Below are 220,128 nucleotides of genomic sequence, written 5' to 3' on the forward strand. Positions count from 1 at the left end.
TGCTGGTGCCTGCCGCCGTCTCGTACGCCGTGGACACGGGGAACCAGGAGCGGGTGCGGGCCCGGCTGATCGTCGAGGCCGCCAACATGCCGGTGCGCCCGGAGGCGGAGCGGCTGCTCGCGGCGCGCGGGATCGTCGTCCTGCCGGACGTCGTCGTCAACTCGGGCACGAACGCCTGGTGGTGGTGGACGCTCTTCGGCGATGTGGAGGCGGACGCGGAGGCGGCCTTCGCGCAGGTCAGGCGGGCGATGCGGAAGCTGGTGGGCCGGATGCTCGACCGGGCGGAGGCGGACGGCACGACCCCGCGCGCGGCGGCGCACGCGCTGGTGGAGGAACGGCTGCCGGAGATCGCGCAGCGGTACGGCTGGTACTGACGGGACGGGTGGTGCGGGGCATGGCGCGCGTGAGGCTGGGTGCGGCGGAGCGGCGCGAGGCGCTGCTCCGGGCGGCCGTCGGCCGGATCGAAACCAAGGGCGTGGCGGCGGTCCGCGTCGCGGACGTGGCGGCGGAGCTCGGCGTCAGCAACGCGCTGGTCCTCTACCACTTCGCGACCAAGGAACAGCTGGTCGCGGCGGCCTTCGCGCACGCGGCCGAGGAGGACCTGGCCCGGCTGCGCCGGGTGCTGGGCCGCCGGACCACGGCGGTGCGCCGGCTGCGGGCGGCGGTCCGCTGGTACGCGCCGACCGGCCAGGCCAAGGGCTGGCGCCTGTGGATCGAGGGCTGGGCGGCCTCGCTGCGCGAACCCGCGCTGCGCGAGGTCGCCGGTTCGCTGGACCGGGAGTGGAAGGCCGCCCTGACCCGGGTGATCGCCGAGGGCGCGGCGGCCGGGGAGTTCACCTGCCCCGACCCCGCCGCGGCGGCCTGGCGGCTCACCGCCTTCCTGGACGGCCTGGCGGTCCAGATGACCTCGTACGCGGGCGCACTCCCGCGCGCCACGATGCTGGAGTGGGCGGAGGGGGCGCTCGCCAGGGAGCTGGGGATGACGTCGTTCGAGGGGACGGGGACGGCGGAGGAGACGGAGCAGGCGGAAGAGGCGGAGGGGCCGGCCCGGGACCGCGCCGCGCGCTCCGCGACGGTCCCCGCGACCGGCCCGCAGGCGAGCCCCGCCCCGCCCTCCCGGCCTCAGATCAGCTCGTAGACCGCCGAGACCGTCACGTGCTCCTCGATCTCGCCGGGGGCGAGCGGGACGCTGTCGCCGCCGTCGGCGGGGGCGCTCGGGAGTGCGCCGGGGCTCGGGCGGACGCTGTCGCCCTCGGTGAGTGACACCAGCCGGCCGAGGCGGTGGCCGCTGAGCTCGGCGTGCTGGGCGGCCTTGTCGTGGGCGTCGCGGAAGGCGGCCTCGCGGGCCTTGACGCGCAGCGCGGTCGGGTCGGAGACGTCGAAGGTGACGCCGTTGACGCGGCCCGCGTCCCCGGTGGCGTCGCTGACCGCGCCGACGACCTGCCCGGCCTTGTCGATGTCACGGACCTTCACGGAGAAGCCCTGCCCGGCCTGATAGCCCGTCACCTTGCTCTCGCCCCCGGCGGTCTGGGTGTAGACCGGCGAGAGGGACAGGCTCTCGGTGCGGATGTCCCGGTCGGCGATGCCCTGCTGCTTCAGGGCGTCGAGGAGCGCCTTGGCCGCCGCGCTCTGGGCGGCCATCGCCTCCTTGGCGGTCTTGCGGGTCGCCTCGACGCCGACCGAGACCACGGCGACGTCGGGGGCGGCGGACGCCCGGCCGCTGCCGGTGACCGAGACGGTGGTGGGCGCGGCGGTCCGTACGGCGGTGTGACGGGCCGTCCCCCCGGGTGCGGCGGCGACGGCGGGGGCCGCGGCGCCGAGCAGCACTCCGCCGAGGGCGGCACCGACGGCGAGCGCGCGCACGGTGCGGACGGGGGTGCGGGCGGTCTTGTTTCCGGGGCGACGGGGCGTCATGGGCGGTCCCTTCGGGGATGGTTGTCGGCGCGCACATCCCACCAGCCGCCGCCCCCCACCGGCGCAGCGCCACTCCTTGGGCGCCCGTGTCTTCACCTCTCCGGACCCCTGCCCCGGACGTCGGCGGGCGAGGGCGGGCGGCGGGCGGCCCGAGAGGGGGATGGCATCCCGCCCCCTCGCCTGTCAGTGCCCCTTGGTAGAACTTCTGCCATCAGTCGACCAACGCCGATCAACGCCGTTCGGTGTCCGGAGTACGGGAGCGCTCATGACCATCGGGGTTCACCTGCAGGAGTTCCACGGTCTGCCCGTGTTCGAGTTCCCGGCGCCGGGTGCCGCGGTCGAGCTGCCCGACCCCGCCTCGGTGGCGTGGCGGCTCTCCGCGCCGACGTACGCGGACCCGGGGGACGAGGAGTGGGAGCCGCTGTTCGCGCGCTTCCTGGCGACGGTGGAGACCGCGCGGGTGCGGGCCGTCGTGGTCGGCGGCTGGGAGGAGGCGTACGACACCTCTTCCGCCGAAATCGTGACGGCGCTCATCGGCGCGAACGACCGGCTCACCGGCCTGGAGGCGGTGTTCCTCGGCGACATGACCGGCGAGGACTGCGAGATCTCGTGGATCGTCCAGTCCGACGTCGGCCCGCTGCTCGCCGCCTACCCGGCGCTGCGGGAGCTCGGGGTGCGCGGCGGCAGCGGGCTCGCGTTCCCGCCCCTGCGGCACACCGCGCTGCGCACCCTGGTGCTGGAGACCGGCGGTCTGGGCGCCGAGGTCGTGCGGGGCGTCGCGGCCAGTGAGCTGCCCGCCCTGGAGCGGCTGGAGCTGTGGCTCGGCACCGAGGAGTACGGGGCGGACGCGACGCCCGACGACCTGGCGCCGCTGCTGGCCGGGGACCGGCTGCCCGCGCTGCGGCGGCTCGGGCTGCGCAACAGCCACATCCAGGACGAGGTCGCCGCCGCCGTGGCCGCGGCGCCGGTCGTCGCCCGGCTGGAGGAGCTCGACCTGTCCATGGGCGTGCTCACCGACGAGGGCGCCGAGGCGCTGCTCGCGGGGCAGTCGCTGACCCACCTGCGCCGGCTCGGGCTCGCCCACCACTACCTGTCGGCACAGACCGCCGAGCGGGTGACCGCCGCCCTCGCCCCCCACGGGGTGACGGTCGACCTCGACGACGCCCAGACGCCGGAGGACGACGGCGACGGCACCCGCTACCGGTACGTGGCGGTCGCCGAGTGAGCGGCGCCCCGCCCCTCGCCGTCGTCGGCAACCCGGAGGGCCGCCGTGTGCGGCTCTTCCAGGACGCGGCGCTCGCCGCCGGGCTGCCCCGGCCGCGGGTCGTGCCGTGGCTCGACGTGCTGCGGGGCGGGGCCCGCTTCCACCCCGGGGAGCTGGTGCGGCTCGACTCCCCCGGCGAGGAGCCGGAGGTCGACCGGCTGCTGCGGGACGTGCCGGAGCCGACCCGCGTCGAGGGCACCGGCCGCTGGTACGCGCGCTTCACGGCGGCGGTGCACGGGCTCGCCGCCGAAGCGCGGACGGCCGGCGCCGTCCTGCTCGGCGACCCGGACGAGCTGGCCGTCCTCTTCGACAAGCGGCTCGGGCACGGCCGGCTCCTCGCGGCCGGGGTGCCCGTCCCGCACGCGCCGACCTCGGGCCCGGCCGCCCCGCCCGTACGGGGCTGGGACGACGTGCGCGCGCTGACGGCCGTTCGGGGGATGCGCCGGGTCTTCGTGAAACCGGCGCACGGCTCCTCCGCCTCCGGGGTGCTCGCCCTGGAGACGTCCGCCTCGGGCCGGACGCAGGCCACCACCTCGGTCGAGCTGCACGCGGACGGGCGGCTGCACAACTCGCTGCGGGTGCGCCGCTACACGACCGAGCGCGAGGTCGCGGCCCTCGTGGACGCGCTCGCCCCGGACGGTCTGCACGTCGAGCGCTGGCTGCCCAAGGCCTCGCTCGGCGGACGCTCGGCCGACCTGCGGGTGGTGTGCGTCGACGGCCGGGCCACCCACGCCGTCGTGCGCACCAGCCGCTCCCCGATGACCAATCTGCATCTGGGCGGCGCCCGGGGCGATTTGGACGCGGCGCGGGCCGCGATCGGCGCCGCGGGCGGGCGGTTCGCCGACGCCCTGGACGTGTGCGAGCGGGCCGCCGCGGCCTTCCCCGGCACCCGCTGCGTGGGCGTCGACCTGCTGCCCGCCACCGGCTGGCGCCGCTTCGCGGTGGGCGAGGTCAACGCCTTCGGCGATCTGCTGCCCGGCCTCACCGGTCTGCCGGGGAGCGGGGCCGAGGGCCTGGACACCTACGCGGCGCAGCTCGCCGCCTACCTCCGCACCCCCCGACCGACAGGAACGAGCACGCCGTGACCCCGCCCGCGCTGGACATGAACCGGATCGTCGGCAGCCACGACCTGCTCCTCGTCACCCTGGACACCCTGCGGTACGACGTGGCCGCCGAGCTCGCCGCCGAGGGCCGCATCCCGAACCTGGCCCGCCACCTGCCCGGCGGCGCCTGGGAGCTCCGGCACGCGCCCGGCAGCTTCACCTACGCCTCCCACCAGGCGATCTTCGCCGGTTTCCTGCCCACCCCGGCCTCACCCGGGCCGCACCCGAGGCTCTTCGCCGCGTCCTTCGCCGGCAGCGAGACCACCGCCGACGGCACGTATGTCTTCCACGAGACGCCCGACCTGGTGTCGGCGCTGGCGCACGAGGGGTACCGGACCGTGTGCGTGGGCGGGGTCGGCTTCTTCAACAAGCGGCCACCGCTGGGCACGGTGCTGCCCGGCCTGTTCCAGGAGAGCCACTGGGAGCCCTCGTTCGGGGTCGCCTCGCCGACCTCGTTCGAGTCCCAGGTGGAGCGCGCCGAGGAGGTCGTCGCCGCCCTCCCCCGCGACCGGCGCCTCTTCCTCTTCGTGAACGTGTCCGCCCTGCACCAGCCCAACTGGTTCCACCGGCCGGGCGCGACCCGGGAGGCCGGTGACTCCCGGGCCACCCACGCCGCCGCCCTGGAGTACGTCGACCGGCACATCGGGCGCCTGTTCGCGGCCATGAGCAGCCGCCGGGACTGCTTCGCCGTCGTCTGCTCGGACCACGGCACCGCGTACGGGGACGACGGCTTCACCGGGCACCGGCTCGGCCATGAGAGCGTATGGAATGTGCCGTATGCACACTTCGTCCTGCCTGGCCCGGACAGCATGGAGAACGCCGCATGACCCGCACGACCGAGACGCCGCGTCCGTACCGCAGCTACGTCTACGCCTACCCGCACAAGACCGCGTACCGCCCGCTCCCGGAGCGGCCCCCGCTCGACGTGCTCTGGGCGGACGAGCCGAAGGACGCGCTCTCCCTCTACGCCCACATACCCTTCTGCGAGGTCCGCTGCGGCTTCTGCAACCTCTTCACCCGGATCGGCGCCCCCGACGAGCTGACGACCCGCTACCTCGACGCGCTGGACCGGCAGGCCGTGGCGGTGCGCGAGGCGCTGGGGGACGCGGCGCCGGTGCGGTTCGCCACGGCCGCGTTCGGCGGCGGCACGCCCACCTATCTGTCCGCCGCCGAGCTGGAGCGGCTCTGCGACATCGCCGAGCGGCGGATGGGCGCCGACCTGCGGGCGGTGCCGCTGTCCGTGGAGACCTCCCCGGCCACGGCGACCGCCGACCGGCTCGCGATCCTCGCCGAGCGGGGCGCGACCCGGCTGAGCATCGGCGTGCAGAGCTTCGTCGAGGAGGAGGCCCGGGCCGCCGTGCGCCCGCAGCGCCGCGCCGACGTCGAGGCCGCCCTCGGACGCATCCGGGACACCGGCGTCCCAGTCCTCAACATCGACCTCATCTACGGCATCGACGGCCAGACCGAGGCGTCCTGGCGCCGGTCGCTCGACGCCGCGCTCCAGTGGCGGCCCGAGGAGCTGTACCTCTACCCGCTGTACGTCCGCCCGCTCACCGGCCTCGGCCGGCAGACCGGCGGGCAGGACGCCGACCGGGAGTGGGACGAGCAGCGGCTGCGGCTCTACCGGCACGGCCGGGACCATCTCCTCGCCCGGGGGTACCGGCAGGTGTCGATGCGCATGTTCCGGCGCGCGGACGCGCCCGCGCTCGGCCCCGACGACCACGCCTGCCAGACCGACGGCATGATCGGCCTGGGCTGCGGCGCCCGCTCCTACACCTCGCGGCTGCACTACTCCTTCGACTACGCGGTCGGGATGCGCGAGATCCGCTCGATCATCGACACGTACACGGGGACGGCGGACTTCTCCCGGGCCGAGGTGGGCCGCCCGACCGACCCGGACGAGGCCCGCCGCCGCCATCTGCTGCAGTCGCTGCTCCAGGCCGAGGGCATGCCGACGGCCGACTACACGGCCCGCTTCGGCGCCTCGCCCTTCGCGGACTTCCCGGCCGAGCTGGCCCGCTTCGAGGAGCTGGGCTGGCTGGACGGGGACGCGCCCGACGGGCTGCTCCGGCTCTCCCCGGAGGGCCTCGCGCACTCGGACGGGCTCGGCCCCGAGCTGTTCTCCCCGGCGGTGCGGGCGGCGATGGCCGCGTACGAGGCGAAGTAGCGGGGCCCGGCATGGATCTGACCCTGCTGTACCGGGGCCCGCTGGCCTCCTGCGACTACGACTGCCCGTACTGCCCGTTCGCCAAGCGCCGCGACAGCCGTGCGGCGCTGACGGCCGACCGGGCCGCCCTGGAGCGCTTCGCCGGCTGGGCGGCGGAGCGGCGGGACGACCGGCTGCGCGTCCTGTTCACCCCGTGGGGCGAGGGCCTGGTGCGGTCCTGGTACCGCCGCACGCTGGTCGAGCTGTCCCGGCTGCCGCACGTGGAGCGGGTGGCGATCCAGACCAATCTGAGCTGCCGTACGGAGTGGCTGGACGAGGCCGACCCGGACACGGTGGCCCTGTGGTGCACGTACCACCCGGGCCAGACGCCGTACGAGCGGTTCCTCGGCAAGTGCCACGCGCTCGCGGGGCGCGGCATCCGCTTCAGCGTGGGGATCGTCGGCCTGCCGGAGCACCTGGCCGCCGCGCGCCGGCTGCGCGCCGAGCTGCCGGCCGGCGTCTATCTGTGGGTGAACGCGGCCGAGGGCCACAGCTACACCGACGAGGAGGCCGAGGACTGGACGGTCCTCGACCCTCTCTTCCCGTACAGCCGGCATCCACACCGCTCGGCCGGGCTGCCGTGCCGCACCGGCGAGTCCGTCGTCTCGGTGGACGGCGACGGGACGGTGCGGCGCTGCCACTTCGTCAAGGCCGAGCTGGGCAACCTCTACGACGGCTCGTACCGGGCCGCGCTGCGCCCGCGGCCCTGTCCGCTCGCCGTCTGCGACTGTCACATCGGCTACGTCCACCTGGAGACGCTGCCGCTGTACGACGTGTTCGCCGGCGGCGTCCTGGAGCGGATACCGGCCGGCCTCCCCGTGTCCCCCTCGGACGTCTCCTAGAGAGGCATGAGGTCGGGGCGCTTGGCCTCGACGTGGTCCCCGGAGCTCTCGCCGCGCAGCCGGCGCCCGATCCACGGGACCAGGTACTCCTTCGCCCAGTGGATGTCGTCCTTGCGGACCTCCAGGGTGCCGCGCGGGGGCTGCGGCGGCCAGGCCTGGTCCGGGTCGGCCGGCACCGGAAGGCCGAGGACCTGGGCGGCGCGCAGCGCGACCCGGGTGTGCCCCTCGGCCGACAGGTGGAGCCGGTCGTCGTCCCAGGCGCGCCGGTCCTGGACCGACTTCAGCGACCACAGGTCGAGCACCGGGCAGTCGTAGCGGTCGGCGATGGCCCGGACGTGGGCGGTGTAGGTGGCGATCTTCCCGCGCAGGTGCTTCAGGACGGGCACGTCGCGCGTGTCGAAGCCGGTCGTCACCATGACGGTGCCCACGGCGGAGGTCAGGTCGGCGACCGCGCGCTCGAAGCGCTCGGCCACGTCGTCGGGGTCGGTCCCGGGGCGGATGATGTCGTTGCCGCCGGCGCAGAAGGTCACCAGGTCGGGGGCGAGTTCCTTCGCCCGGGGGACCTGTTCCGCGACGATCTGGTCGAGAAGGCGCCCCCGCACCGCCAGGTTGGCGTAGCGGAAGGCGTCGTTCTCCGGCAGCTGGTCGGCGAGCAGGACCGCGAACCGGTCCGCCCATCCGACGTACGTCCCGTCGGGGCCGGGGTCGCCGACGCCCTCCGTGAAGCTGTCACCGATCGCCGCGTACGACCCGAATGCGTTCTTGTCTCTTGTTCTCGAATCGTCTGCCACGGGAGCACATCTTTCCCTTATGGATGTGACCTACGCGACCGTAAGGAGGGGTTGACGACAGGTGACATATGCCACCGATAAAGATTCCACCAAGCCGGAATACGCCGGAGGCCCGGCACAGGGGTGCCGGGCCTCCGGGGTGAACCGGTGAGTTCTATGGGACAGATGCCCCAGATGTCTCAGACGCGTCAGATGCTGACGCCGTGCTGGCGCAGGACGGCCAGCGGGTCGATGTCGGAGCCGTACTCCGGCCCGGTGCGCATCTCGAAGTGCAGGTGCGGTCCGGTGACGTTGCCGGTCGCGCCGGACAGGCCGATCTGCTGGCCGCCGCTGACCGTCTGGCCGGCGGAGACGGAGAGCGAGGAGAGGTGCCCGTACTGCGAGAAGGTGCCGTCGGCGTGCTGGATGACGACCTGGTTGCCGTACGCGCCGCCCCAGCCGGCCGAGTAGACGGTGCCGGGTCCGACCGCGCGGACGGTGGTGCCGGTGGAGGCGATGAAGTCGACACCGGTGTGGTAGCCGGAGGACCACATCGAGCCGGAGGCCCGGTACGGGGTGGAGACGGCGCCGCCGGCGATGGGGGTGACCCAGCCGGAGGAGGAGGTCTGGCCGGCCGAGGAGGACGACGAAGAGGAGGACGAGGCCGACGAGGCGGACGAGGAGGAAGCCGTCGAGGTGGCGGCGGCCGAGGAGCGCTCGCTGCCGCGGGAGGCGCGCGTGTCGTCGCCGGTGCTCTGCGCGCCGCGCTCGGGGGCGGTCGCCTTCGGCGCGTGGGCCTTGGCGGTGCTCTTGGCGCCGAGGGTGAGCTTCATGCCGGGGAGGATCAGCGAGGGGTCCTCGCCGACGACCTGGCGGTTGTCGCGGTAGAGCTTCTGCCAGCCGCCGGCCAGGTGGTGCTCGCCGGCGATCTTGGACAGGTAGTCGCCGCGGACGACGGTGTACGCCCTCGGGGCGGCGGCGGGCGCGGCGGCCGGGGCCTGGGCGGGGGCCGCGGCGGCGACGGCCTGCGGGGCCTTCGCGGTCGGGGCGGCCTGCTCGGCGGCGTGCGCGCCGGTCGCGCCGATGAGCGGCAGGACGACGACGGCGCCACCGGTACCGGCGGCGACGAACCCGCGGGTGATCGGGTTGACCTTGGGACGGCGGTGCTTACCCTTCGCGGGCATGGCGATTTCCTCTCCGTCGCCTGCGAGGTGAGCTGTCGGGTTCGGACTGGAGATGTCCGGTCGCGTTGCGCGCGACTTCACCCCGAGCCGTCCTTCTTCGAGGGATCGGCGTACTACCTGGGTCCCCCGCTCCTGCCTTGTACGGGTGGTGTGCGGATTCCGGGCGGCGGCAGGATTAGGCGGTCCGTCCGGATTGAGCGCGACGCTAGACGAGGCGGGTGGGCGTGAACAAGCCACCGATTTCCCGACAGTGACTCAGGTGCGATTTCCGGCCGGAATTGCGGTCACCCTCCGTGGATGACGGTCCCTCGATTTCCCTTTCCGGAAGGGAATTTGGAAAAGACGATCAGGCACGGTCCGTCACGTCTATGACGCTGCTCACGCACCGAATCCCATCTCCCCCGGTATCAGGGCGCGTTACCCCTAAGGGTTCAATTCGGACAGAATGCTCATTCCAGCCCGAGGGGGTGCGGTCGGGGCCTCTCACCTGGATGATTGCCTCAGGAACCGATCTCGAGACCAGGAGCATCCGTGACGCAGACGACGACCGAGCCCGAGCTGACCGGCGTACGCAACTTCCGCGACCTCGGCGGACTGCCGACGGTGGACGGACGGAGCGTGCGCGCCGGACGCCTCTTCCGCAGCGGTCACCTGGCGCACGCCACGCCGGAGGACGCGACGTTTCTCGCCACCCTCGCCCTGCACACCGTCTTCGACTTCCGCAACGAGGCCGACCGGCGCATGGAGGGGGCGGACGTGGAGCTGCCCGGCGTGCGGAACGTGAACATACCGCTCAACGACCCGGCCGACGGCAAGGAGTTCTGGAAGCTGGTGCGTTCGGGCGACCTGACGCAGCTGCGCGGGATCCTGGGCGACGGCAAGGCCGCGGCCCGGATGTCCGACTCGTACCGGAAGATGATCGTGGAGCGGACGGCCGAGCACAGCCGCGTCCTGCACGCGATGGCCGAGGAGAGCGTCCCGGCCCTGATGCACTGTGCCGCCGGCAAGGACCGCGCCGGTCTGTCCATCGCGATCACGCTGCTCGCCCTCGGCGTCGAGCGCGAGGCGATCGAGGCGGACTACGTGAAGTCGAACGAGCCGCACCGCCGCTACAAGGTGCAGCGCAGCTCCACCGCCGAGGACGCCATGTCGCCCGAGGTGATGGAGCTGCTGAGCCCGCTCTTCGACGCGCGGGTGGAGTATCTGCGGGCCGCGTTCGCGACCATCGAGGAGACCTGGGGCTCGGTCGAGGCCTACCTGGCGGAGGGGCTGCGGCTCGCCCCGGAGACCCGGGAGCGGCTGCGCGAGCGGCTGCTCGTCGGGGCGTAGCGCCCACACCCCCTCCCGGTCACTTGCCGCCCATCGCGAACAGCAGGTAGAGGAAGCCGGCGAAGAGGTGCCCGGCGATCAGGTAGGCGAAGAGGCGGAGCACCAGCCCCTTGGGGAACTTGCCGTTGCCGCGCTCTTCGCCGGTGTCCGGTACGGAGTTCTGGGACATGTCGGTCCTTTCCACGGTCGGGAAGACTCGGGGGTGGTCAGCGCCGGTGCGGGGTTCCGTCGCCGAGGCACAGCTCGGCGACGGGACTCTGCATCAGGGTGTGGACGAAGAGCAGCTCGGCCCCGGCGCGGGTGGCGGCGCCGATCCGGTGCGGGGTGAGCGAGTCGAAGTGCGCGCTGTCCCCGGGATCGAGGACGTGCACCGCGTCGCCGAGGGCGAGCCGCACGCGGCCCTCCAGGACGTGGATCCACTCCTCGCCGGGGTGGACCCGCACGATGTCGGCGCGGGTGGCGTACGGCACGTGCACGCGCAGGCACTGCAGGGCGCGCCCGGCGCCGCCGGCCTGGCGGTAGATCCAGCCGTCGGCCTCGACCGGTTCGGAGCGCCCGGCGCGGACGACCGGGTCGTGCTCGGGGGGCGTCTCGCCCAGGAGCTCGGAGACCGTCGTACCGTAGATACGGGACAGGGCCAGCAGCATCGGCAGCGAGGGCTGCCGGTTGCCCGTCTCCAGGCGGGACAGGTGGGCCGGGGAGAGTCCGGCCCGCTGGGCGGCGGCCTCCAGGGTGAGCCCCCGGCGGCGGCGCAGGGCCCGCAGCTGCGGGGCGACGTCCGGCAGGAGGTCGGGCGCGCTGGGGGCGGCAGGGTCCGGGGAGGCTTCCCCGGGGACGTGGTCCATGCGTCCATTCCGCCAGGTTCATGCCTCTGAGGCAAGTTTCTTGCCCCAGAGGCAAAAGACCGGAGAACGGCCCTGCCCGGCACGCGGTCAGCGCTGCGCGACCGCCTGCTTGACCAGCGTCTTGCCGAAGTCCCACATCAGTCCGCCGCCGCCGTGGGCGTCGTCCATGACCGCCGTGAAGGCGGTCACGAAGCGGTCCACGTCCGCCTCGTCGACGACCAGCGGCGGGATCAGCTTGATCACTTCCAGATGGTCGCCCGACACCTGGGTGAGGATCCGGTGCCGCTGGAGCAGTGGCACCACGACCATCTGCGCGAAGAGTCCCTTGCGGGCCGCCTGCAGCATCGTCCAGCGGCTGCGCAGCCCCAGGGAGGACGGGCGCCCGAACTCGATGCCGATCATCAGCCCACGGCCCCGGATCTCCTTGAGCAGCTCGTAGCGCGGCACGAGCTCCCGCAGCCGGGAGGACAGCAGGCCGCCGATCCGCCGGACGTGGGCGACGGTGCCCTCGGCCTCCATGACCGAGAGCACCGCGAGGCCGGCGGCCATCGCCTGCGCGTTCGCCCCGAAGCTGGCCGAGTGGACCAGGACCCGGTCCATCGACGAGTAGACCTTCTTGAAGATCCAGTCCCTGCCGAGCGTCGCACCGACCGGCACATAGCCTCCGGAGAGCGCCTTGGCGACGCAGACCAGGTCCGGCTCGACGCCCTCCTCGTGCTGGTACGCGTAGAAGTCGCCGGTCCGGCCGAGGCCGGTCTGCACCTCGTCGGCGATCAGCAGCGCGCCGTGCCGGTGCAGCAGCTCCTGGGCGGCGCGCAGGAAGCCCGGTGGGGACTCCAGGACGCCCTTGCCCTGGATCGGCTCCACGACGAACGCGGCCACGTCCCCCTTGCGCAGCTCCCGCTCCAGGGCGTCGAGGTCGCCGAGGCCGATCGCCGTGTCCGGCAGCAGCGGGCCGAAGCCGTCCCGGAAGCCGTCCTCTCCGTTGACGGAGAGCGAGCCGGTGGTCAGCCCGTGGAAGGCGTGGGAGCAGTAGAGGACCCTCGGCCGCCCCGTGGCACAGCGGGCGAACTTGAGGGCGGTCTCCACGGCCTCGGTGCCGCTGTTGCCGAAGAAGACCCGGTCGAGGTGGGGGCTGTGGGCGAGCAGCCGCTCGGCGAGCAGGCCGGGCAGCGGCTGGCAGTCGAAGCGGGTGAGGTCGGCGAGCTGGGCGTCGAGGACGTCGTGCAGCGCCTTGCGGACGACGGGGTGGTGCCGGCCCAGGCCCATGACGCCGAAGCCGGCGAGCATGTCCAGGTAGTCCGCCCCGTCGGCGTCCCAGAAGTGGGCACCCTCGGCCCGCTCGTACACCTTGTCGAATCCGATGGTGTGGAGCATGCGCGGGAGCTGGTGGTTGAGGTGCCGCGCGTGCAGCTCGTACCGCTCGCCCCCGCGCTCGGCGAGCAGCGCCCGCAGGTCGAACTCGCCCGTCATGACCGGCTCACCCGTGGTTCCCGTTGACGGTCTCCCGTACCGCGCGCAGGGACTCCTTCAGCGAGCCCATGGTGGCGAGGACGGCGGTGGGCTCGTAGCCGCAGTGCGCCATGCAGTTGGCGCAGCGGGGGTCCTTGCCGCGGCCGTACTGGTCCCAGTCGGTCTCTTCGATGAGTTCGCGGTACGTGGGGACGTAGCCGTCGCTCATCAGATAGCAGGGGCGCTGCCACCCGAAGAGGGAGTAGTTCGGGATCGCCCACGCGGTGCAGGGGAAATCGGCCTTCCCTTCCAGGAAATCGAGGAAGAGCGGCGAGTGGTTGAGGCGCCAGCGGCGCCGGTTTCCGCCTGCGAAGGCCTTCTTGAAGAGTTCCCTGGTCTGCTCGACGCCCAGGAAGTGCTCCTGGTCGGGTGCCTTCTCGTAGGCGTACGCGGGCGAGATCATCATTTCGTCGACCTGGAGGTCGTCGTTGAGGTAGTTCAGCACCTCGATGATCGTCTGGGGGGTGTCGGTGTTGAAGAACGTCGAATTGGTGGTGACCCGGAAGCCGCGCCGCTTGGCCTCCTTGATCGCCGCCACCGCCTCGTCGAACACGCCCTCCTTGGCGACGGATTCGTCGTGCCGCTCGCGCAGTCCGTCGATGTGGACGGCGAAGGCGAAGTACGGGGACGGGGTGAAGTTCTCCAGCTTCTTGCGCAGCAGCATCGCGTTGGTGCAGAGGAAGACGTACTTGCGCTTGGCTACCAACTGGCGCACGATCTCGTCGATCTGAGGGTGCATCAGCGGCTCGCCGCCGGCGATGGAGACCATCGGCGCCCCGGACTCCAGGACGGCGCCGACCGCCTGGGCGACCGGCATGCGCTGCTTGAGCACGCCCGCCGGATGCTGGATCTTGCCGCAGCCCTCGCACTTGAGGTTGCAGGCGAACAGCGGCTCCAGCTCGACGATCAACGGGAACTTCTCCCGCTTGCGGAGCTTCTGTTCGAAGAGGTAGGTCCCGACCCTGATGGACTGACGGAGCGGCATGGCCATAACTCGCTCACCTCCTGGGGAGCAGCAAAGAACGGTGCCATTCGAAGAATGCGGGAAGGACGGCACGAAGAACGCGGAAAGCCGATATTCCACCGCGCACCGTGCCGATCCGGACCAGTTCATGTTCTGGAGCGTCCACGACCACCCGTACGGCCGCAACCGGGCGGGGGCCGGACGCCACCGCCGTACGCAGGGTGGCGGCGGACTCCATGTCGACGGCGACGGCCCCGCCCGCCGCCAGCGCGGCCCGCTCGGGGCCGCGCACCACGTGGTCGGAGCCGGTCAGCGGGCCGGTGTGGACGGTGCGCCCGGGCACGGCCCTGGCGAGCGCCTTGACCAGCAGCTCCGTGCCCGTGCAGGGCGTCACCCCGTCGGGGCCGCGGGTCTCGTCGGCGACGATCAGGTCGCCGGGGTGCATCCCGGGGGCGAGCCCGGCGCAGAAGCCGGAGGCGATGACGGCCGCGTCCCGCCAGGCCTCGGCCTCCAGGGCCCGGGAGACGGCCCGGCGCGCGTGCGCCGGGCCCATCCCGGTCCGCAGCACGGACACCGGCGCGGGCGCCCCCGCCCGCTCGGCGCCGCGCGCGCCGCCGCGCAGCGCCAGCCGCTCGATGCCGAGCGCGCAGGCGATCAGCAGCGGCGGCACACCGGCCGGGTCGGCGGGTCCCTCGGGCGTCTCGCGGTACGCGGCCATCAGGCGCCCCCGGGGCCGCGGAGCACCGGCTCCCCGTGCACGTAGCGGCCGAGCGCCGTGAGCGGGAAGACCTGCCGGTACAGGTGGTAGTTGATCGAGAAGTCCCAGGGGAAGCCGGTGCCGGTGAAGTACGGCTCGTCCCAGGAGCCGTCCTCCCGCTGGGTCCCGACCAGCCAGGCGACGCCCCGCCGGACCGCCTCCGACGCCCGCTCGCCCGCCGCGAGCAGGGCGATCAGCGCCCAGGCGGTCTGCGAGGCGGTGGAGGTGCCGTGGCCGACCCACTGGCGCTCCGAGTAGGAGCGCAGGTCCTCGCCCCAGCCGCCGTCCTCGTTCTGCACGGACTCCAGCCAGGCGACGGCCCGCCGGATCGCGGGGTGGCCGCCGGGCAGCCCGGCGGCGGTCAGGGCGGGCACCACCGAGCCCGTACCGTAGACGTAGTTGACGCCCCAGCGGCCGAACCAGCCACCGCCCGGGTCCTGTTCGGTGAGCAGCCACTCGATGCCCCGGCGGGTGCGCGGATGGCCGGCCTTCCCCTCGTACGCCAGCATCTCCACCACATGGGCGGTGACGTCGGCGGACGGCGGGTCGATGACCTCGCCGAAGTCGCAGAACGGCAGCCGGTTGGGGAAGGCGCTGGTGTTGTCGGCGTCGAAGGCGCCCCACGCGCCGTTCTTCGACTGCATCCCGGCGGTCCAGCGGGCGGCCCGGGCGATGGCCGCGTCGACCCGCGCCGGGTCGGGGTGCTTCACCCGGCGGAGCGCGAGGATCACCTCGGCGGTGTCGTCGATGTCCGGGTAGTTGTCGTTGTGGAACTCGAACGCCCAGCCGCCCGGCGGGAGTCCGGGCCGCCGCACCGCCCAGTCGCCGGTGCGGACGATCTCCTCGCCGAGCATCCAGTCGGCCGCCTTGACCAGCGCCGGGTGGTCGGGGCGTACCCCGGCGTCGGCGAGGGCGATGGTGGCCAGACAGGTGTCCCAGACCGGCGACTGGCAGGCCTCGATCATCCGGGCGCCGTCCTCGCGCCACACCGCGAACCGGTCGAGGGACTCCAGGCCGGCCCGCATGACGGGGTGGTCCAGGTCGTAGCCGAGGAGGTGGAGGGCGATCACCGAGTAGACGGCGGGCGGCTGGATGCCGCCCCAGCAGCCGTCGTTCTCCTGCCGCTCGATGATCCAGCGGGCGGCGGTGTCCATGGCGGTCTTGCGCAGCCGGCGCGGGGCCAGCCTGCGGTAGAGGTGCAGTCCCTTGTCGACCCGCTGGAAGAAGCCGTCCCAGCTGGCGAGGGAGGGAAGACGTTTCGCCGGGTTCGGCCGGTCCGGGTCGGTGTGCAGCTCGTTCAGCGGGAAGGGCGCGGGCCGCACCGGGCGCTTGGCCGAGACGACGGTGAGCGGCACGATCGTCTGCCGGGCCCAGCAGCCGAAGTCGTAGATGTTCAGCGGGAACCACGAGGGCAGGAAGATCAGCTCGGGCGGCAGTTCGGGCAGGTCCTCCCAGCGCCACCAGCCGAACAGCGCGAGCCAGATCCGGGTGAAGACCCGGGCGGCGGCGATGCCGCCCCGGTCACGGATCCAGGCGGCGGCACGCGCCATGTGCGGCGCGTCGGGGAGGTCTCCGGCCAGCCGCAGGGCGACATAGGCCTCGATGGTGACGGAGAGCTCGCCGGGCCCGCCGTAGAACGTGGCCCAGGTGCCGTCCTCGCGCTGCTCGCCCCTGATGAAGAGGGCGGCGGCGCGGGTGGTCTCCGGGTCCAGGATGCCGAGGAACTGGCGCAGCAGGAGGTCTTCGGCGTCCATGGTGACGTTGGTCTCCAGGTCGCCCTTCCACCAGCCTTCGGCGTCCTGGCGGCCGAGGAGGTGGCGTACGGAGCGTTCCGCGGCCTGGGCGGCGGAGGCTTCGAGCGCCGCCGCCTCGATGCCGGTGCGGTCTGTCGTGTCGCTGGCCGCGGCTGCTCGGGGTCCCACGGCCCCGGCGCTTCCGTCGGTCGTCGCTGTCATGGCTTCCCCTTCGTGCAGTCGGTGTACTTCGGAGTACTTCCGCGTTGATCTGCTTCTTCGGGTCTGCCGTCGGCCGGTGCCGGGAGGCACCGGCCGGCGACTGCGCACTCATATCAGAGTGATGGTGATCATCTCTTCCGTACGACGACGAAATCGGCCAGCGCGGTGAGCTGGGCGCGGACGTGGGCCGGCAGCTCCACGTCGTGGAGGGCCTCGATGGCGACGGCGTGCTGGCGGCGGGCCTCCTGCGAGGTCCACTCGCGCCCGCCGGCCTCCTCGATGAGGGCGGCGCGGGTGGCGAACTCCTCCTCGGAGAAGGTGTCGAAGTCGCTGCTCTTGGCGTCGGCGGCGAGCAGTTCGCCGAGCCGCTCGGAGGCGGGGCCGCCGGCCGCGAGGGCGGCGACGACCGGCAGGGACTTCTTGCGCTGGCGCAGGTCGGACCAGGTCTGCTTGCCGGTGGCCTCCGGGTCGCCCCAGATGCCGAGCAGGTCGTCGACGGCCTGGAAGGCGAGACCGAGGTGGTAGCCGTACTCCTCCAGCTTGTCGGCGGTGCGGTCGTCCGCGCCGCCGAGGACGGCACCGATGGAGACGGCGCAGGCGAGCAGGGCGCCGGTCTTGTTGCCCTCCATCTCCAGGCACTCCTCGACGGTGACCCGCTCGCGGTGCTCGTACGAGATGTCCTGGGCCTGCCCGTCGATCAGCTTGCGGGTGGCCGTGGTCAGCCGACGGGTGGCCCGGCCGGCCTCGACGGTGCCGAGTTCGAGGAGCAGCTCGTTGGCGAGGGCGAAGAGGGCGTCGCCGACCAGGATGGCCTGGGCGGGGCCGTGCACCTTCCACACCGTGTCGCGGTGCCTGCGCTGCTCGTCGCCGTCCATCAGGTCGTCGTGGAGCAGCGAGAAGTTGTGCACCAGCTCCACGGCGACGGCGCCGGGGATGCCGACCTCGGGGCCGGCGCCCGCGGCCTCGGCGGAGATCAGGGCCAGCGCGGGGCGGACGGCCTTGCCGCTGTCGCCCTCGGTGGGGTTGCCGTGGGCGTCGATCCAGCCGAAGTGGTAGGCGGCCACGGTGTCCATGGGCGACGCGAGACGGTCGACGGCCGCCCGCATGACGGGCGTGGACAGGGCGCGGCCGCGTTCCAGCAGCGCGGCGACGTCCGCGGTGTCGACCGCCGGATTCCCCGGGGGCACAGTCGGCACGGTTTCTCCTCTAGTTCCGGTACTCACACTCATGCCGCCTCCTGCAGCGGATGGTCGTAGCGGCGGCCGAGGGCGGAGAGCGCGGCACCCGCCGCGCTGAAGCCGCTGCGGACGGCGCTCTCCATGGTCGCGGGCCAGCCGGTCGCGGTCCAGGCGCCGGCCAGGTACAGGCCCGGGGCGTGGGTGCGGGCGCCGGGGCGGAGCCGCCCGACGCCGGGGGTCGGGGCGAAGGTGGCGGTGCGCTCCCGGGTGACGAAGAAGTCGCGGATCCCCGCGCCGCGGGCCGCGGGCAGCAGCCGCTCCAGCTCGGGCAGGTAGCGCTCGCGCAGGACGGCGACGGGCTCGTCGATGTCGTCCTGGGCGGCGGACTGGGAGACCGCGAGGTACTGGCCGCCGCCGGTGAGGCCGGAGGACGCGGTGCGGTCGAAGACCCACTGGACCGGGGAGCCGAGCGCGGTGAAGAAGGGCTGCCGCAGCACCTTGCGGTCGTAGACGACGTGCAGGTTGAGGATGGGCGCGGTGCCGATGTCGAGCAGCCGGTCGGGGTCGTCGAGCGCCCCGTCGGGCAGCAGCTCGCGCGTCTCGCGCTGCGGTACGGCGAGGACGACGGTGTCGGCCTCCAGGATCTCCCCGGCGGTGTGGACGCTCCAGCCGCCGTCGCGCCGCACGATCCGCTCGGCCTTGGCGCGCACCTCGGTGCGCACGCCGGCCGCGTCCAGGGCCTTGCGGGCGAGGGTGTCGTGCAGGTCGCCGAGGGGGACGTGCGCCCAGCCGATGTCGGCGGCGCCGGGCTCGGAGAGCAGGCCGGTCTTGAAGACCATCGCGGCGAGCCCCATGGAGGCGTGCGGCGCGGTGGCGTTGAGGGTGGCGACGCCGACCAGGTCCCACAGGGCCTCGACGGTGCGCGGGGACTGGCCGTGCCGGCCGAGCCAGGTGGCGAAGTCGATGCCGTCGAGGGCGGGGTCGGCCGGGTCCAGCTTCTTCAGGGCGAGCGCGGCCCGCCCGACGCTCGCCCGCTCGGCGAGCGAGAGGTGCGGGTAGGTGGCGAGGCTCCTGGCCAGGTGCAGGGGCACCGGCAGGGCCGACCGTCGCAGCCGCCCCAGTCGGGGCCCGGCCGGGTGGCCGACGTCGAGCACGGGCACGTCGAGGCGGTCCTGCACGGGCGCGAGGTGCGCCCCCTCGACGCGGTCGAGGAACCAGCGGTACGCGGTGCAGCAGCGCAGGTAGACGTGCTGCCCGTTGTCGACGCTGAGCTCGCCGCGCCGGAAGGAGAAGGCGAGGCCGCCGAGCCGGGGGCGTCCTTCGAGCAGGGTGACCCGGACTCCGGCGTCGGCCAGCTGGAGCGCGCTGGTGACCCCGGCGAGCCCGCCGCCGACGACGACGGCGTGCGGCCGCGAGCCGCCGTGGAGAGCGGCGGCCCCGGTCGTGGCACAGCGCTCGTCGGCGGTCATGCGGTGGCCTCCCCTGGAAACGTCATGATCAGAGACGCGGAACGGGCGGCGCGGGTTGTCTCCGCGCGGCCACCGGCGGGCTTCACGCCGGCCTCCGGAGGGTGCGCCGGGAGATGGTGCGGGCGTCGAGGCCGGAGAGCCCCCGCACGGCGACGTAGGCCTTCTCGTGCCCGGGCAGCGAGACCCGGCCGCGCAGCACGGCCGAGGGGTCGCGCTCGATCCGGTCGAGCAGCCGGCGGTAGATCCCGGCCATGGCGGCGACGCAGGCACCGCTGCGCCGGTCCAGCATGGGCAGCAGCCGGTATCCCTCGGCGAACAGCGCGCGGGCGCGCCGCACTTCGAAGTGGACGAGGCCGTCGAAGTCGCCGCCGGCGGGCGGGGTGTCGCTGCCGAAGCCGTCGGAGCAGCCGAACTTGGCCAGATCGTCGGCGGGCAGGTAGGTGCGCCCGTTGCCGGCGTCCTCCCGTACGTCGCGGAGGATGTTGGTCAGCTGGAGGGCGAGCCCCAGGGTGTCGGCGTACTCGGCGGCGCGGTCGACGCCGGGGGCGCCGGGCTGGGTGCCGAAGACGCCGAGCGAGAGCCGGCCGATGGCCCCGGCGACGCAGCGGCAGTAGACCTTGAGGTCGTCCCAGGTCTCGTACGTCTCGCCGCGCACGTCCATGAGGACGCCGTCGATGAGTTCGTCGAGGCCGCCGAGCGGGATCGGGAAGCGGCGGGCGGCGTCGGCGAGGGCGACGGCGACCGGGTCGGTGTCGTCCTCCTCGATCTCGCCGGCGCGCACCCGGGCGAGCAGGGCCCGGGTCGCCTCCAGGCGCCGGTCCTTGTCGTCGGGCGGGAGCGGCCCGTCACCGATGTCGTCGACGCGGCGGGAGAACGCGTAGAGCGCCGACATGGCCTGCCGCTTCTCGACCGGCAGGAGTCGGATCCCGTACGCGAAGTTGCGGGCCTGCTGCCCGGTCACGGCCTCGCAGTAGCTGTACGCGGCCTGTACCGGTGCGGACGGCTGCGGCTGTTCCTCCACGGTCCGGCTCACCCCTCTCTCCGCGCCGCGAGCAGGACGGCGCCCGCTCGGCGCATCAGACTCGGTTTGGCGGCCTTGGGCGGCCCGGGCAGGACGTCGAAGCCGGCGTCCGCGATCGCGTCGAGCGCCGCGTACCCCCCGGCGGTGAAGCCGGCGAGCAGCAGCCGCAACCGCCCCTGGACGCTGCCGACCAGCGGGGCGCCGGCGTCGAGCAGGGCGCGGGTCCGGTCGGCCTCGAAGGCGATCAGGGCGCGCACGGAGGCGCCGGCGGTGGGCCGGGCCAGGTCGTCCTCGGTGACGTGGAAACGCTTCATGTCCTCGGCGGGCAGATAGATCCGGTCGCCCGCCAGGTCCTCGGCGACGTCCTGGAGGTGTTCGACGATCTGCAGCGCGGTGCAGATCTCGTCGGAGCGGCGCAGGCGTTCGGGGGTGGCGGTGCCGGTGATGGCCAGGACGAGCCGGCCGACGGGGTTGGCGGAGAGCTCGCAGTAGGCGAGGAGGTCGTCGTAGGTCTCGTAGCGACGGACCAGCTGGTCCTGCCGGTTGGCGGCGACCAGGCCGAGGAAGGGCTCGGGGGTGAGCCCGCGGCGCTCGACGGCGGGGCGCAGCGCGCGCAGCAGCGGGTGGCGGGGCTCGCCGTCCGCGGGGTCGAAGACGCGCAGCAGGTCGGTCTCGAAGGCGTCGAGCATCGCGAGCCGGTCGTCGGCCCGTCCGGGGTCGACGCCGAGGTGGCGGGCGTCGGCGCCGCCGGGCGCGAGGTCGCCGTCGCCGATGTCGTCGACGAGACGGGCGAAGCCGTAGACGCGCATCAGGTCGTCCCGCCAGGCACGCGGCAGGAAGAAGGGGGCCACGGGGAAGTTCTCGTCCGCGGCCTTGCCGAGCGTGGCGCGCGAGGACGCGTCGGGGTGCACCTTCCGGGTTCCCGTCACCGGCCGCTGCCCGACGCGGGGACGGCGACACCCTCGTGGAGCTGGAGATTCTGCGTCATGGCCGTCACATCTCCCGTTCTACACTGCGGATCCAATCCATCCTATTTCGGACACGCCGCCGACCTCTGCCCGTGGCTCACCGCCCGGCGGTCGGGGCGCCGAGGGGTATCACCCCACTTGCCGCGAAACAGACCGGTACAGCTTACGTCGTAAGGGACTCCGGGCCGCGACCGGGGCCCGGGCGCTCCGCGACAACGCGCGGAGTTCCGTCAACCTTCCCGTACGCAGCGGTAGTTGACGCAATCTTGACCCTCAGGGGGCGCGCGTCCCGGAGACCACCATGGCGAGGGTCGACTCGACGACGTCGGCACGACGCTGGGCCGGGAGCCGGCGCAGCGGTCCGTCGAGCAGCAGGAGTGACAGTCCGTGCACGGCCGACCACGCGGCGGCCTCGGCGGCGGGGCGGGCGGGCCGGGGCGGGCGGGCGGTCGCCCCGAGGGCGTCGAGGGCGTCGGCGAGCAGGGTGAAGGCGCGCACCTCGACGCAGCCGGTGTCGGCCTCCGGGCCGGGCTCGCCGGAGGCGGTACGGGGGGTGCTGAAGGCCGACCGGTAGAGGCCGGGCTGGTCGACGGCGAAGGCCACGTAGCCGCGACAGAGGGCGGCGAGCCGGGTCTCGGCGGCGAGCGCCGGGCTGTCGGCGCCGGGGGTGCGGGCGGCGGCCCGTTCCATGGAGTCGGCGAGGGCCCGGCGGGCGTGGTCCCGGACGGCCGCGAGGAGCTCCCCGCGGCCGTCGAAGTGCCGGTAGGCGGCGGTGGGCGAGACGCCGACCCGGCGGGCCGCCTCGCGCAGCACGACCGCCTCGGGGCCTCCTTCGGTGGCGAGGTCGACGGCGGCGCAGATGAGGGCGTTGCGCAGGTCGCCGTGGTGGTAGGTCTTGCCTCCCGCGATCGCTGACATGCGTTCATCCTGCCCGATGTTGACCGCATGAACATTCCGGGCGTTCCCGCCACGCGCAAAAAGCGTCAGCCGCCCGCGCCGGTCATACCGGTGCGGGCGGCCGAGGCGCGTCCCTGTGCGCGGGGGGGGCTACTTGCCGGTCTCGCGCTCGTAGGCGGCGATGACCTCGTCGGTCGGGCCGTCCATGAGCAGCTCGCCCTTCTCCAGCCAGAGCACGCGGTCGCAGGTGTCCCTGATCGACTTGTTGCTGTGGCTGACCAGGAAGACCGTGCCCGCCTCCTTGCGCAGCTCACGGATGCGCTGCTCGGAGCGGATCTGGAACTTGCGGTCGCCGGTCGCCAGCGCCTCGTCGATCATGAGGACGTCGTGCTGCTTGGCGGCGGCGATGGCGAAGCGGAGCCGGGCGCCCATGCCGGACGAGTAGGTCCGCATCGGCAGCGAGATGAAATCGCCCTTCTCGTTGATCCCGGAGAAGTCGACGATGTCCTGATATCGGCTCTTGACCTCTTCGCGGCTCATGCCCATGGCGAGGCCGCCGAGGATCACGTTGCGCTCGCCGGTCAGGTCGCTCATCAGCGCCGCGTTGACGCCGAGCAGCGAGGGCTGGCCGTCGGTGTACACCTTGCCGCTCTCAGTGGGGAGCAGACCCGCGATGGCGCGCAGCAGGGTCGACTTGCCCGAGCCGTTGGTGCCGATGAGGCCGATGGCCTCGCCCCGGTACGCGGTGAAGGACACGCCGCGCACGGCGTGCACCTTGCGCACCCCACGCTCGGCGTCGCCCTTCTTGCGCTTGATGATGCGACTCAACGCGGCGGTGGCGCTGCCCTTGCCGCCGCCCGCGCCGTTGACGCGGTAGACGATGTGGACGTTGTCCGCGATGACGGTGGGCACCCGGCCCTCGGTGTGGTCAGCCACGGCCGTACCTCTCCTCGGCCTTCCAGAAGTAGACGAAGCCCCCCACGCCGATCACGACGGACCAGGCGAGGGTCACGAACCAGACGTGCGGCGGAAGGTTGGACCCACCGTAGCCGTCGATCAGCGCGAACCGGACCAGGTCCATGTGCAGGGCGGCCGGGTTGTACTGGAGCAGGTCGGCCAGCCAGGCCGGCTTGTCCTCCAGCATCACCGGGATGGAGAACATGACACCGGAGGCGTACATCCAGGTGCGCATGATGAACGGCATCAGCTGCGCCAGGTCCGGGGTCTTGGCGCCCATCCGCGCCACGATCATGGCGAGACCGGCGTTGAAGACGAACTGGAGCACCAGGGCCGGGACGAGCAGCAGCCAGGACGCCGACGGGTAGCTGCCGAAGGCGACCGCGATGAGGACCAGCACGATCATCGAGAACAGCAGCTGCTGGAGCTGCTGGAGGCAGAACGAGATCGGCAGCGAGGCCCGCGGGAAGTGCAGCGCCCGCACCAGGCCGAGGTTGCCGGCGATCGCGCGGACGCCGGCCATCACGGAGCTCTGGGTGAAGGTGAACACGAACACGCCCGTCACCAGGAACGGGATGTACACGGAGCGTGACATGCCCCGGTCCGCGTTCAGGATCAGGCCGAAGATCAGGAAGTAGACCATCGCGTTGAGCAGGGGGGTGACCACCTGCCACACCTGGCCCAGCTTCGCCTGGCTGTACTGCGCGGTGAGCTTCGCCTGGGAGAAGGCCAGGATGAAGTGGCGGCGGCCCCACAGCTGGCGGACGTACTCCGCGAGCCCCGGCCGGGCCCCGCTGACCGAGAGGCCGTGCTTGGCGGCCAGCTCGGCCGCGCTCAGGCCGTCGTCTGCGGACGGCCGGGTGCTCGTCACGACCCCACCGTCCTGGGATGTGTCACTCACAAGTCGAAAACTTTCGTGTTCAAGATGCGCGGCAAGTCGGGTACCACGATGTCAGACCACGGGCGGGCGGCCCAGTCGGGTCAGCCGCCACACCGTACGCCACCTCATGGGGTGCCGGGGCCCGCAGGGGGCCGTCCAGCCCTCCCGGAAACCGCCGAACCACGCCTTGAGTGCGGATACGGAGGGTCGCCGTGCCAGGGTGAGCAGCAGCCAGACGCCGAGATAGACCGGCACCAGGGGCGCGGGCAGATTGCGACGGGCCAGCCACACGCGGTTGCGGGCCACGTTGAAGTGGTACGTCGCGTGCCGGGACGGCGGGGTGGTGGGGTGCAGCAGCACCATGTCGGAACGGTAGTCGATCATCCAGTCGGCGTCGAGCGCCCGCCAGGCGAGATCGGTCTCCTCGTGCGCGTAGAAGAAGGCGTCCGGAAGACCGCCCACCTCCGCGAAGACCTTGGTCCGCACCGCGTTGGCGCCGCCGAGGAAGGTGGTCACCCGCGAGGAGCGCATCGGGTCCGAGGCCCGCAGCCGCGGCACGTGCCGGCGCTGGGTGAGCCCGGTCTCGGGGTCGGCGATCCGGAAGCTGATGATGCCCAGCTTCGGATCGGCCGTGAAGGCCTGGCGGACCAGCTCCGCGGTGTCGCTGTTGGCGAGCAGCCCGTCGTCGTCGAGGAACAGCAGCGCGTCGACGTCGGTGCCGCCGGGGCCGAAGGCCTCGATGCCGACGTTGCGCCCGGCCGGGATGCCGACGTTCTCCGGCAGGCAGACCGTACGGACGCCCTCGGGTACGTCGGTGATCTCGACGCCCTGGCCGACGACCACGACCTCGACCCGCTCGCCGTCCTGTCCGGCGACCGAGTCGAGCAGGGCGCGCAGGTCGTCGGGCCGGTTGCCCATCGTGATGACGACGGCGCCCAGCTTCATGGGCTCGGCCATGACCGCGGCCCTCACTTCAGCCTGCTGGAGGCCAGGATCGACACCAGGTGCAGCAGGGTCTGCAGCAGCGCGATGCCGGCCAGGACGGCGACGCCGAGCCGCGAGAAGAACAGGTCGCCCCGGAGCTGGTCCGCGACCGCGAGCACCAGGATCAGCAGGGAGGCCTCGATCCCGAGGATCAGCCGGTGGAACTTGAGCGCTCCGGCGGCCCGGCGGGCCAGCGCCATGCCGGAGGAGCGCGGCTCGGACGCCGCCTCCTTGACCGGCGGCAGTCCGCCCTGGTGCCGGGCGACGCCGACGAGGTCGGTCTCGGCCTTGATCAGGATGGCGCCGAGCGCGGCGAGCGTGCCGAGGAAGGCCCACAGCCAGTCGATCCGGCCGCTGCCCCACAGGTCGGCGGCGCGCAGGCCGAAGCCGACGAGGACGGCCGCGTCGCACAGGTAGGCGCCGACCCGGTCGAGGTACACGCCGGCCAGCGAGAACTGCTTCTTCCAGCGGGCCACCTCGCCGTCGACGCAGTCGAGCAGCAGGTAGAGCTGGACCATGAGCACGCCGAGCAGCGCCCCCGGGATCCCGGGGATCAGCAGGGCGGGAGCGGCGAGGACGCCGGCGAGCGTCATCACGTAGGTGAGCTGGTTCGGCGTCACCCGGGTGGTCACCAGATGCCGGGTGATCCGCAGCGAGATCTCCCGCATGTAGAGGCGGCCGCCCCAGTGTTCGCCGCTCCGCCGGTCCTTCACACCCGGGGGGTGGACGACCGGGCGGAGCTCAGCTACCGATGGCTTTTGCATAGTCGGCGTACGCGTCCCTGATCTGGTCTGTGGACAGGTCGAGGTGCTCGAGGATGGTGAACCGGCCGGGCCGGGTCTGCGGGGCGAACTCCACCGCCCGGACGAACTCGTCCACGCCGAAGCCCATCTCCTCCGGGAGCACGGGCAGGCCGTGCCGCCGCAGCGTGGCGACCATCTGCGCGGACTCCTCGGCGGCGCCGCGCAGGTGCATGGCGAAGGCGGCGCCGAGGCCGCACTGCTCGCCGTGGCTGGCCGCGCGGGTCGGGTAGAGCAGGTCGAAGGCGTGGCTGATCTCGTGGCAGGCGCCCGAGGAGGGACGGCTGTCGCCGCTGATCGACATCGCGATGCCGGACATCACCAGGCCCTCGGAGAGGGTGACCAGGAAGTCGTCGTCGCCGACGCCACCGGGGTGGCGGAGCACCGCCTCGCCAGCGCTGCGCGCCATGGCGGCGGCCAGGCCGTCGACCTTCTCGCCGGTCTCGCGGTGGGAGAGCTCCCAGTCGGCGATGGCGGAGAGGTTGGAGATCGCGTCGCCAATGCCGGAGCGCACGAAGCGCGCCGGGGCGTCGCGGATCACGTCGAGGTCGATGACCAGCGCGATCGGGGTCGGCACACCGTAGGAGCCCCGGCCGTTGTCGTTGTCCAGGGTGGAGATGGGCGAGCAGATCCCGTCGTGCGACAGGTTGGTGGCGATCGCGACGAGCGGCAGGCCCACCCGGGCCGCCGCGTACTTCGTCACGTCGATGATCTTGCCGCCACCGAGGGCCACGACCGCGTCGTACCGCTTGCCGCGCATGGCGTCGGCCAGCTTGACCGCCTCGTCGATGGTGCCGCCCGCGACCGGGTACCAGTCGGCGTCCGGGAGCTCGGGGGCGAAGCGGTCACGCAGCTTCAGGCCGGAGCCGCCGCTGATGGCGACGGCGATCCGGCCGTTGCTGGAGATCCGCTGGTCCGCGAGGAGCGCGGACAGGTCGTCCAGCGCTCCCCCGCGGATGTCGACGACGACCGGCGACGGAATGAGCCGGGTCAGTACTGGCACGCGATGTCACGGCCCTTCGCCAGGTCGTCGTGGTTGTCGATCTCGACCCACTTGACGTCGCCGATCGGCGCCACGTCGACGGCGAAGCCGCGGTTGACCAGCTCCTGGTAGCCGTCCTCGTAGTAGAGGTCGGGGTCGCGCTCGAAGGTGGTCTTCAGGGCGTCGGCCAGCTCCTCGGCGGCCTCGGCCTCGATGAGCGTGACACCGATGTACTCGCCGGTCGCGTCGGCCGGGTCCATCAGCTTCGTGATCTTCTGGACGCCCTTGCCCTCGGCGGTGACGACCTTCATCTCCTCGTCGGCGAGGTTCTTCACCGTGTCGAGGGCGAGGATGATCTTCTGGCCCTGGCCGCGGGCGGCGAGCAGGGTCTTCTCGACGGAGACCGGGTGGACGGTGTCGCCGTTGGCCAGGATGACGCCCTTCTTCAGGACGTCACGGGCGCACCACAGGGAGTAGGCGTTGTTCCACTCCTCGGCCTTGTCGTTGTCGATCAGCGTGATCGAGACGCCGTACTGGGCCTCCAGGGCCTCCTTGCGCGCGTACACGGCCTCCTTGCGGTAGCCGACGACGATCGCGACCTCGGTGAGGCCGACCTCGGCGAAGTTCTTCAGCGTGAGGTCGAGGACGGTCAGCGAACCGTCACCCTCGCGGTCCACGGGCACGAGGGCCTTCGGAAGGGTGTCGGTGTAGGGGCGCAGACGCCGTCCGGCACCGGCTGCCAGTACGAGGCCAATCATGCTGTCTCTCCTTCGTCGTGTACGGCGGGTGCTCCGGAGGAGACCCAGAAGCGGATGGACTCCACGAGGACCACGAGGCCGACGGCGACCGCGAGTGCGGTGAGCGCCGAGGTGAAGTCGTTGCCGCGGTTCGCCAGCAGGGCGGCGAGTACGGCCACCACGAGCGTGCGTCCCTCGTGGCCGCCGACGGTGCGCACCAGCCACGCGGGCGGCGCGCCGGTGCCGCCGCGAATGCGGTACACCGTGTCGTAGTGATGGTAGGCGACCGCCGCGACCAGCCCGAATGCGGCGGGGAGCGCCTGGGCGGAGTCGGCCTTGGCGGCCAGCACCAGCACCGTGACGTACTCCGCGGCCCGGAAGAGCGGCGGCACCAGCCAGTCCAGCACCCCCTTGAGGGGGCGGGCGGCGGTCAGGCCCGCCGCGATCACGTAGAGCACCGCGACCGCGACCAGCCGGACGTCGCCGAACGGCAGGTACAGCGCGCCCGCGATCATCAGGACGGCGCCGAGGGCCGCCGCGTACAGGGGTCCGACCGCGCCGGTCCGGCCGCGCAGCAGGCGCGCCTGGAGCTCGGCGAGCGGGCCGGAGTCCGCGAGGTCCGCCAGGGCCCGGGCGGCCCGGTCGGTGCGGGTCGCCCGGCGGGTCAGCGAGCGCAGCACGCGGCCCGCCGTGGTGTAGCAGGCGCCGAAGGCGCAGCCGGCGATCAGCGCCCAGAAGACGATCCGGGGGCTGGTGACGGCGGTGAGGACGGCGATCATCGCCCAGCGCTCGCCGATCGGCAGGATGATCATGCGGCGGGCCCAGACGGTCCAGCCGACGCTGTCGAGCCGGCTGGAGAGGGCCGCGGTGGGGCTGGTGTTGGCGGTGGCGTCGTGGTTGGCCTCGTTGAACGAGAAGTCCACGACGTGCCGGCAGGTCATGAGGACCATCGCGCCGAGCGCGAGGGCCCACACGTCGTCGCCGTCGCGGGCCGCGCCGAGGGCGAGGCCCGCGTAGAAGGCGTACTCCTTGGCGCGGTCGAAGGTGGCGTCGAGCCAGGCGCCCATCGTCGAGTACTTGAGCGCGTAGCGGGCGAGCTGCCCGTCGGTGCAGTCGAGGACGAAGGAGACCAGGAGCAGGACGCCGGCCGCGACGTACCCGGTGCGCTCGCCGGTGGCGGCGCAGCCGGCCGCGATCAGCGCGGTGAGCAGCGAGGCGGTGGTGACCTGGTTGGGGGTCAGTCCGCGGCGCGCGCACCAGCGGGCGATGTAGCGCGAGTACGGGCTGATGAAGAAGGTGGTGAAGAAGCCGTCGTGGGCCTTCACGGCGGAGCGCAGCCGTACGGCCTCGTCGTCGACGGCCGCGACGCCGGCCCGCGCCTGGTGGCGGGCCTCGGCGTCCTCGGGCACGGCGGCGACGAGGGTGCCGAGCGCCGGCCGGTGCACGGCGACGCCGTCGGCGTCGAGCGCGGTGGCGAGGGCGTCGGGGAGGTTGTCCACGACGTCGTACGACGTGGCGGACGCCTCCCCGGTCGGGCTCGGCGCCGCTGCCGGGGCCGGTGCGCCGGTCTCGGCGGCCGTCAGCGCGCGGGCCAGGGCCGGGCGGGCCTCGGGCTGCGCGGTGAGGGCGCCGGGCGCGGCGGCGGCCGGGAAGCGGGGGTCGGTCAGGGCCAGTCGCAGGGCGTGGAGGTGCCCGACGAAGCGGGGGTCCACGACGGCGACGCGCTGTCCGGCGGGTACGGCGGCGAGCAGGCCGCTCGTCTCGTGCGGACCGGAGGCGACCTCGACGTGGAAGCCGAGGGACCTCAGATCGGCGTCGAGCGACGATCCGGGTACCGGCGGACCGGTGAGGATGGCGGTCGACAGGACGAACTCACTCCTTGGAGCTGACGGACGGGCCGGCGGGGCCCACGGCACGGCCTCGGGCGCGGCGATGCGGCCCGGCACCGGGCGCGGCACGTCGGCTGAGGCTATCGGATGAACGGAAGCGCGAGTTCACCGAGGTTTCGCGGTGCGGACTCCCCCGGGCCCACCCGCGTCCCCGCGGGTGCGCCCCGTCCTGCGGTGATCATCATGGGCGATCGGCAGCCCGGCGACAAACCGCGTTCGGGCGGCGCCGGGCGCACCTTTCGGGACACCTGGCGGCCGGTCTGCATATCCGCAGGTCAGAGCATATGACAACGGTGTTCAGTACCGTGTTGCACATACCCCCCACCCGTAGTTCACTTGCGAATCGGAGCACCTGAACCGCGCTCATCCGGGCACACCTGGGCGCATCTGGGCTCATCCGACGCTTACGGACGACACGACCGGGAGGCCTTGTCATGGGGGCTGGACACGACCACGGGCACAGCCACGGCGGCCCGCCGCCCACGGGCACCGCGGCGGCGGCCTACAAGAGCCGACTGCGGATCGCGCTCGGCATCACGCTCTCCGTGATGGTCGTCGAGATCATCGGCGGCGTCCTGTCCGACTCGCTCGCGCTGATCGCCGACGCGGCCCACATGGCCACCGACGCCCTCGGCCTCGGGATGGCGCTGCTCGCGATCCACTTCGCCAACCGGCCGCCGTCGGTCAACCGCACCTACGGCTACGCACGGGCCGAGATCCTGGCCGCGCTCGCCAACTGTCTCCTCCTGCTCGGCGTCGGCGGCTACGTGCTGTACGAGGCGGTCCAGCGGTTCATGGAGCCGGCCGCGACCAAGGGCGGACTGACCATCGTCTTCGCGCTCATCGGCCTGGTCGCCAACATCATCTCCCTGTCGCTGCTCATGCGCGGCCAGAAGGAGAGCCTGAACGTCCGGGGCGCCTACCTGGAGGTGCTGGCCGACGCCCTCGGCTCGGTCACCGTGCTCGTCGCGGCGGGCATCATCCTGGCCACCGGCTGGTCCTACGCGGACCCGATCGCCTCGATCCTCATCGGCCTGATGATCGTGCCGCGCACCGTCAAGCTGCTGCGGGAGACCCTGGACGTGCTCCTGGAGGCGGCGCCCAAGGGCGTCGACATGGCGGAGGTGCGGGCGCACATCCTGGCCCTGCCGGGCGTCGAGGACGTGCACGACCTGCACGCCTGGACGATCACCTCGGGCATGCCGGTGCTGTCGGCACACGTGGTCGTGAGCCAGGACACGCTGGACGCGATCGGCCACGAGAAGATGCTGCACGACCTCCAGGGCTGCCTGGGCTCGCACTTCGACGTGGAGCACTGCACCTTCCAGCTGGAGCCGGCCGGTCACGCCGAACACGAGGCCAAGCTCTGCCTCTGACTGTTAGCCTGGCGAGGTCCGAACGTGAGTGTGGAGAGGAGCTGAGGTTGATGACCGTCGCGATGGAGGCTGCCCGCAGCGGCAGCGCCCGGTCGTCCCTCAGCCTCCGGGTCTCCGGCTGACCTGACCTTCCGTCGGCCGGGACCCTCTCACCCAAGGGTTCCCCTACGTTGTCCGACAACATCAGCACCACCACCGAGAGCACCGGCACCACCGGCTCCGGCAACGCCCTCCACGACGCCTTCTTCGCCCTGCACCACGGTCTGCCGCGGCAGGGCCCGGGCTCCGACACCACCACCCGCCGCCTGCTCTCCCTGGCCGGCCCGCTGCCCGAGCGCCCGCGCGTGCTCGACCTGGGCTGCGGCCCGGGCCGCTCCGCGCTGCTGCTCGCCGCGGAGGCGGGTGCCGAGGTGACCGCCGTCGACCTGCACGAGCCGTTCCTGGCCGAGCTGCGCGACACGGCCGCCGCCCGCGGTCTCGACACCCGGATCCACACCCTGCGCGCCGACATGGGCGCCCTCGACGAGCTGCCCGACGGCTCCTTCGACCTCGTCTGGGCCGAGAGCTCGGCCTGGGTGATCGGCTTCGACCGGGCGCTCGCCGAGTGGCGCCGGCTCCTCGCACCCTGGGGGTCCCCCCGGACGAAGTCCGGGGGAGGCACCCTGGTGCTCACCGAGTGCGTCTGGACCACCGAGGAGCCGGGCGACCAGGCCCGCGCCTTCTGGGAGGAGCACTACCGGCTCCGCACCGTCGCGGAGAACGCGGCGGCGGCCGTCGGGGCCGGCTTCCACCTCCTGGGCACCCACCTCCAGCCGGAGGACGACTGGGACGCGTACTACGGCCCGCTCGCCTCGCACGCCGACGCGGCGGACCTCACGGTGCCCGGCATGGCCGAGGCCGTGGCCGGGGCCCGCGCCGAGATCGCGCTGCGCCGCGAGCACGGCGGCGACTACGGCTACGCCGGGTTCGTGCTGCGGGCAGCCGACCCGAGGTGGCGGACCCGGGAGGAGACCGCGGCCGACGTCCCCCGCGTACGGGAGATCAACGCGGCGGCCTTCGCCACGCCGGAGGAGGCCGGTCTGGTCGACGCCCTGCGCGAGGATCCGGACGCCTGGCTGCCCGGACTGAGCTACGTGGCCGAGGCGCCGGACGGCACGGTCGCCGCGTACGCGCTGATCACCCGCTGCCGGGTGGACGGCGTCCCGGCGGCGGCCCTGGCGCCGGTCGCGGTGGCCCCCGCGTACCAGCGCACGGGTGCCGGGCAGGCCGTGGTGCGGGCGGTGCTCGACGCGGCGCGGCTGCGCGGGGAACGGCTCGTCCTCGTACTGGGCCATCCGGAGTACTACCCCCGGTTCGGGTTCGTACGGGCGTCCGAGTATGGAATCCGGCCGACCTTCGAGGTTCCTGACGAAGCCATGATGGCTCTGGATCTCGACGGTTCCGGGGCCGTGACCAGGGGCACGATCTCCTATCCGTCGGCTTTCGGGGTCTGACGGACCGCCCGCTCCCGCCGCACCGGGTGTACTCCGATGCGGCGGGAGCGGTCATGTCAGGCCTCTGAAGTACGGACAAGCCGCTTTTGTACGGCAGACTGAGGGCGCCCCGCGAGGGCGAGGACCGAAGCGAAGGATGGGTATGCCGACCACACCAGCCACCGTGGACCACAGCGCGTCGAACGGTGTCCAGCCGACCGCGGCCGACGCGTCGATCATGCTCGAACTGGTCGACGAGGACGGCGTCACGATCGGCACGGCGGAGAAGCTGGCCGCCCACCAGGCGCCCGGGCAGCTGCACCGCGCCTTCTCGGTCTTCCTCTTCGACGAGTCCGGCCGGTTGCTGCTCCAGCGCCGCGCGCTGGGCAAGTACCACTCCCCCGGCGTCTGGTCGAACACCTGCTGCGGGCACCCGTACCCGGGCGAGGCGCCGTTCGCGGCGGCCGCCCGGCGCACCTTCGAGGAGCTGAGCGTCTCGCCCTCGCTGATGGCGGAGGCGGGCACGGTCCGCTACAACCACCCGGACCCGGCCTCGGGCCTGGTGGAGCAGGAGTTCAACCACCTGTTCGTCGGCCTGGTGCAGGCCGGGCCGCGGCCGGATCCGGAGGAGGTCGGCGAGACCGCCTTCGTGACCGCGGCCGAGCTGGCCGAGCGCCACGCGTCCGCGCCGTTCTCCGCCTGGTTCATGACGGTGCTCGACGCGGCGCGTCCGGCGATCAGGGAGCTGACGGGTCCGGCCGGGGGCTGGTGATCCCGGGGAGGACGCCCTGGACTCCCTGGACGGGTCCCAGGGCTCCCTGGACGGCGCCGGGCGGCACGCCCGGCGCCGTCATGCCGTGCACCACCGGTCCCGTCGGCGCCTGGCCGGGCACGAACGGGTTGAGCGGCAGCGCGGCCCAGATGATCTTCCCGCCGGTCGCGGTGTGCTCGACGTCGCAGGCACCGCCCGACTCCAGGGCGATCTCGCGCACCAGCAGCAGTCCGCGGCCGCCGGTCTGGCCCCAGTCGGCCTCCAGCGCCTTGGGACGGTAGGGGTGGTTGTCCTCCACGGACACCCGGATCCACTCCGCCCCGATCGCCACCTCCACCGCTATCTCCGGGGAGAGCAGCGCGGCGTGCTTGACCGCGTTGGTGACCAGTTCGGAAACGATGAGGAGCAGCCCCTGGAGGGTGTCCTCGTGGACCGGTACGGCCTGGCGGGCCAGGAGGTCGCGTACCGCGTGCCGGGCCTGCGGCACGGACACGTCGACCGCGGGAGCGGTGAAGCGCCAGACCCCTTCGTAGGACGGGGGCCGGGCGGGGACGCTCCCGCGGCTCTCCATCATCCGGTTCCCGCCCTCGTGCTCGATTGTCGCCACGGGGTCGAGTCTTGATAATCCATCGGCATCCGCCGGGCTACTGACCAGAAGTCGACACCTATCGACCAGGTTCTGATCGGGTGAGTATGCCAACGTCAGTTGTTCGACTGCTCTTGACGCACCGCTGACACCTTCGGAGGGTGCGCCGGTGTGACGATACTGCCGCCCGGATAGCATCCGGCGCATGGAGCCCCAGCTGACCGTCACCGTCGCCGACGAGGTCGCCACCGTCGTCATCGCGAACCCGGCCAAGCGCAACGCCATGACCGCCGGGATGTGGCGGGCGCTGCCGGAGCTGCTCGCCCCGCTCGCCGCCGACCCCGCCGTGCGCGCGCTGGTCCTCACCGGCGCGGGCGAGACCTTCTGCGCCGGGGCCGACATCTCCACGCTGCGCGAGCCGGGCGACGAGCAGCAGGCGCTCGCCGTACGGGCCGAGGAGGCGCTCGCCGCCTTCCCCAAGCCGACCCTCGCGGCCGTCCGCGGCTTCTGCGTGGGCGGCGGCAGCCAGCTCGCCGCCGCCTGCGACCTGCGCTTCGCCGAGGAGGGCGCCCGCTTCGGGGTGACGCCGGCGAAGCTGGGCATCGTCTACCCGTCCTCCTCCACCCGGCGCCTCGCCGCCCTGGTCGGCCCGTCGGCCGCCAAGTACCTGCTGTTCTCCGGCGAGTTGATCGACACCGAGCGGGCACTGCGGACCGGTCTCGTCGACGAGGCGCACCCGGTGGGCGCCCTCGACAAGCGGGTGGCCGAGTTCACCCGGACCCTCGTCTCCCGCTCGCTGCTCACCCAGGCCGCGGCGAAGGAGTTCACCGACGGGCGGACCGACCGGGACGCGCACTGGACGGAGCAGGCACGCGGCAGCGGCGACACCGCCGAGGGGGTCGCCGCCTTCCTGGAGCGCCGCGCGCCCCGCTTCACGTACGGACTCTGACGCCCCGTCCCGCTACTCCTGGACGAGGGCCTTCTCGGCCTGGCCGCGCCAGTGGGCGACGATCGCGGCCGGGGCCTTCTCCGGGGAGCCCGCGTCGTACGGCGGCTGCGGGTCGTACTCGGTGAGCAGCTGGATCGTCTGGGCGGTCGCGTCGCCCGCGATCCGGCCGAGCAGGTGCAGCGCCATGTCGATGCCGGAGGAGACCCCGGCGGCCGTGACGTACTTGCCGTCGAAGACCACCCGCTCGCCGGTGGGCTCGGCACCGAGCGGCGTCAGGTCGTCCAGGGCGAGCCAGTGGCTGGTGGCCCGGCGGCCCTCCAGGAGACCCGCCCCGGCGAGCACCAGCGACCCGGTGCACACCGAGGTCGTCCACGTGCTGGTCGCGTCGGCGGTGCGCAGCCAGGCGAGGATCTCCGGGTCGCGCATGGCCTCGCGGGAACCGGGACCGCCCGGCACCAGGACGATGTCGGGGCGCGGCACCTCGGCGAGGGCCCGGTCCGCGACGAGCGCGAGGCTCCCCTGGTCGTTCCTGACCGGCCCGGCCTCCTTGGCGACGAAGACGGTCTCGGCCCCGGGCAGGCGGGCGAGCAGCTCGTAGGGACCGATGGCGTCGAGGGTCGTGAAGCGGTCGTAGAGGACGACGGCGATCTGCACGGCGGTTCCTTTCGGTTCGGTGGCGGGGTGCGTTGAGGGGGCGCGGGTGCGTCAGGGGGGCGCGGGTTCGCTACGGGCGCGAAGCCTCGTCAGGGGCGCTCGGGCTCGTCACGCGGTCGCTGGTTCGTTACGGGGTCGGGGGCGGTCGACCGGGGCGTGGAAGCGGCGGCGGTATTCCGCCGGGGCGGTGCCGAGGGTCTTGAGGAAGGCGCGGCGCATGGCCTCGGGGGTGCCGTAGCCGGACGCGCGGGAGACCTCCTCGACGCCCCGGCCGGTGTCCTCCAGGAGCCGACGGGCGTGTTCGAGGCGTACGCGGTCCACGTAGCGCCCGGGGGTCGTGCCGGTCTCGGCCTGGAAGGCGCGCGCGAAGTGCCGGGGCGACAGCCGGGCGCGGGCGGCGAGCGCCTCGACCGACAGGTCGTCGTCGGGGTGCTCGGTGATCCAGTGCTGGAGCTCGCGCAGCGGTTCCCGGCGGGCGGTCTGGGCGGACAGCTGGGCGCTGAACTGGGCCTGGTTGCCGGGTCTGCGCAGGAAGACGACCAGGTGACGGGCGACGGTCAGGGCGGCGTCGCGGCCCAGGTCCTCCTCGACGAGGGCGAGCGCGAGGTCGATGCCCGCGGTGACCCCGGCGGAGGTGGCGAGCCGCCCGTCCCGTACGAAGATCGGGTCGGGGTCCACCTCGACGGCGGGGAAGCGGCGGGCGAGCAGCTCGCAGGCGAGCCAGTGGGTGGTGACGCGGTGTCCGTCGAGCAGCCCCGCCTCGGCGAGCAGCAGCGCGCCGGTGCACACGGAGACCAGCCGCTCGGCCCGCGGGCCGTGTGCGCGCAGCCAGTCGACGAGGGCGGGGTCCGGGCGGCGGGTGCCCTCGCCGCCCGGGACGAGGAGGGTGTGCGGGGGTCCGTCGGCGACGGCCTCGGCGAGGCTGGTGTCGGGGAGCAGCCGCAGCCCGCTGTGGGTGCGGACCGGGCCGCCGTCGAGGGAGGCGGTGCGGACGGGATAGGCGTCCGGGACGCCCGCCGCCCGGCCGGCGCCGGCGAAGACCTCCACCGGGCCGGTGACGTCGAGGCTCTGCACGTCGTCGAAGAGGACGACGAGGAGGGGTCGTTGCGGCATGGCCCCATCCTTGGCCCGGCCGGGGGTGGCCGCAATGACGGATTCCCCACCTTTCCTGCCATCGTGGGAGCGGTGTCAGGCGCGCGCGGGCGGCGGCCCGCGCCGCCCCGGCGGGCCCGCACCCGGCGTCGCGGACCCTGGCCGGTCCTGGCATTCCCTCCGTACCGACCGGTAGGTAAGGTGCGCGACATGACGAACCTGCCGCCCCTCGCGGGCCGCCGCTGCGCCCACCAGATGAACCTGCTGCACGCGCCCCTGTTCTTCTCGCCCGACCTGGACACGGAGTTCAAGGAGCTGGGCATCGAGGACGCGACCGCGATGCGGCTGGCCGCGCGCAGTGCCCCGCTCGGCGCCGTGGGGGCCGGGACCGTCGCCGCGACCTTCTACAACTACCACCACGAGCTGCTCGCCCGGCACCTGCCGGGCGTCTGGGAGTCCGCCTCCCCCGCCTCCGTGCTCGACGCCCGGCTGCGGGCGATGGACACCACCCTGAACCGGCTGCTCGGCGCCGAGGCCCTCGCCTCGCCGGAGATGGCCGAGGCCGCCGAGCTGGCGCTGCGCGCCGCCGAGGGGTGCACCCGGCACGCCCGCCCGCTGTACTCCGCCAACGCCGACCTGCCCGTCCCGGACGCCCCGCACCTGCGCCTGTGGCACGCGACGACACTGCTCCGCGAGCACCGCGGCGACGGACACCTGACGGCTCTGCTGACCGCCGGGCTCGACCCGGTGGAGGCGCTGGTCAGCCACACCGCGACCGGCAGGGGCATGAGCCCCCGCTGGCTCCTCTCCACCCGGGGCTGGCGCCGCGCCGACTGGGACGCGGCCGTGGAGCGGCTGCGCGGGCGCGGGCTGCTCGACGCCGAGGGCGAGCTCACCGTGGCCGGCGTGGCCCTGCGCGAGGCCCTGGAGGACGAGACGGACCGCCTGGACGCGGCCCCGTACGAGCTCCTGGGCGCGGACGGGGTGGCCCGGCTCACCGAGCTGGCGAAGGGCTTCCTGGTGGCGGCGGTGGGAGCCGGCGCGTTCCCGGCCGACCTGACCGGAAGGGCCTGACCGAGAGGTCCGGGCGCCTGACCGAGAGGTCCGGGCGCCTGACCGAGAGGTCCGGGCGCCTGACCGGAAAGGCCCGGGCGTCTGACCGATAGGACCGCCCGGCACCGCCCGACACCGGCCGGGGCGGGTCGGTTGCCGCGTACGGGTGAGCGACCGGGCAGAATGCAGGCGCAACCCAGAGGCACGAGAAGGCGGGTCGGACATCGTGACGACGTCCATCGAGGCAAGGATCGCCGAGGAACTCGGCGTACGCGAGCGACAGGTGAGGGCGGCCGTCGAACTGCTGGACGGCGGTTCGACCGTGCCGTTCATCGCGCGCTACCGCAAGGAAGCGACCGAGATGCTCGACGACGCGCAGCTGCGCACCCTGGAGGAGCGGCTGCGGTACCTGCGCGAGCTGGAGGACCGGCGCGCGGCCGTCCTCGACTCCGTACGGGAGCAGGGCAAGCTCACCCCGGAGCTGGAGGCGCGGTTCCTGGCCGCCGACACCAAGGCGCGGCTGGAGGACATCTACCTGCCGTTCAAGCCGAAGCGGCGGACCAAGGCGCAGATCGCCCGCGAGGCCGGTCTGGCGCCGCTCGCCGACGGGCTGCTCGGCGACCCGTCGGTGGATCCGCTCGCGGCGGCCGCCGCGTTCGTCGACGCGGACAAGGGCGTCGCCGACCCGGCGGCGGCCCTGGAGGGCGCGCGGGCGATCCTCACCGAGCGGTTCTCGGAGGACGCCGACCTGATCGGCGAGCTGCGCGAGCGGATGTGGGGCCGGGGCCGGCTCGTCGCCAAGGTGCGGGAGGGGAACGAGGAGGCGGGCGCGAAGTTCGCCGACTACTTCGACTTCGCCGAGCCGTTCACGGCGCTGCCCTCGCACCGGATCCTCGCGATGCTGCGCGGCGAGAAGGAGGACGTGCTCAGCCTGGAGCTCGAACCGGAGGAGCCGTCGGAGGCCGCCACCGCGCCCGCCACGTCCTCCTACGAGCCGATCGTCGCCCACCGCTTCGGCGTCGCCGACCGGGGCCGCCCCGGCGACAAGTGGCTCCTGGACACGGTCCGCTGGGCCTGGCGGACGCGCATCCTGGTCCACCTCGGCCTCGACCTGCGGCTGCGGCTGCGCACGGCCGCCGAGGACGAGGCCGTGCGGGTCTTCGCGGCGAACCTGCGCGACCTGCTGCTGGCCGCGCCGGCCGGGACCCGGGCGACGCTGGGCCTCGACCCCGGTTTCCGTACCGGTGTGAAGGTGGCCGTGGTCGACGGGACCGGCAAGGTCGTCGCCACCGACACGATCTACCCGCACGTCCCGGCGAACCGGTGGGACGAGTCGCTCGCGAAGCTGGCCCGGCTCGCCAAGGAGCACGCGGTCGAGCTGATCGCCATCGGCAACGGCACGGCGTCCCGCGAGACGGACAGGCTGGCGGCCGAACTCATCGAGAAGCACCCGGAGTTGACCCTCACCAAGGTGATGGTGTCGGAGGCCGGCGCGTCGGTGTACTCGGCGTCCGCGTTCGCCTCGCAGGAACTCCCGGAGCTGGACGTGTCGTTGCGCGGCGCGGTGTCGATCGCGCGGCGGCTCCAGGACCCGCTGGCCGAGCTCGTGAAGATCGACCCGAAGTCGATCGGCGTCGGCCAGTACCAGCACGACCTGTCCGAGGTGAAGCTCTCGCGCTCCCTGGACGCGGTGGTCGAGGACTGTGTGAACGGCGTCGGCGTCGACGTCAACACGGCGTCCGCGCCGCTGCTTTCGCGGGTCTCGGGCATCGGCACGGGCCTCGCGGAGAACATCGTGGCCCACCGCGACGCCAACGGCCCGTTCCGCTCCCGGCGCGCGCTGAAGGACGTGTCGCGGCTCGGCCCGAAGGCGTACGAGCAGTGCGCCGGCTTCCTGCGCATCCGCGGCGGCGACGACCCGCTGGACGCGTCGGCCGTGCACCCCGAGGCGTACCCCGTGGTGCGGCGGATGGTGAAGACGGCGGGCGGCGAGGTCGGCGCACTGATCGGCAACACGGGCGTGCTGCGCTCGCTGCGGGCGGACGCCTTCGTGGACGAGACCTTCGGTCTGCCCACGGTCAACGACATCCTGCGGGAACTGGAGAAGCCGGGCCGCGACCCGCGTCCCGCGTTCCGCACGGCCACGTTCAAGGAGGGCGTCGAGAAGATCGGCGACCTGGTGGCCGGGATGGTCCTGGAGGGCGTCGTCACCAATGTGGCCGCCTTCGGCGCGTTCGTGGACGTCGGCGTGCACCAGGACGGCCTGGTCCACGTCTCCGCCATGTCCAAGACCTTCGTCAAGGACCCGCGGGACGTGGTGAAGCCGGGCGACGTGGTCCGCGTGAAGGTCCTGGACGTCGACATCCCGCGCAAGCGCATCTCCCTGACCCTCCGCCTGGACGACGAGGCGACGGCGGAGCCCGGCGGGTCCGCCCCGAAGCGGGACCGCGGCGAGCGCCGCGACCGGGGCGGCGAGCGCGGCGGCGAGCGGAGTGGTGCCCGCGGTGGCGACCGTGGTGGGCGTCCCCCGCAGCAGCGCCGCGGCCAGACCCAGGGCTCGGGCGCGGGCGCGGCCCCGGCTCCCTCCAACAGCGCGATGGCCGACGCCCTGCGCAAGGCGGGGCTGCTCGGCGAGAGCGGTGGCGGGAAGCGGCGCGGGCGGTGACATGAACGCCGACGGGGGCCCGGCCGCGTGGCCGGGCCCCCGTCGGCGTGTCACCGGAAGGCGTCTCCCCCTGTCCGGCCCCTCCCGCGAGGGGCCGTGCGGGCAGGGTTACGGAACGAAGCGCAGCGCCCAGTCGGCCCGGTTCGCGACCGTCAGGTCGTCGTCCTCCGTCAGCGGCTGGAGCAGCGTGCGGGCGGTGTCCGGGTCGGCCTGGACCAGGTCGACGATCTCGGCGGCCAGGCCGTCCTGGTCGTCGCCCAGGTCGACGGCGGAGGCGCGGATCAGGACCGGGAGGCGGTCGGTGCCGCCGAGGGCCGCGATGACGCCGCCGAGGAGCTCGCGGGCGTAGGCGTTGCGGTCGGCGAGCGCCCGGTCGAGCTCGGACTCCAGGCGCGGGAGCAGGCCGAGGTCGCCGGAGGCCGCGATGGCGTCGGCGAGGTCGATGGTCTCGTCGACGTCGGCTTCGAGGTCGTCGAGCATCCCGATCAGGCGGGTCACACGGGCGTCGTCGGTCATGGTGCCTCCTGGAATGCGCCGTCCACCAGGACGGGGACGGTGGCCGAGGAGTCGATCTCGGCGGCCACCTCCACGTCCCGCGGACAGCCGTACGCGTACAGTTCACGGCCCGAGTCGCAGCCCCGCAAGGCGGCGGCCGGGTCCTCCGTGGCGTCCCACAGCGTGGCCGCCGCGGTCGCCTCGGGCGTCAGGGTGTGCGGCCCGGCGGCGCGCAGCGCGGCGAGGACCGCGCCCGCGCCCAGCAGGTCCTCCAGGGCGGGGCGCAGCGAACCGTCCGGCCACCGTTCGCCGGAGGCCACGACCGCGACGGGGCGCTCGGCGGAGCCGTAGCCGCGGGCGGCGAGCCAGTGGGCGACGGCGGTGCGGTTGCGCAGCGAGGCGGCGACCACGGTGGCCCGGCCGGCCGCGGCCTCCACCGCGATGGTGGAGCCGTTCGGGGAGGGCAGCACGAGCCGGTCGGGCGCGGGCGCGGCCCGCAGCGCGGCCGGGGACAGCGACCACGGGTGCGCCTCGGTGGCCTCACGGCGGCCCACGGCGAGGACGGCGTCCCGCTCCCGGGCGTACGCGGCGGCGCTCGCGTCCCGCCATCGGTACGGGTGGACGGCGGTGCCGGCCTCGACGGCGACGCCGACGGCCGTCGTGAACGACAGCACGTCGACGACGACCACGCAGGCGGCGGCCGGGGCCAGCGCCCTGGCCTCGACCGGCCCCCAGCCGAAGGAGGCGCCCTGCCCGAAGGCGGCCGGCATCAGAGCTCCGTCACCTTGCCGTCGGCGACCTCGACGCGCCGGGTGGTGCGGACCGCGTCCAGCATCCGCCGGTCGTGGGTGACGAGGAGCAGGGTGCCGTCGTACGAGTCGAGGGCGGACTCCAGCTGCTCGATCGCGGGCAGGTCCAGGTGGTTGGTCGGCTCGTCCAGGACGAGCAGGTTGACCCCGCGGCCCTGGAGCAGCGCGAGCGCGGCGCGGGTGCGCTCTCCGGGCGACAGCGTGGTCGCGGGCCGCAGCACGTGTTCGGCCTTGAGGCCGAACTTGGCGAGCAGCGTGCGGACCTCGGCCGGCTCCGTCTCGGGGACGGCGGCGCAGAACGCCTCCAGCAGCTTCTCCGTACCGTGGAACAGCTTGCGGGCCTGGTCGACCTCGCCGACCACGACGCCCGGTCCGAGGGACGCGTCGCCGGAGTCCAGCGGCAGCCGGCCGAGCAGCGCGGCGAGCAGGGTCGACTTGCCGGCCCCGTTCGCGCCGGTGATCGCGACCCGGTCCGCCCAGTCGATCTGGAGGGAGACGGGCCCGAAGGAGAAGTCGCCGCGGCGCACCGCCGCCTCGCGCAGGGTGGCCACGACCGCGCCGGAACGCGGGGCCGCCGCGATCTCCATGCGCAGCTCCCACTCCTTGCGGGGTTCCTCGACGACGTCCAGGCGCTCGATCATGCGCTGCGTCTGGCGGGCCTTCGCGGCCTGCTTCTCACTGGACTCGCCGCGCAGCTTGCGCCCGATCTTGTCGTTGTCGGAGGTTTTGCGGCGCGCGTTGCGGACGCCCTTGTCCATCCAGTTGCGCTGCATGAGGGCCCGCCCCTCCAGGGCGGACTTCTTGTCGGCGTACTCCTCGTAGTCCTCGCGGGCGTGCCGCCGCGCGGTGTCCCGCTCCTCCAGGTAGGCCTCGTAACCGCCGCCGTAGAGCGTGATCTGCTGCTGGGCGAGGTCGAGTTCGAGGACCTTGGTGACGGTGCGGGTGAGGAACTCGCGGTCGTGGCTGATGACGACGGTGCCCGCGCGCAGCCCCTGCACGAACGCTTCGAGGCGTTCCAGGCCCTCCAGGTCGAGGTCGTTGGTGGGCTCGTCGAGGAGGAAGACGTCGTAGCGGGAGAGCAGGAGGGAGGCGAGGCCCGCGCGGGCGGCCTGGCCGCCGGAGAGCGCGGTCATCGGCTGGTCGAGCCCGACGGTGAGGCCGAGGGTGCCGGCGACCTCCTCGGCCCGCTCGTCGAGGTCGGCGCCGCCGAGGTCGAGCCAGCGCTCCAGGCTCACGGCGTACGCGTCGTCGGCGCCGGGCGTGCCGTCGACGAGGCCCTGGGTGGCCTCGTCCATCGCGGCCTGCGCGGCCGCGACCCCGGTGCGGCGGGCCAGGAACGCGCGCACGGTCTCGCCCTCGCGCCGCTCCGGTTCCTGCGGGAGGTGCCCGACGGAGGCGGTGGGCGGCGAGAGACGCAGCTCACCGTCCTCGGGGGTGTCGAGGCCCGCGAGCAGCCGCAGCAGGGTGGACTTCCCGGCCCCGTTGACCCCGACGAGGCCGATGACGTCTCCGGGGGCGACGACGAGGTCGAGCCCGGAGAAGAGGGAGCGGTCGCCGTGGCCGGCGGCGAGGTTCTTGGCGACGAGGGTGGCAGTCATCAGGGGATGAATCCTAGGTGAGGGCGGGAGCGGGGGTGGCACGAGCGTCCGGCGGGAATCCGTGCGTGCGGGACTCCCGGGTCGGTACGGTCCCGTCATGGACAGCGACAGGGGCAGGGGCGGCGTCGGAGACGCCGGCGCGGACGGTGGCGCGGACAGCGGTGTGGTCGTGGTGGGCGGCGGGGTCGTCGGGCTGACGACGGCGATCCGGCTCGCGGAGCGGGGGCTGCGGGTCCGCGTCTGGTCCCGGGACGAGGTGGCGGGGACGACCTCGGCGGTGGCGGGCGCGCTGTGGTGGCCGTACCGGATCGAACCGGAGGCGGAGGTCGGCGCCTGGTCGCTGACCTCGCTGCGCAGGTACGAGGAGCTGGCCGCCGACCCGTCGGCGACGGGGGTGCGCCTGGTGCCGGGCGTCCACGCCGACACCGTCCTCGACGGGCTCGGCGCCTGGGCGCAGGAGGTCGAGGGGCTGCGGCAGCTGCCGCCGGACGAGGTGCCGGGGCCGTACGCGGTGGGGCTCGCCGCCCGCCTCCCGCTGATCGACATGCCGGTGCACCTGGCCTGGCTCCGGGCCCGGTTCCAGGAGCTGGGCGGCTCCTTCGAGCGGCGCGCGGTGACCGGGACCGGCTTCGCGGAGGCCGCCGCCGAGGCGCGGGTCGTGGTGGACTGCACGGGGCTCGCGGCCCGGGAGCTGGCCCCCGACCCGCGGCTGCGGCCGGTGCGGGGACAGCTGGTGCTGGTGGAGAACCCGGGCGTGGACACCTGGTTCACCTCCGCCGACGGGGCGGCCGACGAGACGACGTACTTCTTCCCGCAGCCCGGGCGGCTGATCCTGGGCGGCACCGCGCAGGAGGACGACGAGAACCCGGAGCCCGACCCGGCGACCGCGGCGCGCATCGTGGCACGGTGCGCCCGGATCCGGCCCGAGATCGCGGGCGCCCGGATCCTGGGGCACCGCGTGGGGCTGCGGCCCGCGCGGGAGGGCGGGGTACGCATCGAGGCGGAGGAGCTGCCGGGCGGCGGGCTGCTGGTGCACAACTACGGGCACGGCGGGGCGGGGGTCACCGTCGCGTGGGGGTGCGCGGGGCGGGCGGCGGAGCTGGTCTGCGGGGGGTGACGGGGGCCGGACGGCGGAGGGACGACGTACGCCTGGATCCGGACGGCAGGCGATCCAGGACCCTGTATCCAGACGCCGCACGCCTCGCCCGGCCACCAGCCACCAGCCACCGGACGCCGGACGCCGGACGCCGGACGCCGGACGCCGGACGCCGGACGCCGGACGCCGGACGCCGGACACGCCCGCCCCGTCAGAACGGGCGGGCGTGTCCGGACAGGGCGTCGGTCAGCCCGGGAAGGGCTTCTGGGCGTGGCCGTCCGCGTCGACACAGCTCTTGATCCTGCGGTCGAGCGCGTCCGCCTGGGCGCGGGCCTTGCGGGCCTCGGTCTTGGCGCCGAGGTTCTGCAGCCTGGCCGCCTTCACCCGCAGCGCGTGGGAGTCCTGGCGCATCTTGGGCACGTTGCAGACGACGGTCTTGCCGGCGGCCTGGGCCGCCGGGGCCGTCGCCGTCTGACCGAGCAGCAGGCCCCCGGCCAGCAGGGTCGTGGCGGCGAGTGCGGACAGGGTGCGGCGCAGCGGCGTCGCGTGGTTCATGGGTCACTCCAAGCGGGCATGGTCATTACCGACCGGTAACGCTAGCCCGGAACGATCAAGAAACCCGCCCGCGACGCCGCCCCTCACCGCTTCCTCAACAGCTCTCCACCGGCTCTCCCCGAGTCAGCCCGTACGCGGCGCCCGGATCGAGCAGCAGCGCCACCAGCGCGCGCTGCGACTGACGGAGCGGAACGACCGCGCCGCCGTCCTCCCGTTCCCGCACGACGACGCCGTGCAGCTCCAACTCGTCCTTGAACTCCCCGTACTGAGCCGGCGTCAGGCGGTACGCGCAGGGCGGGTCGCCGAGGATCTCGGACGGCTCGGCCGGGTCGTTGTCGGCGCCGCCGAGGAGGACGGGGCCACGGTCGGCGAAGCCGGTGTGGCGGGCCAGGGCGGTGGCCGTGGCGAGCGGGGCGCGACGGCTGTCCAGATAGCCGAACAGGCCCTTGAGGGCGGCCTTCTGGGTGGTGACCCGCCGGCGGTGGTTCAGCGCCGGGTCGTCCCGCTCGGCCTGGTCGCGGGCGTCCTCGCGGGTCTCCACGAGCAGCCCCACGGCGTGCTTGAGGCCCGCCGTGTTGCGCAGGATGCGCTCCTGGCCGTCGCCCGCCACCTGCTTGACCGGTTCGCCGGTGAGCGGGTCGGTCCAGATGCCGTAGATGCCGGTGCCGAACCCGGCGCGGGCGCCGGCGGGGCGCACGTACGTCTCGGAGAGGGTGCGGGACTCGGCGTGGACGCGCGGGTCGGTGTTGAGGTTGCGCGGCCAGAGGGCCAGCAGGTCCTTGTCGTAGTACGGCGGGGTGGCCCCGTACTCGTGCAGGTCGTAGACCAGCTCGGGGCGCCGGTCCCGGATGACCGCGGCGAGCGCCCGTGTCTCGGCGGTGCGCAGGGCCAGGTGGTCGCGGTTGATGTCGACCCCGTCGGCGTTGCCCCGCGTGTCGGCCTGCCGGCCGTCGGGGTTGGCGGTGGGGACGACGAGGAGGGTCGTACGGGCGAGGAAGCGGCGGGTCGCCGGGTCCTGGGCGTACGCGAGGTCCCGCAGGGTGCTCAGGCAGGTCTCCCGGCCGGCGGGCTCGTCGCCGTGCTGGGAGCAGATGAGCAGCACGGTCGTGGCGCCGGTGCCGAGGGTGGCGAGGTGCAGCGGGCGGTCCTGCTTCGTGGTGCCGATGGTGCGGACCGACAGGCGGGGGCTGTCCCGGTCCACGGCGGCGAGGAAGGACCGTTCCTCCGCCTCCGTGGTCCACCGGGCGCCGTCGCTGGTCTCGAATCCGGTCCTCGGGGGCGGCGGCGGGGGCGTGCCGCCGGCGGCCTCGGTGGGGGTGGCGAGCAGGGGCAGCGCCAGGGCGGCGGCGCCCACCGCGAGGGTGAGCGCGCGCCGTCGGCTGCGGGAGGTGCGGGTCATCGGGCCTCACCGGGGATCGGGGCACCGGTCCGCACGGGTGCGGCACGGCCGGCCGGGGTGTCACCGGGCTGAACGCGGCCGGCCCGGCCGAGGTCACCCGCGGTCGCCAGGTCGAAGGCCCTGGCTCCGCCGAGCAGCGGCACCTCGGCCCGGGTGCGGGCCAGGTCGAGGGTGACGGTCGGCCGTGTCGCCGGCGGGTCGAGGAGGTCCTTGTCGGTGCCCGCGACGATGAGGGCGAGGCGGTGTCCGGCCGGGACGACGTGGTCGGTGGGCGCCAGCTTCAGGGTCATCGTGTACGCCCGTCCCGGGGTGAGCGGGCGGCCCTGGCGCGGGTCGGCCCAGGTGCCGAGGTCGGCCCAGCCACGGCTGATCACCGTGTAACCGACGTCCGCCGTACGGGCCTTGGTCTCCTTGAAGCAGGCACTGTCGCCGGCGGTGCTCGCGCCCCAGCAGCTGGTGTCGGTGAGGGTGCTGATGCCTTCGCCGGCTTCCGCGTAGGCCCGGATGGTGTCGGGGCCGAGGTCGACGAGGACCGCGCTGAGGTGGGCGCTGGCCGTCGTCGGGGTGGCCGTGACGGTGACCGTGGAGGAGCCGGAGACGCGCAGGTCACGGGTGAGCGGGGCGGTGCTGAATCCGGCCTTGGCGGGGGTCGGGCGGTCGATGTCGGCGGCCCACTCGGTCTCGCTCAGGGCCGGGTCGTCGGTGAAGGTCTCGGTGGCGCCGCGCGGGGCGGGGACGCGGTCGAGGCCGCCGACCCCGGGCGCGGCGCCTGTGGTGGGGCGCAGCACGGTGGGCGCGGCGCCGCGGGCCGGCCAGACGCGGTCGGTGGTCCAGCGGTCGGGGGCGCGCTCGATGTCGGCCATGGGCTCGCGGTCGACGCCGTTGTCGTAGCCGAGGAGGTAGTGGTCGAACCAGCGGTGCAGGGTGCGGACCCAGTCGGCGCGCCGGAAGTCGAAGGGGTCGACGTGGCCGGTCTGGGAGAGCCAGATCTTGCGCTCGACGCCGTTCGCGGCGAGGGCGTCCCACCACTGGCCGAACTGGTTGGCGCGCACGTTGAGGTCCTGCTGTCCGTGCACGACGAAGACGCTGGCCTTCACCTTCCGGGCGTCGGCGACGTAGTTCCGCTCGCTCCAGGCGGGGGTCCAGTCGCCGCTGTACGGGGTGGCCTTCGCGATCCGGTCCTGGACGGCGCCGCAACGGGCCTTGGCGTCGGGGCTGTTGACGTAGTCGGCGAGCCAGGTGGGGTTGGCGTCGTAGAGCGGGGCGCCCTGGGAGTGGAAGTAGTCGTACCAGGAGGAGATCGAGCCGATGGGGACGATCGTGCGCAGACCCTCGACGCCGGTGGCGGCCACGCCGTTGGCGATGGTGCCGTCCCAGCTCTTGCCGATCATGCCGACGTTCCCGGTGGACCAGGTGGTGGCGCGGGCCCGGTCGGTGCCGGTGCGGGTGGTGTAGCCGCGGGCGCGGCCGTTCAGCCAGTCGACGACGGCCTTGGCGGACTGGACGTCGGAGCGTCCGCCGACGTCGTCGCAGCCGTCGGAGCGGCTGGTGCCGGCGAGGTCGACGGCGACGAACGCGTACCCGCGCGGGACGAAGTAGTTGTCGTAGAACAGCGGGAACTGGACGGGGTTGCCGTCGGCGTCGTAGGTCTTGCGCTGGCCTTCGTTGCCCCGGCCACAGCAGGCGTAGTAGGGGCTGGCGTCCATGATGACCGGGATCCTCCGGCCGGCCGCGGCCGCTTCTCGGGGGCGGACGATGTCGACGGCCACCCGGTCGGTGCGTCCGTCGGCGTCCGCGTCGAGGCCGGTGTCGACCCAGACGGACTCGCGGACGGCGTCCGCGTAGGAGTAGACGGGCGCGGACTCCCGTACCCCGGCGGCCGCTTGGGCGCCGGCCGGCTGGGCCCCGGCGGCCGGGGCGAACGCGGCCATCAGGGCCGCCGTGGCGGCGACGGCCAGTGTTCTGCACGACAGACGAGCTCGACGGGTTCTCCGCACACGTATCGGCATGGGGCGGAACGTACCGTCCGTCGACCGTCGAGGAAAAGAGTGCCGCACGGGACACGGGGTGCGGGGGGTTCATGTCGGCCGAATGGCGATCATGTGACGGGGGGGCTCTGGACGTGACGACCCGTTGGGGGCTGAATAGTGTCGCTAAGGACCGACGACCACCCGCGCGTCTTACGATTCTTACGACTTGGGGAGCACCCGTGCACCGCAGAATCATCGTTCCGAGCGCCCTCGCGGCCGGCCTGCTGCTGGCGATCCCGGCATCGGCCGCCGACTTCACCCCGGGCGCCCCGGGCATCGGCGACTCCTACTACCCCGCCAGCGGCAACGGCGGTTACGACGTCTCGCACTACGACCTGCGGCTGAAGTACGAGCCCGCCACGGACCTGCTGGAGGGCACGGCGACCCTGGTCGCCACCACCAAGCAGAACCTGTCCCGCTTCAACCTCGACCTCGGTCTGAAGGTCAGCGAGGTGCGGGTGAACGGGCGCGTCGCGAAGTTCGCCGCCTCCGGCGACCACGAGCTGGAGGTCACTCCGGCCACGCCGCTGGAGAAGAACAAGTCGGTCTCGATCGTGGTCCGTTACGCGGGCAAGCCCTCCGAGGTGAAGATAGGCGGCTGGTCCGCCTGGGCCCGTACCCCGGACGGCGGCGTCGCCGCGCAGGAGCCGGATTCGGCCGTCTGGTGGTTCCCGTCCAACGACCACCCGCTGGACAAGGCGACCTTCGACGTCTCCGTCCTGGTGCCGGACGGCCACCAGGCCATCAGCAACGGCGTGCTGCAGTCGCAGTCCTCGAAGCTGGGCTGGACGCGCTTCAACTGGCGCTCCAACAAGCCGCAGGCGACGTACCTCGCCACGCTCGCGGTCGGCAAGTTCGACATCACGACGGACAAGACGGCGAACGGCCTGCCGGTCCTCAACGCGTACAGCAAGGACCTGGGCGACAACGCCGGTGCGGCCCGCGCCTCCATCGAGCGCACCACCGAGGTCGCGGAGTGGCTGGAGTCCGTCTACGGCCCGTACCCGTTCAACTCCCTGGGCGGCTACGTCCCGAACGTGACCAGCGGCTTCGCCCTGGAGACGCAGACCCGCCCGTTCTACAGCCCGCGGCAGTTCGCCAACGGCGCGAACGTCTCGGTGGTCGTCCACGAGCTGGCCCACCAGTGGTACGGCGACAGCGTCTCGGTCGCCGACTGGAAGGACATCTGGATCAACGAGGGCTTCGCCCGCTACAGCCAGTGGCTCTGGTCGGAGAAGGAGGGCGAGGGCACGGCGCAGGAGCTCGCGGACTACGTGTACCAGACGCGCGCGGCCGACGACCCGTTCTGGACGGTGAAGCCGGGTGACCCGGGCGCGGACGACCAGTTCCACATCGCCGTGTACGACCGGGGCGCGCTGGCGCTGCAGGCGCTGCGCAACGAGGTCGGCGACGAGGACTTCTTCGCGATCCTCAAGGGCTGGCCGCAGGAGCACGCGTACGGCAACGCCAAGGTCTCCGACTTCGTGAAGTACGCGGAGAAGGTCTCCGGCAAGCCGCTGGCCGGCCTCTTCGACACCTGGCTCTACCAGCCGGTGAAGCCGGCCGCCCCGGCGGCGGCCGAGGCGGGCCTGAAGGCTCCCGCGGCGGCCCCGGCGGCGCGTTCGACGAAGGGCGCGGGCACGGCGAAGAGCGCGGCGCCGCGGCCGGCGCAGCCGAAGTCGTGGAAGAAGATCGCGGAGACGAACACGATCCACGAGAACGACCGCCACTGAGCCGAGCGCCCCGCTGACGGCTCGCCGTGTCCTTCCCCGCGCCGACGGGGAAGGACACGGCGAGCGCGGGGTGGGCGACGGGGCGGGGCGGGGGCCCGGGATGAGAGCGCTTTCCCGGGTGGGACCGGTGTCGCGGGGCCGACCGGTTACCCTCGTGGCGTCAGTACCGAACCGCCGCGACGCCCCGAGGAGCCGGCCTTGAGCGAAACCGTGCCCGGTGGGCGCCCCACCCTGGAAGAGGTCGCCGCGCGGGCGGGCGTGTCCCGGGCGACCGTGTCCCGGGTCGTGAACGGCGGCGCGGGCGTGCGCGACGTCCTGGTGGAGAAGGTCCGCAAGGCCGTCGACGAGCTCGGCTACATCCCGAACCACGCCGCGCGCACCCTGGTGACCCGGCGCAACGGGGCCGTCGCGGTGATCATCGCCGAACCGGAGTTCCGGATCTTCTCCGACCCGTTCTTCGAGCGCCAGGTACGGGGAATCAGCCGCGAACTGAGCGCCCACGACACCCAGTTGGTGCTGCTGTGGGTGGAGGACTCCGGCGACCACGAGCGCATCGCGCGCTATCTGGGCGGCGGCCACGTCGACGGCGCGCTCGCCTTCTCGCTCCACGACGACGACGAACTCCCCGCGATCATCCGCCGGGCCCACCTCCCGACGGTCTTCGGCGGCCGTCCCGGCTGGACCGGCCCCGACGGCCGGCCGGAGGTGCCGTACGTCGACTGCGACAACCGGGGCGGCGCCCGAGCCGCCGTACGCCACCTGCGCTCCCTCGGCCGCGGGCGCATCGCCCACATCGCGGGCCCGCGCGACCAGACCTCGGCCCTGGACCGCCTGCACGGCTACCTCGACGAACTCCCGGACACCAAGACCGACTTGATCGCGGACGGCGACTTCACGCGGGAGAGCGGCGCCCGGGCGATGGCCGCGCTCCTGGACAGCCGGACGGACCTCGACGCGGTCTTCGCCGCCAACGACCTGATGGCGGCGGGCGCCCTGGAGGTCCTGCGGGAGCGAGGCGCGCGGGTCCCGGAGGACGTGGCGGTCGTCGGCTTCGACGACATGCCCGCGGTGGCGGAGACGACCTCCCCTCCGTTGACGACGGTACGTCAGGACATCGAGGGCATGGGCCGCTTGATGGTGCGTCAGCTCATGCGGACGCTGGACGGTCAGCGGGTCGAGGCCCTGATCACCCCGACGGACCTGGTCCGGCGCGCTTCGGCCTGAGGCCGCGGGACATCCGGCGCTCGGCACCCGGCGCCCGACGTCCGATATCCGGCGCCCGGAGCCCGACCCCGAGACGCCGCCCCCGCGCACCGGGTCGGACCCCACCGAACCGGGCGCCAACTCACCCACCCCCACCGCCCGTTACGTGTTCGACTCTTGACGGGAACCCGGCCGGACGGGCACGCTCCTCACGCGTCTTGAGAGCGCTCTCAAGCAGTCAGGAGCCCAGGGAGGCCCCCTTATGCGCACTGTCCGGGTCCATCGAGCCGCCGCCGCGGCCGTTCTCGTCGGGGCGCTGGTCGCCGGGTGCTCGTCCGGCGGGGGCGGCGGGTCGGACTCCGCCGGAGGGAAGGTGGAGATCAGCGTCGACCTCTTCGGGTCCTTCGGCTACAAGGAGGCCGGGCTCTACGCGGAGTACGAGAAGGCCCACCCCGGCATCGTCATCAAGCAGACCGACACCGAGGACGAGCAGGACTACTGGAAGTCGCTCCAGACCCGGCTCGCCGGCGGCGGCGGGCTAGCCGACGTGCAGGCCGTCGAGGTGGGACGGATCGCCTCCGTCACGCAGCAGCAGGGCGACCGCTTCGAGGACCTGCGGCGGTACGGGGCACAGGCGCTGAAGGGCGAGTTCGCGAGCGCCACCTGGGCCGCCGCGACCGCCCCGGACGGTGCCGTGCTCGGGCTCGGCACCGACGTCGGGCCCGAGGCCATGTGCTACCGGACGGACCTGCTCCGGCAGGCCGGACTGCCCACCGACCGTACCGAACTCGCCGCGAAGTGGGCCACCTGGGACGCCTATCTGGAGCTCGGCCGCCAGTACAAGGCGAAGGCTCCCGGCAAGAGCGCCTGGCTCGACAGCGTCGGCAGCCTCTACACCGTCATGGTCGGCCAGGAGAAGGAACGCTACTACGACGCCTCCGGCACCCTGGTCTACGCCGACAGCCCCGCCGTACGGAACGCCTGGGACGCGTCCGTGAACGCCGCGAAGGACGGGCTCAGCGCCAAGCTGGACCAGTGGTCCCCGCAGTGGAACCAGGCCTTCTCCGCCGGCTCCTTCGCCACCCTGCCCTGCCCCGCCTGGATGCTCGGCTACATCAAGGGGCAGGCGGGCGACGCCGGCAAGGGCAAGTGGGACATCGCGAAGCTGCCCGGCGGCGCCGGGAACTGGGGCGGCTCCTTCCTCGCCGTACCGCGCGCGGCCCGGCACAAGAAGGAGGCGTACGAGCTGATCCGCTGGCTCACCGCCCCCGCCCAGCAGGCCCGGCTCTTCCGCAAGCAGGGCAACTTCCCCTCCTCCACCGGGGCCATCGCCCAGGTCTCCGACGCCACCGACCCGTACTTCTCGGGCGCCCCGATCGGCCGCCTCTTCGGCGACGCCGCGAAGGCCGCACCCGTGCAGGTGCTGGGCGTGCACGACAAGAACGTGGCCGACCAGATCACCAACGCGCTGAGCGAGGTCGAGCGGAAGGGCACGGCACCGGAGGAGGCCTGGTCCCACGCGCGGAAGGGGGTCGAGAACGCCCTCGGGTGAGCCGGGCCCCCGCGCGCCCTCCCGGGCCACCGGCCCGCCCACGCCGGCAGGCCCACGCTGGCCCGCCCACGTCGGCAGGCCCGCAGTGGCCCGCCCACGCCGGCCGGCGCCGCTCCCCGGCGCCCCGGCGTTCCTCCCCCACTCCCCCGATCCCCCGTCGCCCCCGTTCCCCGCCACCCCACCCCGTCGAAGGGCCCGCCCCCGTGACCCTCACCCGGCTGTGGCGCAGGGTGTCCCCGTACACCTTCCTCGCGCCGTTCTTCACCCTCTTCGCCGCCTTCGGGCTCTTCCCGCTCCTCTACACGGCCTTCGTCTCCCTCCATCGCGTCGAGCTCCAGACGCCCGGCGCGATGGAGTGGCGCGGGCTCGGGAACTACACGGCCCTGCTCACCGACGAGTTCTTCTGGCGGGCGCTGCGCAACACGGTCGTCATCGGCGCCCTGTCCACGGTGCCGCAGCTCCTGATGGCGCTCGGGCTCGCGCACCTGCTCCACTACCGGCTTCGCGGGCGGACGTTCTTCCGTACGGCGATGCTGCTGCCGTACGCGACCTCCGTCGCCGCCGCCACGCTCGTCTTCGCCCAGCTCTTCGGGCGGGACTTCGGGCTGGTCAACTACCTTCTGTCGGTGGCCGGTCTGGGGCCGGTCGACTGGCAGGACGGCACGTTCGCCTCACAGGTGGCGGTGTCGTCGATCGTGGTGTGGCGCTGGACCGGGTACAACGCCCTGATCTACCTGGCGGGGATGCAGTCGATCGCCGCCGAGTTGTACGAGGCCGCCGAGATGGACGGCGCCTCGCGATGGCGCCAGTTCGTCCACGTCACCCTGCCGGGGCTGCGGCCGACCATCGTGTTCACGGTGGTCGTCTCGACGATCGGCGCGACCCAGCTCTTCGGCGAGCCGCTGCTCTTCGAGGGGTCGGTCTCGGGCGGCATCTCGCACCAGTACCAGACGCTGGGGCTCTATCTGTACGAGCAGGGCTGGGGCTTCTTCCATCTGGGGCGGGCGGCGGCCGTCGCCTGGCTGATGTTCCTGCTGATCCTGCTGCTCGTCGGGGCCAACACCCTGATCGCGCGCCGCCGTTCCCGTGCCGACGAGCCCGCGGGGGTGACGGCGTGAGCGCCCGGACCGGTCGCGGCGGGGCCGTCACGTACGCCGTCCTCGTGCTCGCCGCCCTCGTCTCCGCCTTCCCCTTCTACTGGACCGTCGTCGCCGCGAGCCGCTCCAACGCCGACCTGGCGAAGGTGCCGCCGAGCCTGCTGCCGGGGCCGAACCTCATCCCCAACTTCGAGGCGGTCCTCGACGAGGCCGACATCGGCAAGGCGCTGCTCAACTCCCTCCTGGTGTCCGGCTCGATCACCGTCGGGACGGTGCTGTGCTGCACGCTCGCCGGGTTCGCCTTCGCCAAGCTGCGCTTCCGCGGCCGGGGCGCGCTGCTCGCGCTCACCGTGGGCACCATGATGATCCCGCCGCAGCTGGGGGTGATCCCGCTGTTCATGCTGATCGCCGAGCTGGGCTGGGTGAACCAGCTCCAGTCGGTGATCCTGCCGGGGCTCGTGTCCGCCTTCGGGGTCTTCTTCATGCGCCAGTTCCTCGTGCAGTCGCTGCCGGACGAGCTGATCGAGGCGGCCCGGGTCGACGGGGCGTCCACGGCCCGGATCTTCTGGGCGATCGTGGTGCCGGTGGCCCGCCCCGGGATGGCGGTGCTGGGGCTGCTCACCTTCATGAGCGCCTGGAACGACTTCTTCTGGCCGATCGTCGCGCTCTCCTCGCAGCAGCCGACCGTGCAGGTCGCGCTGCGCCAACTCGGCGGCGGCTACGTCCACGACCAGTCCGTGGTCATGGCGGGCACGCTGCTCGGCACCCTTCCCGTCCTGCTGGTCTTCGGGCTGCTCGGCCGGCAGATCGTCGGCGGGATCATGCAGGGCGCCGTCAAGGGCTGAGCCGCGCGGGCCGCCTTCCGTGCCCCTTCTCCGATACCGGGAGTTTCCCTCTCATGAACGCTCATTTCCCCTCCGGCTTCCGCTGGGGCTCGGCCACCGCCGCCTACCAGGTCGAGGGGGCGGCGGCCGAGGACGGCCGTACCCCGTCGATCTGGGACACCTTCAGCCGTACCCCGGGCAAGGTGCGCAACGGCGACACCGGCGACATCGCCACCGACCACTACCACCGGTCGCGCGAGGACATCGCCCTGATGACGCGGCTCGGCCTCACCGACTACCGCTTCTCGATCTCCTGGTCGCGGGTCCTGCCCGGCGGCCGGGGGCCCGTCTCGCAGAAGGGCCTCGACTTCTACCGGCAGCTGGCCGACGAGCTGCTCGACGCCGGGATCCGGCCGGTCGCCACGCTCTACCACTGGGACCTGCCGCAGGAGCTGGAGGACGCGGGCGGCTGGCCGGAACGCGCGACGGCGGAGCGGTTCGCCGAGTACGCGGGGCGCACGGCGGAAGCCCTGGGCGACCGGGTCTCCACCTGGACCACGCTCAACGAGCCGTGGTGCGCGGCCTTCCTCGGGTACGGCTCCGGGGAGCACGCCCCGGGCCGCACCGACGCCCGGGCCGCGCTGCGCGCCGCCCACCACCTGAATCTGGCGCACGGTCTCGGGGTACGGGCGCTGCGGGCCGCGCTGCCGGCCTCCGCCGAGGTGTCCCTGACGCTCAACCTGCACGCGCTGCGGCCGGCCACGGACTCCCCGGAGGACCGGGACGCGGTCCGGCGGATCGACGCCGTCGGCAACCGGATCTTCCTGGACCCGGTCTTCCACGGGCGGCTGCCCGCCGACCTGGTCGCCGACACGGCCTCCCTCACCGACTGGTCCTTCGTCCACGACGGCGACCTCGACGCGATCGCCGCGCCGATCGACGCGCTGGGGGTCAACTACTACTCCCCGGCCGTGGTCGCGGCGGGCACCTCGGCGGCGCCGTCCCCGTGGCCGGGCGCCGCCGGGCACGTACGCTTCGTGCCGCTGCCGGGACCGCGCACCGCGATGGACTGGCCGGTGGACGCGGACGGGCTGTACGAGCTGCTCGTCCGGCTGCGGGACGAGCTGCCGCACGTACCGCTGCTGATCACGGAGAACGGGGCCGCGTACGACGACTACGCCGACCCCGAGGGCGGGGTGCACGACCCCGAGCGCGTCGCCTACCTGGCGGCGCACCTCGCGGCGGCGCGGCGGGCCCTGGCCGACGGGGTCGACCTGCGCGGGTACTTCCTGTGGTCGCTGCTGGACAACTTCGAGTGGGCCCACGGCTACGGCAGGCGGTTCGGGATCGTCCACGTGGACTTCCCGACCGGCCGCCGCACGCCGAAGGACAGCTTCCGCTGGTACGGGGAGGTCATCGCCCGGAACGGGCCGCCGCCCCGGTGAGCCGGGCCGCACGGCGCGCCTCGCGGGCCAACGGCAGATAGCGCAGCCGCTCGGGGAGGACGGGCACCACGGCCCGTACGACCCGGGCGAGGCGGCGCAGGCGCCGCTCCTGGGCGTCCGTCCACTCCAGCCCGATCGCCTCGCGCGCGTCCGGCGGCATGAGGCCGACGGTCAGGAAGGCCCGGGCCCGCAGGAACGGTCCCCGGAGCAGCGGCCACAGCGCCTTCAGGGCGAGCCGTACGGGCAGCGGGCCGCGGTCGGGCGCCGGGACGGGCAGGTCGGTGGCGAGGAGCTCGCGGACCACGACGGTGGCCTCCAGCTCCTCGGCGAGGACCCGGCGGTAGTACGGCCAGAACTCCTCGATCGTCTGCGGCATGTCCCGGTCGTGGATGCCGAGCACCCGGCCGACTCGGAGCCACTCCGCGTAGAGCGCGCGGTCCTGGGCCTCGGTGAGGGGGCGGGCCAGGTAGCGCAGGCCGTGGCGGTAGACGGGGTAGCCGGTGGCGTGCACCCAGGCGTAGTAGGCGGGGGTCAGCGCGTGGTAGCGGCGTCCATGGGCGTCGGTGCCCTGGATCTCCTTGTGGAGGGCCCGCAGCCTGCGCCCCTCCTCGGCGGCGGCCTCCCCGCCGTAGATCCACAGCTGGAGCGAGCGCAGGGAGCGTTCGCCGCGGCCCCAGGGGTCGGTGCGGAAGACCGAGTGGGCGTCGACGCCGGCGCCGATGGCGGGGTGCGCCACCTGCATGGTGAGCGCGGCGGGCAGCATGAGCAGGGCGCGGACGTCTCCGGCGACGCTCCACAGGACGCCGCCGACGGGGGGCGGGGCGGGGTCGGTCCGCCGCTCCCTGTCCTGCTCCCGCTCCTGCTGCCGCTCGGTTCGCTGGGGCACGCGTACGTCCTCTCGCTCTCGCTTCTCAGGCTGCCCGGGGCCGCTCGCACGGGCAAGGGCGGGCGGTGCGCACATGACGCGGGGCCGCGTCCCGGGCGGGTGGGCCCGGGGCGCGGCCCCGTACGGGCGTGCGCGTGGCGCGTCAGGCGCGGTCGGCGCCGACCGGCTCGCCGACGATGCGGCCGGCCAGGGCGTGGGCCCAGGCGTCGACGTCGGCGTTGAGCTCGCGCTCGGCGGCGGCGCGCTCCGTGGCGATGCGCTCGGAGCCGGCGGTCAGGATGGCCTCGCGCTCGCGCAGACCCTCGGCGCGGGCGGCGGCGATGGCGGCGGCACCCTCCTCGGTGGCCTGCGAGCGGATGCGGGCGGCGTCGTGGCGGGCCTCGGCCAGCTCGGCCTCGTACTGCTCGCGGATCGCGGTGGCCTCGCTGCGCAGGTCGTCGGCGCGCTCGGTGCCGCCGTCGATGGCGTCCTCACGCTGGGTGAGGGTGCGGTTGATCTTCGGGAGGATCCCCTTGGCGAGGATCAGGAAGGTGATGCCGAAGATCACGAAGCCGATGATGAGCTCGGCCCACACCGGGTTGAGCGGACCGAGGTCCATGTCGAAGATCTGCGAGTTCTGCGCGAGGGTCATGGGCGCATCCTACCTAATCGCAAAAGCGGCAATTCGGGCTGTTGAACGAGAGTTGGCGCGTTCGTGCGAGTCACGCAAGATTCGCGGCATCCAACGGCTACCGGAAGGTAACTACGGCTGATTTGATGTGCGGCGCCGGTCCTCCAGCCCCCATACTTTCACGGGAGTTCCCAGTGCCGTTCTCCTCGCTCCGCCGGATCCCCGGCGCGGCCCTGTCGGTCGTGCTCGCCGCCGCCACCCTCACCGCGGTCGCGCCGGCCGCCTCGGCGGCCGACGCCTCCGCGACGACCCCGCGGCTGAAGGTGCTGACGTACAACACCTTCCTGATGTCCAAGAACCTCTACCCGAACTGGGGCCAGGACCACCGCGCGGCCGCGATCCCCGCCGCCCCCTTCTTCCAGGGCAACGACGTCGTCGTCCTCCAGGAGGCCTTCGACAACGCCGCCTCGGACGCGCTCAAGGCGAACGCCGCCGGGCAGTACCCGTACCAGACCCCCGTCGTGGGCCGCTCCAAGTCGGGCTGGGACGCCACCGGCGGCTCCTACTCGGCGACGACCCCGGAGGACGGCGGGGTCACCCTGCTCAGCAAGTGGCCGGTGGTCCGCAAGGAGCAGTACGTCTACAAGGACGCGTGCGGCGCGGACTGGTACTCGAACAAGGGCTTCGTCTACGCGGTCCTCGACGTGAACGGCACCAAGGTCCACGTCGTCGGCACGCACGCGCAGTCGACCGACCCCGGCTGCTCGGCGGGCGAGGCGGCGCAGATGCGCAGCCGCCAGTTCAAGACCATCGACGCGTTCCTCGACGCCAAGAACATCCCGGCGGACGAGGAGGTGATCGTCGCGGGCGACATGAACGTGGACTCGCACACGCCCGAGTACGCGACCATGCTCGCCGACGCGGACCTGGCCCCGGCGGACGCCCGCACCGGCCACCCGTACTCCTTCGACACGGCCCTGAACTCGATCGCCCACTACCGCTACCCGACCGACCCGCGCGAGGACCTGGACTACGTCCTGTACCGCGCCGGGAACGCGCGCCCGGCGGGCTGGACGAACAACGTGGTCCTGGAGCAGAGCGCCCCCTGGACCGTCTCCAGCTGGGGCAAGAGCTACACGTACAGCAACCTGTCCGACCACTACCCGGTGACGGCCTACGCGGCGAACTGACCGACCGGGCACACGACCGCCCGAAGCCCGGCCCCCGATCGCCGGGGGCCGGGCCGGACTCACCGGTTCGGGCGGGCGGCGGGGCTCAGCTCACCTGGAGCGAGACGTCGTCCAGGACGAACGAGGTCTGCAGCGACTGGTCCTCCACCGACGTGAACCCGACGGTGACGGTCTGGCCGGCGAAGGACGAGAGGTCGTACGACTTCTCGACGTAGCCCGCGGCCGCGTCCAGGTTGGAGTAGGACGCCAGCTGCCGGCCGCCCACCGTGACCGTGGCCACGTCGTAGGCGACGCTCTCGGTCTCGTCCGTGTCGATGTGGACGAAGAACGAGAGCCGGTACGAGGTGCAGCCCGCGGGGACGGACACGGACTGCGCGGCGTTCTCGGTGTAGCTGGAACCCCTTCCGCCCAGCCACGCCTTGTAACTGCCGCCGTGCGCCGCCTGCCGCGCGTCGTTGGTGATCACGCCCGCGCTCGCGCTCCACGGGCTGCCGCCGTTCTCGAAGCCGCCGTTGACCACGAGCTGGCGCGGCGTGCAGGAGCCGCCACCGCCCGTGACGGTCAGCGTGTAGGTGGTGGTGTGGCTGACGGTGCCCGAGCCGGTGACCGTCAGGGTGTAGGTGCCGGGCGTGGTGCTCGGGCCGACCTGGACGGACAGGGCCGAGGAGCTGCCGGACTGGACGGACGTCGGGCTGAGCGTGGCGGTCACGCCGGCCGGCGCGCCGGAGACGGAGAGAGCCACGGTCTGGGCGGCGCCGCTCACGGTGGCGGTGTTCACCGTCGCCGAGACGGACCCGTCGGGGGCAGCGCTGCCCGCGGACGGGCTGACGCCGACGGAGAAGTCCTGCGCCGGGGCGGTGTCGCCGACGGCCTGCTTCCAGACGGCGTAGGCGATCCCGTCGGAGCTGCGGTTCAGCACCGTCGCGTTGATGTTGCTCGTGGTGTCACAGGCGCTGTGGTAGCAGGAGTCGTAGGCGGTGTTGGCGGAGCCGCCCCACTTCTGCGCCTGCGCCGCGGTCTTGCGGGCGCTCGCGCCGGCCGCGTATCCGGAGGTCGGGACGCCGCCCTGCTGGAAGGAGTAGTCGTCGCTGCGGCCCTGGCCCTCGGTGTTCTCCTCGGGCGCCAGGTTCAGGGAGGTCCAGTACGCCTTGAGGGGCGCGGCGGCGGCGGAGTTGAGGTTGTTGACGAAGTAGCCGCCGTTGGTGGAGCCGACCATGTCGAAGTTGTAGTAGGCCTTGATGGTCGCGCGCTGCGAGGCGGTGAGCCGGTTGACGTAGAACGCGGAGCCGTTGAGGCCCTGCTCCTCGTCGGTCCACCAGGCGAAGCGCACGTGCTTGGTCATCGTCGGGTTCTTCTGGGCGAGGACGAGGGCGTTCTCCAGCAGGGCCGCGGAGCCCGAGCCGTTGTCGTTGATGCCGGGTCCCGCCGAGACGCCGTCCAGGTGCGCGCCGAACATGACGACCTGGTCGGCGGGGCCGCCCGGCCAGTCGGCGATCAGGTTGTTCGACGGGTAGGTGCAGGAGGTGCAGTTCTGCTCGGTCACCGTGTACCCGGCGGCCTGCAGCTTGCCCTTCACGTAGGCCAGCGACTGGGTGTGGCCGGCGCTGCCCGCACGGCGGTTGCCGCCGTTCTGGCCGGCGATGGTGTGGAGCTGGGCCAGGTGCGCCTGCACGTTGGCGACATCGACGTCCGGCGGGTCGTTGCCGGGCTGGGTCCCGCCGACGTTGAGCGTGTAGTCGGTGGTGTGCGACAGCGTGGCGCCCTGGCCCTTGACGACGACCGTGGACGTGCCGGGAGCCGCGTTGGAGGTGGCGGTCAGGGTCAGCACCGAGGACTGGCCGGACTGCACCGTCGCGGGGTTGAAGGAGGCCGTCACCCCGGCGGGCAGGCCGGTGGCGGTCAGCGTCACCGACTGCGCGGTGCCGGTCGTGACGGCGGTGCCGACGGTGGTGGTCACGGAGCCGCCCTGCTGGACGGTGCCGGACGAGGGGCTGAGCGACATCGAGAAGTCGTTGTTCTGACCGCTCGGGGTGCAGGTCGGGTCGGCCGCCTGGGCGGGCACGCTGATCGCGTCCCACGCCGCCTTCGTCTTGCCGAAGAGGCCGCAGGTCGCGTCGAGCGACTTCGCGGAACTGAGCGTCGCCGTGCGGTACTTCTTGTAACTCATGCTGCTGGTCTTGAGCAGCATGCCGCCGTAGAAGATCTTGCCGGCGGTCTGTATCCCCACGCCCGTCAGGGTGCTCTGGTTGCACGTGCTGCTGCTGGGCTTGCCGCCGCCGGGGCTGGTGCCCTCGGACAGCAGGTAGAACCAGTGGTTCAGCGGGCCTGCGGCGGCGTGCACCTCGGTGCCGGGGATCGCCGAGCTGTAGCAGGCCGGGTCGTTGTTGACGGCGGGCGGGTCGTACATGTTGCGGATCGGGCCCCGCCCCTGGAGGTTGATGACCTCGCCCACCAGGTAGTCGGGGACGTCGTAGGGGGCCGGCTGGTTGATGTACGCCTCGGTCAGCGCACCGAAGATGTCACCGGTGCCCTCGCCGAGCCCGGCCTCCTGACCGCTGGTGCCGCCGGGGGTGTTGGAGTCGATGGCGTGCCCGTACTCGTGGGCCACCACGTCCACGCCGGCGATCCACTCGCTGGCGCTGTTGCGCCCGATGGTCACCGAGCTGCCGTCCCAGTAGGCGTTGAGGTCGCTGAGCCCGACCTTGCCGGGGAAGCTGCGGCCGTTGCCGCTGACGCCGTTGCGGCCCAGCCACTGGCCGAGCATGTCCCACTGCTTCTGCGCGGCGAACATCAGGTCGACGCAGCCGGTCTCCTTGCTCGTGGGGTTGCCGGTGCCCCAGGAGTCGGAGGACTTCGAGAAGACCGCGTTGGTGCTGTAGTCGGCGCAGCTCAGACCGGTCCGGCTCGGGTCGCGGAGGGAGTAGGTGGAGCCCGAGGCGGTGGTGTCGATGGTGACCGGGCCGGGCCCGTTCCACTTGCTGTTGCCGGTGCCCGCCACCACGTCGTCGTAGCTGTCGACGACGGCACCGGTACGGGCGTCGACGAAGACGTGCAGCCTGCTGGGCGCGGTCGCGGTACGGCCGCGCAGCACCGTCTCCCAGGCCAGCGCCGGCTTGTCGTCCTTGAGGCGGACGACGAGCCGGCTGCTCTCGACCTTGTCGACCGAGGCCAGCTTCTTCCGCGAGGCCGTCTCGGCCTTCCTCGCGGTGACCGACGGCCTGGTCGCCACGTCGACGCGCACGGAGGAGGCCGACTGGAGGGCGCGGATCCTGCCGGAACCGTCGGCGAGGACCACGGCGTCACCGCCGACGACCGGCAGACCGCGGTAGCTGCGCTCGTACGACACCGAGTAGAGGTCCTTCACCCAAGGGGTGACGAGACGTCGCTCGTACTGCTCCTGGGCCGAGTTGACCAGCGTGTCGAGACCGCTGTCGACTGCCAGGTCCGCGGCCGCGACCGCGCGGGACACGGGGCTGTCCTTCTGGGCTGAGGCCGGCCGCGCCGCCGACGCCGTTCCGGCGAGGGCACCGACGAGGCTGGCGGACAGTGCCATCGCTGTCACGGCCGCCGTCCATCTGATGGGCTGCAACGTCCACTCCGATCGTGGGGGTTCGGGTGTCATTGCCGCCGAGTATGGGCGTGGACATGACGAACAGGAGTCATCCCTGCGGGCATAAGACCCGCGTTATGACCCCTCGACCGCACCCCTCGCGCCACCGGAAGTGGCCGATTCCGGTCCGCCAGGACACCGACGACCCGCACCCCCGGCCCCACATGCCACCGGTCGGCCGCCACCGAGGACGGTCGGGCCACCCGCCCACCCTCATCGGCTCAGCCGAAGCCGGCGGCCCCGTCATCGGCGCGGGCGCCCCGCCCCGCCCGGGGCTCGGGATCCGCCACCGCCACGCGGCCTAGTAGAGCGAACCGAAGACGCTGTACGCCCAGAAGGCCACGACGCCCGCGACACAGAGCAGCGCCACCCACGAGCCGAAGCCGGTGTGCCGGCCCTTGCGCGGGCGCGGCGCCCTTGCCGCACGGGCCCGCCGGGGGGTGGCCGCGGACGAGGACGGCTCGGATTCGGCGGCCGTCTCGGCGAGCAGCCGACGGCAGACCGCGGCCAGCTCGGACGTCCCCGCCGACAGATCCACGACGACCTCCAGCCGCGCGGGCGCGGTCGTCCCCCCGTCCAGGATCCGCCCAGCCCGCACCAGCGCCTGGTCCTTGCCACCGGTCGGCGCCAGACTGATCCACCGCCGGACGTGCTCGCCCCGGATGACCACCCCGCCCCCGCGCTCGCGGTAGACGGTGTGCTCCTTCCACAGCACCGCGGCCAACTCGGCGGCCTTCTCCCTGAGTTGCGCCTGCATACCCTGCCCCCTGCCAAGCAACCGAATTCGAACAGCCGCATGACTCTAGCGGCACCCCGCCCCCCACCCCCGCCGGGGTACCCGCCCCACCCCTCACGGGCCCGCTACACGCCGAAGTCGTACACCGTGACCGGTATCCCCCGCGCCACGATCTTGACCCCCTTGCCGCGCGGCGCGGTGGCGTCTCCCCGTACGTACTCGATCACGCTCATGGCCTCACCGTACGAGCCGCCACTGACAACGGAAGGCCGTCAGAAGTCGTACGGCTTCTCGGTGTTCCAGTTCAGGACGTCGGCCTCGTTCCAGCTGAACCGCGGCTTCTCGCCCTTGGCGTCGACGGAGTAGAAGGGGCCCTCGCGTCCGTCCGCGCCGCGCAGCGCGAGGGCGAAGGACTGCGCCGTGCGGTGCTTCGAGCCGTAGTCGAAGAGGTTGACCGCGCTGTACACCTTGGCTCCGGCCCGGAGCGTGATGCGGCGGTCGCCGCCCGGGTTGTCCTTCTTGGAGTGCGGCAGCGACGCGGTGCCGACGTCACCACCCAGCTTCACGGCCGGGTACGAGGTGACCCAGCAGGGCTTGGTGCCCGCGTTCGAGGCGGTGACCAGCAGGTGGTCGCCCTGCTCACCGGCGAACCGGTGCACGGCGGTGACCATGAGCTCGTCCCCTCGGCACGCCTGGACGCCGGCCGCCGCGCCCTTGCCCGGGGCCTCGCCCTTCGCGCCCGAGGGAGTCACGCTCGACCCTCGTGTGGGGGCGGCACCGTCGGCGGTCTGCCGCGTGCCGCCCTTGCCGCTCGCGTCGGGCGCGGGCCGGCTCTTCGCGGTACCCGCGGGGCGGTCGCCGCCCGGCGTCTTCGCGTCGGCGTCGCCACCGCCACAGGCGGCGAGGCCCAGCGCCAGCGTGGCGGTGACGGCGGCCAGGGCGGCGGAACGGGCGGTACGGCGGGAAAGGTGCGTGGTGGTCATGAGGAAAGCTCTCCCCTGCTCGATGGGGACACGGCACCTCCCCCCACTCCCGCGGGGGAACCGACCGTGTCGGCTGTTTCGCTGCACCCCATGAGATGCCGCGCGGGAGGGCGGCGTTCACTCCGTTCTGTCCGCATTCGGTAACAAGCCGCATTCGGAACGCCGGCCCGGGAGGGGGCTGGGGCTCCGCCACCGGATCCCGCCGCCGGTGACCGCACTCTTTTACAGACCTGGTGAGACAGCAATACTGTTGAACCATGGAGCAGGCCAGCGACGAGCACCAGGGTGACGGGCCCGTCTATACCGTCGACGAGTTGGCCGCGCGGGCCGGGGTGACCGTGCGGACGGTGCGGTTCTACGGGACGCGCGGGCTGTTGCCGCCGCCCGTGATCGGGGCGCGGCGGGTCGGGTGGTACGGGGCCGGGCATCTGTCGCGGCTCGCGTTGATCGAGGAGCTTCAGCGGCAGGGGATGACCCTCGCGGCGATCGAGCGGTATCTGGAGCAGTTGCCGGCCGATCTCAGCGCGCGGGATCTGGCCGTGCACCGGGCGCTCGTCGCGGCCTGGGCGCCCGAGTCGGCCGAGGAGATCACCCGGCGCGAGCTGGAGCGGCGGGCCGGGCGGGCGCTCGGGGAGCGGGACGTCGACCGGCTGGCCGCCATGGGGGTGCTGGTCAGGGGGGCGGACCCGGAGGTGTTCCGGCTGGACGGGTCGTTGTTGCGGCTCGGGGTGGAGCTGCTGGACGTGCCCATCGAGCACGAGACGATCCTCGCCTCCCGGACCGTGCTCCTCGCGCACGCGCGCGCGGCCGCGCAAGAGCTGGCCCGGCTCTTCCAGGAGCAGGTGTGGAACCCGTACCGGGAGAGCGGCGAGGACCCGGATCACCTGACCGCGATGAAGTCGCTCTCGGCGGACATGCAGCCGATGGTGATCCAGGCCCTCGTCACGGCCTTTCAGCGGTCGTTGAGCGAGGAGCTCAGGACGGCGTTCAGGACGCCGAGTCCGTGAAGACCTCGCCCCGTTCGGCCTTCTCGACCAGGAGGGCCGGCGGGGTGAAGCGCTCGCCGTAGGTGGCCGCCAGCTCGCGGGCGCGCGTGACGAAGCCGGCGACGCCTCCCTCGTAACCGTTGATGTACTGGAGCACGCCGCCCGTCCACGCGGGGAAGCCGATGCCCAGGATGGAGCCGATGTTGGCGTCGGCGACCGAGGTCAGGACGCCCTCCTCGACGAGGCGGACGGTGTCGAGGGCCTCCGCGAAGAGCATGCGCTCCTGCATGTCGCGGAAGGGAATGTCGGTGCCGGGCTTGGTGAAGTGCTCGCGCAGGCCGGGCCAGAGCTTGCCGCGCTTGCCGTCCTCGGCGTAGTCGTAGAAGCCCGCGCCGCCGCTGCGGCCGGTGCGCCCGAACTCGTCGACCATGCGGTCGATGACGGTCTCGCCGGGGTGGGACGTCCAGGTGCCGCCGGCCTCCTCGACGGCCTTGCGCGTCTCGTTGCGGATCTTGCGCGGCAGCGTGAGGGTCAGCTCGTCCATGAGGGAGAGGACCTTGGCCGGGTAGCCGGCCTGGGCGGCGGCCTGCTCGACGGAGGCGGGTTCGGCGCCCTCGCCGACCATGGCGACGCCCTCGTTGATGAAGTGGCCGATGACGCGGGAGGTGAAGAAGCCGCGCGAGTCGTTGACGACGATCGGGGTCTTGTTGATCTGGCGGACCAGGTCGAAGGCGCGGGCGAGGGCCTCGTCGCCGGTCCGCTCGCCCTTGATGATCTCGACCAGCGGCATCTTGTCGACGGGCGAGAAGAAGTGCAGGCCGATGAAGTCGCTCTGGCGCTCCACGCCCTCCGCGAGGACCGTGATGGGCAGGGTGGAGGTGTTGGAGCAGAGCAGCGCGTCGGGCTCGACGACGTGCTGGATCTCCTGGAACACCTTGTGCTTGAGGGCCGTGTCCTCGAAGACCGCCTCGATGACGGCGTCGCAGCCGGCCAGGTCGGCGGCGTCGCCGGTCGGGGTGATCAGGGCGAGGAGCGCGTCGGCCTTCTCCTGTGTCGTGCGCCCCTTGGCGACGGCCTTGGCGCAGAGCTTCTCGGAGTAGGCCTTGCCCTTGGCGGCGGATTCCGTCGAAACGTCCTTGAGGACGACCTGGATCCCCGCGCGGGCGCAGGAGTACGCGATGCCGGCGCCCATCATGCCGGCGCCGAGGACGGCGACCTTGCGGACCGGGCGGGGCTCGACGCCCCGGGGCCGGTTGGCGCCCGAGTTGACGGCCTGGAGGTCGAAGAAGAACGCCTGGATCATGTTCTTCGCGGTCTGGCCGGTGACCAGCTCGGTGAAGTAGCGGCTCTCGATGGTGAGCGCGGTCTCGAAGTCGACCTGCGAGCCTTCGACGGCCGCCGCCATGATGTTGCGGGGCGCCGGGTAGGGGGCTCCGTTGAGCTGCTTGCGCAGGTTGGCGGGGAAGGCCGGCAGGTTGGCGGCGAACCGCGGGTTCGACGGGGTGCCGCCGGGGATCTTGTAGCCGGGCACGTCCCAGGGCTGGTGCGACTCGGGGTGGGCGTCGATGAAGGCGCGGGCCTTGGCCAGCATCTCCTCGGGGGTGGCGGCCAGCTCGTGCACGAGGCCGTTGTCGAGCGCGCGCTGCGGGTTGTACTGGGTGCCCTGGAGCAGCACCTTCAGCAGCGCGTCGGTGATGCCCATGAGGCGTACGGTGCGGGCGACACCGCCGCCGCCGGGCAGCAGGCCCAGGGTGACCTCGGGCAGGCCGATCTTGGAGCCGGGGGCGTCGAGGGCGACGCGGTGGTGGGAGGCGAGCGCGATCTCGTAGCCGCCGCCGAGCGCGGCGCCGTTGATGGCGGCGACGACCGGCTTGCCGAGGGTCTCGATGCGGCGCAGCGCGTTCTTGATCTCGATGGCGGTGTCGAAGATCGCCTGGGCGTCCTCGGGACCGGCCTTGACCATGTCCTTGAGGTCGCCGCCCGCGAAGAAGGTCTTCTTCGCGGAGGTGTAGACGATGCCCCGGATGGTGTCCTTCTCGGCCTCCGCGCGCTCGGCGATCGCCGTGATGGAGGCCCGGAAGGCCTGGTTCATGGTGTTCGCGGACTGGTTCGGGTCGTCGAGGACGAGGGTGACGACACCGGTCTCGTCCTGCTCCCAGCGGATCGTGGTGCTCTCGCTCATGGCTGCTGCTTCTCCGTAAGGGGGTTCGGACCGGGCGGTCAGACGCGCTCGACGATGGTGGCGATGCCCATGCCGCCGCCGACGCAGAGGGTGGCGAGGCCGTAGCGCTTGTCCTGGCGCTCCAGCTCGTCGACGAGCGTGCCGAGGATCATCGCGCCGGTGGCGCCGAGGGGGTGGCCGAGCGCGATGGCGCCGCCGTTGACGTTGACCTTGTCGAGGGTGATGCCCATGTCCTTGACGAAGCGCAGGACGACCGCGGCGAAGGCCTCGTTGATCTCGATCAGGTCGATGTCGTCGATGGTGAGACCGGCCTTGGCGAGCGCCTTGCGGGTGGCGGGGGCGGGTCCGGTGAGCATGATGGTCGGCTCGGAGCCGGAGACGGCGGCGGCGACGATCCGGGCGCGCGGGGTGAGACCGTAGCGCTCGCCGATCTCGCGGGAGCCGATGGCGACGAGGGAGGCGCCGTCGACGATGCCGGAGGAGTTGCCGGCGTGGTGGACGTGGTCGATCTCCTCGACCCAGTGGTACTTCTGCAGCGCGACGGCGTCGAAGCCGCCGAGCTCGCCGATGTCGGCGAAGGAGGGCTTGAGCCGGGCGAGGGAGTCGGCGGTGGTGCCGGGGCGCAGGAACTCGTCGTGGTCGAGGACGGTGAGCCCGGCGCGGTCCTTGACGGGGACGACGGAGCGGTCGAAGCGCCCGGCCTTGACGGCCGCGGCGGCGCGCTCCTGGGAGAGGGCGGCGTACTCGTCGACGTCGCGGCGGGTGAAGCCCTCGATGGTGGCGATGAGGTCGGCGCCGATGCCCTGGGGGACGAAGTTGGTGGCGATGTTGGTCATCGGGTCGGCGAACCAGGCGCCGCCGTCGGAGGCCATCGGCACCCGGGACATGGACTCGACGCCGCCGGCCAGGACGAGGTCCTCCCAGCCGGAGCGGACCTTCATCGCGGCCATGTTGACGGCTTCGAGGCCGGAGGCGCAGAAGCGGTTCTCCTGGACTCCGGCGACGGTGTCGGGCAGTCCGGCGGCGATGGCGGCGATACGGGCGATGTCGGAGCCCTGGTCGCCGACCGGGCCGACGACGCCGAGGACGATGTCGTCGACGGCGGCCGGGTCGAGGCCGGGGAAGCGGGAGCGGATCTCGTGGATGAGGCCGACGACGAGGTCGATCGGCTTGGTGCCGTGCAGGCTCCCGTTGGCCTTGCCGCGGCCGCGGGGGGTGCGGATAGCGTCGTAGACGTACGCTTCGGTGGTCACGATGTTGCCTTTCGCATGAGGGTCAGGCGAGCAGGGAACGGCCGATGATCTCCTTCATGATCTCGGTCGTCCCGCCGTAGATGGTCTGGATGCGGCCGTCCGTGAAGGCCCTGGCCACCGGAAATTCGCTCATGTAGCCGTATCCGCCGTGCAGTTGCAGGCACCGGTCGGCGACCCGCTTCTGGAGTTCGGTGGCCCACCACTTGGCCATGGAGGCGTGTACGGCGTCGAGGCCGGGCCCGCCGGGCGCGGTGTGCTCCTCGACGCAGCGGTCGACGAAGGTGCGCGTGACGGCGCACTCGGTGGCCATCTCGGCGATCTCGAAGCGGACGTGCTGGAGCTTGGCGAGCGGCCGGCCGAAGGCCTCGCGCTCCTTGACGTACGTGGTGGTGAGCTCCAGGAGGTGTTCCGCGCCGGCGATCGCGGCGACGGCGATGGCGAGCCGCTCCTGGGCGAGGTTGGTCATGAGGTGGAGGAAGGCGCCGTTGAGCTCGCCGAGCAGGTTCTCCTTGGGGACGCGGACGTCGGTGAAGAAGAGTTCGGCGGTGTCCTGGGACTTCTGGCCGATCTTGTCGAGGTTGCGGCCGCGCTCGAAGCCCTCCGCGCCGCGTTCGACGACGAGCAGGGAGAGGCCGTGGGCGCCGCCCTCGGGGGTGGTCTTCGCGACGACGACGACCAGGTCGGCGAGGATGCCGTTGGAGATGAAGGTCTTGGAGCCGTTGAGGATCCAGTGGTCGCCGTGGTCCTCGGCGCTGGTGCGGATGGCCTGGAGGTCGGATCCGGCCCCGGGCTCGGTCATGGCGATCGCGGTGACCAGCTCGCCGCTGCAGAAGCCGGGCAGCCAGCGCCGCTTCTGCTCCTCGGTGGCGAGCGAGGTGAGGTAGGGGCCGATGATGTCGTTGTGCAGCCCGATGGCGAGGCCGGGGGTGCCGGCGCGGGTGAACTCCTCGGCGAGGACGACGCTGTAGCGGAAGTCCGGGGTGCCGCCGCCTCCGTACTCCTCGTCGACGGCGAGGCCGAGCAGGCCCTGCCGGCCGGCGGCGCGCCAGACCTCGCGGGAGACGATGCCGTCCTTCTCCCACTGGGCGTAGTGCGGCAGCACCTCCTTGGCGAGGAAGGTGCGGACGGTCTCGCGGAAGGCCTCGTGGTCGGCGGTGTAGAGCTGGCGCTTCATGCGGAGGGCTCCTTGGCGGCTGCGTCGGGGGGCGGGGTGGCGCCGGTGAGCGAGGGTACGGACCAGTCGCGGGCGACCTCGTCGGTGTCGGCGCCGGGCCGGGCGGGTCCGGTGCGGACGGCGCCGGGGGTGGCGGAGAAGCGGGGCGCGGGGGCGGGCTGGACGAGGCCCTCGTGGGTGACGAAGGTGCCGCGGGCGGCGAGGTGCGGGTGGCCGGGCGCCTCGCGCAGCGAGAGCACGGGGGCCACGCAGGCGTCGGTGCCCTCGAAGACGGCGGTCCACTCGTCCCGGGTGCGGGTGCGGAAGCGCGCGGCGACGGCGTCCCGGAGTTCGGGCCAGCGGGCGAGGTCGTCGCGGGCCTCCGCGGTCTCCCCCAGGCCGAGCAGGCGGGCGAACTCGGCGTAGAACCGCTGTTCCAGGGCGCCGACCGCCATGTGTCCGCCGTCGGCGGTCGCGTAGACGCCGTAGAAGGGGCAGCCGCCGTCGAGGAGGTTGACGCCGCGCCGGTCCTGCCAGGATCCGGCGGCGAGCATGCCGTGGATCATCATGGCGAGGTGGGCGGCGCCGTCGACGATGGCGGCGTCGACGATCTGGCCCTCGCCGTGCTCGCGGGCGTGTCGGAGGGCGGCGAGGACGCCGATGACGAGGTAGAGGGAGCCGCCCGCGTAGTCGCCGACCAGGTTGGCGGGGACGGTGGGCGGGCCTTCCGGGTCGGGGCCGATCATGCCGAGGGTGCCGGTGACGGCGAGGTACGCGATGTCGTGCCCGGCGGCGGGGGCGAGCGGACCGGTCTGGCCCCAGCCGGTCATCCGGCCGTAGACGAGCCGCGGGTTGCGGGCGAGGCAGGGCTCGGGGCCGACGCCGAGGCGTTCGGCGACGTCGGGCCGGTAGCCCTCGATGAGGACGTCGGCCCGGGCCACCAGGTCGAGCACGGTCTCCGCGCCGCCGTCGGCCTTGAGGTCGACGAGGACGGAGCGCTTGTTGCGGTTGGTGAGGTCGTACGCGGGGTCGATGCCGAGGACGGCGCCGCCGGGCCGGTCGACGCGGACGACGTCGGCGCCGAGGTCGGCGAGGAGCATGGCCGCGAAGGGTCCGGGGCCGATGCCCGCGAGTTCCACCACCCGGACTCCGGAGAGCGGGCCGGGGCGGGCGTGGCGCGGTGTGCTCATCGAGCCCCCAGAGGTATGTGACAGTGATGATGTAACACCGGAGATGCTAGGAACGTGTTCCACTCGGCACAAGCCCCCGAGCCGAGCAAGCGCTTGGAAATTGCCCCGGGCACGACTTCCGCTAGAGTCCGCCGACGACATCCGCGCCGGGGGACGGCGCGGGGCGCGGACCGAGGGGCTGGGCGGGATGGAGACAGGGGCGGCCGGACGGCCGTACGACGTGGTTCTCTTCGGGGCGACCGGGTTCGCGGGCGAGCTCACCGCGGAGTACCTCGCCGCGCACGCCCCGGCCGGGTGCCGCTGGGCGCTGGCCGGGCGCAGCCGGGCCAAGCTGTTCGCCCTGCGCGAGCGGCTCGCGAAGCGGTGGCCGCGCTGCGCCGACCTGCCGCTGCTCGTCGCGGACTCCGAGGACCCGCACGCGCTGCGCGAACTGGCCGGATCCGCCCGGGTGGTGGCGAGCACCGTCGGCCCCTACGTCTGGTACGGCGAGGGCCTGGTGGCGGCCTGCGCGGAGGCCGGCACCGACTATGTGGACCTGACCGGCGAGGCGGAGTTCGTCGACCGGATGTACGTACGGTACGACGCCCGCGCCCGGGAGACCGGGGCCCGGCTGGTGCACGCGTGCGGCTTCGACTCCGTCCCGCACGACCTGGGCGTCTGGTTCACCGTGGGGCAGCTGCCGGAGGGGGTGCCGCTGCGGATCGACGGGTTCGTGCGGGCCGGGGCGGTCTTCTCGGGCGGCACCCTGGCCTCGGCCCTGACCGCCTTCGGCCGCGGCCGGCAGATCCTGGGCGCCGCGCGCGAGCGGCGGCTGCACGAGCCCCGGCTGGTGACCCGGCGGGCCCACGCGCCGCTGGGCCGACCGCGGTTCAGCCGCGAGACCGGCACCTGGGCGCTGCCGCTGCCCACCCTGGACCCGCAGGTGGTGAGGCGCTCCGCGGCGGCGCTGGAGCGGTACGGGCCGGACTTCCGCTACCGCCACTACGCCTCGGTGAAGACCCTGCCGATGGCGCTCGGCGGCGCCGCGGTCGTCGGCACCGGCGTCCTCGCGGCCCAACTTCCCGCAGTACGGACCTGGCTGATGGACCGTTATGAGCCGGGCCAGGGTCCGGACGCCGAGCGGCGGGCTCGTAGCTGGTTCTCCGTGCGCTTCGTCGGCGAGGGCGGCGGCCGGCGCGTGTTCACCGAGGTGTCGGGCGGCGACCCGGGGTACGACGAGACCGCGAAGATGCTCGCCGAGTCCGCGCTCTGCCTGGCCCACGACACCCTGCCGAAGACCGCCGGGCAGGTCACGACGGCGGTGGCGATGGGCGACGCGCTGCTCGACCGGCTGCGGGCGGCCGGGCTGCGCTTCCGGGTGGCGCACTCGGGCTGACCTCCCGGGAGGTCAGTGGCGCACCAGGCAGAACGGGTGGCCGGCCGGGTCGGCGTAGATCCGCCAGCCCCGGTCGCCCTCGCCCCCGCCGGAGTCGAGCCGCCAGGCGCCGAGCGCGAGCACCGCCTCGTGGGCGGCGTCCAGGTCCTGGACCCGTACGTCGATGTGGAACTGCTGCTCGGGCGCCCCCCAGACCGGCGGCCGGTGGTCGGCCACGCCCTGGAAGGCGAGCACGGGCGCTCCGGAGACGCCGTGGAGCGTGGCCCAGGCGTCGCCGACCGCCCACTGGGGGTCCGGGCGGTTGATCTCGCCGCCGAGCAACGCCTGGTAGAACTCGGCGAGTTCCATGACGTCGGGACAGTCGAGGACCACGCACTGCAGGGTGCCGATCGCACCGGGGCTTGTCATGCCCCACACTGTGCCGCCCCCGAAACCGGCCCGGTATCCGTACTCGTACTCAGGCGCCCCGGGCGCCACAGGGTCCTCGTGCTCATTCCGCCGCGAGGGCCTCCGCGAGGGCGCGGCGGCACAGGGAGTCCGCGTGGCGGGTGGTCTCGGGCAGCCGGAAGCGGGGGGTGAGGTGCAGGGTGTGGGCGCAGGCGCTCTCCAGCGAGACGCGGTGGCCGACGGAGACGAAGACCGGCTTCACCCCGGCGCGGGTGCGCAGCGCGCGGCCGACGGTCTCGCCCTCGGCGATCAGGTCGGTGAACGCGCCCCGGGCGGTGCCGGGTTGCTCGTACGTGAAGGTGAACGGGTTCTTGGCGACGCCGACCGAGGGCCGGCCGGTGACCACCCCGAGGTGGCTGGCGAGGCCGAAGCGGCGGGGGTGGGCGAGGCCGTAGCCGTCGCAGACGAGCAGCCCCGGGTCGGCGGTGAGGCGCCCGAGCGCGGCGAGCACGGTCGGGATCTCGCGGAAGGCGAGGAGCCCCGGCACATAGGGGAAGGAGACCCGCCCGACGGCGGTGGTCTCCTCCACCACCTCCAGGGTGCGCCCGTCGAGGACGACGGCGGCCGCCGCGACCAGGTCCCGCTCGTCGTCGTAGGCGACGTCGAGGCCGGTGACGTTCCCGGTCCCGGGGCCGGGCCCCTCGTCGGCGGTCACGAGCCGCCCGCGCAGCTCCTGCTGCACGGCCCGTGCCGATTCCTCGTCGGCGGGCCATCCCTCGGGAATCTCGATGATCGTCATGAGTCGGCACCCTACGGCCGGGCGGGTGGGGGCGGGCGCGTAGCCTGGCACCCATGTTCGTACTTGAACTCTCCTACACCGCGCCCGTCGAGCAGGTCGACGCGCTCCTCGACGCGCACATCGAGTGGCTCGACGTGCAGTACGCCGCCGGCGTGTTCCTCGCGTCCGGGCGGAAGAACCCCCGTGACGGCGGGGTGATCCTGGCCGCCGGGGTCGACCGCGCGGAGATCGAGAAGATCGCGGCGGCCGACCCGTTCAGCGTCGGGGGCGTCTGCGCGTACCGGATCACCGAGTTCTACGCGACCAAGACGGTCGCCGGACTGGCGTCGTACCGCGAGGAGTTGCCCGCCTAGGACAGGCAGCCCCGGGCCTGTCCTCGCCCGCTAGCGGGCGAGGCGGGCGATCCGGCCCTTCTCCCCCGAGGCCCAGCAGGCGCCGTCGGCGGCGCAGTCGACGGTGTCGTACGAGCCGGTGTCGACCGTGCGCCAGGTGCGGCCGCCGTCCGTGGTGAGGTCCGTGCCGGTGGGGCCGACCGCGAGGGCGGTGTCCTCGCGGTGCGGGAGCCAGGCGACGCCCGAGCGGTAGGCGGGCGGCGGGGTGGCGGACGCCGTCCAGGTGCGGCCCGCGTCGCCGGTGACGGCGGCGGCCCGCGGCGAGGGCTGGTCCTTGCGGTAGTCGCCGCCGACGGCGATGCCGTGGGCGCGGTCGCGGAAGGCGAGGCCGAAGACGCCCTTGGCGCCCTCACCGGCGGGGAGGGTGGTGTCCGTGGCGGTCCAGGTCAGGCCGCGGTCCGCGGAGTGCAGGACCCGGCCGCTGGCGCCGCCGCCGGTCGCGAGCCACGCGTCCTTCGGCCCCGCGGAGACCAGGCACTGGCCGCTGGCCGCGAACCCGGCCTCGCCGGGCAGCGCGGCGGGCATGCCCTCGTTCGGCAGGACCCGCCAGGACCGGCCGCCGTCGGCGGTGGACAGGATGCGGTACCTGCCGTCGACCGGGTCGCTCATCGCGAGGCCGTGCCTGCGGTCGAAGAAGGTCATGCAGTCGTAGAAGGCCCGCGGGTCGGTGTTGCGGAAGGACTCGGTCCAGGTCGCCCCGCCGTCCTCGGTGCGCAGCACCCGGGAGGCCTCCCCCTCGCCGATCGCGAGGACCACGGCCCGGCGGGCGTCGAAGGCCTCCACGTCGCGGAACTCCAGCTCCGCCGCCCCCGGCGGGGAGACGTTCCGCCAGCTCCTGCCCCCGTCGGTGGTGCGCAGCACCGTGCCCTGGGAGCCGGCCGCCCAGGCGGTGGACCGGTCCACCGCCGCGAGGCCGCGGAAGCGGGCGTCGGTGTCGGTGCGGGTGAGCCGCCACCCGGCGGGCTCGTGGCCGGGCGCGGCCTGCGCCGGGGCCCCCAGGGCCATGGCGAGGGCAGCCCCCGCCAGTCCCACGGCCGTCATTCGTCTCGTGTTCCCCATGGACGTCATGGCGCCGGAAGCTAGCCCACCCCGAAGATCCCGTCCAGGGTGCGTACCCCGCCGCCCCTTCCTAGGCTGGGCGTATGAGCGAACCCACGGCAGAGGAAGAGCCGAGGATCAAGGAGTACGACGGCGAGGGCATCACCGTCACGTACGAACCCCGCCGCTGTCTCCACGCCGCCGAGTGCCTCCGCGGCCTGCCGAGCGTGTTCGACCTGGGCAAGCGCCCCTGGATCCAGCCCGACCAGGCCCCCGCCGACCTGGTCGCCGAGGTCGTCCGCCGCTGCCCGTCCGGGGCGCTCCAGTACCGCCCGGCCGACGCCTCGGCCGAGGCCGGGGACGTCCCCACCACGGTGCGGCGCATGCCGGACGGCCGGCTCGTGGTCCGCGGTGACCTCCTGGTCCGCGACGAGCAGGGCGGACGGCACGAGACCCGGGCGGTGCTGTGCGGCTGCGGCGCCTCCGGCAACCAGCCGTACTGCGACCACTCCGGTCCGTGCGCGGGCGGCGAGTTCGAGCCCTTCGAGCAGGCGGAGAAGGCCTAGGACCGGCCCTTCGCGGACATCCCGGACGCGGCGGTGACACAGCTCACGTACCCCCGCAGTGCACGATCCGGCCCCGCGGTTCGTCTCTTCTGGTGTCAGGGAGACCAGGAGAACGTAGCCGCGCAACAGGAGGCTGGCCTTGTCCACCGTCATCGAGCAGGCCGTCCAGGCCCGGCTGGTCGCGTCCGTCCCACGGATGGAGACCGTGTCCGCCACACTCCGTTACGACCGCGAGGACCCGTTCGCGGTCCGCATGGCCTTTCCGCCGCCCGCGACCCTGGAGGGCGTCGAGGTGTCCTGGGCCTTCGCGCGCGAGCTGCTCGCGCAGGGGATCGACGAGCCCGCGGGGTTCGGGGACGTGCGGCTGCGCCCGTACGGCTACGACCGGACGGTGGTGGAGTTCCACGCGCCCGAGGGTGTCGCCATGGTGCACCTGCGCACGTCCGAGCTGCGCCGCTTCCTGAAGGCCTCGCAGGTCCTGGTGCCGCGGGGGCGTGAGCACCAGTACCTCGACTGGGACGGGAACCTCGCCCAGCTCCTGGAGGAGCGCCCGTGAGGCGTGCCGGCTAATTCGATTGCGGTCTCCCCCGCCCGCTGCGTACCGTCCTGACCTGGCCCTGTTTGTCGCCCGATCGGAGAAGGCCGTTGCTCGTCTGAGGTTGCGAGACACCGTGCCGCGCGTGCCGCCCCGCCGCCGCGTGTGCCGTCCTCGACCTCGGCGTACGAGCGCTGCTCCGCTCTCCCCTTCCCGCCCGCGCCCCGGTGTCTCCCGCGTAGTCCTCATCCACGCCCCTGCCACCGGGAGGCTCTCATGGCGCCCCGCCCCACCTTCGTCACCTGCACGTCCCTCTCCTTCTCCTGGCCCGACGGGACCCCGGTCCTCGACGACTTCCGGCTCGCCGTGGGGGCCGGCCGGACCGGTCTGGTCGGGCTGAACGGTTCGGGGAAGTCCACCCTGCTCAAGCTGATCGCCGGCGAGCTCGCCCCGGCCTCCGGCACCGTCCAGGTCGCGGGCGAGGTCGGATACCTCCCGCAGAACCTGGTCCTCGACACCGGGCTGCGGGTCGACCGGGCCCTCGGCATCGACCGCGCCCGGGCCGCGCTGCACGCGATCGAGGCGGGCGACACGTCCGCCGAGCACTTCACGGCCGTCGGCGAGGACTGGGACGTCGAGGAGCGGGCCCGCGCCGTGCTCGACCGGCTCGGTCTCGGGCACGTCGGGCTCGACCGCACGATCGGCGAGGTCTCCGGCGGCGAGTCGGTCCTGCTCCGGCTGGCCGCGCTGCTGCTCGCCGAACCCGAGGTGCTGCTGCTCGACGAGCCGACGAACAACCTGGACCTGTTCGCCCGCCGCAGGCTGTACGAGGCGGTGGACGCCTGGCCCGGCGTGCTGATCGTGGTCAGCCACGACCGCGAACTCCTGGAGCGGGTCGACCAGATCGCCGACCTGCGGGACGGCGAGGTCGCCTGGTACGGCGGAGCCTGGTCCGACTACCGGGCGGCGCTCGCCGCCGAACAGGAGGCGGCCGAGCGCATGGTGCGGGTCGCCGAGGCCGACGTACAGCGTCAGAAGCGGGAACTGTCAGACGCCCAGGCCAAGTTGGCCCGGCGCAAGCGCTACGCGCAGAAGAGCGCGGAGAACAAGGTCGTGCCGAAGGTCGTGGCGAACACCCGCAAGGCCCAGGCCGAGGTGTCGGCGGGCAAGCACCGCCGGCTGCACGCGGACCGGCTCGCCGAGGCGCGCTCGCGGCTCGACGCGGCGGTGGAGGCGGTGCGGGACGACGACGAGATCCGGATCGAGCTGCCGTACACGACGGTCCCGCCGGGCCGGGAGGTGCTGCTGCTGCACGACCTGGAGCTGCGGTACGGGGCACGGGTCGCCGGCGAGTTCGAGCTGCGGGGTCCGGAGCGGGTGGCGCTGGTCGGCCGCAACGGGGCCGGCAAGACGACACTGCTGCGGACGCTCGCGGGCGGGCTCGATCCGGTCGCGGGCGAGGCGGTGGCGCGGGTCCCGCTGCGCTTTCTTCCGCAGCGGCTCGATGTGCTGGACGACGGGCTGAGCGTGGTGGAGAACGTGGCCCGGCTGGCGCCCGGCGCGACGCCGAACGCGATCAGGGCGCGGCTGGCCCGGTTCCTCTTCCGGGGCGCCCGGGCCGATCGGCCGGTGGGAACACTGTCCGGCGGCGAGCGGTTCCGTGCGACGCTGGCGGCGCTGCTGCTCGCCGAGCCGGCGCCGCAGCTGCTGTTGCTCGACGAGCCGACCAACAATCTGGACCTGGCGTCGGTACGGAGCCTGACGGCCGCGCTCGACGCGTACGAGGGGGCACTGGTCGTGGTCAGTCACGACGTGCCGTTCCTGGAGTCGCTGGGGATCACCCGCTGGCTGGAGCTCGACGGCGAACTGCGGCCCACGACGGCCGAGGCGGTACGGGAGGGGGCGCTAGCGGTGGAGTAACGCCCAGGACTTGGTGCCGCCGCCCGGGGTGAGGACGGGGGCGAGCCCCCAGTCCCCGCCGTGCGCCCCGACCGCCGCGGCCAGCAGCCACATGCTGCGGCTGCGGCGGTCGCGGCAGGCGTCGGCCTCGTCCGGTGCGGGGTGGGCCGGATGCTGGTCGTAGAGGACGATCCGCAGCGCGTCGAACTGCCAGCGCACCCGCAGGACCATCTCGCGGTCCGGGGTGAAGCGGTACGCGGCGGAGACGAGTTCGGAGGCGGCGAGGACCGCGGTCTCGGTGAGTTCGGCGAGGCCGTGGCGGTCGACCAGGGTGCGGATGGAGTCTCGGGCCAGTCCGGCGCAGTAGGCGCCCCCGGGCAGGAGCATCGAGTAGCTGAGGTTCTCGGTGGCGGGGGGTATGGGGCCGGCCGCGACGGCGGACGGGAGGCAACGCAGTGCGCCCTTCATCGGTTTTGCTCACATTTCCTGTGCGTGTGGGGGTGCTCACACGTCGAACACGATTGCCCCGTGTGAGACTTGCGCTACCGACCGTAGCCTAGAACCGGAGCACGGTGCTACTACTTGGCAGTAGATACCCGCACTTATGCCGAACCGGGCCATTTCTCCGGACCGCGAGCCCGGAACCGAAGGGGGAGAACGAGCGTGCCGCCAAGGAGCACCCCGACCGCGCGCCAGCAGCGACTCGGACACGAGCTGCGCAAACTGCGCGAACAGTCGGGCATGTCGGTCCAGCAGGCCGCCGCCCTCCTGGGCGTCGACCGCACCCGCATCCCCAACATCGAGTCGGGACGCTTCGGCATCAGCGCCGAGCGGGTGCGCACGCTCGCCTTCAACTACGGCTGTCCGGACACCCCCCTGATCGACCTGCTCGCCGCCATGGCCCAGGAGCGCGACCGCGGCTGGTGGGAACAGCACCGGGGGCTGCTGCCGCCGGCACTGATCGACATCGCCGAACTGGAGTTCCACGCGGCGGAGTTGCACACCGCCGTCACGACGCACCTCCCCGGCCTGCTGCAGACCGAGGAGCACGCCCGGGCCGTCTTCGACACCGCCGACCCACCACTGCCCGGGCCCGACCTGGAGGCCCGGGTGGACCTGCGGCTGCGCCGCCAGGAGGTACTCGACCGGGACCGGCCGACGCTCTACGGGGCAGTGATCCACGAGGCAGCGCTGCGCATGCAGTTCGGCGGCCCGAAGGTCGCGCGGGCGCAGCTGGAGTACATCCTGGAGCGCTCGGAGCGGGACACGATCTCCGTGCGGGTCATCCCGTTCACGGCGGGGGGTTTCCCCGGGGCGGGTCAGTCGTTCACCTGTGTGTCCGCACCGGTGCCGCAGCTCGACACGGTGCAGCTCGACTCCTCCCACGGCTCCATACTTCTCGACACCGATATGCAACTGCGGCGCTATCGCGGCCTGTTGGAGCGACTGAACGGACTGGCCCTGCCACCGTCCGCCTCCCGCGACTTCATCCGCACCCTCGCCCAGGACCTCTGAAGGACCCCCCACCATGAACCTCACCGACCACCCCGCCGCCGCCCGGGAGATCGCCTGGAACCAGGCCTTCTGCAGCGAGGGCGCCAACTGCTTCCGCTTCGGCCTCGACGACTCCGGCCGCGCCTACATCGGCTCCACCCTCGCCCCCGACGCGTACGTCAGCGATTCGGTCGAGGCGCTGCGGGCGCTGATCTCGGCCGTGAAGGCCGGCGCCGCCGATCATCTGCTCTGAGTAGCCGCGCCGGGGCCCGCCCGCGGGCCCGGACTCCCGTGACCTGGGTCTCCCGCCACCCCGCGGGAACTGGGGGCATGACGGAACGTGACCGGGTGTTTCCGGGACGGGCTTGGCCGCCCCCTTATCGGGGCTTTAACCTACGGTCTCGTAACCTACGAGTGCGTAGGTAGTTCCGTATGCCCCCTCTCCGTCCCCAGGAGTTCCCGTGACGCTCACCTCTCCCCACCTCGGCAGCTCCGCAGGGTGGACCGACGCGCGGCTCCTGTACGCCTTGGAAGAGGTCGTGGAGACGGAGCTCAACCGGCACCTGAAGGTCACCAAGGACTGGATGCCGCACGACTACGTGCCGTGGTCGGACGCCCGGAACTTCCCGGCCCTCTTCGAGGACGGCGAGGCCTGGGACCGCTCGCAGTCCAAGGTCACCGACATCGGCCGGATCGCCCTCGTGGTGAACCTGCTCACCGAGGACAACCTCCCGAGCTACCACCACGAGATCGCCAGCCTCTTCGGCCGCGACGGCGCCTGGGGCACCTGGGTGCACCGCTGGACCGCGGAGGAGGGCCGGCACGGCATCGTCATGCGCGACTACCTGCTGGCCTCGCGGGCGGTCGACCCGGACGAGCTGGAGCGCTTCCGCATGGCGCACATGAGCGAGGGCTTCGAGTCGGACAACCGGCACTCGATGCTGCACTCGGTCGCGTACGTGGCCTTCCAGGAGCTCGCCACCCGCATCTCGCACCGCAACACCGGCCACCAGTCCGGCGACCCCGTCTGCGACCGGATGCTGGCCCGCATCGCGCTCGACGAGAACCTGCACATGGTCTTCTACCGCAACCTGCTGGGCGCGGCCTTCGAGATCGCCCCCGACCTCACCATGCAGGCCGTGCGGGACGTCGTCGTCGGCTTCCGGATGCCCGGTCACGGCATGCCCGGCTTCGAGCGGGCCGCCGCCCAGATGGCGATCGGCGAGATCTACAACCTGCGCATCCACCACGACGACGTGCTGCAGCCGGTGCTCCGCTTCCTCAAGGTCCTCCAGATCGACGGCCTCGGCCCCGACGGGCTGCGGGCCCAGGAGGAGCTCGGCCTCTACATGAACGGCCTGGACAGCGAGGCGGCCAAGTTCGACGAGCGGCTCGCGGCGCGCAAGGCGCGCATGGCGGCCCGCGAGGCGGGCTGAGCCCTCACCCGAGAGGCGCCGGAGGCGGTCAGCCCCGGCGCCGCTTGAGGCTGATCCGCTCCTTCTCCGAGAGCCCGCCCCACACGCCGAAGCGCTCGTCGTGCGTCAGCGCGTACTCCAGGCACGCCGCGCGGCCCGGGCACGCCCCGCAGAGCTGCTTCGCCTCGCGGGTCGAGGAGCCGGGCGCCGGGAAGAAGAACTCCGGCCCCGCCTGCGCGCACAGCGCGTCCTCCTGCCAGGAGAGGTCCGGGGCCCCGAGGGTCTGCGGGGCGAGAAGCATCGTGTCGGTCTGCATGGGAAGAGACTCCCGCGGCCGCCTAAACGGGCCATCAACGTCCGATCAACGCGGCGCGCCGAGGACCGGCGGGACCGTTTTTCCGGCGCCCCGTCCGCTCCGGCGCGCCTCTCCGCCACGCCCTCCCGGCGGGTTCCGGCCAACTTCGACGCGTCTCCCACGATGTGGGATCCCACATGAACGGCATGTTTCCGACCTCGTCCTGATGCTGCCTCGGCTCCCGCCATATGGGAGCGTGGGAGGCCGTTGAGAGCATGCGGCGAGGGGGAGCGAACCACATGACGACCGAGGCTGGACCGGTCCGCGCACCGGCCGGGGCCCAGGCGGTGCGCCGGGCCCTGGACGTCCTGCACTGCTTCCACGACAACGGGCCCGATCTCAGCGCCTCGGACCTGGCGCGCCGGCTCGCCCTGTCGACGTCGACCGCGCACCGGCTGGCCAGGACGCTGCTGGGGGCCGGCTTCCTGGAGCAGGACGCCCGCACGGCCCGCTACCGGCTCGGCCCGGCCGTCACCGAGCTGGGTCGGCTCTCGTACCACCAGCGCGGGCTGCACCTGGCCGCGCCGGAGCTGAGCGACCTGGCCGCGCGGACCGGGGCCACCGCCGACCTGGCCCTGCGCGGCGGCGCGTACGCGGTGATCGTGGCGGGCGGTTCGGTCACGCCGAAGACGGGACTGCGGCGGCCGCTCCACTCGACGGCGCTCGGCAAGGTGCTGCTCGCCTGGCCGCGCCCGGGGAGCCCCGGCGAATCCGGCGGCCTCGCGGGCGAGCTGGCCCGGGTGCGGGAGCAGGGGTACGCCCTGGACGACGGCGAACCGGCGCTCGGGACGCGGACCCTCGCGGTGCCGGTCCTGGAACGGGCCGGGCACGCGCGCTTCGCGCTCTCGGTGCGGGCGGCGCCGTCGCTGATCACCGACGAGCGGCTCGACTGGTTCCTGGCCAGGGCCCGGGCCTGCGCCCGCGCCCTGGAGGTGCTGCTGCTCGCACCGGGCGAGCGGCGCACGCCGGAGGCGTAAGCCCCCGCACGAGGGCCACCGCGCACAGTGTCCGCACGATCGTGCGTTCAGTACGATGGGGTCATGAGCGGCAGCACCAGCACCGACGGGCGCGTCGAGCGCGGCAACCAGACCCGGCGGCTCGTCCTCGGCCGCACGATGGACATCGCCTCGGTCGAGGGCCTGGAGGGCCTGTCGCTCGGCCGGCTCGCCACCGAGCTCAAGCTGAGCAAGAGCGGTGTCTTCGCCCTGTTCGGCTCCAAGGAGGAGCTTCAGCTGGCGACGGTACGGGCGGCCGCCGCCGTCTTCGCCCGCCGGGTCGTGACCCCGCTGGCCGAACTGCCGCCCGGCCCCGGCAAGGTGTGGGCGCTGTGCCGCAACTGGCTCGCGTACTCCGCGGAGCGGGTCTTCGCGGGCGGCTGCTTCTTCTACGCGGTCTCCGCCGAGTTCGACGCCCGCACGGGCCCGGTGCACGACGCGATCGCGCGGGCCCGGCAGGAGTGGATCACCTACGTGGAGGGGACGGTCGACGAGGCCCGGCAGGCCGGCGGTCTCGTCGAGGACGTCGACGCCCCGCAGCTCGCCTTCGAGATCATCGCCCTGATGGAGTCGGCCAACGCCCAGTCCGTCCTGCTCGCCGACCCCTCCGCGTACGAGCGGGCCCGACGCGGCATCGTCCGCCGCCTGCGGGCCGAGGCGACGGACGGGGCACGGGACGAGATCGACGCCGCCGGGGCCTGATCCGGCGGAAGGTCAGCGGGAAGCGGCCTCGGCCGTCACGGCAGGCGCGTCGGCGAGGCCGGCGGCTTCGGCTGCTCCAGCCGCTCCGGCTGCTCCGGCTGCTCCGGCCACGAACTCCACGGCCTCGGCGACGACCTGAGTGTCCATCAGGATGCGGCGATGACCGAGGCCCTGGGTGACCACGAGCCGGGCGCGGGTGCCGTGGGCCTTCCGGATGACGTGGGCGTGGGCGAGCGGCACCAGGTCGTCGGTCTCGTCGTGGATCAGTAGGAGGGGGGCGCCGAGGTCCTCGGGCCGCCAGGAGGCGTCGAAGTGGCCCCAGACGCCGGGCTCTTCGGGGGCCAGCTTCCGCTCGACGTGCCGGCGCATCGCGGCGAGCGCGCGCTCCCCGAAGCCGCTCATGACCTGGAAGGCGTCGGTGAGCAGGCCGAAGGAGCCGACCCCGGCGATGCCGACGAACCGCTTCGTCCGGACGCCGTCGCGGAGCGCGAAGAGCGAGGCGATGACGCCGAAGGAGTGCGCGACGACGGCGTCGAAGTCGCCGTGGCGGGCGTGCAGTTCCCGGATGATCTCGCGGTGTTCGAGGATGTTGCTCGCCCGGCCGGTCGCCTCCCCGTTCCCGGGGGCGTCGAAGGCGATCGGGCTGTAGCCGCGGGCGAGCAGCGCCTCGGCGAAGGCGGCGAGCCGCGAGGCGCGCGAGGACCAGCCGTGGACGAGCAGGACGGGCCGTTCGCCGTCACCCCAGGCGTACGTGACGGCCTCCTTGCGGCCGACCCGTATCCGGTCGACGCGGGCGGTGCCCATCAGGCGCTCCTCTGCCGGTTTGACGCGGACCCGCCCGAGGGGGCGGACGAAGAGGTGGAAGACGGCCCGCCCGGTCGGCCCCGGGGCGACGTGCGCGGTGGCGTTCAGTGCGGTGCGGGCCAGCAGGGCCATGGGATGCATGCCGGATCTCCTCGATCGTTCTCGCGCGCCCTCGACAGGAAAAATGCTAGCACGATCGTTCGTTTAGTTTCAGTCGCACGGAAAGGGCAGGTGAGCGCGGCGAACGGGCGCCGCGCTCACCGCCTCACTCGGTTTCCTTCTTCGCCCGGCTCGGCTGGACCCGCTTCGGCTCGCCCGGCATCTTCGGGTACTCCGGCGGATAGGGCAGGTCGCCCAGGCCGTGCTCCGCCTCGTCGCGGCGGGCCAGCTCCAGGAGCGGCTCCAGGCTGAAGCGCTCGTCGTCCATGTCCGCGTGCACGTCGCCGAGTTCGGCGTACCGCTGCGGCATGGTGCGGATGTCGAAGTCGCGCGGCACGGCGTCGTCGATCTCGTCCCAGCGCAGCGGCGCGGAGACCGGGGCGTGCGGGCGGGGGCGGACGGAGTACGCGGAGGCGATGGTGCGGTCGCGGGCGGTCTGGTTGTAGTCCACGAAGATGCGCTCGCCGCGCTCCTCCTTCCACCACTTGATCGTGACCTGGTCCGGCATCCGCCGCTCCAGCTCCCGGCCGCAGGCGATCGCGGCCCGCCTGACCTGCGTGAACGTCCAGTTCGGCAGGATCGGCACGAAGACGTGCAGCCCGCGCCCGCCGGAGGTCTTCGGCCAGCCGCGCAGCCCGTGCTCGTCGAGGACGGCCCGCAGCTCGTGGGCCGCGCGGACGGCGTCGGCGTAGTCGGTGCCGGGCTGGGGGTCGAGGTCGATGCGCAGTTCGTCGGGGTGGTCGGTGTCCTCCCTGCGTACCGGCCAGGGATGGAAGGTGACGGCCCCGAGGTTGGCCGCCCACAGCACGGCGGCCGGCTCGGTCGGGCACATCTCGTCGGCCGAGCGCCCGCTGGGGAAGGTGATGTGGGCCGTCGGGATCCACTCCGGGAGGTACTTCGGCGCCCGCTTCTGGAAGAAGGACTCCCCCGTCACACCGTCGGGGTAGCGCTCCAGCGTGGTGGGCCGGTCCCGCAGGGCGCGGGTGATGCCGTCGCCGACCGCGAGGTAGTAGCGGGCCATGTCCAGCTTGGTGTAGCCGGGCTCGGGAAAGTACACCTTGTCCGGATGGGACACCCGCACGGTCCGGTCGCCGACCTCGAGCTCCACCGCGTCCGCCTTGCCTGCCATGGCGGCCAGCCTAGGCGGGACGCCCGTAAGCCGCATATCGGCACTTAATGACACCGATCGCCCCGGATCGTCTCTAGAATCGCTCCATGGACCTGCCGGTGATGCCACCTCTGAAGCCGATGCTGGCGAAGGCGGTGAAGAAGATCCCGCCGGGGATGCAGTACGAGGCGAAGTGGGACGGCTTCCGCGCCCTGGTGCACCGGGACGGCCCCGAGCTGTTCCTCGGCAGCCGCACGGGCAAGCCGCTGACCCGCTACTTCCCCGAACTCGTCGAGGCCCTGCTCGTCCGGCTCCCCGCGCGCTGCGTGGTGGACGGGGAGATCGTCGTCGAGCACGACGGGCGCCTCGACTTCGACCGGCTCAGCGAACGGATCCACCCGGCCGCTTCGCGGGTACGGATGCTCGCGGAGACGACCCCGGCGCGGTTCATCGCCTTCGACCTGCTCGCCCTCGGCGACGACTCCTTCCTCGACACCCCGCTCGCCGAGCGCCGGGCCGCCCTCGAACGCGCCCTCGCCGGCGTCGCCGCCCCGGTCCATCTCGCGCCCGCCACCAGGGACGCGGAGCTCGCCGCGCGCTGGTTCGAGCAGTACGAGGGCGCCGGTCTGGACGGCGTGATCGCCAAACCCCTCGATCTGCTGTACCGGCCCGACGCCCGGCTGATGTACAAGATCAAGCACGAGCGCACGGCCGACGTGGTCGTGGCCGGGTACCGCTTCCACAAGAGCGGCCCGGTGGTCGGCTCGCTGCTGCTCGGCCTGTACGACGCCGGGGGCGCCCTCCAGCACGTCGGCGTCTGCGCGGCGTTCACCGCGAAGCGGCGTGCCGAGCTGGTCGACGAGCTGGAGCCGCTGCGCATGGACCCGCCCGACGGGCATCCGTGGGCGGCGTGGGCGGACGAGGCGGCGCACGCGGGGGCGCGGCTGCCGGGTGCGCCGAGCCGCTGGTCCGGGAAGAAGGACCTGTCCTGGGTGGCGCTGCGCCCGGAGCGGGTCTGCGAGGTGGGGTACGACCACATGGAGGGCGACCGGTTCCGGCACACGGCGCAGTTCAAGCGCTGGCGCCCGGACCGTACCCCGGAGTCCTGTGGGTACGGGCAGTTGGAGGAGCCGGTCTCGTACGACCTGAACGCGATCCTGGGGTGAGATGCCCCACACCCCGGAGGTACCGCAACTCCCTTGCGCCGGATCGGCGTTCGGTGGACTGGCGGGCGATCCGGGCGGCGGACCCGCGCGCACCTGCGGGAACGCGCGCCGGCCCGGTCGTACGGACCGTACGGCACGCCGGATCCGGCGCGGGCGTGTTGCCGCGCGGTGACGGACCCGTCGTCGAACCGCTACCGCGATCCGGTACGTATGGAGGGGAGAACCTCTCTCGCCCGACAGACCCACAAGGACTGACCTTGATCGCCTCGCCCTCGCCGCTCGTACCCGTCCCGATCCCCGACAGCGTCGCCGCGCTGATCGGGTCCTGCCTGCCGCTGGACGTGCTCCAGGCCGAGGTCGACGCCGACTGCGCGGCGCGCGAGGTGTACCGCTTCCGGGGGCCGCTGTGCGCGGAGGACCGCGCCGACCGCGAGCACGCGCTCGCCGCGCTCGCCCGGGCCAACAAGGTGCTGGCCAAGCACCATCCGCAGCTGCCGGTGCAGCCGGGGTTCTGACGCCGGGGCGCTGACCTCGGTGCGCTCGCTTCGGGGTGCCGTCCTCGGGGAGCAGGCCTCGGGGCGCTGACGCGGGACCCTCGGGGTGCCGTCCTCGGGGTGCCGTCCTCGGGGTGCCGTCCTCGGGGTGCCCCCTCTCCGTCCCCGCGCCGCTCGGCCGTTCGGGGCGCGGCCCCGGTGCCGCACCGGTTCGGACGTACTCCACATGCGCGTCGCGGCCGCCGGTGTGAGGCTGCGAGGGTGACCACCACCAGCGAAGCCGCTCCCGCGCCCCGGGCCACCGAGCCGCCCGTGCTCGACCGCCGTCGCCGCAACATCGTCTTCGGCACGATCATGCTCGGCGTGCTCCTGGCCGCCCTGGACCAGACGATCGTGGGCACCGCGCTGCCGACGATCGTCTCGGATCTCGGCGGTGCCGCCCACATGTCCTGGGTGGTCACCGCGTACCTGCTGGCCGAGACGGTCGCGACCGTGCTCGTCGGCAAGTTCGGCGATCTCTTCGGCCGCAAGGTGATCTTCCAGATCTCCGCGATCGTCTTCATCACCGGCTCGTTCCTGTGCGGTCTCGCCACCAACATGACGCTGCTGATCGTCTGGCGCGGTCTCCAGGGCATCGGCGCCGGCGGGCTCATGGTCACCTCGATGGCGCTGATCGCCGATGTGATCCCGCTGCGCGAGCGCGGCAAGTACCAGGGCGCCATCGGCGCGGTGTTCGGCGTGTCGACCGTCATCGGGCCGCTCCTCGGCGGCCTGTTCACCGACCACCTCACCTGGCGCTGGGCGTTCTACGTCAACGTGCCGATCGCGATCCTGGTCGTCATCGCCGCCGCCCGCACCATCCCCTCCGTGCGCTCCGTGAGCCGCCCGGTCATCGACTACGCGGGCATCGCGCTCGTCGCCGCCGGATCCAGCGCCCTGATCCTGGCGACCAGTTGGGGCGGGAACGAGTACGCGTGGAACTCGGGCGTCATCATCGGACTGTTCGCCGGCGGTCTGCTCGCCCTCGGCCTGTTCTGCTGGGTGGAGACCCGCGCGGCCGAACCCATGCTGCCCATGAGGCTCTTCCACAACCCGGTCTTCACCGTCTGCTCGGTGCTCAGCTTCGTCGTCGGTTTCGCGATGCTCGGCGCGATGACCTTCCTGCCGACCTATCTGCAGTACGTCGACGGGGACTCGGCGACGATCTCCGGCATCCGGACCCTCCCCATGGTCGTCGGTCTGCTCATCGCGTCCATCTTCAGCGGCAACGTCGTCAGCAAGACCGGTCACTACCGGACCTTCCCCATCGTGGGCTGCCTCGTGATGGGCCTGGGACTGTATCTGCTCTCCCTGATGGAGCCGGGCACCAGCACCTGGCTGGCGTCCCTGTACATGTTCGTCCTCGGCGTCGGCATCGGTCTGTGCATGCAGGTGCTCACCATCGCCGTGCAGAACACCGTCGACTACGCGGACCTCGGCACGGCCACCTCGGGCGTCACCTTCTTCCGTACGCTGGGCAGCTCCTTCGGCACCGCCGTCTTCGGCACCATCTACGCCAACTCCCTCAAGCCCAACCTGACCGAGGGCACCGCCGAGGCCTCGGCGATCGCCGCGGGCCTGGGGCTGGACCCGGCGACCGTCGCCAAGGCCGCGCAGAGCCCGGCCGGCGTCCACGGACTGCCGGACCAGGTGGCGGAGCCGATCGTGCAGGCGTACGCCGACACCCTGCACACCGTCTTCCTCTGGACCGTGCCGGTGGCGGCCGTCGGATTCGTCGTGGCGCTCTTCCTCAAGCAGGTGGCGCTGCGCGACACGGCCCGCGCCTCGGCCCCCGACATGGGCGAGGGTTTCGCCTCCCCCACCGGCAGCGGCGACTCCGCCGCGTACCTGGAACTGTCCGTGGGGCGGATCATCCGCAAGACCGACCTCGACACGGCCCGGCGGATCATCGACAGCTCCGACACCCGGCTCGACATCGCCGGCGCGTGGGCGGTCATGCAGGTGGAGCTCTACACCCGGGTGGTCGGCCACGCCAGCCTCGGCCTGGTCTCGGCCGGCCGCCGCGTGCCGCCGGAGGTGCTGCTGCCGGTCTTCGACCGCATGGTCGACGAGGGCTTCCTCACCCGGGACGGCAGCCTGCTCTCCCACACCACCGCCGGGAAGCGGGAGGCGGACGTCATCACCCGGGCGTGGGGCGACTGGCTGAGCGACCGGGTGGAGCAGGAGCGCGGCCGTCCCAGCGGCCCGGAGCTGCGGGCCGCGACGGACGCCATCGCGAAGAAGCTGATCGCGGAGGACCTGGCACAGGGGCTGCCGCAGGAGGAGCAGGTACCGGTGGGCGCCCCGGCACGGTGACGTGACGGTCCGGCGCGGTGACGTGCCGCTCCGGCCGGGGCCGCCGGAGCGCTCGGAGGAGCCGCGTCTCTCCGATCGGCGCCGCTCCGGTCAGTCCAGGAACTCCCCGTCCACGTACACCCACGCCCCCTCGTGCCGCTCGAACCGGCTCCGCTCGTGGAGTTCGCCCGCCGTGCCGCCCTGGCGGTAGTGGGCCCGGAAGGTGACGGTGCCGTGCTGGTGGAAGGCGGTGCCGTCGCCGGTCTCCTCGATGTCCAGGCCGGTCCAGCGCAGCGCCGGGTCGAAGTCGACGTCCGCGGGCCGGGTCCGCGGTGCCCAGGTGCGCAGCAGGTACGGCTCGTCGCGGGCGACGAAGGCGCTGTAGCGGGAGCGCATGAGCAGTTCGGCGGTGGGCGCGCCGGCCGGTCCGGCGTGGAAGCGCCCGCAGCACGCGCCGTACGAGGCGTCGAGGCCGCAGGGGCAGGGCGCGTCCGGCGTGAGGGCGGGGCGGGCGGGGGCGGCTGGGCGGGCGGGCTTGGTGCGGGCGTTGCGTCGGGACATGCCGTCATTGTCTCGTGCGCGTGCGGGGTCGGGTTCGCGCCATGTGCGGGGCGGGCGGCGCACGGCGCTTCCGGTGTCCGGTGGGCGCCCCTATGCTCCTGCGCCGGACCCGACTGTTACCAGCGGTAAAGGGGTGGGGCATGGAGCGCACGGGCACCTCACGGCGCGGATTCGTGGCGGGCGCGGCGGCGGTCACCGGGGCGGCCGTCGCCGGAGGGGTCGTCGTCGACGCCCGGCCGGCGGTCGCGGCCGAAGCGGCGGCCGGGGCGGCGGCCAGGGCATCGGCGGCACCCTCCGTCGCCGTCCTCGGCGGCGGGGTCGCGGGGCTGACCGCGGCCCATGAACTCGCCGAACGCGGCTACCGCGTCACCGTCTACGAGCGCCGGGCGCTGGGCGGCAAGGCGCGTTCCATGGACGTGCCGGAGAGCGCGCGCGGCGGGCGCCGCCCGCTCCCCGCCGAGCACGGCTTCCGGTTCATCCCCGGCATCTACCACAACCTCCCCGACACGATGCGGCGCATCCCGTTCCCCGGCAACGCCAACGGGGTGTGGGACAACCTCGTGGCCCCGGCCGAGATGTCCTTCGCCCGGACCGGCCGCGAGGACCTGCGCATCCCGCTGCCCTGGCCGGGCCACCGGTCGGCCGAGCTCACCCTCGACGAGATCCGGCGTGCGCTGACCGCCCTCCTGGACACCGCCCGCTCCATCCCGCTCCACGAGGCCGCGTACTTCGTCGACCGCTTCCTCGTCTTCCTCACCAGCTGCGACGAGCGCCGCGACGACACCTGGGAGCGCACGCCCTGGTGGGAGTTCCTGCGGGCCGAGCGGATGAGCTACGACTACCAGCGCGTCCTCGCCGTGGGGCTGACCCGCAACATCGTGGCCACCAAGGCCGAGGAGGCCAGTACCCGCACGGTCGCCACGCTCCTGGAGGCCTTCGCCTTCAACGCGCTGGGGCGCGGCGCCGACGGCCCCCTCGACCGGATCCTCGACCTGCCCACCAACGAGGCCTGGATCGACCCGTGGGTGACCCACCTGACCGGCCTCGGCGTGGAGTTCCGGGTCGGCTGGACCGTACGGGAGCTCGACTACGACGCCACGGCCGGGCGGATCGCGGCGGCGGTGACCGAGGACCCGCAGGGGGTCCGCCGGCGGGTGACCGCGGACCACTACGTCAGCGCGATGCCGGTCGAGCACGCCCGGCGGACCTGGAGCGCCGCCCTGCGCGCGGCCGACCCGCAGCTGGCCCGCTGCGACGCGCTGGAGACGGACTGGATGACCGGCATCCAGTTCTATCTGACCGAGAGCGCCCCGCTGCTCGCCGGGCACGCCAACTGCATCGACTCGCCCTGGTCGCTGACCGCCATCCAGCAGGCGCGGCACTGGCCGTCGCGGTCCTTCGCCGCCGACTACGGCGACGGGACGGTCGTCGACTGCCTGTCGGTGGACATCTCCGAGTGGGACCGGCCCGGCATCCTCTACGGCAAGACGGCGAAGCAGTGCACCCGCGCGGAGGTCGCCCGGGAGGTGTGGGCCCAGCTGAAGGCGGCGTTCAACGACACGGGCCGCACGGCCCTGAAGGACAGTGCCCTGCACTCCTGGTTCCTGGACCCCGGGGTGGACGGTCTCGGCACCCCGAACCCGACCAACGAGGACCAGCTGCTCGTCCACCCGGTCGGCACCTTCCACAACCGGCCGCAGGCGGCCACCAGGGTCCCGAACCTGTACCTGGCGGGCGACTACGTGGCCGTGGACATCGATCTGGCCACCATGGAGGGCGCCAACGCCTCCGCGCGCCAGGCCGTCAACGCGCTGCTCGACCGTACGGGCTCGACCGCCGCCCGCTGCACGGTCCAGCCGCTGTTCCGCCCGCCGGAGCTGGAGGGCCTCAAGCGGCACGACCGGCTGCGCTACCGCCTGGGGCTGCGCAACGCGCTCGACCTGGGGTGAGGGGCGCCGCGCTCCCCGGGGGTTCCGGCGGGGCGTCCACGGGCTGGTCACGGAAACGGACGGGCGGGGCCGAATCCCGTGGCCGCCGCGTCCGGCCGAGTAGCGTACGCGCATGAAACTGACGATTCTCGGAGGCGGCGGATTCCGGGTGCCGCTCGTGTACGGCGCCCTCCTCGGCGACCACGCCGAGGGCCGGGTCACCCATGTGACCCTGTACGACCTGGACGCGGGGCGCCTGTCGGCGATCGCCCGGGTCCTCGCCGAGCAGGGCGAGGGCGTGCCGGACGCGCCGGTGGTGACCGCGACGACGGAGCTCGACGAGGCCCTGCGCGGAGCGGACTTCGTCTTCTCGGCGATCCGCGTGGGCGGGCTCGCCGGGCGGGCCGCCGACGAGCGGATCGCCCTCGCCGAGGGCGTGCTCGGCCAGGAGACCGTGGGCGCCGGCGGCATCGCGTACGGGCTGCGGACGCTGCCGGTGGTGACGCACATCGCGCGCCGGATCGCCGAACTCGCCCCGGACGCCTGGGTCATCAACTTCACCAACCCGGCGGGCATGGTCACCGAGGCGATGTCGCGGATCCTCGGCGACCGGGTGATCGGCATCTGCGACTCCCCCGTGGGCCTCGGCCGCCGGGTCGCGCGGGTGCTCGGCGCGCGTCCGGGCGAGGCGTGGATCGACTACGTGGGGCTCAACCACCTCGGCTGGCTGCGGGGGTTGCGGGTCGGCAGGGAGGATCTGCTGCCGCGCCTCTTCGAGGACGACCAGTTGCTCGGCTCGTTCGAGGAGGGCAAGCTCTTCGGCACCGAGTGGCTGCGGTCGCTCGGCGCGGTGCCCAACGAGTACCTGCACTACTACTACTTCAACCGGGAGGCGGTGCGCGCCTACCGGGAGGCCGAGCGGACCCGGGGCGCCTACCTCCTGGACCAGCAGTCCGGTTTCTACGACGAGATGGCCCGGCCGGACGCGCCCGCCCTGCCCGCCTGGCACCGCACCCTCGCCGAGCGCGAGGCGACCTACATGGCGCACAACCGGGAGGCGGCCGGGGTCGGCGAGCGGGACGAGGAGGACCTGGAGTCGGGCGGCTACGAGAAGGTGGCGCTCGCGCTGATGCGGGCCATCGCCCGCAACGAGCGGGCCACGCTGATCCTCAACGTGCGCAACCGGCACACCCTGTCGGTCCTCGACGCGGACGCGGTGATCGAGGTGCCCTGCTTCGTCGACGCGGCCGGCGCCCACCCGGTCTCCGTGGACCCGCTGCCGTACCACGCGGTGGGCCTGGTGACGGCGGTGAAGGCGGTCGAGCGGGAGGTGCTCGCGGCGGCGGAAAGCGGGGAGCGGGCGACGGCGGTGAAGGCCTTCGCGCTGCATCCGCTGGTCGACTCGGTGACGGTGGCCCGCCGGCTGGTCGAGGGGTACACGGCCGAGCACGCGGGCCTTGCGTATTTGCGTCACTGAACTGGACGGCCGACGAACATCTTTACGGGGTCAGGGGCGCGGCCTAGGCTCGCGCCCCATGACTTCACAGCGACGCAAGGGTGTGCGAAGAGGAGTGGCCCGGCTCGCCGCGGGCTGTCTGCTGGCCGTGGGCCTGGTGGGCACCGGGTCCGTGGCCGGCGGCGGCAGCCCGGCCGCCGCGGGCACCGCGGCGGAGGCGGGCGGGGCGACGGTCGTGCCGGTCCAGTCCACCGGGCCCGCCGACCGGCGGTTCAACCTGGTGGTCATGGGCGACGGGTACACCGCCGCCGAGCTGCCGAAGTTCCGGGCGGACGTCGAACGGCACCTGAGCACGCTGTGGAGCATCGAACCGTTCGCCTCGTACCGCTCGTACATCAACGTGTGGGCGGTGGAGGTGCCGTCGCGGGACTCGGGCGTGGACTGCGACCCGGGGCTCGACGCGCCCGCCCGTGACACGGCGCTCGACATGGGCTTCTGGGGCGGCTGCAACTCCGGCAGCGTGCAGCGGCTGCTCACCGTCGACAGCGCGAAGGCCGCCGCGTTCGCCGATCTCGTCCCGGGGACGAGCCGCGCCAACCGGCAGATCGTGGCGCTGGCGAACAGCTCCACCTACGGCGGCGCGGGCGGGAGTTACGCCACCGCGTCCGGCGGGAACGCGCTGTCCGCGCTCATCACCCCGCACGAGATCGGGCATTCGCTGGGCGGGCTCCAGGACGAGTACGACTACTACGGGCGCGGCGTGCCGGGCGGCGCGTACACCGACGCCGAACCGTCCTCCGCGCACCACACCCTCCTGACGGAGCGGCAGATGCGGGACCAGCGCGCCAAGTGGTGGCGCTGGCTCGGCGAGGAGAGCGAGTCGGGCGGGGTCATCGGCCGCCACGAGGGCGGTCTCTACAGCACCACCGGCGTGTGGCGGCCCAGCCGGCACTCGATGATGAAGACCCTCGGCTACGCCTTCGACCAGGTGGAGCGCGAGGTGATGGTGCGGGCGATCGCCGCGAAGGTGGACCTGGTCCAGGAGCACACCCCGAACACGGCGCCGGTCGGCGCCGACCGCACCCTGTGGGTGGACACCCTGCACCCCGTGGGCGGTGAACTGGCCGTCTCCTGGCGGCTCGACGGACGCCCGCTGCGGACCGGCGGGGCCCGCTCCCTGGACCTGCGCGGTCTGGACCTGGCCCCGGGGCGTACGTACGCGCTGACGGCGACGGTCACCGACCCGACCCCGTTCGTCCGCGACCCCGCGGTGCGCGCCTCGGCGGCGCTGACCCGTACGGTCGGCTGGACCGTGGACCCGGCGCTGAGCACGCCGAAGGACACCACGCCGGCGGTCTTCACCGGGCACACGGCGACCGGCGTCCCGGTGGGCGCGCGGTCCGTCGTGCACGCGGACACCACCCACCCGGCGCGCCGGATCCCGGCCGTGCGGTGGACCCTCGACGGGCGGACGGTGCCGAACCCGGGCAACGACCGCGACCTGGACCTGGGCGCGCTGCGCCTCTCCCCCGGCACGCACACCGTGACGGCCGGGATCCCGGGCACGGACGAGAAGCTGAGCTGGACGGTGGACGCGGTCGCCGCCTCCGCCGGGTACGAGCTGTCGCCGCCGCTGCGTACGGTGAAGCGCCCGGGGCGGCCCGTCGAGTACGTCTACGACGCCGCGTTCACGATGCGGCTGACCGCGCGGGACGACCGGGACGGGGCCGTGGTGAGCCAGTTCCGGGTGGACGGCGACGGCTGGTACACGTACTACGGCTGGCCGACGGACGCCTCGGCGCCGTTCCGCTTCTCGCCCTCGGGCACGGTGATCGACGACCTGGTCTACGGCAAGCTGGGCCGCAGCCGGGCGGTGCCGTGGGACGACGCGACCCCGGACTACGGCACGCACACGGTGGAGTACCGCACGGTCGACGCGGCGGGGAACGTCGGCCCGGCGCGCGGCTTCCTGGTGACGCTGGTGAAGCCGTAGGACGCCGGTCGACCGAGCCGTAGGACGCCGAAGGCCCGCCGGATCCCGGCGGGCCTTCGTGCGTCGTACGTCGTGCGCCGTGCCTCGTGCGCCGTACGGGTCGGTCAGCGCTTGCGGCCGACGGCGGCCCAGCCGGGGATGGGGTCGTCGCCCAGGACCTGGACCGGCTCGCCCAGCTCCGGGTGCCACTCGGCGGTGAGCGAGACGCCCGGCTCGACCAGGTCGAGGCCGTCGAAGAAGGCGGCCAGCTCGTCGCGGGAGCGCGGCCGCAGGGTCAGCCCGCGCGCCTTGTACATGGCGGCGGCCTTCGCCGCGCCCTCGGGGTCGAAGTCCCCGGTGACGTGCGAGAGGACGAGGTAGCTGCCCGGGGCCAGCTTCTCGACCAGCTTGCCGACCAAGTCGTAGGCGCCGTCCTCGTCGCCGACGAAGTGCAGCAGCGCGAGCATCGACAGGGCGATGGGCTGGTCGAAGTCAAGGACCTTTCCGGCCCTTTCGAGGATCAGTTCGGGGTCGCGGGCGTCCGCCTGGATGTACTCGGTGGCCCCTTCGGGGGTCGAGCGCAGCAGCGCGGCCGCGTGGGCGAGCACGATCGGGTCGTTGTCGCAGTAGACGATCCGGGAGTCCGACGCGACCCCCTGCGCGATCTGGTGCAGGTTGGGCTCGGTCGGGATGCCGGTGCCGACGTCCAGGTACTGGCGTACGCCGGCGGCGCTGAGCCAGCGGATGGCGCGGTGCATGAAGGCCCGGTTGACGCGGGCCATGTCCCGGCCCCGGGCGTCGACGGTGAGGAGCTGGCGGGCCATCTCCTCGTCGACGGGATAGTTGTCCTTGCCGCCCAGGAACCAGTCGTACATGCGCGCGGGGTGCGGCTTGCTGGTGTCGATGCTCAATCCACCATGCGGGGCTGCGGGGTCCTGGGTCATCGGCTCTCTCCTCGGCGGGTCCAACGGTGGTGCTCACTGCAAGAGTTACGCGACAAGCGGGGTGGGACGGAAGGGGTCAGGTGAGCAGGAAGTCAGCCTGACCTGATTTGGCCCCCTGGATGAATGCGGCGATCTCTCCGTGGGTGTAGATGAGCGCGGGTCCTTCAGGGTCTGCGGACTGTCGCACGGCGACCCTGCCGTCGGCCAGCTTCATGGCCTCGACGCAGTTGCCCCCGTTCCCGCCGCTCCACGGCTTGTGCCATCCCTCGGCACCGAGCTCAGCGGCGGGCATGCCGTTGTATATGCGATCCATTCACAGCTCCTTGCGGAGGTTCCGCAGAACCTCCTTCGTGCGTTGTGCAGTCGCGGCCTGAGCCGCCATGCGGTCCATGACCTCGAGGTGGGAAGCCACCTCGGGACGCGCGTCGAGATAGACGGCGCCTGTCAGGTACTCGCTGTAGACCATGTCCGGGAGTTCGGGCATGGCGAAGCGGAAGAGGACGAACGGCCCGTAGGTGCCGGGGTGGTGGCCGGAGCCGAACTCCGCGATCTGCAGGGTGACGTTCGGCAGCTCGGACGCTTCGAGCAGCCGGTCGAGCTGGTCGCGCATCACCTGTGGCCCGTCACCGACCGGTCGGCGGAAGACCGTCTCGTCCATGATCACCCAGAACTTGGGCGCGTCCTCCCTGGTGAGCAGGGACTGGCGCTCCATGCGGAGGGCTACATGACGGTCGATCTCCTCGGCGTCGTTGCTGCCGCCGACCGCCCCGCTGCGCAGAATGGCGCGGGCGTACTCCTCGGTCTGCAGCAGACCGGGGACGAACTGGGGCTCGTACGCGCGGATGAGGCTCGCGGCCCCCTCCAGGCTGACGTACATCGAGAACCAGCCGGGCAGCACGTCGTGGAACCGCTGCCACCAGCCGGGGAGGTTGGCCTCCTCCGCGAGGGCGATGAAGCCCTCGGCCTCGGAGTCCGTGATGCCGTACGCCTTCAGCAGGAGCTGGACGTACGGGATCTTCAGCGCGACCTCGGCGGTCTCCATGCGGCGGATCGTGGCCGGGGCCACCCGAAGGATCTTCGCGGCCTCTTCCCGCTTGAGGCCGGCCCGCTCCCGCAGATCCTGCAGACGCCTGCCGAGTACGACCTGTCCCACCGTGGGGGCGGACCGCGGCTCGCTCACTCTCAAGACCTCCCCGACGCGCTGTGTGCGTCGAGTGTGCCACGAACACCGCCAGAGAGAACACAGCACTCTGCATTTTTCAGAGTGCCTCTTGCCAAGTGTCCGAGTCAGGAGCACAGTATTCCGGTGAACCAGTACGCACTGCCGCCGTGCGCCGCCGCGGAGGAGTGTGTACGGCACCCTGCCCACAGTTGTGAGGACCCGGTCGTGGCTTCTGGTAACGCGCACTCCTCAGGTCTCATGAGCCCTCGCGTCATGACCCAGCGCCCACGCCCCCACTCCGACGTCCGCAGGTTCGCCTTCGAACTGCCCGCACGCACCGCGTCCGTCGCCCGCGCCCGGCACCTCGCCGAGGAACGGCTCGTCCTGTGGGGCTGCGACCCGGAGATCCGCGACACCGTCGCCCTCGTCGTCTCCGAACTCTTCACCAACGCCATCGTCCACACCGCGAGCGACCGCGTCGTCTGCGAACTGCGCGAGGGCGAGGAGCGGCTGCGGATAGCCGTACGCGACGAGGGCGGCCCCGCCGGGCCCTGCATACGCGAATGCGGCGAGGATGAACGGGGCCGGGGCCTCATCCTCGTCGACGCCCTCTGCGCGGCCTGGGGCGCCGACCGCACCGGTCACGGCACCGCGCAGGTGGTCTGGGCGGAACTCGCGCACGGCATGGCGGAACCGTGCTGAGGTCCATGGCGACGCTGCTCGTCCCCCGCGCCCGCAAGAGCCCCGAGAACTCCCCCGCCCCCCGCACCCCGGTCGGCGTCACCCGCCTCCCGGTCCCCGTCGACCTCCCCGCCACCCTGGGCTGCGACGCCGTCGGCGTCCCCGCCCGCTACGGCTTCCGCATCCTGTCCCGGCTGCCCGCCAAGGGCTGTGTGTACGCGGACGGCAACTGGTGGTGGTGGCTGGTCCCGGCCGGCTCCGACCTCGACCTGACCTGGCCCCTCCCGGCCTGCTACGCCCCCGGCGCCGTGGTCCCCGACCGCCGCCCCCGCCTGATCCACCACCCGGACGGCGGCTCCCCGTACACCCCGCCCATCCCGCTCTACCTGCTGATCTGCCAGCTGACCGGGATCGCCCCCGCCTGGAGCGTCCCGCCGCAGGTGCGCAGCACCCTGTGACCGATCGCGGACGGACCATAGGCTCGGACCATGTTCTCCCCCGAGGGCCCCACCCTCCGTGAGCTGACCGCGCAGGCACTCTCGTCGGTCGAGCACGGCTACGACCTGCTGGCCACGAAGTTCGACACCACCCCGTTCCGCACCCCGGACCGGCTGCTCGGCGCGGTCGCCGACGCCCTGGAACCGCTCGGCCCCTTCGGCACGGGCCTCGACGTCTGCTGCGGCACGGGCGCGGGGCTCTCCGTGCTGCGCTCGGTGTGCGCCGGTCCGGTCACCGGCGTCGACTTCAGCGCCGGGATGCTCGCCGAGGCCCGCGCGGCCCACCCGGACGCGACCCTGGTCCGTGCCGACGCGCTCGCCCTCCCCTTCGCCCCGGCCTTCGACCTCGCGGTCAGCTTCGGCGCCTTCGGCCACTTCCTCCCGGCCGAACAGGAAACCCTCTTCCGCCGCGTGCACGCCTCCCTGCGCCCCGGCGGCACCCTCGCCTTCCCGCTCCCCGCCCCACCCCGCGTCGGCTCCGCCCCCTACTGGGCGCTGTGGGCCTTCGACACGGCGATGCGCGTCCGCAACGCGCTGTGGCACCCCCCGTTCGTCATGTACTACCGCACCTTCCGCCTCACGGACGTCCACGACCGCCTGACCACGGCCGGCTTCCACGTGGACCTCCTGCCGCTGCCTTCCCTGGGCGCACGGGAGGACGGGAGCCCCCGGTGCCGGCTGGTGGTGGCCCGGAAGGCCGATGCCGCGTAGTGATCGGCCAGGTCACCGGTACCCCTTCGGCGGGCTCGCTTTCCACGCTCGGTCGAGGGAGTCGTCCCACGTGCCGTCCCGATCGAAGCTGGCGGCCCGGCAGCCACGCGACATGGGCGCCGCGGCACTGTGCCGCCAGGAGGCCTCCCCGACTCGGGCGATCGCGTGCCCACAGTGCCGGCAGACCGTGTGCCCCATCAGCTCGTCAGCCAGTCGCTCGAACTGCGCCGTGCGGTCCACGACCTCTTCTTCCATCCCCCGCAGCACCTCTTCGGCCCTGGAGATCCCCGTGGAGGAGATGAGGTCGCGCACCAGCACGGCCGCTTCGGTGGCGATGTCGACTCGGCGGGCGGCATCGACAAGGCTCCGCGCAGAACCGCTGTTCGGAGACTTGCGCACCGTCCGCTCGGCCAGTTGAACCGACAGACCGCTCGACACCGGCGCCCCCTTCTCGTCGGCCTCAGGCTCGGTCACCCCGTCGCGCAGGCGCTTGCGGGCCACTTCGAAGGCCCACGCCTCGGTGGACGCCTTCTTCGCGACGTTGAAGTGGGTACCGGTCGCCGCCTCCATCACGGTGTGGAACTCCTCCATCAGCGCGCCCCAGCGGTCACCGCCGGCGAAGTCGTCCGGGCTCCAGCCGTAGTGCCGTACGAGTTCGTCCCGCACGTGACCGAAGTGGTGAAGGCTCTTCCGCACGGGTCCGGCCGTGTCGACACGGAGGCCGATCCGTTCCGCGTCGGCCAGCAGCTCCGGGTCCACGCCTTTCCACTTCATGTGCCCGTCGCGGGCACACGCGTAGTCGACCCAGGACCAGAAGGCCTCGGCATCCGCGACATCGGGAGCCTCCCGGTGGTGCTGTCGGCAGAGAAGGGCGAAGTTGCGCACGTCGTTGGAACCGCCGAGCGACTCGGGGACCACGTGGGCCCTCTCCACCGGGGTCTGCCAGCAGATGAGACAGATCGGCTCATCGATGCCCAGGTAGTCGGCGATGGCCTGGACCGGAGGCCTGGATCGGCGTCGGTCCGGTGTGCTGTCCCGGTTGCGCACACTCAGTTCGCGGTGATCGTAGGCGTGTTCACGGTCCGGGTCGCCTATCTGCAGGAAGTCAGGAACGTCCTCGCGTTGCGGCCTGGGGTTCTTCGCCCGGTAGAGGGGCGTGCTGATCTCCGTGAGGTAGGGGCTGAGGAAACCCAGGAGGAACTCGTTGATGATCTCGATGGCATCCGTGTCATAGCCGCCGACGGCGTTGCGATGCCCTTGGACGTCGAGGTAGAGGTAGCGCGGGGCGCCCGGGCACGTGGCCGCGGCCTGCTGGAGAACCGAGAAGAGGCGGGTGGCGCACTTGGTGAAGTCTTCTTCGACCCGCATGTCGTGGTAGAGCGCGATGCCCTTCGGAGTCGCCTCGGCCGGCGACCCGTCGCGTGGGGCTGCCCCCTGCGTGGTCTCGTCGCGCGCCGATCGCCGATCCGGGATCGGCTTCTGTGGGTTGTCGTTCATGAGCGCACAGTAGGCGCGGGCACTGACAGTCGGGGCTCGCGGGAGCACGCTCGGTGTCGGCGATGACGCCAGAGCCGGGAAACGCGGAAGGACCCCAGCTTTCGCTGGGGTCCTTCCGTCTGGTGTCCGAGGGGGGACTTGAACCCCCACGCCCGTTAAAGGGCACTAGCACCTCAAGCTAGCGCGTCTGCCATTCCGCCACCCGGACTAGGTGGTGTGTCGCTCCGGGTGTTCCCCGCGGCGACATGGACAACTCTACCAGGGGTTCGAGGTGCCTTTCACCAGCGTTTTCCGTGGTCAGTGGGGTGAACCCGGCGGGGCGGCCCCGGCCGCGTCCCGTACGCCCGGAGGGCCGTTCCGGGTACGACCGGGGGCGCACGGGGCGTCGCCGCTCCCTGGGGGGCACCGGCACCTAATCTGCCCCGGATGAACCAATTCACGCCCGCCGTCCCGTATCGCCGGCCCCGGATGCTCTCTCCGCTGCGCGAGCATCTGCGGGACACCTTCTGGTTCGCGCCCGTCGCGTCGATGGTCCTGGTCACCCTGTTGTGGTGGGGCTGCTCCGGGATCGACACGGCGATCGTCGAGACGCTTCAGGACGCCGGCGAGTACGAGGTGGTCGCCGATCTCGCCGGGGTCGCCGAGGACGCGAAGACGATCGTCACCACCATCAGCTCCGCGATGATGACCTTCATCGGTGTCGTCTTCTCGATCTCCCTGGTCGCGGTGCAGATGGCGAGCGGGCAGTTCAGCCCCCGGATCGTGCGGATCTTCATCAGGAGCCGCATCACCAAGGCGACGTTCTCCGTCTTCCTCTCCACCTTCCTGCTGTCGCTGCTGGTGCTGACCTCGTACGAGAGCGAGACGGACCCCAAGCTGATGTCGACGGTGCCCCTGGTGCAGTCGATCCTGACGCTCCTGATGGTGGGACTGAGCCTGCTGTTGTTCGTGGCGTACGTGAACCAGACGCTGCGGCTGATGCGGGTGGGCCACGTGGTGGACCGGATCACGTGGGAGGCGTTCCGGGTGATCGAGAAGACCCCGGCGTACGCGGCGGAGGCCCGGGACCTCGGGCAGCCGACCGGCGAGCTCGTGCACCGGGGCCGCGCGGGGGTGCTCCGGGACGTGAACGTGGTGCTCCTGGTGGCGGCGGCCCGGCGGCACGGGGTGGTGCTGCGGCTGCTGCCGCGCATCGGCGACTTCGTGGTGCCGGGGACCCCGATCCTGGCCGTGCACGGCGGGACGGTGCCGCTCCGGGTGTCGGGCGCCGTGTCGGTGGGCATCGAGCGGACCTTCCACCAGGACCTGGGCTTCGGGCTGCGGCAGCTCTCGGACATCGCGCTGCGGGCCCTGTCCCCCGCCGTCAACGACCCGACGACGGCCGTGCAGGCCCTGGACCGGATCATCCAGTTGCTGACGGCGCTCGCCACCCGGCCGCTGGGCCCGGTGGAGTTCCGGGACGGGCGGCACGGCAGCGGGGTGGTCCGGTTCGTGCAGGGCGGGCCCGAGTGGGCGGACCTGGTGGATCTGGGGTTCGCCGAGATCCGGGGGTGCGCGGGGGACAGTCCGCAGGTGTCGCGGCGGATGCTCGCGGGCCTCGACGACCTGCTGGCCCGGGTGCCTCCGGAGCGGGCGGCGCCCCTGCTGCGGCACCGGACGCTGCTGGTCCAGCTGGTGGAGCGCACCGTGCCGGAGGCGGCGGACCGGGCGTTCGCCCTGGAGCCGGACCGGCAGGGTATCGGCTGAGCCCATCGGCTGAACCGGACCCGGGGGAAGCGAGGATGGGGAGGTGGGAGCCCGACGCCCCCCGACGCCGGCTCCGTGCAGCCAACATCGACGACCCCCGGGCCCAGGTCCAGTCCAATCCGGAAGTCCGTCAGGTCGGCCGGGCCGCGCACCGGGCGAGAGCGGGGCTCGGCCGCGTGCGCGGGCGGGGTCAGCGGGTGCCGGGGCGGATCTCCGTCAGCCGGGCCGAGACGACCACGTTGCCCGTGTAGCCGCCGTCCCGCGCGTAGAGCCCGCCGCAGGTGATCAGGCGGAGTTCGGGGCGTCCCGTGGAGCCGTAGACGCGGGCGGCGGGGAAGCCGTCCTTGGGGACGACCTCGATGCCGTACACGGTGAAGACGGCGGTCCGCCCGTCCGCGCGGACGATCTCGACGCGCCGGTCCTTGGTGAGGGCGCCGAGGTCGTAGAAGACCCCGCGGCCCTCGGGGGTGTCGACGTGCCCGACGACGACGGCCGTGCCGCGTTCGCCGGGGGTGACGGCGCCGGTGAACCAGCCGGCCGACGCGCGCTCCTCCGGGGGCGGCGCCTCGATCCAGCCGTCGGCGTCCAGGCCCACCTCGGCGACCGGCGCGTCGATGCGCAGGGACGGCACCCTGACCCGTACGGGCGGCGAGGCGGGCAGCGGGTCGGGGGCGGCGGCCCCGGGGAGGAGGCCGGCGGTGTCCGGGGCGGCGGCCGCGAGGGGCTGCGGGGGTCCGTCGGCCCGCAGCTCGTCCGCGCCGCCGCGCAGGAGGTGCACCCCGATCAGGAGGACGACGGCGACGACGCCCCAGGCGCCGCGCCGTCCCGGCCCGTTCGACCCGTGCACCGTCCGGCCCTCGCCCTCTCCTCGTACCCCCGCGCGGGGGTGAATGGCGCCCCTTCGCCCCGGTCCTCGTCACACCGGGGCGAAGGGGCCGTCTCGGGTTCCCCTCGGGCCCGGCTCAGGTGCCGGAGGTGTCGCGTCGGCGGATCAGCACCACGGCGGCGCCGAGCGCGCCCACGATGAGCACGGCGCCGGTGACGGCCTCGGTGACGCCGATGCCGGCCGAGCCGTCGGTTCCGGCGGCGGTGCCGAAGCCGGCCTTGACGCCCTTGTGGGCGCCGGTGGTGCCCGCGTTCTCATGGCCGGCGTTCTCATGGCCGGCGTTCTCATGGCCGGCGTTCTCATGGCCGGCGTTCTCGTGACCGCCACCGCTACCGCCTGAGACGGTGAGCTTGGCGGTGCCGCGTTCGCCCTTGCAGTCGAAGGTGACCTCGTACTGGGTGCCCGCCTTGGCGTCGACGTCGACCGTGGCGGTGCCCTGGCGGCCCTCGCTGAGGGTGACGGTGTCGAAGATCCCGGACTCCACGGTCACCGAGGGCACCTCGCAGCCGTCGGCCTTGAGGGTGACGGTGCCGCCGGGCGCGACGGTCTGGGGCGTGACGGAGAAGCCGAACGACGTGATGCCGTGGCCCGTGCCGTCGTTCGGACCGCCGCCGTCCTCCGCCAGGGCCGCCGGAGCGGCGAGGACCAGAGCGGTGGCGGCGAGGGGGGCGGCGAGCAGGGCTGCGGCAGCGACGCGTATCGCACGCATGGCGGATCCTCCAGATCACGCGAGGGGCGGACGCGGAGGGTTCCGCGGACGGGCCGTCGAAAGACCCTCGCCGCGATCGAAGCTAGGCGCGCCCCCGGGGCCCCGCCACCGGGCTCCGCCGAACGGGGCAGCGGGGCGGGACGCCCCCTCGGCGGGGGCGTCCGCCGCCCCCGCCCGGGTGTCACGGGACGCGGACGACCTGCCCCGCGTACGACAGGTTGCCGCCGAAGCCGAAGAGCAGGACCGGCGCGCCGGAGGGCAGGGCGCCGCGCTCGACCAGCTTGGACAGGGCCAGCGGTACGGAGGCGGCGGAGGTGTTGCCGGAGTCGACGACGTCGCGGGCGACGACGGCGTTGACGGCGCCGATCTTCGCGGCGAGCGGCTCGACGATCCGCAGGTTGGCCTGGTGCAGCACCAAGCCGGCCAGCTCCTCGGGGCTGACGCCGGAGCGCGCGCAGGCCTGGCGGGCCAGGGCGGGGAGCTGCTGGGTGGCCCAGCGGTAGACGGACTGGCCCTCCTGGGCGAAGCGCGGCGGGGTGCCCTCGATGCGGACGGCGTGGCCCATCTCGGGGACCGAGCCCCACAGGACCGGGCCGATGGCGCCGGTGTCGGTCTCGGTGGCCTCGACGACCGCCGCGCCCGCGCCGTCGCCGACGAGCACGCAGGTGGTGCGGTCGGTCCAGTCGGTGACGTCGGTCATCTTGTCGGCGCCGATGACCAGGGCGCGGCGGGCGGCCCCGGCCCGTACGGCGTGGTCGGCGGTGGCCAGCGCGTGGGTGAACCCGGCGCAGACCACGTTGAGGTCCATGGTGGCGGGCGACGCCATGCCGAGCCGGGCGGCCACCCGGGCGGCGGTGTTCGGCGAGCGGTCGATCGCCGTGGAGGTGGCGACCAGGACCAGGTCGATGTCGGCCGCGGTGAGGCCGGCGGCGGCGAGCGCCTTGCCGCCGGCGTGCGCGGCGAGCTCGTCGACCGGCTCCTCGGGGCCGGCCATGTGCCGGGTGCGGATGCCGACCCGGCTGGTGATCCAGTCGTCGCTGGTGTCGACCAGGGCGGCCAGGTCGGCGTTGGTGAGCACCTTGGCGGGCTGGTAGTGCCCGAGCGCGGCGATTCGAGTGCCCGTCATGCTCGGGACCCCCTCGGTGGTTCGTTCGTCGGCAGGACCTCCCAGTCTCGTGAGCGACTGATGGGTAACAGGTGACGTAAACCACCAAGATTCGCCCTAAGTGCCTGTCCGACCGTGACAAGAGGAGAATGGGGCGGTCAGGCCTCTCGGGGCTTACCGCACGGACGGAATCGAGTGCAGCCAATGGGACGGGTCACCGAACGACGGCGTGTCGTGCGCATACGGGGCGGGGCGGTGAACGAGCGGCCGGACACCCTGGTGGCGGAGGAGCCGCTGGAGATCCGTCTGAACGGCCGGCCGATCGCGATCACCATGCGCACGCCGGGCGACGACTTCGCGCTCGCCGCGGGGTTCCTGGTGAGCGAGGGGGTGCTCGGCGCCGCCTCCGACGTGCGGAACATCGTGTACTGCGCCGGGGCGAAGGACGACGGCTCCAACACGTACAACGTGGTGGACGTGCAGCTCGCGCCGGGCGTGCCCGTCCCGGACATCACGCTGGAGCGGAACGTCTACACCACCTCCTCGTGCGGCCTGTGCGGCAAGGCCAGCCTGGACGCGGTGCGCACGACGGCGCGCTTCCCCATCGCCGACGCTCCCCCGCTGCGGCTCACCCCCGCCCTGCTCTCCGCCCTCCCCGACCGGCTGCGCGCGGCACAGCGCGTCTTCGACCGGACCGGCGGCCTGCACGCGGCGGCGCTGTTCTCGGAGGACGGCGAGCTGCTGGACGTACGGGAGGACGTGGGCCGGCACAACGCGGTGGACAAGCTGGTCGGCCGGGCGCTGCGCGAGGGCCTGCTGCCGCTGACGCGCGCGGTGCTGCTGGTCTCGGGGCGTGCCTCGTTCGAGCTGGCGCAGAAGGCGGTGATGGCGGGCCTCCCGGTGCTCGCGGCGGTGTCGGCGCCGTCCTCGCTGGCGGTGGACCTGGCGGCGGAGACGGGCCTGACGCTGGTGGGCTTCCTGCGCGGGGAGGACATGAACGTGTACGCGGGCGAGCACCGGATCGCGCTGGAGCGGGTGCCGTAACTCCGGGGCGGTCAGGCCGGGTTCCGCCGAGGGTGAAGAGCGGCCCGGACTTGCCGGGCGGTCGCTAGCGTCGGGTCGTATGACCACGATCACGACGCGCACGGTCGCGTACCCGGCCGACGGACTGACGATGACCGGGCATCTCGCGCTGCCCGCCGGCACCGGCCGCCGGCCCGGGGTCCTGGTCGGGCCGGAGGGGCCGGGGCTCAGCGACGTCGAGCGCGGCCGGGCCGAGGCCCTGGCGGAGCTGGGGTACGTGGCGCTGGCCTTCGACCTGCACGGCGGGCGTCTGCTGGAGGACCCCGAGGAGATGCTGGCCCGTTGCATGCCGCTGCTCGCGGATCCGGACCGGATGCGGGGCATCGGGCACGCGGCGCTCGACGTGCTGCGCGCGGAGCCGCGGACCGACCCCGGCCGGATCGCGGCCGTCGGGTACGGCACCGGGGGCGCGGTCGCGCTGGAGCTGGGGCGGGACGGGGTCGGGCTGCGGGCCATCGCGACGGTGAACGGGCTGATCACGGGCCGGCCGGGCGAGGCGGCACGGATCCGCTGCCCCGTGTGGGCGGGGGTCGGATCGGAGGACCCGATCATGTCGCCCGCCCAACGGGAGGCGTTCGCCGCCGAGATGGAGGAGGCGGGCGTCGACTGGCGGCTGGTGGTCTACGGCGGGGCCCTGCACGCCTTCCACCACCCGCCGGTCGACGGGCCGGTCGTCCCGGGGGTCGGCCACCACCCGGTGCACGCTCAGCGGGCCTGGAGGGACGTGGTCTCTCTGCTCGACGAGTGCGTGCCCCTGGCGGCGCGGGTCACGGCCTCCCACTGATCGCGGGTCGGGCCGTCGTCGCCCGGTGTGAACTCCGGGTGGGCGTCCAGCCAGGCGGTGAGGTGCCGTTCGACCTCCTCGGTGCCGTACGCGTCGGCGGCCGGGAGCAGGAGGTGCCGCACCTGGGCGCGGGCGCGCATGACGACGGGGTCGTCGAAGGCGCAGGCGGCCCGGGCGGCGGCCCGTCGATCCGTGGAGGGTTCGCTGTCGGCGAGCCGGCGTTCGCCGGCGCGGTCGGCCGTGACCTGGGCGTCGAACCAGGGGCGGAGGGTCCGGTGAGTCCAGGCGTGGTAGCCGGTGGGGTCCGCGGCGACGGCGTCGGCGTGGGCGGCGAGGTACTGGGCGGCCTGGAGGCCGAGGGCCACGCCGTGCCCCAGGGTGGGGTTGGTGTGGAGGAGGCTGTCGCCGGCGTTGACCAGGCCGGTGACGACGGGGCCTTCGGCGTCGGCGAGGGAGGTCCAGCGGTTGTCGAGGCCGGCCATCGCCAGGACGGCGGACTGCGGTTCGGGGGCCAGGTCGAGCCAGGCGGCGGTGGCGGGGAAGCGGCGTGCGGCGGCCTCGAAGACGGCGGGGTCGGTGAGCGCGCCGCGGGTGGGGTCGCCCGTGGAGACCACCAGGTGCAGCGCGAAGGTGTCGTTGTCGGAGGGGAAGACGCCGGCGAGGGCGAACGGCGCGGACGAGCCGGTCTTCACCCGCCCGGGGTCGCGCGGGCCGTCGTCGCGCAGCCGGTACCAGCGGCACAGGTAGGCGATGCCGGCGCGGTGGGCCTCGACGACGGGCGGGCGGCAGCCGGCCTCGGCCAGCCAGCCGGGCACCGGCGAACGGCGTCCGGAGGCGTCGACGACGAGGTCCGCCCCGTGGGTCTCCTCACCAGTCTCCTCGCGGGTGTCCTCGTGGGTATCCTCGCCCGTCCGCACGCCCGTCCGCACGCCCGTCCGCACGCCGGTGACGCGGGCGGGGCGGCCCGCCTCGACGATGAGGCCGCGCACCCGGCGCCCGGTCCGGACGTCGACGCCGCCTTCCCGCCGTACGGCCGCCGCGAGGGCGGCCTCCAGCACGATGCGGCGGGTCCGCAGGGTCACGAGGTCCTCGTCGCCCGGCCGGTGCGGCGGAGGCGCTTCGAACCAGTCGAAGTCGTGGTACTCCCGGGCGCCGCGGGCCAGCAGGTCCGCGTAGACGTCGGGGGCCTCGGTGCGCAGCACGGTGCGCACGGGCGCGAGGAAGGAGTGGGGCTGGACGGCCTGGGGGACGCGGGGCCGGGGCCAGTGGTGGAAGTCCTGGTGCGGGTCGTCCCCGGCCTGCCGCGCGTCCTGCTCGAACAGGGTGACCCGGTGGCCCCGTCTGCCGAGCATCAGGGCCGTGCCCAGTCCGCTGATCCCCCCGCCGACCACCGCAACCCGCGCCACCCGTACTCCTTCGCGTCGTGTTGCGAACGGAGCCTATCGAACGGCCTGTTCTAGTTCTTGGGCGGGTCGATCATCTGGAGTCGGAGGGTGGCCGGGGGCGGGACGACGCCCGGGCCGCCGGCCGCGGTCCAGGCGAGGACCTCGTCGAGGCAGTCCTGGTCGGCGCTCCAGCCGATCCACGCGGCGCGGCCTCCGCGCCGGCGGCCCTCGGTGGAGGGCTGGACGACGAGGACGTCGGCCTGGGCGCAGGGGCCGAGGCAGTCGCTGGTGCGGACGACGAGCCGCCCGCCGGAGGCCGCGGCGGCCTCGCGGAGGCGGGCGAGCTGCCCGTCGTGGTCCATGCCGGGGTTCTTGCGGGCGTCGCCGCAGCAGCAGCCGCGGCAGACGACGAGCGAGCAGGGGCGGGCCCCGTAACGTATCGGCACCCGGGTCACGCGGGGCCGTCCAGGGCGACGGCGGCGGTGGGGGCGACGGTGCCCAGGCGCGGGAAGTCGAGCTGGACGGAGGCGCGGTGTTCGTCGGCGGTGAGGGCGGTCATGGCGTCCTCGGCGAAGACGAGGTCGTAGCCCAGGTCGGCGGCGGCGCGGGCGGTGGACTCGACGCCGAGGTTGGTGGCGATGCCGCCGAACACGAGGGTGGAGACGCCGTGTCCGGCGAGCAGTTCGTGCAGACCGGTGTCGTGGAAGCCGCCGATGGTGCGCTTGACGACCACGGCGTCGTCCGGGTGGACGAGCGCGGCGACGAGCTCGCTGCCGGGCGGCTGGGTGTCGACGCCCGGCCGTTCGACCCGGATGTGGACGACGGGGGCGCCGGCGGTCCGGAAGACACGGGCGAGGCGGTCGGCCGCGGCGAGGACGTCGGTGCCGGAGTGGGGGGCGAGGGGCAGCGCGACGATGCGTTCCATCAGGTCGACGAGGACGAGCGCGGTGCTGCCGGGATCGAGTGCGGGCATGGGAGCACCGTAGCGGCCCCGTTGATCATCGCGGGGCGGCCGGGGATGTAATCCCGCCAACGGACTCGGCGTCCGGGGCGGCCGGGGCGGCCGGTCCCTGGCTGGTGTCCTGGCTGGTGTCCCGGCTGGTGATCTGGCTGATGTCCCCGTCCACGTCCGCGTCCTCCGGGTCCCGCGAGCGGCGCTTCGCGATCACCGCGCAGACCATCAGCTGCATCTGGTGGAAGAGCATCAACGGCAGCACCGCGAGCGAGGCCTGGGCGCCGAACAGGACGCTCGCCATGGGGAGTCCGGCCGCCAGGCTCTTCTTGGAGCCGGCGAACTGGATCGCGATCCGGTCGGCCCGCCCGAAGCCGAGCCGCTGCGCGCCGTACCAGCTCAGCGAGAGCATCACGGCGAGCAGCACCGCCTCCACCGCCACCAGCATCCCGAGCCTGGCCGGGGTGACCAGGTGCCAGACGCCCTGGGTCATGCCCGCGCTGAAGGCGGTGTAGACGACGAGGAGGATCGAGCCCCGGTCGACGTGACCGAGCACCTTCTTGTTCCGGACGAGGAAGCCGCCGACCCAGCGGCGCAGCAGCTGTCCCGCCACGAAGGGCACGAGCAGCTGGAGCACGATCTTCACCAGCGCGTCCGCGGAGAGGCCGCCCGCGCTGTTGCCGAGCAGGGCGGCGGCGAGGAGCGGGGTGAGGACGATGCCGGCGAGCGAGGAGAAGGAGCCCGCGCAGATCGCGGCGGGCACGTTGCCGCGCGCGATCGACGTGAAGGCGATCGAGGACTGGATGGTGGACGGCACCAGGCACAGGAAGAGGAGGCCGCTGTGGAGGGAGGGCGTGAGCACCGTCGGCACCAGAGCGCGCGCCGCGAGCCCGAGCACCGGGAAGAGGACGAAGGTGCAGGCCAGGACGGTGACGTGGAGCCGCCAGTGCTTGAGTCCTTCCAGCGCCTCGCGGGTCGAGAGGCGTGCCCCGTAGAGGAAGAACAGCAGCGCGACGGCCGCCTTCGAGGTGCCCTCCGCCACCGTCGCGGCCGTCCCGGAGGCGGGCAGCAGCGCGGCCAGGCCGACCGTGCCGAGCAGCGCCAGTATGTACGGGTCGACCGGCAGCCAGGAGGGCAGCAGGGGCCTGCGGGACGTGCGGGGCGGGCGGGGACTCATGCGTCCATCCTGGTGGACCGGACCTCGATCGGGAATCCCGTACAGCACACTGACTGTCATCACGAAACGTGATAGCCGGCCCTGTGAGCGGTACGGTCGGCGGGTGACCGTGACCGTGTACGAGCCGACCCAGTTGCGCACCTTCCTCGCGGTCGCGCAGACCCTGAGCTTCACCCAGGCCGCCCGGCGGCTCGGGCTGCGCCAGTCGACCGTGAGCCAGCACGTGCGCCGCCTGGAGGAGGCGGCCGGCCGCCCCCTCTTCGTCCGCGACACGCACGGCGTGGAGCTGACCGAGGACGGCGAGGCCATGCTCGGCTTCGCCCGCGCGATCCTGGAGGCGCACGAGCGGGCGGCGGCCTTCTTCACCGGGACCCGGCTGCGCGGGCGGCTGCGTTTCGGGGCCTCCGAGGACTTCGTGACGACCCGCCTGCCGGAGATCCTGGAGGCCTTCCGCCGCGAGCACCCCGAGGTCGACCTGGAGCTCACGGTGGAGCTCTCCGGCACGCTCCAGGCCCGTCTGGAGGCCGGGCGGCTCGACCTGATCCTCGCCAAGCGGCGGGGCGACGAGACCGGCGGCGAGCTGGTCTGGCAGGACGTGCTGGTGTGGATCGGTTCCCCGAGACTGCGGCTCGACCCGGAACGCCCGGTGCCGCTGATCGTCTTCCCGCCGCCCGGGATCACCCGGGCCCGCGCGCTGGAGGCCCTGCGGGAGCAGGGGCGGCCCTGGCGGATCGCGTGCACCAGCACGAGCCTGAGCGCGAACGTGGCGGCGGCCCGCGCCGGCCTCGGCGTGATGGCGCACACCCGCGGCCTGGTCCCGCCGGGCCTGGTCGAGGTCCCGGGGCGGGCGGGGCTCCCGGAGCTCGGCGCGGTCGACTTCGTGCTGCGCAAGGGGCGGCGGGGCGGGGCGACCCAGGACGCGGCGGACGCGCTCGCGGCGGCGATCCTGGCGGGCGGGGACCGGCTGCACCGGCCACGGTGAGGACGGGCGGCCAGGACGGCGTCGGCGTGCGGCCCTCCCCGCCGAGAACGGCCGACATCCCTCTTGCGCTCCCGCCACCCCCTCCGGACCCGTTGCCCCGGTGAGCGCTCGGTACAGATTCCGTGGAGATTCCCGACCGTGCGGCTTACCGGCGGTCACGCAACGAGCCCCCGGCTCCTTCCACTTGCCCGGTTTCCCGGGCCTGACCTGTGGATACGGTCAATGTCGCGGCTTGGTGAAGGCCCTCCCGCCCGTGAGCGCCGTGGGGTACCGTCACCGGCGCCGTACGGATGGCGACATCGAGTGGGCGAGGAGCAGGTCAGTGCGCGAGTTCACCGTGCCGCCCGTCGAGGCGGCGCCTCAGGTCGGCGGTCTGGCGGACGCCGTGTTCGATCATGCCGAGCGGGATCCGGACAGGGTCGCCCTCGGCCGCAAGGACGCCGAGGGAGTGTGGCGTGATGTGACCGCCGCCGCGTTCCGCGACGAGGTGCTGGCCCTGGCGAAGGGGCTCATCGCGCACGGGGTGCGGTTCGGCGACCGGGTCGCGATCATGTCGCGGACCCGGTACGAGTGGACGCTCTTCGACTTCGCGCTGTGGACGCTGGGCGCGCAGCCCGTGCCGGTCTATCCGACCTCCGCGGCCGAGCAGGTCTTCTGGATGCTGCACGACGCCGAGGTCACGGCGTGCGTGGTGGAGCACGAGGACCACGCGATGACGATCGGTTCGGTGATCGACCGGCTGCCCCGGCTCCAGCGCCTGTGGCAGCTCGACGCGGGCCGCGGCGCCGTCGCCGAGCTGGTCGAGGCGGGCGTCGAGATCGACGAGGACGTGGTGCACCGGCACCGGCGGGCGGTGACGCCCGAGTCGGTGGCGACGGTCATCTACACCTCGGGGACCACGGGCCGCCCCAAGGGCTGTGTGATCACCCATGCCAATTTCATGTTCGAGACGGACATGCTGATCGGGCGCTGGGAGCCGGTCTTCCGCTCCCGCCCGGGGGACGCCGCGTCCACGCTGCTCTTCCTGCCGCTCGCGCACGTCTTCGGGCGGATGGTGGAGGTGGCGGCGATCCGGGGCGCGGTGAAGGTGGGCCACCAGCCGGTGATGGCCGCGGCCGAGCTGCTGCCGGATCTGGCCGCGTTCCGGCCCACGTTCGTGCTGGCGGTGCCGTACGTCTTCGAGAAGGTCTTCAACGCGGCCCGGCGCCGCGCCGAGGCGGAGGGGCGGAGGGGCCCGTTCGACAAGGCCGTGGAGGTGGCGGTCCGCTACGCGGAGGCGTTGGAGCACAAGGCCTTCGGCATCGGCCCTGGCCCGTCGGCGGCGCTGCGGATGCAGCACCAGTTCTTCGAGAAGACGGTGTACGGGAAGGTCCGCGACGCGCTCGGCGGCCGGGTGCGGCACGCGATGTCGGGCGGCTCGGGGATGGACCGGCAGCTGGGTCTGTTCTTCGAGGGCGCCGGGGTGACGGTCTTCGAGGGGTACGGCCTGACGGAGTCGTCGGCGGCGGCGACGGCGAACCCGCCGGAGCGCACCAAATACGGGACCGTGGGGCAGCCGGTGCCGGGGACGACGGTGCACATCGCGGAGGACGGCGAGGTGTGGCTGCACGGCGGGCAGGTGTTCTCCGGCTATCTCAACGACCCCCGGTCGACGGCGGCCGTGCTGAACGACGGCTGGCTGGCCACCGGGGACCTGGGCGCGCTCGACGAGGACGGCTATCTGACGATCACCGGGCGGAAGAAGGAGATCCTGGTGACCTCGGGCGGCAAGAGCGTCGCACCGTCCGGCCTGGAGGAGCGGGTGCGCAACCATCCGCTGGTGGCCCAGTGCATCGTCGTGGGCAACGACCGGCCGTACGTCGCCGCGCTGGTGACGCTGGATCAGGAGGCGGTGGACCACTGGCTCTCGATGCAGAACCGGGCGCCGCTGCCGGCCGCCGAGCTGGTGCGGGACCCGGCTCTGGAGGCGGAGATACGGCGCGCGGTGGTGACGGCGAACATCGCGGTGTCGCAGGCGGAGTCGATCCGCACCTTCCGCATCCTGGCGCACCCGTTCAGCGAGGAGCACGGGCTGCTCACCCCGTCCCTGAAGCTGAAGCGGAAGGCGATCGAGAAGGCGTACGCGGTGGAGGTCGACGCGCTGTACGGCTGAGGCGGGCGGGGCCACAGAGCGGTCCGAAGGACCGGCGAATGCCTCGCCAAACCCCTTCACTTCATCATCAATTGACGTTGCGTCAGTTATTGACGGTTCATCAGGCCACTCACAGAATGCGGTCACCCGACGGAGGGATGACCGACCGTGTCCAGAACGCTCCGCACCCTCGCCACCGCGGCGGCGGCCCTGCTCCTCGCCACCGCCTGCAACTCCGCCTCCACCAACGGCGATCCGACGAACCCCACGGACGCGAAGGGGACGGTACGCGGAGTGAGCGCCGACTCGGTCAAGGTCGGCGGCATCGTCTCCATGACCAGCGCCAGCGGCTACTCCAAGAAGGACACCGACCTCGGCGCCCGGGCCCGCTACGCCCGGGCCAACGCCGAGGGCGGGGTCAACGGGCGCCGCATCGAGTACCTGGGCGCCGAGGACGACGGCCAGGACCCCGCGCGCAACCTCGCCGCCGCCCGCAGACTGGTCCAGCAGGAACAGGTCTTCGCGGTCGCGCCGATGAGCTCGGTGACCTTCGCGGGCGCCGACTTCCTCGACTCCCGGGCCGTCCCCACCGTCGGCTGGGGCACCCTCCCGTCCTTCTGCGGCCCGAAGCACCTCTACGGCTTCAACGGCTGCCTCGTCCCCACCCCCGGCGGCACCCTCAACCAGACCTGGCCCGAGGGCCTGGCCACCGTCCTCGGCGGCGCGAAGGGCCGCTCGGTCGCGCTGATCGCCGGCGACAGCGACGCCGGCCGCTTCGGCATCCGCACGTTCACCCAGGGCTTCCGGTCCGCCGGGTTCGCACTCGCCTACGCCAAGGCCTCCGTGCCCGCCACCTCCCTGCCGAGCGACTGGTCCGCGTACACCAAGGAGATCCTGCGCTCCGGGCCCGGCGGCCGGGCCCCCGACGCCGTGGTGTCGGTCATGCAGACCCCGTACAACATCGGTCTGTTCACCGCGCTCAAGCGGGCCGGGTACAAGGGCGTGCTCTCCGACCCGACCGACTACGACCCCGGGCTGCTCGCCAAGGACGCCACCCGGCAGGCCCTCGACGGGGTCGTCGTCCTCCTCCAGTTCCAGCCCTTCGAGTCCGACAGCCCGGCGATGAGCCAGTTCAAGGCGGACATCAGGAAGGCGGCGGGCGGCAAGGACGTGCCGCTCAACATGCACATGCTCACCGGGTACATGAGTGCCGACCTCTTCCTCTCCATCGCCGCCAAGGCCGGCAAGGACCTCAGTGTCGAGTCCTTCCAGAAGGCGGCGGCCGGCTTCTCCGACACCGGCACCCTCGTCGGCGACCGGGCCGAGCCCAAGGGCCAGAAGGAGAGCTTCGGCTGCGGCGCGCTGGTCCGGCTGACCAACGGGCGGTACGAGGTGGCCGTGCCGTTCCGCTGCTACCCGCCGATCCCCTTCAAGTAGGGGGCGCGGTCACGTGGGCGACCTCCTGGGCTTCGTGCTGAGCGGTCTGGTCTCCGGGGCGCTGTACGCGCTGCTCGCGACCGGGCTCGTGCTCTCCTCCGCCGCCTCCGGTCTGTTCAACTTCGCGCACGGCGCGACGGCGTACCTGTGCGCGCTCGCCTTCTACGAGCTCCACTCCGGCTTCGGCTGGCCCGCCGTGCCGACCGCCCTGCTGCTCGTCCTCGGCGTGGCGCCCGGTCTCGGCTGGGCGCTGGACCGGCTGATGTTCCGGAAGCTGGCCCGGGTCGGCGAGACCGCGCAGATCACGGCGACGATCGGGCTGCTGGTCGCGCTCCCGGCGGCCGGGCTGTGGGCGGTGGAGCTCCTGGAACGGGCCGGGGCCCCCGTCCGGCCCGCCGAGAACCAGTTCGGTCTGCCGGGTGTCGGGCCGAGCCCGGCGGTTTCCTGGCAGCCGTTCGCGGGCCTCGGCGTCGACGGGGTCGGCGTCGACTCCGACCAGCTGATCACCTGGGTGGTGACGGCGGCGGTGGCGGCCGGCCTGTGGGTGCTGCTGCGGCACACCCGGCTCGGGCTGCGGCTGCGGGCCGCCGTCGACAACCGCTCCCTCGCGGAACTGCGCGGCGTGGACGCCGACCGGCTCTCGTCCGTCGCCTGGATGCTGTCGTCCGGGCTCGCCGGTCTCGCCGGGGTGCTCGCCACGCCGCTGCTCGGGCTCTCCGCGCACGACTACACCCTCTTCCTCTTCGTGTCGGCGACCGCGGCGGTCCTCGGCCGCTTCGCCTCCGTGCCGCTCGCGTTCGCGGGCGGGCTCGCGCTGGGCGTGGTGCAGAACCTGGTCGCCGGGTACGCGAGTTTCGCCGAGGGCCTGACCGGCTTCCGCACGGCGGTGCCGTTCCTCATCCTGTTCGCCGGCCTGGTGGTGCTGGCCAGGCGGGAGCGGGCCGCGGGCACCGCCGCCGCCGACCCGCCGCCCGACGACCGGCTCGCGGGCCTGGGGCCGCTACGCCGCTGGGGGCCGTGGGCGCTGGCCGGGGCGCTGCTCTGCGGGGCCTTCTACACCGTCACCACCCCGTTCTGGAGCGGCATCCTCGCGCAGGGCCTCGCCATCGGGCTGGTCTTCCTCTCCTTCGCGGTGGTGACCGGGCTCGGCGCGATGGTGTCACTGGCCCAGGCCACGTTCGTGACCAGCGCGGCGCTCGTGGCCGGGCTGCTGATGAGCCGCGGCTGGCCGTTCGCGGCGGCGGCGCTCGCGGGCACGGCGGTGGCCGCGCTGCTCGGCGCGGTCGTGGCGCTGCCCGCACTGCGCCTCGGCGGGCGTTCGCTGGCGCTGGCGACGCTGGCCCTGGCCTTCCTGGCCGACCAGGTCCTCTTCCAGTTCGGGTGGCTGCGCAACGGCGACACCGGCTGGGAGATCCCCCGCCCGGTCCTCGGGCCGCTCGACCTGTCCGACGACCGCGCGATGGGCGTCGTCCTCGTCCTGCTGAGCGCGGCGGGCGTGGCCGGGCTGACCCGGCTGCGGAACTCCCGGCGGGGCCGGGCGATGCTCGCGGTCCGCTCGGCGCCCGCCGCCGCGGCGGCCTCCGGGGTGTCGGTGGTGCGCACCAAGCTGCTGGTGTTCACGGTGTCGGCGGCCCTCGCCGGTTTCGGCGGGGTGCTCTACGCCTCGTACAACACGCGTGTCACGGCGACCGACTTCCCGGCGATGACGGGCCTGATATGGCTCGCGGTGGTGGTCGCGGCGGGCGTGCGGCGCCCGCAGTACGCGGTGCTCGCGGGCCTGGTCTTCGCGGTGGCCCCGCAGCTGCTCGCCCAATACGTGACCGACTCCGCCCATCTGCCCGTCGTCCTGTTCGGCCTCGCCGGCCTGGCCCTCGCCAACGACCCCGACGGCTACGCGGCGGCCGTCCCCGCCCGCTGGGCGGCCCGCCGGGCGAAGGCCGCCGCGCGCACCGAGGCCGGAGCCGGGCACGGCACGGTCGCGCCGCCCCGGCCCGCGGCCCTGGAGCTCACCTCCGTACGGGCCGGGTACGGCGGCGGAGCGGACGTGCTGCACGGCGTCGACCTGCTCGTACGGCCCGGGGAGATCGTCGCCGTCCTCGGCGCCAACGGCGCCGGGAAGTCCACCCTGTGCCGGGTCGCCGGCGGGCTCCTCGCGGCCCGGAACGGCGCCGTACGGGTCGACGGGGCCGAGGCGCGCGGCGACACGGCGGTCGCGCGGGCCCGGCGCGGGGTGCGGCTCGCTCCCGAGGGGCGGGGCATCTTCGCGGGCCTCTCCATCGAGGAGAACCTGGCGCTCCAACTCCCCGACGCCGGGGACCGGGAGGCCGTCTACGCCCGCTTCCCCGCGCTCGCCGCCCGCCGCACCGTGGCCGCCGGCTCGCTCTCCGGCGGCGAGCAGCAACTCCTCGCCCTCGCCCCGCTGCTCCAGCGCCCGCCCGCCGTCCTCGTCGCCGACGAGCCGTCCCTCGGCCTCGCGCCCCGGGTCGTCGACGAGGTGTTCCGGCTGCTCGCCGAGCTCAGGGCGCGGGGCACCGCGCTCCTCCTGGTCGAGGAGAAGGCCGCCGAGGCGCTGGGGCTCGCGGACACCGTGGCCTACCTGGCCGAGGGCCGGATCGTGTGGTGCGGGCCGCGCGCCGAGGCCGACGCCGACCGACTGGCCGACGCCTACCTGGGAATGGGGGTCCGCACATGAGCGACGGGACGCTGCTCGACGCCCGGGGCATCGGGGTCCGCTTCGGCGGGGTCCGCGCCCTCGACGACGTCGACATCTCCGTACGGTCCGGTGAGGTCTGCGGCCTCATCGGGCCCAACGGCGCCGGGAAGACCACCCTCTTCGACGTGCTGTCCGGGATCCGGCGCCCGGACCGCGGCCGGGTCCTCCTGGACGGTACGGACGTCTCGCGCCGCTCCCCCGTGTGGCTGGCCCGGCACGGGGTACGGCGCACCTTCCAGCGCCAGCAGCTGTTCGGGCAGCTGACGGTGACGGACAACCTGGTCGTCGCCCAGGAGTGGCGCCGGGGCCCGCTCGCGGCCCGCCGGGCCCGCGCCGCCCAGGTGCTGCGCTCCTGCGGGCTCGACGCGCTCGCCGGCACGTACGCGGGCGCGCTGCCCGTCGGGCAGGCCCGGATGGTGGAGCTGGCCCGGGCGCTCGCCGACCCACCACGGCTGCTCCTGCTCGACGAGCCGGCCTCCGGCATGTCGGCCGAGGAACGCGGACAACTCGCCGCCGTGGTGCGGTACATGGCGGACGAGGAGGGCTGCGCGGTGCTGCTCGTCGAGCACCATGTCTCCTTCGTGATGGAGCTGTGCGCCCGGGTCGTGGTGCTCGACCTGGGCCGGGTCCTGGCCGAGGGACCGGCGGAACGGGTACGGGCCGACCCGAGGGTGCGGGCGGCGTATCTGGGGACGGGGGAAGGGGCGGAGACCCCCGGACCGGCGACGACTCCCGGACCGGCGACGGCTCCCGGGCCGCGCGCGGCGTCCGGCCCGGCGGGTGTCCCGCACCCGCCGGATTCCCACCCGGCGGATTCCTCCCACCCGGTCGATTCCTCCCGCCCGGCCGGGTCGCCCGGCACGGCGGAATGAGATCGGCGCGCTGATCGTTGAAGCTGACACCTGCATTGCAATGGACGACGAACGTAAGGATCGACCGCTCGTGAGCACGGACAGCAAGGTCCCCTTCCTCACCCTCAACAACGGCGTGCGGATGCCGCAGCTCGGCTTCGGCGTCTGGCAGGTGCCGGACGCGGAGGCCGAGCAGGCCGTCGGCACGGCCCTGGAGGCGGGCTACCGCTCCATCGACACCGCCGCGATCTACGGCAACGAGACCGGCACCGGCAAGGCCGTCGCCGCCTCGGGCCTCCCCCGCGAGGAGCTCTTCGTCACCACGAAGCTGTGGAACAGCGACCAGGGCTACGAGTCGACCCTGCGCGCCTTCGACGACTCCCTCGGCAAGCTGGGCCTGGAGTACGTCGACCTGTACCTGATCCACTGGCCCGTGCCGAACAAGGACGCGTACGTCGACACGTACCGCGCCTTCGAGAAGATCCTGGCCGACGGGCGCGCCCGGGCCATCGGCGTGTCGAACTTCCTGCCCGAGCACCTGGAGCGCCTGATCGGCGAGACCTCGGTGGTGCCGGCGGTCAACCAGATCGAGCTGCACCCGCAGCTCCAGCAGGCCGCCTCCCGCGCCGCGCACGCGCGGCACGGCATCGCGACCGAGGCGTGGTCGCCGCTGGGCCAGGGCCGGGGGCTGCTCGACGTCCCCGCGATCGTGGCGATCGCCCGCAAGCACGCCCGCACCCCGGCCCAGGTGGTGCTGCGCTGGCACGTCCAGCTCGGCAACCTGGTCATCCCCAAGTCGGTGACCCCGTCCCGCATCCGCGAGAACATCGCCGTGTTCGACTTCGAGCTGGACGCCGAGGACCTCGCGGGCCTCGCCGCCCTCGACGAGGGCCGCCGTCTCGGCCCCGACCCGGCCGAGTTCCACGTCGGAGCCTGATCCGTGCGGGTCGCGGAGGGGGTCTACCGGGTACGGAACGTGGCCAGCGGGCTCCTTCTGGAGGTGTACGAGGGGTCCACGCGCAGCGGGGCCCCGGTGCGGCAGGCCGTGGACCGGGGCACCCCGGGCCAGCACTGGCACATAGCGCCGGTCCCGAACGGCGGCGGCCTCTACCACCTGGTGAACGTCGCGGGCGGCAAGCGCCTCGACGTGAAGGGCGCCTCGACCGAGAACGGCGCCGCGATCCAGCAGTGGAAGCCGAACAACTTCGGCGCCCAGGAATGGACCATCGAGGAGGACCTCCAGTCGCCCGGCACGGTCGCGCTGGTCAGCTTCGTCAGCGGCCTGCTCCTGGAGGTGGCGGACGGCTCGCCGGAGGACGGCGCCGACGTGCGCCAGTGGGAGGACACCGACTCCCCGGCGCAGTGGTGGCGCCTGGAGCCGGTGTCCTGAGGCGGTGTCCTGAAACGGTGTCCTGAGCCGGTGTCCTGAGTTGGGGCAGGTGAGCCCCGGCCTCAGCCGTCCTTGCGCGCCGTGTGGACCGTACGGGCGGTGAGCAGGAACAGGTCGGGGCGGCGGTGCAGGGACAGCGGGTCGGCCGGGTCGAGCAGCCGGTCGAGGGCGGCGCGGTCGTCGGCGGCGAGGCTCTCGACCAGGCCGCCGCGCTGCCGCTCGTAGTGGGCGACGATCTGTCCCCGTACCTCCGCCGGCAGCGGCGCCGGTACGTCGGACAGGAAGCTGCGGGTGCCGCTCGGGGTGAGCCCGGCGCCGGTGAGCAGCCCGTTCCAGTCGTCGATCTCCTCCTTGGCGTCGGGCAGCGAGGCCCGCATCTCGCCGAACCAGTCGGCGGCGGCCGCGTCGATCCGGGCCTCCAGGCCCGGGCGTCCGACGCCGGCGTTCCACGGCAGGTGCCGGGCCGGCAGCCCGCCCTCGGCGAGGGCGATGATCCCGCCGGGGTTGAGCACCTTGGCGAAGGAGGTGAGCGCGGCCTGCTGGTCGCCAATGTGGTGCAGGGAGTGGCTGGCCCAGATCAGGTCGGCGGTACCCAGGGCGTCGAAGTCCCCGGGGAGTTCGGCGCGCAGGGTGGTGACCCGGTCGCCGAGCCCGCGGGCCTCGGCGCGCTCCTTGGCGAGAGCGAGGAGTTCGGGAGTCGCGTCGACGGCGACGACCTCCGCCTCCGGGAAGGCCTCGGCGAGCAGGGCGGTGACGACGCCGGGCCCGCTGCCGAAGTCCAGGACCCTGCGGACCCGCGAGGCGGGGACGAGGGCGGCCAGCCAGGCGGCGGCCTCCGTGTAGAGGGGGCTCGCGGTCTCGGCCTGGACGGTGAGGAGCGGCGCGAGCTCGGCCCAGTCGAGGTGGGTGTGGTCGTGGTGGCCGTGGCCGTGCCCCTTGCCATGACCGTGGCCGTGACCGTCGCCCTTGCCGTGGCCGTGCCCGTCGCCGTGGCCCTTGCCGTGGCCGTGGCGGTGTCCGTCGTGGAGGTCGTTTTCGCTCATGCGGACAGCGTGCGCCGCTTCTGCCGGAAGCGCGAGGAAACTTGCCGTTCCGGCAAGGATCCGGGCGCCGGTTTCCGGCGCCCGGGTCAGCTCCGCCCGCCGCGGTGCTCCTGCGGGCTCACCCCGCGGACCCGCTTGAAGGCGGCGCTCAGCGCGAACGCGCTGCTGTAGCCGACCTGGCGGGCGACGGACTCGACGGTGGCGTCGGTCTGCCGCAGCAGGTCCGCGGCGCGCGCGATGCGCCAGCCGGTGAGGTACGCCATCGGGGGCTCCCCCACCAGTTCGGCGAAGCGCCGGGCGAGCGCGGCCCGGGACACGCCCGCCTTCTCGGCCAGCGAGGCGACGGTCCACGGGTGGGCCGGGTCGTTCTGCAGCAACCGCAGCGCGCGCCCCACCACGGGGTCGCCCATCGCCCGGTACCAGGCGGGCGCCTCGGCTCCGGGCCGGGAGAACCAGGCGCGGACGGCGGCGATCAGGAGCAGGTCGAGCACCCGGTCGAGGACGACGCTCTGGCCGGGCTCGTCGCGGGAGATCTCGTCCTCCAGGAACGGCATGAGCGGGCAGTCCCACACCTCGGCCGGCAGGTGGAGCAGCCCCGGCAGCGCGTCCATGAGCCGACGGCTGACCTCGCCGGCCAGCAGGTAGGTGCCGACGAGGACGCTGGTGCCGCCGTCGGGGGCGTTGCCCCAGGTCCGTACGCCAAGGTTCATCGCCTCGGCGAGCGGCTCGCCGCGCAAGGTGGTGCACCGGCCGCCGGGCCCGATGACGGCGGACGGCGGCGCGTCGGGGGCGTGGGCGACGGTGTACGGCACGGGGCCGCGGGCGATGGCGATGTCACCGGGGCGCAGCAGGACGGGCGCGCCGCCCTCGGGCACGATCCAGGCCTCGCCGTTGGTGACGCACATCAGGCAGAGCGGGGCCCGGTCGTCGATCCGTACGGACCAGGGCGGGTCCATGACCATGCGGAGGATGAAGGCGCCTTGGGCCCTCGGCCCGTCGAGCAGGCCGGCGAGTGCGTCCATGGCGGCAAGCGTAGACGGACGCGTATGCGGGTGAGCCGGTGGAGCATGGGAACGCGGTGGCCGGGCCGCGAAGGTGGAGCCATGACGAACACGACGAAGAACACGACCGGCACGACGGACACCACGAACGGCGCGAACGGCGCGAACGGCACGGACGGCACCACGGCGTCGACGGTCCTCGTGACCGCCGCGACCGGGAAGACCGGCCGCCGGGTGGCGCAGGGACTGACGGAGCACGGCGCGCGGGTGCGGGCGGGATCGCGGGCGGGCACCACCCGGTTCGACTGGGAGGACACGGCCACCTGGGGCCCGGCCCTGGACGGCGCGGACGCCGCGTACGTCAACTACTACCCCGATCTCGCCGCGCCCGGCGCGGTGGAGGCGCTGCGGGCCTTCGGCGAGCTGGCGGTCGCGCACGGGCTGCGGCGGGTGACGCTGCTGTCCGGGCGGGGCGAGCCGGAAGCGGTGGCGGCGGAGGAGGCGCTGCGCGCGACGGGGGTCGAACTGACCGTGGTCCGGGCCTCGTTCTTCGCGCAGAACTTCGACGAGGGGCTGCTCGCGGAGGGCGTCGCGGCCGGCACGATCGCGTTCCCGGCGGGCGACACGGCCGAGCCGTTCATCGACGCGGACGACCTCGCGGACGTCATCGTGGCGACGCTGGTCCAGGACGGGCACGCGGGCCTGGTGCACGAGGTGACGGGCCCGCGGCTGCTGACCTTCGCCGAGGTGGCCGCGGAGGTGTCCCGCGCGGCCGGGCACGAGGTCGTGTACGTGCCGCTGAGCGAGCCCGAATTCGCGGGCATGCTCGGCGAGTTCGGGCTTCCGGAGCCGGAGGCGGCCTGGCTGGCGGGCCTGTTCGCGATGCTGCTCGACGGGCACAACGCGTCGGTGACGGACGGGGTGAAGCGGGTCCTGGGCCGGGAGCCTCGGGACTTCTCGGTGTACGCGGAGCGGGCGTTCGGCGCGCAGGCGGGGACGCCGGCGGACGTACGGGCGTGACGCCGAGCGGGGCGGCGCACGCCGGGTGCCCCGGACCCGGGCGCGACGCCGGTCGCGGCCACCGCCGTGCCGCGGTGGCCGCGCCGGGCCGGGCGCCGTCCGGCGGGAGCAACGGACCGCCGGGCCTCTGTACGGCGGCGGAAGCCGCGCCGTCCCGGGGGCCCGGGACGGCCGCCCGCGCCTCACCCGTACCGCGCCGCCAGCGTCCGTACCGTCGTGGCGATCCGCTCGCGGAGGTCCTCGGGGGCGAGGACCTCCACCTCCTCGCCGAGGGCCAGGAGGAAGCCGTGCGCGTGCTCGGGGGACTCCACGGGCAGGGTGGCCCGGGTCCAGCCGTCGGGCTCCGGGGTGCCGTTCTCGACGAGGGCCCGGGCGGCGGCGCCGGTGAGCCGGGCGGCGCCGCGCGGGGAGATCCGGACGAGGGCGTCGCCCTGGTGCAGCCGGGCGTGGAAGTCGGCCTGGCTCGCCCGCCAGTGGGCCGCCAGGTCGAAGCCGTCGGGGAGGCGGGCCTCCTCCTCGGTGACGGTGAGGTCGAGGATCTGGTCGACCCGGTAGGTGCGCGGCCCGGGCCCGGCGACCAGGTACCAGCGGCCGGCCTTCAGGACCAGCCCGTACGGTTCGAGCCTGCGGTCGACCTCGCTCGGCTCCTTCCAGCGCCGGTAGCGGACCGCGAGCACCCGGCCGGTGCGCACGGCCTCGGCGACCTGGGCGAGGAAGGGGACCTCGGTCTCCTCCGCGTACCAGCCGGGCGCGTCGATGTGGAAGCGGGCGCGCAGCCGGTCGACGTGTTCCCGCAGCGGGACGGGGAGCGCGGCGCGCAGTTTGAGCTGGGCGTCCGCGAAGTGCCCGCCGAGGCCGAGTTCGTCGGCGGCGACGGGCAGGCCGGCGAGGACGAGGGCCTCGGCCTCGCGCGCGTACAGGTCGGTGAGGCGGGAGCGGTGTCCGGCGAGCAGCTGGTAGCCGCCACGGTGTCCGGCGTCCCCGTACAGCGGCACACCGGCGGCGTGCAGCGCCTCGACGTCCCGGTAGACGGTCCGGACCGAGACCTCCAACTCCTCGGCGAGCCGGGCGGCGGTCATCGTGCCCCGGGTCTGGAGGAGCAGCAGGATCGACAGGAGTCGGCTGGACTTCACTGACACAAGGTGTCAGTGAAGGGTTCCTACAGTCCAGCCATGGCTTTCGCAGAGAAGAACCTCTTCGTCCTGGAACCGGTCGAGATCGCCGGCCGGCACGTCAAGCGCTACCACGTCACCGCCGACCCGGCCGGCATCGAGCCGGAGGTGGAGAAGGCGGCGTACGCGCTGCTGCCCGAGCTCCTTCCGGAGCCCGACGGCACCCCGGCGGCGGCCTTCGCCGTGCTGCACCGGGGCGGCGACACGGGCGCGTACCTGAACGTGTACAGCTGGGTGTGGGACAACGTGCTCCACTTCGGTGGCGCGGCGGCGGGCCAGCCGGCCCTGGACTGCCCCGACACCGATCCGGCGCACTTCGTCCGCGTCGCCCCGGGCGCGCGGAACTGGATCGGCTGCGTGTGGGAACTGGCGCCGTTCGGCCACGAACGGGACGCCTGGGTGCGGCACATGCTGGCCCCGGACCGCCCCGACCTGGCGGGCTACCTCGCGGACGCGCTGACCTCCGGGACGACGGGGAGGACTTCGCGGCCGGATACCCGACGGGCCGGTTGACGGTGCCGGAGTTCAGCCGCGCCTGACGTCGGGGGCAGGACCCCCGGCGGGCGTCAGAGGCTCGCGTCGTGCTTCACGAACAGGGCCAGCCGGTATTCGGGGTCGGCGCGGGGGCGGTCCTGGTCGGGGAGGGCGGCGAGGGCGGTCGTCAGACGGTCCACGGTCGCGGGGGTGCCGTGGAACCAGGAGGCGTAGTAGCCGCGGCGCAGCTTCTCGGCGGTGCCGCGCGGAGTGGTGCCCTGGCCGTGGCCGGTGAAGGTCGTGCCGGGTGCGGGGACGAAGCCGTGGGCGGCGGCGTGGGCGGTGACGAGGCCGGCCCGGTCGGAGCCGGTGTCGGGGGCGCGGTGCGGGCGCAGCAGGGCGTCGATGTCGCTGCCGACGTCGTGGGCGGCGTCCTTGTCGACGGTGGCGACGAGGACGCCGCCGGGACGCAGCACCCGGGCCGCCTCGGCGACGATCAGCGCGGCGAAGGGCACGAGGTGCAGCAGCCAGATCGCGCTGACCGCGTCGACGGAGGCGTCCGGCAGCGGGAGGTGACGGGCGTCGGCGCGCACGGCGCGGCCCGGGAGGCGCGCGGCGGCGGTGCGCAGCATGGCGTGCGCGGCGTCGGCCCCGTAGACGGCGAGGCCGGGCCGGGCGAGGCGTTCGGTGACGAGGCCGGTGCCGCAGGCGACGTCGACGAGGGTGCGGGTGCCGGGCGGCAGGAGCCGCAGCACGGCGGCCGCGGCTCCTGCCGCCCGGGGCACCCCGCCGCGGGTCTCGTCGTAGCGCGCGGCTTCGGTCTCGTAGTCGAGCATCGTCTCCCCCATGCGGTGATCGTACGGGGGAGGTGACGCGACGGTCAGTTCGCGCCGTGTCCGGGGGCCACGGCCTCGACGCGGTCGGCGAGCGCGAAGTCCTTGTCGGTGACGCCGCCGGCGGTGTGGGTGTTCACGGACAGGACGACGCTGTTGTAACCGAGCGTCAGATCGCTGTGGTGGTCCAGCTCCTGCTGGATCGAGGCGACGTGGACGACGAGGGCGGTCGCGGCGAAGTGGTCGGCGAGCCGGTAGGTGCGGGTGATGCGGTCACCGTCGAGGGACCAGCCGGGGAGCTCCCGCAGGCGGTCCTCGATCTCCTTCTGCGACAGCGGCTGAGTGGGCACGTGCTGCTCCCTCCGGTCGGGTCCTGCCGTGACCGGGTGGTCACCGGGGAGAAGGTACCCGAGTACCCCTCTGGGATACCGTCCGCCCATGACAACTGTCGCGACCGACACGGGTGTGGGTCCGCTGCTGCGCGGCTGGCGCGAGCAGCGGCGGCTGAGCCAGCTGGAGCTGGCGCTGCGGGCGGAGTCGTCCGCGCGGCACATCTCCTTCGTCGAGACGGGCCGCGCGCGGCCGAGCGAGGAGATGGTCCTGCGGCTGGCCGAGCACCTGGAGGTGCCGGTGCGCGAGCGCAACGCACTTCTGCTGGCGGCTGGTTACGCCCCGCGGTACACCGAGTCGCCGCTGGACGCGCCGCTCCTGGAGTCGCTGCGCGACGGCATCGAGCGGCTGCTCCAGGGCTATGAGCCGTATCCGGCGCTGGTCGTGGACGGCTCGTACACGGTGGTGGCGGCCAATCAGGGGATCGGGATGCTGCTGACGGGGCTGCCGGAGCATCTGCTGACCCCGCCGCTGAACGCCATGCGGATCACGCTGCACCCCGAGGGCCTCGCCCCGCGCATCCGTAATCTGCGCGAGTGGCGCGGGCACCTGCTCGCCCAGATGGAGCGTCAGATCGGGCTCGCCCGTTCGGAGTCGCTGCGGGCGCTGTACGAGGAGGTGGCGGCCTATCCGCTGCCGGAGGGGGCCGGGGATCCGGCGGACCGGGAGGCCCCGGAGCCGTACCCCTACTTCGCGCTGCCGCTGCGGATCGAGCACGACGGGCGGGTGCTGTCGTTCGTGTCGTCGATCTCGACGTTCAACACGCCGCTGGACGTGACCGTCGCCGAGCTGGCCATCGAGACCTTCCTGCCGGCCGACCCGGAGACGGTCGCGTACCTCCAGTCGCTCAAGGGGTAGCGGTCGCCCGCAGCGCGCCCCACTGGAGGGCGGCGAAACCGGCCACGGTGCACGCCTGGAGCAGGGTCCAGACGGCGCCCGCGGTGCTGGGCTCCAGCCAGGCGACGAGCGCGAGGACGCTGAGCGCCGCCCACAGCAGGTTGGCGTCGACGACGGCCTTGACGGCGAGGACGGGCGGCTGCGGCCGGCTCGCCAGCCAGGCCACCCCGGCCGCGAAGACGGTGAGGAAGACGCCGAGTCCGAGCAGCAGCCCCCGGCTCACTCCGAGGAACTCGCCCAGGGGCCCGGAGGCGGCGAGGTAGGCGAGCCCGTTGCCGCCGGTGACGACGGCGTCGAGGGCGAGGAACCGGCGCACCATGGACCGCGGCTGAGTGGTGCGGGAGATTCCGGCGAGCAGGGCCTGGGACATGGTGGATCACCCTCCTGAAAGGCTGTTTCTACGGGATCGGGGCCGGTGCCCGGGCGGAGTGCGCCGCCCGGGACCCGGTGCTCACGAGCATGCCGGGGCGGGCGACGGGGGTCGATTACTCCGGAGGTAAGGGCGGTGCGTGGTCGGGGGGTTGCCGGGGCGTTGTAGGGTGCGCGCCTGGATGGCCGGAAGTGTGTGCTGCGCAAGGGGGATGCGGTGGCTGGCAGGGAACGGGCGCGGATGGTCGCGGCCGGGGGCGATCACAAGGTGACGCCCGCCGAACTCTTCTTCGACCTGGTCTTCGTCTACGCGATCACCCAGGTGACCGCGTTGATGGCGGCCCACCCGACCCCGGTGCGGGTGGTCGGCGCGATGACGGTGCTGGCGCTGCTGTGGTGGTGCTGGTGCTGCTTCGCCTGGCTGGGCAATGTCGTACGGGCGGACTCCGGCGCCCTGTTCGCGGTGCTCGTCACCGTGATGACCGTGGTGTTCGTGGTGTCGCTCGCGGTCCCGGAGGTGTTCGCGGACGCGCCGGGCGGGCTGCCCGCGCCCGTGGTGTTCGTGGTCTGCTACGGCCTGGTGCGAGTGCTGCACCTCGTCTCGTACTGGGTGTCCAGCCCGGGCGACACGGCCCTGCGGGCCACCCTGCGGCGCACGGCCCTGCTGTCGGTGGCGCCGCCGTTCGTGCTGCTGCTCATGGGCTGCGCGTACGACGGGACGCCGCGGCTGCTGCTGTGGCTGGGCGCGGTGGTCGTGGACTACGGCGGCATCTACGTCACCGGCGCGTCCGGCTGGCGGATCGTCTCCCCCGGGCACTTCTCCGAGCGGCACGGGCTCATCGTGATCATCGCGCTCGGCGAGTCCATCGTGGCGATGGGCGTGGGCATGGCCGGTTTCCCGCTGACGGTGGCGGTGATCGGGGCGTGCGCGGCGGGGCTGCTGCTCGCGGCGGCGCTGTGGGCCCTGTACTTCCGGCGCTTCGGGGAGCCCGCGGAGCACCGGCTCGCGGCGCTCGACGGCGACGAGCGCACCCGCTTCGCCCGGGACACGTACACGTTCCTGCACCTGCCGCTGGTCGCGGGCGTCGTGCTGACCGCGCTCGGCATGAAGAAGGTGCTCACCCAGGTCGCCGACACCGGCCACTACGGCCTCGCCGAGCCCCTGCACGGCACGGTGGCCTGGTCCCTGACGGGCGGCGTCGGGGTCTTCCTGCTCGGCGCGGCGGCGATCGTCCTGCGCTGCTCGGGCCGCCGCCCGACCGCCCTCCTCGTGGGCGGCGTGTGCTGCCTGGCGGCGGGCCCGCTGGTGGCCCTGGTCCCGGCACTGCTCGCACTGGCGCTGCTGGCGGCGGTGGTGACGGCCCTGGTGGTGGCACACGGCCACCGGGCGCGGGCGGCGGGCGGCGCCGCCGGGTAGCGGGCGGTGGGTGGCGCCTCCGGGTAGCAGGCGGGCGGTGGCACCCTCGGATAGCGGGCGGAGGGCGGCGCCTTCGGGTAGCGGGCGGTCGGTGCGCGACGAGGACGCGCTGATGTGGCGGCTGGCGCGGGTGCGGCGGGGCGACCCGGTGCACGAGGTGGAGGAGTACGTGCTGGGCACGGTGTGCGCGGCGGTGCCGGTCACGGTCGGCGGGGTGGTGGCGTCGGTGGGGTTCTCGCTGCCCCTGGCCGGACTCGACCGGCTGCGGCCCACCGCGGTCCGGCTCCGGGACCGCCTGGAGCGGGCGCTGGTCACGCAGGCGTTCACGCTCCTGCCGTGAGCGGGCCCGCGTGGCCGACCCGCCGGGGCGGGTCCCGGGCCTGACCGGGCGGGGGGTCAGTCCGCCGTGGGTTCCGGTGCGGGGGCCGACCCGGGGGCGGCCCGGAGCGGGCGCCGTTCGGATTCGCGTTCCGGTGCGACGGGGTGGTCGGCGCGTTCCTGACGGGCCGCCTCGGCGCGCAGCAGCGCGTTGAGCACGGCGAAGGGGTCCACGGGCATGACGAAGCTCCTTGCGGTGGGGTGAGGGGGTGCTGGGGAGGCCTGGCCTCTCAGCACCGCATCACCGCCGACCGGCGCGCGTCGTCGCACGGGGGCGGTACGGGCGCCTGCGGGGGAGCGGGAGTGGCGGCGGGCGCGGGTGTGCGCACGCCGCGGGGCGGCGCCGGGCGGCGCGCTCCGCGTACGGGGGTGGTCGCGTCGGTCTCGGCGAGGTCGTGTACCTCGGGCACGGGGTCGGCCGCCGCACCGACGGTGCGCGGTTCCGCGCCGGACGTCCCGGCGAGGGCTCCCCCGGTGCCGAGCAGCGCGGCGAGCACGAGCAGCACCACGACGGCGAGCCGCCGGGCCCGCACGGCGGGGACGCCGGGGCGCGCGGGGAGGGACCTCATGGAGATCCGTCCTGCCCCGTAGGGGCGGCCCCGATCCGCCCGGGGCGCCACAACCGCCCGGGCGGCCTACGCGCAGGGCCCGGAATTCACCGCACCGGCGGGCGCGTGCGCCGGAGCGCGGGGGCGCACATGCCCGCAGCACGTCGGCTCGCCCGGCGGTCAGCCCTCGGCGCGCCCGACCGTCGTCGCACCCGTCCCGCCCGCCGCGGTCACGCTCGCCACCTTCGCGCCCGGCCCGCCCCCCGCCGTCGCGCGCGTCCTGCGCGCCGCCATCGCCGCGTACACGAGGACGCCGGCGAAGAGGAAGAGGACGCCCTGGTAGACCGCCGCGTAGCCGGAGCCCGCGACGAGCCAGAGGGAGAAGCCGAAGGCGGCGACGGCGAGGACGGCGTCGCGGGTGAGGCGGGCCGGCGAGACCTTCTCGCCCTGTCCGGAGAGCAGGAAGTAGACCTGGGCGGCCGTGGAGAGCAGGTAGGGGACGGTGGCGGTGAAGGTGGTGACGAGCACCAGCATCTCGAACACGCCCTGGGTGCCGGCCGTGTAGTTGTAGACGGTCAGCAGCGAGGCGAGGACGACGGTCACGAGGACGCCGACGGTGGGGACGCCGCGCCGCTTGACGGTGAAGGCCTTCGGGAAGAGGCCGTCGCGGGCGGCGGCGTACGGCGCCTGGGCGCTGAGCAGGGTCCAGCCGTTGAGCGCGCCGACCATCGAGACGAGGGCCATGCAGGCGACGGCGGCGCCGCCCCAGGAGCCGCCGAACATGACGTCGACGGCGTCGGAGAAGGGCGCGGCGGAGGTGATCAGCTTGTCGTGGGCGACGGTGCCGAAGACGGCGAGGGTGCCGAGCAGGTAGAGCGCGGCGGCGGCGAGGGTGCCGAGGACGGTGGCGCGGCCGACGTTGCGGCGCGGGTCGCGGACCTCGCCGGCGCTGACGGCGGCGGACTCGACGCCGAGGTAGCTGAAGAGCAGGATCGCGGCGGAGGCGGAGATCGCGCCGAGCGCGCTGGTGTCGCCGGTCCGGAAGGGGCCGAGGTTGGCGCTGTCGAAGAAGAACAGTCCGCCGACGGCGACCAGGAGCAGCGGGACGAACTTGAGCACGGTGGCGACGAGCTGGACGGCGCCGACGTACCGGGTGCCGGCCAGGTTGGCGAGCGCGGGCAGCCACTGGATGAGCAGGGCGGCGCCGATGGTGGCGGCCTTGGAGTCGTGGATCGGGACGAGCACGTCGAGGTAGCCGACGGCGGCGACGGCGAGGGCGGCGTTGGAGACCCAGGTGGTGATCCAGTACGACCAGGCGGCGAGGAAGCCGGCGAAGTCGCCGAAGGCGGCGCGGGCGTAGACGTACGGGCCGCCGGTCTGCGGGTGGCGGCGGGCGAGCCGGCCGAAGACCAGCGCGAGGGAGAGCGCGCCGAGGGTGAGGATGCCGAAGGCGACCAGGCTGATGGTGCCGTAGGGGGCGACGGAGGCGGGGAGGAGGAAGATGCCGCCGCCGATGATGTTGCCGACGACGAGGGCGGTGGCGACGGGGAGGCCGAAGCCGCGGGTGTGCTTCCCGGTCGTCTCCCCGTCCGGCCGGTGCTCGGGCTGCGGCTCCTCGTCGGGGGTGCCGCGGTGGGTCTCAAGGGTGGCCGTGCTCATGGGGGGTGGTGCGCCTCTCGTCGTACAAACGCACCTATCGTCCGCCTGCTGAGACGGCGCTCCAAATCACCCGCTTTTGTCCTGTACGGCCGGGTCATCAACCGGAAGAAACGCTTCCGCATCCCTGCCGGACGGTGAAATCTCCAGCGGCACCTGCGGCCCCTCGTTCTGCCGCAGCCACTCCCGCAGCACCCGGTGGACCTGCTCCGCCCCCACGATCCCGGCGGGCGGCTCCGCCAGGTCGCGCGGCCAGAGCAGGAACGGACGCCCCTGCTCGCCGCCGAGGCCGCCGTGGGAGCCGATCTGCTCCTCGAAGGCGTGCACGGTGCCCGTCGCCGGGTCGTACATCGAGTTGACCATGATGTCGGCGACGTGCGGGAACCCGTCGGTGCGCCGCACCGCGTCCGCCGCGCCCGGGCCGAAGACGGCCAGCGGCCCGTCGTCGGCCAGCTCGGCGACCGGCACCTCGACCCCGTCGCGGGCCAGCACCACCGAGCCGTGCTCCTCGCTCGCCACCAGCAGGAAGCCGATGCCCGGGTGGTGGGCGAGGGTGCGCAGGAGCGCGGGGTGGAGCCGGTCGATCTCCTCGCGGGTCATCCGGTGCGGCACGCCCGGGAAGGAGATCAGGCCGAGGTTGCCGGAGGCCAGCACCAGCGGCTCGTGCGCCCGGGCCGCCGCCACCGCGGCCGCCTCCGCCCCCTCCCTGCCCTGCTCGGCCGTCTCGTCGACGCTCCGGTGCAGCGCGCCGCGCAGCGCGTCGCGGGCCGCGTCCCTCGCCTCGGAGCCGCCCCCGGACTCCGTCGGGGCGTGCCCCCGGCGGATGCGCCGCACCCGGCGCGGCACCGGCAGCCCGCAGCCGGCCCGTACGAGATCGCGCAGGCTCAGCCCGTACGCGCCCTCGAAGGTCTCCCCCGGGCTCTGGCCGTGATCGGAGAGCAGCACGATCCGGTACGGGCGGGGCGCGTGCTCGGCGACCTGGGCGATCAGGGCGAGCGAGCGGTCGAGCCGCCGGAGCACCTGGTCGGTGTCGTGGCCGTTCGGCCCGGAGTGGTGGGCGACCTCGTCGTAGGCGACCAGGTCGGCGTAGACGGCGGTCCGGCCGGCGAGCATGTCGCCCATCACCGCCGCGACCACCACGTCCCGCTCGATGACGGTGGCGAAGGCACGGACGAGGGGGTAGAGGCCGCCGCGGGAGACCCGGGGCGTCTCGCGGCGCAGCCGCGCCCGGGTCGACTGGGCCATCTCGCGCAGCGTCTCGGTGACGAAGGAGCCGGCGGTGCGGACCGCGTTGGCGGGGTCGGAGAAGTACGCGAAGTAGCCGGACCGCGAACGGTTGCGGCGGCCCCGGCGGGCGGCCATCGACAGGACCAGGGCGAGCTGGTCGGCGCCGCCGCTGAACAGGTTGCCCCGGGAGGCGCCGTCGAAGGTGAGCAGTCCGCCGTCGCCGGTGCGCTCGACGGCGCGGCGCTGGAGTTCGACGGCGCTGGCGGGCCGGTTGGAGACCATGAGCCGGCCGGTGTCCTTCTCGTACCACCGGAAGGCCGGCACGTCCTCGTTGGAGCCGTGCAGGATGCCGAGCTGGCTGGCGCCGGTCTGGCTGGACCAGTCGGTGCGCCAGTCGGTGAGCCGGTGGGTGGTGGCGAGCCAGTCGGCGACCGTGGGCATCAGGCCGTCGTCGACGGCGTCGCGGAGCACCCGGTGGCCGACGCCGTCGAGCTGGAGGAAGACCGTGCCGGGGGCGGGTTCGGGGCCCCGCGCGACACGGGGACGCCGGCGGTCGGCGAGCCGGTAGAGGCGCCGCCGGTACGCCTCGTCGTCGCGCACGGCGAGGGCGGTGGAGGTGGCCGAGGCGACCGCGGACATCACGGCGGCCACCAGGACGGCGGTCTCCGGGGCCGCGCTGCCGCGCCCGTCGGGGGTGAACCAGAGCGCGACGAGCAGCAGCGAGCCGTTGAGGAAGAACACGAGCAGGCCGAGCACCAGTGCCGGTACGAGGAGCAGCGCGCGCACGATCAGCGGCCACACGAGGGCGCTGAGCAGTCCGAAGGCCCCGGCGCCCAGGGCGGCGGTGAACGCGATCGTGGTGAGGCTGTCGCCGTCGCGGGACTGGAGCTGGAAGTCGGGCAGGAGGCCTGCGAGGACCAGCAGGGTGAGGGTGGAGACCGCCCAGACCGTGATCACCCGTATCGCGGCCCGGCCCGCGCTCCGCCAGCGGCCGGGGGGCTGCCCTCGCCGTTCACCCACGCCTGGTTCACCTTTCACCCGTTTCCTGCCCCAAGCGTGGCACAACGGCCACCGCACGCAGGTCGGACGGGGAAAGGCGCGTGTGTCCGGGCGCTCTCAGCAGCCGTCGTACCCGGCGGTGGGCATGGACATGCGCCGGTGCACCCCGGCCTTCATCGGCGCGTCGTACGCGGGTTCGTCGAGCCCCGCCGTCTCCAGCCGCACCCCGCGCCGCTCGCACTCGGCGAGGAACCCGGGCACGTCGGTCAGCGCGCGGGCCAGGACGCGCTCGTTCGGGGCGACGAACAGGTCCACGACCCCCGCGTCGACGTCCGCCCACAGCGCCTCGTGGTCCGGCCGGATGCCGTAGAACAGCAGCCGCCTCGCCACCACGTACCCCTTGTCGACGGCCCAGCGGACGCACATGGCGTGCTGGCTGCGGGTGTCGACCAGGAAGGGATCTTCGTCGAGCTCTTCGAGCGGGGTGAGGCTGGCGATCGCCGCCACCCGAACGTCGTCCATGGGGGGGACCTTACTGCGTCGCCGACACCCGAGGAGATCTTCCGCACCCCGACTCCGGGCGGTCCGGCGAAGACCGGCCACACCGACGGCACCGGACATTTACCCTCGTTACGGAAGGGCCTGCGGACCGGCCGGGGCGGCGGGCGGAACGGACGAGGAAGGGCGGCGTGCCGGTGGAGGTCACCTGGTGGGGTCATGCCACATGCACGGTCGAGGACTCCGGGGTCCGTTTCCTGACGGACCCGCTGTTCACGCGCCGGCTCGCGCACCTGCGCCGCCGCCGCGGCGAGCTGCCCCCGCCCGAGGCGGCCCGCGCGGAGGCGGTGCTCGTGTCGCACCTGCACGCCGACCACCTCCACCTGCCCTCGCTGGCCCGGCTCGCCCCCGGCACCCGGGTGATCGTCCCGGCCGGCGCCCCGCGGGCCGTACCGGCGCTGCGGCGGCTCGGCGGGCTCGGCCTGCGGCTCACCGAGATGGCGCCGGGCGACGAGGTGGGCGTCGAGGGCGTGACCGTACGGGCCGTCCCCGCCCTGCACGACGGGCGGCGGCTGCCGGTCGGACCGCACCGCTCCCCCGCGCTCGGCTACGTGGTGGAGGGCGAGGCGCGGACCTACTTCGCCGGTGACACCGGCCTGTTCGACGCCATGGCGGAGGCCGTCGGCCCCGTGGACGTGGCGCTCCTCCCGGTCGGCGGCTGGGGGCCGTACCTCGGCCACGGGCACCTCGACGCGGGCCGGGCCGCGCAGGCGCTCGCCGCGCTGTCGCCCGCCGCCGCGGTGCCGGTGCACTACGGCACGTACTGGCCGATCGGCATGGACGCGATCCGGCCCCACGAGTTCCACGCGCCGGGCGACGAGTTCGTGCGGCACGCGGCCCGGCTGGCGCCCAAGGTGGCGGTGCACCGCCTCGGCCACGGCGAACGGGTGCGGCCGGAGGTCGCCCGGTGATCGACCGGATCGTGACGGCGGTGCGGGAGCTGCCGCCGGAGTCGACGCAGCAGGCCGTCGGCTATCCCTCGCTGTTCCTGCTCGTGGCGCTCGGCGCGCTGGTGCCGGTGGTGCCGACCGGGGCGATCGTGAGCTCGGCGGCGGTGGTGGCCTTCCATCAGACGGCGCCGCTGGCCCTGCTCTACGTCTTCCTGGTGTCGGCCTCCGCCGCGTTCCTGGGCGACCTGGCCCTGTACTGGCTCGGGCAGCGCGGAGTCCGCTCCCGCAACGGCTCGCGCTGGCTGGCCGCGCTGCGCGGCCGGGTCACCCCGGAGCGGCTCGCCCAGGCCCAGGAGCGCCTGGAGACCCATCAGGTGCCGGTGCTGGTCCTCTCCCGACTGGTGCCGGCGGGCCGGATCCCGGTGATGCTGGCCTGCCTGCTCGCCGGGATGCCCCTGCGCCGCTTCGCCCGCGGCGACCTCCCGGCATGCCTTGCGTGGGCGGCGACGTACCAGCTCATCGGCATCCTGGGCGGCTCGCTCTTCCCCGAACCGTGGGAGGGCGTGGTGGCGGCGGTCGGCCTGACGGTCCTGCTGGGCGCGCTGCCCACGCTGTGGCGGCGGCTGCGGGGGCGGACGGCGGCACAGCCTGGGGGGAGGTCCTAAGAGCTCACCGCCCGTGAGGCGCCGACCGGGAGGTCCCACAGGTCCTCGCGGGGCAGCCCGGCGCGCTCCCAGGCGGCGCGCACGCGGGTGAGCGGTTCGAGGACGGGTTCGGAGGAGAGGACGAAGGTGGCCCAGTGCATGGGCGCCATCCGGCGCGCGCCGAGGTCCTGGAAGGCCCGCACGGCCTCCTCCGGGTCGGTGTGGACGTCGCTGAGCCACCAGCGCGGGTCGTACGCGCCGATCGGGAGCAGCGCGAGGTCGATGCCGGGGTGGCGCCGGCCGATCTCGGCGAACCAGTGGCCGTAGCCGGTGTCCCCGGCGAAGTAGAGGCGCTGCCCCTCCCGGTCGCCGATCACCCAGCCGCCCCACAGGGAGCGGCAGGTGTCCAGGAGGGTGCGCTTGGACCAGTGGTGGGCGGGGACGAACTCGAAGCGCACACCGTCGAGTTCGGCCGCCTCCCACCAGTCGAGCTCGGTGACCCGGCTGAACCGGCGGCGGGTGAACCAGCGGCCGAGCCCGGCGGGCACGAAGACCGGGGTGTGGCGCGGGAGGCGCCTGAGGGTGGGGGCGTCGAGGTGGTCGAAGTGGTTGTGGCTGATGACGACGGCGTCGACGCGCGGCAGGTCCTCCCAGCGGACGCCGACGGGCGTGAGCCGCGCCGAGGTGCCGAGGATCCGGCGCGACCAGACGGGGTCGGTGAGCACGGTCAGGCCGCCGATCCGCACCACCCAGCTGGCGTGCCCGGCCCAGGTGACGGCGAGGGTGCCGGGCCCGGCCTCGGGCAGCGGTCCGGGGGCGAAGGGCAGCAGCGGGATGTCCCGCAGCCCCTCGGGCCCGGGCCGGACGGCACCCTCGCGGGCGAGCCGGGCCATGGCGCGGACGCCGGGCAGCGGCGCGGTGAGCCGGTCGGCGAAGGAGCGCGGCCAGTCGTGGCGCACCCGGCCGAGGGGTTGGAGGGCGGGCGCGGGACGCGGGGCGTGAGGGGTGCCGGCGGTGTGCGGGGCCCGGGGTGGCCGGGCGGTCTGTTCCGTCATCGCTGCGACCTCCGTCTCTAGCGGGCCAGTTCGTCGAGCGCGGCCCCGAAGGTGCTCAACGCGCGGGCCACGTGCGGTGATTCCTCGGGGCGGGCGGAGGCGAGGGCCTCGTTCCGCTCCTCCTCGGTGGCGCCCAGGAAGGCGGCGGTGTCGAACCGGACGCGCAGCGCGCCGAGTTCGTCGCCGAAGCGGTGGCCGCCGGGGACGGGCGTGCCGAGCAGCCCGGTGAGGTGGTTCTCCAGCTCCAGGGAGTCCGTGACCCCGCGGGCGGCGAGTCCGGCGCGCAGCGGGCCCAGGTCGGCGTAGAGGTGGCGGCCGGCCTGCGGGGGCCGGGCGAGGGCCCCGGCGGCGAGGACGGCGCGGTGGGCGGCCGCGGCGATCCGGCCGTGCAGGACGGCCGTCGTGCGGACCCGTACGGTGACGTCCTCGGGTTCGTCGAGGGCGTGGGCGGCGGCCGGGGCGACCGGGCCGGCCACGAGGGCGCCGAGCGCGGTGAGGATGTCGAGGGTGCGGGCCCTGGGGTCGGCGTACCGGTCCGTGCGGGTGGCGGCGGTGGGCGGGAAACGGGCGACGGCGCAGGGCCAGCCGGCGGGCGTGAGGGCGCCCGAGAGGTCGCTGAGGACGGTCACGTCGTCGGGGCACATCTCGGCGGGGCTGAGCAGCACCGTCTCCTGCGGGCGGTGCACGGTGTCGCGCCAGGTCTCGTCGCTGATGATGTGCAGTCCCTCGGCGACGGCCGCCTCGCAGGCCTCGCGGACGAGTTCGGGCGGGGCGACGGTGGCGGTGGGGTCGTCGGCGACGGAGAGGAACAGCAGGCGGGGGCTGCCGCCCTCGGCGCGGACCCGCCGTACGGTCTCCAGGAGGGCGTACGGGTCGGGGACGCCGCCGCACTCGGCGGGCGTGGGCACGTGGTAGGCGGGCCGGCCGAGCAGCCGGGCCTGCGGGGTCCACCAGGCGGGGCAGGGCCGGGGCAGCAGGAGGTCGCCGCCGTGGGCGGCGATGAGGGCGAGCAGCAGCGGCGGGGCGCCGGGGGCGGCGACGACGTCCTCGGCGTGGGTGCGCAGGCCGCGGCGCCACCAGTAGCCGGCGGCGGCCCCGCGCAGGACCGGTCCGCCGCCGGGCGGTTCGGGCGCGGTGCGGCCGGCCGAGGCGGCGAGGAGGGCGGCGAGACCGGGCAGGACGGGGAGGCCGGGCTCCGGCGCGGGCGGTCCGTAACGCACCGGTCCGCGGCCTTCCGGAGCTGTCTGCCGCATCTTCCGAACCTCCCGGACCCTGCTGGGGACTCTGCCGGGGCGCGCACGGCGCCGACGGCACCCCAGTGCCCTTTATACGGAGGTTCGGGGCATCTCGCCGCTCGGGCGGGCCCGCCCCGGCTCAGGCGAGGGTGACGGGGTGCCGGACGATCCCGTCGAAGAGGTACCCCTGGGTGTTGGGGACGGCCCGCTCGGGCTGGACGTTGCCGGCCGCGTCGGTGACCCGGGACAGCAGGGTGGCGGGCCCGGTGCCGTGCGGGTGCCAGGACGTCGTCCAGCGGACCCAACCGGCCCGTCGGGGCGTGTCGAGGAGCCGCGCGGGCCGCCAGTGGGCGCCGCCGTCGGTGGAGACGTCGACGCGGCGCACGGGCGCGAGGGCGGACCAGGCGCGGCCGGTGAGCCTGTGCGTGCGGCGGGTCTCCAGGGTGGCGCCGAAGGGGAGTTCGTAGGCGCTCTTGAGGGTCTGACGGGTGAGCGGGGCGCTGCCGCCGGGCGGGTGGGCGGCGCCGAACAGGCGGTAGTAGTCGGTGTTCCACGGCGAGGCGAGCGGGGTGCGGGAGACCTCGATGTCGCCGAGCCACTTGATGGAGGCGATGCCGATCCACGACGGCACGATGAGCCGGACCGGGTGCCCGTGGTCGTACGGGAGGGGCTCGCCGTTCATCTCGTACGCGAGGATGACGTCGTCCAGGGCCTTGGCGACGGGCAGCGGGCGGCGGACCCGGCCGAGGTCGACGCCGCCGGTGACGTACGGGTCGTCGAGCCCGCGGGGCTGGACGTCGACCGCGTCGGCGGCGATCCCGGCGAGCCGCAGCACGTCGGAGAGGCGGGCGCCGCGCCAGCGGGCGGCGCCGATCGCGCCGAGGGTCCACGGGGTGCCGGTGACCGTCTCGCCCTGCTGGGTGGCGTAGAGGCTGCGGCCGTTCCCGGCGCACTCCACGAGGGCCGTCCGGGTGACGGCGGGCAGGTCGCGCAGCTGCCCGTACCCGAAGCGGACCGGGCTGCGCCCGTGCAGTCCGTCGCCCCAGACGGTGAGGCTCCAGGTGGAGGCGTCGAGGACGGGCGTGGACGTGTGGTTGCGGACGAAGAAGCGGTCGACGGGGGTGAGCGCGCCGGTGTCGGCGAAGGTCTCGTACCGGGCCTCGGCGTTGGTGCCGCGGAGGGTGAAGTACGCGGACGGCGTCGGCTTCACGATGCCGGGGGCGAGGGCGGGCGCCGGGGCGGCCGCGGCGGGCGTGTTGCCCAGGAGCGGCAGGGCGGGGGCGCCGGCGAGCGCCTTCAGGAGGGTGCGGCGGGCGGGCACGGGGGTTCTCCTCGACGCGTCGGGGCGGGGTCCGCCACACCCTAGGGGCGGTCCGGGGGTCGGCACGGGCCGTTCATGGAGCCGTCATATGAACATCTGTCAGGTCGGCCGGGATCGTGTGGATCCCAGGCACCTCACATGGCACATCTGTCTCGGGGACCTCACGTACCTCATGTGCCCCACATGCCTCACGTGCCTCACGTGCCTCACGCGATACTTGTCTCATGATCCCTGTCGTCACCGCCGTTCCCCTGCGCACCGCCCGTCTGGACCTGGAGCCGCTGCGGCTCGGCCACGCGCCCGAGATGGCCGAGGCGTTGGCCGACCCGGCGCTGCACGCCTTCATCGGGGGTGCCCCGCTGTCCGAGCCGGAGCTGCGGGCCCGTTACGCGCGGATGCTGGCGGGGCCGACGGAGCCGGGGACGGCCTGGTGCAACTGGGTGCTGCGGCTGCGGGAGACGGGTGCCGCCGTCGGCACCGTGCAGGCGACGGTGACGGGTGAGGCGGCCGAGATCGCCTGGGTGGCCGGCACCGCCTGGCAGGGCCAGGGGCTCTCGAAGGAGGCGGCGGGTGCGCTGGCCGACTGGCTGCGTTCGCTCGGCACGTCGGTGATCCTGGCGCACGTCCACCCGGATCACCACGCCTCGGCGGCGGTGGCCGCGGCGGCGGGCCTGGCGCCCACGGAGAGCTTCGAGGACGGGGAGCGGCGCTGGGAGTGGCGGGCCTGAGCCGGTCCACCTCCCGGAAGAACGCCACGGCACCCTCGCCGAACGCGCGTGACTCACGGACCTGTTGACGGAGACGGGGGCCGCGGAGCCTGGGCGCGACCTGGAGTAGGCGCGGCGAAACCGGCTGGCCGCCCGCCCCGCCGGGTCTCCAGAATGCGCCCATGCCGATCCGTGAAGCAGCACCCTCCGACGCCGCGGCCGTCGCGGCCGTGCACATCCGCTCCTGGCGCGCCGCGTACCGCGGCCTGGTGCCTGACGCGTACCTCGATTCCCTCGACGTCGGGGAGCGGACGGGGGCGTGGCGGGGCCGGCTGTCGGCGTCCGACGCGCCCACCGTCCTGGTGGCCGAGGAGGAGGGCGGCGGCCCGGTGGCGTTCTCCTGCTTCCGCCCGTGGCCCGACGGGGAGTCGGACGCGGCGGTGACGGCCGAGCTCTCGGCCCTGTACGCCGTGCCGGAGGTCTGGGGCCGGGGCGTGGGGCGCGAGCTGCTGGCCGCGACGGTCGCGGCGATGACGACGGCCGATTTCCGCGAGGCGGGGCTCTGGGTGCTGGAGGGGAACTCCCGGGCGCGGGCCTTCTACGAGGCGGCCGGATGGCGTCCGGACGGGACCTCCGTGACGGAGGAGACGGGCGGCCGCATGCTGCCCGAACTCCGTTACCGGATGGCCCTGTTCCGCTGACGCGTCTCTCGGCTGTCCACATGGCGAGAACAGGGTCTCACGATGCGAGTGATCGGCGTACCGTTGCCGTACCCACTCAGACGAGCACGAGGGAGTCCGGCCATGACGCATGCCGAGGAGCGGACCGCGCCGCACGAGACCGCCGTCTACACCCACGGGCACCACGAGTCGGTGCTGCGGTCGCACAGCTGGCGCACGGTGGAGAACTCCGCCGCCTATCTGATCCCCGAGCTGCGGGCCGGACTGGAGGTGCTGGACGTCGGGTGCGGGCCGGGGACCATCACCGCCGATCTGGCCGCGCGGGTCGCGCCGGGCCGGGTCACCGCGGTGGACGCGGCCGAGGACGTCCTGGTGAAGGCCCGCGCGACGGCGGCCGAACGGGGTCTGGACAACGTGGAGTTCGCGGTCGCCGACGTCCACGCCCTGGACTTCCCCGACGACTCCTTCGACCTCGTCCACGCCCACCAGGTGCTCCAGCACGTCGGCGACCCGGTCCAGGCGCTGCGGGAGATGCGGCGGGTGTGCCGGCCGGGCGGTGTGGTCGCCGCCCGGGACAGTGACTACGGGGCGTTCACCTGGTTCCCCGAGCACCCGGGGCTGGACCGCTGGTCCGACCTGTACCGGCAGGTCGCGCGCGTCAACGGCGGTGAGCCCGACGCTGGGCGGCGGCTGTTCTCCTGGGCCCGCCGGGCCGGGTTCACCGAGGTGACCACCACCGCCGGCACCTGGTGTTTCGCCCAGCCCGACGAGCGGGCCTGGTGGAGCGGCCTGTGGGCGGACCGCACCACGCAGTCCTCGTACGCGCGGCTGACCGTCGACGGCGGCCACGCGACGCGGGAGGAACTGGACGAGATCGCCGGGGCGTGGCGCGCCTGGGGCGCCGAGGAGGACGCCTGGTTCATGGTGCCGCACGGCGAGATCCTGTGCCGCGTCTGACGACCGCCGCCGCCCCGGCCCCGGCCCCGCCTCAGCTGGGACGCATCCTGAACTCGTAGGCGTCCGGCAGCGGTTCGTCCGTGATCCGCGCCCACACCTCGCCCAGGACCTCCGCGCCCTCGCGCAGGTCGGCCACCTCGAAGCCCGCGTCGAACACGGCGCGGGCCTCGTCCTTCCGGCCCTCGGCGAGCAGCAGCCGCGCCTCCAGGAACCGGAACGCGCCCCGCGCCCGCGCCTCGGCGGGCAGCCGCTCCAGGACGGCGCGGGCCCGCGCGGTGCCGCCGGTCTCCAGGAGCACGGTCACCGTCTCGCGCCCGAGGGCCGCGGTGACCAGCGGATCTCCCCCGTACTGCTCCTCGAACGCCTCCTCGTGGCGCTCGGCGGCCCGGCGCGGGTGGCCGCACTCCCGGTCGGCGACGGCCAGGCAGTACAGCAGCGGCCAGCGCACGGCGGCGTTCTTCAGGCCGCGTTCCCAGCTGCGTACGGCCTGGGCGAGGTCACCCGCGGCCCACTGGGCGACGCCGAGGTGGTACTCGGTGGCCGGATCCGCCGGGGCGGTCTCCAGCATGTCCCGCCAGGCCCCCGACACCGGCGTACGCCCGGCGGGCGCCGCCTCGGACGACGGCAGGGCGCCCGTGCGCAGCAGATGCACCCACGGCCGCTGCTCGTCGCCGAGCTGCTCCTCGGTGAACGGCGTGCCGGGCAACGCGTATCCCCCGCGCAGCACTTCTAGCGCGCCCCACCCCGAACCGGCGGCGAGCGGCGCACCCGGCTCGGCGTCGGCACCCCGCTCCCGCCACAGCGTGTACGCGGCCTCGATCTCGTCCCGGGGCAGCACCCGGCCGAGCTCCTCCTCGACGCTCCCGGTGGCCGCGGCCCAGTCCGTGCCGTGGACGGCCGCCGCGTCGACGGAGAGCGGGCCGTACACCTCCATCCAGGAGATCTCCGTCTCCGGTTCCAGGGTGGGGTGCTCCAGTTGGGTGCGGGCGAGCCCGGCCTGGATCTCGGCGTATCCGGGGGTGCCGGGTTCGGTCAGCCACTCCTGCCAGCGGCGCCCGCCGCGGCCCGAGCCCCACAGGAACAGCTTGCGGCCGCGCAGCACGTCCGTGGAGGTCTGCACGAGTCCCGTGCCGCTCGCGTCGAGCGCGGCGATCCAGCGGCGCCGCCCGTCCGGCAGCTCGTAGAAGTAGTCGGCGGCGTGGGTGCTCCGCAGGGGGTACGTGTGGTCGGCGCCGTCGGGGGCGACGGGCACCGGCACCCGGCGCAGGGCGCGCTCGTAGCCGTACTGCCAGGCCCGGTCGGCGGGGGCGAGGATCCGGCGGTCCTCGGGGACGGCCGTGTTGGACCACCAGTACGTGGGGACGGGCCGTTCGTGCGGGTTGCGGATCCGGATGCCGACGCGCAGGTGGGCGGCCCCGGCCGGCAGCCACAGGTCGACCTGGAACGGCAGGTCGCGCAGCGGCTCCCACTCCCACAGCCGGAGCATCTCGCCGCCGTCGGGCGCGGGCACGACGGCCGCGTGCAGGGGGGCGCAGGAGAGGGTGGTGTGGCCGCGGGCGCCGATGTTCCACTCGATGCCGCCGGAGAACCAGGCGCCGTTCAGGGCGAACGCCGCGGGCTGGAACACCGGGTTGCGGTAGAGGAGTTCGCGGCCGCCCGTCTTGTCGAACAGGGAGTGGACCCGCCCGCCGAGACCGGGCAGCACGGTGACCCGCAGCCGCTCGTTCTCGAGCACGAGCGCGTCGAGGTCCAGGGGCGTCCGCTCGCGCCCGTAGCCGTCCCGGACCGGGACGGGCAGCAGGGTGCGCAGCGGGGCGTGCCCGAGCTGGCGGGCCATGTCACGCGGGAGTGCGGCCCGTTCGTCGACCGCGGGGGCGGCGAACCCGTCGAGGAGACGCAGGGCCGGGAGGGGGTTGTCCGGGCCCAACGGCGCCGCGGGCAGGGTGAGTACGGCACGTCGTACGGTCGTCATGACGCCCATGGAACACGCCGGAACCACTGCTGGCCAGAGGGTGGACAACGCCCCGCGCGGGCGCCCGGAAAATCCGTTGCGGCGTACACCCGTCACCGTAGGGTGGTTGCTTTGCGGTTGTTTTACCGAGGAGGCAGGGCATGGGCACGCAGCACACCTACCGGGTGATCGTGCGCGGTACGTTCGACGGGCTGACCGACGCGAGCCGCGAGCGACTGCTCGCCGAGGTCGAGGAGCACGGGATGTCGGCGATGCAGTTCACCGAGGAGGGCTCCCTCGCCTACGACCGGACCCTGAAGCCCTTCTCGTACCGCCTGGTCGTCGTCTCGGACGCGGCGGACGGCGACGAGATGGCGGGGGCGATCGCCGAGGACCGGGTGGAGAGCGCCCTGAAGGAGCTGGGGCACGGCTTCCGCGGCCTGAAGTCCACGGTCACCGACATGGACACGATGAAGATCAACTACAAGCGCTGAGCGCCGGATCGGGGGCGGGGCCGGGTCCGGGGCGTGCGAGGCCGGGCCGCCGTCACCCGCGGCCGGGTCACCACCGCCCTCGCCCCGCTGCCGTCACCCTGCGGCCGGGTCACCCCCGCCGGGACGCCGTCACCGGGTCACCGCCGGGACGCCGTCACCCGGGCCGGGCAGACCTCGCCCTTCTTCACCACGCCCACCACCACCCTCCCCCGCGCGCGCCGCTGGACACCCGGCGCGGGGTGCTGCGTGCAGACGCGCCAGTTCGGCGGCCAGAGCACCCGCCGGTCGCCGCCGCCCACGTCGTGGACGTCGAGCCGGGTGCGCGGGTCGAGCGAGGTGAACACCCGCCACAGCCCCTTGCCCAGGAAGTCCGGCATCGGCGACCCGCCCGCGCCGGTCACGTCCGCCGTCTCCTCCGTCTCGGCCTCCGCCGCCTCCGCCGCCGCCTCGGCCGAGCTGACGGCCATCGCGGCGAGCGCGAGCACGGCCCCCGCGCCCACGATCGCCGCGCGCCTCACTTGCGCCTCCGGGCCGTCGCGTAGGAGCCGCAGACCGCGCCGAGGAGCGCGGTGGCCAGCAGGGCCAGGTAGAGCGGCATGGAGACCTCGGGGATCAGCAGCCGGATCCGTACCTGCCGGGTGTTCTCGAAGATGAAGACGAGCAACAGGACCAGGACCACCCCGATCGCGATCCGGCCGGGCGTGAAGAGCCCGTCGGCGCGGGCCGCCCTTTCCGTGCTCGACGTCTCCCTGGCACTCATCGCCGGCCCTCTTCTCCGTCGTCCGTCCCACCAGGATGGGCCGATTCGCACCTCGTGGCGGCGGTGAACACGCCCGTCCGAGTGACTTGTCAGACAACGTGGGGCGGCTACCGTAAGAGCGCAGGCGCAGGCAGACAGGCGGCACGAGCACGAGGAGGATCCGTGGCAGCCGGCGGACAGCAGCGGCGACCGGTCGTCGCGCTCTACGAGCGGATCGCGGACGCCGTCCACGAGGGCACCTACCCCCCGGGCTCGACGCTCCCCTCCGAGCCCAAGCTGGCGCGCGAGCTCGGCGTGAGCCGGCCCGCCCTGCGCGAGGCCCTGCTGCTGCTCCAGGAGGACGGGCTGCTCACCGTACGGCGTGGGGTCGGCCGGACGGTCAACGCGCACCCGCCCCGGCGCGGCTTCGAACACCTCCAGCCCCTGGAGGACCTGCTCGGCGGGACCGTGAGGCTGCGTGTACGGGGCCTGCTGCGCTCCACGGAGGAGCCCACCGACTTCACCACCCAGCATCTGCTGGCCCCGGCCGGGGCCGAGCTGCGTTTCTGGGAGTCCGTGCTCACGGGCGAGGCCGGTCCGGCCGCGCTGAGCCACGAGTGGGCGGCGGCCGACGAGGTCCTGGAGCGGACCCACCCGGCCTTCGCCGGGGCGCTGCGCGCGGCGCCCTCGCCGGAGCGCACCTCGATGCTGGCCGTCCTCGCCGGGGCCTCGCGCGGGGTGCAGCTCGCGGGGCACACCGCCGTCACCGCGACCCTCCTCGGGCGCCGCAGGGGCGAGCAGCTCGGGCGTTCGGCGGACACCCCGGCGGTGCTGGTCACCCAGGTCGTACGGGTCGGGGAGACCCCGGTCCTCGCAGCCAAGCACATGCTGCCGACCGGAGCCCCCGCCCTGCCGGTCCTCCAGTCGAACTGACGGCTGTCACCCGGTCGGACTGACCGCTGCCGCCCGGTCGGACTTAACGCTGCCGCCCGGTCGGACCGACCGCTGTCGCGCAGTCGGCCTGACCGGTGGCGCGCGGCCGGAACCGACCGGTGTCACCGGCGTCACATCCCGGCCCGGCCACGGTGGCGTACACTTCCCGGCCATGCACTTGTCTGACAACCCTGCCGCCCCTGCCTCCGCCCCGGTCCCCACCCCGGTCTCCCTGGCGTCCGCCCCCACCGTCGCCGACTGGATCCGCGAGGCCCCGAAGGCCGTCCTGCACGACCACCTCGACGGCGGCCTCCGCCCGGCCACGATCATCGAACTGGCCCGGGCCTGCGGCTACACCGCGCTGCCCACCGAGGACCCGGCGGAGCTCGCCGTGTGGTTCCGGGACGCCGCCGACTCCGGTTCGCTGGAGCGGTACCTGGAGACCTTCGCCCACACCTGCGCGGTGATGCAGACCCGCGAGGCCCTGGAGCGGATCGCGGCCGAGTGCGCCGAGGACCTGGCCGCGGACGGTGTCGTCTACGCCGAGATCCGGTACGCCCCCGAGCAGCACCTGGAGGGCGGGCTGACCCTCGACGAGGTCGTCGAGGCCGTGAACGAGGGCTTCCGCGAGGGCGAGCGCCGCTCCGGCGGCCGGATCACCGTCCGCACCCTGCTCACCGGCATGCGGCACACCGACCGCTCGCTGGAGATAGCCGAACTCACCGTCGCCCACCGGGACAAGGGCGTGGCGGGCTTCGACATCGCCGGCGGCGAGATCGGCAACCCGCCGGCCCGCCACCTCCCCGCCTTCCAGCACCTGAAGCGCGAGAACTGCCACTTCACCATCCACGCGGGCGAGGCCGTCGGCGCGGAGTCGATCCACGAGGCCGTGCAGGTCTGCGGCACCGAGCGGATCGGCCACGGCGTGCGGATCACCGACGACATCGCCGAGGACGGCACGCTCGGCCGGCTCGCCGCGTACGTGCGGGACAACGGCATCGCCCTGGAGGTCTGCCCGACCTCCAACCTGCAGACCGGCGCCGCGAAGGACTACGCCTCGCACCCGATCGACGAGCTGCGCCGGCTGGGCTTCCGGATCACCCTGAACACGGACAACCGGCTGGTCTCCGGCACCACCATGAGCGAGGAGTTCCAGCACATGGCGGACACCTTCGGCTACGGCCCGGAGGTCTTCGAGGAGTTCACGGTCGCCGCCCTGGAGGCCGCGTTCCTGCCGCTGCCGGAGCGCCGTCGCCTGATCGACGAGCTGGTCCGCCCCGGGTACGCGGCCCTGGCGGCGCGCTAGTCGCTACTCGACCCGCCCCCGCACCAGGGGCAGCTCCAGCGCCCCCGTCTCCTCGGGGGCGCTGGTGACGGTCACCGGCTTGACGCCCCGGTTGCCGAAGTACGCCGTGTCGCTCGCCGCGATCACGAACTCCAGCCGGTGACCGGTCTCGTAGCGGTGCACGATGCCGGGGAGTTCGACGGTGAAGGGCCGGGTGACGTCCGGCACGCGGACCGGGGCGACCAGCCGGTTGACCAGGGTCCGGGTGCCGTCCGGGGCGAGGTCGTACAGCTTCGCGAAGAGGACCAGCTTGTCGGCGGCGTCGCCGGAGTCCTGGACGCGCTCGGTCCACGGCGAGTCGACCCGGAGCGTCACGCGCGGCGCGCCGACGAGGTCGACGGGCGCGGTGAGCGGGGCGCTGCGCCAGCCGAGGTAGGTGCCGGCGAGGTCGTACGGGGCGGGGTCGGGCAGTCCGATCAGGCCGGCGATCGAGGACTCGGAATGACTGGTCGGCAGCGGCCAGTTGACGTACGAGCGGGAGCCGCGGGCCACCTTGGACCGGGCGTCGACCAGCTTGCCGTCGCCGGAGAGGTACAGCTTCTGGCTGAGCGCGGGCACGGTGGCGGCGGTGCCGTAGCCGCTCTCCCAGTCGCGGTAGTAGGCGAACGCGGGGCCGGTGTCGGCGGTCCGGTCGCCGCGCAGGTGCCGGTCGAACCAGCCGAGGATGCGCCGGCCGACGTAGCTGGTCTCCAGATCCCCCTGCCCGAGGTCGAGTTCGCCGGGCTTCTGGCCGCCGCTGTGGCCCCAGGACTGCCAGATCATCCGTGTCTCGACGCCCCGGGCCGCCAGCCGGTCGTAGGTGGCGCGGGCCTCGTTGAGGTTGAACAGGCTGTCGGCCTGGCCCTGGACGATCAGGGTGGGGGCCTTGACCCGGTCGAGGTAGGAGACCGGCGAGACACTGCGGGCGAAGTCGAGCACCTTCCTGGTCTCGGCGTCCGGGTAGGTACCGGAGTTGAGCAGCCGGACCGTGTCGCAGGCGTCGGTGACGAAGTGCAGGCAGTTCAGGGAGTTGATCCGGCTGGGGTCGAGCGAGGGCACGAGCAGCGGCTGGCCCTCGCCCATGAGGTAGAAGCCGTTGGCCCACTGCCATTTGAAGACGCCGGGGGTGGTGCGGTCGGCGCCGTTGGGCGCGAGGGAGTAGGCCAGGTCGTTCCAGGTGATGAGGGGGACGAGCGCGTCGAGCCGGGGGTCGACGGAGGCGGTGGCGAGCTGGACGGCGCCGCCGTAGGAGCCGCCGATCATGCCGACGCGGGGGTCGCCCGTGCCGTCCTGGGTGACGAAGTCGGCGCGGGTGCCGTCGTCGGCGGTCCGGCCGCCGGCCAGGAAGTCGACGAGCCGGGTGGCGGCCTGGCCGTCGATGCGCGGGTCGTCGAGGGAGATGAGGCAGCCGGTCCGGCCGAAGCCGAGGCCGGAGTAGACGAGGGCGACGTAGCCGCGGGAGGCGACGGCCCTGCCGATGGCGTCGGTGGTGCCGTCTGTCTTGCTGCCGCCGAAGCCGTTGGTGGCGAGGACGGCCGGGGCGGGGTGGGCGGCGTCGACGCCCTCGGGCCGGTAGAGGTCGGCGTCCACGGTGCAACGACGGCCGCCCGCCTCCACGGTGAAGCTGAGCGGGGTGACGGTGTACGTGCCGGCGCCGGCGCCCTGCGCCGGGGCGGCGAGCGCGAGGGGCGCGGCCAGGGCGGCCCCGGCCGTGAGCGTCGCGAGCAGGGTTCGGGAGCGGGGCAGGGCACGGGACACGGGGACCTCCACACCGAGGACGCACGAGGTGACTGCCTACCGGTAGGCACCGATCCGCGCCCATGGTGTGACACGCGTCACCGGGTCGTCAACGCGCCGGGCGGGGCTTGTTGACGGAGATTCAGTGAAAGGCCGCGCGCCCCCGCGCCGGTCACCGCAGGGCCGGCACCTCCAGTGTGAGCGTCCCCGCCTCCGCGTCCAGCACCCCGGGGATCCCGAACGGCACGGTCGGCGCGCTCGCCTCGTGCCCGAAGCCCATCCGCTCGACGACGGGGACCCCGAGCCCGCCGAGCCGGTCGGCGAGCACCGCGCGCACCTCCTCGTACGGACCGCACTCCTCCCAGGACCCGAGCCCGATCCCGGCGACCCCGTCCAGCCAGCCGGAGCGCAGCAGTTGGGTGAGGATCCGGTCCAGCCGGTACGGCTCCTCCCCCACGTCCTCCAGGAGCAGCAGCCCGCCACGGGCGGAGGGCCGGGCGTGCGGGGTGCCGAGCTCGGCCGCGAGCAGGCTGACGCAGCCGCCGAGGGTGACACCGCGGGCCCGGCCCGGCACCAGGGCGCCGGCCGTCGCCGTGGCGATGGTGCGCACCGACTCGGGCTCGAAGAGGGTGGCCCGCAGGGACTCGCGGGTGTGCGGGTCCTGGAGGAAGGCGGCGGCCGCGACCATGGGGCCGTGCAGGGTGGCGAGGCCGAGCCGGGTGGCGAAGGCCTCGTGGAGGGCGGTGATGTCGCTGTACCCGACGAGGACCTTGGGGGTGGCGGCCCGCATCGCCGTCCAGTCGACGAGGTCGGCCATCCGCTGGGCGCCGTAGCCGCCGCGCGCGCAGAACACGGCGGAGACGTCCGGGTCGCACCAGGCCTCGGTGAGGTCGCGGGCGCGGGCCGCGTCCACCCCGGCGAGGTAGCCGAGGCCGGGGTGGGTGGCGAGGACGTGCGGGGCGACGACCGGGTCGAGGTCCCAGCCGCGGAGGATGTCGAGGCCGGCCCGGAGCCGGTCCTCCGGGATGGGGCCGCTGGGCGCGACGACGGCCACCCGGGCGCCGGGGCGCAACCGGGGCGGCCGGGTGAGCGCGGGCACCGGTCCGGTCTCGGGCGGGCCGGCGTGCGGCGTCCTGGCGGTGGCGGTCACGTCCGGAACTCCAGGAGGGGGACGTCGGTCCGCTCGATTCCGAAGGTCCGGACATAGAGCGCGAGTTCGGCTTCGAGGGCGCGGATCATCGTGTCGGCCCTGCGGAAGCCGTGCCCCTCGCCCTCGAAGGCGAGGTAGGCGTGCGGGACGCCCCGGCCGGCCATCCGGGTGAGGAAGCGCTCGGCCTGCGCGGGCGGGCAGATGACGTCGTCGAGCCCCTGGAGCAGCACGAAGGGTGCGGTGATCTTCTCGACGTGCTCCAGAGGGGAGCGCTCGCGGTACCGGTCGGGCACCTCGTCGAGCGGGCCGATCAGCGAGTGCAGGTACTGCGACTCGAAGTCGTGGGTCTCCTCGGTGCCCCAGCCGGTCAGGTCCAGGACCGGGTAGATGATCGTGCCGCAGGCGTACACGTCGCTCCGCGCGAGGGAGGCGGCGCTGGTCCAGCCGCCCGCGCTGCCGCCGCGGATCGCGAGGCGGTCCGGGTCGGCGGTGCCCTCGTCGGCGAGCGCGCGGGCGACGGCGGCGCAGTCCTCCACGTCGACCACGCCCCACTGCTCGCGCAGCCGTTCGCGGTACTCCCTGCCGTAGCCGGTGGAGCCGCCGTAGTTGACCTCGGCGACGCCGATGCCACGGGAGGTGAAGTAGGCGATCTCCAGGTCGAGGACGAGCGGGGAGTGCCCGGTGGGGCCGCCGTGCGCCCACACCACGAAGGGCGGGCGCTCCGTGTCGGGCGCGGTCCGGTCGGGGCTGTGCGGCGGGTGGACGTGGGCGTGGATCTCCCGGCCGTCGGGTCCGGTGAAGGTGCGGCTCCGGGGCTCGGGGTAGTACGCGGGGTCGACCGGGTCGGTGTGCGGGGCGCCGATCACCCGGGCCCGGCCGGTGCGGGTGTCCAGCTCGACGACCTCGGCGCCGCTGCGGGGGCCGGCGGCGACTCCGACGACGCGGGTGCCGTGCACGGCGAGGGTGGCGGCCCATTCGGTCCAGGGGCCGACGGCGTCGACGAGGTCGCCGCTGTCGGGGTCGAGTATGCCGAGGGCGGTGGCGCCCTTGCCGTGGACGACGGCGATCAGGCCGTTCTCCAGGGGGGCGAACCAGCTGCGGCCCAGCGTCCAGAGCGGTCCGCCGAACTCCTCGGGGCGGGGGGTGAGCGCGACCGGGTCGCCGTCCGGGCCGGTGCGGTAGAGGTTCCACCAGCCGGTGCGGTCGCTGAGGTGGAGCAGCTGCCCGTCGGCGGTCCAGCCGACCTGGGGCACCGACTCCTCGGGTCCGCCGGCGACGGTGCGGGCCGCGTGGAAGGTGCCGTCGTCGCCGACCCGGGCGAGCTGCACCTCGGTGCCGTCCCACGGCATCCGGGGGTGGTCCCAGCCGATCCAGGCGGCCTGCCGGCCGTCCGGCGAGAGGCGCGGTCCGGTGACGAACCGGTGCCGCCCGTCGGAGAGTTCGCGCACCCGGCCGCGGTCCTCGGCGGCCGAGCCGTCCAGCGGTACGGCGACGATCACCCGGCGCACGTCGGTCGGCGCGGGCCCGGTGAACTCCTCCAGGACGCACCACACCTCGCCCCGGTCGGCTTGGACGACGGGGTCGGCCCAGCGCAGTCCGCCGCCGGTCGCCGAGACCGGGGTGAGCGGCCGGGGCTCGGCGCCCGGTGCCGCGTCCGGCTCGTAGGCGTAGAGGCGCTGGTCGGGGAAGTGGCAGAAGACGAGGAGCGGCGAGCCGTCGGCCCGTGTCGTGCCGGCCCAGGGCTGTCCGCCGTACTCGATGACCCGGCTGCGCACGTTCCACGGCGCGGGCAGGACGGATTCCTCGGTGCCGTCGGGGCGGCGCCGCACCAGCGCGCGGCGGCCTCCCTCCGTGGGGCGCGGAGCGGTCCACCACACGTCGTCGCCGAGCACCCCGACATGGTCGGGGCGCCCGTCGTGTGCGGCGGCGAGCGCGGCGCCGATGGGTGACGGCCAGCTGCCGTAGGCGGCCGTGGTTACCATCTCGATCCCCCCTGGGCGGAACGTGAGTAGCGGTCGGGTGTCGGAACCGCGGCGGGCCGCCGCGGTGGTCAGGCGGACCGCAGGTAGCGGTCGAGGACGCGGACGCCGAAGTGGAGCGCGTCGACGGGGACGCGTTCGTCGACGCCGTGGAAGAGCGCCCCGTAGTCGAGCTCCGGGGGCAGCTTCAGCGGCGAGAAGCCGTAGCCGGTGATGCCGAGGCGGGAGAACTGCTTGGCGTCGGTGCCGCCCGACATGGAGAAGGGGATGACGTGCCCGGCCGGGTCGACGTGCTCGACGGCCGCGCGCAGCTTGGCGAAGGTCGGCGAGTCGACGGGGGCCTGGAGCGGCACCTCGCGGTGGTGGAACTCCCAGGAGACGTCGGGGCCGGTGAGCCGGTCCATGGTCGTGATGAACTCGTCCTCGGCGCCCGGCAGCATCCGCCCGTCGACGTAGGCCACGGCGTGGCCCGGGATCACGTTCACCTTGTAGCCCGCGTCCAGCATCGTGGGGTTGGCGCTGTTGCGGACGGTGGGCGCGACCAGGGCGGCGGCCGGTCCCAGCTTCTCCAGGAGCAGGTCCGTGTCGAAGTCGGGGGCGTCGACGTCGACGTCGATGCCGTACACGGCGGCCAGTTCGGTGAGCGCGGCCCGCACCGTGCGGGTGAGCCGGACGGGCCAGGTGTGGGCGCCGATGCGGGCGACGGCCTCGGCGAGGCGGGTGACCGCGTTGGCCGTGTTGACCTTGGAGCCGTGGCCCGCCCGGCCGTGGGCGGTGAGCTTGATCCAGGCGGTGCCGCGCTCGCCCGCGGCGATCGGGTAGAGGGTCGTCCGGGGGTCCGGGTGGAAGCTGAAGGCGCCCGACTCGCTGATGCCCTCGGTGCAGCCCTCGAAGAGGCCGGGGTGCCGGTCGACGAGGAAATCGGAGCCGTCCTCGGCGCTGGCCTCCTCGTCGGCGGTGTAGGCGAGGACGATGTCACGGCGCGGCCGGAAGCCCTCCCGGGCCCAGGAGCGGACGACGGCGAGCACCATCGCGTCCATGTTCTTCATGTCGACGGCGCCGCGCCCCCACACGACGCCGTCGCGGACCTCGCCGGAGAAGGGGTGGACGGTCCAGTCGGCGGCCTCGGCCGGGACGACGTCCAGGTGCCCGTGGACCAGCAGGGCCTCGGCGGCCGGGTCGGTGCCGGGGATGCGGGCGACGACGTTGGTGCGGCCCGGGGTCCGCTCCAGCAGGGTCGGTTCGAGGCCGGCGCCGGCGAGCCGCTCCGCCACGTACTCGGCGGCGGGCCGCTCGCGGCAGTCGCCGCCGCCGCGGTTGGTGGTGTCGATCCTGATCAGCTCGGAGGTGAAGGTGACCACCTCGTCGAGCGCCGTCGCGTCCGGGCCCCGGACCTCCTCAGCCATACTGCTCCTCCACTGCGGCGGAGACGATGGTCGTGACCGCCTTGAACGTGCGAATCGCCTCGTACATCGTCTCGCTGGTGTAGGCGGTCCTGCGTTCGCCACTCCGCTCGGCGCCGGGGACCACCGTGGCGGCGGCGGCCAGATGTTCCGCGTCGAACTCCAGCTCCACCGTGAACGGCCCGCCGCTGACCGGCTCGTGCCGCACGGCGAGCGCGGCCGCGGCCTTCGCCGCCGCGCGGATGTCGGCGGCCGTCCTGGTGGGGGTGCGGCACACCGCCGCGTACCGCGAGACGTGGTCCTTGACGGCGACCTTGTGCGCCTCCGGCGCGTACCCCAGGGCGTCGTCGCAGGTGAGGTCGTCGCCGGTGACGAGGACGACGGGGACCCCGTACTCGGCGACCACGTGCGCGTTGAGCAGGCCCTCGCTGGCGCGCACCCCGTTGAGCCAGACACCGGTGATGGAGTTGGCGAGGTAGGTGTGGGCGAGGACGCCCTCGGCCCCCGCTCCCGTGTGGTAGCCGACGAAGGCGATGCCGTCGACGTCCCCGTGCTGGACGCCCTCGACCATGGAGAGCGACTTGTGGCGCCCGGTGAGCATCTCGGCCCGCTCGTCGAGCCGCTCCAGCAGCAGGTTGCGCATGCTCCAGTGCGCCTCGTTGATCAGCACCTCGTCGGCGCCGCCGTCGAAGAAGCCGAGCACCGCCGCGTTCACGTCCGAGGTGAACATGGACCGGCATCTCTCCCACTGGGGAGTGCCGGGCAGCACGTCGGCGGGCCAGGTCACACCGGTGGCGCCTTCCATGTCGGCGCTGATCAGGATCTTCATGCCTGGCACCGTACGCGCCGACCGGCGGACCCGACCACCCCTGTGGAAAAGTGTCGGAGGCGTGGACCAGTGGCGGTTCCGGGGGCCCGTCTCGGGCAGTGATTCGGGCGAATCCTTTCATCTCGTACGTATAGGCTGACGGGCGCAGTTTTCTCGCCCCGCAGACCCAGGAGACCCCTCGGTGACCACCTCTCTCGCCCCGTCCGAGACCCCCGCCGACATCGAGACCGAGACCTACATCGAGACCGAGACCGAGACCGGCACGGAGCCCGGCACGGAGCCCGACGCCGATACGCCCGACCTCGATGCCCCCGTCGTCCTCGACACCGGCGAGTGGGTCGAGCCCGCCGCGGAGGCCGTCGCCGAGGTCGTCGTCCGGGACGCCCACGACTTCGGCGTGTACGCGCGGACGGGCGGCTGGGCGTTCGCGCTCAAGGTGGCACGGAGCGTGCGGCCGGGCGGTCAGGCCGCCGAGGGCACGGAGAAGGTGTCGGCGAAGGCCTTCGCCGAGCTCGCCGGCTGCTCCCCCGAGCGGGTCATGCGCTACTACAAGGCGTGGGACATGGCCGCGGACGACGGCCTCGTGCCGCAGTTCGAAGCCCTGGCCCCCGGGCAGGAGGTCGAGCTGCCCGAGGCCGACGCCTGGCTCTCGTACTACTCCTCCCGCTCCAGCGCGACCTCCGTGCGCGGCCACGCGATCAGCGCGGCGGCCGAGGCCGAGGGCATCAAGCCGACGAAGGCGCTGGAGGTGGCCGAGAACCCGACCGCGCTGCGCGCGGCCATCCTCGCCGACCCCGGCACGGCCGAAGCGGCGCGGGGCGCGCTGCTCGACCGGATGAAGGAGGACCCGGCGCTGCAGACCGAGATGGCCCGGGCCATCGCCCGCACCGGCGACCTGAAGAAGGCGGTGGCGCAGGAGGCGAAGGCGGCCGACCGGATCGAGTACGTCCGGCAGATCGCCGAGGGCGGGCAGATCAGGACGCCCGCGGGGCAGACCGTCGACGCCCCGGCGGAGCTGCGCGCGGAGGCCGAGCGGCACCTGTCGCTCATCGACGAACTCGACGAGTCGGAGGAGGCCGGCGAGTGGGCCGGCGAGGCCTACGACACGGTGAAGTCGCTGGTCGTCCAGGCCGTGGAGGCGGACCCGGCGCTGCGGGTGCAGGAGCGCCGCACCAAGTTCTACAACAGCCTGCAGAAGGCGACGAAGGTCTTCGAGGAGCTGACCCTGGACGAGGTCCTGGAGGAGGACGTCGTCGAGGAGGACATGCTCCAGCGCCTTGAGGCGCTCCAGGAGGCGATCGGCGCCTGCATCAGCGCGATCCGCAAGGCGACCACCACCTCCTGATCCGACCGATTCCGACTGATCGATCTGGTCTGTCCGATCCGTCTGATCCGTCTGATCCATCTGATCCGTACGGGCCGGCCCGGGCGACCAGGCCGGCCCTTCGGTAGCGCCGCGCGCGCTCAGTCCTCGTGGCCGAGCTGGAGGTCGCGCTCGGTGCGGCCGCCGCCCGCGACCTGGAGGACGGTGGCGACCGGCGGGTATCCGGCGGCGATGACCGTGTACTCGCCGGAGGACAGGTCGACGAAGCGGAAGGTCCCGTCGGGGCCGGTGGTGAGGGTGTCGACGACGTTGCCGGCGGCGTCGAGCAGGGTCACCCGGGCGTCCTCGACGGGCCGCCCGCCGCCCGCCCGCACCGTGCCGCGCAGCACCGCGCCGCCGGCCAGCTCGATGTCCTGGCGGGTCTCGCGGGAGGCCTGGACGCTCACCGGGAGGGCGGCGGGCCGGAAGGCGGGGGCGCTCGCGGCCAGGGTGTACTCGCCGGCGACCAGCTCCCCGATGACGTAGCCGCCCTCGCGCCCGCTGCGGGTGGAGGCGACGACCTCGCCGCGGACGTCGGTGAGGGTGACGGCCGCGTCCCGTACGGGGGTGCCGTCGGCGGTGACGACGGCCCCGGCGAGCCGCCCGGCGCCGCCGAGGACGACGTCGAGGTCGACCGGGCGCTCCCCGACGGTGACGGCGACGGCCTGCGGCTGGTGGCCGCCGGCGGCCGCGATCAGGACGTACGCGCCGGGGCCGGGCGCGCTCAGCGCGTACCGTCCGTCGTCGCCGCTCGCGCCGCGCCCGACCTGGCGGCCCTGGACGTCGATGAGGGTGAGGGCGGCGCGCGGCACGCAGCTGCCGTCGTGGTGCTGGACGGTGCCGCAGACGGGCACGCCCGCGAGCAGCGGGGCGGGGGCGCCGGTGGGGATGCCGGGCCGGGCGTGCGGGACGGCGGTGGCCGGAGCGGGGGCGGGGGCCTCGGTGGCGGGGGTGTGGTGGGACACCAGCGGTTTCTCCTTGAGGAAGAAGGCGAGGACGAGGCCGAGCACGAGGACCGGCACGAGGTAGAGGAAGATCCGGGGCATCGCGTCGGCGTACGCCTGGACGAAGGCGTCGCGCAGGGCGGGTGGCAGCGCGTGGACCGCCTGCGGGGTGATCGAGTCGGCGGCGGGCAGCGCGGCGGCGCCGTTCTCGGGGAGCCGGTCGGCGAGGGCGGTGTCGAGGCGGGAGGCGAAGAGGGTGCCGAAGACCGCGGCGCCGACGCTGCCGCCGATCTGCCGGAAGTAGGTGTGGGCGCTGGTGGCGGTCCCGAGGTCGGCGGGGCGCACCGAGTTCTGCACGGCGAGCACGAGGACCGGCATGACGAGGCCGATGCCGAGGCCGAGGACGGCCTGCCAGAGGCCCTGCTGGAGGCGGGGCGTGTCGGTGTCCAGGCGGGAGAGCAGCCACATGCCGAGGGTGGCGACGGCGCCGCCGAGCACGGGGTAGACCTTGTAGTGGCCGGTGCGGCTGATGAGCTGGCCTGAGACGACGGAGGCGATGACGATGCCTCCCATCAGCGGGAGCATGAGCAGGCCGGACTCGGTGGCGGTGGCACCCTCGACCATCTGCAGGAAGGTCGGCAGATAGCTGGCGGCGCCGAAGAGCGCGATGCCGACCACCATGCCGACGAGGCTGGTGACGGTGAAGACGGAGTCGCGGAACAGGCGCAGCGGGATGAGCGGTTCGGGGGCGAGGCGCTCGACGAGGAGGAAGAGGGCGGCGGCCGCGACGGCGCCGCAGCCGAGGCCGAGGATGACCCGGGAGTCCCAGGCATACCGGGTGCCGCCCCAACTGGTCAGCAGGACCAGGCAGGTGGAGGCGGTGGCGAGCAGCAGGGCGCCGAGGACGTCGAAGCGGGCCCGGACGGCGGGCTTGGGCAGCTTGAGGACGACGGCGACGACGGCGAGGGTGACGAGGCCGAAGGGCACGTTGAAGTAGAAGCACCAGCGCCAGGAGACGTGGTCGGTGAAGAACCCGCCGAGCAGCGGCCCGGCGACGGAGGCGAGTCCGAAGGCGGCGCCGATGAGGCCCATGTAGCGGCCGCGTTCCCGGGAGGGGACGATGTCGGCGATGATCGCCTGGACGCCGATCATCAGTCCGCCCGCCCCGGCGCCCTGGAGGGCGCGGAAGGCGATGAGCTGGTCCATGCTGCGCGACCAGCCCGCGAGGCCGGAGCCGATCACGAAGACGACGATGGCGAAGAGGAAGACGCCCTTGCGGCCGAGGAGGTCGCCCAGCTTCCCGTAGACGGGCAGGCCGATGGTGGCGGTGAGCAGGTAGGCGGTGATCGCCCAGGACATCCGGTCCAGGCCCTGGAGTTCGCCGACGATCTTCGGCAGGGCGGTGGCGACGATCATCTGCTCCAGCGCGGCGAGCAGCAGCGCGAGCATGAGGCCGCAGAAGACGAGCCGGACCCGTCGCGGGTCGAGCTCGGCCTGCGGGCCGGGCGGTGGCGCCTGGGCGGCGGGCGGGCCGACGACGGGAAGCGGGACCGTTTCACCGTCCTCTTGGGCGGCCTGGGCGGCTTCGGTTCCTCGGGCGTGCTTCGCAAGCGTGATCGCACCCACGTGCTGCTCCCCTCGTCACGGCGTCTGCGCGCGTCATTCTTCGCATTGCGCGCGAAGCGGGAGCAAGTCGGGCGGTACGGGAGGAGGGTGGGCCGCCGGGCCCCGAACGCCCCTCGGGGACCGCGCACTTGGGGCGCTCATCAGGGCGTTTACGGGGCTTCCCGCGACCCCTGGGTGCGCCGGGCGCTCTGGTGGGGGTCGCGGGGAAACCACTCGAATCGGTGAGGGATCGGAGCGTTACTTCCCCGATCCGTTTCCCGAGGCTACTTCTCGACCTCGGCGGCCAGCTTGGCCAGCACGGCGTCGTAGATGCGCCCGAGACCCTTGGGCGCGAAGGTCCGCTCGAAGAAGCCGCCGATGCCGCCGGCGCCGTTCCAGACGGTGCTGACGACGACCTTCGCGCTGCCCTCGCCGGCCGGGGTGACGGTCCAGGTGGTGACCATGGAGGAGTTGCGGTCCTTCTCGACGAGCTGCCCGTCGGTGGGCTCGCCGACCTCCAGGAGGCAGTCGCGGACGCGCTTGCTGGTGGCCTGCAGCTTCCAGTGGACGAGGGTGCCCTGCCCGTCGCCGCCCTCGCGCACCTCGTACTCGCTGAAGTGCTCGGGGAGCAGCTTCGCGCGCGTGCCGCTGTAGTCGGCCAGGGCATCGAACACCGTCTCCGCGTCGGCGGCGATGACCCGCTCCGTCGTGGCCTCGACCTGCGCCATGGGACTTCCTCCAGCTTGATCTCTCAGGGATGTGCGTCAAGCCAACCACCTGCGCGCCGGGGCGCGAAATCCGGGTTGCGACGATCAAGGGAACATGTGTTCTATTCTGGTTTCCACCCCCGCTCCCGAGGAGGCGCCATGCGATGGGACCGTCTGGCCGACAGCCCTGCCACCGCCGCCACGCCCACCGCGCCCGCCGACATCGCCCTGTTCGGCACGGACGCGGTCACCCGCACGTTCGACACGCCCGAGTTCCGCGGCATCACCTTCCACGAGGTGCGGGCCCGGTCGATCGTCAACCGGGTGCCCGGCGCCTCCCGGATGCCGTTCGAGTGGACGGTCAACCCGTACCGGGGCTGCACCCACGCCTGCGTGTACTGCTTCGCCCGCAAGACCCACGCCTATCTGGACCTGGACACCGGGATCGGCTTCGACTCCCAGATCGTGGTCAAGGTCAACGCCCCGGAGCTGCTCCGCGCCCGGCTCTCCTCCCGGAGCTGGCAGGGCGCGCACATCGCCATGGGCACCAACGTGGACTGCTATCAGCGCGCCGAAGGCAGATACAGACTGATGCCCGGCATCATCGAGGCGCTGCGGGACCGCGCCAACCCGTTCTCCATCCTCACCAAGGGGACGCTGATCCTGCGCGACCAGGAGCTCATCCGGCAGGCCGCCGAGGTGACGGAGGTCGGCGTGTCCGTCTCCGTCGGCTTCACCGACCGCGAGTTGTGGCGCACCGTCGAGCCCGGCACCCCCTCCCCCGAGCGGCGCCTCGACGTCGTACGCGCCTTCGCCGGGCACGGCATCGACGTCGGGGTCCTGATGGCCCCGGTCGTGCCCTTCCTGGGCGACCGGCCCGAGCAGCTGCGCGACACGGTCCGCGCCATCGCCGAGGCCGGCGCCACCTCCGTCACCCCGCTCGTGCTCCATCTGCGACCCGGCGCCCGCGAGTGGTTCTTCGGCTGGCTGCGGCACCACCACCCGGAACTGGTGGGGCGTTACGAGCGGATGTACGCGGCCGGGGCCTACGCGCCGACCTGGTACCAGCGCCGGATCACCCGTCAGGTGCACGAACTGGCCGCCGAGTTCGGCATCGGCCCCGCCCACCGGGGCGCCCCGCGCCGCATACCGGTCCCCGACCACCACGCTCCCCCGGCGGCGGCCGAACAGCTGACCCTGCTCTGAATCGGCGTACCGGAGGCGCCGGAACGTCCTCCGAACGGGTCAACTCTGGGCGGAACCGGTCCCTCCGGGCCGTGGTCGGGGCACGGACGCCGTATGACACCACGCGCAGGAACGCTGATCGCCGCTGGGGCGCTGGTCGCCGGGGCGGTCACCGTCCTGCCCGCGTCCGCCTCGGCCACCACCCCCGACGCGACCGGTCCGGCCCCCCGCCCCACCGCCCCGCTCCGCTGGACCGGCTGCGCCACCACGGCGTACCCGAAGCTCCAGTGCGCCACCCTGAAGGTGCCGCTGGACCACGACCGGCCCACCGGGCGGACGATCACGCTGGCCCTCACCCGGGTCGCGCACACGGCGAAGGCCTCCCAGGGGCCGCTGCTGGTCAACCCCGGCGGCCCGGGCGGCAGCGGGCGCGGGATGGCCGGGTACGTGGCGGCCGCCCTGAAGCCTGAGGTGGCCGCGCAGTACGACGTCATCGGCTTCGATCCGCGCGGCGTCGGCAAGAGCGAGCCCGCCCTGGACTGCCGGCCCGGCCACTTCACCCCCGTCCGCCCCGACTCCGTCCCGCGCGGCGCAGACGACGAGCGGGCGGGCGTCGAGCGCGCCCAGGCCTTCGCCAAGGCCTGCGGCGACAAGTACGCCGACGTCCTGCCGCACATCGACACCGTCTCCACGGCCCGGGACCTCGACGCCATCCGCGCGGCGCTCGGCGCGCCGAAGCTCAGCTACCTCGGCTACTCCTACGGCACCTACCTGGGCGCCGTGTACGCCCGCCTGTTCCCCGAGCGGGTCCGGCGCATGGCCCTGGACTCCGTCGTCAACCCGCACGGCGTCTGGTACGAGGACAACCTGGCGCAGGACTATGCCTTCGACACCCGGCACAAGGACTTCGCCGCCTGGGTGGCCCGCAACGACGCCACGTACCGGCTCGGCACCGACCCCGAGGAGGTCGACGCGGCCTGGTACCGGATGCGCGAGGCGCTGCGCACCGCGCCGGCCGGCGGCAAGGTCGGCCCGGCGGAGCTGGAGGACACCTTCCTGCCGGGCGGCTACTACGACGGCTACTGGCCGCGGCTCGCGGGCGCGTTCGCCGCGTACGTCAACGACGCCGACCCCGCCCCGCTGGTGAAGGCGTACGAGGCCTTCGGCGCCGCGGACGCCGCCACGGACAACGGCTACTCGGTCTACACGAGCGTCCAGTGCCGCGACGCCGCCTGGCCGCGCGACTGGAACGTCTGGCGCAAGGACAACTGGGAGGCGCACACCAAGGCGCCGTTCTCCACCTGGAACAACGCCTGGTACAACGCGCCCTGCGCGTTCTGGCCGGTCGCCTCGCTGACCCCGCCCGACGTCACCAACGACCGGCTGCCCCCGGTGCTGATCCTCCAGGCGACCGAGGACGCGGCCACCCCCTACGAGGGCGGGGTCGCCCTGCACCGGATGATCAGCGGCTCCAGCCTGGTGGTCGAGCAGGGCGGCGGCAACCACGGGGTGACCCTGGCCGGCAACGCCTGCCTGGACAACCACCTCGACGCGTACCTCGCCACCGGCACGGTGCCGCGCGGCGAGGCCGGGTCGGAGACGGACGCGGTCTGCGAGACGCTCCCGGAGCCCGAGCCCGCGAAGGCCTCCGCGGCCCGCGAGGACGCCCCGTCGGCGGGCACCGCACTGCACGGAGTGCTCGGCCACGAGCACTGAGCGGGCCCGGGGCGGGCCCGGGGCGCGGCCGCCCGGCCGGACTGTCAGTGGGGTGCGTCAGGATGTGACGCATGACCACGCATCTGACTCATGTGTCCGCGCCCGAGGGCCTCGCCCCGAGCCCGCAGTACAGCCATGTCGTGTGGGGCACCGGCCGGTTCGTGGCCGTGTCCGGGCAGTGCGCCTTCGACGCCTCCGGCGCGGTCGTCGGCGTCGGCGACCCGGCGGCGCAGGCCCACCAGGTCTTCGACAACCTGCGCCGGTGCCTGGCCTCGGCCGGCGCGGATTTCGAGGACGTCGTGAAGCTCACGTACTTCGTGACGGACGTGGCGCACCTCCCCGCGGTCCGCGCCGCCCGTGACGCCGCCTTCGGCGCGGCCCCGCTGCCGGCGAGCTCCGCGGTGCAGGTGAGCGCCCTGGTCCGGCCCGAACTCCTCATCGAGATCGAGGCGTTCGCGCTCATACCGGAGGACCGGACCTGAGAGGCGGACCCGAGGCCTGGCGCTACGGGGATCCGGGGGTGCCCGTCGGGTCGGCCGGTCTCGGGCAGGCGACCGCGCCGCGCTTCACCGACAGGGTCAGCCGCGGGGTGGTCAGCAGGCCGGGGATCTGCATGTCCTGCGCGGTGCCGGTGATCGAGTCGAACTTGGCGTAGCGGGCCTGGATGCCGAAGCGGTGCTGCGTGCTGTCCAGCGGGTTGACGACGTAGCCGCCCGAGGCGTCCTTGACGGTCTTCACGTCGGCGCCGTTGACGTTGAGGTCGACGATGCCGTCCATGTCGAGGGTGCCGGTGGCGGTGCGCAGGTCGAGGACGGTGTTCCTGGTCCGGATCTCCCAGGTCCCCGGGTCGCTGTCGCCGAGGGTCAGCAGCAGGGTGTACGTGAGTCCCCCGATCTGCTGCCGCCGGCTCAGGCACAGCCCGTTGAGGACACCGTCGGCGAAGCCCATCCGCAGGACGCGCACGGTGCCGGTGGTGCCGTCGGGCCTGCCGACGGTCTGGTCGACGACGGCGGCGCCGTACTGCGTGCCGTACAGGCTGCTGGTGGTGAAGTCGACGGGCTGGTCCTGCATCCGGAGTCCGACGGCCAGCGCGCCCCGAGCCATCGCGGCCGCGAGGAGGCCCGCGACGAGCAGCGCGGGCAGGGCGACGGCGAGCGAGCGGCGCCAGTGGGTGCGCCCCTCCTGGGACGTCTCGGCGCCGCTCACGGGCCGGTCACCGTGATCGTGCCGGGCAGGTGGACGGGGTTGTCGGTGCTGCCGAGGGCGGCGTGGTCGTCGGTGGTGCGGATCGCGTAAATGGTGCCCGCGAACTCGGTGGCACCGGCGGTGAGGGGGATGAACTGGCCGAACCAGTCGAGCAGCCCCTGCACGTTGCAGGCGATGACCAGGACGCAGATGCGGTCGATGCGGCCCCACATCACGGTCGTCTCGGCCTTGCCCGCGCTGTCGTAGCCGCCGAGCGAGCCCTCGTCGGGCACGTCGATGGTGACGGTGTGACCGGCCGCGCGCTGGGTCACGCTCATATGGCGCCGGATCTTCAACTTGGTGAAGGTGTACTTGTTCGTCCGCACCTCGCTGCCGTCGGAGAGCCGGATCGTCACGTCCTTCTCCACCGTGAGGGAGACCGCGAGCAAGCTGTCGATCCGTACGTCCAGGGGGTCCGGCGAGGGCAGGAACGGCACCCCCAGGGGGGCGGGCGCGGCGGCCCGCGGTGCGGCGTCGCTGAGCTGCGGCGGTCCGACGGCCGTGCCGACGGCGGCCAGGAGGACGGCGCCGACGACGAGGGCGCGACGCCAGGCCCGTGTCCCGCTCATCGCGCCTCCCGAGTCCCGTATCCCGGCGGACGCGCCTCCCGTATCGCGTGTCCCGGCGGACGCGCCTCCCGTATCCCGTGTCCCGGTCATCGCGCCTCCCGCAGGGCGCTCCGGCGGGGGCGCTTGGGGCCCCAACCGACGAGCATCGCGCCGCCGAGGACGCCCAGGGCCATGCCGAGGAGGAAGCCGCCCAGGTTGGAGACGACGAGCGAGACGACGGCCAGCACGCACCCGATCAGGCCGAAGGTGTAGCGCTGCCGGGGGGCCACCAGCGGGATGAGCCCGCACAGGATCATCCCGCCGCCGGTGAGGTAGCCGGCCAGTGCGCCGAAGCCGGTGCTGACGATCAGCTGGACCGAGCTGAGCGAGAAGCGGAGCACGGTCCAGCCGCCCGCCACCAGCCACACCGCGCCCCAGAACGGGCGCGTCCGCCGGAAGGCGCGGAACCAGCGGTGCGCGGCCACCGCCCGCGCGGCGAGGGCGCTCAGCATGTCGTCGCCGTTCCGCCGACGATCCTGATGTCGAGCTCGGGCAGCACCAGCGCGCCCGCGATCTCCGCGTCGTAGGCCGTGGCGTCCAGGCCGTGCAGGTTCACCGAGCTGCCGCCCGGTCCGCCGGCCGAGCCGAGCCCGAAGCCGCCCGGGACGGCGCCGGTGAGCGGCTTGCCGTCCACGAGGACCTGGTCGGCGGACTGCCCGATCACCGCGTTCTGCAGGGTGGTGGGGCCGTACGACCTGAGCTCGGTGGCCTGGATGAAGAGGTTCGAGGCGTCGATGTCGGTGGTGAACGCGGCGGGCGGGGTCGCGGTCACCTTCTGCCCGGCCGTCAGGAGCAGCGAGTACGGCACCCCGGCGATCGACTGGTGGACGATCCCGCACAGTCCGGCGAGGCCCGCGCTGGCGAAGCCGACCCGGGCCATGCCCGTGTCGGTGGTGGTGCTGCCGTCCGCGTGCCCGACCGGCGGGGTGTTGACGACGGCGCCGAAGCCGGTGCCCGAGATGCCGTTGGAGGTGAGCGAGAAGGGCTGGCCGGTGACGCTGAAGTTGGCTGCGAGGGCTCCCTGGGCCAGGGCGGCGCCGAGCGCGCCGGCGGCGAGCACGGAGGGGACGAAGGCGAGGGCGCCGCGTCCCCACCGGGTGCCCCGGCGGGTGCCGTCCGCCGCCTCGGCGAGCATGGCGGCGTTCCGGGCGGCGGCGGCGCGGGCGAGGGACCGGGCGGCGTCACGGGCGCCGGGCAGGGGGCTCATGCGGCCGCGCTCCCCTCGTACGCCCGGCGGCGCCTCAGCCGCTTGGCCGGTTTCCCGGGCAGCCAGGAGAAGGCCATCGAGCCGCCGAGCACGGCGAGGAACATGCCCACGAACAGGCCGCCGAGATTGGACAGCGGGAAGGAGGCGACGCCCGCGATCACGGCGATGACGCCTGCGGTGTGCCGCTGGCTCGGCAGCAGCAGGATGAGCAGGGCCATGGCCATCAGGACGACGCCGCCGGACATCCCGGCGATGCCGCCGACGCCGATCTGCAGGATCTTGCCGAGCGGGGCAAGCGGCAGGAAGAAGATCACGAAGCCGCCGAGGCCGGTCCACAGGCCCGCCCAGAAGGGCCGGGTGCGGCGCCAGCGCCGGAAGGCGAGCCGGGCCCGGTGCACGGCGCCGGTCCCGGGCCGTTCGATTGCCGGATCAGGGGTCATGGAGGGCCTCGCAGCGGTCTGGGTGGGGACGTACGGGGAGGGGCGGCCGGCGGGGGGGGCGGCTGGGCCACGGGGTGGCCCGGGGCTCACGGGGTGGTCTGGGGAGCGTGGCCCGCAGGGTGGTCCGGGGAGGGTGACCCGCTCCGGATCACCCCGGGGAGCGTGGCCCGCAGGGTGGTCCGGGGCGCCGCGTCCCGTGCGGCGTCCCGGACCGGTGGGGCGGGTCGTGCGGTGCGGGGCGCCCCGGTCAGCAGCTGGTGGTGCCGTGGGCGATGCCGATGGTGAGGTCCGGCAGGGTGATCGCGCCCGCGATGGTCGCGCCGTTCGCGTCGGCCTTGAGGCCCTCGATCGTGGTGCGGCCGCCGGTGGCGTCGAGGCCGAACTGGCCCGGGGCGCCGTCGTTGATGCCGCTGCTCTTGATGCCGCTGCCGTCGGCGGCGGCACCGATCACGTTGGGCGTGGTGTCGCTGGCCGTGAGGGTGGCCTTGGAGGTCTTGAGGGCCTGGGCGTCGAGGATCAGTTTGCGCGCCTGGAGGCCCTCGCCCCCGGCGAGCTGGTCGGGGGTGAGCGGGGTCGCCGCGGCGGGCGAGGAGATGTTCAGCGACCAGGTGCCGAGGCTGCCGATGACCGGCAGGTTGACGGCCTGGGTGGCGTGGACGCAGAGCCCGTCCAGGCCGGCCTGGGCGATGCCGACCTCGGCGGCGCCCTTGGCCCCGCCCGCGTCGATGGTGTGCATGACGGCGCCGATGCCCGTGGGCGCGGCGACCGTGCGGGAGCTGAGGGTGAAGGGGACGCTGGTCAGCGAGAGGTTCGCGGCGAGCGCGCCCTGCACCATCGCGGTGGCCATCCCGGCGACGGCCGCGGTGGCCGGCAGCGCCAGGAACACGGACCTGCGCCAGCGGGTGACGCCGCGCGGCTCGGGGGCCGTCCGTCTCGTCTCTTCGGTCATGTGCTTTCTCCAACTGGCGTGTGAGGGAGCGGAGTCAGGACAGCGCGTGGCCACTCGTCCGAGAATTGGACACTATGAGAGAAGGTGTCAACAGTTTGGACAGTCTCGCCCTAAAATCCTGCTGGACTAGGCTGGGTCGATGGCCAGGTTCAGGGAGACGGTGCGCACGCTGCTGCGCGAGCGCCTTTTGGATGCCGCGTACGAACTCGTCACGGAACGCGGCTTCGAGAAGCTGCGCATGGCGCACGTCGCCGCCGCCGTGGGCGTGAGCCGGCAGACGCTGTACTCGGAGTTCCCCTCCAAGGAGGCGGTCGGCGAGGCGCTGCTCCAACGCGAGCTGGAACGCTGCCTGGTCGGCGTCCAGGCAGCCCTCGACGAGCACCGTGACGACCTGCGGGAGGCCGTGTCGGCCGCCGTCTGCTTCACGCTGACGCTCGCCGCCCGCAACCCCCTGGTGAAGGCGACGCTCACCAGTACCGGCGACGACGGACTGCTCCCCTTCCTGACCACCCGCGCCACGTCGGCCTTCGCCACGGCGACGGCGATGACCGACGCCTATGTGGCCGAGGCCTGGCCCGCCGTCGACCCGGTCGCGCGGGATCTGGCGGTCGACGCGGCCGTGCGCCTGACCACCAGCCACATGGTCCAGGCCACGGGCTCCCCCGAGGAGTCGGCCCACCGCATCGCGGACACCTTCCTGCGGATCGCGCTCAGCAGGGGGGACACACCCCCCGCCCCCTAGGGAGGCATCCCCTCCCCCCTCAAGGAATCGGCCCCCGGTCCACCTCCAGGACCGGCCGTCCGCCCAGCTCCGACGAGGTCGGCAAGGGGCTGCCACTGAGCCCCACCCGGCCCTCGACGCGCGTGATCTCGCCCCAGCCGTAGCTCCGGGAGTCGTCGGAGAGATCGGGGTTGTCCCCCAGATAGAAGAAGGACCCGGCCGGGACGGTCCGCAGCGCGGGCCGGGCCGAGCGGATGCCCTCCGATGTGCAGCAGTTGCCGGTCCGCCGCGCCCGGTCCGTCCACTGAGGGGCCGTCACCCGGCGTACGGGGCCGGTGCCGTGCTCCTGGAGCAGGACCCGGAAGGGCTCGTCGGCGGTGGACACGATCGCGATCCGGTCACCCGGCACCGCGATGACCCGCTTCACGAGCAGGGCGTCCTGGTGGCGTGAGCGGAGCAGCACCACGTCGAACCGGCGCACCTCGCCCGCCGAGCCGGGCACAGGGAGGAGCCGGTCGCCGTCCTGGAGGGTGGGCGTCATGCTCACCCCGTCGACCCGGACGCTCAGCGCCGTCACGGCGACGCCCGCGAGCAGCGCGAGCACGGCCAGGGCGCCGAGGCCGGCCGCCGCCACCCGGGGGAGCCCGCGGGACCGGGGGACCGACGGGTCGGTCGGACTCACAGAGGGCATGACACGCCTCCGTTGACAGAAGCATGGAGAGTGGATGGCATCCGACACTCTAGCGAAAACTGTCAAGGCCGACAGCCCTGTCGGTCAGGTCGAGCAGCCCCTACCCCTCCAACCGCCCCAGCGCCTCCCGCGCCGCTCCCCCGAGCCGCGGGTGCGGCAGCGCCGCCTCCAGGACCCCGCGGGCGCGCGCGTCGGCGAGTGAGCCGAGGCCCTCCACGCACGCGAGGCCGACCCGCCAGTGCGGGTCGCCGGCGGCCAGCCGTCGCTCCAGGACCTCGACCAGTGCGGGCACGCTCTCCGGGGCGCGCAGTGCGGCGAGCAGCCGGACCGGCAACAGGGCGTAGGCGACCCGCAGTTCGTTGGTGGCGAGCGCGGCGGCGGCGCGCGCCGTGCGCGGGTCGCCGAGCCGGGTCAGGGCGTAGGCGGCGGAGACGCAGCGCTCGGCGTCGCGGTGGTTGAGGAGGAGGACCAGCGCCTCGAAGGCCCGGGGGTCGCCGGCGAGGCCGAGCCGGAAGGCGGCGATCTCGCGGGCCCACAGCGGCTGCCCGGGGGCGGTGAGGGCCTCGTGCAGTTCCTCCGCCCCGAGCGGCCCGGCGAGTTCCTCGAATGCGGCGGGGAGGGAGCCTTCCGCATTCTCGACCTCTTCCCTCAATCGATCGATCATCGAGCAGAATTCGGGATCCTCGGCGCTGTTCATGAATCGGGCCATGAATCGGAGCCTATCCGCGATCCAGATCACATCTTCCTCAACTTCCCGGGACTGGCGCGCTCGTTACCGGCCGGTTAGTCTCAGGTGAGCGGGTCACCCCCCGCACTTCTCCCTACGGCCTGGTGACGCAGCCGTAGTGAGCGCTTGTCGGTTCGGCAGTTTCGACGTGACTCCGGGACAGAGTCCGTCCCCTTCTTCTTTTCCGTGCGCCCTCGCGCGCCCTCCCCCGGCATTCCGCGTGCCTTTCCGCGCGGCTTTCGCCGCACTGCCTTCAGTCGTCACTCTTCCTCCCAGGAGTCCCCTGATGGACACCCCTCTCTCCACCATCGCCGTCGTCGGTCTCGGCACCATGGGCGCCGGCATCGCCGACGTCCTCGCCCGGGCCGGCCGCGAGGTCATCGGCATCGACATCAGCGAGAACGCAGCCGCCAAGGCCGTCGCCGCCCTGGAGGCCTCCACCGCCCGCGCGGTGGACCGCGGCCGCATCACCGAGGAGGAGCGGCAGGACGTCCTGGCCCGTTTCCGTACCTTCTCCGACCTCCAGGCGGCCGCCGAGGCCGACCTCGTCATCGAGGTCGTGCCCGAGTCGTACGAGACGAAGCAGGAGGTGTTCCGCGCCCTGGACGGCATCGTCCGGCCCGACACGATCCTCGCCACCGGCACCAACGCGCTCTCCGTCACCCGGCTGGCCGCCGACTCCGCCCACCCCGAGCGGGTCCTCGGGCTGCACTTCTTCACCCCGGTCCAGGCGATGAAGCTGGTCGAGGTGGTCTCCTCGGTGCTGACCTCCCCGCAGGCCGTCGACGCCGTGACCGTCCTCGCGCAGGAGCTCGGCAAGGAGCCCGTCGCGGTCGGCGACCGGCCCGGATTCGTCGCCGACGGCCTGCTCTTCGGCTACCTCAACCAGGCCGCCGCGATGTACGAGGCCAAGTACGCCTCCCGCGAGGACATCGACGCGGCCATGCGGCTCGGCTGCGGTCTGCCGATGGGCCCGCTGGCGCTGCTCGACCTGATCGGCGTCGACACCGCCCGTACCGTCCTGGAGGCGATGTACTCCTCCTCGCAGGACCGGCTGCACGCCCCCGCCCCGATCCTCAAGCAGCTCAGCGAGGCGGGCCTGACCGGCCGCAAGGCGGGCCGCGGCTTCTACACGTACGAGGCCCCGGGCTCCGCCGAGGTGGTGCGCGACGCGCTGACCCCGGCGGACGCCGTGGCCGCGGGCGAGAGCCGCGAGGTCCGCTCGGTGGGCGTCGCCGGCTCCGGCACCATGGCCTCCGGCATCGCCGAGGTCTTCGCCAAGGCCGGTTACGGGGTCGTCCTCGCGGCCCGCTCGCAGGAGAAGGCGGACACCGCGAAGGCCCGGATCGCCAAGTCCCTGGCCCGTTCCGTCGACAAGGGCCGGATGACGGGCGAGGCGCGCGACGAGACGCTGGCCCGGATCGTCGCGGCCGGCTCGCTGGACGCCTTCGCCGAGGTCGACCTGGCGGTCGAGGCGGTCGCCGAGAACCTGGAGATCAAGCAGGAGCTGTTCGCCCGCCTGGACAAGATCTGCAAGCCGGGCGCGGTGCTCGCCACCACGACCTCCTCGCTGCCGGTCGTCGCCTGCGCCCGGGCCACCTCGCGCCCGCAGGACGTCATCGGGATGCACTTCTTCAACCCGGCGCCGGCGATGAAGCTGGTCGAGATCGTCCGTACGGTCCTGACGGCCGACGACGTCCACGCCACCGTCCGCGAGGTCACCACGAAGATCCGCAAGCACCCGGTGGACTGCGGCGACCGGGCCGGGTTCATCGTGAACGCGCTGCTCTTCCCGTACCTGAACAACGCGGTCAAGATGGTCCAGGAGCACTACGCGACCCTGGACGACATCGACGCCGCGATGAAGCTGGGCGGCGGCTACCCGATGGGGCCCTTCGAGCTCCTCGACGTGGTCGGTCTGGACGTCTCGCTCGCCATCGAGCAGGTGCTGCACCGCGAGTTCCGCGACCCGGGTCTCGCTCCGGCGCCGCTCCTGGAGCACCTGGTGGCCGCGGGCTGCCTGGGCCGCAAGACCGGGCGCGGCTTCCGCGAATATGCCCGCCGCTGAGGCCCCCACCGAGGCGTACGGGCAGTGGGGAGGGCTGCTGAGCCCCTCCGGCACCACCGGTGCCGGGCCGGGCTCCCCTCCCCCACCTGGGCACACTGCCGCTCCGATGCAGTACGTTCGGGACATGTCCAAGGCCGCGAAGACACCCCGTGCCACGTCCACGCCCGACGCTCAGGAGAGCGCGGCGGGGACCCGAGCCGCCGCACAGCGGCTCAAGATGCGCCGGGAGCTCGCGACCGCGGCCATGGAGCTCTTCGCGACGAAGGGGTACGAGGCCACCACGGTCGACGAGATCGCCGCGGCGGCCGGGGTGGCCCGGCGGACCTTCTTCCGTCACTTCCGCTCCAAGGAAGAGGCGATCTTCCCGGACCACGACGACACCCTGGTGCGCGCCGAGGCGGTCCTGAACGCGGCCCCGCCGCACGAGCACCCGCTCGACACGGTGTGCCGGGGCATCAAGGAAGTCATGAAGATGTACGCCGGCTCGCCCGCGGTCTCCGTGGAGCGCTACCGACTCACCCGCGAGGTGCCGACGCTGCGGGAGCGCGAGATCGCCTCCGTGGCCCGGTACGAGCGCCTGTTCACGCGCTATCTGCTCGGGCACTTCGACGAGCGCGACCACCACGAGGGCAACGACGACCCGCTGCTCGCCGAGGTGGCGGCCTCCGCGGTGGTCACCGCCCACAACCACGTGCTGCGGCGCTGGCTGCGGGCGGGCGGCCAGGGCGACGTGGAGACGCAGCTCGACCACGCCTTCGCGATCGTGCGGGAGACCTTCGGCACGGGCATAGGCGCGGGCCGGCCGACGACGCCCGCAGGGACGCCGGCGGCCGCCTCGGCCGCCGAGCAGGCGCCGTCCGCGACCGTCTCGGCGGCGGGTGACGTGGTCATCGCCGTCGCCCGGACGGACGCACCGCTCGACGAGGTCATGCGGACGATCCAGAAGGCTCTCCAGCAGGGCTGAGCGCCTCCGCACCTCTCTCAGACATGGGCCGTTCCCGGTTTTCCGGGGGCGGCCCATGTCACGTTTGCGCAGCTCAGCCCGCTTTTCGATCGATCATCGCTCATCCGTGACCACCAGATTGCATCTGAGTGAAATTGTTGGCACGCAGTGCCTTGTCACGTGACACGGCGTGCCATACGTTGAGGGTGTCCGGGCGGTCGGCACGCAGCGAATCTCCTCGCGCGCCGGCTGTCCCCACGAGCGATCCCTGCCCGTGCGCCCGGACGCCTGCGTCACAGGCACCCCTCGCGCCCACCCGGCGCCGCCACCGCACCACCCAGCCGAACCGACGGCACACCTCCACAGCACCAACCCCGACGAAACCCTCAGCGCGTCCCCCTCAGACGCCGCACCGCCGGAGGCATCCCGTGAAGGACATCCTGGACGCGATCCAGTCGCCCGACTCCACCTCGGCCGACTTCGCCCACATCAAGCTCCCCGAGTCGTACCGCGCCGTGACCGTCCACAAGGACGAGGCCGACATGTTCGCCGGGCTCGCCAGCCGCGACAAGGACCCGCGCAAGTCGCTGCACCTCGACGACGTGGCCCTGCCCGAGCTCGGCCCGGGCGAGGCCCTGGTCGCCGTCATGGCCAGCTCGGTCAACTACAACTCGGTGTGGACCTCGATCTTCGAGCCCGTCTCGACCTTCGGCTTCCTGGAGCGCTACGGCCGCCTGTCGGAGCTCAGCAAGCGCCACGACCTGCCGTACCACGTCATCGGCTCCGACCTCGCGGGCGTCGTCCTGCGCACCGGCCCGGGCGTCAACTCCTGGAAGCCGGGCGACGAGGTCGTCGCGCACTGCCTGAGCGTCGAGCTGGAGTCCTCGGACGGCCACAACGACACGATGCTCGACCCCGAGCAGCGCATCTGGGGCTTCGAGACCAACTTCGGCGGGCTCGCCGAGATCGCCCTGGTCAAGTCGAACCAGCTGATGCCGAAGCCGGACCACCTCAGTTGGGAGGAGGCCGCCTCCCCCGGCCTGGTCAACTCCACCGCGTACCGCCAGCTGGTCTCCCGCAACGGCGCCGGCATGAAGCAGGGCGACAACGTCCTCATCTGGGGCGCGAGCGGCGGCCTCGGCTCGTACGCCACCCAGTTCGCGCTGGCCGGTGGCGCCAACCCGATCTGTGTCGTCTCCTCCCCCGAGAAGGCCGACATCTGCCGGTCCATGGGCGCGGACGCGGTCATCGACCGCAACGCCGAGGGCTACAAGTTCTGGAAGGACGAGCACACCCAGGACCCGCGGGAGTGGAAGCGCTTCGGCTCGAAGATCCGTGAGCTCACCGGCGGCGAGGACATCGACATCGTCTTCGAGCACCCGGGCCGCGAGACCTTCGGCGCCAGCGTCTACGTCACCCGCAAGGGCGGCACCATCACCACCTGCGCCTCGACCTCGGGCTACATGCACCAGTACGACAACCGCTACCTGTGGATGTCGCTGAAGCGGATCATCGGCTCGCACTTCGCCAACTACCGCGAGGCGTGGGAGGCCAACCGCCTGATCGCCAAGGGCAAGATCCACCCCACCCTCTCCAAGGTCTACTCCCTGGCGGACACCGGCCAGGCCGCGTACGACGTGCACCGCAACCTGCACCAGGGCAAGGTCGGCGTCCTCGCCCTCGCCCCGGAGGAGGGCCTCGGCGTCCGCGACCCGGAGATGCGCGCCAAGCACATCGACGCCATCAACCGCTTCCGTAACATCTGACCCCGGGACCACAGATGACAGAGCGTCAGAAGGACCGGCCGTGGCTCATGCGGACCTACGCCGGCCACTCGACCGCCGAGGCGTCGAACGAGCTCTACCGGCGGAACCTCGCCAAGGGCCAGACCGGCCTCTCGGTCGCGTTCGACCTGCCCACCCAGACCGGCTACGACCCCGACCACGTCCTCGCCCGCGGCGAGGTCGGCCGGGTCGGGGTGCCCGTCTCGCACCTCGGTGACATGCGGCGGCTGTTCCAGGACATCCCCCTGGAGCAGATGAACACCTCGATGACCATCAACGCCACCGCGATGTGGCTGCTGGCGCTCTACCAGGTGGTGGCCGAGGAGCAGGGCGCGGACATCACCAAGCTCCAGGGCACCACCCAGAACGACATCGTGAAGGAGTACCTCTCGCGCGGGACGCACGTCTTCCCGCCCGGGCCCTCGCTCCGCCTCACGACGGACATGATCGCGTACACGGTCAACCACATCCCGAAGTGGAACCCGATCAACATCTGCAGCTACCACCTGCAGGAGGCGGGAGCCACTCCGGTCCAGGAGATCGCGTACGCGATGTCCACGGCCATCGCCGTCCTCGACGCCGTCCGCGACTCCGGGCAGGTGCCCGAGGAGCGGTTCGGCGAGGTCGTCGCCCGGATCTCCTTCTTCGTCAACGCCGGGGTCCGCTTCGTCGAGGAGATGTGCAAGATGCGCGCCTTCGGGCGCATCTGGGACACCGTCACCCGCGAGCGGTACGGCATCGAGGACGCCAAGCAGCGCCGCTTCCGCTACGGCGTGCAGGTCAACTCGCTGGGCCTGACCGAGGCCCAGCCGGAGAACAACGTCCAGCGGATCGTCCTGGAGATGCTGGCCGTCACCCTCTCCAAGGACGCCCGCGCCCGCGCCGTGCAGCTGCCCGCCTGGAACGAGGCGCTCGGCCTGCCGCGCCCCTGGGACCAGCAGTGGTCGCTGCGCATCCAGCAGGTCCTCGCCCACGAGTCCGACCTGCTGGAGTACGAGGACATCTTCGCCGGCTCGCACGTCATCGAGGCCAAGGTGGACTCCCTCGTCGCCGAGTGCCTGGCCGAGATCGAGCGGATCCAGGAGATGGGCGGCGCCATGGCCGCCGTCGAGTCCGGCTACCTCAAGGCGCAGCTGGTCTCCTCGCACGCCGAGCGGCGCGCCCGCATCGAGTCCGGCGAGGACAAGATCATCGGCGTCAACATCTTCGAGACGACCGAGCCCAACCCGCTCACCGCCGACCTGGACACCGCGATCCAGACGGTCGACCCGGCCGTCGAGGCCCAGGTGGTCTCCGCCGTCGGCCGCTGGCGCGCCGAGCGCCAGGAGTCCACGGACCGGCAGGGCAACGGCGACCCCTTCGTCTTCCCCACCACCCAGCAGGCCCTGGACCAGCTCAAGGAAGCCGCGAAGGGCACCGGGAACCTGATGGAGGCCACCCTGGAGTGCGCCAGGGCCGGCGTCACCACCGGCGAGTGGTCCGGGGCGCTGCGCGAGGTCTTCGGCGAGTTCCGCGCCCCCACCGGCGTCTCCTCCGCCCCCGTGGCCGTCCCGGCCGAGCCGGGCTCCCCGATGGCCGAGGTGCGCCGCAAGGTGGACCGTACGGCCGAGGACATGGGCGTCGGAAAGCTGCGCTTCCTGGTCGGCAAGCCGGGCCTCGACGGGCACTCCAACGGCGCCGAGCAGATCGCCGTACGGGCCCGCGACGCCGGGTTCGAGGTGGTCTACCAGGGCATCCGGCTGACCCCGGAGCAGATCGTGGACGCGGCCCTGGAGGAGGATGTGCACGCCGTCGGCCTGTCGATCCTCTCCGGCTCCCACGCCCAGCTCGTGCCGGACGTGCTGGACCGCCTCAGGGTGGCCGGCGCGGCCGACATCCCGGTGGTCGTCGGCGGGATCATCCCGAACGCCGACGCCGAGGAGCTCAAGGCCGCCGGCGTGGCCGCGGTCTTCACACCGAAGGACTTCGGCATCACCGGGATCATCGGCCGTATCGTCGACGAGATCCGCAAAGCGAACCAGCTCAGCCCCCTTGAAAGTACGGAGGTCCCCGCATGACCAGCACGCCCGTGAACCGGCTGCGCCCCCGCCGCTCCTGCCTCGCGGTCCCCGGTTCCAACCCGCGCTTCCTGGAGAAGGCCCAGGGCCTCGCCGCCGACCAGGTCTTCCTGGACCTGGAGGACGCGTGCGCGCCGCTGGCCAAGCCGGAGGCCCGGCACACCATCGTGAAGTTCCTGAACGAGGGCGACTGGACCGGCAAGACCCGTGTGGTCCGCGTCAACGACTGGACCACCCACTGGACGTACCGTGACGTCGTCACCGTCGTCGAGGGCGCCGGCCAGAACCTCGACTGCATCATGCTGCCGAAGGTCCAGAACGCCGAGCAGATCGTCGCGCTCGACCTGCTGCTCACCCAGATCGAGAAGACCATGGGCTTCGAGGTCGGCAAGATCGGCATCGAGGCGCAGATCGAGAACGCCCAGGGCCTCACCCAGGTCAACGCGATCGCCCAGGCCTCGCAGCGCGTGGAGACCATCATCTTCGGCCCGGCCGACTTCATGGCCTCCATCAACATGAAGTCCCTGGTCGTCGGCGAGCAGCCGCCCGGCTACCCGGCGGACGCCTACCACCACATCCTGATGAGCATCCTGATGGCCGCCCGCGCCAACAACCTCCAGGCGATCGACGGCCCCTACCTGCAGATCCGCAACCAGGAGGGCTACCGCGCGGTCGCCCAGCGCGCCGCCGCCCTCGGCTTCGACGGCAAGTGGGTGCTGCACCCGGACCAGGTCGCCGCGGCGAACGAGATCTTCTCGCCCGCGCAGGAGGACTTCGACCACGCCGAGCTCATCCTCGACGCGTACGACTACTACACCTCCGAGGCCGGCGGGAAGAAGGGCTCGGCCATGCTCGGCGACGAGATGATCGACGAGGCCTCCCGCAAGATGGCCCTGGTCATCTCCGGCAAGGGCCGCGCCGCCGGCATGCAGCGCACCACCAAGTTCGAGATCCCGGAGGCCTGAGTTCCATGCAGTTCGGCCGCACCTACGAAGAGTTCGAGATCGGCGCCGTCTACAAGCACTGGCCCGGGAAGACGGTCACCGAATACGACGACCATCTTTTCTGTCTGCTGACGATGAACCACCATCCGCTGCACATGGACGTGAATTACGCGGAGAACACGACGGACTTCAAGCGGAACGTCGTCGTCGGCAACTACATCTACTCGCTGCTGCTCGGCATGTCCGTCCCGGACGTCTCGGGCAAGGCGATCGCCAACCTGGAGATCGAGTCGCTGCGCCACGTCGCGCCGACCTTCCACGGCGACACGATCTACGGCGAGACGACCGTCCTGGACAAGACGCCGTCGAAGTCGAAGAGCGACCGCGGCATCGTCCACGTCGAGACCAAGGGCTACAAGCAGGACGGCACCCTGGTGTGCGTCTTCCGCCGCAAGGTGATGGTCCCGACCGCCGAGTACATCGAAGCGCGCGGCGGCGAGCAGCCCGGCCGCCCCCAGCTGAAGGAACAGGGGAAGTAGTCATGGCGCGACTCGCCCAGACCCACGGTCTGACCGACGTCCAGCAGGAGATCCTCGCCACCGTCCGGGACTTCGTCGACAAGGAGATCATCCCGGTCGCCACGGAGCTGGAGCACCGTGACGAGTACCCCCAGCAGATCGTCGACGGGCTCAAGGAGCTCGGTGTCTTCGGTCTGATGATCCCCGAGGAGTACGGGGGCCTGGGTGAGTCGCTGCTCACCTACGCGCTGTGCGTGGAGGAGATCGCGCGTGGCTGGATGTCGGTCTCCGGCATCATCAACACCCACTTCATCGTGGCGTACATGCTGAAGCAGCACGGCACGCAGGAGCAGAAGGACTACTTCCTCCCGCGGATGGCGGCCGGCGAGACGCGGGGCGCGTTCTCGATGTCGGAGCCGGGCCTCGGCTCGGACGTGTCGGCCATCACCTCCAAGGCGGTCAGGGACGGCGACGAGTACGTCCTCAACGGCCAGAAGATGTGGCTGACGAACGGCGGCACGTCCACGCTGGTCGCCGTGCTCGTCCGAAGTGACGAAGGACACCCCGAGGGGACCGCCCCCCACAAGTCGATGACGACCTTCCTCGTCGAGAAGGAGCCGGGCTTCGGGGAGGTCCGTCCCGGACTCACCATTCCCGGCAAGATCGAGAAGATGGGTTACAAGGGCGTCGACACGACCGAACTCATCATGGACGGACTGCGCATTCCGGCCAATCGGGTCCTCGGCGGCGAGACCGGACGAGGGTTTTACCAAATGATGGACGGCGTGGAAGTCGGGCGCGTGAACGTGGCCGCCCGTGGTTGCGGTGTCGCGCAGCGTGCTTTCGAACTCGGCGTCCAGTATGCCCAGCAGCGTCACACTTTCGGTAAGCCGATCGCCCAGCACCAGGCGATTCAGTTCAAGCTGGCCGAGATGGCTACCAAGGTCGAGGCCGCCCATGCCATGATGGTGAACGCAGCACGCAAAAAGGACTCCGGGGAACGAAACGACCTCGAAGCGGGGATGGCGAAGTACCTCGCCTCCGAATACTGCAAGGAGGTCGTCGAGGATGCGTTCCGCATTCACGGTGGCTACGGCTTCTCTAAGGAGTACGAGATCGAGCGCCTCTACCGCGAGGCCCCGATGCTGCTCATCGGTGAAGGTACCGCCGAGATCCAGAAAATGATCATTGGCCGCCGCCTCCTGGAGGAGTACCGATTCCAGGGCTGATTGTCGCTTTTGGGTCGGTTCGGCCGCGAAGAAGATCACACCCTGTGTTCGTCTTCCGGCCGCCGACTCGGTTCCTGGCTTGCCCAGTTGCGCCCCGCAACCGATAGCATCGCCGGAAAGCCGCCGTCCCCCTGTTGCCAGCGCGGCATCATCCGCTACGAAGGTCATCCATGCCCCACAGCCAAACCTCTGCACCTCGCGACAGCCGCAAGGGCGTTCGCATCGCACGCGGAGCATCGCCGTGGCTTCTGCCGACCGTCGCCACCGCGGCGCTCAGCCTCGCGCGCTCGCGGAAGTCGAAGCGCGCCGCGGCCCTCGCCGTGCCGGCCACCGCTCTCGCGGCCGGCATGCTGTGGTTCTTCCGCGACCCCGAGCGCGAGATCGCGCAGGGTCGGGTCATCTCGCCCGCCGACGGCGTGGTGCAGAGCATCATGCCGTGGAAGGACGGGCGCACCCGCGTCGCCATCTTCATGAGCCCGCTGAACGTGCACGTCAACCGCGCGCCGCTGGCCGGCACGGTCACGTCCGTGGAGCACGTCCCCGGCGGCTTCGTGCCCGCGTTCAACAAGGAGAGCGAGAACAACGAGCGCGTTGTCTGGCACTTCGACACCGAACTCGGCGACATCGAGATGATCCAGATCGCGGGCGCCGTCGCCCGGCGCATCGTGCCGTACATCCCGCAGGGGACGAAGGTCGAGCAGGGTGACCGCATCGGTCTGATCCGCTTCGGGTCGCGCGTCGACATCTACCTTCCGGAGGGTGTCGAGGTCGCCGTCGAGGTCGGACAGACCACGACCGCGGGGGTGACTCGCATTGACCGTGATTGATCCCGACACACGGGCGGCCGACTGGGCCGCCGACGCGGAGACGGAGGCCGCCGACGAGGCCGAGGAGATGCCGCTGTCGCTGAGGCTGTCCATAGCGGACGCCCTCACGCTCGGTAACGCCACGTGCGGCTTCATGGCGGTGTACTTCACCACCACGGGCATCCTCATCCCGCACCTCACCGGCAGCAGCGAGACCGGCATGGCGCGCAACAGCGCCGCCACCGCCGTGATCCTGATGCTGGCCGCGGCGATCTTCGACCTCTTCGACGGCATCGTGGCCCGCAAGCTGCGCAGCTCGCCGATGGGTGCCGAGCTCGACAACCTGTCGGACCTGATCAGCTTCGGTCTCGCCCCGGCCTACTTCGTGCTCGTGTACGGCATGGTCGCGGACGACGCACAGCAGAAGGTCTCGGCGCTGGCCGCGATCGTGGTGCTGCTGGCCGTGGTGCTGAGACTCGCGCGGTTCTCCTGCGTGACGATGAAGGACGGCATGTTCCAGGGCATGCCGAGCCCCTTCGGCGCGCTGACCGTCGTGTCGATCATCCTGCTCGAGCTGCCGTTCATCCCGACGCTGCTCGCGATCATCGGGGTCGCCTGGCTGATGGTGAGCCGGGTCGAGTACCCGAAGCCGCGGGGCATCCTCGCGGTGGCGATGCTCAGCTGGATCGTCGGCGCGATGGCGATGCTGGCCGCGTGGGCGTTCGACGCACCGGGCGGAGCGTTCCTGCTCCAGACCGGCTGCGCACTGCAGGTGGTGCTGGGCGCCGTGATCCCCCTCTTCGCGACCGCCCGCCGCGTGAACACCTTCCGCGACAACCGGCGTGAGAGCCGGGAGGCGCGGCAGGCGCAGGCGGCGCAGCTCCCCTAGCGGAGACCGCAGGACATACGGAAGGGCCCCGGACGTGAGACCGTCCGGGGCCCTTCCGTCGTACGGGCCGGGGCTCGGCCGCCTCCAGGTCAGCCGAGCCGCTTGTAGAACAGGGTGGTGGCCCGCAGCGTGCCCCCGGGGTCGGCCGCGAAGTCCGGGACGACCCCGGCGGCGGTCCAGCCGGCCGCGCGGTAGAGCCGTTCGGCGGGGCTGCCGGTCTCGGTGTCGAGGACGAGCAGGGTGAGCCCGGTGGCCACGGCGTGGGCCTCGGCGGCGGCCAGCAGCCGGGGGCCGAGGCCACGGCCGCGGGCCCCGCTGTGCACGACCAGCTTGGCGATCTCTCCCCGGTGCCGCCCGTTGGCCTTGTCGTCCCGGACCAGGGTGACCGCCCCCAGCACTTCGCCCTCGGGGCCGTACGCCGCCCAGACCTCCCGGGTGGAGGCCGCGGCGGACCACCAGGCGGCGGCCTCCGCGGCGTCCAGGGGTGCCAGGAAGCCGATGGAGGCCCCTCCGGCCACCGCGTCCACGAGGAGGGCCGCGAGCCCGTCAGGGGCCCGCTGGAGCACTTCCTCGGGCGGGAGCAGCCGGATGGTGTCGTCGTGTGCGTGCATGGGGGCGAGCCTCACATGTGCGTGTTACGTGCACGTGTCCGGCGGCTCAGGGCGGGCGGGGCGCGGCCGTCAGGGCTGCAGCCGCCAGAGCCGGGCCGCGGCCCGGCCGTCGCGGCCCGGCCGTCGCGGCCCGGCCGTCGTGGCCTAGCCGAGGAAGTCCCGCGCGATGTTCGCCGCGACCCGCTCCAGGAGGGGGCCCGCGTTCGCCATGGACTTCGCGGGCTCGGGCTCCAGGTCGGTCAGCGGGTAGGCGCGCCGGATCCCGGCGGTGCCCAGGGCCTCGGGGGCCAGGGCGAGGCGCCCGCAGACCGCGACGACCTCCTTGCCGGCCGCGCGGGCCGCCGCGGCGACGCCCGCCGGGGCCTTGCCGTGCAGGGTCTGCTCGTCGAGGGAGCCCTCACCGGTGATGACGAGGGTCGCGCGCTCCAGGGCCGGGGCGAAGCCCAGCACCTCCAGCATCAGCTCGATGCCGGGCCGGAAGCTCGCGTCGAGGAGCAGCGCGCCGTAGCCGATGCCGCCGGCGCCGCCGGCGCCCGGGGAGGCGGCCAGCTCGGCGGCCTTGGGCCCGATGGCCTTCTCCAGGATCCGGGCGTAGTGCGCGAGGGCCGCGTCCAGGGTCGCCACGTCCTCGGGAGTGGCACCCTTCTGCGGGCCGTACACGGCGGCGCAGCCCTTCGGGCCGGTCAGCGGGTTGTCCACGTCGCTGGCGAGGACGAGGTCCACGGCGGCGAAGCGCGGGTCAACGCCCGACAGGTCGGCGGTGGCCAGGGCCGCGAGGGCGCCGCCGCCGGGGCCGACCGGGGCGCCGTCCGCGTCCAGGAAGACCGCGCCGAGCGCGGCGAGCATGCCGGCGCCGCCGTCGGTGGTGGCGCTGCCGCCCACGCCGAAGACGATCGAGGTGGCACCGGCGTCGAGGGCCGCGCGCAGCAGCTCGCCGGAGCCGTAGGTGGTGGCGGTGAGCGGCGCGAAGACGCCGGCCGGCAGGAGCTGGAGACCGGAGGCCTCCGCCATCTCCACCACCGCGGTGGTCCCGCGCAGCGCGAACGCCGCGGTGACGGGCTCGCCGAGCGGCCCGGTCACGGTGACCTCATGGCGCTCGAATCCGGCCGCGACCGCGGCGGCGACGGTGCCGTCGCCGCCGTCCGCGACGGGCAGTGTCTCCACTTCGAGCTCCGGGACGACCTGTCGCAGGCCGGCCGTGACCCGCTCGGCGACCTGTACGGCCGTGAGCGAACCCTTGAACTTGTCAGCCGCGACCAGTACGCGGGCGACCTCAGTTACTGCTCCGTCCGTCACCTTGCATCCCTTGCTTTCGAACAGGCAGTCGCGCCGTGGCCGACCCTATCCGCACGGCAAGACGGCGTGCCACCCCCTGATAAAGCGAAATTCCGCACCATAGTGGGCCATCATGAGTACCGAACTGATCGATCAAACATCACAAGAAGGCCCTGATCCCGCCCCTTCCTCCGGCCCCGACGTGAAAGTCATCGCCATCGGAATGGCGGTCGTGGTCGGCGTGGTCGGCTGGGCGGCGCTCGGCAAGCACTCCTTCGACAGCGCCTCGTCCTCCGCCCTGGACTGGGTCCTGTCGAATTTCGCCTGGCTCTTCGTCACCGCCGCCGATGTCTTCCTGGTGCTGTGCGTGGTGATCGCGCTGAGCCGCTACGGGCGGATCCGGCTCGGCGCCGACGACTCGGAGCCGGAGTTCACCAATCTGGCCTGGATCGCGATGATGTTCAGCGCCGGCATGGGCATCGGCCTGATGTTCTACGGGGTGGGGGAACCGCTCCAGCACTTCCTGAGCCCGCCCCCGGCGAGCGGGGTGCCTGCCCAGTCCGGCGAGGCGGCCCGTACGGCCCTGGAGTACTCGTTCTTCCACTGGACGCTGACCCCGTGGGCGATCTACGGCATCGCCGGCCTCGCCCTGGCGTACGCGGGCTTCCGCAAGGGGCGCGGCAACACCCTCAGCGCCGCCTTCGTGCCGCTGATGGGCGAGCGCCGGGCGCGGTCCTGGCCCGGGAAGGCGATCGACCTGCTGGCCGTCTTCGCGACCGTCTTCGGCACCGCGACCAGCCTGGGGCTCGGCGCCCTCCAGGTCGCCGAGGGCCTGAACCTGACGGTGGGCGTGAAGGACTCCACGGCCACCGAGCTGATCATCATCGTGGCGCTGTCGGGGGCCTTCGTCCTGTCGGCCTTCTCGGGCCTGCACAAGGGCGTGAAGTGGCTCTCCACCCTGAACATCGTCCTCGCCGCGTGCATGGCGCTCTTCGTCTTCCTGCTCGGCCCGACCGTCTACATCCTCGACACCATCCCCGCCTCGGTCGGCGGCTACCTGCACCAGCTGCTGCCGATGGCCAGCCGCACCGGCGCGTTCACGGACCGGACGTGGCTGGGCGCGTGGACGATCTTCTACTGGGCGTGGTGGCTGTCCTGGGCCCCGTTCGTCGGCACCTTCATCGCCCGCATCTCGCGCGGCCGGACCGTGCGCGAGTTCCTCTTCGGGGTGCTGCTCGTGCCCTCGGGGGCGACCGTCATCTGGTTCTGCGTGATGGGCGGCACCGCGATCCGGCTCCAGTCCACCGGCGAGGCGGACCTGGCGACCGCGGTCAAGGACGGCCCGGAGGCCTCGCTGTTCGCGATGCTCGACGCGCTGCCGATCGGCACGGTCACCTCGTACCTGGCGATGCTCCTGGTGATGACGTACTTCGTGACGAGCGCCGACTCGGCCTCCCTGGTGATGGGCTCGCTGACCAGCCGGGGCGCGCTGGACCCGCCGACCTGGCTCGTGGTGGCCTGGGGCGTGCTGATGGCCGCGGTCGCGGCGGTCCTGCTGGTGGCGGGCGGGCTCAGCTCGCTGCAGACGGCGACGATCCTGGTCGCGCTGCCCTTCGTGCTGGTGATGCTGGGCCTGTGCTGGGCGCTCCTGAAGGAGCTCCGGGAGGACCCGGGCGCGGGCCCGGCCCGGCACCAGGCGCTGCACGGCGTACTGGACGCGGTCCGCACGGCGGTCGGCGAGGCGATCAGCGAGCAGGGGGCGTCCCGGCACCACCGGCTGCGCCGGGCGGCGAAGTCCCGCTCGGGCTCGGAGGAGGACTGAGGCCGACGGAGGACGCGGGGCCGCGCGGGTGCGTCGGCGCGCGGCCCGGCGGCGGATTCGGTAGACCGGTGCCATGGGCCTCCTCAAGCACAGCGAACTCGCCGACCGGATCCTCGGCGGCTGGACGGGGCGGATCGCCGGGAACATGCTCGGCAAGCCCGTCGAGCGCGGCGACCACTGGACGCCCGAGCGGATCGACGCCTATCTGCGCCTGACGGACGCCCTGCCGCTCACCGACTACCTGCCCCCGCCGCCCGCCGCCGGCGCGGACGGCTTCGAGCTGCGGCCCGAGTGGCCGCAGTGCGTGCGAGGCCGGATCCACGGCAGTTGCCGGGACGACGACATCGACTACTCGATCCTGGGCCTGCACCTCCTGGAGACGCGGGGCTTCGCGTTCACCACGGAGCAGGTGGGCGAGGTGTGGCTGCTGCGGCTGCCGTATCTGCAGACCTTCACCGCCGAGCGGGTCGCGTACCGCAACCTCGTCAACGGGCTGAAGCCGCCGCTGACGGCCACGTACGACAATCCGCACCAGGAGTGGATCGGCGCGCTGATCCGGGCGGACGTCTACGGCTGGACCTCCCCCGGCGACCCGCGCCGGGCCGCCTCGCTGGCCCGCCGGGACGCGGTCCTGTCGCACACGGGCAACGGGGTGTACGGGGCGATGTGGGCGGCCGCCCTGGTCGCCGCCGCCTTCACGGCGCCCGGCCCGCGCGCCGCCCTGGAGACCGCTCTCGACCGCGTCCCCGCCGGCAGCCGGCTGGCCAGGGCGGTGCGGCACACCATGGCCCTGCACGAGGCGGGCCTGGAGTGGGCCGAGACCCTCGCCGAGCTGCGGAAGGAGACCGGCGGGCTCGGCTGGATCCACACCGTCCCGAACGCGGCCGTGCTGACCGCCGGACTCCTGTACGGGGAGGGCGACTTCACCCGCACCATCACGCTCACCGTGCGCGGCGGCCTGGACACCGACTCCAACGGGGCGACGGCCGGCTCGGTGGCGGGGGTGCTGTGCGGGGCGGCGGCGATCCCCCCGCAGTGGTCGGAGCCGCTGCGCGACCGGGTGCGCAGCGCGGTGTCCGGCTTCGACGGCGTACGGATCGGCGAGCTGGCCGAACGCACCCTGCGGCTGGCTACGCTGACGGGATGACGACCTCCGAATCCTCCGCGTACGCCACGTACATCGCGGGCCTGCCCCGTGTCCTGGCCGGCGCGGCCGCCCTGTTCCGCGACGCCGACGGCCGCATCCTCGTGGTCGAGCCGAACTACCGGGAGGGCTGGACGCTGCCGGGCGGCACGATCGAGTCCGACACGGGCGAGACGCCCCGCCAGGCGGCCCGCCGCGAGACGGCCGAGGAGATCGGCCTCGACCTGGAACTGGGCGCGCTCCTCGCGGTCGACTGGGTCCACGGGGCGGCCCGGCCGCCGCTCGTGGCGTACGTCTACGACGGCGGGGTCCTGCCGGACGCGCGGTTCGCGGCGATCCGCCTCCAGGAGGAGGAGCTGCTGTCCTGGAAGCTGATCGACCCGTCCGAAGCCACCGCCTACCTGCCGAGCGCCCTCGGCCTCCGCGTCCTGGCCGCCCTCGACGCCCTGGCCTCGGGCCGCGGCCCGGTGGAGCTGGAGAACGGCCGCGCGGCGCGTTGAGCCGCCGGCCGGTCTCGTCCTCGGCCCCGCCCGGGCTCGGGCTCGGGCGGGCTGAGGCCGCCGGTGCGCACGGGCTCGTCGCACGAGCCCGTGCGCGGCCGTGCCAGGGAACGCGGCACCGGAATATCGGCTCGCGTGAGCCGTTCGGGCCGCTCTACGCTCGCGGTATGACCATGGTCGCGATCCTCAGCGGAGCAGGCATCTCCACCGACTCGGGCATTCCCGACTACCGGGGGCCCGACGGCCTGTGGCGGCGCGACCCGGAGGCCGAGCGGCTCGTCACCTACGGGCCGTACATGGCCGACCCGGAGATCCGCCGCCGCTCCTGGCGGATGCGGCTCGACGGTCCGGTCCTGCGGGCCGAGCCGAACGTGGCGCACCACGCGATCGCGGCCTTCGAGAAGAGCGGGCACGCGCTGCGGGTCGTCACGCAGAACGTGGACGGGCTGCACCAGGCCGCCGGGGTGCCGGAGCGCAAGGTGCTCGAACTGCACGGCTCGGCGCGGTCGGTGGTGTGCACCGCGTGCCACGCCCGGTCGTCGATGGCCGAGGCGCTGGAACGGGTGCGGGGCGGCGAGGACGATCCGGCCTGTCTGGTGTGCGGCGGGATCCTGAAGTCGGCGACCGTCATGTTCGGGCAGCGGCTCGATCCGAAGGTGCTCGGCGACGCGATGTCCGTCGCCAAGGCGGCGGAGGTGTTCCTCGCCGTCGGCACCAGCCTGCAGGTGCAGCCCGCGGCCTCCCTCGCGGGGATCGCGGCGGAGCACGGGGCCCGGCTGATCATCGTGAACGCCGAGCCCACGCCGTACGATCCGCTGGCCGACGAGGTGGTGCGGGAGCCGATCGGGACGGCGCTGCCCGCGCTGCTGGAGCGGCTGCGTTAGAAGAGGGTGTCCTCGCGGCCCGACTCGAAGGCGAGCAGGCGCTTCTTGCGGTCCAGGCCGCCGCCGTAGCCGGTCAGGGAGCCGCCGGCGCCGATGACGCGGTGGCAGGGGACGATCAGGGAGACCGGGTTCTTGCCGTTGGCCAGGCCGACCGCGCGGGAGGCGCCGGGGGTGCCGAGGGCCTCGGCGAGTTCGCCGTACGTCCGGGTCTCCCCGTACGGGATGAGGCGCAGCTGTTCCCAGACGCGCAGCTGGAACGGGGTGCCGAGGAGACGCAACCGCAGGTCGAACTCCGTGAGTTCGCCGGCGAAGTAGGCGTCGAGCTGGCGGATCGCCTCGGCGAAGGGGCGGGGGTCGGGCGAGCCGAAGGTGTCCTGCGGCGGGCGGTGGCGCTGGTCGGTCATGTGGACGCGGCTGAGGACTCCGTCGACGGCGACCAGGGTCAGCGCGTCGTAGGGGCTGTCCACGACCGTGTGCTGGACGGTGGGCATGGGCGGGGTTCCTTACGCGGGGAGATGGTTGATCGGGTGGGCGTCGGTGGCCCAGAGGTACTGGACCGCGTACGCGCGCCAGGGGCGCCAGCGGGCGGCGCGGGCGGTGAGCGCGGCGGGGGTCGCGGGCAGCCCGAGGCCCTGGGCGGCGCGGCGGACGCCGAGGTCGCCGGGGAGGAAGGCGTCGGGGTCGCCGAGCGCCCGCATCGCGATGACCTCGGTGGTCCACGGGCCGAAGCCGGGCAGGCCGAGGAGCCGGGCGCGGGCCTCGGCCCAGTCGCTCTCCGGGCCGAGGGTCAGGCTGCCGTCGGCGAGCGACGCGACGAGGGTGAGCAGGGTGGCGCGGCGGCTGCGGGGCAGCGCCAGGGTCTCCGGGTCGAGACCGGCGAGCGCCTCGGGGGCCGGGAAGAGGTGGGTGAGGCCGCCCTCGGGGTCGTCGACGGGGACGCCGTGCGCGACGACCAGGCGGGCCGCGTGGGTGCGGGCGGCGGCGGTGGACACCTGCTGGCCGAGGACGGCCCGTACGGCGAACTCGGCGGCGTCCACGGTGCGCGGCACCCGCCGTCCGGGCGCCGCGTCGACGAGGGGGGCGAGCAGCGGGTCGGCGCGCAGCTGTCCGTCGACGGCGACGGGGTCGGCGTCCAGGTCGAGCAGCCAGCGGCAGCGGCTGATGGCGTGGGTGAGGTCGCGCGGGTCGGTCAGGGAGAGCCGGCACAGGACGTGGTCGGCGCGGGGCGCGAGGGCGACGATCCCGTGCCCGTACGGCAGGGCGAGCGTCCTGCGGTAGGCGCCGTCGCGCCACTCCTCGACGCCGGGGACGCCGGTCGCGGCGAGGTGGCCGAAGAGGTTGGACGGGTTGAGCGGGGCGCGGAACGGCAGCCGGAGGGTGATCGTGCCGGGGGTGACGGCGGGCGCGGCGCGTGAGCGGCCGGCGCGGGCGCGGAGTTCGCCTGGGGCGAGGGCGAAGACCTCGCGGACGGTGTCGTTGAAGGTGCGGACGGAGGAGAAGCCGGCCGCGAAGGCGATCTCCGCCATCGGCAGCGCGGTGGTCTCGATGAGCAGCCGCGCGGTCTGGGCGCGCTGGGCGCGGGCCAGCGCGAGCGGTCCGGCGCCGAGCTCGGCGAGCAGCTGCCGCTCGATCTGGCGGGCGGAGTAGCCGAGCCGGGCGGCGAGCCCCGGCACGCCCTCCCGGTCCACGACGCCGTCCCGGATGAGCCGCATGGCGCGGGCGACGGCGTCGGCCCGTACGTCCCACTGGGGTGAGCCGGGGCTGGTGTCGGGGCGGCAGCGCTTGCAGGCCCGGAACCCGGCCCGCTGGCAGGCGGCGGCGCTGGGGTGGAACTCCATGTTCTCGGCCTTGGGCGGGACGGCCGGGCAGCTGGGGCGGCAGTAGATCCGCGTGGTGCGGACGGCGGTGAAGAAGATGCCGTCGAAGCGGGCGTCCTTCGACCGGACGGCCCGCACGCAGCGCTCGGTGTCGGTGTGCATGGGTCAAGGATCGGTGATCGACGGCGGTCGGGGCTGGCGAGAAAACGACATCAACGTCCGGTGGCGTCGGCCTCGGCGAGCGCCGTGGCGAAGACGGTGTGGGCGGCCGTGTCGAAGAGCACGAAGCGGACCTCCCGGACGGGCGCGGTGGCCTCCTCGCGGACGGTGCGGATCGCGAGGCGCGCGGCGTCCTCCATGGGCCAGCCGAAGATGCCGGTGGAGACGGCCGGGAAGGCGACCGTCTCGGCGCCCAGTTCGGCGGCCACCCGCAGGGATTCCGCGTAGCAGGAGGCCAGCAGCTCCGAGCGGTCCTCCTCCGCGCTGTACACGGGGCCGACGGTGTGGACGACCCAGCGGGCGGGGAGGTCGCCGGCGGTGGTGGCGACGGCGCGCCCGGTGGGCAGGCCGCGGCCGTAGTGCCCCGCGCGCAGGGCGCGGCACTCGGCGAGGATGGCGGGGCCGCCCTTGCGGTGGATCGCGCCGTCCACTCCCCCGCCGCCGAGCAGCGAGGAGTTGGCGGCGTTCACGATGACGTCGGCGTGCTGGTGGGTGATGTCGCCGAGGACGAGGACGATCGCGGGCCGGTTGCTCATGCCTCCATCCTCCCGCCGCACCGCCGGGCCCCGCACGTGGTTTGCCGGGGCCGACGGGTGGCTGCGCTGGGCTCCCGGGCTGCCGGGGCTGGCGGGGGCTACCGTCCGACGGGGGTGCGCAGTCTGCGCCAGACCGCCTTGGCCGCGTTGTGGCCGGACATGCCGTGGACGCCGGGGCCGGGCGGGGTGGCGGAGGAGCAGAGGAAGACCGCGGGATGCGGGGTGGAGTAGGGGAAGAGGGACAGCTTGGGGCGCAGCAGCAGCTGGAGGCCGCGGGCCGCGCCGCAGGCGATGTCGCCGCCGATGTAGTTGGCGTTGCGCTCGGCCAGCTCGGGCGGCCCGGCGGTGGCGCGGGCGAGGACGAGGTCGCGGAAGCCGGGGGCGAAGCGCTCGATCTGCCGCTCGATGGCGTCGGTGAGGTCGCCCTGCCAGCCGTTGGGGACGTGGCCGTAGACCCAGAAGACGTGCTTGCCCTCGGGGGCGCGGCCGGGGTCGACGAGGCTGGGCTGGGCGGCGATGAGGAAGGGCGTGCCGGGGGCCGTGCCGGAGGAGGCCTGGCGCAGGGCGGTGCCGATCTCCCCCGCGGTGGGGCCGATCTGGACGGTGCCGGCGCGGCGCGCGGCCTCGGCGGTCCAGGGCACGGGGCCCGAGAGCGCGTAGTCGATCTTGAAGGCGCTGGCGCCGTAGCGGTAGGCGTCGTAGTGGCCGCCGAGGCCGGCGATCCGGGCGAGCGCGGTGGGCGAGGTGTCGAAGACGTACGCGCGGGCCGGCGGCAGGTCGTCGAGCCGCTTGACCTCGTAGTCGGTGTGGACGGCGCCGCCCAGCTCCGTCAGGTACGAGGTGAGGGCGTCGGAGATGGACTGGGAGCCGCCCCGGGGCAGCGGCCAGCCGCCCGCGTGCGCGGCGAGCGCGAAGACCAGGCCGACCGCGCCGGTGGCGATGCCGTCGAGCGGGGCGATGACATGGCCGACCAGGCCGGCGAAGAGGGCGCGCGCCTTGTCGTCGCGGAAGCGGCGCGTCAGCCAGGTGGACGGCGGCAGTCCGGCGAGTCCGAAGCGGGCCAGGGTGACCGGGTCGCGGGGCAGTGCCGTGAGCGGCAGCTGCATGAAGTCCGCGGCGAGGCGGTCCCACTTGCCGAGGAAGGGCGCGACGAGCCGCCGGTAGGTGCCGGCGTCGCGCGGCCCGAAGGAGGCGGCGGTCTCGGCGACGGAGCGGGAGAGGACGGCCGCGGTGCCGTCGTCCCAGGGGTGGGCCATGGGCAGCGCGGGATGCAGCCACTCCAGGCCGTGGCGGTCCAGCGGCATCGTCTTGAAGACCGGCGATCCGGCGCCCAGCGGGTGCACCGCCGAGCACGGGTCGTGGCGGAAGCCGGGGAGGGTGAGCTCCTCGGTCCGGGCCCCGCCGCCCACGGTGGACTTCGCCTCGAAGACCGCGACGGAGAATCCGCGCCGCGCCAGCTCCACGGCGGCGGTCAGTCCGTTGGGGCCCGCCCCCACGACGACGGCATCGAGCATCGACGGCACCTTCGGACTCCTTCGTCAGCCGATAGCCAGGGATCTCAGCATATGCGCGGCCCCGTAAGGGACTTACCCGGCCCCGAGCAGGGCCCGGATCCGCGCCGCGGTGGCCGCGTCACGGGCCGCGGTGAACGGCAGCGCGTTGCCGCCCGTGACGCGGAACCGCTCGCCGGTGAGGGTGACATCGGTGCCGCCCGCCTCCTCGACGAGGAGCAGCCCGGCGGCGTGGTCCCAGGCGTACTCCCAGGAGAAGGCGACGGCGTCGAGCTCGCCCTTGGCGACGGCCAGGTACTCCAGGCCGGCCGAGCCGCAGGGGCGGGGGCGGACGCCCTCGGTGCGCAGGCCGAGCAGGGCGCGCTTCTGGTCCGGGGTGGTGTAGTCGGGGTGCGAGGTGGCGACGTCCAGGACCGCTCCCGGGGCGGGCGCGCCCGAGCGTATGCGCTGCCCGTTCACCGTGGCGCCGCGGCCGCGCACCGCGACGGCCAGCTCCTCCAGGACGGGGGCGTACGTCCAGGAGGCGAGCAGCTCGCCGTGCCGGGCCAGGGCGACCAGGGTGCAGAAGCCCGCCTCGCCGTGCACGAACTGGCGGGTGCCGTCCACCGGGTCGACGATCCAGACGGGAGCGTCGCCCTGGAGCGCCTCGTACACCCCGGGGTCGGCGTGCACGGCCTCCTCGCCGACGACGACGGAGCCGGGGAGCAGGGCGGTGAGGGAGGCGGTCAGATGGGCCTCGGCGGCCCGGTCGGCGACGGTGACCAGGTCGTGCGGCCCGTTCTTCTCGACGATCTCCTCCGCGCCGAGCTGCCGGAAGCGCGGCATGATCTCGGCGGCGGCGGCCTTGCGGACCGCTTCCTCCACCTCGGTCGTACCGCCGGCGAGGACGTGGTCGAGGAAGGCTGCGCTGCCGGCACTGTCTGTGCGGTCTGCGCTGTCTGTACGGTCTGCGCTGTCTGTGCCGTCTGCGCCGTCGAGGTATGCGGTCATGTGACCAGCCAAGCACACCCGGCTGACATTCCGGAGGCCCCGTGACGACCTGTGGACAACCGGAGGGCGACCTGCCGGCCGCGAGTACGCTTTGATCGAGTTCACCCCTTTACCTCCAGGGAGGGCCCCGTGCACGGCGAGTACAAGGTTCCGGGCGGCAAGCTGGTCGTCGTCGACCTCGACGCGGAGGACGGCGTCCTGCGCCGGGTCCGGGTCGCGGGCGACTTCTTCCTGGAACCGGACGAGGCGATCCTGGCGATCGACCGCGCCCTGGAGGGCGCCCCGGCCGACACGGACGCGGCCGGTCTCGCGGCCCGGATCGACGCCGCGCTGCCGCCCGGGACGCAGATGTACGGGCTGACCACGGAGGGCATCGGGGTGGCGGTCCGGCGGGCCCTCGCGCACGCCACGGACTGGACCGACTACGACTGGCAGCTGGTCCACGAGCCGCCGCAGTCCCCCGCCCTGCACATGGCGCTCGACGAGGTGCTGACCGCCGAGGTCGCGGCGGGCCGCCGTCCGCCGACCCTGCGGGTGTGGGAGTGGGGCTCGCCCGCCGTCGTCATCGGCAGCTTCCAGTCGCTGCGCAACGAGGTGGACGCGGAGGCGGCGGAGCGGCACGGCATCGAGGTGGTGCGCCGGATCAGCGGCGGCGGGGCCATGTTCATCGAGCCGGGCAACACCATCACGTACTCGCTCTCGGTCCCCGACGCCCTGGTCCAGGGCCTGTCCTTCACCGACAGCTACGCGTATCTGGACGACTGGGTGCTGGGCGCGCTCGGCGACATGGGCGTCAAGGCGTGGTACCAGCCGCTCAACGACATCGCGACCGAGGCCGGCAAGATCGCCGGGGCCGCGCAGAAGCGGATGGTCACGGGCGACGGGGCGGTGCTGCACCACGTGACCATGGCGTACGACATCGACGCCGACAAGATGACCGAGGTGCTGCGCATCGGCCGGGAGAAGCTGTCCGACAAGGGCACCAAGAGCGCCAAGAAGCGCGTGGACCCGCTGCGCCGCCAGACCGGACTGCCCCGGGAGGCGGTCATCGACCGCATGGTCGCCTCCTTCCGCTCCCGTTACGGCCTGTCCGAGGGCACGGTCACGGAGGAGGAGCTGACCCGCGCGAAGGAGCTGGCGGAGACGAAGTTCGCCACGCCGGAGTGGACCGCCCGGGTGCCGTGAGACGGGGGCCGGGGGCCGACTCTCCGGACTGGCCCGGAGCCGGTCCGGGCCGTAGCCGGTCCGGACCGCCCCGAATCCGCCTCAGGTGCGGGCGACGAGGATGAACTCGTTGTACGGGAAGACCTTGCCCATCGACCGTGCGAAGGGGAACGAGTACGTGCGGTCGATGGTCAGGCCCACCTTCTCCGCGTGCCCGCGCAGGCCCTCGAAGTCGACGAAGCGGACGTGGGTGGCGTCCGTCTTGTAGCCGGCCTCCTGCGGGGTGATGAGGACGACCGAACCGCCCGGCTTCACCAGCGGCAGGTACTGCTCGAGGATCGAGTTCGCCAGCGACTCGTCCATGTGCTCCAGGACGTGGGCGCACAGCAGCGAGTCGAAGGAGCCGGGCCCGCAGTCCGGGGCGGCGGCGAGCTCGTCGGGCGTGTAGGCCGTGAGGCCCCGCTCGCGACAGGTGGCGACCGAGGTCGCGTTGTGGTCGACGCCCACGCTCTCGGGACCGCAGTTCAGCAGGTTGCGCCCGAGGCCGCAGCCCACGTCCAGGACCCGGCCGAGACCGAGGCGCTTGAGGTTCCACCGGTAGGGGGCCTGTGTCGGCAACAGACGCTTGATCCCCGAGGTCTCCAGCCTCGCGAGCCGCTGGGTGTAGTCGGAGGACTCCGTACCGGGCATTGATGACCGCCTTCGTTGCGTCGTGAAAGACGCAGAACGACACCGTGGGAAGCGAGTTACGGAGGCGGACGCCCGTCCGGACACGGGCAGGCACCGGACCGGGGCACGCCGCCGTGTCTCGGTATGTGGAGGCTATGGCACGGGGGACGGTCGGGTCCAGGGTTCACGGCGCGTCGTCAGGATCGGTGCCGCCGGGGATCCGGCGGGGCAGTTCCACGCGGACCGTGAGGCCGCCGTGGGGGCGGGGTGCGGCGGTGACCTCGCCGTGGTGGGTGGCGGTGATCGCGCGGACCACGGCGAGTCCGAGACCGGTGCCGTCGGCGCGGCGCTCCGTTCCCCGCCGGAACGGCTCGAACAGCTCGGGGACCTCCGCCGGGTCGAGGACCGGGCCGGTGTTGCCGACCTCGACGAAGGCCCGGTCGCCCACGGTGCCGGTGGTCACCGTCGCCGTGCCGCCGCGGTGGTTGTGCCGCACCGCGTTGGCCACCAGGTTGAGGGCGATCTGGTGCAGCAGGGACAGGTCGCCGGTGACCGGCGCGGGCCTCGTGTCGGCGGTGATCCGGATGCCGGCCGCGCGGGCCTCCTCGGCCAGGTCCCCGACCGCGGCCCCGGCCACGTCCGCCAGGTCGGCCGGGTACGGCGCGGGCCGCTCGCTCTCGCCGCGGGCCAGGGTCAGCAGCGCCGCGATGAGGCGCTCCGTACGGGCGTTGGCGTCCAGGGCGCGCTGGACGTCGGGGCGCAGGTCGGCGGGGACCCGGCCCTGGGCGAGCGGGATCTCCAGGGCGGTGCGCTGGAGGGTGAGCGGGGTGCGCAGCTCGTGGGAGGCGTGGGCGGTGAAGCGGCGCTGGGCGGTGAAGCTGCGGTCCAGGCGGTCGAGCATCGCGTCGAAGGTGTCGCCGAGCTCGCGGACCTCGTCGTGCGGTCCGGTCAGGGCGAGCCGCTCGTCCAGGGTGCTGCCGGAGCCGATCCGCCGGGCGGCGGCGGTGACCTGGGTGAGGCGGAGCAGCGACCGGCGTCCGGCCCACCAGGCGAGCAGCGCGGCGAGCGCGGTGAAGACGAGGAGCAGCAGCAGGGAGCGCGCCAGCAGATCGCCGAGGACGCTGCGCTGGAACGCCTCGAAGCTCTCCGCGGGCGTGACCGTCGCGGCGGGCACCTCGAACGTGGCGGAGGGGTCGGGGAGTTCGAGGGGGTCGGGTCTCGTCGCCGGGTTCTCCGCGGGGGTCGTGACGAGCGCGGGGACGATCAGGTAGCGGTTGTCCTCGATGAGCTGACGGGAGCTCAGCCAGTTCAGGACGAGCAGTCCGCAGCCCAGGAGCGCGAAGACCACCGTCGTGACCAGGGTCAGCCGGCCGCGCAGCGGCAGTCGCGGGCGCGGGGTCCGGCGGCCGGTCCGGGCGCGGCTCACAGCCGGTACCCGAATCCGGGGTCGTGGGTGATCAGGGCGGGCTCGCCCAGCTTGCGGCGCAGGGAGTGGACGGTGACCCGCACGGCGGTGGTGGCCGGGTCGAGCGCCGCGTCCCACAGGCTGTCGCGCAGCTCCTCGGTGGTGACCGGCGCGCCGTCGGCGGCGAGCAGCATCTCCAGGACGCCGAGTTCCCTGGGGGTCAGCTTGAGCGGCCGCCCGTCGCGTTCGGCGACCCGGCGGGCGGTGTCCAGGCTGAGGCCGCGCCGGCTCAGCACCGTGGGGAGGCCGCCGCCGGAGGTGCGGCGGCCCAGCGCGCGCAGCCGGGCGACCAGCTCCAGGTAGGAGAACGGTTTGGTCATGTAGTCGTCGGCGCCCTGGCCGAGGCCGTCGACGAGGTCGGACAGGGCGCCGGCGGCGGTCAGCATGAGGATCCTGGCCGGGTAGCCGGCGGTGTTCAGCGCCCGGCAGACGGCGTCCCCGCTGAGCCGGGGCAGGTCCCGGTCCAGGACGAGCACGTCGTACGTGGTGGCGGCCGTGAGTTCGAGGGCGCGGGCGCCGTCGTGGGCGACGTCGCAGACCATGCCCTCGCCGCGCAGGCCGTCGGCGAGCATCGCGGCCAGCTCGGCCTCGTCCTCGACGATGAGCACGCGCATCCTGTCCCCACCACTCCACTCGGCCGCGCCCCGCGCCGCCCTCGCCCGCTGCTCCTGCCCGTCAAGGATGCCCCGGCGCCGGTTAGCCGCACGTTAGGCGCACGCTCACGGGTGGCTCACCGGCCCCTCCGTAGAACTGGCCGATGTCAGCGACGACTGCCGGCAGGGAGAACGGACATGCGAAGCGGAACACGACGAGGGGTACTGGCGGCGACCGCCGTGGCGGCCGTACTGGTGGCGAGCGGCTGCTCGGCCGAGGACGCGGCCCCCCGGGTGGCCGGCGCCGACGGCACGGTGAAGAGCGGCCCGCAGAACGACGACGCGGTGCGCAAGGCCTGGGTGGACTGCATGCACGCGCAGGGGCAGAGCAGCGTCGAGCAGGACGAGGAGGGCAACATCACCATCCCGGCCGCCGGTACCGACGGCGGCTCCGTCGAGGGGTACGAGACCGCCGCCAAGGTGTGCGACGCGAAGGTCCCCGGCATCCACCAGGTGAAATCCAAGAACGACGCGAAGTTCGCGGAGCAGGGCCGTGCCTTCGTCGCGTGCGCGCGGAAGAACGGCTACCCGGACCTGCCCGACCCCGACGCGCAGGGCGTCCTCGTCATCCCGACGAAGCTCTTCGACGCGGCCAAGTGGGACGCCATCCAGCCGGCCTGCGGCAAGCTGCCGATGCCCGGCTACCGGATCGGTCAGTGACCATGACCGACACTCTGGAGAACACCGGGGGCACCGGCACCTCCGTGCCCCCCGACCGCGCGCACGGGCGGGCCCGGCGCGGGCGGCGCCGGATCGTCGTCCCGCTCGCCCTGATCGCCGTCATCGGCGGCTCGGGCGCCCTCGCCGTGACGCGCCCCTGGGAGGGGCCCGGCACCGCGTCCGCGCAGCCGTCCCTCGGCCACGGCACCGCGGTCGTGGAGAAGGGCTCGCTGTCCAGCGGCATCCAGGTCGCCGGCACGCTCGCGTTCGACGCGCCCACGCCCGTCGTCCCCTCCGGCCAGGGGACGCTCACGGCCCTGCCCCCGGTCGGCTCCGTCGTCAAGGCCGGCGGGAAACTGTACGAGGTCGACGGGCGTCCGGTGATCCTGATGACCGGGAAGCGGCCGCTGTGGCGCGACCTCGGGCCCGGGGTCCCCGACGGCCCGGACGTGGAGCAGCTGGAGCGCAACCTGGTGCGCCTGGGCCACGCGGACGGACTCGGCCTCAGCGTGGACGGGAAGTTCACCAAGGCCACGGCGGCGGCGGTGAAGCGCTGGCAGAAGGCGCTCGGCGCACGGCAGACCGGGACGGTCGCCCGCGGTGACGTCGTCATGCTGCCGCACTCCACCGTCCGGGTGGAGCGGCTCGGCGCCCAGCTCGGCTCGGCCGTCGCCTCAGCCTCGATCATGACGGTCACCGACACGGCCCTCGTCGCCCTCGTGCGGCCCGCCGAGAACCAGCTCTCCCGGTTCAAGCCGAACGGGCGGGTGACGGTGAAGCTGTCCGACGGCAGCACGGTCGAGGGCCGCGTCCGCTCCCTCATACGCGGCGGCGCCGACAGCGGCGGCGACGGCGAACAGGGCGGCTCCGGCGGCGGGGAGAAGACCAAGGTCACCATCGCCCTGGACGGGCAGCGGCAGGCCCTCCGGGCCGGTCCCTCCTCCGTGACCGTCACGATCGTCGGCGACACCGCGCAGGACGCGCTCATCGTCCCCGTCACCGCGCTCCTCGCCCTCGACGGCGGCGGCTACGGCGTGCGGATCGAGGAGGGCGGCGGCACCCGGCTGGTCAAGGTCCAGCTGGGTCTGGTCGCCGACGCGCGGGCGCAGGTCAGCGGCGAGGTCCGCGCCGGCGACCGGGTGGTGGTCCCGAAGTGACGCCCCGGCAGTCCCCGGGGGCGGCCCCCGTACTGGAGCTCACCGGCGTCGTGAAGGAGTACCCGGGCTCCCCTCCGCTGCGGATCCTGCACGGCATCGACCTGACGGTCGAGGCGGGCGAACTCCTCGCCGTCGTCGGGCCGTCCGGCTCCGGCAAGTCGACCCTCCTCGCCCTGCTCGGCTCGCTGGACCGGCCCACCGCCGGGCGGCTGCGCTTCGAGGGGCGCGATCTGGACAGCCTCTCCGACCCCGAGCTGGCCGCGCTGCGCGCCCACCGGATCGGCTTCGTCTTCCAGCAGTTCTTCCTGCTCGCGGGCCTCAGCACGGTCGAGAACGTCGCCACCGGGCTGCTGTACAGCGGCGTGCCCGCCGCGCGGCGCCGCGCCGCCGCCGTGGAGGCCCTGCGCGAGGTGGGGCTCGGGCACCGGCTCGACCACCGCCCGGACCAGCTGTCCGGCGGGGAGAAGCAGCGCGTGGCCATCGCCCGCGCACTGGTCGGCCGCCCGGCCCTCCTCCTCGCCGACGAGCCCACGGGCGCCCTGGACAGCGTCTCCGGGGCGGCCGTCGTCGACCTGCTGCGCGCACTGAACGGGAAGGGCACCACGGTCGTCGTCATCACCCACGACCGCGAGCTCGCCGCCTCGTTCCCCCGGCGCATCGGCATCCACGACGGCCGCGTCGACTTCGACGAACGCGGCCCCCACCCCGTAGGAGCTGCCCTGTGACGACCGCACCACGCCGCACCCGGCTGCGGCCGACGGACCTGCTGCGCCTGGGCATGATCGGACCGCGCACCCGCAGGACCCGCTCCGCGCTCTCCGCCCTCGGCATAGCGCTGGGCATCGCCGCCGTCATCGCGGTCACCGGGATCTCCCTGTCCAACCAGGCACACCTGCTGGCCCGGCTGGACCAGCTCGGCTCCAACCTGATCACCGTGGGCCCCGGCAAGGACGCCGAGCAGCGGCCGGTGCCGCTGCCGGCCACGGCCGAGAAGATGCTCGCCGACATCGCCCCCGTGCGGCGGGTCACCGCGACCGGGGCCACCAAGGCCGAGGTGTACCGCAACGACCTCGTGCCGAAGGAGCAGACCGGCAGCCTCAGCGTGCTGGCGGCCCGGCTCGACCTCCTGGACGTCCTGCACGCGAAGCTGCGGAGCGGCACGTGGCTGGACCGGGCCGGCGAGCGGCTCCCGGTGACGGTCCTCGGCGACCAGGCCGCCGAGCGCCTCGGCGTCACCGCCCCCGGCGAACGGGTCTGGCTCGGCGGTCAGTCGTACGTCGTCACCGGGATCCTGGCGCCGAACGAGCTCGCGCCCGAACTGGGCACCGCCGCGCTCGTCGGCTGGCCGCAGGCGACCGCCCACCTCGGCGCGGACGGCACGGCCGCGACGATCTACCTGCGGTCCTACCCCGAGCGCGTCCCCGACGTGCAGGCCGTGGCCGGGGCGACCGCCAACCCCGCCAACCCGAGCGGCGTGGCCGTCAGCCGCCCCTCCGACCTGCTCACCGCGCGCGGCGAGGCGAAGGACGCGCTCACCGGCCTGGTGCTCTCCCTCGCGGCGGTCGCCCTCCTCGTGGGCGGCGTCGGCATCGCCAACACCATGGTGGTGGGCGTCATGGAACGGCGCGGCGAGATCGGGCTGCGCCGCGCGCTCGGCGCGAGGGGCGGCCAGATCGCCACCCAGTTCCTGCTGGAGGCCGTCCTGATGGGCTTCGTCGGAGGGATCGGCGGACTCGTCATGGGCGCCCTCACCGTGTACGGCTACGCCCTCGCGCGGGGCTGGCCCGCGGCCGTCCCCCTGTCGATGGTCGTCGCGGGCCCGGTGGTGTCCGTGGTGGTCGCCGCCCTCGCCGGCATCTACCCGGCCCTGCGCGCGGCCGGCTCGTCCCCGACGGACGCGCTGCGGTCGGCCTGACGGGGACGGTACGAAAGGGGGCGGTACGAAAGGGGGGCCGTACGAAGGGCGGCGGTACGAAAGGGGCCGGTACGAAAGGCGCAGGTACGAAGGGCGCCGGTACGAAGGAACCCCCGTGGAGGAGCCGGGAGGGGGAGGTCCGGCCGGGGCGGGGAGTGGTCTCCCGGCCCCGGCCGTGCGTCCGGCGGCTGCCTGCGTGCGCGGCCGCGCGGGTGCGTCAGGGGCTGCGTCAGCGGACGGGCTGCTGCTGGGTGACGCAGTGGATCCCGCCGCCGCCGGTGCCGAGGCGGTCGATGTCGAGCTGCTCGATCACGCGGCCGGGGTAGAGCCGGGCGAGGGTGGCGCGGGCGGCGGTGTCGGCGGCGGTGTCACCGAACTGGCCGGAGATGACGGCCCCGTTGCACAGGTAGTAGTTGGCGTAGGAGGCGAGGAAGTCCCGGTTGGTGGAGCGGATCTTGTAGTAGTCGGGGCCCTGGAGCTTGCTCGCGGCCATGGGGGCGCCGGTCGCCGTGGTGGCCGTCGACAGGAGCTGGTACTGCTGGCGGGCGTCCTCGGCGTAGGCGTCGGTGTCGGTGGACAGACACGCTGACCGGCACCGCCGCCGTGTTGCGGACGGGCAGAGAGTATGGCCATGGCCGCATCCGCGAAGGACTCCCGGAACGTCACCACTCCCCCGCCCCCGAGGGCCGCGACACCGCGCTCACTGGCCTCGGCGGAACGCCTCACGGCCCTCCAGGAACGCCTCACGGCCCTCCTGGAGGGCCTGAGCACCCGTTGGCTGACCGACACCCTGTCCGTGGTCCACGCCCGCACCCTGATGCGCGAGGCCGTCACCGTGGAAATCACCCACCTGCGCCGGAGCTGGGCTCCGGAAAACGCGTGAACAGGCCCTGCTTCAGGGCGCATTGCCGATTCAGGTCCCCACCCGGCCGGTGTCGTACGCCCACATCGCGATCTCCACCCTGTTTCGGGCGCCGATTTTGGTCAGCAGGCTGGCGACGTGGGTCTTGGCGGTCGTCAAGCCGATGAACAGCTCGGCGGCGATCTCGGCGTTCGTGCGGCCACGGGCGACCAGCGTCAGCACCTCCTCCTCGCGTTCGGTGAGCGGCTCGACCGGTTGGGTCCGTCGGCTCGACGGTTCCCTGGCGGCCAGGGTGGCCAGCAGCCGCCGGGTGATGTTCGGCGCGATCAGGGCATCGCCGACGGCGGCGGCATGGACGGCCTGGACGAGCAGCGCCGGCCCGGCGTCCTTGAGCAGAAAGCCTCGGGCGCCGGCCCGGAGCGCGCCGTGGACGTACTCGTCGAGGTCGAATGTCGTGATCACCACTACCGCGATCGGGTCCGGGACGCCCCGCCCTGCGAGGAGCTTGGTCACCTCGATGCCGTCGAGCCCGGGCATCTGGATGTCGACCAGGCACACGTCGGGGCGGAGCCGCTGCGCCAGCTCGACGGCTGCGTGGCCGTCGGCGGCCTGGCCGACGACCTCGATGTCGGGCTGCGCGTCAAGGATCATCGACAGACCGGTGCGCACCAGATCCTGGTCGTCGGCCACCAGCACACGTACCGTCATCGGCGTACCTTCGTCGGCATCTCGGCCTCGACCGTCCACCCGCCCTCGGGCGCCGGCCCGGCACGCAGCGTGCCGCCGAGCAGCTGCACGCGCTCGGTCATCCCCAGCAGCCCGAAGCCGTGGTTCACCGGCCGTGCCGGGTCGATCTGTCCGTCGTCGGTCACGCGTAGTCGCAGCCTTCCCTCGCCCACTACGACCCGGATCTCCACACGCGAGGCGTTGCGGGCGTGCCGCAGGGCGTTGGTCAGCGCCTCTTGCGCCAGCCGGTAGACCGCCGCGTCGACCTGGGGCGGAAGTTCTTCCATGCCATCCGGCAACTCTACGTCGACGACCGGGACCGGGGCGCGTCGGGAGAGGGACACCAGGTCAGCGACGCCGGGCTGGGGGGCGCACTCCGCCGGCGCTCCGTCGCGCAGCACCCGGACCATCGCCCGCATCTCCGCGAGCGTCCGCGACGCTTCCCTTTCGATGACCACCAGCGCCTCGAGCGCCGCTTCAGGTCGCTGTCCGGCCATCGCCCGGCCTGCCTGCGCCTGCACGGCGATCGCCGAGACGTGGTGGGCGACGATGTCATGCAGCTCGCGCGCGAGACCGACCCGCTCCTGGCTGCGGCTCTGCTCCAACGCCCGGCGCCAGCTCTCGGCGCGGTAGCGGAACGCCGCTCCGCCCGCCGCCGCCGCCACCAGGACGGCGAACCCGCCGATGACGCCGGCCGGCCCGGTGTAGTCGGCGACCGTACCGATTCCCGCAGCGACCGCCACCACCGCCAGCCCGATGGCGACCTCGCGCCCTGAGCCCCAGCGGACCAGCGCGTAGACGAACACCAGGAAGTAGACCATCGTGTCGAGGCCCACACTCGGGGCCCCGCCCAGCAGGCGAGCCAGTCCCAACGCCATCGCGGTGCCGAAGGCCACCAGGACACAGGCCAAGGGGTGAGTACGCCGCCACAGCAGCACCGGCGCGAATCCGACCGCCACGATCGTCGCAAACGGCCGCCAGGCGACATCGTCCCGGAGGACTCCTTCGAGCAGCGCCGTCACCATCAGCACCCCGACCAGCACCCAGTCGCGCGGCACCCGTTCGGGAGCGTCCGTGGCGCGGGGCTCGGCCCACAGCGAGCTCAGGGCGTTGGTGGTCACACACCCAGCCTAGGGTGCCGCCGAGGCGCCGGGGACCGGCCGAAAGAACGAGACGCCGCCCCTCCCAACGGCCGAGGCGGGTCCGGCCTCGACGTCGATGTGCCCGCCGCCGGGCTCAGCGATCGTGGGCCTACCAGTCCTCACGACAACAACGGACGGAGCCTACGATGGGAACGCGTCGACCCACCACGACCGTACTGGAAAGCCAGCGGATCCCGGTGAGAGCCAAGCTCGCCGCAGCGTGGACAAGCTTCATGTTCCTGTACGTCTACGTGGACATCCTCGCCTTCTTCAAGCCCGGCGTCATCGACGACATCAAGGGCGGCATCGTCTGGGAGTTCCACATCAGCCAGACGCTGTTGACCACCTTCCTCCTGCTCATGGCGATCCCGATCCTCATGATCGTGCTGTCCATGACGCTGCCCGCCCGGGCGAACCGCCTCACGAACCTCATCGTGGCCTCGGTACAGGTCCCCTTCGCGGCATTCAACGCGGTGGGCGAGTCCTGGACGTACTTCTACGGCCTCGGCGTCGCACTGGAACTGATCGTCCTCGCCCTGATCCTCCGATACGCCTGGACCTGGCCCCGCACCACACCGCCGGCGACCACGGCGACCGGCCCGGCCCATGGAACCGCTCGCACCCGACAGCAAGCATGACCCCACTCACGTGCAGTGACAGACCGGCAGAGGAGTCCGAAAGGGCCATGCGGGAGGGCCGGTTCAGGCGTTGAGGGCGGGGATGACCTCGGAGCCGTACGCGTCGATGGTGCCCTCCCTGTTGTCGTGCATGTCGTAGACGGCGAACTGGTCGACACCCAGGCTCTTCAGGTGGCGGAGCTTCTCGATGTGGGTCTCGGCGGGGCCGAGGAGGCAGAAGCGGTCGACGATCTCGTCGGGGACGAAGGCGGTGTCGGGGTTGTCGGCGCGGCCGTGGTGGGAGTAGTCGTAGCCCTGCCGGTCCTTGATGTACGCCGTCAACTCCTCGGGGACCATCGACGAGTGCTCGCCGTACTTGGACACCAGGTCGGCGACGTGGTTGCCGACCATCCCGCCGAACCACCGGCACTGGTCGCGGGCGTGCGCCAGGGCTTCGGGCGAGTCGTCGGCCGTGACGTAGGCGGGGGCGGCGACGCAGATGGTGAGGGCGTCGGGGTCGCGGCCGGCGTCGGTGGCGGCCTGGCGGACGGCCTTGACCATCCACTCGGTGAGGAACGGGTCGGCGAGCTGGAGGATGAAGCCGTCGGCCTTCTGCCCGGCGAGGGCGAGGGCTCTGGGGCCGTACGCGGCCATCCAGACGGGCAGTTTCCCGTCCCGTACCCAAGGGAGCCGGATCGCGCTGCCGTCGACCTCCGCCTCCCGGCCCTCCGCGAGGTCACGGATGACGTCGATGGCCTCGCCGAGGCGGGCCAGGGTGTTGGGTTTGCGGCCGGCGACGCGCATGGCGGAGTCGCCGCGGCCGATGCCGCAGACCGTCCGGTTGCCGTACATGTCGTTGAGGGTGGCGAAGGTGGAGGCCGTCACCTCCCATGTACGCGTACCCGGGTTGGTGACCATGGGGCCGATGTGCAGCTTGGTGGTGTGGGCGAGGATCTGGCTGTAGATGACGAAGGGTTCCTGCCAGAGCACGGCGGAGTCGAAGGTCCAGCCGTAGCGGAAGCCGTTGCGTTCCGCCCGGCGCATCAGGCCGACGACCTGCGAGGCGGGCGGGTCGGTCTGCAGGACGAGTCCGAAGTCCACGGGGCGGTCTCCTAGTTCAGGTACTGGCAGGTGGAGCGGGGGATGAAGGCGCCGTGGCCGGCGTGGCCGACGTATGTGCGCCGGTCGATGACGGGTTCGCCGCGGGACAGGACCGTCTCGACCTGGCCGGTGACCGTCTTCCCCTCGTAGGCCGAGTAGTCGACGTTCATGTGGTGGGTGGCGGCGGACAGCGTCTGTGTGACGTGCGGGTCGTAGATGACGACGTCCGCGTCCGCGCCGGGGGCGATGGTGCCCTTCTGCGGGTAGAGGCCGAACATGCGGGCGGGGGTGGCGCAGGCGATCTCGATCCAGCGGCGGCGCGTGAGGTGCCCGTCGACGACGGCCTGGTGGAGCAGGTCCATGCGGTTCTCGACGCCCGGCAGGCCGTTGGGGATCTTGGAGAAGTCGCCCCGGCCGAGGTCCTTCTGCCCGACGAAGCAGAAGGGGCAGTGGTCGGTCGAGACCACCTGGAGGTCGTTGGTGCGCAGGCCACGCCACAGCGCCGCCTGGTGCTCCTTCGGCCTCAGGGGCGTACTGCACACGTACTTGGCGCCCTCGAAGTCCGGCTCCGCCAGGTTGTCCGTCGACAGGAACAGGTACTGCGGGCAGGTCTCGCCGAAGACCGGCAGGCCCTTGTCGCGGGCCGACGCCAGCTCGGCCACGGCCTCCTCGGCCGAGACGTGGACGACGTACAGCGGGGATCCCGCCACCCGGGCGAGCTGGATCGCCCGGTGCGTGGCCTCGGCCTCCAACAGGGCCTTGCGGACCTCCCCGTGGTACCGGGGATCGGTCTCGCCGCGGGCCAGGGCCTGCTCGACCAGGACGTCGATGGCGATGCCGTTCTCGGCGTGCATCATGATCAACCCGCCGTTGCCGGAGGCGCGCTGCATGGCCCGCAGGATCTTTCCGTCGTCGCTGTAGAAGACGCCGGGGTAGGCCATGAAGAGCTTGAAGGACGTGATGCCCTCCTGGACCAGCTTGTCCATCTCCTTCAGGGAGTGCTCGTCGACGTCGGAGAGGATCATGTGGAAGGCGTAGTCGATGGCGCAGACGCCGTCGGCCTTGGCGTACCAGGTGTCGAGGCCTTCGCGCAGGGAGTGGCCGACGCTCTGTACGGCGAAGTCGACGATGGTGGTGGTGCCGCCCCAGGCGGCGGCGCGGGTGCCGGTCTCGAAGGTGTCGGAGGCGGCGGTGCCGCCGAACGGGAGCTCCATGTGGGTGTGGGCGTCGACGCCGCCCGGGATGACGTAGCGGTCGGTGGCGTCGATGGTCCGCCCGGCGGTCCAGCCGGCGGCGATGTCGGAGCCGTGGGCGGCGAGGGCGACGATCCGGCCGTCCTCGATGAGCACGTCGGCGTGGAGCTCGTCGGCGGCGGTGATCACCAGACCGCCCCGGATGAGAGTACGGGTGCTGCTCACGGACTTCTCCCCTGCGAACGGGTCGGGCGCGGTCTGGTGCGTTCGGGCGGCGTGCGGGCGGCGTGCGGTGCGGCTACACCGAGCGGAGGGCGTGTTCGAGGACGGCCGCGCCCTCCTCGGCCTCGGCGACGGTGAGGGAGAGCGGGGGTGCGACGCGCAGGGCGCTGGTGTTGTGGCCGCCGCCCTTGCCGAGGAGCAGGCCCCCGGCGCGGGCGGCCTCCAGGACGGCACCGGCCGCTTCGGGGTTGGCGCGGTCGGTGCCGGGCTCGGTGAGTTCGATGCCGATCATCAGGCCGCGGCCGCGGACCTCGCGGACGCACTCCACTCCCGCGGCGGCGGCCCGCAGCCGTTCGATGAGGAGGCCGCCGACGCGGCGGGCGTTGCCCTGGAGGTCGTGTTCGAGGAGGTACGTGAGGTTGGCGAGGCCGGCGGCCATGGTGACGGGCGAGCCGCCGAAGGTGGAGATGGAGTTGGCGTCGAGGCAGTTCATGATCTCGGCGCGGGCGACGACCCCGCCGATGGACATGCCGTTGCCGATGCCCTTGGCGAAGGTGAGGATGTCGGGCGGTCCGGCCTGGCCGTGCGCCTGCCAGCCCCAGAAGTGCTCGCCGGTGCGGCCCCAGCCCGTCTGCACCTCGTCGGCGATCCAGAGGATGCCGTGCCGGTCGAGGACGCGGCGGAAGGCGGCGTAGAGGCCGTCGGGCGGGGAGGTGAAGCCGCCGACGCCCTGGATGGGTTCGGCGATGAGGGCGGCGACGTCGCGGGTGTGGCCGAGGAGGTCTTCCAGGTCGGCGACGCAGGCGTCGACGAACCGCTCGTCGGTGTACTGGGCGTAGGGGCCGCGGTTGCGGACGCCGCCGTGCACGTAAAGGGTCTGCAACGGGGACAGGCCGGTGGGCGACCAGGTGCGGTTGCCGGTGATGCCGACGGTGGAGAAGGAGCGCCCGTGGTAGCTGTTGCGCATCGCCAGGATCTGGGAGGAGCGGCGGTACGCGGTGGCGAGGAGCAGGGCGGTGTCGTTGGCCTCGGTGCCGGAGGTGGTGAAGAAGACGCGGGCGTCGGGGATGCCGGAGAGGGTGGCGATCCGTTCGGCGAGCTCCACCATGGGGCGGTTGAGGTAGAGGGTGGAGGAGTGGATGATCCGCCCGGCCTGTTCGGCGACGGCCTTGGTGACCTCGGGGAGGGCGTGGGCGGTCATCGTGGTGAGGATGCCGCCGAAGAAGTCGAGGTAGCGGTTGCCGTCGGCGTCCCAGACGTGGCGGCCCTCGCCGTGGGTGAGCTCGATGGGGTCGCGGTAGTAGAGGGCGACCCAGTCGGGGATGACGGCGCGGTGGCGCGCGTAGAGGCTGCTCACGGCTGCACCAGCCCGTCGTAGGCGTCGGGGCGGCGGTCCCGGTAGAAGGCCCACTGCTGCCGGACCTGTTCGATGAGGCCGAAGTCGAGGTCGCGGACGACGAGTTCCTCGCCCTTGTCGGAGGCGACGTCGCCGACGAACTGGCCGCGGGGATCGACGAAGTAGCTGGTGCCGTAGAAGTCGTTGTCGCCGTACTCCTCCTGGCCGACGCGGTTGATGGCGGCGACGAAGTACTCGTTGGCGACGGCGGCGGCGGGCTGTTCGAGCTGCCAGAGGTGGGCGGAGAGCCCGCGCGAGGTGGCGGACGGGTTGTACACCAACTGGGCTCCGTTCAAGCCGAGTTGGCGCCAGCCCTCCGGGAAGTGCCGGTCGTAGCAGATGTAGACGCCGACGCGGCCGACGGCGGTGTCGAAGACGGGCCAGCCGATGTTGCCCGGGCGGAAGTAGTACTTCTCCCAGAAGCCCCTGACCTGCGGGATGTGGTGCTTGCGGTACTTGCCGAGGTAGCTCCCGTCGGCGTCGATGACGGCGGCGGTGTTGTAGTAGAACCCGGCGCCCTCGATCTCGAAGACGGGGACGACGATCACCATCCCGGTCTCCCGGGCGAGCTCCCGCATCCGGCGCACGGTGGGCCCGTCGGGCACGGGCTCGGCCCAGCGGTAGTGCTCGGGCTCCTGCACCTGGCAGAAGTACGGGGCGTTGAACACCTCCTGGAACCCGATGACCTTCGCCCCCTGCCGGGCCGCCTCGCGGGCGTGTTCCTCATGCTTGGCGATCATGGATTCGGTGTCGCCGGTCCAGGTCGCCTGGACGAGCGCGGCGCGTACGACATCGGTCATGAGCTGCTCCTTCGGCACGGCGTCAGAGAGCCTCTACGCACGTAGACGCGGTGCGTAGGAGGAGAACGTAAGCCCCGTCACAGCCCGGAGCAAGACCACTGCCGTGAACCGGCCGAGTCGATCATGTTTCATACCCGAGTGGTCCACATCGGACACGTACCGACACGTCCACTTCGGCCCGATCGCGCCCTTGTGCGAGACTTCCGCGGCCGGCCGTCGGGCGCGACGGCCCGTCGCCTCAGGCCGGACCGGCGACCCGCAGCGCGTGCAGCAGGTCGCGCGCGTGGGACGGCGAGACGGCGCGGGCGGCGGCGAGCAGGCGGGGCGTGAGGGTGGCGGGGTCGAGGGCGGCCAGGCGGGCCGCGTCCTCCGGGGTGCGGGCGCGGACGAACGCGGTGAGCAGGGCCCGCGCCTCGGGTTCGCGCCCCTCGGCGAACAGGACGGCACAGGCGCCGGCCAGTTCCTCCACCGGGCGGGCGACGCCCTGGCGGAGGAGCTGGTCGCAGTCCTGGGGGCGGCCCGCGTCGGCGAGGGCGCCCGCGACGGCGGCCAGCCGGGCCGGGGGCAGCGAGGCGGCCTCCCAGAGCAGGGTGGCCCAGTCGGCGGCCAGACCGGCGCGGTGGAGTTCGGCCGCCAGGACGGGCAGCCAGGCGGGCGGCCCGGCGAGCGCCTCGCACAGCAGCCCGTGCGCGTCGCCGCCCCGCCCCTGGGCGCGCAGCCGCCGCAGGGCGTAGACGGCGTTCCCGGCGGCGCGGGCCGCCTGCCCGGGGTCGACGACCGGCGCGGGCGCGGGCACCGGTTCGGCGGCCGGGGCGCCGCCGAACCGCGCGCCGCGCGGGGCCGCGGCCCCTACGGGCAGGTCGGGGACGGCGGCCTGCGCCGGACCCTCGGGGGCGTCGAGCCACGCGTAGCGGGCACCACGGGGGCGGCGCTTGGGCGGGGGCGCCGAAGGCGCCGGGGCCGGAGCCGCGAGCGGGGCCGCCGAGGCTCCCCCGGCCCCCTCCACCCGCGCCAGCCTCGCCCCCAGTTCCGCGACCCGCGCCCGCGCCCGGGTCAGATCGTCGCGGGCCCAGGCCAGGGCGGGCCCCGGGGTGGCGGCCAGGTGACGGAGGCGGGTCTCGGCCTCGGCGGCCTCCTGCCGGGTCAGGCGGTGGCGGGCAGCGAGGGTTTCCGCCGCGTCCGGGGCACGGTCGTGGGCGGCCGCCGCGGCCTCGTGCAGGGCGCGGCCGCGGACGGCGCGGGGGGTGCCGGGCGGTTCGCCGAGGTCCTGGAGCAGGGAGGCGACGACGTCCCAGGGCGGGAGTTCCGTACCGTCGAAGCAGGCGCGCAGGCCTTCCGGGTCGCGGGCGGCGAAGACCCCGTACCAGCCCTCGCCCGGCCGGAGCCGACCGGCGAGCTCGCTGAGCCAGCCGGCGAACGCGACGAGTTCCACCGGAAGTTGATGCACCGTCATTACACTGCCTTTCGGTCCCCGGCATTGGACCGCAGTCGTGTTACGGGACGGCTACGCAGAGTTTTCGGTCAGGCGCCCGGGAAGCTCACGACGATCCCGGTGTGGGGGCGCTTGCCGAGGCGGGCGACGGTCGCGGGCCAGTCGACGGCCCAGAACTGCCAGGTGTACTTGCGGGAGAGCAGCCGGCGCACCCGGCGCAGCTCCTCCCCCGTGACCAGCCGTGCCGTGCCTTCCACCCGGACGGCCCCCTCGGCGATGTTCCCGCGCACGTCGCAGACGGCGGCCACGACCCGGGGGTCGCGGCGCAGCCGCTTCACCTTCCAGGAGTCGGTGCGGGTCCAGGCGTACAGCCGGTCGCCGTCCACCGCGTACCAGACGGGGGTGGCGACCCCGGTGCCGTTCTTACGGAAGGTGGTGAGGCTGACGTAGCGGCCGCGGCGCAGCTCGTCGGGGATCGTGTCGGGCGTCATGCCCGGGAGCCTACGCAGGGGTCGGATCGGCGGCGTGGCTGAGGGTCTCCCAGGCCACGCATCTGCTACTGGGCCACCGGGCGGCCGTCGCGGAGGCGGCGGCTCGCGGGCACCGGGTGACGGCCGTGGTCCGGGACCCGGCCAAGCACCGGGATCTGGACGGGGACCGCGTCACCGTCGTACGGGGTGACGCCACCGACGCGGAGTCGGTGGCGGCCCTCGCCGCGGGGCACGACGCCGCGCTGAACGCGGCGGCCCGACTGGACGTCCCCTCCGAGGAGTTCTTCACGGCCGCCGCCCGGGCCCTGGTGACCGGCCTGACGGCGGCGGGGGTGGAGCGGCTGCTCACCCTCGGCATCGCCACCACGCTGGAGACCGCCCCGGGCCCGCGCCTGATGGACGCGCCGGACTTCCCCGCCGCCTGGCGGGCGTTCGCGCAGGGGCATGTGGCCGAGTTCGCGCTGCTGACCGCCGAGGCGGGCGCGCTGGACTGGCTGATGGTCGTGCCGACGCTCGACCTGGACCCGGAGGCCGAGCGGACCGGCTCCTACCGGACCGCGGTGGGCACGGTGCTCGACGGGCCGGGCCGGATCGCGCACGCGGATCTCGCGCTCGCGCTCCTGGACGAGATCGAGCACCCGCGCCACAGCAGGACGCAGCTCGCGGTGTCCGCGTAGAGCCCGGAGAAGGGACCGGGGCGAGGGGGGACGGACGGGGGCGGGGCGGCTCGGTGCGGTCAGCCCTTGGGCTGGATGGCGGCCAGGCCCCTGCGCAGGTCCTCCGGGTTCATGACCGGCGAGTAGTGGACCTTGGCGTCGAGTCCGATGAAGAACGGCTCCGAGATCATCGGCAGGTCGGACGGGTCGATCAGGTCGAAGAAGATGTACGCCGTCCGGCAGCCGTTCTCGACGGTGAAGTAGGCGGCTTCGGGGCGCAGTTTCTGGAGCGCGGTCTCCATGGTCTTCTGGAGGGTGCCCGCCTTGATCGCCTCGTTCGAGGCCGGGGTGGCCATCTCAACCTTCAGCAGCATGCGCATGACGCGGTCCTTCCCGACCGGGAGGAGGCTCCGTTCGGTACGCCCTCGGCACACCCGGACGCTTGGTTCCAGCGTCCTCCCTCCGCCGCGGCGGGTCCACTCGACGCACGCCGCGGCGGAGGGCCTACACCGCGGCGAGCGCGCAGCGGATCACCAGCTCGTCCATCGACAGGCCGAGCACTCCGGCGAGGGCGGCGACGGTGAAGAAGGCGGGGGTCGGCGCCCGGCCGGTCTCGATCTTGCGGAGGGTCTCGGCGGAGAGGCCGGCCGCCGCGGCGATCTCGGCCATCGAGCGTCCGCCACGGGCTTCGCGCAGCAGCGTGCCGAGGCGTTCGCCGCGTTCGCGCTCTTCTGGGGTGAGGGGGGTGCGCACCATGTCACCCATTCTAATACCGGTATAGTAATTGGCATGATGGAGATCAAGACGGATGCGACCCTGCTGGCGATGCGCGAGTCGGGCCGGGTGGTCGCCCAGGCCCTCGCGGCCGTACGGGAGAAGGCGGCGCCCGGCGTCACCCCGGCCGAACTGGACCGCGCGGCCCGGGAGGTGCTGGCCGCGGCGGGGGCGGGATCGCCCTTCCTCGACTACCACCCGGAGTGGGCCCCGATGCCCTTCCCCGCGGTGCTCTGCCTCTCGGTGAACGACGCGATCGTGCACGGCATCCCGGACGACACCCCGCTCGCCGACGGCGACCTGGTCAGCGCGGACTGCGGGGCCGTCCTGGGCGGCTGGGTCGGGGACGCGGCCGTGAGCTTCACGGTCGGCCGGGCCCGCCCCGAGGACACCCGGCTCGTCGACACGGCGTACGAGGCGCTGGAGGCGGGGATCGCGGCGGCGACCGTCGGCAACCGGGTCGGCGACATCGCGCACGCGATCGGCCGGGTCTGCCGCCGCGCCGGCTACGGCATCCCCGACGGCCTCGGCGGCCACGGCGTGGGCCGCACGATGCACGAGGACCCGGGCATCCCCAACGAGGGACGCCCGGGCCGGGGTGTGCCGCTGCGGCACGGCATGGTGATCGCGATCGAACCGATGCTCGTCGGCGGCGGCCGCGACGCCCACTACACGGCACGCGACGGCTGGACCATCCGCACCCTGGACGGCTCCCGCGCGGCCCACACCGAACACACCGTGGCGATCACGGACGAGGGACCGCGCATCCTGACGGCGCTGTGAGCCGGGACCGCGCGTCCACGGCGCCGCGCGCCCCGGTCCCCGCCGTGAGCCTTCAGGGCGCCGGCCGGACCACCATCGCCGAGCCGCCGCCCCTGCGGGCGGGCTCCGCCGCGGCGAGCCAGCGGCCGTCCGGGAGGCGCTGGACGCCGGTCGCGGCGCCGATCTCCGGGTTCTGGCGGAAGCCGTGGCCGATCGCTTCGAGTTGCGTGCGCAGCGGGCTGTTCCACAGGCCGGGTTCGAGTTCCGTGGTGGCCTGGTTGCGCTGGCTGGCCCGGGGTGCGGCGATGGCGTCGACCAGCGGCAGGCCCCGGTCCACGACCCCGGTGAGGGTCTGGAGGACGGTGGTGATGATGGTCGCGCCGCCCGGCGAGCCGAGGGCGAGCACCGGCCGGCCGGTCTTGTCGAGCACGATCGTCGGCGAGATGGAGGACCGCGGGCGCTTGCCGGGGCCCGGCAGGTTGGGGTCGTGGACGGCCGGGTTGGCCGGGGCGAAGGAGAAGTCGGTCAGCTCGTTGTTGAGCAGGAAGCCGCGGCCCGGGACGGTGATGCCGCTGCCGCCCGTCGACTCGATGGTGAGGGTGTAGGCGACGACGTTGCCCCACTTGTCGGCGACCGTCAGGTGGGTGGTGTTCTCGCCCTCGTACGGCGTCGGCGCGGCCGTCCCGCCGCTCGCGCAGGCCGCCGGGTGGCGCGGGTCGCCGGGTGCGAGCGGGCTGGTCAGGGCGGCGTCGTCGCGGATCAGGCAGGCCCGGGAGTCGGCGAACCGCTGGGAGAGCAGCGCGCGGGCCGGGACGTCCTCGAAGGCCGGGTCGCCGACCCAGCGGCCCCGGTCGGCGAAGGCGATCCGGCTGGCCTCGATGAAGCGGTGCAGGTAGCGGGCCTGCGAGGCACGGGAGAGGTCGGTGCCCTCCAGGATGTTGAGCGCCTCGCCGACGGTGGTGCCGCCGGAGGAGGAAGGGGCCATGGAGTACACGTCGAGGCCGCGGTAGGACACCTTCGTGGGCTTGCGCAGGATCGTCCCGTACGCGGCGAGGTCCCGTTCCGTCAGGTCGCCGGAGCGCACCACGCGGGTGGCGTCGGGGCGGACCGGCGGATGCTGGACGGTGTTCACGATGTCGCGGGCGAGCGGGCCCCGGTAGAGCGCGCCGACGCCCTCGCGGCCCAGCTTGGCGTACGTGCGCGCCAGGTCGGGGTTCTTGAACGTCGCGCCGACGACGGGCAGCTGCCCGCCGGGCAGGAAGAGTTCGGAGGTGGCGGGGAAGTCGCGGAAGCGGGCCTCGTTCGCGGCGGTCTGCGCGCGGAAGGTCGCGTCCACGGTGAAGCCGTCGCGGGCGAGCCGCTGGGCCGGTTCGAGGAGCCGGCCCAGCGGCTTGCTGCCCCACTCGTCGAGCACGGTGTCCCAGGTGGCGGGGGTGCCGGGGGTGCCGACGCCACGGCCGCTGGTCTGGCCCTCCTCGAAGGGGATGGGCTTGCCGTTCTCCACGAAGAGTCCGGCGTCGGCGGAGCGGGGCGCGGTCTCGCGTCCGTCGACGGTGTGGACCGTACGGGTCCTGGCGTCGTAGTAGACAAAGTAGCCGCCTCCGCCGATGCCGGCCGAGTAGGGCTCGGTGACGCCGAGCGCCGCTGCGACGGCGACGGCGGCGTCCACCGCGTTGCCGCCCTTGCGGAGCACCTCGATGCCGGCGGCCGACGCGTCCGCGTCGACGCTGGACACGGCCCCGCCCCAGCCGCTGGCGACGGGCACCTTGGCGGGTGGCGGCGGTGCCGCCGCCGTCGGCGGGGCGGCGGCACCCACCGAGAGGACCGTCGCGGCGACGGTGAGGACCGCCAGGTTCCGTGCGGTGGATCGCCGCATTCGAGACTGCATCCGTACCTCCAGTCAACGCCCGTCCGCGCAGCGTAACTTCTGCCCGTGCTTCCCGTCAGGAGCGCGTCCGGGCCGCAACAGGACTGTCACGCGGACGCCCCTCGAACAACCGCCCGGTCCCCCGCTAGCATGCGCGCCCATGAACGAAGACCTGCGCAACATCGTGCTGGGCGTGCTCGCCACCGGGGTCAGCGGCTCCCTCGGCTGGCTGACCCGCACCCACCTCTGGCGGCGGCGGCTCCGCCGGAAGCAGGCCTTCTTCGGCCTCCCCCACCACTCGGAGTGCCTGCTCGTCGTCAACCGGGAGGCGGGCAACGACGGCGCCGTGCACCGCTTCGACGTCTCGGCGCTGCTCGAACTCGCCGCGCTGATCAAGGACTGCGGGGCGCACGCGCAGATCGTCCAGCACGACCTGGCCCAGCTCGGCTTCGGCGACCGCACGGAGTTCTGCGTCGGCGGCCCGGGCTCGAACCGGCGGATGGCCGCGCACCTCGCATCCCTGCTGCCGGGTCTGACGATGAGCGTGGAGCGGGAGCCGGTGGCGGAGCGGGGGGCGATACGGATCGGCGAGGACCGCTACCTCATGGAGCCGGGCGTCTCCGAGTACGTCCTGCTCGCGCGGGTCACGGCGGGCGAGGGCGGGCGCCCGGTCTTCCTCTTCTGCGGCCAGCGGGCGATCACCAACCAGGCGGCCACCCGCTATCTGGCCCGGCACCACGAACGGCTCGCCCGCTCCCACCGGGGCGGCTCCTTCGTCCTGCTCCTGAAGGTGGTCAACTCGCAGGCGTACGGCCCCGATGTCGTCGAGCTGGTGGCCGACGTGACCCGGCGGGCGCTGACGCCTAGCCCCGCCACTCCAGCCGCACCGGCAGCGACTTGATGCCGTTGATGAAGTGGGAGACCAGGCGCCGTGGCGGTCCCGCGGTCTCCAGGTCCGCGCAGGCGTCCCGGATCTCCTCGTGCAACAGGCGGAGTTGGAGCCGGGCGAAGTGGGCGCCGAGGCACACGTGCGGGCCGTCGCCGAAGGCGAGCTGCTGATTCGGCGTACGGGTGAGGTCGAGGCGGTGGGGGTCGGCGAAGACGCGTTCGTCGAAGTTGGCGGAGGCGTGGAAGACGACGACCTTGTCCCCGGCACGGATCGGCACCCCGGCGAGTTCGGTGTCGCGGGCGGCGGTACGCCGGATGTGCAGCACGGGCGGGTGGACGCGCAGGAGTTCGCCGACGGCCGTGTCGACGTCCCGCTCGCCGTCCCAGAGGCGGCGCCGTTCGTCGGGGTGTCCGGCGAGCGCGAGGACTCCGCCGGGGGCGGCGCTGCGGACGGTGTCGTTGCCCGCGACGGTGAGCAGGAAGAAGAACATCTCCAGTTCGGCGTCCTGGAGTTCGGAGTGGGCGAGCACGGTCATGACGTCGTCGGCGGGGTGGGCGCGCTTGTGCGCGGCGAGTTCCTGCGCGTAGCCGAACATCTCGGCGAGCATGGCCGGCGAGCGGGGGTTGACCGGGCGTCCGCCGGCGTCCAGGACGGGCGGCTCGTCGGGGTCCTGGTAGGCGATGACCCGTTCGGTCCAGGTGTGCAGCAGGGTGCGGTCGTCCGGTGGCACGCCGAGGATGTCGGTGAGGTTGAGCAGCGCGTAGTCGTCCGTGACGGCCCGTACGAGATCGGTCTCAGCCCCCGCCTCCCGCGCGTCGCGCAGCAGCCGGCGGGCCCGCAGCCGCGCGGTGTCGGCGAAGCGCTCGATCCGGCCGGGGGTGAAGGCGCGGCTGACCAGGCGTCTCAACCGCCCGTGGTGGGGCGGGTCCTGATTGAGCATCATGCGCCGGATGAACGGCAGGTCGGCGGGGTCGGGGTCACGGATCTGGGTGGCGCCGAGGTGCGAGGACCAGGTGCCGGGGTCCTTCAGGACGCGCAGGACGTCGGCGTGCCGGGTCACGGCCCAGAACCCGGGGCCCGCGGGCCAGCCGAGCACCTCGTACTCGTCCTGACGGGCGACGGGGTGGTGGTCGCGGAGGACACGGAACCGGTCGTGCGGGATGCCCTCGGCGTAGAGCCGCGGGTCGAAGACGTCAGGCACCTCGGGCACCTCACGCACGTCGGACACCTCGGGCACGTCGGGCGCATCGAGCCCTTCGCGTACGTCGCTCGCGTCGCTCAACGGCCCTCCCGTAGGGGTGAAGACGTCACCATCATGACAGGTCAGCGGCGTTTTTCGTAGGACGGAACGCACAGTTCGGGAGCCTTGTCCGGCCTGCCCGCCGACTCCCAGAATCTCCCTCGTGCATCGGACGGAGAACAGGGGGCACATGGGAGACACGGGCAACATCGGGGGCAAGGGCAACACGGGGACCACGGGGACCACGGGGACCACGGGGACCACGGGGACCACGGGGAAGATCGATCATGACGCGGTGCTGCGCGCACGGGTGCTGCTGCTGGGGTCCGGGCGGCTGAGCCTGTGGCAGGAGGTGGGGGCGTACCGGGTGCTGGCCGAGGTGAGCCCGCGCGCGTACCTCCCGAAGCTGGTCGGCGCGCTGGTCACGCAGAGCTACCAGGTCGAGGACCCCGCATCCGCCCTGGCGCTGACCGAGGAAGCGGCGTCCGCGGCGCGGCGTCTCGACGCCGGCACGCCGAACGGGACGGAGCTGCGCCGTCGCGCACTGGGCGCCTACGAACGGGAGTTGTTCGCCGCGGGGCGGCGCGACGAGGGACGCGCGGTGTGCGCGGAGCTGGCGGCGGCTGGGGCGTTCGGGCGGCTGGCCACGGTGCTGGCCGAGGAGGGGCGGCACGCGGAGGCGGCCGATCTGTACGAGCGGCACGTCGGGAGCACCGGGGGCGAGGTGTCCGACTGGACCCTGATCGAGTGGGCGGGCGTCCTCGACGCGGCCGGGCGGACGGAGCGGGCCCTGGAGGTGTTCGGACGGCTCGTGGAGGAGAGCCGGAGGAGGACGGCGGCGGATCGCGGACCGGTGGCGTCGCTGGTGTGGGAGCTGCACCACTACGCCGGGATGCTCCTGGCGGCGGGGCGGCACGCCGAGGCGGCGGGCGTCCGGCGGGACGCGCTCGGCCTGCTCGACCGGCTCGCCCGGGGCGGCGAGCCGGTGAGCTGGAGCAACATCCAGGCGAGCTGGGTGACCCTGTTCACCCTGTCGGGGCGGGAGGACGAACCGGCGGCCACGTCCGACGCCCCGTTGCCGGACTTCGGCCGCTACCTGGTGCACGGCTGGTCGCCCGACGTGCGGGAGGCCTGGTTCGCCTCTGTTCCCGGCCTCGAACAGCGGGCCGACGCCCTGCGCGCGTCCGGCGACCTCCCGGGGCTGCTCTCCGTCCACCGGCGCCTGACGGTCCGGCGGGCGCTGCTCGGGGAGAGCCGGGGCCGCCCGGCCGTGGCGGCGCTGCTCCCGTCGTACGACGAGGGGGTCGCGCTGGCCCGCCGGCTCCCCGGCTCCCCGTCCGTCCTGGCGCGGGCGCTCGCCGATCGCGCGATGTTCCTCCTCGCCGTGAAGCGGTACGGGGACGCGCGGCGGGACTTCGCGGACGCCGTGACGCTGCTGGACGATCCGGTATCGCCCATGTCACATCCGACATCCCCGGAATAGTCCATATTTTCGGAACCATCCCCGGCCACAGCGGCTCTCTCCCTCCGTAAGAGATCGTCAACGGAGGTCGTTCCCGTGCGCCGCATACCCGTCCCCGCCCTGCTCGCCACCACTGCCCTGGCCCTCACGCTCGGGGCCTGCTCCGGTGGATCCGGCGGCAAGGGCGGGGCGGGCGACGCCGCGGGGGCGGCGCCGCCGGTGCGGATCTCGGTGAACCTGACCGGTACGGGGGCGGCGCCGGGCACGCCCGTCGTGGTGCGGGCGCCGGAGGGGCAGCGGCTTCAGCAGGTCACCGTGACGGACTCGCGGGGCGGGAACCTGGCCGGGAAGGTCGCCGCCGACGGGGCGAGCTGGACGTCGGAGCGGCGGGCGGCGCCGGGGACCGCGTACGCGGTGGAGGCGCGGGTCGCCGACGGCGGCAGCGCGAAGGCCTCGTTCACCACCGCCGCGGCCGACAAGGTGAACAAGCTGACCCTGGCGCCCGGGAAGAACACCACGGTCGGCATCGCGCAGCCGCTGTCGATCGTCTTCGACCACCCGGTGAAGAACAAGGCCGAGGTGGAGCGGCAGTTGAAGGTGACCACCTCGAACGGCACCGTCGGCTCCTGGGGGTGGATGCAGGACTGGTCGGGCAAGGACCGGGTCGACTGGCGTCCCGAGGAGTACTGGAAGTCGGGGACGAAGGTCACCCTGGACGCGGATCTGAACGGGATCGACTCGGGCACGGGCGGCTGGTTCGTGCGCGACTACACGACCACCTTCACCATCGGCCGCAGCCAGGTCGTGAAGGTCGACCTGGACTCCCACCGGCTGCGGCTGCTGCGCGACGGGCAGCAGGTCGCGGACCTGCCGATGTCGGCCGGCACGCCGGGCGGCGAGAAGGCGTCCTGGCGCGGCAGGACGGTCCTGATGGCCAAGGAGGGCACGATCAACATGCGTTCCGAGACGGTCGGGCTCGGGGACGCGTACGACAAGATGGTCGACTACTCGATGCGGCTGACCTGGTCGGGCATGTACGCGCACGCGGCCCCGTGGAACGCGGCCTACTTCGGGCGCGCCAACCACAGCTCCGGCTGCATCGGGATGAGCGACGCGAACGCGAAGGCCGTGTACGACCAGGTGCAGGTGGGCGACCCGTTCGAGATCACCGGCTCCGACGCCAAGGGGACGCAGGCGCTGAACAACGGCTACGGCGAGTGGAACCTGTCGTGGGCCGACTGGCAGGGCAAGAGCGCGCTGCGGTGAGGTAGACGCCTCAACAATCGTTACCCTCGCGTAACTTACCGGACAGTTACCTTGAGTAAGCCACTGAGGTTACCGTCGGGTCACTTTCACTGCCCCCCAGTCAGTGCACCAGTGAGGAGTGACCCGTGCGCACAGCCCTGGCCTTCGCCGTCTCGGCCGCCCTCGTCGCCGGGACGGCCCTCGGGCTCGCACCCGCCGCCCAGGCCACCGGAACCGACGCCTCCATCCGCTTCGTCGACATCGCCGGGGACGGCGGGACCATCCTCAAGGCCAACGTCATCACCCCTGCCGGAGCCGACGACTCGGCCCGCTACCCGGTGATCGTGCTCCCCACCAGCTGGGCCATGCCCCAGGTCGAGTACCTCGCCCAGGCCAAGAAGCTGGCCGACTCCGGCTACATCGTGGTCGGTTACAACTCGCGCGGCTTCTGGCAGTCCGGCGGCGAGATCGAGACCGCGGGCCCCAAGGACATCGCGGACGCCTCCCTCGTCATCGACTGGGCGCTCGCCCACACCCCCGCGGACCCCGCCAAGGTCGGCATGGCCGGCGTCTCCTACGGCGCCGGCATCAGCCTGCTCGCCGCCGCGCACGACAAGCGGATCAAGGCCGTCGCCGCGCTCAGCGGCTGGGCCGACCTCATCGACTCCATCTACAGCGGGCGCACCCAGCACCTCCAGGCCGCCGCCCTGCTCGGCGGCGCCGGCTACCTCACCGGCCGCCCCGGCCCCGAACTCCGGTCGATCCTCGGCGACTTCCTCTCGTCCAACCTGGACAAGGAGGACGAGATGATCGCCTGGGGGCGCGAGCGCTCCGCCGTCACCTACCTCGACGCGCTCAACACCAACCGCCCGGCCGTCATGCTCGGCAACGCCTGGGGCGACACGATCTTCCCGCCCAACCAGTTCGCGAGCTTCTACGAGAAGCTCAGCGGCCCCAAGCGGCTGGAGTTCCGCCCCGGCGACCACGCCACCGCCGAGGCCACCGGCCTGCTCGGGCTGCCCAACGACACCTGGACCAACGCCCACCGCTGGTTCGACCACTACCTCAAGGGCGCCGACAACGGCATCGACCGCGAGCAGCCCGTCCAGCTCAAGCCGCGCTCCGACGCCGGCTACGAGGGGTACGCGGACTGGAAGTCGGTCCACGCGAACCGGCGGAAGTTCGCGCTCGCCGACTCCGAGCACGTCTGGGCCAACGTGGACTCCGGCGCCAACGGCGGCATCGTCATGCTCTCCAACCTGCTCGACCAGTTCTTCCAGGCGCCGCCGATCGCGTCGATCCCGCTGCTCCCCCGCGCCTTCGCCGGCGTCTGGCAGTCCGAGCGGTACGCCACCGGGCAGCGGGTGCGCGGCACGGCACGGCTGCACACCACGGTCACCCCGACCGCGGAGAGCGGCACCTTCGTCGCGTACCTCTACGACGTGGGCCCGCTCGGCGTCGGCAAGCTGGTGACCAACGCCCCGTACACCTTCCACGACCGGACCCCGGGGAAGTCCTTCGCCGTCGACCTGGACCTGTTCTCCACGGCGTACGACGTGCCCGCCGGACACCGGCTCGCGCTGGTCGTCGACACCGTCGACCCGCTCTACATCGAGCACAACCCGACCGGCGCGCAGCTGACCTTCTCCTCCCCCGCGGCCGACCCCTCGTACGTGTCGGTACCGCTTCGGGCGGAGTGATCACCGGCTGGCGCCGACCGGGCAGGGCCCGTGCGGGGCGGGCTACTCCCGGCCCGGCAGCACCGTGACCGGCTCGGCGGGAGCGACGTCCACGGCCCTGGTCCGCGGACTGCGCCGCTCCCGCCTGGCCACCCAGGTGGCGAACCAGGAGAGCAGCATGCACATCCCGATGTAGATCGGGGAGATCACCATCACGACCGGGATGAACGGCAGGTCGTAGTCGAGGTTGGACGCGATCAGCTTGCCGGCGTGCAGGAACTCCTCGTAGGTGATGAGGTAGCCGAGCGAGGTGTCCTTCAGCGCGACCACCAGCTGGCTGATGATGGCGGGCAGCATGGCCCGCACCGCCTGCGGCACCAGGACGTACGTCATCACCTGGGTCTTGCGCATGCCGAGCGCGTACGCCGCCTCCCGCTGGCCGCGGGCCACCGCGTGGATGCCGGTGCGGAAGACCTCGGCCAGCACCGAGCCGTTGTACAGGGCGAGGCCGGCCACGAGCGCGGGCAGCGGCTGGACTTTGAGGGCCACGAAGATGAAGAAGATCATCACCAGCACCGGCATGGCCCGGAAGAACTCCACGAGCACCGTGCAGGTCCAGCGGAGGACCCGGTGCTCGGAGAGCCGCCCGGTGGCGAGCACCCCGCCGAGCACGAGCGAGAGCACCGAGGCGTACGCGAAGGCCTTCAGGGTGTTGCCGAGGCCGCGCAGCAGCAGCTCCTGGATCCCCTTGTACGTGAAGGGCGCCCACTTGGTGGCGGTGAACTGGCCGGTGTCGAAGAGGAGATAGAGGATCCAGGCGGCGAGGCCCAGGAGGACGACGGTCGAGATCAGCCCGTAGATCAGGTGGCGCCTGCGGGTGCGCGGGCCCGGGATGTCGTAGAGCGCGGTGGAGGAGGCTGCGGTGGCGGTGGTCATCGGGCGACTCCCCAGCGCTTCTCCAGGACGTGGAAGAGCGCGCTGATGGCGAGGGTGATGATGAGGTAGCCGACGGCGATCCAGACGAAGGTCCAGATGATGTTGTAGCCGAGCTCGCTCAGGGTCTTGTACGTGCCGAGGAGTTCGGTGACGCTGAACGCCCCGGCGATGGCCGAGTTCTTGGCGAGGGCGATGAGGGTGGAGCCGATCGGCGGGATGACCGAGCGGAAGGCCTGCGGCAGGACGACGGTGCCGAGGGTCTGCCCGAAGCTCATGCCGAGGCTGCGGGCGGCCTCGCCCTGCCCGAGGGGCACGGTGTTGATGCCGGAGCGCAGCACCTCGCAGATGAAGGCCGAGGTGTAGCAGCCGAGGGCGAGGATCGCGAACAGCTTGAAGGGCAGCACGAGTCCGAACCGGGGCAGTCCCAGCATGACCGCGAAGAACAGCAGGGTGAGCGGGGTGTTGCGCAGGATGGTCACCCACACGGTGCCGAAGACCCGGAAGGAGCCCACGGGCGCGACCCGGAACGAGGCCATCAGGAAGCCGAGGACGAGGGCCAGGACCGAGGCGTAGAAGGTGAGTTCGACGGTGCCGAGGAAGCCCTCGCCGTAGAGCGAGAAGTTCTGTGTCAGGACGTCCATGGGAGGCGGTGCTCCTTCCTCAGCCCGCCGGGTAGCGGTCGATGGCGGGCGGTGTCGGGGCGGGCACGCCGGACAGGCCGAGGGTCACGTCGTAGGCCTTCTTCCAATCGCCGTTCTTCTCGTGGGCCGCGATGGCGTCGTCGAGGGCGAAGCGCAGCGCGTTGTCGTCGTGCGGCACGCCGATGCCGTAGGGCTCCTCCGAGAACGGCTTCCCGGCTAGCTTGAGCTCGTCGGGGACCTTGGCCGCGT

General features: G+C 73.3%; 210 protein-coding genes, 1 tRNA gene, 2 pseudogenes and 1 riboswitch (2 of these 214 cut by a window edge). Of the genes and pseudogenes, 96 read left to right on the forward strand and 117 right to left on the reverse strand.

Going from position 1 to position 220,128, the window contains the following annotated elements; translation table 11 throughout:
* On the forward strand, positions 1 to 374 hold the final stretch of the coding sequence (locus ACZ3ZE_RS09405; protein WP_361621557.1) for a glutamate dehydrogenase. The gene continues 805 nt to the left of window position 1, outside the view; the window shows 374 of its 1,179 coding nt (coding positions 806-1,179); its start codon lies off the left edge, out of view; its stop codon occupies positions 372 to 374.
* 20 nt (positions 375 to 394) lie between these two features.
* Positions 395 to 994, forward strand: a pseudogene (locus ACZ3ZE_RS09410) (TetR family transcriptional regulator C-terminal domain-containing protein); the annotation flags it as partial.
* A 128-nt stretch (positions 995 to 1,122) separates the two neighbouring features.
* On the opposite strand, the gene ACZ3ZE_RS09415 reads toward ACZ3ZE_RS09410, so the two are convergent.
* Positions 1,123 to 1,914: an SIMPL domain-containing protein gene (locus ACZ3ZE_RS09415; RefSeq protein ID WP_467258214.1), complete on the reverse strand. Its 792-nt coding sequence runs from the start codon at positions 1,912 to 1,914 to the stop codon at positions 1,123 to 1,125.
* A gap of 265 nt (positions 1,915 to 2,179) precedes the next feature.
* Between ACZ3ZE_RS09415 and ACZ3ZE_RS09420 the strand changes: the two genes are divergently transcribed.
* Genes ACZ3ZE_RS09420 through ACZ3ZE_RS09440 form a run of 5 tightly spaced genes read left to right on the forward strand, consistent with a single transcriptional unit; the run spans position 2,180 to position 7,329 of the window.
* The gene (locus tag ACZ3ZE_RS09420; RefSeq protein ID WP_467258217.1) at positions 2,180 to 3,139 is read left to right on the forward strand and encodes an STM4015 family protein; all 960 of its coding nucleotides are present in this window, start codon (positions 2,180 to 2,182) and stop codon (positions 3,137 to 3,139) included.
* A complete protein-coding gene (locus ACZ3ZE_RS09425; RefSeq protein ID WP_363291674.1) occupies positions 3,136 to 4,263 on the forward strand; it encodes an STM4014 family protein in 1,128 nt (375 codons plus the stop codon). Before ACZ3ZE_RS09420 ends, ACZ3ZE_RS09425 begins: the two co-directional genes overlap by 4 nt.
* Before the next feature lie 17 nt (positions 4,264 to 4,280).
* Positions 4,281 to 5,108, forward strand: a complete 828-nt coding sequence (locus ACZ3ZE_RS09430; protein WP_361178656.1) for an STM4013/SEN3800 family hydrolase — start codon at positions 4,281 to 4,283, stop codon at positions 5,106 to 5,108.
* Complete coding sequence (locus ACZ3ZE_RS09435) at positions 5,105 to 6,448, forward strand: STM4012 family radical SAM protein (protein WP_467258220.1); 1,344 nt, start codon at positions 5,105 to 5,107, stop codon at positions 6,446 to 6,448. The genes ACZ3ZE_RS09430 and ACZ3ZE_RS09435 overlap by 4 nt, the downstream gene beginning before the upstream one ends.
* 11 nt (positions 6,449 to 6,459) lie before the next feature.
* The gene (locus tag ACZ3ZE_RS09440; protein ID WP_363291675.1) at positions 6,460 to 7,329 is read left to right on the forward strand and encodes an STM4011 family radical SAM protein; all 870 of its coding nucleotides are present in this window, start codon (positions 6,460 to 6,462) and stop codon (positions 7,327 to 7,329) included.
* Here the strand turns inward: ACZ3ZE_RS09440 and ACZ3ZE_RS09445 are convergent.
* Positions 7,326 to 8,120: an SGNH/GDSL hydrolase family protein gene (locus ACZ3ZE_RS09445; protein ID WP_361178628.1), complete on the reverse strand. Its 795-nt coding sequence runs from the start codon at positions 8,118 to 8,120 to the stop codon at positions 7,326 to 7,328. The genes ACZ3ZE_RS09440 and ACZ3ZE_RS09445 overlap by 4 nt on opposite strands.
* 188 nt (positions 8,121 to 8,308) lie before the next feature.
* Complete coding sequence (locus ACZ3ZE_RS09450) at positions 8,309 to 9,283, reverse strand: M23 family metallopeptidase (protein WP_467258223.1); 975 nt, start codon at positions 9,281 to 9,283, stop codon at positions 8,309 to 8,311.
* A 2-nt stretch (positions 9,284 to 9,285) separates the two neighbouring features.
* Positions 9,286 to 9,441: riboswitch (cyclic di-AMP (ydaO/yuaA leader) on the reverse strand.
* A 373-nt stretch (positions 9,442 to 9,814) separates the two neighbouring features.
* Between ACZ3ZE_RS09450 and ACZ3ZE_RS09455 the strand changes: the two genes are divergently transcribed.
* Positions 9,815 to 10,612, forward strand: a complete 798-nt coding sequence (locus tag ACZ3ZE_RS09455; RefSeq protein ID WP_467258225.1) for a tyrosine-protein phosphatase — start codon at positions 9,815 to 9,817, stop codon at positions 10,610 to 10,612.
* A gap of 19 nt (positions 10,613 to 10,631) precedes the next feature.
* Here the strand turns inward: ACZ3ZE_RS09455 and ACZ3ZE_RS09460 are convergent, their stop codons facing one another.
* From ACZ3ZE_RS09460 to ACZ3ZE_RS09545, 18 genes are all read right to left on the reverse strand, one after another.
* A complete protein-coding gene (locus ACZ3ZE_RS09460) occupies positions 10,632 to 10,781 on the reverse strand; it encodes a DUF6126 family protein (protein WP_361178634.1) in 150 nt (49 codons plus the stop codon).
* 37 nt (positions 10,782 to 10,818) lie between these two features.
* Positions 10,819 to 11,457 (reverse strand): helix-turn-helix domain-containing protein, encoded by a 639-nt coding sequence (locus ACZ3ZE_RS09465; RefSeq protein ID WP_361178636.1) that lies wholly within the window; start codon positions 11,455 to 11,457, stop codon positions 10,819 to 10,821.
* A gap of 87 nt (positions 11,458 to 11,544) precedes the next feature.
* The gene (locus ACZ3ZE_RS09470; RefSeq protein ID WP_361178638.1) at positions 11,545 to 12,930 is read right to left on the reverse strand and encodes an aspartate aminotransferase family protein; all 1,386 of its coding nucleotides are present in this window, start codon (positions 12,928 to 12,930) and stop codon (positions 11,545 to 11,547) included.
* A gap of 7 nt (positions 12,931 to 12,937) precedes the next feature.
* Positions 12,938 to 13,960: an adenosyl-hopene transferase HpnH gene (gene hpnH, locus ACZ3ZE_RS09475; protein WP_361178641.1), complete on the reverse strand. Its 1,023-nt coding sequence runs from the start codon at positions 13,958 to 13,960 to the stop codon at positions 12,938 to 12,940.
* Positions 13,961 to 13,967: 7 nt separating this feature from the next.
* Positions 13,968 to 14,651, reverse strand: coding sequence for a phosphorylase family protein (locus ACZ3ZE_RS09480; RefSeq protein ID WP_361178644.1), 684 nt, complete (start codon positions 14,649 to 14,651; stop codon positions 13,968 to 13,970).
* Positions 14,651 to 16,645: a squalene--hopene cyclase gene (gene shc, locus ACZ3ZE_RS09485; RefSeq protein WP_361178646.1), complete on the reverse strand. Its 1,995-nt coding sequence runs from the start codon at positions 16,643 to 16,645 to the stop codon at positions 14,651 to 14,653. Before shc ends, ACZ3ZE_RS09480 begins: the two co-directional genes overlap by 1 nt.
* Positions 16,646 to 16,773: 128 nt before the next feature.
* Positions 16,774 to 17,874, reverse strand: coding sequence for a polyprenyl synthetase family protein (locus ACZ3ZE_RS09490; protein ID WP_361174302.1), 1,101 nt, complete (start codon positions 17,872 to 17,874; stop codon positions 16,774 to 16,776).
* Positions 17,871 to 19,292: a hydroxysqualene dehydroxylase HpnE gene (hpnE, locus tag ACZ3ZE_RS09495; protein WP_361174305.1), complete on the reverse strand. Its 1,422-nt coding sequence runs from the start codon at positions 19,290 to 19,292 to the stop codon at positions 17,871 to 17,873. The genes ACZ3ZE_RS09490 and hpnE overlap by 4 nt, the downstream gene beginning before the upstream one ends.
* Before the next feature lie 82 nt (positions 19,293 to 19,374).
* Entirely contained in the window at positions 19,375 to 20,325 is a 951-nt protein-coding gene (hpnD, locus tag ACZ3ZE_RS09500) for a presqualene diphosphate synthase HpnD (RefSeq protein ID WP_361174308.1), read from the reverse strand.
* The gene (gene hpnC, locus ACZ3ZE_RS09505; protein ID WP_361174311.1) at positions 20,322 to 21,242 is read right to left on the reverse strand and encodes a squalene synthase HpnC; all 921 of its coding nucleotides are present in this window, start codon (positions 21,240 to 21,242) and stop codon (positions 20,322 to 20,324) included. Before hpnC ends, hpnD begins: the two co-directional genes overlap by 4 nt.
* A 312-nt stretch (positions 21,243 to 21,554) precedes the next feature.
* Positions 21,555 to 22,199 carry a TetR/AcrR family transcriptional regulator gene (locus ACZ3ZE_RS09510; RefSeq protein ID WP_363291682.1) on the reverse strand — a complete coding sequence of 215 codons (645 nt, stop codon included), beginning with the start codon at positions 22,197 to 22,199 and terminating at the stop codon, positions 21,555 to 21,557.
* Between the two features lie 129 nt (positions 22,200 to 22,328).
* Positions 22,329 to 23,114, reverse strand: a complete 786-nt coding sequence (locus ACZ3ZE_RS09515; protein WP_329425994.1) for an ABC transporter ATP-binding protein — start codon at positions 23,112 to 23,114, stop codon at positions 22,329 to 22,331.
* On the reverse strand, positions 23,107 to 24,036 hold the full coding sequence (locus tag ACZ3ZE_RS09520; RefSeq protein WP_361174318.1) for an ABC transporter permease: 930 nt from the start codon (positions 24,034 to 24,036) through the stop codon (positions 23,107 to 23,109). Before ACZ3ZE_RS09520 ends, ACZ3ZE_RS09515 begins: the two co-directional genes overlap by 8 nt.
* 51 nt (positions 24,037 to 24,087) lie before the next feature.
* Positions 24,088 to 24,972, reverse strand: coding sequence for a glycosyltransferase family 2 protein (locus tag ACZ3ZE_RS09525; protein ID WP_361174321.1), 885 nt, complete (start codon positions 24,970 to 24,972; stop codon positions 24,088 to 24,090).
* Positions 24,973 to 24,983: 11 nt separating this feature from the next.
* A complete protein-coding gene (locus ACZ3ZE_RS09530; RefSeq protein ID WP_361174324.1) occupies positions 24,984 to 25,763 on the reverse strand; it encodes a CDP-alcohol phosphatidyltransferase family protein in 780 nt (259 codons plus the stop codon).
* Positions 25,741 to 26,802, reverse strand: a complete 1,062-nt coding sequence (locus ACZ3ZE_RS09535; protein WP_329425986.1) for an iron-containing alcohol dehydrogenase family protein — start codon at positions 26,800 to 26,802, stop codon at positions 25,741 to 25,743. The genes ACZ3ZE_RS09530 and ACZ3ZE_RS09535 overlap by 23 nt, the downstream gene beginning before the upstream one ends.
* A complete protein-coding gene (locus ACZ3ZE_RS09540) occupies positions 26,790 to 27,539 on the reverse strand; it encodes a phosphocholine cytidylyltransferase family protein (protein WP_361174327.1) in 750 nt (249 codons plus the stop codon). Before ACZ3ZE_RS09540 ends, ACZ3ZE_RS09535 begins: the two co-directional genes overlap by 13 nt.
* A complete protein-coding gene (locus ACZ3ZE_RS09545) occupies positions 27,536 to 29,383 on the reverse strand; it encodes a DUF5941 domain-containing protein (RefSeq protein WP_361623060.1) in 1,848 nt (615 codons plus the stop codon). Before ACZ3ZE_RS09545 ends, ACZ3ZE_RS09540 begins: the two co-directional genes overlap by 4 nt.
* A gap of 458 nt (positions 29,384 to 29,841) precedes the next feature.
* Between ACZ3ZE_RS09545 and ACZ3ZE_RS09550 the strand changes: the two genes are divergently transcribed.
* From ACZ3ZE_RS09550 to idi, 3 genes are all read left to right on the forward strand, one after another.
* Positions 29,842 to 30,783 carry a cation diffusion facilitator family transporter gene (locus ACZ3ZE_RS09550; protein ID WP_361174330.1) on the forward strand — a complete coding sequence of 314 codons (942 nt, stop codon included), beginning with the start codon at positions 29,842 to 29,844 and terminating at the stop codon, positions 30,781 to 30,783.
* A 182-nt stretch (positions 30,784 to 30,965) separates the two neighbouring features.
* The gene (locus tag ACZ3ZE_RS09555; RefSeq protein WP_467258560.1) at positions 30,966 to 32,276 is read left to right on the forward strand and encodes a GNAT family N-acetyltransferase; all 1,311 of its coding nucleotides are present in this window, start codon (positions 30,966 to 30,968) and stop codon (positions 32,274 to 32,276) included.
* 142 nt (positions 32,277 to 32,418) lie between these two features.
* On the forward strand, positions 32,419 to 33,027 hold the full coding sequence (idi, locus tag ACZ3ZE_RS09560) for an isopentenyl-diphosphate Delta-isomerase (protein ID WP_467258228.1): 609 nt from the start codon (positions 32,419 to 32,421) through the stop codon (positions 33,025 to 33,027).
* 124 nt (positions 33,028 to 33,151) lie between these two features.
* On the opposite strand, the pseudogene ACZ3ZE_RS09565 reads toward idi, so the two are convergent.
* Positions 33,152 to 33,598 (reverse strand): annotated as a pseudogene (locus ACZ3ZE_RS09565) (ATP-binding protein); the annotation flags it as partial.
* Between the two features lie 220 nt (positions 33,599 to 33,818).
* Here ACZ3ZE_RS09565 and ACZ3ZE_RS09570 point away from each other — a divergent pair.
* Positions 33,819 to 34,562 (forward strand): enoyl-CoA hydratase/isomerase family protein, encoded by a 744-nt coding sequence (locus ACZ3ZE_RS09570; RefSeq protein WP_361174333.1) that lies wholly within the window; start codon positions 33,819 to 33,821, stop codon positions 34,560 to 34,562.
* Between the two features lie 12 nt (positions 34,563 to 34,574).
* Here the strand turns inward: ACZ3ZE_RS09570 and ACZ3ZE_RS09575 are convergent, their stop codons facing one another.
* Complete coding sequence (locus ACZ3ZE_RS09575) at positions 34,575 to 35,216, reverse strand: DJ-1/PfpI family protein (protein WP_361174336.1); 642 nt, start codon at positions 35,214 to 35,216, stop codon at positions 34,575 to 34,577.
* 108 nt (positions 35,217 to 35,324) lie between these two features.
* Complete coding sequence (locus ACZ3ZE_RS09580; RefSeq protein WP_361174339.1) at positions 35,325 to 36,329, reverse strand: GlxA family transcriptional regulator; 1,005 nt, start codon at positions 36,327 to 36,329, stop codon at positions 35,325 to 35,327.
* A gap of 189 nt (positions 36,330 to 36,518) precedes the next feature.
* On the opposite strand from ACZ3ZE_RS09580, the gene ACZ3ZE_RS09585 reads away from it, so the two are divergent.
* The gene (locus tag ACZ3ZE_RS09585; RefSeq protein WP_467258231.1) at positions 36,519 to 37,382 is read left to right on the forward strand and encodes an SCO6745 family protein; all 864 of its coding nucleotides are present in this window, start codon (positions 36,519 to 36,521) and stop codon (positions 37,380 to 37,382) included.
* Positions 37,383 to 37,587: 205 nt separating this feature from the next.
* Entirely contained in the window at positions 37,588 to 40,026 is a 2,439-nt protein-coding gene (locus tag ACZ3ZE_RS09590; RefSeq protein ID WP_467258233.1) for a Tex family protein, read from the forward strand.
* A gap of 108 nt (positions 40,027 to 40,134) precedes the next feature.
* On the opposite strand, the gene ACZ3ZE_RS09595 is transcribed toward ACZ3ZE_RS09590, so the two are convergent.
* The 3 genes from ACZ3ZE_RS09595 to ACZ3ZE_RS09605 are packed head-to-tail and all read right to left on the reverse strand — an operon-like array spanning position 40,135 to position 42,928.
* Complete coding sequence (locus tag ACZ3ZE_RS09595) at positions 40,135 to 40,542, reverse strand: hypothetical protein (protein ID WP_361174348.1); 408 nt, start codon at positions 40,540 to 40,542, stop codon at positions 40,135 to 40,137.
* Positions 40,539 to 41,291 carry a 2-phosphosulfolactate phosphatase gene (locus ACZ3ZE_RS09600; protein ID WP_361174351.1) on the reverse strand — a complete coding sequence of 251 codons (753 nt, stop codon included), beginning with the start codon at positions 41,289 to 41,291 and terminating at the stop codon, positions 40,539 to 40,541. The genes ACZ3ZE_RS09595 and ACZ3ZE_RS09600 overlap by 4 nt, the downstream gene beginning before the upstream one ends.
* Entirely contained in the window at positions 41,291 to 42,928 is a 1,638-nt protein-coding gene (locus ACZ3ZE_RS09605; RefSeq protein WP_361174354.1) for an ABC-F family ATP-binding cassette domain-containing protein, read from the reverse strand. Before ACZ3ZE_RS09605 ends, ACZ3ZE_RS09600 begins: the two co-directional genes overlap by 1 nt.
* A 97-nt stretch (positions 42,929 to 43,025) precedes the next feature.
* Between ACZ3ZE_RS09605 and ACZ3ZE_RS09610 the strand changes: the two genes are divergently transcribed.
* A complete protein-coding gene (locus ACZ3ZE_RS09610; RefSeq protein ID WP_361174357.1) occupies positions 43,026 to 44,045 on the forward strand; it encodes an FAD-dependent oxidoreductase in 1,020 nt (339 codons plus the stop codon).
* A gap of 225 nt (positions 44,046 to 44,270) precedes the next feature.
* Here ACZ3ZE_RS09610 and ACZ3ZE_RS09615 read toward each other — a convergent pair whose 3' ends face one another.
* The 3 genes from ACZ3ZE_RS09615 to ACZ3ZE_RS09625 all read right to left on the reverse strand — a co-directional run bounded on the left by ACZ3ZE_RS09615 (position 44,271) and on the right by ACZ3ZE_RS09625 (position 47,987).
* Positions 44,271 to 44,579 (reverse strand): hypothetical protein, encoded by a 309-nt coding sequence (locus tag ACZ3ZE_RS09615; protein WP_361622643.1) that lies wholly within the window; start codon positions 44,577 to 44,579, stop codon positions 44,271 to 44,273.
* Positions 44,580 to 44,673: 94 nt separating this feature from the next.
* Positions 44,674 to 45,978: a M14 family metallopeptidase gene (locus tag ACZ3ZE_RS09620; protein WP_361622646.1), complete on the reverse strand. Its 1,305-nt coding sequence runs from the start codon at positions 45,976 to 45,978 to the stop codon at positions 44,674 to 44,676.
* On the reverse strand, positions 45,975 to 47,987 hold the full coding sequence (locus ACZ3ZE_RS09625; RefSeq protein WP_467258235.1) for a Xaa-Pro dipeptidyl-peptidase: 2,013 nt from the start codon (positions 47,985 to 47,987) through the stop codon (positions 45,975 to 45,977). The genes ACZ3ZE_RS09620 and ACZ3ZE_RS09625 overlap by 4 nt, the downstream gene beginning before the upstream one ends.
* Before the next feature lie 200 nt (positions 47,988 to 48,187).
* Here ACZ3ZE_RS09625 and ACZ3ZE_RS09630 point away from each other — a divergent pair, with 200 nt between their 5' ends.
* The 6 genes from ACZ3ZE_RS09630 (at position 48,188) to ACZ3ZE_RS09655 (ending at position 55,862) form a co-directional block, all read left to right on the forward strand.
* Positions 48,188 to 49,741, forward strand: coding sequence for a M1 family metallopeptidase (locus ACZ3ZE_RS09630; protein ID WP_361174370.1), 1,554 nt, complete (start codon positions 48,188 to 48,190; stop codon positions 49,739 to 49,741).
* A gap of 198 nt (positions 49,742 to 49,939) precedes the next feature.
* Positions 49,940 to 50,965: a LacI family DNA-binding transcriptional regulator gene (locus tag ACZ3ZE_RS09635; RefSeq protein ID WP_361174373.1), complete on the forward strand. Its 1,026-nt coding sequence runs from the start codon at positions 49,940 to 49,942 to the stop codon at positions 50,963 to 50,965.
* A gap of 241 nt (positions 50,966 to 51,206) precedes the next feature.
* The gene (locus ACZ3ZE_RS09640) at positions 51,207 to 52,496 is read left to right on the forward strand and encodes an extracellular solute-binding protein (protein ID WP_361174376.1); all 1,290 of its coding nucleotides are present in this window, start codon (positions 51,207 to 51,209) and stop codon (positions 52,494 to 52,496) included.
* Between the two features lie 149 nt (positions 52,497 to 52,645).
* Positions 52,646 to 53,614 (forward strand): carbohydrate ABC transporter permease, encoded by a 969-nt coding sequence (locus tag ACZ3ZE_RS09645; RefSeq protein ID WP_467258561.1) that lies wholly within the window; start codon positions 52,646 to 52,648, stop codon positions 53,612 to 53,614.
* Positions 53,611 to 54,438: a carbohydrate ABC transporter permease gene (locus tag ACZ3ZE_RS09650; RefSeq protein WP_467258238.1), complete on the forward strand. Its 828-nt coding sequence runs from the start codon at positions 53,611 to 53,613 to the stop codon at positions 54,436 to 54,438. Before ACZ3ZE_RS09645 ends, ACZ3ZE_RS09650 begins: the two co-directional genes overlap by 4 nt.
* 53 nt (positions 54,439 to 54,491) lie before the next feature.
* Positions 54,492 to 55,862 (forward strand): GH1 family beta-glucosidase, encoded by a 1,371-nt coding sequence (locus ACZ3ZE_RS09655; protein WP_467258240.1) that lies wholly within the window; start codon positions 54,492 to 54,494, stop codon positions 55,860 to 55,862.
* On the opposite strand, the gene ACZ3ZE_RS09660 is transcribed toward ACZ3ZE_RS09655, so the two are convergent.
* Positions 55,831 to 56,748 (reverse strand): oxygenase MpaB family protein, encoded by a 918-nt coding sequence (locus ACZ3ZE_RS09660; protein ID WP_467258242.1) that lies wholly within the window; start codon positions 56,746 to 56,748, stop codon positions 55,831 to 55,833. The two genes, ACZ3ZE_RS09655 and ACZ3ZE_RS09660, sit on opposite strands and share 32 nt — an antisense overlap.
* 142 nt (positions 56,749 to 56,890) lie before the next feature.
* Complete coding sequence (locus ACZ3ZE_RS09665) at positions 56,891 to 57,379, reverse strand: F0F1 ATP synthase subunit B family protein (protein ID WP_361174388.1); 489 nt, start codon at positions 57,377 to 57,379, stop codon at positions 56,891 to 56,893.
* Positions 57,380 to 57,552: 173 nt separating this feature from the next.
* Between ACZ3ZE_RS09665 and sph the strand changes: the two genes are divergently transcribed.
* Positions 57,553 to 58,548, forward strand: a complete 996-nt coding sequence (sph, locus tag ACZ3ZE_RS09670; protein WP_361174391.1) for a sphingomyelin phosphodiesterase — start codon at positions 57,553 to 57,555, stop codon at positions 58,546 to 58,548.
* 85 nt (positions 58,549 to 58,633) lie between these two features.
* Here sph and ACZ3ZE_RS09675 read toward each other — a convergent pair whose 3' ends face one another.
* The 3 genes from ACZ3ZE_RS09675 to ACZ3ZE_RS09685 form a co-directional block, all read right to left on the reverse strand.
* Entirely contained in the window at positions 58,634 to 62,101 is a 3,468-nt protein-coding gene (locus ACZ3ZE_RS09675) for a M28 family peptidase (protein ID WP_467258564.1), read from the reverse strand.
* A 358-nt stretch (positions 62,102 to 62,459) separates the two neighbouring features.
* Positions 62,460 to 62,915, reverse strand: a complete 456-nt coding sequence (locus ACZ3ZE_RS09680; RefSeq protein WP_363291693.1) for a hypothetical protein — start codon at positions 62,913 to 62,915, stop codon at positions 62,460 to 62,462.
* A 251-nt stretch (positions 62,916 to 63,166) separates the two neighbouring features.
* On the reverse strand, positions 63,167 to 63,877 hold the full coding sequence (locus ACZ3ZE_RS09685) for a DUF4232 domain-containing protein (protein ID WP_467258244.1): 711 nt from the start codon (positions 63,875 to 63,877) through the stop codon (positions 63,167 to 63,169).
* A gap of 257 nt (positions 63,878 to 64,134) precedes the next feature.
* Between ACZ3ZE_RS09685 and ACZ3ZE_RS09690 the strand changes: the two genes are divergently transcribed.
* Positions 64,135 to 64,884, forward strand: a complete 750-nt coding sequence (locus ACZ3ZE_RS09690) for a MerR family transcriptional regulator (protein ID WP_361174400.1) — start codon at positions 64,135 to 64,137, stop codon at positions 64,882 to 64,884.
* Here the strand turns inward: ACZ3ZE_RS09690 and ACZ3ZE_RS09695 are convergent.
* Genes ACZ3ZE_RS09695 through ACZ3ZE_RS09710 form a run of 4 tightly spaced genes read right to left on the reverse strand, consistent with a single transcriptional unit; the run spans position 64,865 to position 70,641 of the window.
* Complete coding sequence (locus tag ACZ3ZE_RS09695) at positions 64,865 to 67,045, reverse strand: 3-hydroxyacyl-CoA dehydrogenase NAD-binding domain-containing protein (protein WP_467258247.1); 2,181 nt, start codon at positions 67,043 to 67,045, stop codon at positions 64,865 to 64,867. The two genes, ACZ3ZE_RS09690 and ACZ3ZE_RS09695, sit on opposite strands and share 20 nt — an antisense overlap.
* Before the next feature lie 38 nt (positions 67,046 to 67,083).
* Complete coding sequence (locus tag ACZ3ZE_RS09700; protein WP_361174405.1) at positions 67,084 to 68,298, reverse strand: acetyl-CoA C-acetyltransferase; 1,215 nt, start codon at positions 68,296 to 68,298, stop codon at positions 67,084 to 67,086.
* 22 nt (positions 68,299 to 68,320) lie between these two features.
* A complete protein-coding gene (locus ACZ3ZE_RS09705) occupies positions 68,321 to 69,472 on the reverse strand; it encodes an acyl-CoA dehydrogenase family protein (protein ID WP_361174408.1) in 1,152 nt (383 codons plus the stop codon).
* The gene (locus tag ACZ3ZE_RS09710; protein WP_467258249.1) at positions 69,469 to 70,641 is read right to left on the reverse strand and encodes a CaiB/BaiF CoA transferase family protein; all 1,173 of its coding nucleotides are present in this window, start codon (positions 70,639 to 70,641) and stop codon (positions 69,469 to 69,471) included. The genes ACZ3ZE_RS09705 and ACZ3ZE_RS09710 overlap by 4 nt, the downstream gene beginning before the upstream one ends.
* 187 nt (positions 70,642 to 70,828) lie before the next feature.
* On the opposite strand from ACZ3ZE_RS09710, the gene ACZ3ZE_RS09715 reads away from it, so the two are divergent.
* Positions 70,829 to 72,016: a saccharopine dehydrogenase family protein gene (locus tag ACZ3ZE_RS09715; RefSeq protein WP_363293123.1), complete on the forward strand. Its 1,188-nt coding sequence runs from the start codon at positions 70,829 to 70,831 to the stop codon at positions 72,014 to 72,016.
* 12 nt (positions 72,017 to 72,028) lie between these two features.
* Here the strand turns inward: ACZ3ZE_RS09715 and ACZ3ZE_RS09720 are convergent, their stop codons facing one another.
* Entirely contained in the window at positions 72,029 to 72,424 is a 396-nt protein-coding gene (locus ACZ3ZE_RS09720) for a VOC family protein (RefSeq protein WP_361174417.1), read from the reverse strand.
* Between the two features lie 82 nt (positions 72,425 to 72,506).
* On the reverse strand, positions 72,507 to 73,202 hold the full coding sequence (locus ACZ3ZE_RS09725; RefSeq protein ID WP_467258252.1) for an endonuclease V: 696 nt from the start codon (positions 73,200 to 73,202) through the stop codon (positions 72,507 to 72,509).
* A 53-nt stretch (positions 73,203 to 73,255) separates the two neighbouring features.
* On the opposite strand from ACZ3ZE_RS09725, the gene ACZ3ZE_RS09730 reads away from it, so the two are divergent.
* Entirely contained in the window at positions 73,256 to 73,555 is a 300-nt protein-coding gene (locus ACZ3ZE_RS09730; RefSeq protein ID WP_361174423.1) for a YciI family protein, read from the forward strand.
* A 30-nt stretch (positions 73,556 to 73,585) separates the two neighbouring features.
* Here the strand turns inward: ACZ3ZE_RS09730 and ACZ3ZE_RS09735 are convergent, their stop codons facing one another.
* Entirely contained in the window at positions 73,586 to 74,662 is a 1,077-nt protein-coding gene (locus ACZ3ZE_RS09735) for a WD40/YVTN/BNR-like repeat-containing protein (RefSeq protein WP_467258254.1), read from the reverse strand.
* A gap of 74 nt (positions 74,663 to 74,736) precedes the next feature.
* On the opposite strand from ACZ3ZE_RS09735, the gene ACZ3ZE_RS09740 reads away from it, so the two are divergent.
* From ACZ3ZE_RS09740 to ACZ3ZE_RS09750, 3 genes are all read left to right on the forward strand, one after another.
* Positions 74,737 to 75,198, forward strand: a complete 462-nt coding sequence (locus ACZ3ZE_RS09740; RefSeq protein ID WP_361174429.1) for a (4Fe-4S)-binding protein — start codon at positions 74,737 to 74,739, stop codon at positions 75,196 to 75,198.
* A gap of 139 nt (positions 75,199 to 75,337) precedes the next feature.
* Entirely contained in the window at positions 75,338 to 75,754 is a 417-nt protein-coding gene (ssgD, locus tag ACZ3ZE_RS09745; protein WP_361174432.1) for a spore wall synthesis regulator SsgD, read from the forward strand.
* Between the two features lie 255 nt (positions 75,755 to 76,009).
* Positions 76,010 to 77,653 carry an ABC-F family ATP-binding cassette domain-containing protein gene (locus tag ACZ3ZE_RS09750; protein ID WP_361174435.1) on the forward strand — a complete coding sequence of 548 codons (1,644 nt, stop codon included), beginning with the start codon at positions 76,010 to 76,012 and terminating at the stop codon, positions 77,651 to 77,653.
* Here ACZ3ZE_RS09750 and ACZ3ZE_RS09755 read toward each other — a convergent pair.
* On the reverse strand, positions 77,639 to 78,100 hold the full coding sequence (locus ACZ3ZE_RS09755; protein ID WP_442303932.1) for an ATP-binding protein: 462 nt from the start codon (positions 78,098 to 78,100) through the stop codon (positions 77,639 to 77,641). The genes ACZ3ZE_RS09750 and ACZ3ZE_RS09755 overlap by 15 nt on opposite strands.
* Before the next feature lie 195 nt (positions 78,101 to 78,295).
* Between ACZ3ZE_RS09755 and ACZ3ZE_RS09760 the strand changes: the two genes are divergently transcribed.
* From ACZ3ZE_RS09760 to ACZ3ZE_RS09770, 3 genes are all read left to right on the forward strand, one after another.
* Complete coding sequence (locus ACZ3ZE_RS09760; RefSeq protein ID WP_361174441.1) at positions 78,296 to 79,147, forward strand: helix-turn-helix domain-containing protein; 852 nt, start codon at positions 78,296 to 78,298, stop codon at positions 79,145 to 79,147.
* Between the two features lie 13 nt (positions 79,148 to 79,160).
* Positions 79,161 to 79,379: a hypothetical protein gene (locus ACZ3ZE_RS09765; RefSeq protein ID WP_361174444.1), complete on the forward strand. Its 219-nt coding sequence runs from the start codon at positions 79,161 to 79,163 to the stop codon at positions 79,377 to 79,379.
* Positions 79,380 to 79,587: 208 nt separating this feature from the next.
* Positions 79,588 to 80,562 (forward strand): acyl-ACP desaturase, encoded by a 975-nt coding sequence (locus tag ACZ3ZE_RS09770; protein WP_361174446.1) that lies wholly within the window; start codon positions 79,588 to 79,590, stop codon positions 80,560 to 80,562.
* A gap of 28 nt (positions 80,563 to 80,590) precedes the next feature.
* On the opposite strand, the gene ACZ3ZE_RS09775 is transcribed toward ACZ3ZE_RS09770, so the two are convergent.
* Positions 80,591 to 80,857: a WhiB family transcriptional regulator gene (locus ACZ3ZE_RS09775; protein ID WP_361174449.1), complete on the reverse strand. Its 267-nt coding sequence runs from the start codon at positions 80,855 to 80,857 to the stop codon at positions 80,591 to 80,593.
* 278 nt (positions 80,858 to 81,135) lie between these two features.
* Here ACZ3ZE_RS09775 and ACZ3ZE_RS09780 point away from each other — a divergent pair, with 278 nt between their 5' ends.
* Together ACZ3ZE_RS09780 and ACZ3ZE_RS09785 are read left to right on the forward strand one after the other, a co-directional pair.
* Positions 81,136 to 81,873, forward strand: a complete 738-nt coding sequence (locus tag ACZ3ZE_RS09780) for an IclR family transcriptional regulator (RefSeq protein ID WP_361174452.1) — start codon at positions 81,136 to 81,138, stop codon at positions 81,871 to 81,873.
* A gap of 63 nt (positions 81,874 to 81,936) precedes the next feature.
* Positions 81,937 to 82,593: a TetR/AcrR family transcriptional regulator gene (locus ACZ3ZE_RS09785; protein WP_361174455.1), complete on the forward strand. Its 657-nt coding sequence runs from the start codon at positions 81,937 to 81,939 to the stop codon at positions 82,591 to 82,593.
* 12 nt (positions 82,594 to 82,605) lie between these two features.
* Here the strand turns inward: ACZ3ZE_RS09785 and ACZ3ZE_RS09790 are convergent, their stop codons facing one another.
* Both ACZ3ZE_RS09790 and ligD read right to left on the reverse strand, forming a co-directional pair.
* Positions 82,606 to 83,538 carry an alpha/beta hydrolase gene (locus ACZ3ZE_RS09790; RefSeq protein ID WP_467258257.1) on the reverse strand — a complete coding sequence of 311 codons (933 nt, stop codon included), beginning with the start codon at positions 83,536 to 83,538 and terminating at the stop codon, positions 82,606 to 82,608.
* A 124-nt stretch (positions 83,539 to 83,662) separates the two neighbouring features.
* Complete coding sequence (ligD, locus tag ACZ3ZE_RS09795) at positions 83,663 to 84,685, reverse strand: non-homologous end-joining DNA ligase (protein WP_467258259.1); 1,023 nt, start codon at positions 84,683 to 84,685, stop codon at positions 83,663 to 83,665.
* Between the two features lie 86 nt (positions 84,686 to 84,771).
* Between ligD and ACZ3ZE_RS09800 the strand changes: the two genes are divergently transcribed.
* The 3 genes from ACZ3ZE_RS09800 to ACZ3ZE_RS09810 all read left to right on the forward strand — a co-directional run bounded on the left by ACZ3ZE_RS09800 (position 84,772) and on the right by ACZ3ZE_RS09810 (position 88,679).
* Entirely contained in the window at positions 84,772 to 85,830 is a 1,059-nt protein-coding gene (locus ACZ3ZE_RS09800; protein ID WP_361174465.1) for an ATP-dependent DNA ligase, read from the forward strand.
* 260 nt (positions 85,831 to 86,090) lie between these two features.
* Positions 86,091 to 86,345, forward strand: coding sequence for a hypothetical protein (locus tag ACZ3ZE_RS09805; RefSeq protein ID WP_467258567.1), 255 nt, complete (start codon positions 86,091 to 86,093; stop codon positions 86,343 to 86,345).
* Between the two features lie 240 nt (positions 86,346 to 86,585).
* The gene (locus ACZ3ZE_RS09810; protein WP_361174468.1) at positions 86,586 to 88,679 is read left to right on the forward strand and encodes an MDR family MFS transporter; all 2,094 of its coding nucleotides are present in this window, start codon (positions 86,586 to 86,588) and stop codon (positions 88,677 to 88,679) included.
* A gap of 90 nt (positions 88,680 to 88,769) precedes the next feature.
* On the opposite strand, the gene ACZ3ZE_RS09815 is transcribed toward ACZ3ZE_RS09810, so the two are convergent.
* Complete coding sequence (locus ACZ3ZE_RS09815; protein ID WP_363293129.1) at positions 88,770 to 89,219, reverse strand: YchJ family protein; 450 nt, start codon at positions 89,217 to 89,219, stop codon at positions 88,770 to 88,772.
* A 140-nt stretch (positions 89,220 to 89,359) separates the two neighbouring features.
* On the opposite strand from ACZ3ZE_RS09815, the gene ACZ3ZE_RS09820 reads away from it, so the two are divergent.
* The 3 genes from ACZ3ZE_RS09820 (at position 89,360) to ACZ3ZE_RS09830 (ending at position 94,596) form a co-directional block, all read left to right on the forward strand.
* On the forward strand, positions 89,360 to 91,168 hold the full coding sequence (locus ACZ3ZE_RS09820; protein ID WP_467258262.1) for a hydroxysqualene dehydroxylase: 1,809 nt from the start codon (positions 89,360 to 89,362) through the stop codon (positions 91,166 to 91,168).
* A 112-nt stretch (positions 91,169 to 91,280) separates the two neighbouring features.
* A complete protein-coding gene (locus ACZ3ZE_RS09825; protein ID WP_467258264.1) occupies positions 91,281 to 92,624 on the forward strand; it encodes a 6-phospho-beta-glucosidase in 1,344 nt (447 codons plus the stop codon).
* A 58-nt stretch (positions 92,625 to 92,682) separates the two neighbouring features.
* A complete protein-coding gene (locus tag ACZ3ZE_RS09830) occupies positions 92,683 to 94,596 on the forward strand; it encodes a M64 family metallopeptidase (RefSeq protein WP_363293131.1) in 1,914 nt (637 codons plus the stop codon).
* A gap of 104 nt (positions 94,597 to 94,700) precedes the next feature.
* Here the strand turns inward: ACZ3ZE_RS09830 and ACZ3ZE_RS09835 are convergent, their stop codons facing one another.
* The 3 genes from ACZ3ZE_RS09835 to ACZ3ZE_RS09845 form a co-directional block, all read right to left on the reverse strand.
* Positions 94,701 to 95,519: an SAM-dependent methyltransferase gene (locus ACZ3ZE_RS09835; RefSeq protein WP_361174483.1), complete on the reverse strand. Its 819-nt coding sequence runs from the start codon at positions 95,517 to 95,519 to the stop codon at positions 94,701 to 94,703.
* Between the two features lie 76 nt (positions 95,520 to 95,595).
* Positions 95,596 to 95,832, reverse strand: coding sequence for a DUF397 domain-containing protein (locus tag ACZ3ZE_RS09840; RefSeq protein ID WP_015037566.1), 237 nt, complete (start codon positions 95,830 to 95,832; stop codon positions 95,596 to 95,598).
* Positions 95,833 to 96,699, reverse strand: coding sequence for a helix-turn-helix domain-containing protein (locus tag ACZ3ZE_RS09845; RefSeq protein WP_361174486.1), 867 nt, complete (start codon positions 96,697 to 96,699; stop codon positions 95,833 to 95,835). It abuts the gene before it with no gap.
* A gap of 255 nt (positions 96,700 to 96,954) precedes the next feature.
* Between ACZ3ZE_RS09845 and ACZ3ZE_RS09850 the strand changes: the two genes are divergently transcribed.
* Genes ACZ3ZE_RS09850 through ACZ3ZE_RS09860 form a run of 3 tightly spaced genes read left to right on the forward strand, consistent with a single transcriptional unit; the run spans position 96,955 to position 98,570 of the window.
* Positions 96,955 to 97,383 carry an ATP-binding protein gene (locus ACZ3ZE_RS09850; RefSeq protein WP_361174489.1) on the forward strand — a complete coding sequence of 143 codons (429 nt, stop codon included), beginning with the start codon at positions 96,955 to 96,957 and terminating at the stop codon, positions 97,381 to 97,383.
* A gap of 5 nt (positions 97,384 to 97,388) precedes the next feature.
* Positions 97,389 to 97,820 (forward strand): hypothetical protein, encoded by a 432-nt coding sequence (locus ACZ3ZE_RS09855; protein ID WP_361174492.1) that lies wholly within the window; start codon positions 97,389 to 97,391, stop codon positions 97,818 to 97,820.
* A 30-nt stretch (positions 97,821 to 97,850) separates the two neighbouring features.
* A complete protein-coding gene (locus ACZ3ZE_RS09860) occupies positions 97,851 to 98,570 on the forward strand; it encodes a class I SAM-dependent methyltransferase (RefSeq protein ID WP_361174495.1) in 720 nt (239 codons plus the stop codon).
* 12 nt (positions 98,571 to 98,582) lie between these two features.
* Here ACZ3ZE_RS09860 and ACZ3ZE_RS09865 read toward each other — a convergent pair whose 3' ends face one another.
* On the reverse strand, positions 98,583 to 100,067 hold the full coding sequence (locus tag ACZ3ZE_RS09865) for an HNH endonuclease (RefSeq protein WP_467258267.1): 1,485 nt from the start codon (positions 100,065 to 100,067) through the stop codon (positions 98,583 to 98,585).
* A gap of 120 nt (positions 100,068 to 100,187) precedes the next feature.
* Positions 100,188 to 100,275, reverse strand: a tRNA-Leu gene (locus tag ACZ3ZE_RS09870).
* Positions 100,276 to 100,493: 218 nt separating this feature from the next.
* Here ACZ3ZE_RS09870 and ACZ3ZE_RS09875 point away from each other — a divergent pair.
* Entirely contained in the window at positions 100,494 to 101,813 is a 1,320-nt protein-coding gene (locus ACZ3ZE_RS09875; protein WP_467258269.1) for a DUF2254 domain-containing protein, read from the forward strand.
* Positions 101,814 to 102,003: 190 nt separating this feature from the next.
* Here the strand turns inward: ACZ3ZE_RS09875 and ACZ3ZE_RS09880 are convergent, their stop codons facing one another.
* The 3 genes from ACZ3ZE_RS09880 to ACZ3ZE_RS09890 all read right to left on the reverse strand — a co-directional run bounded on the left by ACZ3ZE_RS09880 (position 102,004) and on the right by ACZ3ZE_RS09890 (position 104,534).
* On the reverse strand, positions 102,004 to 102,660 hold the full coding sequence (locus ACZ3ZE_RS09880) for a class F sortase (RefSeq protein ID WP_467258272.1): 657 nt from the start codon (positions 102,658 to 102,660) through the stop codon (positions 102,004 to 102,006).
* 115 nt (positions 102,661 to 102,775) lie between these two features.
* Complete coding sequence (locus ACZ3ZE_RS09885) at positions 102,776 to 103,408, reverse strand: hypothetical protein (RefSeq protein ID WP_467258274.1); 633 nt, start codon at positions 103,406 to 103,408, stop codon at positions 102,776 to 102,778.
* Between the two features lie 181 nt (positions 103,409 to 103,589).
* Positions 103,590 to 104,534, reverse strand: coding sequence for a beta-ketoacyl-ACP synthase III (locus ACZ3ZE_RS09890; protein ID WP_467258277.1), 945 nt, complete (start codon positions 104,532 to 104,534; stop codon positions 103,590 to 103,592).
* A 183-nt stretch (positions 104,535 to 104,717) separates the two neighbouring features.
* Here ACZ3ZE_RS09890 and fdhD point away from each other — a divergent pair, with 183 nt between their 5' ends.
* Positions 104,718 to 105,557 (forward strand): formate dehydrogenase accessory sulfurtransferase FdhD, encoded by an 840-nt coding sequence (gene fdhD, locus ACZ3ZE_RS09895; protein WP_361174511.1) that lies wholly within the window; start codon positions 104,718 to 104,720, stop codon positions 105,555 to 105,557.
* Between the two features lie 79 nt (positions 105,558 to 105,636).
* A complete protein-coding gene (locus ACZ3ZE_RS09900) occupies positions 105,637 to 106,380 on the forward strand; it encodes a dienelactone hydrolase family protein (protein ID WP_361174514.1) in 744 nt (247 codons plus the stop codon).
* Here ACZ3ZE_RS09900 and ACZ3ZE_RS09905 read toward each other — a convergent pair.
* Genes ACZ3ZE_RS09905 through ACZ3ZE_RS09920 form a run of 4 tightly spaced genes read right to left on the reverse strand, consistent with a single transcriptional unit; the run spans position 106,302 to position 109,894 of the window.
* Positions 106,302 to 107,786 (reverse strand): NAD(P)/FAD-dependent oxidoreductase, encoded by a 1,485-nt coding sequence (locus ACZ3ZE_RS09905; RefSeq protein ID WP_467258280.1) that lies wholly within the window; start codon positions 107,784 to 107,786, stop codon positions 106,302 to 106,304. The genes ACZ3ZE_RS09900 and ACZ3ZE_RS09905 overlap by 79 nt on opposite strands.
* A gap of 50 nt (positions 107,787 to 107,836) precedes the next feature.
* The gene (locus ACZ3ZE_RS09910) at positions 107,837 to 108,220 is read right to left on the reverse strand and encodes a (2Fe-2S) ferredoxin domain-containing protein (protein ID WP_361174520.1); all 384 of its coding nucleotides are present in this window, start codon (positions 108,218 to 108,220) and stop codon (positions 107,837 to 107,839) included.
* Positions 108,217 to 108,738 carry an isochorismatase family protein gene (locus tag ACZ3ZE_RS09915; protein WP_467258283.1) on the reverse strand — a complete coding sequence of 174 codons (522 nt, stop codon included), beginning with the start codon at positions 108,736 to 108,738 and terminating at the stop codon, positions 108,217 to 108,219. Before ACZ3ZE_RS09915 ends, ACZ3ZE_RS09910 begins: the two co-directional genes overlap by 4 nt.
* Positions 108,739 to 108,763: 25 nt before the next feature.
* Entirely contained in the window at positions 108,764 to 109,894 is a 1,131-nt protein-coding gene (locus tag ACZ3ZE_RS09920) for a bile acid:sodium symporter family protein (protein ID WP_467258286.1), read from the reverse strand.
* A 115-nt stretch (positions 109,895 to 110,009) separates the two neighbouring features.
* On the opposite strand from ACZ3ZE_RS09920, the gene ACZ3ZE_RS09925 reads away from it, so the two are divergent.
* The 7 genes from ACZ3ZE_RS09925 (at position 110,010) to ACZ3ZE_RS09955 (ending at position 119,398) form a co-directional block, all read left to right on the forward strand.
* A complete protein-coding gene (locus ACZ3ZE_RS09925) occupies positions 110,010 to 110,876 on the forward strand; it encodes a LysR substrate-binding domain-containing protein (protein WP_467258570.1) in 867 nt (288 codons plus the stop codon).
* Between the two features lie 322 nt (positions 110,877 to 111,198).
* The gene (locus tag ACZ3ZE_RS09930; protein WP_467258288.1) at positions 111,199 to 113,028 is read left to right on the forward strand and encodes an AMP-dependent synthetase/ligase; all 1,830 of its coding nucleotides are present in this window, start codon (positions 111,199 to 111,201) and stop codon (positions 113,026 to 113,028) included.
* Positions 113,029 to 113,175: 147 nt separating this feature from the next.
* Positions 113,176 to 114,444: an ABC transporter substrate-binding protein gene (locus ACZ3ZE_RS09935; protein ID WP_442303919.1), complete on the forward strand. Its 1,269-nt coding sequence runs from the start codon at positions 113,176 to 113,178 to the stop codon at positions 114,442 to 114,444.
* A gap of 13 nt (positions 114,445 to 114,457) precedes the next feature.
* Positions 114,458 to 117,136, forward strand: coding sequence for an ABC transporter permease subunit (locus tag ACZ3ZE_RS09940; RefSeq protein WP_467258290.1), 2,679 nt, complete (start codon positions 114,458 to 114,460; stop codon positions 117,134 to 117,136).
* On the forward strand, positions 117,133 to 118,029 hold the full coding sequence (locus ACZ3ZE_RS09945; RefSeq protein WP_467258293.1) for an ABC transporter ATP-binding protein: 897 nt from the start codon (positions 117,133 to 117,135) through the stop codon (positions 118,027 to 118,029). Before ACZ3ZE_RS09940 ends, ACZ3ZE_RS09945 begins: the two co-directional genes overlap by 4 nt.
* A 40-nt stretch (positions 118,030 to 118,069) precedes the next feature.
* A complete protein-coding gene (locus ACZ3ZE_RS09950) occupies positions 118,070 to 118,945 on the forward strand; it encodes an aldo/keto reductase (protein ID WP_361174538.1) in 876 nt (291 codons plus the stop codon).
* A 3-nt stretch (positions 118,946 to 118,948) separates the two neighbouring features.
* On the forward strand, positions 118,949 to 119,398 hold the full coding sequence (locus ACZ3ZE_RS09955; protein WP_361174541.1) for an RICIN domain-containing protein: 450 nt from the start codon (positions 118,949 to 118,951) through the stop codon (positions 119,396 to 119,398).
* Between the two features lie 62 nt (positions 119,399 to 119,460).
* On the opposite strand, the gene ACZ3ZE_RS09960 is transcribed toward ACZ3ZE_RS09955, so the two are convergent.
* Both ACZ3ZE_RS09960 and ACZ3ZE_RS09965 read right to left on the reverse strand, forming a co-directional pair.
* On the reverse strand, positions 119,461 to 120,441 hold the full coding sequence (locus ACZ3ZE_RS09960) for a class I SAM-dependent methyltransferase (RefSeq protein ID WP_467258295.1): 981 nt from the start codon (positions 120,439 to 120,441) through the stop codon (positions 119,461 to 119,463).
* Positions 120,442 to 120,527: 86 nt separating this feature from the next.
* Complete coding sequence (locus ACZ3ZE_RS09965) at positions 120,528 to 121,463, reverse strand: AraC family transcriptional regulator (protein ID WP_361174547.1); 936 nt, start codon at positions 121,461 to 121,463, stop codon at positions 120,528 to 120,530.
* Between the two features lie 81 nt (positions 121,464 to 121,544).
* Here ACZ3ZE_RS09965 and ACZ3ZE_RS09970 point away from each other — a divergent pair, with 81 nt between their 5' ends.
* Complete coding sequence (locus ACZ3ZE_RS09970; protein WP_467258298.1) at positions 121,545 to 122,462, forward strand: Rossmann-fold NAD(P)-binding domain-containing protein; 918 nt, start codon at positions 121,545 to 121,547, stop codon at positions 122,460 to 122,462.
* A gap of 182 nt (positions 122,463 to 122,644) precedes the next feature.
* Here ACZ3ZE_RS09970 and ACZ3ZE_RS09975 read toward each other — a convergent pair whose 3' ends face one another.
* On the reverse strand, positions 122,645 to 123,595 hold the full coding sequence (locus tag ACZ3ZE_RS09975; RefSeq protein WP_467258300.1) for a helix-turn-helix transcriptional regulator: 951 nt from the start codon (positions 123,593 to 123,595) through the stop codon (positions 122,645 to 122,647).
* Between the two features lie 39 nt (positions 123,596 to 123,634).
* Here ACZ3ZE_RS09975 and ACZ3ZE_RS09980 point away from each other — a divergent pair, with 39 nt between their 5' ends.
* Positions 123,635 to 124,147 carry a hypothetical protein gene (locus ACZ3ZE_RS09980; RefSeq protein ID WP_467258303.1) on the forward strand — a complete coding sequence of 171 codons (513 nt, stop codon included), beginning with the start codon at positions 123,635 to 123,637 and terminating at the stop codon, positions 124,145 to 124,147.
* Positions 124,148 to 124,200: 53 nt separating this feature from the next.
* Here the strand turns inward: ACZ3ZE_RS09980 and ACZ3ZE_RS09985 are convergent, their stop codons facing one another.
* The gene (locus ACZ3ZE_RS09985) at positions 124,201 to 124,944 is read right to left on the reverse strand and encodes a class I SAM-dependent methyltransferase (RefSeq protein ID WP_467258573.1); all 744 of its coding nucleotides are present in this window, start codon (positions 124,942 to 124,944) and stop codon (positions 124,201 to 124,203) included.
* A gap of 44 nt (positions 124,945 to 124,988) precedes the next feature.
* The gene (locus ACZ3ZE_RS09990) at positions 124,989 to 125,291 is read right to left on the reverse strand and encodes a 4a-hydroxytetrahydrobiopterin dehydratase (protein ID WP_329425848.1); all 303 of its coding nucleotides are present in this window, start codon (positions 125,289 to 125,291) and stop codon (positions 124,989 to 124,991) included.
* Between the two features lie 88 nt (positions 125,292 to 125,379).
* On the opposite strand from ACZ3ZE_RS09990, the gene ACZ3ZE_RS09995 reads away from it, so the two are divergent.
* Positions 125,380 to 126,189, forward strand: coding sequence for a helix-turn-helix domain-containing protein (locus ACZ3ZE_RS09995; protein WP_442305278.1), 810 nt, complete (start codon positions 125,380 to 125,382; stop codon positions 126,187 to 126,189).
* Here the strand turns inward: ACZ3ZE_RS09995 and ACZ3ZE_RS10000 are convergent.
* Positions 126,179 to 126,598 (reverse strand): hypothetical protein, encoded by a 420-nt coding sequence (locus ACZ3ZE_RS10000; protein ID WP_467258306.1) that lies wholly within the window; start codon positions 126,596 to 126,598, stop codon positions 126,179 to 126,181. The two genes, ACZ3ZE_RS09995 and ACZ3ZE_RS10000, sit on opposite strands and share 11 nt — an antisense overlap.
* Before the next feature lie 216 nt (positions 126,599 to 126,814).
* On the opposite strand from ACZ3ZE_RS10000, the gene ACZ3ZE_RS10005 reads away from it, so the two are divergent.
* The gene (locus ACZ3ZE_RS10005) at positions 126,815 to 128,014 is read left to right on the forward strand and encodes a low temperature requirement protein A (RefSeq protein WP_361174565.1); all 1,200 of its coding nucleotides are present in this window, start codon (positions 126,815 to 126,817) and stop codon (positions 128,012 to 128,014) included.
* A gap of 91 nt (positions 128,015 to 128,105) precedes the next feature.
* A complete protein-coding gene (locus tag ACZ3ZE_RS10010) occupies positions 128,106 to 128,354 on the forward strand; it encodes an IclR family transcriptional regulator (protein ID WP_361174568.1) in 249 nt (82 codons plus the stop codon).
* 56 nt (positions 128,355 to 128,410) lie between these two features.
* Here the strand turns inward: ACZ3ZE_RS10010 and ACZ3ZE_RS10015 are convergent, their stop codons facing one another.
* The 5 genes from ACZ3ZE_RS10015 to ACZ3ZE_RS10035 all read right to left on the reverse strand — a co-directional run bounded on the left by ACZ3ZE_RS10015 (position 128,411) and on the right by ACZ3ZE_RS10035 (position 133,344).
* On the reverse strand, positions 128,411 to 128,572 hold the full coding sequence (locus tag ACZ3ZE_RS10015; RefSeq protein ID WP_361174571.1) for a hypothetical protein: 162 nt from the start codon (positions 128,570 to 128,572) through the stop codon (positions 128,411 to 128,413).
* A gap of 50 nt (positions 128,573 to 128,622) precedes the next feature.
* Positions 128,623 to 128,961 (reverse strand): hypothetical protein, encoded by a 339-nt coding sequence (locus ACZ3ZE_RS10020; protein ID WP_467258308.1) that lies wholly within the window; start codon positions 128,959 to 128,961, stop codon positions 128,623 to 128,625.
* Positions 128,962 to 129,120: 159 nt separating this feature from the next.
* On the reverse strand, positions 129,121 to 130,599 hold the full coding sequence (locus ACZ3ZE_RS10025) for an amino acid permease (RefSeq protein WP_467258310.1): 1,479 nt from the start codon (positions 130,597 to 130,599) through the stop codon (positions 129,121 to 129,123).
* A gap of 66 nt (positions 130,600 to 130,665) precedes the next feature.
* Entirely contained in the window at positions 130,666 to 132,843 is a 2,178-nt protein-coding gene (locus ACZ3ZE_RS10030; RefSeq protein WP_442305276.1) for a phage holin family protein, read from the reverse strand.
* A 96-nt stretch (positions 132,844 to 132,939) separates the two neighbouring features.
* Positions 132,940 to 133,344: a recombinase family protein gene (locus ACZ3ZE_RS10035; RefSeq protein WP_361174583.1), complete on the reverse strand. Its 405-nt coding sequence runs from the start codon at positions 133,342 to 133,344 to the stop codon at positions 132,940 to 132,942.
* 167 nt (positions 133,345 to 133,511) lie between these two features.
* On the opposite strand from ACZ3ZE_RS10035, the gene ACZ3ZE_RS10040 reads away from it, so the two are divergent.
* Positions 133,512 to 134,291, forward strand: coding sequence for an MBL fold metallo-hydrolase (locus tag ACZ3ZE_RS10040; protein ID WP_361174585.1), 780 nt, complete (start codon positions 133,512 to 133,514; stop codon positions 134,289 to 134,291).
* Positions 134,288 to 134,935: a DedA family protein gene (locus ACZ3ZE_RS10045; RefSeq protein ID WP_361622715.1), complete on the forward strand. Its 648-nt coding sequence runs from the start codon at positions 134,288 to 134,290 to the stop codon at positions 134,933 to 134,935. Before ACZ3ZE_RS10040 ends, ACZ3ZE_RS10045 begins: the two co-directional genes overlap by 4 nt.
* On the opposite strand, the gene ACZ3ZE_RS10050 is transcribed toward ACZ3ZE_RS10045, so the two are convergent.
* The 3 genes from ACZ3ZE_RS10050 to ACZ3ZE_RS10060 form a co-directional block, all read right to left on the reverse strand.
* On the reverse strand, positions 134,932 to 135,969 hold the full coding sequence (locus ACZ3ZE_RS10050) for an MBL fold metallo-hydrolase (protein WP_361622718.1): 1,038 nt from the start codon (positions 135,967 to 135,969) through the stop codon (positions 134,932 to 134,934). The genes ACZ3ZE_RS10045 and ACZ3ZE_RS10050 overlap by 4 nt on opposite strands.
* A 17-nt stretch (positions 135,970 to 135,986) precedes the next feature.
* A complete protein-coding gene (locus ACZ3ZE_RS10055; protein WP_361174591.1) occupies positions 135,987 to 137,222 on the reverse strand; it encodes an aminotransferase class I/II-fold pyridoxal phosphate-dependent enzyme in 1,236 nt (411 codons plus the stop codon).
* Between the two features lie 121 nt (positions 137,223 to 137,343).
* A complete protein-coding gene (locus ACZ3ZE_RS10060; RefSeq protein ID WP_467258312.1) occupies positions 137,344 to 138,525 on the reverse strand; it encodes a sulfite oxidase in 1,182 nt (393 codons plus the stop codon).
* Between the two features lie 224 nt (positions 138,526 to 138,749).
* Here ACZ3ZE_RS10060 and ACZ3ZE_RS10065 point away from each other — a divergent pair, with 224 nt between their 5' ends.
* The 3 genes from ACZ3ZE_RS10065 to ACZ3ZE_RS10075 all read left to right on the forward strand — a co-directional run bounded on the left by ACZ3ZE_RS10065 (position 138,750) and on the right by ACZ3ZE_RS10075 (position 140,869).
* Positions 138,750 to 139,253 (forward strand): GNAT family N-acetyltransferase, encoded by a 504-nt coding sequence (locus ACZ3ZE_RS10065; RefSeq protein ID WP_361622721.1) that lies wholly within the window; start codon positions 138,750 to 138,752, stop codon positions 139,251 to 139,253.
* Between the two features lie 161 nt (positions 139,254 to 139,414).
* Positions 139,415 to 139,933: a GNAT family N-acetyltransferase gene (locus ACZ3ZE_RS10070; RefSeq protein WP_467258314.1), complete on the forward strand. Its 519-nt coding sequence runs from the start codon at positions 139,415 to 139,417 to the stop codon at positions 139,931 to 139,933.
* A gap of 102 nt (positions 139,934 to 140,035) precedes the next feature.
* Entirely contained in the window at positions 140,036 to 140,869 is an 834-nt protein-coding gene (locus tag ACZ3ZE_RS10075) for a methyltransferase domain-containing protein (protein ID WP_361174600.1), read from the forward strand.
* Between the two features lie 31 nt (positions 140,870 to 140,900).
* Here ACZ3ZE_RS10075 and ACZ3ZE_RS10080 read toward each other — a convergent pair whose 3' ends face one another.
* Positions 140,901 to 142,850 (reverse strand): DUF5107 domain-containing protein, encoded by a 1,950-nt coding sequence (locus tag ACZ3ZE_RS10080; protein WP_361174603.1) that lies wholly within the window; start codon positions 142,848 to 142,850, stop codon positions 140,901 to 140,903.
* Between the two features lie 131 nt (positions 142,851 to 142,981).
* On the opposite strand from ACZ3ZE_RS10080, the gene ACZ3ZE_RS10085 reads away from it, so the two are divergent.
* Positions 142,982 to 143,314 (forward strand): DUF6204 family protein, encoded by a 333-nt coding sequence (locus ACZ3ZE_RS10085; RefSeq protein ID WP_361174606.1) that lies wholly within the window; start codon positions 142,982 to 142,984, stop codon positions 143,312 to 143,314.
* Positions 143,315 to 143,451: 137 nt separating this feature from the next.
* Here the strand turns inward: ACZ3ZE_RS10085 and ACZ3ZE_RS10090 are convergent, their stop codons facing one another.
* On the reverse strand, positions 143,452 to 143,832 hold the full coding sequence (locus tag ACZ3ZE_RS10090) for a hypothetical protein (RefSeq protein WP_361174609.1): 381 nt from the start codon (positions 143,830 to 143,832) through the stop codon (positions 143,452 to 143,454).
* Positions 143,829 to 144,074: a lipopolysaccharide assembly protein LapA domain-containing protein gene (locus ACZ3ZE_RS10095; RefSeq protein WP_361174612.1), complete on the reverse strand. Its 246-nt coding sequence runs from the start codon at positions 144,072 to 144,074 to the stop codon at positions 143,829 to 143,831. The genes ACZ3ZE_RS10090 and ACZ3ZE_RS10095 overlap by 4 nt, the downstream gene beginning before the upstream one ends.
* A gap of 162 nt (positions 144,075 to 144,236) precedes the next feature.
* On the opposite strand from ACZ3ZE_RS10095, the gene ACZ3ZE_RS10100 reads away from it, so the two are divergent.
* Together ACZ3ZE_RS10100 and ACZ3ZE_RS10105 are read left to right on the forward strand one after the other, a co-directional pair.
* Positions 144,237 to 144,986 carry a GntR family transcriptional regulator gene (locus tag ACZ3ZE_RS10100; RefSeq protein ID WP_361622733.1) on the forward strand — a complete coding sequence of 250 codons (750 nt, stop codon included), beginning with the start codon at positions 144,237 to 144,239 and terminating at the stop codon, positions 144,984 to 144,986.
* Between the two features lie 172 nt (positions 144,987 to 145,158).
* Positions 145,159 to 146,292: an adenosine deaminase gene (locus ACZ3ZE_RS10105; protein WP_361622736.1), complete on the forward strand. Its 1,134-nt coding sequence runs from the start codon at positions 145,159 to 145,161 to the stop codon at positions 146,290 to 146,292.
* A gap of 3 nt (positions 146,293 to 146,295) precedes the next feature.
* Here ACZ3ZE_RS10105 and ACZ3ZE_RS10110 read toward each other — a convergent pair whose 3' ends face one another.
* The 5 genes from ACZ3ZE_RS10110 to ACZ3ZE_RS10130 all read right to left on the reverse strand — a co-directional run bounded on the left by ACZ3ZE_RS10110 (position 146,296) and on the right by ACZ3ZE_RS10130 (position 153,408).
* On the reverse strand, positions 146,296 to 148,080 hold the full coding sequence (locus ACZ3ZE_RS10110; RefSeq protein WP_467258317.1) for a CocE/NonD family hydrolase: 1,785 nt from the start codon (positions 148,078 to 148,080) through the stop codon (positions 146,296 to 146,298).
* A gap of 139 nt (positions 148,081 to 148,219) precedes the next feature.
* Positions 148,220 to 149,197, reverse strand: coding sequence for a S66 peptidase family protein (locus tag ACZ3ZE_RS10115; protein WP_467258320.1), 978 nt, complete (start codon positions 149,195 to 149,197; stop codon positions 148,220 to 148,222).
* Positions 149,194 to 151,179, reverse strand: coding sequence for a prolyl oligopeptidase family serine peptidase (locus tag ACZ3ZE_RS10120; RefSeq protein WP_467258323.1), 1,986 nt, complete (start codon positions 151,177 to 151,179; stop codon positions 149,194 to 149,196). Before ACZ3ZE_RS10120 ends, ACZ3ZE_RS10115 begins: the two co-directional genes overlap by 4 nt.
* A gap of 68 nt (positions 151,180 to 151,247) precedes the next feature.
* A complete protein-coding gene (locus ACZ3ZE_RS10125; RefSeq protein ID WP_467258326.1) occupies positions 151,248 to 152,582 on the reverse strand; it encodes a M20/M25/M40 family metallo-hydrolase in 1,335 nt (444 codons plus the stop codon).
* On the reverse strand, positions 152,575 to 153,408 hold the full coding sequence (locus ACZ3ZE_RS10130) for a M55 family metallopeptidase (RefSeq protein ID WP_361174629.1): 834 nt from the start codon (positions 153,406 to 153,408) through the stop codon (positions 152,575 to 152,577). The genes ACZ3ZE_RS10125 and ACZ3ZE_RS10130 overlap by 8 nt, the downstream gene beginning before the upstream one ends.
* Positions 153,409 to 153,589: 181 nt before the next feature.
* Between ACZ3ZE_RS10130 and ACZ3ZE_RS10135 the strand changes: the two genes are divergently transcribed.
* Positions 153,590 to 154,753 (forward strand): hypothetical protein, encoded by a 1,164-nt coding sequence (locus ACZ3ZE_RS10135; RefSeq protein WP_467258329.1) that lies wholly within the window; start codon positions 153,590 to 153,592, stop codon positions 154,751 to 154,753.
* A 119-nt stretch (positions 154,754 to 154,872) separates the two neighbouring features.
* Here ACZ3ZE_RS10135 and ACZ3ZE_RS10140 read toward each other — a convergent pair whose 3' ends face one another.
* Together ACZ3ZE_RS10140 and ACZ3ZE_RS10145 are read right to left on the reverse strand one after the other, a co-directional pair.
* Entirely contained in the window at positions 154,873 to 157,341 is a 2,469-nt protein-coding gene (locus tag ACZ3ZE_RS10140; protein ID WP_467258331.1) for an MFS transporter, read from the reverse strand.
* 263 nt (positions 157,342 to 157,604) lie between these two features.
* Positions 157,605 to 158,048 carry an SRPBCC family protein gene (locus ACZ3ZE_RS10145; protein ID WP_361174635.1) on the reverse strand — a complete coding sequence of 148 codons (444 nt, stop codon included), beginning with the start codon at positions 158,046 to 158,048 and terminating at the stop codon, positions 157,605 to 157,607.
* Between the two features lie 138 nt (positions 158,049 to 158,186).
* Here ACZ3ZE_RS10145 and ACZ3ZE_RS10150 point away from each other — a divergent pair, with 138 nt between their 5' ends.
* From ACZ3ZE_RS10150 to ACZ3ZE_RS10160, 3 genes are all read left to right on the forward strand, one after another.
* Positions 158,187 to 159,233 carry an Rv2578c family radical SAM protein gene (locus tag ACZ3ZE_RS10150; RefSeq protein WP_361174638.1) on the forward strand — a complete coding sequence of 349 codons (1,047 nt, stop codon included), beginning with the start codon at positions 158,187 to 158,189 and terminating at the stop codon, positions 159,231 to 159,233.
* 93 nt (positions 159,234 to 159,326) lie between these two features.
* A complete protein-coding gene (locus tag ACZ3ZE_RS10155; RefSeq protein ID WP_442305262.1) occupies positions 159,327 to 160,928 on the forward strand; it encodes an alpha/beta hydrolase in 1,602 nt (533 codons plus the stop codon).
* A gap of 71 nt (positions 160,929 to 160,999) precedes the next feature.
* Positions 161,000 to 161,410 (forward strand): RidA family protein, encoded by a 411-nt coding sequence (locus ACZ3ZE_RS10160; protein ID WP_467258333.1) that lies wholly within the window; start codon positions 161,000 to 161,002, stop codon positions 161,408 to 161,410.
* A 22-nt stretch (positions 161,411 to 161,432) separates the two neighbouring features.
* Here ACZ3ZE_RS10160 and ACZ3ZE_RS10165 read toward each other — a convergent pair whose 3' ends face one another.
* The 6 genes from ACZ3ZE_RS10165 to ACZ3ZE_RS10190 all read right to left on the reverse strand — a co-directional run bounded on the left by ACZ3ZE_RS10165 (position 161,433) and on the right by ACZ3ZE_RS10190 (position 165,377).
* Complete coding sequence (locus tag ACZ3ZE_RS10165; protein ID WP_467258336.1) at positions 161,433 to 162,134, reverse strand: DUF6230 family protein; 702 nt, start codon at positions 162,132 to 162,134, stop codon at positions 161,433 to 161,435.
* Positions 162,131 to 162,742: a hypothetical protein gene (locus tag ACZ3ZE_RS10170; protein WP_361622760.1), complete on the reverse strand. Its 612-nt coding sequence runs from the start codon at positions 162,740 to 162,742 to the stop codon at positions 162,131 to 162,133. The genes ACZ3ZE_RS10165 and ACZ3ZE_RS10170 overlap by 4 nt, the downstream gene beginning before the upstream one ends.
* Positions 162,743 to 162,828: 86 nt before the next feature.
* Positions 162,829 to 163,233, reverse strand: coding sequence for a DUF6114 domain-containing protein (locus ACZ3ZE_RS10175; RefSeq protein WP_361622763.1), 405 nt, complete (start codon positions 163,231 to 163,233; stop codon positions 162,829 to 162,831).
* Positions 163,227 to 163,988 (reverse strand): DUF6230 family protein, encoded by a 762-nt coding sequence (locus ACZ3ZE_RS10180; protein ID WP_361174655.1) that lies wholly within the window; start codon positions 163,986 to 163,988, stop codon positions 163,227 to 163,229. The genes ACZ3ZE_RS10175 and ACZ3ZE_RS10180 overlap by 7 nt, the downstream gene beginning before the upstream one ends.
* Positions 163,985 to 164,428, reverse strand: a complete 444-nt coding sequence (locus ACZ3ZE_RS10185) for a DUF6114 domain-containing protein (protein ID WP_467258338.1) — start codon at positions 164,426 to 164,428, stop codon at positions 163,985 to 163,987. Before ACZ3ZE_RS10185 ends, ACZ3ZE_RS10180 begins: the two co-directional genes overlap by 4 nt.
* A gap of 247 nt (positions 164,429 to 164,675) precedes the next feature.
* On the reverse strand, positions 164,676 to 165,377 hold the full coding sequence (locus tag ACZ3ZE_RS10190) for a DUF6230 family protein (RefSeq protein WP_467258340.1): 702 nt from the start codon (positions 165,375 to 165,377) through the stop codon (positions 164,676 to 164,678).
* 139 nt (positions 165,378 to 165,516) lie between these two features.
* Between ACZ3ZE_RS10190 and ACZ3ZE_RS10195 the strand changes: the two genes are divergently transcribed.
* The gene (locus ACZ3ZE_RS10195) at positions 165,517 to 166,119 is read left to right on the forward strand and encodes a TetR/AcrR family transcriptional regulator (RefSeq protein ID WP_361622772.1); all 603 of its coding nucleotides are present in this window, start codon (positions 165,517 to 165,519) and stop codon (positions 166,117 to 166,119) included.
* Positions 166,120 to 166,138: 19 nt separating this feature from the next.
* On the opposite strand, the gene lepB is transcribed toward ACZ3ZE_RS10195, so the two are convergent.
* Entirely contained in the window at positions 166,139 to 166,789 is a 651-nt protein-coding gene (gene lepB / locus ACZ3ZE_RS10200; RefSeq protein WP_467258343.1) for a signal peptidase I, read from the reverse strand.
* Positions 166,790 to 166,889: 100 nt separating this feature from the next.
* Positions 166,890 to 167,498 (reverse strand): HEAT repeat domain-containing protein, encoded by a 609-nt coding sequence (locus tag ACZ3ZE_RS10205; RefSeq protein ID WP_467258346.1) that lies wholly within the window; start codon positions 167,496 to 167,498, stop codon positions 166,890 to 166,892.
* 304 nt (positions 167,499 to 167,802) lie between these two features.
* On the opposite strand from ACZ3ZE_RS10205, the gene ACZ3ZE_RS10210 reads away from it, so the two are divergent.
* The 9 genes from ACZ3ZE_RS10210 (at position 167,803) to pssA (ending at position 178,754) form a co-directional block, all read left to right on the forward strand.
* Positions 167,803 to 169,584, forward strand: a complete 1,782-nt coding sequence (locus ACZ3ZE_RS10210) for a 3-hydroxyacyl-CoA dehydrogenase family protein (RefSeq protein ID WP_361622781.1) — start codon at positions 167,803 to 167,805, stop codon at positions 169,582 to 169,584.
* Positions 169,585 to 169,708: 124 nt separating this feature from the next.
* Positions 169,709 to 170,548: a TetR family transcriptional regulator gene (locus ACZ3ZE_RS10215; protein ID WP_467258349.1), complete on the forward strand. Its 840-nt coding sequence runs from the start codon at positions 169,709 to 169,711 to the stop codon at positions 170,546 to 170,548.
* A gap of 407 nt (positions 170,549 to 170,955) precedes the next feature.
* The gene (ccrA, locus tag ACZ3ZE_RS10220; RefSeq protein WP_361174679.1) at positions 170,956 to 172,293 is read left to right on the forward strand and encodes a crotonyl-CoA carboxylase/reductase; all 1,338 of its coding nucleotides are present in this window, start codon (positions 170,956 to 170,958) and stop codon (positions 172,291 to 172,293) included.
* Positions 172,294 to 172,307: 14 nt separating this feature from the next.
* Positions 172,308 to 174,368 carry a protein meaA gene (locus tag ACZ3ZE_RS10225; RefSeq protein WP_361174682.1) on the forward strand — a complete coding sequence of 687 codons (2,061 nt, stop codon included), beginning with the start codon at positions 172,308 to 172,310 and terminating at the stop codon, positions 174,366 to 174,368.
* Positions 174,365 to 175,333 carry an HpcH/HpaI aldolase/citrate lyase family protein gene (locus ACZ3ZE_RS10230; protein ID WP_046910700.1) on the forward strand — a complete coding sequence of 323 codons (969 nt, stop codon included), beginning with the start codon at positions 174,365 to 174,367 and terminating at the stop codon, positions 175,331 to 175,333. Before ACZ3ZE_RS10225 ends, ACZ3ZE_RS10230 begins: the two co-directional genes overlap by 4 nt.
* A 5-nt stretch (positions 175,334 to 175,338) precedes the next feature.
* Positions 175,339 to 175,851 (forward strand): MaoC family dehydratase, encoded by a 513-nt coding sequence (locus ACZ3ZE_RS10235; protein ID WP_361174685.1) that lies wholly within the window; start codon positions 175,339 to 175,341, stop codon positions 175,849 to 175,851.
* Between the two features lie 2 nt (positions 175,852 to 175,853).
* The gene (locus ACZ3ZE_RS10240) at positions 175,854 to 177,059 is read left to right on the forward strand and encodes an acyl-CoA dehydrogenase family protein (RefSeq protein ID WP_046910698.1); all 1,206 of its coding nucleotides are present in this window, start codon (positions 175,854 to 175,856) and stop codon (positions 177,057 to 177,059) included.
* Positions 177,060 to 177,229: 170 nt separating this feature from the next.
* Positions 177,230 to 177,886: a phosphatidylserine decarboxylase gene (locus ACZ3ZE_RS10245; RefSeq protein ID WP_361174689.1), complete on the forward strand. Its 657-nt coding sequence runs from the start codon at positions 177,230 to 177,232 to the stop codon at positions 177,884 to 177,886.
* Positions 177,879 to 178,754 carry a CDP-diacylglycerol--serine O-phosphatidyltransferase gene (gene pssA / locus ACZ3ZE_RS10250; protein WP_361175004.1) on the forward strand — a complete coding sequence of 292 codons (876 nt, stop codon included), beginning with the start codon at positions 177,879 to 177,881 and terminating at the stop codon, positions 178,752 to 178,754. The genes ACZ3ZE_RS10245 and pssA overlap by 8 nt, the downstream gene beginning before the upstream one ends.
* Before the next feature lie 89 nt (positions 178,755 to 178,843).
* On the opposite strand, the gene ACZ3ZE_RS10255 is transcribed toward pssA, so the two are convergent.
* Both ACZ3ZE_RS10255 and ACZ3ZE_RS10260 read right to left on the reverse strand, forming a co-directional pair.
* Positions 178,844 to 179,365, reverse strand: a complete 522-nt coding sequence (locus ACZ3ZE_RS10255) for a GNAT family N-acetyltransferase (protein WP_361174692.1) — start codon at positions 179,363 to 179,365, stop codon at positions 178,844 to 178,846.
* 144 nt (positions 179,366 to 179,509) lie between these two features.
* Entirely contained in the window at positions 179,510 to 180,661 is a 1,152-nt protein-coding gene (locus tag ACZ3ZE_RS10260) for a glycerate kinase (protein WP_361174695.1), read from the reverse strand.
* A 112-nt stretch (positions 180,662 to 180,773) separates the two neighbouring features.
* On the opposite strand from ACZ3ZE_RS10260, the gene ACZ3ZE_RS10265 reads away from it, so the two are divergent.
* From ACZ3ZE_RS10265 to ACZ3ZE_RS10280, 4 genes are all read left to right on the forward strand, one after another.
* Positions 180,774 to 182,462, forward strand: coding sequence for a BCCT family transporter (locus ACZ3ZE_RS10265; protein WP_467258352.1), 1,689 nt, complete (start codon positions 180,774 to 180,776; stop codon positions 182,460 to 182,462).
* A 73-nt stretch (positions 182,463 to 182,535) separates the two neighbouring features.
* Entirely contained in the window at positions 182,536 to 183,609 is a 1,074-nt protein-coding gene (locus ACZ3ZE_RS10270; protein WP_361622793.1) for an ADP-ribosylglycohydrolase family protein, read from the forward strand.
* The gene (locus ACZ3ZE_RS10275; RefSeq protein ID WP_361174703.1) at positions 183,606 to 184,106 is read left to right on the forward strand and encodes an NUDIX hydrolase; all 501 of its coding nucleotides are present in this window, start codon (positions 183,606 to 183,608) and stop codon (positions 184,104 to 184,106) included. Before ACZ3ZE_RS10270 ends, ACZ3ZE_RS10275 begins: the two co-directional genes overlap by 4 nt.
* 167 nt (positions 184,107 to 184,273) lie before the next feature.
* Positions 184,274 to 184,990, forward strand: a complete 717-nt coding sequence (locus tag ACZ3ZE_RS10280) for an SIR2 family NAD-dependent protein deacylase (RefSeq protein ID WP_361174706.1) — start codon at positions 184,274 to 184,276, stop codon at positions 184,988 to 184,990.
* Here the strand turns inward: ACZ3ZE_RS10280 and ACZ3ZE_RS10285 are convergent.
* From ACZ3ZE_RS10285 to ACZ3ZE_RS10305, 5 genes are all read right to left on the reverse strand, one after another.
* Positions 184,987 to 185,481, reverse strand: a complete 495-nt coding sequence (locus ACZ3ZE_RS10285) for a methylated-DNA--[protein]-cysteine S-methyltransferase (RefSeq protein ID WP_467258355.1) — start codon at positions 185,479 to 185,481, stop codon at positions 184,987 to 184,989. The two genes, ACZ3ZE_RS10280 and ACZ3ZE_RS10285, sit on opposite strands and share 4 nt — an antisense overlap.
* Before the next feature lie 12 nt (positions 185,482 to 185,493).
* Entirely contained in the window at positions 185,494 to 186,969 is a 1,476-nt protein-coding gene (locus ACZ3ZE_RS10290) for an AlkA N-terminal domain-containing protein (protein WP_363290852.1), read from the reverse strand.
* Positions 186,970 to 187,019: 50 nt separating this feature from the next.
* Positions 187,020 to 187,562, reverse strand: coding sequence for an O-acetyl-ADP-ribose deacetylase (locus tag ACZ3ZE_RS10295; RefSeq protein WP_361174715.1), 543 nt, complete (start codon positions 187,560 to 187,562; stop codon positions 187,020 to 187,022).
* Positions 187,563 to 187,660: 98 nt separating this feature from the next.
* Positions 187,661 to 189,085 carry a phytoene desaturase family protein gene (locus ACZ3ZE_RS10300; RefSeq protein ID WP_361174719.1) on the reverse strand — a complete coding sequence of 475 codons (1,425 nt, stop codon included), beginning with the start codon at positions 189,083 to 189,085 and terminating at the stop codon, positions 187,661 to 187,663.
* A gap of 63 nt (positions 189,086 to 189,148) precedes the next feature.
* Positions 189,149 to 190,063: an inositol monophosphatase family protein gene (locus ACZ3ZE_RS10305; RefSeq protein WP_361622796.1), complete on the reverse strand. Its 915-nt coding sequence runs from the start codon at positions 190,061 to 190,063 to the stop codon at positions 189,149 to 189,151.
* A gap of 129 nt (positions 190,064 to 190,192) precedes the next feature.
* Here ACZ3ZE_RS10305 and ACZ3ZE_RS10310 point away from each other — a divergent pair, with 129 nt between their 5' ends.
* Positions 190,193 to 191,248, forward strand: a complete 1,056-nt coding sequence (locus ACZ3ZE_RS10310) for a lipoate--protein ligase family protein (RefSeq protein ID WP_361174725.1) — start codon at positions 190,193 to 190,195, stop codon at positions 191,246 to 191,248.
* An 81-nt stretch (positions 191,249 to 191,329) separates the two neighbouring features.
* Here the strand turns inward: ACZ3ZE_RS10310 and ACZ3ZE_RS10315 are convergent, their stop codons facing one another.
* The 3 genes from ACZ3ZE_RS10315 to ACZ3ZE_RS10325 form a co-directional block, all read right to left on the reverse strand.
* Positions 191,330 to 191,917, reverse strand: coding sequence for a class I SAM-dependent methyltransferase (locus ACZ3ZE_RS10315; protein ID WP_361174728.1), 588 nt, complete (start codon positions 191,915 to 191,917; stop codon positions 191,330 to 191,332).
* A gap of 163 nt (positions 191,918 to 192,080) precedes the next feature.
* Positions 192,081 to 193,322, reverse strand: a complete 1,242-nt coding sequence (locus ACZ3ZE_RS10320) for a sensor histidine kinase (protein ID WP_361622799.1) — start codon at positions 193,320 to 193,322, stop codon at positions 192,081 to 192,083.
* Entirely contained in the window at positions 193,319 to 193,975 is a 657-nt protein-coding gene (locus tag ACZ3ZE_RS10325; RefSeq protein ID WP_361174734.1) for a response regulator transcription factor, read from the reverse strand. Before ACZ3ZE_RS10325 ends, ACZ3ZE_RS10320 begins: the two co-directional genes overlap by 4 nt.
* Positions 193,976 to 194,152: 177 nt before the next feature.
* On the opposite strand from ACZ3ZE_RS10325, the gene ACZ3ZE_RS10330 reads away from it, so the two are divergent.
* From ACZ3ZE_RS10330 to ACZ3ZE_RS10345, 4 genes are read left to right on the forward strand one after another with little or no spacing between them, the layout of a single operon-like run.
* Positions 194,153 to 194,674, forward strand: coding sequence for a hypothetical protein (locus tag ACZ3ZE_RS10330; RefSeq protein ID WP_467258357.1), 522 nt, complete (start codon positions 194,153 to 194,155; stop codon positions 194,672 to 194,674).
* Positions 194,675 to 194,676: 2 nt separating this feature from the next.
* Complete coding sequence (locus ACZ3ZE_RS10335) at positions 194,677 to 195,831, forward strand: peptidoglycan-binding protein (protein WP_467258360.1); 1,155 nt, start codon at positions 194,677 to 194,679, stop codon at positions 195,829 to 195,831.
* The gene (locus ACZ3ZE_RS10340; RefSeq protein WP_467258363.1) at positions 195,828 to 196,556 is read left to right on the forward strand and encodes an ABC transporter ATP-binding protein; all 729 of its coding nucleotides are present in this window, start codon (positions 195,828 to 195,830) and stop codon (positions 196,554 to 196,556) included. Before ACZ3ZE_RS10335 ends, ACZ3ZE_RS10340 begins: the two co-directional genes overlap by 4 nt.
* Positions 196,553 to 197,746 carry an ABC transporter permease gene (locus ACZ3ZE_RS10345; protein WP_467258365.1) on the forward strand — a complete coding sequence of 398 codons (1,194 nt, stop codon included), beginning with the start codon at positions 196,553 to 196,555 and terminating at the stop codon, positions 197,744 to 197,746. Before ACZ3ZE_RS10340 ends, ACZ3ZE_RS10345 begins: the two co-directional genes overlap by 4 nt.
* Before the next feature lie 229 nt (positions 197,747 to 197,975).
* On the opposite strand, the gene ACZ3ZE_RS10350 is transcribed toward ACZ3ZE_RS10345, so the two are convergent.
* Positions 197,976 to 198,326 (reverse strand): agmatine deiminase family protein, encoded by a 351-nt coding sequence (locus ACZ3ZE_RS10350; RefSeq protein ID WP_467258577.1) that lies wholly within the window; start codon positions 198,324 to 198,326, stop codon positions 197,976 to 197,978.
* Between the two features lie 51 nt (positions 198,327 to 198,377).
* Between ACZ3ZE_RS10350 and ACZ3ZE_RS10355 the strand changes: the two genes are divergently transcribed.
* Positions 198,378 to 198,629, forward strand: coding sequence for a hypothetical protein (locus ACZ3ZE_RS10355; RefSeq protein WP_467258368.1), 252 nt, complete (start codon positions 198,378 to 198,380; stop codon positions 198,627 to 198,629).
* Positions 198,630 to 198,659: 30 nt separating this feature from the next.
* On the opposite strand, the gene ACZ3ZE_RS10360 is transcribed toward ACZ3ZE_RS10355, so the two are convergent.
* Both ACZ3ZE_RS10360 and ACZ3ZE_RS10365 read right to left on the reverse strand, forming a co-directional pair.
* Positions 198,660 to 199,316, reverse strand: coding sequence for a response regulator transcription factor (locus ACZ3ZE_RS10360; protein ID WP_361174749.1), 657 nt, complete (start codon positions 199,314 to 199,316; stop codon positions 198,660 to 198,662).
* Complete coding sequence (locus ACZ3ZE_RS10365) at positions 199,313 to 200,455, reverse strand: sensor histidine kinase (protein ID WP_467258371.1); 1,143 nt, start codon at positions 200,453 to 200,455, stop codon at positions 199,313 to 199,315. Before ACZ3ZE_RS10365 ends, ACZ3ZE_RS10360 begins: the two co-directional genes overlap by 4 nt.
* 167 nt (positions 200,456 to 200,622) lie before the next feature.
* Between ACZ3ZE_RS10365 and ACZ3ZE_RS10370 the strand changes: the two genes are divergently transcribed.
* Positions 200,623 to 201,114 (forward strand): DUF6326 family protein, encoded by a 492-nt coding sequence (locus tag ACZ3ZE_RS10370; protein WP_361622808.1) that lies wholly within the window; start codon positions 200,623 to 200,625, stop codon positions 201,112 to 201,114.
* A gap of 63 nt (positions 201,115 to 201,177) precedes the next feature.
* Here ACZ3ZE_RS10370 and ACZ3ZE_RS10375 read toward each other — a convergent pair whose 3' ends face one another.
* The 6 genes from ACZ3ZE_RS10375 to ACZ3ZE_RS10400 all read right to left on the reverse strand — a co-directional run bounded on the left by ACZ3ZE_RS10375 (position 201,178) and on the right by ACZ3ZE_RS10400 (position 207,728).
* Positions 201,178 to 202,194, reverse strand: coding sequence for a TIGR03842 family LLM class F420-dependent oxidoreductase (locus tag ACZ3ZE_RS10375; protein ID WP_361174758.1), 1,017 nt, complete (start codon positions 202,192 to 202,194; stop codon positions 201,178 to 201,180).
* 11 nt (positions 202,195 to 202,205) lie between these two features.
* Complete coding sequence (gene hydA, locus ACZ3ZE_RS10380) at positions 202,206 to 203,612, reverse strand: dihydropyrimidinase (protein WP_361174761.1); 1,407 nt, start codon at positions 203,610 to 203,612, stop codon at positions 202,206 to 202,208.
* A 73-nt stretch (positions 203,613 to 203,685) separates the two neighbouring features.
* Positions 203,686 to 204,966 carry an aspartate aminotransferase family protein gene (locus tag ACZ3ZE_RS10385; RefSeq protein WP_467258374.1) on the reverse strand — a complete coding sequence of 427 codons (1,281 nt, stop codon included), beginning with the start codon at positions 204,964 to 204,966 and terminating at the stop codon, positions 203,686 to 203,688.
* Positions 204,963 to 205,805: a nitrilase-related carbon-nitrogen hydrolase gene (locus ACZ3ZE_RS10390; RefSeq protein ID WP_361174768.1), complete on the reverse strand. Its 843-nt coding sequence runs from the start codon at positions 205,803 to 205,805 to the stop codon at positions 204,963 to 204,965. The genes ACZ3ZE_RS10385 and ACZ3ZE_RS10390 overlap by 4 nt, the downstream gene beginning before the upstream one ends.
* Before the next feature lie 238 nt (positions 205,806 to 206,043).
* Positions 206,044 to 207,258, reverse strand: coding sequence for a UL36 very large tegument protein (locus tag ACZ3ZE_RS10395; protein WP_467258377.1), 1,215 nt, complete (start codon positions 207,256 to 207,258; stop codon positions 206,044 to 206,046).
* A 68-nt stretch (positions 207,259 to 207,326) separates the two neighbouring features.
* Entirely contained in the window at positions 207,327 to 207,728 is a 402-nt protein-coding gene (locus ACZ3ZE_RS10400) for a PPOX class F420-dependent oxidoreductase (protein ID WP_361174774.1), read from the reverse strand.
* Between the two features lie 68 nt (positions 207,729 to 207,796).
* Between ACZ3ZE_RS10400 and ACZ3ZE_RS10405 the strand changes: the two genes are divergently transcribed.
* Positions 207,797 to 208,405, forward strand: a complete 609-nt coding sequence (locus tag ACZ3ZE_RS10405) for an NAD(P)-dependent oxidoreductase (RefSeq protein ID WP_363290948.1) — start codon at positions 207,797 to 207,799, stop codon at positions 208,403 to 208,405.
* Positions 208,406 to 208,464: 59 nt separating this feature from the next.
* On the opposite strand, the gene ACZ3ZE_RS10410 is transcribed toward ACZ3ZE_RS10405, so the two are convergent.
* Together ACZ3ZE_RS10410 and ACZ3ZE_RS10415 are read right to left on the reverse strand one after the other, a co-directional pair.
* The gene (locus tag ACZ3ZE_RS10410; RefSeq protein WP_361174777.1) at positions 208,465 to 208,764 is read right to left on the reverse strand and encodes a hypothetical protein; all 300 of its coding nucleotides are present in this window, start codon (positions 208,762 to 208,764) and stop codon (positions 208,465 to 208,467) included.
* Between the two features lie 124 nt (positions 208,765 to 208,888).
* Positions 208,889 to 209,140 (reverse strand): helix-turn-helix domain-containing protein, encoded by a 252-nt coding sequence (locus tag ACZ3ZE_RS10415; protein ID WP_361174780.1) that lies wholly within the window; start codon positions 209,138 to 209,140, stop codon positions 208,889 to 208,891.
* A 33-nt stretch (positions 209,141 to 209,173) separates the two neighbouring features.
* Here ACZ3ZE_RS10415 and map point away from each other — a divergent pair, with 33 nt between their 5' ends.
* The gene (gene map, locus ACZ3ZE_RS10420; protein WP_361622820.1) at positions 209,174 to 209,941 is read left to right on the forward strand and encodes a type I methionyl aminopeptidase; all 768 of its coding nucleotides are present in this window, start codon (positions 209,174 to 209,176) and stop codon (positions 209,939 to 209,941) included.
* Positions 209,942 to 209,993: 52 nt separating this feature from the next.
* On the opposite strand, the gene ggt is transcribed toward map, so the two are convergent.
* The gene (gene ggt / locus ACZ3ZE_RS10425) at positions 209,994 to 211,796 is read right to left on the reverse strand and encodes a gamma-glutamyltransferase (protein ID WP_467258379.1); all 1,803 of its coding nucleotides are present in this window, start codon (positions 211,794 to 211,796) and stop codon (positions 209,994 to 209,996) included.
* 151 nt (positions 211,797 to 211,947) lie between these two features.
* Here ggt and ACZ3ZE_RS10430 point away from each other — a divergent pair, with 151 nt between their 5' ends.
* Positions 211,948 to 212,688, forward strand: coding sequence for a hypothetical protein (locus tag ACZ3ZE_RS10430; RefSeq protein ID WP_467258382.1), 741 nt, complete (start codon positions 211,948 to 211,950; stop codon positions 212,686 to 212,688).
* On the opposite strand, the gene ACZ3ZE_RS10435 is transcribed toward ACZ3ZE_RS10430, so the two are convergent.
* Complete coding sequence (locus tag ACZ3ZE_RS10435; RefSeq protein WP_467258580.1) at positions 212,651 to 213,895, reverse strand: cytochrome P450; 1,245 nt, start codon at positions 213,893 to 213,895, stop codon at positions 212,651 to 212,653. The genes ACZ3ZE_RS10430 and ACZ3ZE_RS10435 overlap by 38 nt on opposite strands.
* A 316-nt stretch (positions 213,896 to 214,211) precedes the next feature.
* On the opposite strand from ACZ3ZE_RS10435, the gene ACZ3ZE_RS10440 reads away from it, so the two are divergent.
* The 3 genes from ACZ3ZE_RS10440 to ACZ3ZE_RS10450 all read left to right on the forward strand — a co-directional run bounded on the left by ACZ3ZE_RS10440 (position 214,212) and on the right by ACZ3ZE_RS10450 (position 218,323).
* On the forward strand, positions 214,212 to 215,399 hold the full coding sequence (locus tag ACZ3ZE_RS10440) for a hypothetical protein (protein ID WP_467258384.1): 1,188 nt from the start codon (positions 214,212 to 214,214) through the stop codon (positions 215,397 to 215,399).
* A 75-nt stretch (positions 215,400 to 215,474) separates the two neighbouring features.
* On the forward strand, positions 215,475 to 216,644 hold the full coding sequence (locus tag ACZ3ZE_RS10445; protein WP_442305165.1) for a L,D-transpeptidase: 1,170 nt from the start codon (positions 215,475 to 215,477) through the stop codon (positions 216,642 to 216,644).
* A 125-nt stretch (positions 216,645 to 216,769) separates the two neighbouring features.
* Positions 216,770 to 218,323, forward strand: a complete 1,554-nt coding sequence (locus ACZ3ZE_RS10450; RefSeq protein ID WP_361622832.1) for an alpha/beta fold hydrolase — start codon at positions 216,770 to 216,772, stop codon at positions 218,321 to 218,323.
* A 42-nt stretch (positions 218,324 to 218,365) separates the two neighbouring features.
* Here ACZ3ZE_RS10450 and ACZ3ZE_RS10455 read toward each other — a convergent pair whose 3' ends face one another.
* The 3 genes in view from ACZ3ZE_RS10455 to ACZ3ZE_RS10465 are tightly spaced (at most 19 nt apart) and all read right to left on the reverse strand, a layout consistent with a single transcriptional unit that may run on beyond the window.
* A complete protein-coding gene (locus ACZ3ZE_RS10455) occupies positions 218,366 to 219,238 on the reverse strand; it encodes an amino acid ABC transporter permease (RefSeq protein ID WP_361174798.1) in 873 nt (290 codons plus the stop codon).
* A complete protein-coding gene (locus ACZ3ZE_RS10460; RefSeq protein WP_361174801.1) occupies positions 219,235 to 219,879 on the reverse strand; it encodes an amino acid ABC transporter permease in 645 nt (214 codons plus the stop codon). Before ACZ3ZE_RS10460 ends, ACZ3ZE_RS10455 begins: the two co-directional genes overlap by 4 nt.
* Before the next feature lie 19 nt (positions 219,880 to 219,898).
* Positions 219,899 to 220,128, reverse strand: the end of a protein-coding gene (locus tag ACZ3ZE_RS10465) for a glutamate ABC transporter substrate-binding protein (protein WP_363290866.1). 691 nt of this gene lie beyond the right edge of the window; only the last 230 of its 921 coding nucleotides appear in the window; its start codon lies beyond the right edge, outside the window — the gene reads right to left on this strand; the stop codon is at positions 219,899 to 219,901.

The sequence above is a fragment of the Streptomyces sp. NPDC023157 genome (assembly GCF_055560575.1).

Excerpts from the sequence above, each read along its gene's own strand:
- ACZ3ZE_RS09790 (WP_467258257.1), bottom strand. The coding sequence starts at position 83,538 with ATGCATCCCATGGCCCTGCTGGCCCGCACCGCACTGAACGCCACCGCG.
- ACZ3ZE_RS09710 (WP_467258249.1), bottom strand. The coding sequence starts at position 70,641 with ATGAGCACACCGCGCCACGCCCGCCCCGGCCCGCTCTCCGGAGTCCGG.
- ACZ3ZE_RS09610 (WP_361174357.1), top strand. The coding sequence starts at position 43,026 with ATGGACAGCGACAGGGGCAGGGGCGGCGTCGGAGACGCCGGCGCGGAC.
- ACZ3ZE_RS10455 (WP_361174798.1), bottom strand. The coding sequence starts at position 219,238 with ATGACCACCGCCACCGCAGCCTCCTCCACCGCGCTCTACGACATCCCG.
- ACZ3ZE_RS10330 (WP_467258357.1), top strand. The coding sequence starts at position 194,153 with ATGCGAAGCGGAACACGACGAGGGGTACTGGCGGCGACCGCCGTGGCG.
- ACZ3ZE_RS09580 (WP_361174339.1), bottom strand. The coding sequence starts at position 36,329 with ATGCCGCAACGACCCCTCCTCGTCGTCCTCTTCGACGACGTGCAGAGC.
- ACZ3ZE_RS10035 (WP_361174583.1), bottom strand. The coding sequence starts at position 133,344 with ATGGACGACGTTCGGGTGGCGGCGATCGCCAGCCTCACCCCGCTCGAA.
- ACZ3ZE_RS09685 (WP_467258244.1), bottom strand. The coding sequence starts at position 63,877 with ATGACCACCACGCACCTTTCCCGCCGTACCGCCCGTTCCGCCGCCCTG.
- ACZ3ZE_RS10105 (WP_361622736.1), top strand. The coding sequence starts at position 145,159 with ATGCACTTGTCTGACAACCCTGCCGCCCCTGCCTCCGCCCCGGTCCCC.
- ACZ3ZE_RS10395 (WP_467258377.1), bottom strand. The coding sequence starts at position 207,258 with ATGACGGTGCATCAACTTCCGGTGGAACTCGTCGCGTTCGCCGGCTGG.
- ACZ3ZE_RS09800 (WP_361174465.1), top strand. The coding sequence starts at position 84,772 with ATGGACCTGCCGGTGATGCCACCTCTGAAGCCGATGCTGGCGAAGGCG.
- hpnE (WP_361174305.1), bottom strand. The coding sequence starts at position 19,292 with ATGACCGCCGACGAGCGCTGTGCCACGACCGGGGCCGCCGCTCTCCAC.
- ACZ3ZE_RS09835 (WP_361174483.1), bottom strand. The coding sequence starts at position 95,519 with ATGACCCAGGACCCCGCAGCCCCGCATGGTGGATTGAGCATCGACACC.
- lepB (WP_467258343.1), bottom strand. The coding sequence starts at position 166,789 with ATGCCCTCTGTGAGTCCGACCGACCCGTCGGTCCCCCGGTCCCGCGGG.
- ACZ3ZE_RS10255 (WP_361174692.1), bottom strand. The coding sequence starts at position 179,365 with ATGCACGCACACGACGACACCATCCGGCTGCTCCCGCCCGAGGAAGTG.
- ACZ3ZE_RS09915 (WP_467258283.1), bottom strand. The coding sequence starts at position 108,738 with ATGCCCGCACTCGATCCCGGCAGCACCGCGCTCGTCCTCGTCGACCTG.
- ACZ3ZE_RS09765 (WP_361174444.1), top strand. The coding sequence starts at position 79,161 with ATGAACCTCACCGACCACCCCGCCGCCGCCCGGGAGATCGCCTGGAAC.
- ACZ3ZE_RS09530 (WP_361174324.1), bottom strand. The coding sequence starts at position 25,763 with ATGCAAAAGCCATCGGTAGCTGAGCTCCGCCCGGTCGTCCACCCCCCG.
- ACZ3ZE_RS10000 (WP_467258306.1), bottom strand. The coding sequence starts at position 126,598 with ATGTCCCAGGCCCTGCTCGCCGGAATCTCCCGCACCACTCAGCCGCGG.
- ACZ3ZE_RS09995 (WP_442305278.1), top strand. The coding sequence starts at position 125,380 with ATGACAACTGTCGCGACCGACACGGGTGTGGGTCCGCTGCTGCGCGGC.
- ACZ3ZE_RS10315 (WP_361174728.1), bottom strand. The coding sequence starts at position 191,917 with ATGCCCGGTACGGAGTCCTCCGACTACACCCAGCGGCTCGCGAGGCTG.
- ACZ3ZE_RS10210 (WP_361622781.1), top strand. The coding sequence starts at position 167,803 with ATGGACACCCCTCTCTCCACCATCGCCGTCGTCGGTCTCGGCACCATG.
- ACZ3ZE_RS10205 (WP_467258346.1), bottom strand. The coding sequence starts at position 167,498 with ATGGCCCGATTCATGAACAGCGCCGAGGATCCCGAATTCTGCTCGATG.
- ACZ3ZE_RS09980 (WP_467258303.1), top strand. The coding sequence starts at position 123,635 with ATGGCTTTCGCAGAGAAGAACCTCTTCGTCCTGGAACCGGTCGAGATC.
- ACZ3ZE_RS10075 (WP_361174600.1), top strand. The coding sequence starts at position 140,036 with ATGACGCATGCCGAGGAGCGGACCGCGCCGCACGAGACCGCCGTCTAC.
- ACZ3ZE_RS10230 (WP_046910700.1), top strand. The coding sequence starts at position 174,365 with ATGACCAGCACGCCCGTGAACCGGCTGCGCCCCCGCCGCTCCTGCCTC.
- ACZ3ZE_RS09470 (WP_361178638.1), bottom strand. The coding sequence starts at position 12,930 with ATGACGGGCGAGTTCGACCTGCGGGCGCTGCTCGCCGAGCGCGGGGGC.
- ligD (WP_467258259.1), bottom strand. The coding sequence starts at position 84,685 with ATGGCAGGCAAGGCGGACGCGGTGGAGCTCGAGGTCGGCGACCGGACC.
- ACZ3ZE_RS09900 (WP_361174514.1), top strand. The coding sequence starts at position 105,637 with ATGACCACGATCACGACGCGCACGGTCGCGTACCCGGCCGACGGACTG.
- ACZ3ZE_RS09600 (WP_361174351.1), bottom strand. The coding sequence starts at position 41,291 with ATGCCGGCCGCCTTCGGGCAGGGCGCCTCCTTCGGCTGGGGGCCGGTC.
- ACZ3ZE_RS09620 (WP_361622646.1), bottom strand. The coding sequence starts at position 45,978 with ATGACCCGCACCTCCCGCAGCCGACGGCGCGCGCTCACCCTCGCGGTG.
- ACZ3ZE_RS09855 (WP_361174492.1), top strand. The coding sequence starts at position 97,389 with ATGGCGACGCTGCTCGTCCCCCGCGCCCGCAAGAGCCCCGAGAACTCC.
- ACZ3ZE_RS10085 (WP_361174606.1), top strand. The coding sequence starts at position 142,982 with ATGGGCACGCAGCACACCTACCGGGTGATCGTGCGCGGTACGTTCGAC.
- ACZ3ZE_RS10180 (WP_361174655.1), bottom strand. The coding sequence starts at position 163,988 with ATGAGCCCCCTGCCCGGCGCCCGTGACGCCGCCCGGTCCCTCGCCCGC.
- ACZ3ZE_RS10460 (WP_361174801.1), bottom strand. The coding sequence starts at position 219,879 with ATGGACGTCCTGACACAGAACTTCTCGCTCTACGGCGAGGGCTTCCTC.
- ACZ3ZE_RS09875 (WP_467258269.1), top strand. The coding sequence starts at position 100,494 with ATGAACCAATTCACGCCCGCCGTCCCGTATCGCCGGCCCCGGATGCTC.
- ACZ3ZE_RS10370 (WP_361622808.1), top strand. The coding sequence starts at position 200,623 with ATGGGAACGCGTCGACCCACCACGACCGTACTGGAAAGCCAGCGGATC.
- ACZ3ZE_RS09420 (WP_467258217.1), top strand. The coding sequence starts at position 2,180 with ATGACCATCGGGGTTCACCTGCAGGAGTTCCACGGTCTGCCCGTGTTC.
- ACZ3ZE_RS09825 (WP_467258264.1), top strand. The coding sequence starts at position 91,281 with ATGAAACTGACGATTCTCGGAGGCGGCGGATTCCGGGTGCCGCTCGTG.
- ACZ3ZE_RS09480 (WP_361178644.1), bottom strand. The coding sequence starts at position 14,651 with ATGGCCGCGTACCGCGAGACGCCCGAGGGACCCGCCGACCCGGCCGGT.
- ACZ3ZE_RS09850 (WP_361174489.1), top strand. The coding sequence starts at position 96,955 with ATGACCCAGCGCCCACGCCCCCACTCCGACGTCCGCAGGTTCGCCTTC.
- ACZ3ZE_RS10125 (WP_467258326.1), bottom strand. The coding sequence starts at position 152,582 with ATGGCTGAGGAGGTCCGGGGCCCGGACGCGACGGCGCTCGACGAGGTG.
- ACZ3ZE_RS09890 (WP_467258277.1), bottom strand. The coding sequence starts at position 104,534 with ATGACGGGCACTCGAATCGCCGCGCTCGGGCACTACCAGCCCGCCAAG.
- ACZ3ZE_RS10095 (WP_361174612.1), bottom strand. The coding sequence starts at position 144,074 with ATGAGTGCCAGGGAGACGTCGAGCACGGAAAGGGCGGCCCGCGCCGAC.
- ACZ3ZE_RS10065 (WP_361622721.1), top strand. The coding sequence starts at position 138,750 with ATGATCCCTGTCGTCACCGCCGTTCCCCTGCGCACCGCCCGTCTGGAC.
- ACZ3ZE_RS10195 (WP_361622772.1), top strand. The coding sequence starts at position 165,517 with ATGGCCAGGTTCAGGGAGACGGTGCGCACGCTGCTGCGCGAGCGCCTT.
- ACZ3ZE_RS09830 (WP_363293131.1), top strand. The coding sequence starts at position 92,683 with ATGACTTCACAGCGACGCAAGGGTGTGCGAAGAGGAGTGGCCCGGCTC.
- ACZ3ZE_RS09965 (WP_361174547.1), bottom strand. The coding sequence starts at position 121,463 with ATGGACGCACTCGCCGGCCTGCTCGACGGGCCGAGGGCCCAAGGCGCC.
- ACZ3ZE_RS09440 (WP_363291675.1), top strand. The coding sequence starts at position 6,460 with ATGGATCTGACCCTGCTGTACCGGGGCCCGCTGGCCTCCTGCGACTAC.
- ACZ3ZE_RS09740 (WP_361174429.1), top strand. The coding sequence starts at position 74,737 with ATGAGCGAACCCACGGCAGAGGAAGAGCCGAGGATCAAGGAGTACGAC.
- ACZ3ZE_RS10270 (WP_361622793.1), top strand. The coding sequence starts at position 182,536 with ATGGGCCTCCTCAAGCACAGCGAACTCGCCGACCGGATCCTCGGCGGC.
- ACZ3ZE_RS10410 (WP_361174777.1), bottom strand. The coding sequence starts at position 208,764 with ATGCGCATGCTGCTGAAGGTTGAGATGGCCACCCCGGCCTCGAACGAG.
- ACZ3ZE_RS09595 (WP_361174348.1), bottom strand. The coding sequence starts at position 40,542 with ATGACCGACGACGCCCGTGTGACCCGCCTGATCGGGATGCTCGACGAC.
- ACZ3ZE_RS09570 (WP_361174333.1), top strand. The coding sequence starts at position 33,819 with ATGGAGCCCCAGCTGACCGTCACCGTCGCCGACGAGGTCGCCACCGTC.
- ACZ3ZE_RS09430 (WP_361178656.1), top strand. The coding sequence starts at position 4,281 with ATGAACCGGATCGTCGGCAGCCACGACCTGCTCCTCGTCACCCTGGAC.
- ACZ3ZE_RS09705 (WP_361174408.1), bottom strand. The coding sequence starts at position 69,472 with ATGAAGCGCCAGCTCTACACCGCCGACCACGAGGCCTTCCGCGAGACC.
- ACZ3ZE_RS09950 (WP_361174538.1), top strand. The coding sequence starts at position 118,070 with ATGGACGACGAACGTAAGGATCGACCGCTCGTGAGCACGGACAGCAAG.
- ACZ3ZE_RS09785 (WP_361174455.1), top strand. The coding sequence starts at position 81,937 with ATGAGCGGCAGCACCAGCACCGACGGGCGCGTCGAGCGCGGCAACCAG.
- ACZ3ZE_RS10150 (WP_361174638.1), top strand. The coding sequence starts at position 158,187 with ATGCGATGGGACCGTCTGGCCGACAGCCCTGCCACCGCCGCCACGCCC.
- ACZ3ZE_RS10325 (WP_361174734.1), bottom strand. The coding sequence starts at position 193,975 with ATGCGCGTGCTCATCGTCGAGGACGAGGCCGAGCTGGCCGCGATGCTC.
- ACZ3ZE_RS10160 (WP_467258333.1), top strand. The coding sequence starts at position 161,000 with ATGACCACGCATCTGACTCATGTGTCCGCGCCCGAGGGCCTCGCCCCG.
- ACZ3ZE_RS09585 (WP_467258231.1), top strand. The coding sequence starts at position 36,519 with ATGACGAACCTGCCGCCCCTCGCGGGCCGCCGCTGCGCCCACCAGATG.
- ACZ3ZE_RS09780 (WP_361174452.1), top strand. The coding sequence starts at position 81,136 with ATGACGACCGAGGCTGGACCGGTCCGCGCACCGGCCGGGGCCCAGGCG.
- ACZ3ZE_RS10155 (WP_442305262.1), top strand. The coding sequence starts at position 159,327 with ATGACACCACGCGCAGGAACGCTGATCGCCGCTGGGGCGCTGGTCGCC.
- ACZ3ZE_RS09550 (WP_361174330.1), top strand. The coding sequence starts at position 29,842 with ATGGGGGCTGGACACGACCACGGGCACAGCCACGGCGGCCCGCCGCCC.
- ACZ3ZE_RS09725 (WP_467258252.1), bottom strand. The coding sequence starts at position 73,202 with ATGACGATCATCGAGATTCCCGAGGGATGGCCCGCCGACGAGGAATCG.
- ACZ3ZE_RS09680 (WP_363291693.1), bottom strand. The coding sequence starts at position 62,915 with ATGCAGGCGCAACTCAGGGAGAAGGCCGCCGAGTTGGCCGCGGTGCTG.
- ACZ3ZE_RS10265 (WP_467258352.1), top strand. The coding sequence starts at position 180,774 with ATGAGTACCGAACTGATCGATCAAACATCACAAGAAGGCCCTGATCCC.
- ACZ3ZE_RS10145 (WP_361174635.1), bottom strand. The coding sequence starts at position 158,048 with ATGGCGCAGGTCGAGGCCACGACGGAGCGGGTCATCGCCGCCGACGCG.
- ACZ3ZE_RS10360 (WP_361174749.1), bottom strand. The coding sequence starts at position 199,316 with ATGACGGTACGTGTGCTGGTGGCCGACGACCAGGATCTGGTGCGCACC.
- ACZ3ZE_RS10390 (WP_361174768.1), bottom strand. The coding sequence starts at position 205,805 with ATGACCGATGTCGTACGCGCCGCGCTCGTCCAGGCGACCTGGACCGGC.
- ACZ3ZE_RS10355 (WP_467258368.1), top strand. The coding sequence starts at position 198,378 with ATGGCCGCATCCGCGAAGGACTCCCGGAACGTCACCACTCCCCCGCCC.
- ACZ3ZE_RS09755 (WP_442303932.1), bottom strand. The coding sequence starts at position 78,100 with ATGAAGGGCGCACTGCGTTGCCTCCCGTCCGCCGTCGCGGCCGGCCCC.
- ACZ3ZE_RS10020 (WP_467258308.1), bottom strand. The coding sequence starts at position 128,961 with ATGAGGTCCCTCCCCGCGCGCCCCGGCGTCCCCGCCGTGCGGGCCCGG.
- idi (WP_467258228.1), top strand. The coding sequence starts at position 32,419 with ATGCCGACCACACCAGCCACCGTGGACCACAGCGCGTCGAACGGTGTC.
- ACZ3ZE_RS09970 (WP_467258298.1), top strand. The coding sequence starts at position 121,545 with ATGACGAACACGACGAAGAACACGACCGGCACGACGGACACCACGAAC.
- ACZ3ZE_RS10120 (WP_467258323.1), bottom strand. The coding sequence starts at position 151,179 with ATGGTAACCACGGCCGCCTACGGCAGCTGGCCGTCACCCATCGGCGCC.
- ACZ3ZE_RS09640 (WP_361174376.1), top strand. The coding sequence starts at position 51,207 with ATGCGCACTGTCCGGGTCCATCGAGCCGCCGCCGCGGCCGTTCTCGTC.
- ACZ3ZE_RS10055 (WP_361174591.1), bottom strand. The coding sequence starts at position 137,222 with ATGCGGCAGACAGCTCCGGAAGGCCGCGGACCGGTGCGTTACGGACCG.
- ACZ3ZE_RS09720 (WP_361174417.1), bottom strand. The coding sequence starts at position 72,424 with ATGACAAGCCCCGGTGCGATCGGCACCCTGCAGTGCGTGGTCCTCGAC.
- ACZ3ZE_RS09540 (WP_361174327.1), bottom strand. The coding sequence starts at position 27,539 with ATGATTGGCCTCGTACTGGCAGCCGGTGCCGGACGGCGTCTGCGCCCC.
- ACZ3ZE_RS09460 (WP_361178634.1), bottom strand. The coding sequence starts at position 10,781 with ATGTCCCAGAACTCCGTACCGGACACCGGCGAAGAGCGCGGCAACGGC.
- ACZ3ZE_RS10290 (WP_363290852.1), bottom strand. The coding sequence starts at position 186,969 with ATGCACACCGACACCGAGCGCTGCGTGCGGGCCGTCCGGTCGAAGGAC.
- ACZ3ZE_RS10215 (WP_467258349.1), top strand. The coding sequence starts at position 169,709 with ATGTCCAAGGCCGCGAAGACACCCCGTGCCACGTCCACGCCCGACGCT.
- ggt (WP_467258379.1), bottom strand. The coding sequence starts at position 211,796 with ATGCGGCGATCCACCGCACGGAACCTGGCGGTCCTCACCGTCGCCGCG.
- ACZ3ZE_RS09525 (WP_361174321.1), bottom strand. The coding sequence starts at position 24,972 with ATGGCCGAGCCCATGAAGCTGGGCGCCGTCGTCATCACGATGGGCAAC.
- shc (WP_361178646.1), bottom strand. The coding sequence starts at position 16,645 with ATGACAGCGACGACCGACGGAAGCGCCGGGGCCGTGGGACCCCGAGCA.
- ACZ3ZE_RS09490 (WP_361174302.1), bottom strand. The coding sequence starts at position 17,874 with ATGAGTGTGAGTACCGGAACTAGAGGAGAAACCGTGCCGACTGTGCCC.
- ACZ3ZE_RS09815 (WP_363293129.1), bottom strand. The coding sequence starts at position 89,219 with ATGTCCCGACGCAACGCCCGCACCAAGCCCGCCCGCCCAGCCGCCCCC.
- ACZ3ZE_RS10025 (WP_467258310.1), bottom strand. The coding sequence starts at position 130,599 with ATGAGCACGGCCACCCTTGAGACCCACCGCGGCACCCCCGACGAGGAG.
- ACZ3ZE_RS09655 (WP_467258240.1), top strand. The coding sequence starts at position 54,492 with ATGAACGCTCATTTCCCCTCCGGCTTCCGCTGGGGCTCGGCCACCGCC.
- ACZ3ZE_RS09435 (WP_467258220.1), top strand. The coding sequence starts at position 5,105 with ATGACCCGCACGACCGAGACGCCGCGTCCGTACCGCAGCTACGTCTAC.
- ACZ3ZE_RS10415 (WP_361174780.1), bottom strand. The coding sequence starts at position 209,140 with ATGGTGCGCACCCCCCTCACCCCAGAAGAGCGCGAACGCGGCGAACGC.
- ACZ3ZE_RS09840 (WP_015037566.1), bottom strand. The coding sequence starts at position 95,832 with ATGGATCGCATATACAACGGCATGCCCGCCGCTGAGCTCGGTGCCGAG.
- ACZ3ZE_RS10225 (WP_361174682.1), top strand. The coding sequence starts at position 172,308 with ATGACAGAGCGTCAGAAGGACCGGCCGTGGCTCATGCGGACCTACGCC.
- ACZ3ZE_RS09730 (WP_361174423.1), top strand. The coding sequence starts at position 73,256 with ATGTTCGTACTTGAACTCTCCTACACCGCGCCCGTCGAGCAGGTCGAC.
- ACZ3ZE_RS10190 (WP_467258340.1), bottom strand. The coding sequence starts at position 165,377 with ATGACCGAAGAGACGAGACGGACGGCCCCCGAGCCGCGCGGCGTCACC.
- ACZ3ZE_RS09885 (WP_467258274.1), bottom strand. The coding sequence starts at position 103,408 with ATGCGTGCGATACGCGTCGCTGCCGCAGCCCTGCTCGCCGCCCCCCTC.
- fdhD (WP_361174511.1), top strand. The coding sequence starts at position 104,718 with ATGGGACGGGTCACCGAACGACGGCGTGTCGTGCGCATACGGGGCGGG.
- ACZ3ZE_RS10295 (WP_361174715.1), bottom strand. The coding sequence starts at position 187,562 with ATGAGCAACCGGCCCGCGATCGTCCTCGTCCTCGGCGACATCACCCAC.
- ACZ3ZE_RS10335 (WP_467258360.1), top strand. The coding sequence starts at position 194,677 with ATGACCGACACTCTGGAGAACACCGGGGGCACCGGCACCTCCGTGCCC.
- ACZ3ZE_RS10175 (WP_361622763.1), bottom strand. The coding sequence starts at position 163,233 with ATGCTGAGCGCCCTCGCCGCGCGGGCGGTGGCCGCGCACCGCTGGTTC.
- ACZ3ZE_RS09775 (WP_361174449.1), bottom strand. The coding sequence starts at position 80,857 with ATGCAGACCGACACGATGCTTCTCGCCCCGCAGACCCTCGGGGCCCCG.
- ACZ3ZE_RS10275 (WP_361174703.1), top strand. The coding sequence starts at position 183,606 with ATGACGACCTCCGAATCCTCCGCGTACGCCACGTACATCGCGGGCCTG.
- ACZ3ZE_RS10185 (WP_467258338.1), bottom strand. The coding sequence starts at position 164,428 with ATGACCCCTGATCCGGCAATCGAACGGCCCGGGACCGGCGCCGTGCAC.
- ACZ3ZE_RS10280 (WP_361174706.1), top strand. The coding sequence starts at position 184,274 with ATGACCATGGTCGCGATCCTCAGCGGAGCAGGCATCTCCACCGACTCG.
- ACZ3ZE_RS10285 (WP_467258355.1), bottom strand. The coding sequence starts at position 185,481 with ATGCCCACCGTCCAGCACACGGTCGTGGACAGCCCCTACGACGCGCTG.
- map (WP_361622820.1), top strand. The coding sequence starts at position 209,174 with ATGATGGAGATCAAGACGGATGCGACCCTGCTGGCGATGCGCGAGTCG.
- ACZ3ZE_RS10070 (WP_467258314.1), top strand. The coding sequence starts at position 139,415 with ATGCCGATCCGTGAAGCAGCACCCTCCGACGCCGCGGCCGTCGCGGCC.
- ACZ3ZE_RS09665 (WP_361174388.1), bottom strand. The coding sequence starts at position 57,379 with ATGACCCTCGCGCAGAACTCGCAGATCTTCGACATGGACCTCGGTCCG.
- ACZ3ZE_RS09690 (WP_361174400.1), top strand. The coding sequence starts at position 64,135 with ATGGAGCAGGCCAGCGACGAGCACCAGGGTGACGGGCCCGTCTATACC.
- ACZ3ZE_RS09820 (WP_467258262.1), top strand. The coding sequence starts at position 89,360 with ATGGAGCGCACGGGCACCTCACGGCGCGGATTCGTGGCGGGCGCGGCG.
- ACZ3ZE_RS09750 (WP_361174435.1), top strand. The coding sequence starts at position 76,010 with ATGGCGCCCCGCCCCACCTTCGTCACCTGCACGTCCCTCTCCTTCTCC.
- ACZ3ZE_RS09735 (WP_467258254.1), bottom strand. The coding sequence starts at position 74,662 with ATGACGTCCATGGGGAACACGAGACGAATGACGGCCGTGGGACTGGCG.
- ACZ3ZE_RS10235 (WP_361174685.1), top strand. The coding sequence starts at position 175,339 with ATGCAGTTCGGCCGCACCTACGAAGAGTTCGAGATCGGCGCCGTCTAC.
- ACZ3ZE_RS09695 (WP_467258247.1), bottom strand. The coding sequence starts at position 67,045 with ATGAGCGAGAGCACCACGATCCGCTGGGAGCAGGACGAGACCGGTGTC.
- ACZ3ZE_RS10430 (WP_467258382.1), top strand. The coding sequence starts at position 211,948 with ATGAACGAAGACCTGCGCAACATCGTGCTGGGCGTGCTCGCCACCGGG.
- ACZ3ZE_RS09715 (WP_363293123.1), top strand. The coding sequence starts at position 70,829 with ATGGAGACAGGGGCGGCCGGACGGCCGTACGACGTGGTTCTCTTCGGG.
- ACZ3ZE_RS10170 (WP_361622760.1), bottom strand. The coding sequence starts at position 162,742 with ATGAGCGGGACACGGGCCTGGCGTCGCGCCCTCGTCGTCGGCGCCGTC.
- ACZ3ZE_RS09625 (WP_467258235.1), bottom strand. The coding sequence starts at position 47,987 with ATGCCGATACGTGTGCGGAGAACCCGTCGAGCTCGTCTGTCGTGCAGA.
- ACZ3ZE_RS10400 (WP_361174774.1), bottom strand. The coding sequence starts at position 207,728 with ATGACGCCCGACACGATCCCCGACGAGCTGCGCCGCGGCCGCTACGTC.
- ACZ3ZE_RS09945 (WP_467258293.1), top strand. The coding sequence starts at position 117,133 with ATGAGCGACGGGACGCTGCTCGACGCCCGGGGCATCGGGGTCCGCTTC.
- ACZ3ZE_RS09920 (WP_467258286.1), bottom strand. The coding sequence starts at position 109,894 with ATGAGTCCCCGCCCGCCCCGCACGTCCCGCAGGCCCCTGCTGCCCTCC.
- ACZ3ZE_RS09985 (WP_467258573.1), bottom strand. The coding sequence starts at position 124,944 with ATGCTCGACTACGAGACCGAAGCCGCGCGCTACGACGAGACCCGCGGC.
- ACZ3ZE_RS10305 (WP_361622796.1), bottom strand. The coding sequence starts at position 190,063 with ATGACCGCATACCTCGACGGCGCAGACGGCACAGACAGCGCAGACCGT.
- ACZ3ZE_RS10245 (WP_361174689.1), top strand. The coding sequence starts at position 177,230 with ATGCCCCACAGCCAAACCTCTGCACCTCGCGACAGCCGCAAGGGCGTT.
- ACZ3ZE_RS10130 (WP_361174629.1), bottom strand. The coding sequence starts at position 153,408 with ATGAAGATCCTGATCAGCGCCGACATGGAAGGCGCCACCGGTGTGACC.
- ACZ3ZE_RS09615 (WP_361622643.1), bottom strand. The coding sequence starts at position 44,579 with ATGAACCACGCGACGCCGCTGCGCCGCACCCTGTCCGCACTCGCCGCC.
- ACZ3ZE_RS09605 (WP_361174354.1), bottom strand. The coding sequence starts at position 42,928 with ATGACTGCCACCCTCGTCGCCAAGAACCTCGCCGCCGGCCACGGCGAC.
- ACZ3ZE_RS09450 (WP_467258223.1), bottom strand. The coding sequence starts at position 9,283 with ATGCCCGCGAAGGGTAAGCACCGCCGTCCCAAGGTCAACCCGATCACC.
- ACZ3ZE_RS09415 (WP_467258214.1), bottom strand. The coding sequence starts at position 1,914 with ATGACGCCCCGTCGCCCCGGAAACAAGACCGCCCGCACCCCCGTCCGC.
- ACZ3ZE_RS10080 (WP_361174603.1), bottom strand. The coding sequence starts at position 142,850 with ATGGGCGTCATGACGACCGTACGACGTGCCGTACTCACCCTGCCCGCG.
- hpnH (WP_361178641.1), bottom strand. The coding sequence starts at position 13,960 with ATGGCCATGCCGCTCCGTCAGTCCATCAGGGTCGGGACCTACCTCTTC.
- ACZ3ZE_RS10240 (WP_046910698.1), top strand. The coding sequence starts at position 175,854 with ATGGCGCGACTCGCCCAGACCCACGGTCTGACCGACGTCCAGCAGGAG.
- ACZ3ZE_RS09510 (WP_363291682.1), bottom strand. The coding sequence starts at position 22,199 with ATGTCAGCGATCGCGGGAGGCAAGACCTACCACCACGGCGACCTGCGC.
- ACZ3ZE_RS09465 (WP_361178636.1), bottom strand. The coding sequence starts at position 11,457 with ATGGACCACGTCCCCGGGGAAGCCTCCCCGGACCCTGCCGCCCCCAGC.
- ACZ3ZE_RS09960 (WP_467258295.1), bottom strand. The coding sequence starts at position 120,441 with ATGAGCGAAAACGACCTCCACGACGGACACCGCCACGGCCACGGCAAG.
- ACZ3ZE_RS09860 (WP_361174495.1), top strand. The coding sequence starts at position 97,851 with ATGTTCTCCCCCGAGGGCCCCACCCTCCGTGAGCTGACCGCGCAGGCA.
- ACZ3ZE_RS10015 (WP_361174571.1), bottom strand. The coding sequence starts at position 128,572 with ATGCCCGTGGACCCCTTCGCCGTGCTCAACGCGCTGCTGCGCGCCGAG.
- ACZ3ZE_RS10050 (WP_361622718.1), bottom strand. The coding sequence starts at position 135,969 with ATGACGGAACAGACCGCCCGGCCACCCCGGGCCCCGCACACCGCCGGC.
- ACZ3ZE_RS09865 (WP_467258267.1), bottom strand. The coding sequence starts at position 100,067 with ATGAACGACAACCCACAGAAGCCGATCCCGGATCGGCGATCGGCGCGC.
- ACZ3ZE_RS09675 (WP_467258564.1), bottom strand. The coding sequence starts at position 62,101 with ATGGCACTGTCCGCCAGCCTCGTCGGTGCCCTCGCCGGAACGGCGTCG.